This is a genomic window from Mesorhizobium monacense (assembly GCF_056781675.1).
This window is the reverse complement of sequence record NZ_JBXAYW010000001.1, coordinates 57672-284387: the sequence shown is the minus strand read 5'-3', so window position 1 is coordinate 284387 and position 226716 is coordinate 57672. Positions and strand designations below refer to the sequence as shown.

Below are 226716 nucleotides of genomic sequence, written 5' to 3'. Positions count from 1 at the left end.
TCCGACGCTGCCTCGCCCTCGCTCTATATCCGCAAGCGTGGCGAAGGCGAACTGGCGGTCCGGGCCGCGTTTGCAGACGCCACACTCATCCGCCCCGCAGTGATGTTCGGACCGGACGACGCGTTCCTCACCACCATCCTCAAGCTGCTCGGCCGGCTTCCAATCTATCCGATGTTCGGCCGCGGCCTGACGAGATTGCAGCCGGCCTATGTGGAAGATGTGGCGGAGGCGATCGCAAGGGCGCTGCAGGGTACGGAAACGCATCCGATCACATTCGAGTGCGGCGGCCCTCGCGTCTACTCTTACGAGGAATTTCTCAGAGTTGTTGCGCACGAAGCCGGTCTTAAGCCCAAACTGATTCCAATCCCATTTGCCGCTTGGCACGCGCTGGCTTGGTTCGCCGAAATGCTCCCGAGCCCGCCCGTCACTCGGAATCAAGTGGAACTGATGCAGGTCGACACCGTGTCATCGCCGCAGATGCCCGGATTTGGAGACCTTGGAATTTCGCCGTACTCGGTCGAGGAAATGCTCCAGGAGATATTGTGGGATCACTGATCAAAGAGCTTCTTCGGCTAATGCGCTCCCACCAAGGGTTACGACAAGGGCAAGGTCGAGGGCATGGTGAAGTATGCCCGCTCGAACTTCATGACGCCGATACCGGCGGCGGCGAGCGTCGATGATCTCAATGCCAGGCTGGACCAGCGATGCCGGGCACGGCAGGCGGAAAGAGCCGGTCGTCATGCCGGGACGATCGGCGAGTGGCTTGTCGCCGATCTTGAAGCGTTGAGGAAACTGCCTGCCGTAGCGCTGGAGCCATGCCAGAAGCGTGCTGCCCGCGTCTCGTCGACGGCGCTGGTTATCGCGGCAACGACTACTCGGTTCCGAAGCCATGGGGGTGATGGTGAAGGGGTTCGTGGATCAGGTGGTCATCCTGTGCGGCGGCGAGGCGATTGCCCGGCATCAGCGCTCCCGTGGTCCGGGCGCGTTCGTCTTCGATCCGCTGCATTATCTGCCGCTGATCGAGACGAAGCCGAACGCGCTCGATCGGGCAGCACCCTTGAAGGACTGGGATGTGCCCGGGGGCGGCGCTTCCCGACCTCTTACTTTGTGACAAACGATTGTGGCTTGGACAATTTGTTGTCTGGCTGCCTCCGGAGTCTTGCCGGCAGAATTGCGCGCTTCTTTTAACGTTGTAACGTGCGTTGAAGTTCGATGATAGAAGTGGGTAGATGGGGTATTCGGCTTGCGCCCCTTCTTCAACGGTGATGCGAGAAGGTGCTGCGCTTCGAGCTGATGATAGAACGTGGTCTGTTCAAACAGCCACAAGCATCAGGAAAGGAAGCGCAGCATGAAGCACTTTATCGGCCTCGATGTCGCGGTGAAAGAGACCGCGGTTTGCATTGTCGATGAATCCGGCAGGATCTGCCGCGAGGTGAAGGTCGTCAGCCACTCCGACGATCTCCTCGCCGTCCTGAAGGATCCTGCCTTGAACATTGAACGGGTCGGTCTCGAGGCCGGGCCCTTGTCGCAATGGCTTTTTGAGGGGCTGGCGTGCGCCGGGTTGCCGGTCATCTGCATCGAGACGCGTCATGTGAAAGCGTTCCTGAAGGCGCAGCCGAACAAGACGGATCGCAATGACGCGCGCGGCATCGCGCAGATGATGCGGGTCAACCTGTACCGCCCGGTGCATGTGAAGACACTCACGAGCCAGAAGCGGCGGGCACTCTTGACGGCCCGCAAGCTGCTGCAGGGAAAGGCGATCGCCATCGAGAACGACATCCGCGGTCTTCTGCGCAACTTCGGCCTCAAGGTCGGTGTTGTGGGAACGGTGAAGTTCGAGGAGCGGATTTGCGAGCTCGTCGAAGGCATGCCCGATCTCGAAGAGATCATGGAGCCGCTGCTGGCCGCCCGGCGGAAGCTGCGTGCCGAATTTGCTCGCCTGCACAAAAAAGTGCTCACGATCGCCAGGAATGATGCGACATGCCGGCGCTTGATGACGGTTCCCGGTGTCGGCCCCATGGTGGCGCTCGCCTATGCCGCGACAATCGACATTCCGCAGCGGTTCAGAAGCTCCAAGGCGGTGGGGCCTATCCTGGGACTGACGCCGAAGCTCAACGAGTCCGGGGAAAGCAAGCGCGTTGGATGCATATCCCTGTGTGGGGACGGCATGATGCGGACGTTGCTCTATGAGGCTGCCCAAACGCTGATGACTCGCGTGACGAAATGGTCGTGGCTCAAGGCCTGGGCGATGAACGTCGCCAAGCGGCGCGGGATGCGCAAAGCAATTGTCGCGCTCGCACGTCGCCTGGGAGTTGTCATGCATCGCATGTGGCTGGACGGCACCGAGTTCCGCTGGACGCGGGAAACCATGGCGTCAGCCATCTGATCCAGAAGGCTGGGAAGGAGAGAGACAGAGAGTTCCGCTCGCTGGCGGACGGACGTCCTTCGCAGGACGATGGATGAGGCGAGTTCGCTGAGACACTCGTACCGATTGCAACATGCGATCAAGACGCTTGGTAGATTGTGCCGCCTCATTCTCCTGACCCCATACTGGGAGGGCGAAACGCCGATCCCGGAGAGAAGCAAGGCCCTGCGAAAGACGTCAAAACGCCGGAGACACGGAAAAGCTCGATAGCGCTTGACCTCAACACGCCGAATAGAGAAGTGTCTCAGTTTGAAATATGCGGAAACGCCTATCGCGTTTGATCCCCTAGGCGAAAGCGCCTATGCTTAGCGGAAAGCATAGGAGGCGTCATGACCAAGCTGACAAGCGCCACTGATATGGCCCGGTCAGTCGGTGTTGATCCGAAAGCGTTTCGACAGGCATTGCAAAACGCGCAGTTCCCCTGGCAGCACCAGCTCAACGATGATTGGAACGTGGAACTCGATAGCGCAGAGCATTCATCAATGCGGACTGTGCTAGTAACCCTCCTAAAGCGAAAGAAGCCCGATGCCGACCGGACCCAAAGGCCAGAAGCGACCCGCCGACGTGATCGGTAACGCCGTCCGCGTCATGCGCATCGCCACTGGCGATGAAACCGACGACGTGCAGGACGACGGCAAAGACCCTGCCGCCAAAGAGCTTGGCTCGAAGGGCGGCAAGAAGCGCGCCGCCAACATGACGCCAGAACGGCGCGCCGAGATCGCCAAGAAGGCGGCAGCGAAGCGGTGGGCTAAGACTTAGCTGGCAGTTTCTTCTGCTGCTGCTTGAGCCTCTTTTCGACATTCCTTATAGGCTCTGCGATAGGCAAATTTTCCGGCAAGGTTGCCCCGCTCGCTCGCATTGTGCTGCGCACATCTTGGGCAATTTTTTTGTTTTTGGCGATGACATTGTATTCGCCCTTGATGCCCTCCTTTTGAAGCACTTCCGCAGCCATGTTCATCTGAAATTCGTTGGCCGACAATTCGAGCGGGCCAGCGAAATCAAAGGGATTGTCATCTCGGTTCAAACCCTTCCGCGCCATCACGTCGCGGCGCGGCATCCCGTATAGACCTTGATATCGCGCGTCATGAAAGAGCGGCTGTTTCTTGCTGCTGACGCCAGCACCTTGCGCGACACCGCTAACCACACGAAACGCATCCTTTACCCGCTGCCGTAGGCGTACCCGCTTTTCGTCAGCGCTAAGCGCGTCTTCCTGCTCCATGCGATGGGTCTGGACGACAAAATAGGCTTGAGCGCCTGCTATTTCCGGTTTGCTAGGATCGCCGTTCATCGCAATGAGGCGACAGGCACCGCGTGAGAGGAAATAGTCGTCGCCTCGCTTTTGCGCACCGCCACCGACTTCCATCAACTTGTGCGTCAACACAATTTGATGTGAGGGATTTATCCCGTTAGCGGACATGGCACTGCGAGCCCGGTCGATGACTGCTTCAAACTCGCGCCATGTCGGGTAACCAAGCAAGATATTGATGTCCCTTGCCATCCAGAAGTCTATTCCTTGTGCCGATTGGCGCTTAATAGCCTCCAATCGCTCGATTGTGTGTGTGTAGGACGGGTTAAGCTCAATCTCTTGCGGCATCAGAATCTCCTTGCGCACAACGCGTCCCATCACATACCATGCATCACATACAGGAGTCGATACCATGAGTGAGCGCAAGAAAATCGAAGATCGCCTTCGCAAGAAGGAGCAGGAAATTGGGGTGCTGGAGGAAAAGCTAAAAAACACAAAGGTCTACATCCAGGCACTCCGCGACATTTTAAAGATGCTTGGTTCTGAAGGGGACGACGCGGAAGATGCAGAAGCCACCCTGCGGTCTGGCAGTGCCGTTGATCAGGCGCGGCGCGTTATTCTCGATAGAGGAACCCCTGCGCATATAGATGATATTCTTGCAGCGCTGGGCAAGGACGTCACGCGGGAGACAAAGGCATCTCTGACAAGTTCGCTGGCAGCATACGTGCGCCGCAACGAGATTTTCACTCGTCCAGCGCCCAACACGTTCGGCTTGGTTGAGCTAGGTCATTCCGCCGACAGCACGGAAGTCCAAGAGCCGCCGGCGGAATTTGGTCAGGCATCAAAATCAGAGTTTCAAGGCGGCGGTTTTGATGATGACGAGGAAAGACCTTTCTAGATGACATTATATGCTTGACACTAAGCATAAAAGTTCACATATTAGGGGCATGAACAAGCTGCCACTCAAGACCCGCGTCCAAATCCTCACCATGCTTTGCGAGGGTTCGAGCATGCGCTCGATCTCTCGCGTTGCCGACGTGTCGATCAACACGGTTTCGAAGCTGCTTGTCGATGCCGGCAAGTTCTGCGCCGATCTGCACGACCGCGAAGTTCGCAACGTGAAGTCGCAGCGTGTTCAATGCGATGAAATCTGGTCTTTCGTCGGCGCGAAGGCGAAGAACGTTTCGGCCATGAAGCAGCCGGTTGACGGCGCTGGCGACGTATGGACTTGGACCGCTCTCGACAGCGACAGCAAGCTTATCATTTCCTGGCTGGTCGGCGGTCGCGACGGCGAGTATGCGCTGGCCTTCATGGACGACGTAAAGGACCGCCTTGCCAATCGCGTCCAGCTTACGACCGACGGCCATCGCGCCTATCTTAATGCGGTCGAGGAAGCCTTTGGAGCGGACATCGATTACGCGATGCTCATCAAGCAGTACGGCGAGCCGGAAGGCAAGAAGACCTCGCCAGAGCGCCGCTATAGCCCCGCCGTCTGCACTGGCGCGACCAAGACGCGGATTGAAGGCAACCCCGACCCGATGCATGTCAGCACGTCGCATATCGAGCGCGCCAACCTCACCATGCGCATGGCCAATCGCCGCTTCACGCGCCTCACCAATGCGTTCTCAAAGAAGTTCGAAAACCATGTCCACATGGTTGCCCTGTACACCGTCTGGTACAACTTCATTCGTATTCACAAAACGCTGAAAATGACCCCGGCAATGGCCGCTGGCGTGTCGCAGACGCTCTGGTCAATGGACGACCTTTGCGAGAAGATGGACGTCATTGCACCTAGGCCGGGCAAGCGCGGACCTTACAAAAAGAAGGCCTAAAAAAGGAAAACCCCAGACACCGGGGCGCTGGGGTGGTCGCGCTGAGAACAGCGCAACGATGTGCGCGTAAGGTAATCGAGGCTTGGGTAAAAATCAAGAACCGCCTGAAGGAAAACGTGCCGCGCTGTATGTGGACGGCTTTAACCTCTACCATCCAATTCATGAACGAAACGAGCCGTTCTTGAAATGGGCCAGCCTTTGGAAGCTTGGTGAAATCTTCTGCCGGCCCAAAGGATTGGAGCTAGTAAAGGTCTGTTTCTGCACGGCAGTTCCGCAGGATGACATAGGCAAGCGCGACCGCCACAACACGTTCAACGCGGCTCAATTGGCATGCGGTGTGACCATCCACAAGGGCCATCACGTCATCGACGACACCGGGAAGCGCTCGGAAAAGCAATCCGACATCAACCTGGCCCTATCCCTAATGATGGACGCCGAAGACAACGTTTTTGATTGGGCATTTTTGCTAAGCGCCGATTCGGATCAAGGCGCTACCGCGCGCTTTTTCTCAGAACGCCACCCTGCTAAGGCTTTGATTGGAGTAGCGCCTTTTACGAAAGCGGTGCCGGATAAGGTAATCCCTTACTGCATTTCGCATTTCGTGATGACGCTGGACCACATTGAGGAGGCAGTGATGCCGGCTTTTGTCGAAGGCCTTACGGGCAAGCTAATTCGCCGTCCAGCCGAATATGAGCGGCCCAAAGCATGGGTCCACCCCGACGACCGCCCTAAGAAAAAAGCGAAGGCCTAAATTTCAAACTGAGACACTACCGTTCATCGCAACCGGCAGCTTTGCGCTCAAAAGCCGAAATTGGTCCTACGCTCCAAGTGGCTTCAAGACACTGCTTCGACTATCAAGGTGGACGGGTGGTCGTAAGCTCGTGCTATCCTGCTCCGACGTGAGGGCGATGAACGAGAAGAGAAAAATCGCCGCGATTCTGGTCGCGGACGTCGTCGGCTACAGCCGGCTGGCGGGCGCGGATGAAGATCGCACCCTGGCCCGGCTTCGGGCGCTTCGAAGCGACTTAATCGATCCGGCCATCGCGGTGCACCATGGTCGCACCGTCAAGCGCACCGGTGATGGAACCCTCGTGGAATTTCGAAGCGTTGTCGATGCCGTCCGTTGCGCCATCGAAGTGCAGAGCGGCATGGTCGAGCGCAACGCCGGCCTTTCGCCTGGGCGGCGCATCGAGTTCCGGGTCGGCATTCATCTGGGCGACATCGTTGAGGAGAGCGACGGCGATCTAATGGGCGACGGTGTAAACATCGCTGCTCGGCTTGAAGGCATTTGCGATGTCGGCGGGGTTTGCGTGTCGGAAGATGCCTATCGACAAGTGCGCGACAAGATCACGGAACAGTTCATCGATCTTGGCGAGCAAACTCTCAAGAACATTGCCAGGCCGATGCGCGCCTACGCGGTGAGGTTAGGTGGCAATTCGACAAAAGCGGATGCCGTGCCTGAAGCGCTATCGAGTTGATTGATTCTACCTGACAAGCCCTCGATCGCCGTCCTGCCATTTCAGAACATGAGCGGAGACCCGGAGCAGGAATACTTCGCCGACGGCGTGGTCGAGGACATCATCACTGGACTGTCGCGGATCAGATGGCTGTTCGTGATCGCTCGCAATTCGAGCTTCGTCTACAAGGGCAAGGCAGTCGACGTGCGACAGGTCGGTCGAGAGCTTGGGGTGCGCTATGTTCTGGAAGGAGGAGTGCGCAAAGCTGGACACCGAGTGCGAATCACGGCGCAGCTTGTTGAGGCTGAAACGCGTGCGCATCTATGGGCTGACAAATACGACGGCGCACTCGAGAACATTTTCGATCTACAAGATCAGATCACAGAACAGGTCGTCGGGATCGTCGAACCGAGCTTACAGCGCACAGAGATTGAACGCTCCCGACGCAAGCGCCCCGAAAGTCTTGATGCCTACGATTTGTATCTCAGGGCGCTGCCGCATGTCGCGGCCCAGATGCCCCAGGAGGCTAAAATTGCCCTGTCATTCCTAAAGAAGGCGGTTCTATTAGACGCTGATTATGCCGCCGTCCATGCGCTGATCGCGTGGTGCCACGAGTTGTGCTTCACGCGCGCGGGTTTCGGCGAAGATGATAAAACAGCCGCATTGTTCCACTCGCATGCCACGATCGCCAGCAGCACTGATGACGCTACGGCATTAGCAATCGCGGGATTTGTGATGTCAATGCTCGCCAAGAACGGGAGCGGAGATCACGAAGCCGCGCTCGGCGCGATTGAGCGTGCTCTCTCCCTCAATCCGTCATCCGCCACGGCGCTTTATTTGGGCGCACAAGCGCACGCATTGGCCGGCCATGCCGAAACGGCAACTGCCTTCGCCCACCGCGCGCTTCGATTGAGCCCATTTGATCCGCTAGCATTCGAAGCTCATATGGCACTTGGCGAGGCGGCACTCTTGGAAGAGCGCCACGAGAATGCGGCTTCATGCTTCGCGATGGCAGCGCGAACCAACACCAATTTCAGCACGGCCTATCTATTTCAGGCAATTGCGCTGGCATTGGCAGGACGCAAGGAGGAAGCGCAGCCATGTGTGCGCCGCGGTTTGGAACTTGAACCGGGCTTCCGCATCCGATTGTTCTTCGAACATGGCTTGGCCCCCGCGCTTGCAGCCAGATTGGTTGAAGGTTCACGCTTGCTAGGCTTGGTCGAATAGCGTCGCTAAGCCCACGAGAGCGTTTGCGCAGAAGCCGACGCGCAAAGATGACCGCTTTGCGCCGCATGTCGGTCGTTGAGGTCTCCTTCATCGTATCCAGAAAGCAGACATTCGGCTCAGGCTGCATGATGTCCGGGTTTGACCCAAGCCGGACATCCATTCGGGCGAAGCAAATGACCGCTAAGGGTGTGGGTTCCGGTCATTCTTAAAGTCAAAGCCAAGGCCGGTGTGGGATCAGCTCAGTATTCGCGGCGGCATCGCGATGGTGCGGACCGCGGGCTGGTGGCGGGCGGGGTCGCCATCAGACCACGAAGCCGCAGGCGGGCGGGGGGGTGCGGGTGTCCATGTTGCGGCCGCGGTTCAGGTGGTCGTCGATCTCGGCGGCCGCGCCGATCATGCGACCGTATAGGAAGACGGTGAAGGCCGCGGTCTCCAGGTCGCGCTCGGTCAGGGTGCCGGACTTGAAGTCCTTCCACAGCAGCGCAAGCAGCAGCGCCGCTATTACCGCGTCAACGTTGACGCAGAAAACGTAAGGCGAGGCCCCCTGATCGTGGAGTGCCTGGACGAGCTCGCGGTAGAAGGCGTGGAAGACGTTGTACTTTCCTTGCCGCGCCATGAATTCTGCGATGAAGCGCTCGCGCGGATCGTGGTTGACGGGCTTGCCTTTGAAGACCGGGTGGTGGACGCCGGGGAGCGCGCGGACCTCAGTGCCGAGTTCCTTGGCCTGGGCCTTCTCGCGGCGGTACGTGCGCGCGAACGCCGTCGCCATCGCCTTCAGGTCGAGGCCGTGGGCTGGGTCGGAGGGGTCGGTCAGCCCGGCGTCCTTGAATTGCTCGAGCAGGAAGGCCATGCCCTCGAAGCCGTTGCCGCCGTGGCTGTAGCCGGTATGGGTAAGGAAGCCGACCATCGCCTTGTTGATCTGCACGCGCGCGGGCGTCTGTGGCCCGTCCGCCGAGACCGCGCCCTTGGCACCCTGAGCCGAGATCGACCCAGGGCCGTTCGAAATCAGGAGCCCGACGAGCATCTGCAGCGGCAGCGCCTCCTCGAGGGTGGGCTTCTTTCCAGTCATGGCGAGGAAGCAGAGGTCGGCCATCGTCCATTGCCCAAAGCGCTCGTCGCGGGGGATGCCCCATAGCGAGCCCGACCGGTGGTGCTCGCCGGGGATCGTCGCGCCAACCATGACGCCATAGAGCCGCAGGTACCAGGGCAGTGTCTCGGCGGTAAGGCGCGAGATGCGCTTGCGCACCAGCGGCCCCCAGGCGATTGTCGTGGCGATGGCCGCGAGAATTGCGTCCCGCGACAACCGGCCGCCGAGGCCTCCAAGGAACTTCAGGAACGCCGACCTGCCGCCGCGAGCCGCGATCGCTGCGAGCATCGCCTCTGGACGCGGGTCGGCGGCCTCGGCCTCGGTGGCCAGGAACAGCGCCCGGGTGGCGTCGTCACAGACAATCCCCGAGGCGTCGAATTCCTCGTCGCGCCCGTCCCTAAGGCCCGAATGGGCGAAGAGCCCGATGAGCGCCCGGGTGCAGCCGAGCGCCCGCTCCACGCGCTTCGGCCCGACGATGGCGGCGGCGGCTGCCATCACCGCATTCGGAGCATTGCCGGCCTCCCGCGCCGCGTCGGCGGCGACGAGGATCGGGTCGCCGACGAGGTTGACCTCGGCTGCGACCGCGACGTCGAGCATCGCTCGGTCGTTCTCGGTGGCGATTTCGTGCACGAGCGGCAGGGCGAAGGTCGCCTCCAGCGGCTCAAGCGCGAGATCGAGCACTGAATGGCCGTGCACGCTCGTCACCTGGGTTTTCGGGTCCATGACCGACGCGCCGGACTTGTCCTTCATGTTCTGCCGCGCGACCACCGCCCCGACCTGGGCGCCGAGCGCGACGATCTGGCCGGCGTAGGGCTCGGGCGCGGTGACGGCCGGCATGGCGAGTTCGGGCGGCAGCCGCAGGCCCTGGTCGTTGGCGACCCAGGGCTTTAGCGCGAGGTCCCCACGCGGCGCGAAGTCGGGCGCGGCGCCGTTGAGCGCCATCACCGCGGTGAGGGCGGCGGGGATGTCGGCGATGTTGGTGACGACGGCGCCCTTCGCGGACACGACCGGGTTCTCGGGCGTGAAGAGGCCAGGCACGCCGAAGGCCTCCATGAACCAGCGCTCCTTGTCCTCGGCGCTGTCGCCCGAGCCGGCCATAGCGCCGGCATGCCCGACGGCACGGGTCAGCTTCGACTTCCAGCGGCCGACGACGCAGGCGACGACGGGCTTCGTCCAGTCGATGCCCTGCTCGTAGTAGCCGCCGGGTTCGGCATAGAGCACCGCCGCCTTGGAACGGTCGTCGTTGCCGAAGGCGTGGGCGAAGTCGGGCGCGGCGTAGTGGATGTAGACGTCCTTGCCGGAGGAGACGAGCGTCGTCGTGCCCCAGCCCGCAGTGCCGAGATACTGGGCGATCGTCGTGGTGAAGCCGCCGGAGTTCGAGAAGATCGCAACCGAGCCTTTGAGCAGCGACTCCTCTGGCTTGTCGCCGCCGAGCGCGCCGCCGATGCGCACGCGGTTCCACGAATTGGCGACGCCGAGGCAGTTGCCGCCGATGATGTCGATGCCGTTCGCCTGAGCCATCGCCCGAATCTCGCGGGCGTCGTGCACGGAGATCTTCTCGGTGATGATGACGATCTTGCGCAAGCCCGGGTTCACCCGCACGAGCTCGGCCACGCCGTCGCGCACGCCCGACGGCGGCAGGTAGACGACGCCGGTGTCGAAGGCGTGGCCGGCGTCGAGCCCCTCGCGCACGTTGTTGTAGACCGGGATGTCGCCCGCGGGCGTCTTCAGCACGTGCCCGCCGCGGCCGGGCGAGGTGCCGAAGACCACGTTGCCGCCGGAGAAGGCGTGGCTGGTCGGCGTGACCGTGCGCGACTCGCCGCCGAGGATGTTGAGTACGCAGACCCGGTCGTCGCGGGTCGCGATATCGGCCAGTGACCGGAGGCCGAGGAAATAGGGAAAGCCTTCGATGCCCTTGTGATACATGTCCGTCCTCCTTCAGGCCGCCGCGGCCTTGAGCCCCAGGGTAGCGGCGATCTCGTCGCGGCCGCCGGAGCGCATCCACGTGTCGACGCGCTTGGCGTAGTTCACGACCTCGGAGATCGCGCTGTCGAAGCCGAAGAAGCGGTAGGGCAGGCCGAGGGACTCCAGCGTCTCGGCGAGGTTGCCCATACCGCGCACCAGGTTCGGACCGCCGCGTCCTACGACGACGTAGAGCGGCGTCGGCCCGTGCGCGGCGAAATATTCGCGCAGCGCGTCGCCCATGCCGCGGAAGGTCTCGAGGATGTCGGTGTTGTTCGACTTGCCGCCGATGATGAAGAGCACGTTGGTCTGGGCGAGGAAGTGCCGGTAGCAGATCGAGGCCACCGCCTTCATCTTCTCGTAGGGCGGGTTGCCGCCGAAGTCCGACGAGATAATCGCCGCCTCGCCCAGCACCTCGGTGACGAGGCTGTTGGCGCCGCCGCCGAAGGTCGGGGCAAGGATGGTGCCGCTCTCGTTCATCACGAAGACGTCCGACTGGCCCTGGTGGGTGCGGAGTTGGTTCACCTCCTGCTCGAAGGCAGAGATGTCTGCCGCGAACAGCTGGACCGGCAGCCCGAGCCGACCCACGCGCGGATCGTCGCGGTCGAAGCCGCACTTGAAGTCGCAGGCCACCGGCGTCAACCGCCCGTCGCGCCCGGGACGCATGCGGATCGGGTTCAACTCCAACGTCGTCATACCGTAGTGGTGCATCAGCTCCCAGAGCTTCGGCAGGTGCTGCACCAGCGGCGAGATGATCTCCCGCGGCGCGCCAATGTCCGTCAGCGCGTTCGCCACCACGAAGGCCTTGAGCCCCGTGAGCGCCTCGAAGGGCATGGTGGCGATGTCGGACTTATCGAGATCCTCGATTTCCACGCCGCCGCGGTGGGTCAGCGTCATGGTCGGCGCGCGGAAATGCGTGTCGTCGGTGATGGCGAAATAGACCTCGTGCTCGGCGGGAATACCGGCCTCGAAGGTCACGCCGTTCGCCTTGGCGAAGGCGTTGCCATGGCGGTGCTCGGCGAAGTAGAGCCGCTCCTTTTCGGCGAGCGCGGTCTTGAGGTCCCGCGCCTTGCCGATTAATCCCGCCTTGCCCTTCTTGCCGACGCCGCCCCGGAAGACCGGCTTGACGAAGATCAGGCCGTGGCGGGCGATCAGGTCCTGGATCGCGTCTTCGCCAGCGTCGGGCCCGTGCACCTCGGACGCGGGGAAGTCGACGTGGCCGAGCAGCCTCGACCCATAAAGCATGCCGTTGAGGTGCATAGTCGTTCTCCCCAATTACCGAGGCGTGGTTCGGTCGTTTGACCTGATGGGCACTCAATTTACGAATTTGCCGAGGTCGATGGAGCGATCACGTTAGGCTCAGACGCTCGCGGCAACAAGCGCCCGGCTAGCCTCAGTTCCGTCGTCACCTTGGTCGCCGGCCGGCATCATTGCCGACCGGCCGTCGGCACCCGTCAGGTGGCCCGGCCCTCGGTCGAATGCGGGCTCCACTTGATCAGACGGGCCTCGGCGATGTCGAGGATGCGGTCGATGATCAGCACGAACATCGCGAGGATCATTATGCCGGCGAAGACGCCGACCGCATCGAAGTTGCCTTCTGCCTGGGCAATCAGATAGCCAAGGCCGGCGGAGGCGCCAAGGTATTCGCCGATGATCGCGCCGACTACCGCGAAGCCGACCGAGGTGCGCAGCGACGATAGGATCCAGCTGGCCGCGGCCGGGAAGTAGACGTGGGTCAGCAGGCTTGAGCGCTTGGCGCCGAGGATCCGCGCGTTCGCCAGCACCACCGGGTTGACTTCCCGCACGCCCTGCATGGCGTTGAAGAAGGTGATGAAGAACACCAGCGTCACCGATAGCGCCACCTTCGACCACAGCCCGAGGCCGAGCCAGAGCACAAAGATTGGAGCGAGCACCACGCGGGGGATGGCGTTCAGCGCCTTTATGAACGGGTCGAGGATGCGATAGGCGCCACGGCTAAGCCCTAGCCAGACGCCGGCCGCCACGCCGAGGGCGGTACCAATCACGTATCCGAGCACCGTCTCGGTGAGCGTGATCGAGACGTGCCTGTAGAAGCCTGGGTCGATGATCCAGGCCACGATCTGCTTCATGATGTCGAAGGGGGCAGGGAAGAAGAAGACATCGATCACTCCAGCTTCCACGCCGAGCTGCCACCCGCCGACAATGACGACCAGCAGTCCCAGCTGGATCATGCGTTCAGTCATGGCGTTCATAGCTTTTCTCCACTTCGCCGCGCAGGGACGACCAGATATTGCGGTAAAGATCCATGAAGCGCGGATCGAGCTTGATTTCCGCGACGTCGCGCGGTCGGGCGAGATCGACGGGGAAGCTGTCGATCACGTGACTGCGCGGCCCCGCAGCGAGGACGACCACGCGGTCGCCGAGCGCGATCGCCTCTTCGAGATCGTGGGTGATCATCACCACCGCGCGGCGCTCCTCCTGCCAGAGCGCGAGCAGCTCGTTCTGCATCAGGTGGCGGGTGTGGATGTCGAGCGCCGAGAAGGGCTCGTCCATCAGGATCACCTTCGGGCCGGTAATCAACGCCTGCGCCATCTGAACACGCTTGCGCTGGCCGCCCGAAAGCTGGTGCGGGTAGCGATGCTCGAAGCCTTTCAAGCCCACCTTGGCGAGCCATTTCATGGACTGTTCGCGCCTTTCGCCTGCGCTTGTACCCTTGAACATCGGTCCGAGCTCGACATTTTCGAGTGCCGTCTTCCACGGAAGGAGCGCATCCTGCTGGAAAAGATAGCCGATGTTGTTCTGGACGCCATGCACCGGCGCTCCGTCGATCGAGACAGTGCCGCTCGCCGGCTTCAGAAGTCCGGCGATGGCGTTGAGGATGGTACTCTTGCCGCACCCCGTCGGACCGACGATGGCCAGAAACTCGCCATCCGCAACAGTCAGGTTGACATTCTGGACGGCGATGAAGGAGCCAAAGGACATGGTGACCGAATTGATCGACACCATCGGCCTTGGTTTGTCCGGGCTCATCATCGTTGTTGCCAACTTCACTACGGCCAGTGCCATGACTTCCTCCTTGTCAGTTGGCGACGTCGCGCGGCGCCTTGCTAACGAAGTCGTTCGTGTAGGTCTTGGAAAGGTCGATTTCAGCCGCCGCGACCTTTTCGTTGAAGCTTTTCAGAACCGCGAGTGGGGTTTTGACGTTCTCCTCGCTGATGAGGCCATCCGTCGAGAAGATCGCCTTGGCGTTTTCGACGGCCCTGATGTAGGTCTCGCGGTCGCCGGAGATGAATTCCTTTGGCAGTTTTTCGACGATTTCTTCGGCCGAATGGCTGTCCATCCATTCGAGCGCCTTTACCGTTGCGTTGGTGACCTTCTGGACCGTTTCCGGATTGGCGTCGATGTAGTCCTGGGTGGCGTAGAGAACCGACGTCGGATAGATGCCGCCGTAGATTTCCTTGGCACCTTCGTCGCTGCGTGCGTCAATCAGGATCTTGCCCACGCCCTTTGCTTCGATGAAAGTGGCCGCCGGGTCGTAGTTGACGAGCAGGTCGACCTTGCCCTGTTCGAGGGCTGCGACAGCAGCAGAGCCGGAGCCGACGCCGATCAGCGACACGTCGTCGGCCGACAGGCCGTTCCGCTGCAGATAGTAGCGGACAAAGAAGTCGGACGAGGAACCAGGCGATGTGATGCCGATTTTCGCGCCTTTGATCGTTTCCGGCTTAGACGGGTCGAAGGTGCTATCCTTGCCGCCGGCCAGAACGAGGCCCGAATTGCGGGCGAGCTGGATGAATGCGACGACCGCCTTGTTCTGCGACTGCATCTGGATCGTGTGATCGTAAAAGCCAACGGCGATATCCGTCGAGCCAGCCACAAGCGCCTGAAGGGTCTTCGAGCCACCCGACGCGAAGTTCTCGACGGTGATCTCCAGACCCTCCTTCTCATAAAGGCCGAGGCCGGCTGCGACCGGGAAAGGCAGGTTGTTGAGGTTGTAGGAACCGACGCTGATGCGCACGGGTTCCGCCAGGGCGGAGCCTGCAAAGGCAACGGTTGCCGCAAGGGCAAGCATGAGCTTACGCATGATTTTCCTCCAGGTTATGTGGCGCCCTCCCGGCGGCCACGGTCATTATGCCGCGCAGACGAACTGCGCGACAGGTTTTGCGAACACATGTCCTTCGAATAGGCGGCGGGCGGTGCGCAGGATGCTCGCGACGATCTTGCCGTTCCTGTCCTGAAGCTTGACATCGAGATGGCCGCTCGGGTGCTCGATCGACAGGACCACCGGTGGTTTGCGAGTGCCGATCAAGCGGGATCCCACCGTATTTTCGGTGATGCAGGCCATCGCAATCCCAACAGCACCTGTCGTGGCAAGCGAGGGATGGCACTCGTGCGGCATGAAATAGCGCACATTGATGTCGCCGTCTGCCCTTGGCCGGGAAATCAGCACCGGCTTCGGTGTCACCTGGTTGCTGACATCACCCATACCCATTCGCTCACCGGCGGCGATGCGCAGGCTCTCGAGCCGTTCCAACAGCGCCTTGTTTCCGTTGAGTTCGGCGGCGGTCTCGAATCCGCTGACGCCGATGGCCTCAGCCTCGAGGAGTATCATTGGCATGGCGCAGTCGATGCAAGTGACGCTGACGCCGTCGATGACCTCGTTCGGTTTGCCTGTGGGAAATAGCTGGCCCGTGCGGGCGCCTGCGGCATCCATGAACGTAAGCGCAATCGGCGCCGCGCTGCCTGGAACGCCGTCGATCGCCGCGTCGCCGAGATAGGAGACGCTACCGTTGGGCGTCGGGACTTCTGCCTCGATCAGCTTTCCGGTGTTGACGTTGTGAATCCGGATGAGCGTCGTAGGACCCTGCACCGGCACAAGCCCCGCTTCGATGGCGAAGGGGCCGACGGCCGCAAGCATGTTGCCGCAGTTGGGGGAGATGTCGACGATCTGCTGGTCGACGCGCACCTGTGCGAAAAGATAATCGACGTCCGCGCCCTTGATGCTTGCGGGCCCCACGATGGCCACCTTGCTTGTGACCGGATTGCCGCCGCCAATGCCGTCGATCTGCAGCGGATGCCCTGACCCCATGACCGAGAGCAGAATCTGGTCACGAAAGGCTGGATCGGACGGTAGATCGGAGGCGAGGAAGAAGGGCCCCTTGGACGTGCCGCCGCGCATCAGAGCGCACGGAATGCGGATCAGATCGTTCATCGTGCGACATCCTCCCTTTCATGCGCTCCGTGGTTCAATCATCTTGTTTGTTACGCGAATCCGATTAATATGAGAAATGCTAAAATCGGAGCTTTTGATGCGTTATGAACATCAACTGTGAAATCCTGGACCTCCGCGCCTTTCTACTCGTCGTGGAGCTCGCGAGCTTCCACCGCGCAGCGGAGTCGCTCAATCTCTCGCAGCCGGCGCTGAGTCGTCGCATTCAGAAACTCGAAGGCTCCATCGGCGCCCCCCTCTTGGAGCGGACGACGCGCCATGTGGCGCCCACCGCCGTCGGCGGGGAACTGGTCCCGCTGGTGCGCCGGATGCTGGAGGAGTTTGACGGTTCGCTCTTCGCCTTCCGCGAGCTGGGGGAGCGGCGAGGCGGTCTTGTCACCATCGCCTGCTTGCCGACGGCGGCTTATTACTTCCTGCCCTCAGTGATCCGGCAGTTCGATGCGCAGTACCCCAACATCCGCTTCCGGATTCTCGACCTTCCGGCGACCGACGGGCTTCAGGCGGTCGCGCGCGGGGAGGTCGAATTCGGGGTCAACATCATGGGTTCGTCCGATCCCGACCTGACCTTCGATCGTCTGATCGAGGACCCCTTCGTTCTCGCCGCACGAAAGGAGCATCCGCTGGCATCAAGGGATGTCCTGACCTGGCAGGATCTCGTCCCCTACCAGCTCATCACCGTCCATCGGTCGAGCGCGAACCGGATCCTCTTGGATGCCGCGCTGACGAAGTCGAACCTCGCGCTGCGCTGGTCCTATGAAGTGACGCATCTCTCGACGTCACTCGGTCTGGTCGAAGCCGGTCTCGGGATATCGGTCCTGCCGCGCATGGCGACCCCGCAGGGCGACCATCCGTTCCTGGTCACAAGGCCCATCCGCGATCCCGAAATCTCGCGCACGATCGGGGTCGTGCGTCGACGCGGCGCATCGCTCTCGCCGCCCGCCGAGAGGTTCATGCGGATGCTGATTGAAACCTGGGGTGAAGCTTCAACGCCTCGAATGGCAACCTGAATACAGCATTTGGCGGATGCAGCCTGCGGATCGACAATTCGCCTGCGGAAACCGGCTGACGAGTGAGGCGACCCCTGGCACTGGGTCGTCGCTTAGAGAGTACCTGAGGGATGTGCCCCTGGCCGCGCGTCGGAAGAATTTCGCGAGGCAGCCATGACAGTGGGCCGCAAGCTGGGATATGCCATGTACTACAAGGAAGTAGGCAGGAGTCTGACACCGGAGCACACCGGAGCACTATATCTGGACCGCCCCGGTTCACCTGACCAATTCAATGGCAAGGCCGCTCGGGGATTACCTAGCCCGCATGCTCCTCAACCAGACGATAGGGATGCGCCGTAACATCAAAGATTATGGACGGCGGTTCGCCTACAAGTCTGGATACAAAGAAGCAGACGCGCTCCAAACCCGCAACGTCAGCTATCGCTATGATTTTTGGCTTTCCGGCCTAGAATGCACACCTCGGCTTCTGGCGCTCCCTGCTCGTTCGCCGAACGAAATCAGATCACCGTTTGTTCTCCATTAGCGTTGTTTGGCGTACTTTCAACGCGATGCCCTCTAGTCACTCCAGTTTCCAGTTTGGGTCAAAGCGGTGAATTCCGCTGGGAGAAAATTTGGGCCTGGAACGTCCGACTACGGGTCAATTCCGACTCTTGGTCCACTGCAACATAGCTCCGCTTCCTCGCGCGCCGAGCGCCCGAAATGCCACCGATCCTGCCGACATCATAGCACGCCTCGAGTAGAGCCTTCGTCTCGAGCACCTCGGCCCGGTTCTGTTCGCGTTATAGCAGCAGCGGTTGGCGATTGAGCAGCATGGAATCGCCGAATTCATGCGTGTGGTATCGGTACGCGGTGAAGGCTGCGGAGGCCTTGGCGAGCAGAGCATCGTCGGCAAAGGCGCGCAGGAGCTCGAAATGGCTTTCGCCGGGCTGGTGGACGCCTGTGAGAACCGCGTCGACCACGCGAAGCAGCGTGCCTCGCGCGATGCGCCCTGTCGCAATGCCATTTCCGGCACGCACACTGCTATCGGGATTGGCGGCGGCCTCGAGCGCGCGCACTACGCTCGTGCCGATCGCGACGATGCGGCTGCCGCGGACCTTCGCCCGCGCGACCTGCGCCCCGGTGCGCTCAGGGATGCGGTACGGCTCGTCGAAGGGAAGGCGCAAGTCGAGCGCGCGATCGCCGGTGGAAGAGACGCCCGCGGCATGCGTGAGTGTTGCGAAGCCGACGTCGCGCCGACGCCAGGCTTGAAGCGTGATCCAGTCAAGCGCAAAGCCTGCCGATGGCGCCTCGAACGCGACCGGCCCGGCGGCAATCTTCGTCCAAACATCCCACAGTGCCAACGGCTCGGGAACATGCGCGTATTGGATCGGCCGGCCGTGCTGCGCCAGTCCTGCAAGCACCGCTGCGGGGTTGCCTGGGAAGTGCAACTCGAGAAGGCGAGGATGGTCGAGAAGGCGCTCGACGACGGCTTCAAGCGGGCCGAGCCGGAGGCGATCGCCTGGTGACAGCGGAGGCGGAGGCAGCCGGTCTTCCGTGCGCGTGCGGTGATCGCCCGCGCCGAAGGCAATCGCCACGAAGTGGGTTGGATCGGGAAGTGACAGCCAGCCTGCCAGGCGGATCTCGATCGCCTCGTCGCTGGGGACATGCGTGCCGTGCAAGCTGGCAGGCAGGGTCGCGGCGTCATTGGCGACGACCAGGTCGCCGGGATCGAATAGCGTCGCAAGTCCAGCGCGCGGCAGGTCACTCATCGTGCCGTTCGCCTCTATGACCAACAGCCTGGCGGAGCGCCGATCGGGACGGTCGGCGGCAATCATCCATGCGCCCCGGCGAGAAGCGTTGCGCGGACGGGCAACGCGTCGAGCATCTTTTCGATGATCTCGGCAGCAGCCAGTTCGGGGCGCTTCAAGGTCGCCGGATCGGCATCAGGGACCGCGAGCGCATGCAGCGGGGTGTCCATATCGCCAGGGTCGAGCGCGAGGAGCCGTATGCCGTCAGCCTTCGCCTCCTCGTCCCAAATCGCCGTCAGATGGGCAAGAGCGGCCTTGCTCGCGCCATACGCGCCCCAGCCGGGATAGGCGCTCACCGCCGCGTCGCTGGAGATGTTGATCACCAGCGCGCCACGGCCCCCGCGTGCGGACGCGGCAAGCGCACCGAACAGGGCTTTCGTTAGCCGGAACGCGCCGACGACGTTGACCGCGAGAGCCACTTCCAGCTCCTCGCACTCGGTGTCGGCAAGGAGCGCCAGAGGGACAGGGCCGAGGCTCGAAGCATTGTTGATCAGGACATTGACTCCGCCGAGGCTGGCAGTGACCTGCAACGCGATCGGGTAGATGTCGTCCTTCTTGCCTACGTCACCGACAATGCCGTGCGCGCCCGTCTCGTCAGCGATGCGTTCGACATTCGCGGCGGTGCGGGCGACGAAGGCGACACACGCATTCATCGCGGTAAGCTGCCGCACAAGCGCCAGTCCCAGGCCGGACGTGCCGCCCGTGACCGCTACGCGAAGTCCCTGAAAATCGATATTCGTCTGCATTGCCGGTGCTCCTTCAATCCCTACGGCCCGTTGCTACAAGTTCAAGTCAACTTGAAGTCAAGTGGGAATTGTGCTTTCGTTCATGCATGGATTCCATGCTGACCATCACCGACGTGTCGCGGCGCAGCGGCGTCGCCTCATCGGCCCTGCGTTTCTACGAGGAGCGCGGGCTGATCGCGTCCGAGCGGGCGGGCTCGGGACACAGACGCTATCCGCGATCCGTGCTGCGCCGGATCGCCTTCATCGTCTTCGCGCAGCGCATTGGGCTGACGCTCGAGGAGATCGGCGCCGAGCTTGCCAAGTTGCCGGCCGATCGCGTGCCGTCGCGTCGGGATTGGTCGCGGTTATCGGGCCAGTGGACCAAGCGCATTGACCAGCGCATCGCCGAGTTGCAGCGCCTGAGGTCCGGGCTTACCGAGTGCATCGGTTGCGGCTGCCTGTCGATCAACCGGTGTAGCCTTGCGAACCCTGCCGATATGGCAGGACGCAAGGGGCCGGGGCCGAGGTATTGGCTGGGGTGAGTTGGCAGCTGCCTGTCACTACTGTAGAGCTCGACACCGCAAGACTTCGCCAAGTGCGAGACGCTGCGGCCCCGGAAACGTTCAGCGGCGGTATTGTTCGTCGCTGACTTTCTCCATCCACTCGACGGCCTTGCCATCAAGGGATTCCCGAATAGCGATATGCGACATTGCCGTAGTGGGGGTCACGCCATGCCAATGCTTCACGCCAGGCGGAACCCGGCCGCATGTCCACCTTCGCTGGCCACCAGCCGAGGCCGGTCGTGACGATCAGAGTCTGACCGAGCGGGTTGGTGTGCCAGGCGGTGCGGGCGCCCGGCTCGAACGTGAAACTGGCGTTCGCGGACGCGTGCGGGCTCAGGGGCCTGGAAGAGCGGGTCGATCCGCACGGCGCCGGTAAAATATTCGGCCGGCGGGGCAAGGGGACAAATCGGAGGGGAATCACCCGCCAGAGGCAAAGCCGAAAGGGGCGACGCGGATCCGCGTCGATCCTGCACGATGAGCGGCCGCGGCCGCGCGAGGAAGGACGGGGAGACCGATTTTCCCCTTGCAGGGGAGAGGGGGCCGATCCGCCCTTTCCCCCTTCTTTCACGAATGGCCCGGCTGCGGGCCGCGCGCCATTACCGGACGCCACCGGCAGCGTAGCGTTTTACTAAGCCGCACCCGACCGGGCTTCGCAACCCTGGCCAGCTATCGCCCGGTCGGGTGCTCGCGTCGGAGCCCGCAGAGCCTGACTGTCGCATTTCTAATTTGCTGGTGGGCTCGCATCTCACGCTTTGACACACACGCGTCGCTTCAAGCGCTGACTTCTGCCGCTACAGTTCATAGACCCATTCGGCCGGCACGAAGCGATAGGCTTGGCCGTCGCGCGCGACATGTCCGAAACCGGGGAATGGCAAATGCATCCCGGCGATCAGCATCCGGTCGGCAGCGACCCGGTCGAGCGTCCGCTTGCGCGTTTCGGCGGCCAGTTTGGAATCGACATCGAACGCAATGCTCCAGTCCGGGCGGGCGAACTGATAGGTCGCCATATGCACGACATCGCCCCAGATGAACAGCGCCTCGCCGTCCGATTCGACGATGAAGCCGGCATGGCCGGGCGTGTGGCCGGGCAACGGCACGGTGCGGATCGAGCCGACCGCCTCGCGCTCACCGTCCACTTGCCGCATGCGGTCCGCATAAGCGGCGGCAGCCTTGCGTGCCCCGATGAAGAACGGCTTCGCCTCGTCCGGCGCCTGGTTCATGTTCGCGTCGTCGTGCCAGAAGGCGTAGTCGGCGGCGGTGACGACGAGCTCGGCATTGGGAAATAGCGCCTCTCCGGCGGAGGTCAGCACGCCGTTGATATGGTCGGGATGCATGTGGGTGATCAGCAAGGTGTCAACCTGGTCGGGAGCAACGCCGGCAGCCTGCAAAGCCGCGGGAAGACGGCCGAGCGCCGGCCCCTTGCTTTCCGACATACCGGCGTCGATGAGTACCAGCCGGTCGCCGAGATTGACGAGATAGGCATTGACCGGGGTGCGGCGACGCCGGCCCCTTGCTTTCCGACATACCGGCGTCGATGAGTACCAGCCGGTCGCCGAGATTGACGAGATAGGCATTGACCGGGGTGCGGCGCGGTCCGGGCTTGTTAAAGCTGGCCTCCGCCAGGCGCTCCGCTTCGGCGTCGACGAGCCCGATGAAAAGCTCCGATTTGATGTCGATATAGCCGTCCAGCAGCGCCGTGACCTCGATCGAACCCACCTTCCGGCGCAGCGCGCCGACGGTGGGAGCATTAGCCAGCGGCGCGCGGGCCAGTGCCGGAACGGAGGCGCCGGCTAGAAGGGCGCCGCCGGCCAGGCCGGCACTGGCGAGAAAATTGCGGCGGGAAAGCGTCATGGCAACATCTCCGGTTGGGGATCGTAGAGGCTCCGGGACAGAGCAAGACGGGTCTACTTCGTAGGTTCAGCTTTTTGAACTTGCCGGCTTCTTATATCGGCTATTACTTTTGCTTATCAATCACGACAGGGAGTTGCATCATGGACCGCCTAACCGAGCTGACCAGCTTCATACGCGCCTCCGAGACCGGCAGCTTCTCGGCAGCGGCACGCGAACTGGGCTTGAGCCAGCCGGCCGTCAGCCAGCAGATCCGCGCACTGGAAAAGCGCCTCGGCGTCCGGCTCTTTGACCGTACGACCCGGTATGTTTCTCCGACGGAAGCCGGCCGCCGCTATCTGGAGCGTGCCCGCGATATCATCGAGCGCATCGATGAGGCGGACCGCAGCGTCGGCTGCCTCGAATCAAAGATGTGCGGACGTCTTGCGGTCGGCGCGCCGGCCAGCTTCGGCGCCGGTGTGCTCGGCAACTACCTGATCGAGTTCAAGCGCACCTATCCGGAACTGATACTCGACGTGGCGCTGACAGACAGTTTCGTCGACGTGATCGCGGAGAGGCTCGACGTTGTGATCCGCATGGGGACCATCGATGACGATCGGCTGATCGTGCGCAAGTTGGGTGTGATGGAGCGACGTCTCGCGGCAACGCCGGACTATCTCGACCGGATGGGCCGGCCGCGGCGCCCAGAGGATCTTGCCGAGCATGACTACCTGCTTTACGCCCACATCACGACGCGGGAGATTGTGCCGCTCACCGGCCCAGGCGGCGAAAAGGCCGACGTGCGGATCCGGCCGGCCATGTGCTCCAACAATTCGCTCCTTAACCAGCAGGCACTGCTGTCTGGGCTCGGCATCGGCCTCGGGCACAAGGTGATACTCGACCCGCTCGTCGCCCAAGAGCAGCTCGAGTATGTGCTACCAGATTGGCACTACGCACCGCACCACGTACATGCGGTCTATCCGTCGAACCGCTTCATTCCATTGAAGGTCAGGCGGTTCGTTGATGGCTTCACCGAGCACCTCGCCGCGATGGGTGCGCTCATCAGTGACGCGGGCCCTGGCTTAGTGGCGACGCAAGCGAGAGGCTTTAGCCTCACCGATCTACCCCGAAGTGCCGCTTGACCTTAACGCGCAGCATCGCGTCACTACCAACGACGGCACCCCGCGGTACTGATTACTCGAGCACTTTCGCGAACGCCCGGGCAGCACCAAATGGGGCGCTGGGATTCCCACATGGCAAGCAGACTGTTTGGTTTGTGGGGAGCAAGGGAACGCGGAGAACTGAGGCTGGGTCCTACGCCCAACCTACGTGATCCGATTTTGCAAGCTTTAGAAACAAGTCGAACCAAAACCGATGCTCGGGTCCACCTCGATCGCCAAGCGTCTCGAACGCACAATACGCAACCGACGTCGTCCGGTCTTTGCCGTATTGGTCGATCGCAGCATCAATCGCCTCATCCTCGCCAAGACCTCCCATGTACAATTTTCAGAGCCTCCAGCGATGCCCTCGCCACGGCAGGGGCGGGTAGCTGGGGGAATGCCCGACTTCTTGTCCCCAGCCGCGCGCTGGATCCGCGTCACCGAACCTCGGCTAGTATCAGTTGCCGTCAGCCGCTGATGATTGTTGGGCCTCGAACTGCCCGCGCGGATCGTTGCGGGCATGGGGCAACAGTTCGTAGCTTGCCAGATTTGCCATATCCAGAAAGTACCGCGACTTGCGTCTTGGTGCTCCCCGTAGCCACTCGGCCAGTTCGGATTGCGTCACCTGCAACCATTCTGGAAATTCGGCGGAACCGCTGAACTCTCCTTCAATCAGTCCGGTCAGGGCGTTGATGTCGGGTCAGCACTATCGTTGGGGGGATTCTTGGCTCCCGAGCGCGTTGGAGAAACCGCAACAGTCACGGCTTTCCATTCCGCCATTGCTTTCAGGCGATGAAGATGGATGTGGCATGCAGAGAGCGTTGTGAGCGGGGTGGAACGAAGAGATTTCGGATGGCGGAGAAGACAGAGACGAAACGTTGAAGGCCTCCCGGGGGTGTTATCAACTCTAAAGGCCACCGCACGAGCGGAAAACTCGTGAAGTGAGGGACGGCGAGCACTAAATCGAATCTGGCACTTCCTCATCTAGGCCGGCCGTCTCAAGAAGTCGGTTAACGAAGTCGGCGAGGGCGTTCCAGTCAGTGAACTCGCGATCGCGCTCGGGGCTCGGAGCGCCGCTGCGCTTCATGACGATGAATTTGACGACCTGCTCTTGGAAGTAGTCGTATTCGGTGAAGCGCAAAGCACCCCCGAGAAGGAGGGTCATGCGTGGTTGCCACCCCACCACAGAGACAAAGCGATCCACGTACTTTTGCGCTTCTGTTTTTTCGTCTTCCAGCACGGCCGACAGACTGACGGATATGAGGGCTGAAGGCTTAGTGTTCAGCAGCTCGTGATGCGCGAACACGAAGTTTGTGATGGTGTCTTGGTGGTGCTCATGGTGGACCGACGCGGCAATAATGAACGCGTGGAAGGCTCCAAGTTTCAAATCGGATTCGAGCGCTGCGCTATCATGCAGCTCGACCTGGTGCCCGCGCTCGCGAATATGCGTTGCCGTCCATGCGGCAATTTTCCGCGTCTGCCCTTCGGTCGTTCCATAGACAATCAGGACGTTCACGATATCCCTCCGACAACAGAAGAGACACTCATAGGGACAATCGATACGGGCATCCCGGGATGCCGGTATTCGATGCTTCGCAACAGCAAATCGATGACATTACAAAATATATCGCTTCGCTCATCGAGTTGGCTCTGCGAACCGCTGGCGAGCGCGGCGTGTGCGCAAGCCTTTCGACCGTCAGGAAACCGATTTCACCTCGATCCGCTTTGCCGCTGCCTCCGGAGCTCTCGGGATGGCGAGGTGAAGCACACCGTATTTCAAGTTCGCCTCAATTCCATCGATGTCGAAATCCCCTGAGAGAGTGAACTGCCGCTCGAAATCGCCGACCGCGTACTCGCGATAGGCCTGGCTGTAGCTCTCGGGGGCGTCCTCTTCGACGCGGCCATAGATCGACAGCACCCGCTTCTCCAACGTGACCTCCAAACCCTCCGGGCTCACGCCGGGCAGATCCGCCACGACGACAAGACCTGTTTCGGTCTCGTAGATATCAACCCGTGGTACGAAGGCCGGCCCCTCATGGGTCCGCTCGCCCGCATCCTGCTCCGCGGACAGCTTGCCCTCCAGCTCCGGTTGGCTAGTCAGCGCGGCCTGAGACTGCTGCTTGCTCTCGCCCTTCGTTCCTTTCGTGGTCTCTCGCTTAGCCATGACCCGCCCCCTCGCTCGCCTTCACATTAATGCGTCTGGGCTTGTCCTCGTCAGCCCGAGGAAGATCCAGATTCAGCACGCCATTGACAAGATCCGCTTCAACCTTGTTCGGGTCGACCACAAACGGCAATGACACGGTCCGCACAAACCGGCCCCGACGACGCTCACGCCGGTGATATCCTTGAGCTTCCTCAGTTTCAGTGTCCCGCTCTCCGCTGAGCGTAACGGAATCCCTGTGAATCAAGATGTTCAGGTCTTCTGATGCTACCCCAGGCAGTTCGGCGGTGATGATGACGCCGTCCTGGTTTATGAAGACGTTCACCGCCGGGAATTCCAGCCGGCTCACTTCGTCTTGGAGGCGGCGTATGTTGCGGAAAGGATCTCCACCGAATAGCATTCGTGCGACCATTGTCTCCTCCTCGGAAGGCCGCCTCGCAAGGCCCTCGGGTTCCCTCGATATACGGCTGGGTCATCGCCGCTCTTCACCGCCGATGGCCGGACTTGTTGAAGATTGCTCCCAAAGGACGGGTTTCGCAAGATCGAACCCTCTTGGCATATTTCGCCATTGGCCGCCTCTCTCGACGCCACATAAGGTCGCTGCGATCGCGATCGAAACCGGGTGATCATGGACGGGCGCGCCTGCGGCGCAACGGAGCACCATCGACACGATGATAGTCACGACTCGCTGGGGCAAAGTATCGCCGCATGCCGTCCGTAGGGCGTGAATGATTTTGGCGATTGCGGTTATGCTTGCGGCACCGCCCCAGGCGCGGAATGATCGATATGACTGAGGCGCGGTTGCGATGGGATCAGGTGCATGAAGGACCCGTACGAGATGCTCGGCGTAACTCGCTCTGCGACTGACAGGGAGATCAAGGACGCGTTCAAGAAGCTGGCGCGCAAGTTCCATCCCGATCTGCATCCGAGCGACAAGGAGGCCGAAGCTAAGTTCAAGGACATCTCGGCCGCCAATGACCTGCTCAAGGACAAGGAGAAGCGGCGGAGGTTCGATGCGGGCGAGATCGATGCCAGCGGAGCGGAGCGACCGCAAGAGCGGTTCTATCGCGACTTCGCCGACGGGCCTGCCTACGCCTCGCATGCAGCGCAAGACGGGTTTGCCAGTAACGAGGACCTGGAAGAATTTCTGGCGCGCGCGTTCGCGGCGAGGGGGCAACGGCCACAGGGCACTTTTCGGGCGCGCGGCCAGGATGTGAGCTACGTGCTGCCGGTTCAGTTTCTGGAAGTGGCCAACGGCGCCGCTCGCACGCTCATGCTGCCGGAGGGCAAGACGCTGCAGGTGACGATCCCAGAGGGTGCCGAAGACCGGCAGATGCTGAGGCTGAAAGGTCAAGGAATGCCGGGCTTCGGCGGCGGGCCGGCGGGGGACGCCTACGTCGAGCTTCATGTCGAGCCGCATCCGTTCTTCCACCGCAAGGATGACAACATTCATGTAGATGTTCCCGTCACTCTGAAGGAGGCGGCGCTGGGCGCGAGAATCGAAGTTCCGACCATAAGCGGCCCGGTGACGATGACTATCCCGAAGGGCTCGAACACTGGCAAGATGATGCGACTGCGCGACAGGGGCGTTCGCAACCGTGAGACCGGGCAACGTGGACATCAACTGATCACCCTGAAAGTCGTTCTGCCCGCCGCCGACGAGCCCGAGCTGACAGAGTTCCTGGAGACCTGGCAGCCGAAAGTCGCACAGGACCCGCGCGAGGAGATGTTCACATGATGCGCGGCGATGACCTTGTCGCGGCGATAGCTGCGCTGCAACGTAGCGATCTCGAAGCCTGGATCCGCGACGAACTTGTCGTGCCGCGGCAGGAAGCCGGAACGTTGCTCTTCACGGACATGGAATGCGCGCGTGTCCGCCTGATCTGCTCGCTGCGCTATGAACTCGAGATCGACACGGACACGCTGCCGATCGTATTGTCGCTGATCGACCAGCTCTACGACACCAGGCAGCGCCTGCTGTCACTGACCGCCGCCGTGGCGGCGCAGGACAAGACCATTCAGGCCGCGATCATCGCTGCGCTGGAGGATGAAGGGAGTCCTTCGGCAGGTGAATCGTAGAATCGGCTTGCAAGAAAACGACCGCGTGGCACTTGCGTAGTGCTTGGGAGCATAACCTTTTTGTGGGACAGCCCGGCATGACCTATCACGGCAAGGCCAACCTCCTCCAACCGAGCCCAAGATTGCAGGTCTAGCTGAGGATGAACATGGCGACCGCCGTGCCCGCCATGATCGCGGTCGCGACCCATCCGAAGATGCGCTGCCCCAGGGTCGCGATGAACGGCCCCATTTCGTGGCGGCGAGAGGCCACCACCATCATCGCCGCCATGATCGGCACGGAGATCACCCCGTTAAGCACTGCGGCCCAGAACAGCGCCTTGATCGGATCGAGCGGCGAATAGTCGACGACGAGGCCCAAGATCGTGGCCAGGCCGATCACCGAATAGAAGCCGACCGCCTCGCGGGGCGGGTGCTCGAGCCCGATCTTCCAGCCGCGCGACTCGCTGATCGCATAGGCCGCCGAACCGGCCAGGACCGGCACGGCGAGCAAGCCGGTGCCGATGATGCCCAGGCTGAACAGCAGGAAGGCCAGGTCGCCGGCGATCGGCCTCAGCGCCTCGGCCGCCTGCGCCGAGGTCTGGATGTCGGCCTTGCCGGCTGCGTGCAGGCTGACGGCCGTGGTCAGGATAATGAAGAAGGCGATCAGATGGGAGAACCCCATGCCGAAATAGGTGTCCCAGCGGATGCGACTCAGCTGGGCTGGCGCCTGGTCGGGGTTCTCCAGCAGCGGCCCGGTGGTCGGGTCGGCCTCGTCGTCCTCCACCTCCTCGGAGGCCTGCCAGAAGAACAGATAGGGGCTGATGGTGGTGCCGAAGACCGCCACTACCAGGGTGACCGTGGGTCCGGTCAAGGCCAACTGAGGCATGATCGTGCGAACTGCGACCTGGCTCCAGTCGATGTGCACGGTGAAGATCACGCCGACATAGGCGAAGAGCGCCAGGGTCAACCATTTCAGATAGCGGACATAGCGGTGATAGGGGACCAGGATCTGCAGGGTCAGAGAGACCGCGGCGAACAGAAACGTGAAGGCGTGCTGGCCCCAGCCCAGGACGAGTTTCGCCGCCGCGCCCATGGCGGCGAGGTCCGCGCCGATATTGATGGTGTTGGCGGCGAACAGCAGCCCCACCAGGACCGTGACCACGCTGCGCGGAAACACCCGACCCATGTTCGCCGCTAGACCGCGCCCGGTGACGCGTCCGATCCGGGCGCTGATCATCTGGATCGCACACAGCAGCGGATAGGTGAAAGGCATGGTCCAGAGCATGTTGACGCCCAGCTGGGCGCCCGCCTGGGAATAGGTAGCGATGCCGCTCGGATCATCGTCCGCGGCCCCGGTGATCAGTCCCGGCCCCAGTTTCTCGAATAGCGCGGCGCGGCGCAGCCGATGGACGACCGGCTTCACTAAAATCCGAGCGTCGGCGGGGGGATCACGATCCACGGTCGGTGCGCCAAGGTTTGCGGGCCATTCGGGTGTCTCTGTGCTGACTTGGACTTCGCACCTCGTCGGTCTTGTAGAAACCGCTCAACGGCCGCGCCTTAGTAACCGCTTCAAGCTCAAACCGGCCAACAAAATGTAAGGCGGCATGGCGAGCGAATAATGACCACAGTTTAATTCCAAAATATTTGGCATAGCCCCGGCGTCCTTCAGCCTCTGCATGAACCTCTCCGATAGCTCTGGCAACACCACTTTGTCTCTCTTAGCCAACACAACCTGAAGATCGAGATCAGGCCGTGCCAAACTATGCGCGTAATTCTCCAAGTTAAGTGGACCCCAGGCTCTTCTGAGATCGGTCAGCTCAATCTCAGGCTCAAGGCTATCGCGTATCGATCGTGTCGCGCGGCCCGTCCAAACCATATCCGCTAGACTCCCCGCCGTCAGAAACAACGAGGCTTTTGACACAGCCAAGTCGTGTGCCGCGACTATGGCCGCAACCCAGGAACCTAAGCTCATTCCGAGAACCGAAATCTCTCGATAGCCTTCGCTTTTCAACCAACGTATGAGTTTTCGCCCATCCAACACTGCCTGCCTTACAGATTGGATCGTTCGACCGAGATTAGGGCTAAGCATATAGTCGGCGTGCAAGGAGCCGGGACGGCTGCGTTCGAAGTGATAAGGCATAGCAATCTCGACAACCGTGATGCCACGCTGCGAGAAAAAGTTGGCAATCTGACGATTCCAGGCGCTTGCATTCCAATGGTGAAAAATCACCATCGCCTGATCGAACGACCCGCTTTCTGTGATTTTCGCCGAGACGACATTGTTCTGTTCGATATCAGTAGAAATGTCCGATGGAAATTTGAGCCACCCATCTAGCCTTTCAAAACCCTGATCACCCACACTCGGCTCATCGAAAAAGGCTGGATCAGCCACGGCTTGGTCCGCAAGGGCACAGAACTCCTCGATACTTGTTATCTTCTTCGCACCTGGAAAGGCGCGTTCCGCGTCAAGGACGAAATCCGTTGGTTTCTTCCCTTCCTCACCGCGTCGCGCCCGCCGCTCATCCCAACGATCAAGCCAACTATGATACACTCTGATTGTTTCCTAACTTACTCGCTCGCCATCGCCCCAACGCTGGATCAAACAGGCCGTATATTGCGAGCAGCACTCCAACGCCCAGAAGGATCGAAAAGCCAGCAAATGCATCGATCAGCAAGTAGCCAGCCACGAGTAACGCTACGATCGCTGACATCCTCCACAAAGGCATACAAAACCGACGTTCGACACCTAAACGGATGGAGCCGTACAGAAATACAACACAGGTCGAAATAGCGATAAGAAGGCTACTGTAATGGGTCGGCCTACGATAGCTGATCCCGGCGCTCACATCATTGCGACCATAGAAGGCGGAAGACATATCGCCGACCAACCAAGCCACAATATTCTCTCCACGCGATGTGAGGTAAGCACTCTGGACCTTCATGACTATCGCGATCAGAACCCCCAAAACAGTACACCGAAAAATCCCACGCATAACCCTGAGGCTGGCTTCATTGAGCTCGTGTTGATAATCCATCTTCGGCCGATTACTCGCTGCTTCTCCAATTCTCCAAAGATCATGGATCACCGTATAGAGCAAAATGAGACCTACGAAGAACAGATAAAAGCACAGGCACATGTATAGGTAAGCGAGCCCGGTGAATACGACCGCTTCTGGCACCGATATGACCTCAGGGCGCACAATCGCTAACGAGCCCCAATCCGTCGCATAGTTGCCACCACCTTTCATCAACGGGATCAATGACACGCCGATCCACTGAAAAAGACCGGCGAACAGCACACAAATCAAAAAAACCGCCCAATATGAATACGAAGAAGCTTCTACGCTGCGCGCCCAGGCATCGTCGCTTTCCATCTTGTCGCCGTGCGCTACAAGCTTTGGGCGGCCTTCATCTTCCCAAAAGGTCACTAGCTCGGTCACGAAGCCAAAAAACAGTGGCAAAAACACCATGAAGACGAATGTCCAATTCGCTGTCCAAAGAAACCCAACCTGCTTGACGACGCCATCCGCCCGGCCATATGTCACGCTGTGAATCCCCGTAATATACGACAAAAACCCAAGAGCGGTGACACCCGCAAACACCGACGCCGGTAAATTCAGGGGAGATCCGTGACTAAAAAAAGCCTCCGATTTCCTCGCCAAACTAAAGCGCCGCCTCGGCCCCTTGGCGTCAGTATTCCGTTTTAGCTCTGCCGGAGACGCTGTGTCTTCATCGAACGTCGCAGCCAGTGCTGTATCTGGAAACTCCTGTGCAACGCTGCTTCCGGCTCTCTTCCATTCTCGTCTCTTGGCCGATAACCGCGATTGCGCCGCACTAAGCTCCATCTGCCATTCGCTAGTTGCCACCGGATCATCGCACCCAAAAACCCTCGCCAGCCAACGAATATTGGCAGTGCTAATTCCCTTCTCGTTCTCTTGAAACCAAAGCTGCACCGTTCGCAGATCGACCCCAATCCGGTTGGAATCGATCTGTGAAATCGCCTCTGCGAGAAGCTCGGGCGTCCATGGGCCTGCAGGAAACCCGTCCTTGCCCAATGGCCGACCAGCACCCGCCGCGGCCAACCGCTTGAATAATTCTTTGAAATCACTTTCGTCTCCCGGCGGAGGGAGAAATATTTTTTCGTTCTTAATCAATGGCTTACAGGCGCTGCTTTCGTTTCGTTTCGCTAGCCTTCGTATCCTATCGTGCTCTCGTCCTTGATCAACGTTTTTATCAACTCGATTTTGGCCGGCACGGGAGAGGATCGAATGAAGGGACAGGCGGGTTTGTGGGATGTCGATGAACGCTATGCGCGGCTGGCCGACATAACCGAACGACATGTCGCAGCTCAAAGAGCGGCCAAAGCGTTCCGAGAGGCTGAGAAGGGGCCCGGGGCTGGCGACGTGATCGCCTTGGACGAGGCCGCGGCGCGGCGCGACGTGATTGGGTATCAGCCCACCGATCACCGGGAATCCATCGGGAAGCTGGTATACATCGCGGCATATTTGATCGCGAGGCGGGAGCGTCTCGAGGAAAGGGAAATGGCGACGGTTATGGAGATGGCGGCGCCGTTTGGGTGAGGTGATCAGCCATCATGGGGGTGAAAAAGCCCGCTGAAAAGCGGGCTTTTGCATGCCACAGGTGCTTAAAGCTCTGGTAGGCCGAAGCAGTCTTTAGAGGGACGTATCTTCGACGACAACAACGGGTCGACTCCGGTCATTCGGGACAGTTCAGTGGCCAAAAAATTCATGTGCTGATTAATGTGGCACAACATCAAGGGAAAAGGCCCACCGCCCAGGCGGGCTCTTTTGTAGCGCAGACGTTTCCTTGATGGCCTGTCACAGCAAGTCAGGCCTTCCATGCACCAGGCGGATGAGTCCGGCCTGTACCGCGCCGGTGACGATTCCAAAAAGCAACGCAGCCAGCAAGTTCCAGCCGAAGCAGAGTGAGATGACGAAGCAAACCACCGCTGTTGCAAGGACCGTCACGTAGTCGAGAAATTGATCTTCCATAACGAACACCTTTCCCGTATCGGCCTAGAAGATTGTGGCAACCCATCCGCCGTTGGCTGCCTTTGCGAAGCCCACAACACGGTTGAGAGGCTGTGCCTTGGGCGACATCTTGACCGTGGTCATGCACGAAACGCCGGGGCCGTTGTTGTTTTTGTCGCACTGGCCAAGGGCAAGCGAGATCTTCGGCAGGTCGTTGCGATCCCAGACCAACGGTGAGCTGGATCGCGCGTTCTGATAGGCAGCCAGGGCCTCACCCTCTGACGGTTTCTCCACGACTGGCAGAGGACACAGTGAGGGATCAGCGGCTATCGCCGCCGTGAGCTCGGCCTTGGCAATGATCCTTGCCTCGACAGTCGGGTGTGGAATTGCCAGCCAGGTTCCGCCGGCGCCGGCCGCAAGGCCGACGCCGGCTGTTATGGCGAGTAGGACGGCATTGTTCATCGCTCTGACCCACTAGAGATTCAGATTGAACCAGTGGCGTTGCTTGACGCCCTGATCATTCGGAATGTCGAAGTACCAGGGGTCAGCGCGCCTCGGCCGCTGCGAGGAAATCTGCTTGATGCAAGAGTTTTCTCCGTCACGGGCACGGCGGTTCAAGATCACGCCGGCTTGATGGGCGGGACCGTTTAGACCGGGGTGCGTTTGACAGGTGTTGAGGGTCTTGACGCAACGATCCGGTGCGCTGCGATTTCCGTCCCGGCCATATTGGCTATAGCCGATCTTGGTCCCTTCGGGGCAATCGGCATAGTCCTCACGACCCGGTGCACCGGCCTTTGCTTCGTTGCAGATGGGCCACGAGAAGCCAGGCTTCGACATGGCAGCAATAAGTTTGATCATCGGCGGGACGCAGTATTCCACGCCATGCCAGGAAGGGTTTTGCGAGGCTGCGCAAAGCAGGACTTGGCAGCCCCAGGATGCGTCTTGTGCCTTGGCCGCTGTGGCTGGAAGGAGCGCGGCGCCGGCGATGCCGGCGGCATAAATCAGGTGTCTCATGTCAGGCGGTCCTCTGATTATTGCGGGCGTCGCCCAGGCGACAGACGGTGTGTCGTTGGGTGGAGCGGTTCGCTTCGAAGCGTCTGCCATGTAGACGAAGTCCGGCAGCTATCGGTCTGTCCTCAACGGTCGCTTGCGGGCATCGGCAAAAGGCGGGGATATTTCACTCTCGCGTTCGGCCAGCAGATTGAAATCAGCGATCGGCCGGCGATCTGGCGTCTTGTCGACCGCCTTGCGGCGCCATTCATTCATGTCGAGCACGTAGGTTGCCCACATGCCGTAGCGCGCGGCCATGGCGTAGCGCTGATAGGCGGCATATTGGCCATTGACGAGATAGGGCGAGGCAAGTCGCGCCCAACCGACACGAAGCATTTCCAGGGCAAGATCTCGAGCGCCGGTGGTGCAACGCGCGATCGCCGTACCGTCGGCTCTGTAGGAGACGACGTTGCAGGTCACCGACTTGTTGCCGACCGTTCGTTTAAGCCATGCCTTGGCAAACGGTCCGCACGGAACGGGTGGAGGGGCCTTCACGCGCTCGCGGTCTTCCCACTTGGGATCGAGTGCCCATTGCGGCAGCTCGCACGCGTCGATGTCGGCCAGTTGGACTCTCTTTGCGTACTGAGGGTACCAGAGCGTCCGCCCATCCATGACAGCGACCCGTCCCCCTAGAACAGGATGCACCCCGGTCACCGGGGCGGCGGATGGTTCTAGGGCTGGCCGGTAGACCTTGCGGACAGGCTCATTCCTGCTGACATCAGCCGCTTCGACGACCTCAGCGGTGAGGGCAAGCATTGCTGCCGACAGGAGGAGTTGGGCTTTCATTGCTTCGCCTCCCTCTTGGCGCGCTCGTTGGCTGTCTTGGCCAACAGGACCGCCGGGTGCACAACATCGGGAAACTGCCAGAGACCGGCCCTGCGTTCGCGGGCGTCCAGCTCGGCCACGGAGTACGGCGGATGAAGTGGCATGCCCTGATCATCGAGCGAAGCGAAGGCGTAGCCGCTCGAAATCATCATGGTGGCGAGGTCGAGGCGATCCTTGCCGACGGTGGCATAGCAGATGACGTAGGTTAGGTCCGCGGTCTTGGCGACCGGCGCGCAGACCGGCTTGGTGTCCTTGATAAAGGCAGCAAACATTGCCAGGGACGCATCGCCACAATCGCGCTTTTGCCCCTTCAAGTCGGTGTAGTTGGTGCCGCGAAGGCAGGATTGAACCCCAAACAGGCGATAGCGTTGCCCCTCTGCAACCCAGGTGTCGCCGGTTTCCAGTGTCATGCCCGGCTCCAGGTCAAAATAGCCGTCAGGCGCACTAAGCGCCGTTGCAACACTGGCCACGGTGAGCGTAAGGGCGAGTGAACACCTCATTGGGCCTTCACTCGCGGATCGGCCCACATGCCGTAGGACCCTTCTTTGCCGACATCTTCGGCCTGCGCGAGGTCCGGCCGGTCATAGGAGCCATCGGGCTTTTTTGTCAGGCGCAAGGCGCCAAGGGACAAAAGCTGCTCCTCGAACATATCAACGGAATCGAGGCTGCCGGGATAATTGTAGTAGCCATAGCAGGTGGCATTCTGCGTCGGTGACGACTGCTCGCTGACGAAGGCCCGGCAGAAGATGACCTTCGGGCTTTTCAGCATGATTTGCAGCTGCTGTTGCGCGAAGTCGGCGCAAGTGCCGGCAAAGCCTTCCTTCCGGTTGACCACTTCACCTTGGCACGGCTGGAGGCCGTAAAGGTGAAGATTGGTCTTGCCATCGACCCGGAAATCCGTGGGCGATACCGCCACATATCCGGATGCTGACGCGTAGCCCTTGCGGTCCACGGCTTTGCCGCTGCCGTCGTAGTATTCGACGACCAGCACCGTCTTGCCCGGTGCCGCCAGCGACTTGATGTAGTCCTTGTTGACGTTGTCCACCGACCAGGCCGGCGTTGCGATAACGCAACCTGCGAATGCAGCAAGGATGGTCCGTTTCATTTCCAGCCCTTTACCATATTGGTTCATGCCGAATCCCACTTTTGGGGTTTAAGTGTGGCGCAAAAACTTGTATCGCTACACCAACTCGGTTCATTCAACGGCGAACTTAATCGGTTTTCATCACAATCTCAACACCGCAAATGGGGCGGGTCGCGATGACAAAAAGGGCTGGAACGAGCAGCATTGCAGGCAGCGGGGCTCTGATTTGCTCGACCCTGCTGAATGTGCTCGCCACTGGCGCCGCAACGGCCCAGGAAGCGCAGAAATCCGCCAATTTTGTGAATATTTTCGCGCAAACTGAAAGCGTCAATGACGCTGCGATCAGTAGAATTTTCGATTCTAGATGGAGCCTGAGCGGCGGTCATTACGTCGTCAGCGAGGACGGCGTTATCGCACCAGAGAAGTCAGCCAAAAAGGACCAACAGGCATCTACCCATATTGGTACACTGAAGCGGGCTTACACGACGGAGGACGACACTGCCGAAAATACCATTGTGGGTAAGCTGCCGACAGGACAGATTACCCAAAATGGTGTGGAGAATGCGACTCAAGACAGCACGGCAAGCGTGCAGGCATGCGGTCCGTCACCGCTAAGCCCTTCGGAAATCAAGAAATCAGTCGTCGATGCGGCGCGGCGTCACAAGGTCGACGAGGTTTTCGCCACGGCGATTGCCTGGGTGGAAAGCGGCTTCGACCAAACTCGCAATTCGGACAAGGGCGCACGCGGCCCCATGCAGCTCATGCCTGCCATCGCCGAACGGTTCCAGGTCGAGGACATCTGCGATCCGCAGCAGAACATAGAAGGCGGCATGAAGTACCTGCGGGTCCTGCTCGACGAGTTCCAAAATCCTCTGCTTGTCGCCGCTGCCTACAACAGCGGCGAGCAACGCATCTACGCGTACGGCGGCATCCCGCCGTTCCGGGAAACCGTCGGCTACGTCGCCAAAGTGGTCAATTACCAGCTCGGTTTGCCCATGCCGGCGGCGGGGGCAAAGCCCAATGCATCCGGGACCACAACAATCGCAGACGGTGGTGAGAACGGCGACGTCGGTGTCATCGCCGTGAAGAAGACCGGCAAGTTTGTCGGTGGAGTGATGCACTTTTGAAGGAGAGAACGCATGAAGTGCAATGCAATTGAGGGACCGAGGGTCGGCGCATTGAGGCTGGCAGCCGTTCTTGGATTGGCTGCGGCCGTGCACATGGCCGGCGTCGATCTAGCCTTGGCGCAAAGTGGTGGTGGCGGCGGCGCCTTCGCGCCTCTGCAGACGGCCGTTCAAATGATCGTGGATTTCATCACCGGTCCTTTCGGCCGGCTGTTAGCGATCATCGCAGTGATCGGCCTCGGTTTCCTCGCCTTCGCCGGTCGGCTGTCGTGGTTCACGGCAGGAGCGGTCATTGTCGGCATCGGCCTGGTCTTCGGCGCACCGACCATCGTCGATGAAATGATTGCGGCTGTCGGCAAATAGCGATGGCTGAGTTCGAGGACGAAAAGCCTGCGCTGACGCCGCTGGTGATCGGCTTGACCCGCTCACCGACGCTTTGGGGCGTGCCGTACATGGCCGTCGTTATCGTAGTCGGTTGTACGATCATAGGCTGGTTGGGCTCCAACTCCCTGTGGGCACTGCTGACCGCACCAGTCGCCTACCTCGTCCTTTTCACGCTGTGCACCTGGGACAGCAAGATCCTCGACGTAATGCAGGTTGCGTCGCGCAAGACGCCCCGCACCCGCAACAAGAGCTTTTGGGGCACCAATTCATACGGACCATAGCCGATGCTGAAAGTCGTCACAGAAGAGCTTGGGTTTGGGAAGGCCGCTCAAAACGAGCGGCCTATGTCGACTCATATCCCGTATTTGCGCCATGTCTCCGATACGGTGATCGGCTTGGAAAATGGCGCCTTGATCAGCGTCATCAAGCTCGATGGCCTGTTCTTCCAGACTGAGGATCAGGCCACGCTAAACATGCGCTCCGTCGTGCAGAACACGATGATCCGTGCGCTCGGTTCCAGCCGGTTTTCGCTGTGGTCGACGGTCATTCGCCGCGCGGTTGAGACCGAGATCGGAGGCGCTTTTGATGATCCGTTCTGCGACCTGCTCAACAAGCGTTACATGGAACAGTTGCACCACAAGCGCATGTTCACGAACGAGATCTACCTGACCATCGTTAGGTCAGGCATGAGGGGTGCGCTCGGCATCGGTGACACCCTTAAGCGGATACTCAACAACGCCAGCCGCGACGGCCGCTCTCAGCAGTCACGCGAGGACGTGACGGAACTGGAGGAGCTGGTAACCAACATCACGCGCGAGCTCGAGAAATACGGCGCGCGGGCGCTCGGCATCGTTCGCCGCGACGGCGAGCCATATTCCGAACCCTGCGAGTTCTTCAACACGATCCTGACCTGCGGCGTGCCACGTAAAATGCGGCTCCCGCGCATGAGCATCAGCAACTATGTCGGCACCTCTCGCCTCCATTTCAGCAAGCGGACCATGCAGGCACAAGCCGCTGTCGACGAGGACAACCGTTTCGGTGCGCTTCTGTCGGTAAAGGAATATCCCCCCTTCACAGGGCCGGGAATGCTCGACGGCCTTTTGCAAGTCAATCACGAGTTCATTCTGACGCAATCGTTCACGATCGCGGACAAGCCCATTGCTCAAGAGCGAATTACCCGCCTGCAGCGTCAAATCCAGGCCTCGGATGAAGCGGGTAGCTCGGTCGAACACGACATCGATTTCGCAGTCAACAGCCTGATGAACCAGGAAGCCGTTTTCGGCTTCCACCATCTGACACTGTTGTGCCTGTCGCGCGATCTGGAGGGCGTGAGCAAGGCGGTCTCAGAGCTTGGGGCATGCCTCACCGACATGAACATCAACTGGCTGCGCGAGGATATGAACCTCGAAGCAGCCTTTTGGGCGCAATTGCCGGGAAATCACAGTTACATCGCCCGCAAGGCGTTGCTGTCGAGCGGCAATTTCGCCGGTTTGTCGTCGATGCACAATTTCGCGACGGGGCAATCCGACGGCGCGCATTGGGGCCTGCCGATCACGATCCTCGAAACGACGTCGCAAACGCCGTACTGGTTCAACTTTCACCAACGTGACATTGGCCACTTCCTCGTCACTGGTCCGACCGGCTCGGGCAAAACCGTCGGCCTGACGTTCTTGCTTGCCCAGGCGATGCGTATCAATCCCGCGCCCAAGGCAGTTTTCTTTGACAAAGATCGCGGTGCGGAGATCTTCATTCGGGCGGTTGGCGGCACCTACGAGGTACTGTCCCCGGAAACACCCACCGGCTTCAACCCTCTGCAGCTCGAGAACACCGGACCGAACCGGGAATTTCTCCTGCGGCTGCTAAAGGCAATGCTTCGCGCCAACGATCGTCGCGCCTTTAGCCAGGAAGACGAAGATACGCTCGAAAAGGCCTTGGCTCGGCTCATGCAAGAGCCCGCGGCTGAGCGTAACTTGGTGAACCTGTCGACCCTGCTCGTCGGTCGCTCTCGCGCAGACGCCAACGACCTTCATGCACGGCTGCGGCCATGGATCGACGGCGAGAAGGCATGGCTGTTCAACGCTCAGCACGACGTTTTGTCGTTCTCAGGACATCGTGTCTTTGGCTTCGACATGACCAACATCCTCGCAAATGAGGAGCTGCGCACACCGGCGTTGATGTACCTCTACCATCGGCTGGATGAGCTGCTTAACGGCGATCCTGTGATGTTCTTCATGGATGAAGGCTGGCAGCTGCTCCAGGATGAGACCTTTTCGGCGTTCATCGTCGACAAGATGAAGACCATCCGCAAGCTCAACGGCATTGTCGGTTTCGGAACGCAGTCGGCGGCCGACATCACCAAGGCCCGCGCATCACACACGCTGATCGAGCAGTCGGCAACGAACATCCATTTCCCCAATCCGCGCGCGGACGAGGAAAGCTACATCACCCGCTTTGGCCTGACAGTCAAAGAATTCAACTTCATCAAAAACACCCCGCCTGAGAAGCGCACTTTTCTCGTCAAGCACGGCAATGACTCGGTCATCGCCCGGCTCGATCTGTCGTCGATGCCCGACATGGTCAAGGTCCTGTCGGGCCGCAAGAAGACGATCGAGGAGTGTGCCGCACTTCGGGAAAAATACGGCGACGAGCCGGAAAAGTGGCTGGCTGAATTTTGCGGATGGGAGAAGGCTCAATGAGAAATCGTCTGGCCCTTGGCTTGCTGGTGACAACACTCGCCACCCCCGTTCCGGCGATGGCGTCCGGTGTTCCCGTCATCGACGGAGCGAACCTCGGTACAAAAACGGATCGGAAGGACAAGACCGGCGAAATCGAAGAGACCGACAAGGACCGGTTTTCGATCAACAAAGGCGTGACCTGCTCCGTCTTCAGGGAAGGCCGCAAGGACGATCCGATCGCGGCCGCGCAAGCCAACCCCGAAATCGTCGGCCTGGTCAAAAGGGTCGCGAGGGAAGAAGGCGTTGACGAGAACCTGTTTATGGCTCTCGTCTACCAGGAAAGCCGTTTCAATCCATGCGCCCAATCCGGCGCCGGCGCATATGGCCTCACACAGCTGATGCCGGGGACCGCAAGCGATCTCGGCGTCAATCGCTACAATATCGAGTCCAATTTGCGTGGCGGCGCCCGCTATCTGAAACAGCAGCTCAAGCGGTTCGGCGGCAATGTGAATCTGGCACTTGCCGCCTACAATTCTGGTCACGGCAACGTCCAGAAATACGGTGGCATCCCGCCGTTCAAGGAAACACAGGGTTACGTCAAAAAGATCACCCAACAGTGGCTGCCAGCACTCGGTGGGGCGAATGGGGCGAACATCCCGATCAATTATGGCGGCGGCAGCACATCGTACACTGGCATGCGGGATTCGACGATCAACGCCATGGCGACGTCGCAAGCCGCGCAGGAGAGCGGCGCCAACGTCGCGTCATGGCTGCAGCAACTCGGCGGCCTGACCACTGGAACCATTCAGGACAGTTGGGACCACAATTCCGGTGCGCGAAACGCCAATCTCGAAATGATGAACCAGGTCATCCTGCTCGGGTCGACAATGGCAGGCCTGTTCAATTCAAGAAACGCGATGCAGCTGACTGAAACGTCAGGCTCATCGCAGTCGTCTGGATACAAAAACAAAGGCGAAATGCCGCGCGAAACCACTGGTCTGTGCGACCCGCGCGAAGGGTTCGAATGGAGCCCCGCGGACAAGGCCTGTGTCCAGAAGCGCGAGCGTGAATCCACCCTCAACCTGCAACTCAAGCTTCAATAAGGAGCCCCTCTATGAAGCGCTCTATTCTCACTGCGTGTTCGGTTCTCTTTGCTTCCGCAGCATGGGCATCAGGCGTGCCGGTCATCGACGGCGCCAATCTCAAGGTGGCCAAGGAAACGGCCGTGACCACCGACAAGATCCTGAACACGAACAAGGACATCCTGTCGACTGTCGAAGACACGTTGAAGGCCGTCACCGGCGATCGCGGCGGTGATGCCAACCAGATGCAGAATCTGGCTGTTGGCAACGGTTTCAGCGTGTCCTCCATGCCGTCCTTCGACAGCATCATGTCAGGCGGTGTGCCAAATTTCGGCGGCATGGGTGGCGACATCAGCAAGATCGCGACCACCTTCATCGATGGCCTGCAGCTTGTGAAAAGCCTTTCTGGCAAGTCAAACAGCGGCTTTTCCAGCGACAAGTCCTATGAAGAGCTGATGAACACGGTCCTTGGCGTCTCGGCCCTTGTGACCGGATCGCAGCAGGCCGTGACGACGCGCCGGAGCGCCTTGGAGCAAGCGGGACAGAGCATCGGCCAGGCTCAGGACATCAAGGGATCGATCGATCAGAACACCCAATTGCAGGTCCAGGCCGGCCTCACCATCAACGAGCTGATCGGCGTGATGAACGGTGCTGTCGGTTCTCTGCAGGCCGACAACCAGCGCCGCCTCACCGACATTTCCAACTCAAAGAAGGCGTTGACCTACGGTGGCAACTAAGCCTGCTCACATAGTCAGGGCCTTGTTCGTGGTCGTGATCGCGGCCGGCGTTGCCGGCTGCGGTACGGTCAAAGAGAAAACGGCCCCCTGCAAGCGACCCGCAAATCTGACGTCCTACGCTGCCGATCCTCGCCAGGAATGCGGCCCGATGTCGTATGTCAACGGCGACCCGGCCACGGCCATGGCGGCAATAAAGGCGATGGCAGCTCAATAAGAACGATCGGCGGCAATGGAAGATTTCTTAGGCAACATCCTCGACCGAATTGAGGACACAGGCAGAACCTTCTCGGAAAGGGCATATGGAATTGTCGGCAGCGAAATCACGCCGCTACTCAATGTCCTGTTCCTGGCCTACGTCGCCTATTACGGCCTGCAACTCTTCACGGGAACGTCCAGGGTCAGCCTTGCCGAAGTCATCGGCCGTGTCGCCCGGATGGTGGTCATTTTACTAATAGTCAGAGAATGGAGCAATTTCGATACGCTGTTTTACAGTTGGCTGAACGACACGCCAGAGGATGTCGGGCGCGCGATCCTGACTGCCACGGGAACCGGCATCACCGAACCGACAAATGGCCTGTCGATGATCTGGAAGACCGCCAATGAAGCAGCGGCGGCGTTTGCCGAACAGTCGGGCTACTTCGCCATCCTGCCATCGATGATCGGCTTTCTCATCATGCTTTGCGTGGCAGTGTTTATCGCCGTCGCGCTGGCGATCCTGTTGCTGGCGAAGGTGATGATGTGGGTGCTGGTTGGAACGGCCCCGATCTTCATAGCCTGCATGCTGTTCGAGCAGACGCGAAGCCTTGGCGTGTCGTGGTTCCGACAGGTTCTTCTCTACGCGCTGATCCCGCTGTTCATCTATGTGGTAGCCGCCTTCCTCATCGCCGCCATGGACCCCGAACTAACCAAGGTGACGAATGCAGCGAACCAACGCCGGCTGCAGCTCAGCGACGTGTCGGCTTTCCTGCTGCTGTGTTGCGCAGGGGCGTTCGTTCTTTTCCATATCCAGGTGTTGGCGCAAAGCATCGTCGGCGGCGTCTCAGCGGGCATCGGCAACGTCGCGAGAGCTGTTGCGCAATATTCCGGCATGACGGCTCCAACCAAGGCACTCGACGTTGCGCGCGGCGCGGCAGGCGTGGTCGGCAATGCCGGTATGCGTGCACGCGATCGTATCCAATCCGGCATGGTTGACAACATTCGCACGGCCAATGAGCGCACTGCCATGCAGAAAAGAATCTCCAACAACAGCATGCCTCGCTGAGGCTGCTCGCTGGCAGGCAAAGTAAGGGCTGGATCAATATGGCAGACAACGAAGGTGCGCTGAGGAGCTATTTTCAGGACGGCGATCGATGGGAAACCGAGATCGTCAAGAAGGCGAAGCGCTCCCGGTCGCTTGCGTGGTTCGTGGCGCTGCTTTTCGGCGCGATCACGTTGCTGGCGCTCGTCGCGCTCGTTCTCTTGGTCCCGCTGAAAAGCTTCGAGCCGTATATCGTCGAGGTCGACAAGAACACCGGCTATATCGAGGTCAAGACAGGCCTGACCAAGCCGTTGACCCTGACAGAGACGCAAGCCATCACGCAAGCCAATGTGGTGCGCTATATCCGCCACCGCGAGGGCTATGACCCGTTCGCCATCGAAGAAACCTTCGGCGTTGCCGCTCTTCTGTCAACCGGGGATGCGGCACGCGAGTTAGCAGAGCAGTACAGCGCAGCCAATCCGAACAATCCGACCAAAGTCTACGGCAAAAACAAGCGCGTGCTGGTCGACGTCAAGTCCGTGACGTTCTCGAATGCCAGCACAGCACTGGTCCGGTTCTCGACAACGGAAAAGTCCGACACGGATTCGATCGTCCGGCATTACATTTCGGTTGTGCGCTACAGGTATACGGAGACGCCGGAAACGAATGAATGGCGGTTTGAAAACCCGCTCGGATTCCAGGTCTACAACTACCGCCGCGACCAGGAAACGGTCACGCCGGGGGACGAGGGATGATGAAACGCCTGCTGCTTTCGGCGGCGTTTTCCGTCGCCATCCTGACTCACGCCCATGGTGCGCAAACGCCTCGTCCGGGCAACCTCGACGGGCGCGTTACCAGTGTCGTCTATCAGCCGAACAACGTGGTCACGGTCAATGCCACCTATGGCATTTCGACCATGATCATTTTCGACGAAGACGAGAAATTCGAAACGATCTCGCTCGGCGACACGGAAAGCTGGCAGGTTGCGCCTTCCGAGAAGGGCAACATCCTGTTCGTCAAACCAGTCGCCAAGAACGTCACCACCAATATGAACGTGGTGACGACGAAACGAATCTATTTCATCGAACTGCACGACTATGCGCCAGAGGCAGGCCACAAGGTCTTCGGCGTGCGCTTCGTCTATCCGGAGAAGGATCTGAACGCCGCCTTGCGCAAGGAGGCGGAATATAGGGCGGCAAACCCCAACGTTTCGAACATCGACAAGGCCAACGTCAACATTGACTACTCGTTCTCGGGCGACGCGGCCCTGAAACCGTCGATGGTCTTCGATGACGGCAAGAAGACCTTCTTCAAATTCAACGGCCGCGTGCCGGCGATTTTTGCCGTTCAATCGGATTTTTCCGAGACGCTGCGCAATTTCCGCAAGGAGGGCGAATATTTCGTCGTCGATGGCGTCGCCACTCAATACACGCTGCGCGACGGCGATCAGTGGACGTGCATTTTCAACCTTCGAAAGCCCGACTTCGCAACTCCAGACCCCGACATCCTCGGCCCGGCTCCCGATCGCCAGGCTAAGAAGCGCTGGAGGAGCGGCAACTGATGAAGCAATCTCCAGAACTAGAGGCCATGCTTGCCGGCGACGATACGGCCATCGCCAACAAGAATGCCAAACGCAATCAGCTGCTCGGCGGTGCTGCGCTGTTAGTCGGTGGCGTTGTCGCCGCCTATTTCGTCCTCTCGCCCGCCAAGGAAACCTCTCATGACATCACCCAGGGCGACGAGGAGTTTCGGACCACGACGTTCCGTCCCCCGTCATTCGTGCGCGAGCAGGATAGGCCCGAGCCGCAACCTGACCCGGCGATCATCAATATTCCGCCACCGCCCGAACCGGTTGAACCGAAGGTCGACACGACGGGATTCAACGTTCCACCGCCGCCTCCCCCGGTTGCTGAGCCGGCCGTCGCGCCACCCCCCGCGAACGAACCGCCACCGGAAGAATTCCCGCAACGCTACAAATCAGGGCTGATCTTGCTCGACCAGGCCAAGGCTGAGGACGGCGCCGGCGGGCTCGGCGGCACCAATGGCAACGGCCCTACGGTCGCTGGCGAAGATCGCAATAGCAAGTTCCTCGCTGCTGCATCGAGCCTGGCCGACCGTGGTGCGAAAGCCACCCAACTCAAGCGCATTGATGCCTTGATCCCGGAAGGCACTCTCATTCCCGGCATCCTCGAAACGGCGATCAACAGCGACTTACCGGGGCAGATTCGGGCGATCACGTCTCAGGATGTTTATTCGTTCGATGGCCGCCGTATCCTCATCCCGACGGGAACGCGACTGATCGGTGAGTATCAGTCCGATGTGACCAGGGGACAAAAGCGCATCTTCGTCATCTGGACGCGGCTTATCCGTGATGATGGCGTAAGTGTCCGGCTGAACTCGATCGGAAGTGACAGTCTCGGCCGTTCCGGTCTCACCGGCCATGTTGACAACAAATGGCGCGAACGTTTCGGGTCGGCCATCGTCCTTTCCATCGTAGGCGCCGGCGCCAGCTACCTAACCGGCTTCGGAAGCGACCAGGCGTACGGCAAGAACAATGACGATGCCAAACGCGGCGAGGAACTGGCGCGCGATACGATTGCTGAAACCTTTAGCGACATGGCCAACCAGGCTTTGAGCGAAAATCTCCGCATCCCCCCGACCATCAGCGTTGGCCAAGGCGAGCGCATCTTTGTTTATGTCCGACAGGATCTCGATTTCAGCGCCATGTACGACGATCCCGTCACCGAAGCGATGAAGGAAATTCAACGTGAACGTCGCCGTAGGTAGAGCCCCGAACCCTTATCACTTTCTTGATCGCGCGCTGGCTCCGCTGAAACCATTCCTGGAAGACCCGCGCGTCGTCGAAATTTCGATCAACAAGCCCGGCCATGTCTATGTCGAACGTCTCGGCTCCGACCATATGGAGCACCACGAGATTCATGAGCTGACGGCCGCCGAGATCCAGAACATCGGTGAGCGCGTCGCCGGCGCGACAAGTCAGTTTATCAGCCACTCCAAGCCCATTCTCAGCGCCGCGCTGCCGACAGGCGAACGCATTCAGGTCGTCCTGCCGCCGGCCGCTCCCGAAGGCGGCTCAATCTCGATCCGCAAGCAGGTGGTCAACAACTTCACGCTCGACGAGTATCGCGACAGCGGCTCGCTAGACAGAGTATCGGTCGCCGTCGGCGGCCTAAGTGACATCGATCGCGACTTGATTGCCCATCTGCGCGCAGGCCGTATCTATGACTTCATCCATACGGCCATCACGAAACGGGTATCGATCCTGATCAGCGGCGGCACTTCCTCCGGCAAAACGACGTTTCTCAACGCGTGCTTGAAAAGCATCGATGTCAATGAGCGCATTCTGACGCTTGAAGACACACGCGAACTGTTACCGCCCCAGGCCAACAAGGTGCACCTCCTCGCCTCAAAGGGCGATCAGGGCACTGCTGACGTGACGATTCAAAGCCTGCTCGAAGCATCGCTTCGCATGCGCCCCGACCGCCTGTTTGTCGGCGAAATCCGCGGCGCCGAAGCTTTCTCGTTCCTCCGCGCGATCAACACCGGCCACCCCGGCAGCATGTCCACTGTCCATGCCGACACGCCGATGGGTGCCTACGAGCAACTTGCCATGATGATGCAACAGGCTGGCATGTCGTCAGGTTATTCCAAGGCCGATCTGATGTCCTACATTCAGATGGTCATCCCGATCGTCATCCAGCTCCGCCGCGACGGCGGCAAGCGCGGCGTGTCGGAAATCTACTTTGCCCGGGATGAATCATGAGCCAGGGCTATAAGGCCTTTTACCTGCTCTTCTGCACCGGAATCGTGTTTGCAGTCTGGATTCTCGGCTATGGCCTCGGCCTCCAGATTTTTTTCCGTGACGGCCGCATTCTCGAAGCGACGATCACCACCAATCCATTCGCCCCATTGCAACAATTCTGGCTCTACAAGAGCAACACCACATTGCAGATGGTCGCGATCTGGGCGCTCGTCCCTGCCCTCCTTGCCGGCGGCCTCGTCGCTTTCATCGGCCTTCGGCCGCAAGGCAGCCCACTCGGTGACGCGGCCTTTCAGGACATCGCCTCTCTGCGCCGCGGCAAGTGGTTTCGCAAAGCCGGCCATGTCTTCGGTCGCGTCGGCCGCAAGATCCTGCGCACCAAGGATGATCGTCACCATCTGATCATTGGCCCGACAAGATCGGGCAAAGGCGCCGGCTATGTCATCCCCAACGCTCTGATGCATGAAGGGTCGATGATTGCTACCGATCTCAAGGGAGAGATTTTCAAGGCGACCGCCGGCTATCGCCGGCGCAACGGCAGCCAGGTCTTCCTGTTCGCGCCAGGCGCGGAGAGGACCAACCGCTACAACCCTCTCGACTTCATTCGCCAGGAACGAGGAAATCGCACGACCGACATCCAGAACACAGCGAGCATTCTCGTTCCCGAAAACACCGAATCCGAAAACTCGGTGTGGCAGGCGACCGCTCAACAGGTCATGGCAGGTGCTATCAGCTATGTGCTGGAAAGTCCGTTTTACAACGGCCGGCGCAATCTCGGTGAGGTCAACTCGTTCTTCAACAGCGGTGTCGACCTGCAGGCGTTGATGAAATTCATCAAGGCAAAAGAGCCGTACCTGTCCAAATTCACGTTGGAAAGCTTCAACGCCTACCTAGCCCTTTCCGAGCGCGCCGCCGCTTCAGCCTTGCTCGATATTCAGAAGGCGATGCGGCCATTCAAGAACGAGCGTGTCGTCGCCGCGACGAACGTCACCGACATGGATCTCCGTGCAATGAAGCGTCGGCCGATCTCCGTCTACCTCGCACCCAACATCACGGATATCACGCTGCTCAAGCCGCTCCTGACGCTGTTCGTGCAACAGACAATGGACATTCTTACCCTCGAGCACGATCCGAACTCACTGCCGGTCTACTTCCTGCTCGACGAATTTCGGCAGTTGAAGAAGATGGACGAGATCATGACCAAGCTGCCCTATGTGGCAGGCTATAATATCAAGCTCGCCATCATCATCCAGGACTTGAAGAATCTCGACGAGATTTACGGCGAAACCTCCCGGCATTCGCTGCTCGGCAATTGTGGTTATCAGCTCATTCTAGGCGCGAATGATCAGGCGACCGCCGACTATGCATCGCGAGCGCTCGGCAAGCGGACCATCCGCTACCAGTCGGAATCTCGCACGATCGAGCTCTTCGGCCTGCCAAGGCGCACGAAGGTCGAACAGATTCGCGAGCGTGACCTGATGATGCCGCAGGAAATCCGGCAGATGCCGGAGAGAAAGATGGTACTGCTTATTGAAGGCCAGCGTCCGATTTTCGGCGACAAGCTGCGCTTTTTCGAGACACAGCCATTCAAGTCCGCGGAAGCCTTTTCACAGACGCACATTCCGGATGTATCGCCGATCGAATATCTCCCGGTACAGCCGGTTCCGGCTTTAACCGACGATTACACCCGGACCGGCCAGCCCGCTGAAGATGCCGATGCCCCAACTATTGGTATGGCTCTCTCCGAAAAGAGAATGTCATCACCAGTTAATGGCGCTGCGGCGATGCCGACTGTCGCTGCGACCACGAAAGTGGCGCCGGCAACAAAGGAGCCAGCAACCCGCACCGTGAATCGCAACGCCAGCCTGCCCAAACCGAAACACGCTAAAGCGGCGTCGAGTGGCGGATCGGAGGCAATACCGGACGTAGCGGCTATCGACGCCCGGATTAGAGTTGCCGAAGATAGCCTGACGCCCAGCGCTGAACGCCTAAAGCAGACGGTCTCTCAGAAAGTCGAAAAGCTCGGCCAAGCATCGCCCTCGAAACGGCGAAACTATCTTGATATCTTCGCGGCGACGGTCCCCGATCCCATTGAACTCGGCCTGGAGGGCGCCGAAGGCCAAGCATAAAGAGCCGCCGGGTGTGGCTTTTTATGCGCTGCTGTCAAATTCACAAGTGAAGTGTAGCGCTCAGAACAGAAGAAAAATGCGGTGCCGGCGGCGGAGGGAATGTCGCAGAAGGGTGCACTTGCCGTTCGTCGCAGCGGTGTCGGCTTCGCGCCTCATCTCGGTCATAGAGTCAGGCAGCGACGCTTCCTGAAAGCTGACATACCGCTACGAGTTAGTCCTAGTTGCGTCACACCGTCACTCGCTCCACTGCCTATAAAGGAAGGTCCCGAACCAAGCTCCGTTTGGCCATCGCCTTGTGGTCCTAGGCGTCACATGAAATGATCGAAGCCAGCCAGAAGCTGGGCACAGCTCTGGGTGGGAGAAATGTCGTCATGGTGACGACCCGGGCTGAGCGGCGGCTGGCGGCCATAATGGCTGCAGACGTAGTCGGCTATTCGCGTCTGATGGAAACCGATGAGGCGGCGACGCTCGACGCGCTCAAAACGCTCCGCGCGGCAGTGATCGATCCTCTGCTCAGCGAGCATAAGGGACGAATCGTCAAACTCATGGGCGATGGCGCTCTGGTGGAGTTCCAGTCCGTCGTCGATGCCGTCACCTGTGCCGTGGCGATTCAGAGCAAGGTCGCCGCGCATGAAGTGGACGCTCATGCCGAGCGCCGCTTGGTCTTTCGGATCGGGATCAATCTCGGCGACGTGGTGGTCGAAAGTGATGATCTCTTCGGTGACGGGGTGAACGTGGCGGCGCGCCTTGAGCAGCTTTGTCCACCGGGCGGCGTGCTCATCTCGGGCACCGCCTACGACCACATGAAGGGCAAGCTCAGCCTGCCAATCGACTTTGCTGGTGAGCAGAAGGTCAAAAATATCGCTGAGCCGGTCCGCACCTACAGCGTCCGAATGGCAGGGGTAAAGCGGGGATGGATCCTACGCACACGCCGGATCCGACACTTGCTAACGATGGCAACTGCCGCATTTGTTCTACTTGCGCTTGCGGTGGCCGGAGCCTGGTGGCTGAGGCCGGTAGATAGCGCCGTCGCCAAGGCTTCTATTGCCGTATTGCCGTTCACCAATATCGGCGGCGAGGAGAGTACAGGTCGGCTTGCCGACGGCATCACCGAGGACATCATCACGGATCTCGCGCGTTTTCCCGAGTTTGAGGTTGTTGCCCGCCACTCGGTCGAAACCTACAAGGGCAAGGCCCTGGATATCCGAGAGGCAGGCAGGGCGCTCAATGTCGGTTACGTGTTAGAAGGTTCGATCCAGCGTCAAGAAGGTCGCGTCAGGATCACTGCGCAGTTGCTCGACGCGGCATCAGGAACCCACCTCTGGTCCGAGCAATGGGACCGGCAGGCTGAAGACGTCTTCGCAGTGCAGACCGAGATTGCCGAACTCGTCACCAACCGACTCGGCGGTGGTACGGGACTGGTCGTAGGAGCCGAACGCAGCTTGGCGCGTCGAAAGCGGCCCGAAAACCTGACTGCTTACGAACTTTACCTTCTCGGCGGGGAGAAGATCGAGCAGTTGACCTCCGAAAGCGTCGGGGAATCGGTCCGATTGCTCACCCGCGCCGTCGAACTGGACCCCGGGCTCGCCCGCGCCTGGGTTGAACTCTACCATGCGCATAGTCTCTCAAGTAGTTTTGGGATCGAAGACGTCGAGACCGCAAAGAAGGCAGGGATGGACGCGGCCAGCCGCGCAGTTGCGCTGGATCCGGGCGACGCTGAGGCGCATTCCGTTCTAGGATCAGCGCTGGCTGAACGGGGGGAGTTCGCGCTCGCCAAAGCCTCGTTCGACACCTCCTTGCGGCTTGCACCAAACGCGTTCGAGATCCTGATGTTCTATGCCGGTTGGGCCGCTAGTTTGGGCGAGCCCGAGCGCGGTGCCGAGATGGGCGATAGGGCAATTCGACTCAACCCAAACTATCCGGTGTGGGCGGCTGGGATCCTTAGCTGGACTTATTTCGCAGCAGGTCGCAACGCTGATGCCTTGCAAATGCTCGATCGCCTGAGACCAGAGAACTACGGGGAGTCTAGCTGGGTGGTACGTGCGGGCGCTCTCGCGTCGCTTGGACGCACGGCAGAAGCCAAGATGGCGATGCGCCAAGCTCTTGAGCGGTTTCCCGGTCTGACGATAGAAGGTTTCGTTTATAGGGACAACGGCAGCGGCGATCTCCGTCTACATCTTATCGAAACTATGCGCCTCGCCGGCTTCCCATCCTGCGCCCAATCTCCGGCCGACTTGTCCGACGGGTCCGGACGCCTACCCGAGTGCATGGTTGATCGTAAGGAACAAAATTGACCGCCGGCTTCCCGCGCGGCGGCTTGAGGGAATTCCGACTGAGACAATAGCGTAGCAGTTTTCAAGCGGCATCGGTTCATCAGGGACGAACGACCGGATATCATCGAAGGTCCGCTAGACCACTAGAGGGTCAGTTGGAGACGCCGACCTTATTCCACTCAATGTCTGCTATCGCGTTCTGGACGCCAGAAGCGGACGGTCGGTTTCCGGCCCAGTTTCCGCCGCTCAGTCATCGGCGTTCGTTGCCCCGCGTGCCGTGCCGCCGCCTTGCGGCCAGCGGCCATATGCGCGAATGTTGTCTCTGGATTAGCCGACTTTTTTTGAGACGTTGACCGGGGTGGTCCATGCCGCTTGACATCGAAACCCGGTTTCTCTGCCTGGCGGATCTTGAACCCGCGGCGCGAGAGCTATTGCCGCACGCTGTTTACGAGTTCATTGCCGCCGGTGCTGGCGAAGAAATCACCAAGCGCGATAATGAAGCCGCATTCGATCGCATCAAGTTGAGGCCGCGCGTGCTGCGCGATGTGACAAGACTTGATACCGGGATCACGCTCTTCGGGCAAAGTCTGCCGCATCCGATCATCCTGGCCCCAATAGCTTATCAGCGGCTGGCGCATCCGGAAGGCGAGGTGGCCGCGGCCCGCGGCGCCGGAGTGGCGGAAGCGGTGTTCACTCTGGGTACCACGGCGACGGCGGCTATCGAAGATTGCGTGGCGGTGAGCCAGTCTCCAGTCTGGTTCCTGCTCTATTGGCAAAGCGACCGCAGTTTCAATGGTGAACTCGTAACGCGCATGGCGGCACTGGGCGCAAAGGCGATCAGTGTGACGGTCGACATGCCAACGCCAGGCGATCGCCGCAGGCAGTTCCGGGCAGGATTCAAAATTCCCGACAGCCTCGCAACGCCATACTTCAACGACCGGAACACCGGCGTGCTCAAAGTTGGCACTGCGCAGCAGCGGGCCATGCCGACCTGGGCGGATATTGCCTGGCTGCGTTCCCTAACAACCCTGCCGCTTATCCTGAAAGGTATCCTCGATCCTGATGATGCCGAACAGGCGATTGGAACCGGTGCTGATGCTATCGTCGTTTCAAACCACGGATCGCGTAACCTCGACACCCTGCCGGCGACCATCGACGCCCTGCCCGCCATCGCCGAGCGGGTAGCCGGGCGGATTCCCATCATCCTAGACGGCGGCGTGAGGCGTGGCACAGACGTTTTGAAGGCGATTGCCCTAGGGGCAAGCGCAGTCATGATTGGCCGCCCCTATGTCTACGCCCTGGCAACGGACGGTGCTGAGGGCGTAGCCCATTGTGTCAACCTGCTTCGCCGAGACTTGGAGGTGGCAATGGCGCTTACCGGCCGGGCGCGCATCGGCGAGATCGACCGGTCGGTAATCTGGTGAAGTCCAGACCTATTCCTCGGCAAGTTCAGCATTGCACTTCTGCGCTTCACCTCCGTCCCGGCTTGTCCAGCCGAGCGCCGACTACATGGATGGCCGCTTCTGAGGTTTTGCACCGTGAAGCTGACGGTCTGCTGTCGGCCCCAAACGCGACGTCCGAGTAGCGGCTTGGCGATGTCCGTAGTGGCGCAAGCCGGACCTAGAGAGCGATGCCTTAGTTGTGGTCTTTCTTGACAGGCGAGCGAACCGCAAAACTGCCCCAGCGAGGCCGGCGTTAAGGCATTGATATTGCTGTTGTCAAAACCTGGGGATTTTGGGAGCTACTCCCCAGCTTCGGAGAGTATGGGCATTCAGAGAGCGGTTGGGGGAAGAACGTCGTTTCCTCACTCCCCGGGCTTTTGGCCGTACATCCGGCAAACGCTGGGCTTCAGGGAAGCCATGAGGGGACCGGAGACTTGTTTGGACTTTGAAGGTGGTAGCGGGAGAGGCTACCATATCACTTTGAATATGTTGCATAATTTTGAAAATATACCAACAAAAATACCAACAAAATGGATAGTCCACAACTTAATTGCGGGATCTCACGACCTGTATGCGGACGCTGCTAGCACGGCCGCCCGAACGCTCCGGCGACAATCAGCCATAGACTGGAATGCCGAACATCGGCCCAACGGAGAGCCTTTTCCCGCAACCGGACCAGGCGCTGGGTGCGCCCGTCAGCGTTCATTCAACCGGGAAATGGATTAGATCGGCCGAACTGAACATCCGACTGATGCATTTGCGTCGGCTCCTTCAGCAGCCAAGCTATCAGCTGTTTAAGCTGTCGATCGGGGACGCGGAGCGTATCGCGGCCCAGGTCCGAGCACAGTGGCAACTCCCACAGGGACCGATTGTGGATCTCACCAAGGCGGTGGGATCCGCCGGCGTCGTTAACGTCTTGCAGGGCCTGGGATGTGCCGTCTATTTCGCGAGTGAAATGAGAATGAACGGTCTCAGGCGGCGAATGTTACGGCGAACTGCTCGAAGACCGTATCGAGCCACTCACCCGGCAGACCATGCCGGGCAAAGTTAGCGCCCATCAGGATCTGCCTTGCGCCCCTTGCCGGGTCGTGAGCGATCCTTGCGAGCTTATCGACGCTTACCAGGCCGGTTTCGGGCTGGCTGCCCGGTCGTGACGCGTCCAGTCCGGCGATATCGACACCGTGATCCATTTCCACGCTTTCTCGTCGTGGCCGAGCATCGCCCGGCGCGCTATATCGCCGAAGCAGATAAGAAAACCCGCTGCCGGAGGAGAGGTAGGGCAGCGGGTTTCTCTTAAAGCTAACTCCACAGGGAGGATGCGTGGCTAGCTTGGCGCCGACCATGCCGTGGGAGGAGTAGGTGGCCGACACCTACAAACCTACTAACGGCAATGCCCTTCCACAATTGCACAAGGGTATTGCCGTCATACGCGAAGGTGCTACTGGCCTACGCAAAGGTTTGTCACCGGCGCCACGATGTTGCATCCGTGTTGCATGAACTGAGGCGCCAGAGCCTTCGACTCTGAGGAGAACGACGAAGACCTGATATCCTCATGCTTAAGGGCAATCGCTCTCGCTTTTGACTGACGCCAGGCGGCGAGAATTTTATTCGGCCTCCACCCACACCCCTCGGATGGCCTTTCCCCGACCGAGACGAGAGATTGCCCAGACAGCTCTGCGGATCGATGATTTATGGTTTCGTTTCGGCGAGGAAGGATTTGCGTTGGGGAGGATCTGGATTTTGATACTTTTATGCGCCGTCGGCGGATGCCAATCCGAGAGAAGGCCAAGACAACTGCGCAAGGGAATGGACAAGAGTTCCGCCACCTTGTTGGGCAACAAACCAGCGCTTCGCCAGCACATCACGAACAAGTCAATGGCTTTGCAGGACGACGCCTAATGCCGGTCTCTTGGTGCGCGCGTAGGAATGTCCAATGCCGAACCAGCGTTTTAGGCAATCGGCCGGTAAACGATCCGCCGCCGCGTCCACAGTCAGTTTCATGCACGTCGCATTGTCGTGCTTGGCTGTGGCCAGAGGTCCCTAACAACTCGGAACGGCCGTTTCACACGGCGATGAATTCCCTAGGTCGAGGTCGACTAGCGCGTAAGTACTGCGGCCCGTTCGCCATGATGGTCCAAATGGTGTCGCTAGAGGCCATGGCCATGGTACGGCAGCCGTGCCGCAGCGTGTGTTCCGCGCCCATGCCAGCGAGCTAGCTCGATAGCGCAATGATTCGGCTCTACGATCCGAGACATAAGCCGACAGAACAAGCACTCGGGCCATCGCTCGCCTATGCGAGCGCACAACGTTTGGCCTCGCGGGCCGCCTGAAATACGGTTCAAGCCGCGCGAAAGGTTGCCAAAGATTGTCATTAGCTCATCCACGGAATTGCTGACGACGCGTGATCGTGGTTTGAGATGAAGGCGATCAAGTCGGCGTTCACCCGATACTGGTGCGCGGCTCGCGATGCCGTCCCGGGTCCCGGAGACGGGAAAGTTTTGCTTTCGGCTCGTGCCTGAAGCGTCGAGAGGCCGTCCGGCTGCAAGTGCGGCGCCTAAGCCGGCCAACAAGACGTCGCGGGCTCGGCCGACGGAAAAAAATCCATCCTTGTTCATCGTATCCATCCAAAGTGCTTGGCTTTGAACATCGGGCTCACCATCACGACCATCGGGCCGACCTGCACGGTCGCATTCGGGGAGGGGCGAGCGAAGAAGTGCGCGACACTCGATGACCGTGATGGCTTGCGACGAAGAAACTGCGCCGATCCGGGCCGCAAATCTATTCTACACAACGTCTGTAATGCGATACACATCGTCGGTGATGCGATACCAACGTGTAGGAACGCAGAGAGATGTGCCCGATCGAGACAGGCAAAGTTCTAATAGACGCAAGTCCGCTTGGATCGGCGGGACCGACGCGGCGCGGCAGGCGCCAAACAAGCGCGCGATTGGCAGGACGCCCCAAATGCAGCCACGTGAAAAACCGCAGAGCAAAACGCCGCACTCACGTGGCATGCATTCTTCCCAACGCTCCAACTGCAAAGGAAACGAGTTGCTGAGCTGAGAGCTCGCAGTCCCTCGAAGGCAGTGTCCAGGTAAGTCTGGGGTCCCATAAGACGAGGATTGAGGCGCAAAAGCAGGAAGCGGCCGCCCCAACATCCGTCGGTGGGAACTCCTTCGTTCCGATGCCGGCGCGAATAAGCCTTCCCACCTGCCCGTGAAGCCGATTTCGATGGTGCCTGAATGATTGCCAATTGCCATTTGCAGCAAGGACGATCAGTTTAAACATTTGGTGGTCACTGTGAAATGCCTGCAGCTTCAGCCGATGTTGTGCAAGCACAGTTTCTTTCAGACTCTCGCGCGCGGTCACCGGTTCGCTGTCGGCCAACCGGGTAATGCAGAGATCGGTTTCGAAGAAGTTCGCAGCAATGGCATCCCACATCGCTGCCTTGGAAGGGAATATTCTGTACAAGCTCGCTGGGGATTTCCCGAGCAGTCGGGCAATGTCTGCGACGTTTGTTTTCGAAGGCCCGTAGAGGCGGCATGCTACCATGCCAGCTTCGATGATCGGCCACTTTTCATCCGCCGAAGGCTCGTTCCTCGTTGTCGACGTAAGGTCCATCATTCCATCTCAACACTCTCGAGATCTGTTTCGGTCCCCCTTGTCTTTTCGAGGCTCGGGAAAGCGTCCGGCGCAATCCACGGGCGCCGGAGAGTTCGACTTCATCACATAACCTTTGGTGTGAAAGCGCCTCGCAATCAGTAGGAAATCTGCCCGTCCACTATCTGCCCCCCGTCCGGGGAAAGCTCCCGCTTCAAGATTTCGCGAGCCTTCGGGCTGATGACCGAGGCTGGAGCAGCAACGGCCAGACGCGCTGCTGTCCCGGCGAAATTGGCGGCGCTCACCCCAAACCGGTCCGCAATGCTGACCTCTCCCCCGGCTAGGCTCTGCCCTGCCAGCCGCCTTCCAAGGAGGCGCACTATATCCGGGGTGTCGGCAAAAGCGTTGTGGCCGAGCGGATCGCTAGACGTGATGGCGCTCGTGTCGATGACCGAAACGCCAAGTTCTTTGAGCACGGGAGCATACGGCGTGGGATCGGTTCCGCCGACGCGACCGACTCCTCCCGAGAGCAAGCTTGAGACTTGCAGGGCCTTGTCATTGGTTGATGTTAAGATTGTGAAATGCGGCCGCCTCGGCCCCATCTCGATGAATTGGCGCCGGAATACGTCGATGTCGATATCCGGCGACGCGAGAACCACATTCCTGACTTTGGCCGGGATCGTCTTGTTGCGCATGGCGATGTCGCGGAGTGCCTCCGCAGTAAGCCACGCGCCCATTGAGTGGGCCAGGATCGTTACGTCGGCCACGTCTGGACTCTTCGTTGCCTGAAGGATCAGGTCCTCCAAAGCATGACGCGAATAATTGGTGCTTTCCTTGTCGTAGAGATAGTCGAACACATCGCCACGCGAGGGCCAGCTGAACAGAATCGGCTCTGCATCCGTCCCAGCGTCGTGAACGATTTGAGCAAAGCGTAGGACGGCATCGGCGTATGTATTGTTGAAACCATGGACGAAAATGAGCACTTGCCGCTTGCCGTTGCGATTCTTGCGAACCCATTCGAGAAGCTGCTGCTCCGATGCGACTTTCCCGACGTCGAGTACGGCAAACTCCTTCTCGGGATCAGCTCTGTCGAGCAAAGGCAACTGGACCTTTCCAATCGTGCGGTTCCGATCCGGCGGAATGGAGACGACTATCGTGTTGAGGGAGATCGCCGTTCCGCGATCGCCAGTATAGAGTTGGCCGGGATTGCGGGACGGCTTGCGCGTCGTCGCGACCAGCATATCCACCTGGCTTGCATCGCTGGCGGCAAGGGCCAAGGGCTGAAAGACGTGTTCGGCTCGAGTGGCGCAGCCGGTCAGCGGACAAAGGATCGCAGGGACGAGGAGAAACCGCCTGGACGGGACGCAAAGACCCGCCATCGCCTTTTGCAGCAGTCCTATCCATCGGAGGGGCCCCAAATTCATCAGTACGCCTCGGATCATCTAGATTGCTTTCAGCGCGGGTTACAGAGCGCCGGCATTAGAAAAATCATGCGCCCGGTTCGATGCCGTGCTCCACGAACGCCATGTTCGCAGGACCTACCGTGGCCCCCGTGTGGCGAACAGTGATTCAGGCTGCGACGATGAAGGGCAGCCACGGCCGCGAGCGACGTCGCTGTACCTGCGGCCTCCCCTGTTTCCCCGTTGTCAGGCGGATCGGCGGCGGTCATCGTGGCCGCCTTGGGCGCGGCGACGCCCTGATTGCTTCGAGAAACCCGATAACCATCGGCATCGTACTGGCCGTGAGCTCAAACTTTGCGGGCGCGCGTAGCCAGTCGAGAACCGACCCATTAACCAACAGAAGGAGCGCGCGCGCGGCCAATTCCGGTGACAAGGCGGGCGCGAGCAGCCCACGCGCAGTGGCCCGTTCGATTACAGACTCAAACACCTTCTGCAGCGCTATGTCCGCATCTCGCTGGCGCGCAACGACCGGCTGCATGTCGTCGGAGTATTCGCACCGGAGCCACAGGATCGTTAGGATCCGGGAACGTTCGGGGTCGGTTTCGAACGCCTCCAGGCCTTGGGCGATAGCGCTAGCCAGTTCACCCAATGGATCAAGCTTCGGGTCAGCTATGAGGCGAGTCTTCAAACGGTCGCCGAATTCCTCGTTCGGCGCGTTGGCCCGCCTCTCCAGGGCCGTGAATATCTCTTGCTTGTCGTGGAAATGCCAGTAGATGGCCCCGCGGGTCACGCCAGCGGCGCTAGCGATCTGTTCAAGGGTAGCACGGGTTACGCCGCGCTCCAGGAACACATCGATTGCTGCGGCTAAGACCGCCTCGCGTGTCTGTTCGGCTTCGGCCTTAGTTCGTCTCATAATCATTCCTTCCGCGGCGCACTTTTACATTCATTCCTGACGTTCCATATATATACATACACGAATGTATATTAACAAATGCAGGCCGTCAAGCTGACACAAGCCAACATGCCAAAGTGGGCCGCCTGTGAGGTTGGACGTCGGGGGTGAGCCAACCAAGAAATGGTTATGGATGTGCACTCCACGATGTCCTCAAATACAAGAGATATTGAAGAACATGTGACCAAACTTCGTTGATAAATTGATCAGTCGACGCTGATAATACACCATAGTATAATCGTCAATGGTGTATGATCGTTTTGATACCACCGTGTTGTAATTCACTATATACTTTGGTATCCCGCAGAAAACTCAGTGGATTGCTCAACCAGATGGATCGCACTCGGTCGGATCCGGTGTAGGGCGCCAGTAGCCGAGCTATTGGTCGTTTGCCGACGTAGCACGTAGGCCGATGATGATGCCCTGATGCGCTTGACTGCGGAGTTTGTCGCAAAAAGCAGGCTACGCTCGACCTTCGAGCGGATCGCTGCTCGCTCGTGAAATATGCCTAAAAGGTAAGATTTCTATACCGCGGAATAATAGCGGGCGGAGTTGCCCAGCAGTTAACAATGCTCGCCATTGAGTATTCCCGAATGGCTTGAGGTCTCTCTCTGGCTGGTCAGGCAACTTGTACGCGCCTCGGTTGATCTGTGGTTGCCCGGCAATTTTGGGCTGTTCGCGATCATGCAACGACGGGAAGGAATTAGGCGATGAGAGCCTGCTCTCTGCTTACAAAATACCTGTCGGCGGTCCGGGAATTCGCGGCACCGCGTTACTGGCGGAACTCCACTAAATGCGCGGCCTTGGGCCTGGCTTTAACTAGGCGCGCTATCTTGGTCGAACTGCCTGGGCCAAACCGCCTCATGGCCCGTTCGGCTTCGGTCTTAGGGCCTCATTATTCCATTCCTTCTGCCGTTTTTACATACATTCACGGCGACGCCTCTTTACATACATACAAGAATGTATATAACGCAGCTCCAGTTGTCCATGCTTCAGCCGTTCATCAGGCCTGACAGCAAACCAAGAGGTCGGTCATGAAATCCGTTATCGTTTGTGCTTCGTTGGGTTTGGTTCTGTTCGTGAGCGTCGGCGCATCCGCACCGCCGCCCCCCGACATTCGGCCGGTCCGAACCGTTGTTGCCGCCGCCAGCGCTGAAGGGGAGCCTATATCGCTCACCGGCCATGTCCGCGCGCGGACCGAGGAAAATCTAGCCTTCCGTATCGATGGCAGAGTGATCAGCCGTAAAGCCGCTGTTGGGCAGGTCGTTCAACCTGGCGACATCGTCGCCGAAATCGATCCCCAACCACAGCAGGACGGTTTGCACGCGGCGCAGGCCCAGAATGAAGCGGCGCAAGCGGCCTTGCACGAGGCCGCTAACACTCTTGGGCGTCAGAAGACTCTGCTACAGCAGGGCTGGAGTACCCGGGCACAGTTCGATGCCGCCGAGAGAGCGTATCTCAGCGCCAAAGCCGAGGTCGACGCGACTGCCGCAGCGTTGCACACGGCCCAAGATCAGTTCGGCTACACCAAATTGCTGGCGGATTCCTCGGGCGCGGTGATCGGCACCGGCGCCGAGGCCGGAGAGGTTGTAAGAGCCGGCCAGACAATCGTTACGGTGGCGCATGACGACGGCGCCGACGCGGTATTCGACGTACCCGCAAGTCTTATGCGCCAGGTCTCTCCCGACGCATTGATCGAAATCGCGCTGACCGATGATCCTTCCGTCCACGCGGTTGGCCAGGTGCGGGAGGTGGCGCCGCAGGCCGATCCGGTCACCCGCAGCTACCAGGTCAAAGTCGGGCTGACCGAGTGGCCGAAGGCCATGCGCCTCGGTGCCACGGTGACCGGCCTAGCCCGTATGCAGGTAGCCGGCGGTATCGAACTGCCGGCAACCGCGCTGACGACCGCGGAAGACCGGCCGGCCGTGTGGGTTGTCGATGCCAAAACGCAGCAAGTCTCCCTTCGAGCCGTTGAATTGCTGCGCCAGGACTCCTCCAGCATCGTGGTAACTCGTGGAGTCGAGAAAGGCGAAATCGTGGTGACCGCCGGCGTGCATGCGCTTCGGCCTGGCCAGAACGTCCGGCTATTGGGGGCAGCTCAATGAACCGCTTTAATCTGTCCGCCTGGGCTATCGCGCATCGTTCGGTCGTCTACTACCTGATGCTCGCTATTCTTGTCCTTGGCGTAGGCGCCTATATGCAACTCGGTCGCAACGAGGATCCCGCTTTCACCATCAAGACCATGGTGGTGCAGGCTAAATGGCCGGGTGCTACGCTCGACGATACGCTACACCAGGTTACCGAGCGCTTGGAGCGCAAGCTCCAGGAGACGCCGCATCTCGACTACCTGAAGAGCTACACCAAGGCCGGCGAATCGACCGTGTTCGTGTACCTGAAGGGTTCCACGGCTCCAAAGACTGTGACCGATACCTGGTATCAGGTGCGCAAGAAGGTGCATGACATCGAGCTGACTTTGCCACAGGGCGTGATCGGCCCGGTCGCTGATGATGAGTTCGGCGATACCTACGGCATCATCTATGGTTTCACCGCCGACGGGTTCTCCAATCGCGAATTGCGCGACTACGTGGAAGACATTCGTTCGAGACTCTTGCAGGTGCCCGATGTCGCCAAGGTCAATTTGATCGGCGCCCAGCCTGAACGCATCTACATCGAGTTCTCGCCTCAAAAGCTCGCCGGCTACGGCCTGACGGCCGACACCCTGACGACGGCATTGCAGGCTCAGAACGTTGTGGTTCCCTCCGGCGAAATTGTTACCGATCAGGAAGGGGTCAAACTGCAGGTAAGCGGTGCGCTGAAGTCCGAGAAGGATATCCTCGCCGTCAATTTCGCCGTCGGTGATCGCATAATCCGCCTCGCCGACATCGCTCAGGTGCGACGCGAGGACGCCAACCCGCCGGACCCGATTTTCCGCATCAACGGGAAGCCCGGCTTGGGCCTCGGGATCTCCATGCGCGAGGGCGGCGACGTGCTGGCGCTCGGCCACAACATCGAGGAGACGATACAGGAACTGAAGAAGGATTTGCCGGTGGGCATCGAACCCACCATGGTCGCCGACCAGCCTGAGACGGTCCACCATGCAATTGGCGAGTTCATGGAAGCACTCGTGGAGGCGATCGCTATCGTGCTCATTGTGAGCGTTTTGAGCCTCGGCTTCCGCGCCGGCTCCGTCGTCGCTATCTCGATCCCGCTGGTCCTCGCAGCCGTTTTCGCGGCGATGATGGTCTTGGGCATCGACCTGCAACGCATCTCGCTCGGCGCCCTCATCATCGCTCTCGGCCTGTTGGTGGACGATGCCATGATCACCGTCGAGACGATGGTGAGCCGTCTGGAGCGCGGCGACGACAAGCCGACGGCGGCCGTCTTCGCCTACGCGTCGACCGCAATGCCGCGGCTTACAGGGACGCTGGTCACCGTTGCGGGCTTCGTGCCCGTTGGCTTCGCGCGCAGCAGCGCAGGCGAATACACGTTCTCGCTGTTTGCCGTGGTGGCACTATCTCTGCTCGCGTCGTGGGTGGTGTCGGGCCTCTTTGCGCCGGTGATCGGCGTTGCCCTCTTGGGTCAGCCCAAGCATTCCCACAGTGAAACGCTGAGCGCGCCGATGCGCATGTTCAAGGGCGCTCTGCTGGCGGCGATGCGAGCCAAGTGGATCACCATCCTTGTCACGGCCGGCCTATTCGCGGCAGCCCTGGCCGGGACCCGCCTCATCCCGGAGCAGTTCTTTCCCTCGTCCGATCGGCCCGAGCTCTTGGTGGATTTGAAGCTGCAGGACAATGCCTCAATCCTGGCGACACGCGACGTGGTGCAACAGTTCGACGAGATTGTCGCCGCCGATCCGGATGTCGAGCATTTCTCGACTTATGTCGGTCAAGGTGCCATCCGCTTCTATCTGCCGCTCGACGTGGCCCTGGCCAATCCCTTCTTCGCGCAGTCCGTCATCGTGACGAAGGGCCTTAAGGAACGCGAGCAGGTGCGCGCGCGCCTTGAGAAGGCCTTGGCAACGCGTTTCCCGCAGGTCGTTGCGCGAGTCAATCCGCTGGAGCTCGGGCCACCCGTCGGCTGGCCGGTGAAATACCGAGTGGCCGGGCCGGACCCCGAGCAGGTTCGCAAGATTGCCATGCAGCTTGCCGATGTCGTGGGCAAGACTGCGGGCGTGCGCAACGTCAACTTCGACTGGGTCGAGCCCTCTCGGGTCATGCGTATCCACGTCGACCAGGATCAGGCAAGGCAGCTGGGGCTCAGTTCCGCGGTGGTGGCGACCGCGCTCAACGCCGTCGTGTCCGGCACGACAGTGACACAGGTTCGCGACGACATTTACCTGGTTGACGTCGTCGCACGCGCCGAACAGACACAGCGAACGTCTCTTGAGTCGCTTCGCTCACTGCAGATACCTCTGCCGGGAGGGCGGGTGGTTCCTCTCAGGCAGATTGCAAGCTTCGATTATTCCCAGGAATACCCAATCGTCTGGCGGCGCGATCGTGTGCCGACCCTGACCGTGCAGGCCGACGTGGTGCCGGGGGTGCTGCCGTCAACAGCGGTCAAGGCCATTCAGCCACAACTCGACACATTCGCGGCGACACTTCCAAGCGGCTATCATATCGCGACCGGAGGTTCAGTGGAGGAGAGCGGCACGTCCCAAGCTTCGGTTATGGCCGTCCTGCCGGCCATGGGGCTTTTGGTGCTGACCATCCTGATGTTCCAGCTCCAGAGCTTCCAGCGCATGTTCCTGGTGTTGAGCGTTGCGCCACTCGGCATGATCGGCGTGGTGGCGGCCCTGCTCCTGGCGCAGGCCCCGCTCGGCTTCGTCGCGATCCTCGGCGTGCTGGCGCTGACCGGCATGATCGCGCGCAACTCGGTCATCCTGATCGATCAGATCGAGACCGAAAGGAGGACCGGCATACACCCATGGGAGGCCGTGGTGACAGCTACGATCCACCGGACGCGTCCCATCCTGCTCACGGCAGCTGCCGCCACGCTCGGCATGGTGCCAATCGCGCCGACGGTCTTCTGGGGGCCGATGGCCTTCGCGATCATCGGCGGCCTGCTCGTCGCGACGGTGCTGACGTTGATCTTCCTGCCGGCTCTGTATGTCGCTTGGTTCCGGATCAGCGAACCCTCTCAGGCCTCGGTCCCCGCTGAGACTGTAGCGACAGGAAACCTTGTGCTGCAGGCATAGTAGAACGGCGAGCCACGGACTCTGTGGCTCGCCATAACTCTCAGGACGGCGAGGTCCGGACGACATCCCTTACGTTTGTCTGGCGGAGCGGAAGTCAGCAAGCTTGGCGCGCGGATCGCCCGCCCACTTGCGGAGAGCGCCAAGGCGCGGTTCGAAAGCGCGTTGCACGGGACAGACACTGATTTCTCTTGAGGCGTTCGGCAGAGGCTGTGGGCTTCTCGAGGCCGTACGGCGATCCGGTTAGCGGGTGAGGCTAAAAGGCTAGCTCTTTATACCTCGGCATAATAGCGGGTGGACTTCGCCAAAGGTTAGCTGTGCATGCCGCTGAGGATTAGTCCTGAACGGTTCCAGGAAGAGGAAACATCCGCAAGATACTTCCTGGCAATCCGGATCTTTCTGATGACTAGCAATCATGGCTCTCGTTCTGGGCAATGGCGGGAAGAACGAGGTCAAAGAATTCACTGGGATGTGATGCGAGGACCTGCCGGCTACAGCCGAGCACGCGATGTCTGTGCATATCAACTCCCGAAAACGGCGCTGTCAGGCGCGCCGCTCCTTAAATGGCGATCGGATCAGCAATGAGCTTCACGCTTCAAATCAACGGTGCCAAGAAGGCGGTCGATGTAGACGGCGACACGCCCCTCCTATGGGTCATTCGCGACGTGCTCGGCATGACCGGCACGAAATTCGGTTGCGGGGCGGCACTTTGCGGCGCCTGCACGGTGCATTTGGACGGTGTCCCCATCCGCTCCTGCATCACGCCGGTCGACAGTGTGGGGACGGCCAAAGTCACCACCATAGAGGTTATAGGCAGCACCCAAATTGGACGCGACCTGCAGAAAGCCTGGCTCGACCTGGAAGTCGTGCAATGCGGCTACTGCCAGTCCGGCCAGATCATGTCGGCGGTGGGGCTGCTTGCCGATATCCCGCAGCCCACCGACGCCGACATCGACGGCGCGATGTCCGGCAACATCTGTCGTTGCGGCACATACGGCCGCATTCGCGCGGCCATCAAGCAAGCCGCCGCCGCGCGCTCCCTTAAGGGGAGCACGACATGACCCAAGCTCAGGATCCCCGGCTGGCACAGGCCGACCAGTTGGATCGGCGGGGATTCCTCAGGGCCGGCGCCGGCGTCGGCGGGGGGCTGCTGGTCGCCTTCGGCATTCCGACGCTCGCCAAGCACTTCAAGCTCTCGGATGAAACCCGTGCTGTCGAAGGCGCCGCATCCGTTCTGCCCTTCTCGCCCAATGCTTTTGTCCGCGTCGACCAAAGTGGTGCCGTGACGCTGACTGTGCCCCAGGTCGAGATGGGACAGGGCACCTACACGTCGATGGCCATGCTGATCGCCGAAGAATTGGAAGTGAGCCTCGGTCAAGTCCGCGTCGAGCCGGCGCCGCCTAACGACAAGCTCTACGTGAATCCGGCTTTCGGCTTCCAAGCGACCGGCGGCTCCACCTCGATCCGCACATCATTCGATGCCATGCGCCAGGCCGGCGCCGCAGCCAGATCGCTGCTCGTCTCGGCAGCCGCCTTGGCGTGGGGTGTCGACGAGACATCCTGTTACGCGGAGACCGGGGTTGTTGTTCACGTCCCGACGAAGCGCCGTGCACCATACGGCGCGTTGGTCGAAGCAGCAGCGGCGCTTCCCCTGCCGTCGCCAATCGCGCTCAAGGACCCGAAGCTTTTCAAGCTGATCGGAACCCCCGCCAAGCGCGTCGACACGCCCGACAAGGTCGACGGCAAAGCCGTTTTCGGCATCGACGTAAAGCTGCCGGGAATGCGGGTTGCGACTGTCGCGGCCTGTCCGGTTTTCGGCGGCAAGCTGGCGCATGTCGATGAAACAGAAGCTATGGCGGTCAAGGGCGTCAGCCAGATCGTTTGCTTGGATGATGCCGTCGCCGTCGTGGCGGAGCACATGGGCGCCGCGCTCAAGGGGCTCAACGCACTTCACATTGCCTGGAACGAAGGCCCGAACGCGGGTCTTTCCTCGGCTGACCTCGCGACCGCAGCAGCGGCCGCGGCGAGTTCATCGGGCGTGGTGGCGCATGCGATCGGCGACGTCGAGGCCGCAACCCGGAAAGCTGCCGGCGCACTCGAGGCCATCTACACGATGCCCCTGCTGGCGCATGCCGCAATGGAGCCGGCGAACTGCACTGTCCACGTGCGGAAGGACGGATGCGACCTGTGGCTGGGCACGCAGGTGATCAGCCGCGCGCAAGCGACCGCTGCGGAGGTGACCGGCCTGCCAATCGAGAGTGTGACGGTCCACAACCATCTGCTCGGTGGCGGCTTCGGCCGGCGCCTTGAGATCGACTATGTGACCCAGGCGGTGAAGATCGCGTCACAGGTGAATGGTCCGGTGAAGGTGGTCTGGAGGCGGGAGGAAGACATCCAGCACGACATCTTCAGGCCCTATTACCTCGGCCAACTCCGCGCCGACCTTGATGCCGAAGGGATGCCGGTCAGCTTCGCACACCGTATCGTGGGAGCCTCCGTTATGGCGCGGTGGCTGCCGCGCGCTTTTCAGAATGGCATCGATGCAGATGCGGTCGACGGCGCAGCAGGCCCGTACTCGTTCCCGAATTCGCTCGTCGACTATGTCCAACAGGAGCTCCCATCGGGCCTGACGGCTGGATTTTGGCGCGGGGTTGGCATGACCCGAAATGCTTTCATGGTCGAAGGATTCGTGGACGAGCTCGCTGGGTCCGCCGGCAGGGATCCCGTGGAATATCGCCGCGCTTTGCTCGCGGATTCACCTCGCGCGCGCGCAGTTCTCGATCTGGCGGCCGGCAAATCGAACTGGGGAGCACCTATGCCGGCCCGCAGCGGTCGCGGTGTGTCCTTGCTGTTCGGCTTTGGCAGCTACGTTGCACAGGTGGCGGAAGTGACCGTGGCTGACAACGGCAAAGTGCGGGTAAATCGCGTCGTCTGCGCCGTCGATTGCGGACAGGTCGTCAATCCCGACACGGTCAAGGCGCAAATCGAAGGCGGCACGATCTTCGGTCTGAGCGCAGCGCTCTATGGCGAGATCACCATCGAGAAGGGTCGCGTGGAGCAGGCCAACTTCGACACATATCCGGTTCTGCGCATCGATGAGGCGCCCGTAATCGAAGTACATCTCGTTGCTAGCGGTGAGGCGCCCGGCGGCATTGGCGAGCTGGGGACGTCCGCAGTTGCCCCCGCCGTTGTCAACGCCATTTTCGCGGCGGTCGGGGTCCGCTTGCAGCACCTGCCCATCCGGCCAGCCGCATTGCTCGAGGCGCCTTCGTTACAGGGGAGGGCACTGACACCCGCAGACAACCCAGTCGTACCGGCACCGTCAACACCCCGTAAGGTCGTCTCTCGATGAAACAATTAATTGCCAAAAATCATCCTCGGTGCGAAAATCACCCTCGGCGTATTTTCACCGACGGAATCGAAGTCGTCAGATCGCAAGCTCAATCCGCTGCTGCCTGACACCTCCCGTCGACTCGGCATAGCTCAAGGAGCGGCCATGAAAAGAACCAAACTCGCAGTCCTTTCGGCTACCGCATGTTTGCTTGGGCTTTCAGCGGCGGTGCCTATGAGCATGCAGCAAGCGAAGGCGCAACAGGGCTCGAGCGAGCCCATCTACCTCAACCAGGGTTGGTCGCAAGAGGACCGCGAGTGGTACTATCACTTTTCGCAAGGCTCGGCGGTTCTTTCCTACGACATTTACTTGAACTTGGAGGTCGCCGGCAGCCAGGACCTGATCCGCACTAGCGGTGACTACGGCGTGATCCCTGAACCGCCCAACTCCTATAATCCGGACGGGTTGCCGATTGGCATTAGCAAAACCACTGTTGCAACCCCGATCAAAGGCTGGCCGGCCGGAGACTATGCCGGTGTGACCTGCGCGGCGTGCCACGAGGGAGAGCTAGCGTACAAGGGCAAGCGCATCCGTATCCAAGGCGGAAACTCGCCTACGGTTGATCTTCCGGGTCTGTCTCGGGGCCTCGACGCCGCTTTGCAAGCGACCCTGACCGATGCGGCGAAGTTCGACCGTTTGGCAACGCGGCTCGGAGCATCGAGCACGGATACAAGGGCCAAGCTGCGCAAACGAATTGAAAGCGAAGCCGTTCGGGTGCACGAGTATGCGACCCGAACTGCGGTCTCCCCGCACCCGTGGGGACCCGGGCGGATGGACGCCCTCACATTAATTGTGGATCGCACGACGGCTGAGTTGACGGGAATTCCACAAAACTGGGACCCCAGCATCGCGCCCGTGAAACCGCCGTTCCTATGGAATGCTCCGCAGGGAAATTGGACGCAGTGGGGCGGCTATGCCTACGAGCCTCTTAGCCGCAACTTGGGAGAGACCATGGGCGTTTACCTGCCCATTGATCTGACCTCGAAGACTCCGGCTGAAGGGTTGTTCCAGTCGAACGCCGCCCTTCTCGAACTTCAGCGGGTGGAAAACCAACTGGCGCGGCTGGCTCCGCCAAGCTGGCCAGAAGACGTGTTTGGTAAGATTGATCATGATAAAGCCAAGGCTGGCAAGGCGCTATTCACCGTATATTGCGCAAGCTGCCACAATGCATGGCCTTATCAGTGGACCGAAGCGAACAAATACGGCAAGCGCTTCGTCTTGGTGGGACTTACCCCGCAAACATACATCGGTACAGACAGTGCGCAGTTCGACGCCCTAAGACCCCTGGCCCTTACAGGCGAACTCAGCAAATTCCTGCCCGGAGAGTTCCGGGGCAAGCCGATGGTGTCAAAGTTTGTGCTCAATCTCTTGATCGGGGAAGCGGTTCTGGATACGGCGCTGCAGAAACTCAAGCCGACCGAAGCTCAACTGATAGATCTGTTCGGTTATCGCGAGATGCCTCCCCCGCTCCCTTCCCCAGAAGGAGTCTACAAGGCAGCACCGCGTGAAGGCGTCTGGGCGACAGGCCCTTTCATGCACAACGGATCGGTGCCCAACCTCTATGAGATGCTGAAACCGGCGGCGGAGCGCACGAAGCAGTTTTATCTCGGAGGCGACTTCGATCCGGTCACGGTCGGGCTCGACGCAACGGCAACCTCCGGGACATTTCTGATGGACACCACTCTGCCGGGGAATTCGAACGCCGGTCATTCCTTCCAGAATGGTCCCCGCGGTGAGGGCGTTATTGGCCCATTGCTGAAGGATGATGAGCGCTGGGCGCTCGTCGAGTATCTGAAATCCATTCCCGAGGAACCCGGTCGCGTCACGCCGTTCGGCGGTTTCCCTGAGGGCCGCGTTCCTCAGCCCTGATATTCGACGTAGTGAGGGCGTGATCGTTCCAGTCGCGCCCTTGCAATTTCGCTAAATCCAAAACGAATGACAAAGCGGAGTGTGCCATGTCAGATCACATCGACGGGCCGAGGCAAGTCGGCGACCCTTCGGCCGATCTCACCGATCTTTTTGCCTTCACCAGCCCGGAGAATCCCGCCCGGATGGTGTTGGCCGCCGATGTCTTTCCAACTTGCGGCGTCGACGCGATCTTCTCCAATGCGATTGATCACTCGATCGTCGTTCGGCCTGTCCGGGTGGCAGGCCTCGGCGACGGGACAAAATTCGAGACGAGCGCCCCCGAGCTTCGTTTCAGCTTTCGATTCGACACTCTGGAACGAGTTGCGAACCAGAAGCCCATCCAGCGAGGCGTCTGCATCTTGCCTGACGGTCAAACGCTTCGCTTTGTGGCCAATGACGAAAACGGCTCATCTACGCCGGATGGTACCTTTCGCGTATTTGCCGGTTTGCGGTCCGATCCCTTCATCCTTGCGTGGCTGTTCCGCGGCAACACGATGACCCGGGTCCCAAACCTGCTTGAGCATGACAACGTGCTTTGCATGGTCGTCGAGTTCGATACGCGTGTGCTCACTACGGGCCGAGGCTCGCTGTTCGCGGCGATTGCTGAAACCACCCCACTGCCGCGGCAGGGTCTTATTGGAAATCCTCCCCCGCGTTTCGATTGGATCGGCCGGCCTGAGCAGACGAATATGCGTCTCGACAATCCGGCACTGGCCGGCGGTGACGATCTTCGCGACCTTTGGAACCAACAGACGCCGTTTGCGATTGGGAACGAGTTTCGCTCCCTTTTTCTCCAGCGCCTGAAGGACAGCCTTGCCAGCTGGGATATGCGTGACGGCAAGGTGGACTGGACACCGCCCGCACTGGCCGCCAATGCCAATATGTTTCTCGACGACTTCTTACTGTTTGATGTGACGAAGCCCATCACCGACACAAGCCATCTGGAGATCGAGAAGAGTACGCTCAACGGGAAGGCTTATGGGACCGGCGGTGGTAGGACGGTGAACGCTGACGTCATCGATGGCTTGCTGAGCTGGTTGGTCAATCGCGATCGTGAACCCTTGCGCAGCGGAACGACCAAGGCGACCAAGCCTGGCACGAAGAACTTTCCATATTTCGCAACGCCCAACACCGAACTTCAAAGCGTCGCCGACCGCATCGACCTCAACGCCACTCCGGACCAGGTCTGGGCACTCATCGGAGACTTCGACGCGAGCTGGCACCCGTTGATCGCCAATACCAATCTGATTGGAGGTGGTGTCGGCCAATTGCGCGTCATCGAAACGATCGACGGCAAGCAGATTGTAGAGCGGCTCGATGCGATCGACAATTCCGCAAGGTTTTATAGCTACACAAGCATCTCCGGCATTCCAGCGTCGGACTATACTGGGAGGCTCGAGGTCAAGCCGAACGGTACGGGAAGTTCTGTCGAATGGGGTGCGCAATATCTCCCGAAGGGTCAAGGCGATGTTGTGGTCAGAACGATCGTTTCGACCCTGTTCAAGACGGGGCTTGCAAGCCTGAAGTCGCGCTTCTAGGTGGCAAATGTTTGAAGCCCTGGATCTGCAGACGACCGACGGCGAAATTGCGGTCATCAATTTGGAGAGCGCGCGCCGGCGATCGTGGAATCGGTTCTTTGCAGATCCGCTGCGGGAAGGGGTCGCGGAGACCGTGGTCGAACACGAGCAGTTGACTGCGCAGTTCCTTGGCGACGTGCAAGCGCTGGATCGGCTTGAGGCCTTGGTGGGGCAACTCGCCCAAGTCGAGGCGACTTCGGCACGCACTGCATTGATCCAGGCCCAGGTGGCTTCGATGATGCATCGCTTTGCGGAGGCGAGGCACTTCCTCGCTCGAGCCGACATCGGCGGAGCGCCATCAACTGATGTCAATCGCGTGCTTTTGAATGTCGATCAGGCGTGCGGCGCGAACCTGGACAAGGTGTTGGATGAGCGACGCGAGACCGCGCGACAATCCAGTCGAACAGAAGATCTGGTGGCGCTGGGTGCGCTGCTGGCGGATCTGCGCGAATTCACCGACGCCGATCGCATCTATGGGCAAGCGTTGGAGGTCTATCGGGACGTCTCGCCATTTCCGGTGGCCTGGGTTTGCTTTCAGCTCGGCATGCTTTGGGGAGAACTCATTCCTGAGCCCGAAATCGACCGCGCGGCTCATTGGTATCGGACAGCCATCGGTTACTTGCCGAGCTACACCAAGGCACGCGTGCACTTGGCGGAAATACATTCGTCCGGCGGTCGAGCCAGCGACGCGGAGGCCGTACTCATCCCGGCCATCTCAAGCGGCGATCCCGAAGTGCGTTGGCGTCTCGCTGACGCGCTGGCTCTTCAAAAAAGATATGCCGAAGCAGAAGCGCAGATGCAGGCCGCCCAGTCAGAGTTCGAGGCTCTTCTTGAACGGCATTTGCTCGCATTTGCCGATCACGGTGCCGAGTTCTATGCCGGAAGCGGTAATAATTGGCGCCGAGCGCTCGACCTGGCGCGCGTCAACATGACGAACCGCCCGACGCTGCGCGCCTTCGAGCAGGCTCACGATATCGCAGTGAACGCCGGCGATACGGAAGCCGCATCTCAAATCCTCGCAGAGGCCATGATGCAATGGGGAGGCGCCACTCCTTTTCGGTCGTCGCGTCTCGCGACGTCACATTCCGAGGGATGGGAAGGAGCAGCCGCATGATAATCGATCGCCGAGAGTTCCTTGCCAGCGCAACCTTGGTTTTTATTGCCCCGGCCATCCGTCAGTTGCCGTCGAAACAAGCTTTCTCCGCTGCAAGTCAAAGCGGAGTCGATTTCATGATCCATGGATGGAGCGTTCAAGACGACTGCGCGGGAGCCAACCAAGTGTGGATCACCATCAGTAATTCGTGGCGGGCCGCGTGGCGATGAAATTGCAATATCTGTGATGCCCAATCGGCCGGTCAAGGCTGGAACGGCGTGCTCAGAGCCGGATCCGCCTTGTCATCCAAGCAAGAAAAATTGTTAAGCCATCATGCGGCGTTTCGGGCGAAGAACGGTCATTGTTGACAGACCGCGTCAACGCTATTCCTGACTCCCGAGCCCGGCTCCCATACCGCCAGTTCAGACCTAGGTATATATTACCCATACGCATATTGTGTGCGGCTCAACCTCTGTACAATAGATCAGTTTCAGCTCTGGGAATATTGTTGCCTACAAAAAGAACCCGGACTGGGCACAACAAGGAGAAACGCCATGACCGCGCCAATCCACATTACGTCCATGCACGCTTTATTGAATGCAATCGTTCAGCAGCTGACTGACGACTATTTGCCGGCGGTGCGAAAGCCGTTGCCGAGCGACCTCAAAGATCTGGTTGCTCAACTCGTTGCGCTCGAAGCTAGTTCGCGAGGATCAACCAGGCCCGGCCGCACCGGTCGGGCTGAGATGAGCAGGTTTTCAGATCAGCCGACTGCCGAACGTACAATTCGTCCGCCTGCAGCTCGAAAAGATAGCCGAGGCGATCCCCGAGATTGAGGTGAGCAACAGCTTCACCCTGGCAGCGGCAGGCCAACTGACCACCATGGAGGGCGCCATCTGGCCCGAGACGCGGGTCGCCGTATGGCAGTTCATCGAGAAGGTCTGGCAGGCCCGTCCCGGAAGATGATTTGCGCTTGGTCGCCTTCAACGGGCTGGTCATGATCAGCGGCCCGCCGGCCCGCGCGTGGCTCCCACGGCGTATCGCAGCCTGAGGCGGCATCCATCCAATTCTACTGCCAATCATCGCGGCCATTTAGCACTGTGGCATCCTCAGTCTCCTTAGCCTGGCAATCACCCCCAACAGCCGTCAAGCACCGCTGACACTCGAAGCGGCTGTGAGCAGGGCTACGCCCAATCACTCTGAAGGATCTGGTTCGGACCGCCGAGGTAAGCGTGATAATCCCTCAAAGCTATATCGGCTGCCTTGGGCGCAAGATCGGGTCTGGCGCTCATTCAACCGCCGAGACAAGAATCGTCACCCCGCCGGTGGCAAAATTCGCCAGATCGGCAACGACCGCTTTTCCTTCGTGCGAACCCAATGCAGTGCCCAATGCCGTCTCGCTTTCGAACCAGGCCTCGAACATCCGGTGGTAGGGTGGCTTGTCGCCAGTGGGCGTGCCCACAACTTTCGCTTTCTCATGGCGAAGGACACCAGACATCTTCGCCACGAGCGGCATGTGCGTCGCCGCATAGTAACTCTCGAATGCGGCCGGGTCAGTGGGATTGCCATATAGCACAGTGAGCTTGATCATCGTTCGCTCCCCAAAATTCGTCACACCAAGGGCTCTCAGCACCGCCTCGACAGCTTGGCGCGTCAGTTCCGGTCGGGTGCCTCGCTCGAGAATGCCGCGGGTCACCTGCAGCCAGATGCCCATCACGATGTCGACGGCGAGCTCCACGTCCTGCATGCTGATGCGGCCCTGGACGAGTGCTTCGGCGATATCCGCTTTGAGATTGGCGCGAACACCCCGGCCGAATTCAGTGGGGGACTGCGCGCTCTGAACGACAAGGCGCGCCCATCCGGTATCGGAACTCGCCTTTTCAAGGAATTGCGCAAACCCGAAAGACAGACGGTCTATCGGATCCTTGAGCTCGATTCGACTAGGCGTCAGCAGCTCATCAAAGCTCTCGCCCAGGCGGGCGCCCACCGCGGCGGCCAGTTCATCGATGCTCTGAAAGTGATAGTAGAAAGTACCCTTGGCGACTCCAGCTGCCTCGACTAGCGCATCTATCGTAAGGCCTTCAGGAGGCTTCTCGGCTAGCAGTGACGCTCCGGCTTCCAGAATCTGCGCCCTAGTCCGGGCCCGCCGCTCGCGGCCAATCTCCGCCCTGCGCGCCAAATCGATCTTTGCCATCTGTTATGCCTTCGTTGCATTGCTAGCTTGCGCCATTTTCGTATTGACCATATAGTCGTGTTGACCTTATTGCGCAATATGAAAAATAGCCCGCCGGCCTTGATCGACGCTCTTACGTCGATTCTGGTCAGTCGAGGGGTCCAAAAGGGTAGCCATTTATACGTCGGCATAATAGCGGGGCAGCTTGCTCTGTAGTCTGCTGCCCTGGGAGTAATGGCGAAAGGTCAGGAGGGAAGCATGTTAGAATACAATGCCTCGCAAGCCAGTCGTCTCGATTCCCGTGGATCGGACGCTCCTTACATGCAAATTGACCCGCGCCTGTTGCTCTCATCGATCGTTCACGATTTCAACAATCTGCTCACACCGGTTGTGAATGTCCTGGAAGAGTTGCAGCACCGCCGCGATAGCACGCGCAGAGAGCTCGGAAAAATCGATGCAGCCATCTACTGCGCGTTTCGGGCGAAGATTCTCGCTCGGCAACTGCTCGACTTTGCAAACCCGAGGCTGGCAATGCCCGAACCGACAGATATGCGCCAGCTACTCGCGCAGCTCGAGCTCGTGTTTGCGAGCGCTCTCTCGCCAGATATCAGAATGACCCTGGAAGTCGCCGACCGGCTTCCGCCGGCCATCATCGACCAAGAGCTCGTCGAGCGAGCTCTTCTCAATCTCGTTTTAAACGCATGCGACGCCATGCCCGCCGGCGGTGACCTCACGATTGCTGCCGACCTGGCGTTTCCACCTTCAAGCAAAACGGGTCTGCCACAACGGATGATCCGGCTTTCCGTCAGGGACAACGGCGTTGGCATGGAAGACTGGACGCTCAAAATGGCCGGCCAGCCGAATTTCTCGACAAAGGTAAACCGAAGCGGTCTCGGCCTGGCGACCGTCAGGCAGATCGTGGAAGGTCTGGGTGGCGGGCTCTCGATAACCAGCAAGCCCCGACATGGCACCACGATCGATTTGTGGCTGCCCGCAATGTGGGAGAGTTCGAGTAAATGAGCTGGCGCTAGCCGGGAAGGGAATACCATCATGGAAGTCTCTGCTCTGGTCGCAAGATGCCTGACGGCGCTTCAGGAGTGGGTGGCCCCGAGCTACAGGCCGGAACTCCATTATATGCGCGGCCCAGGCCCCGCATCTGCACAGCGCAAAATTGGGGTTGAACCGGAACCGGCGCGGCCCCTTCTGCGCAACTTTCGACGACAGGCGAGTCAATGCCACCTGTGATGAAGTCACCCGATTCAATCTTCCTCATAGCACGGCAACGAGCCCCAAAGCCGGCATGAAATCGGCAGCGCCGGCATGGCGCAACCTCAGTAACTCCGGCTGAAGAGCTATTGTTTGCCCCAAAAGAACACGCCGCTCGTCATGCTCGGTCCGTCGGATGTTCGCTGAATATGTGAAGGTACTGCTACAATGATGTGTATAAAATGCTGTCGCGTTTTTTACGGGCGACCCGTCCGATATTACTTCTGCTCAAAGATGTGTTGGGAGGCCGCTAAGACAAACACCCCATGGCGGATTCTCGCGACGGGTTGGGATGGGTCCGTCTGGCCGCCTGTTAAACTTACGACAGGATAGAATTACCCATGGGCATGTCGCAGCAATTGGATCTTCCGCGGGTTCAGTGGTAAACGATCCTCGAAACCCAGAGGTAAGTCGAGCAGTCCACCGGTGATGCGGTCAACTACCTTCCGGTCTATGCTGGCTGGCAGGGGGCTATCCGCAGGCTAGGGTTCTCGCCCGAAAAGTTGCTGTTCGACTACCCACTACATATGCCGGAAGTGCTATGAGGGGACCACTGTTCCACAAGATCGATTGCGTGATGCTCAAGGTGGCGGACCTGGATGCCGCTCTGGGGTTCTACTCCGAAGCCCTTGGGCATCCGCTTCTCTGGCGATCGCCAGAGGCAGCTGGGCTGGGAATGCCAGGAACGGATACGGAGCTTGTCCTACATACTGATCTGGGTCCCGAGGTGGATCTGCTTGTGGAAAGCGTGGACGCCGCGCTGGAGCGCTTCGTCGAAGCTGGCGGCGCGATAATCAAGAAGCCGTTCGACATCCCGATCGGCCGTTGCGCCGTTGTTCGCGATCCGTTTGGCAATGCCCTGGTCATGCTTGACCAAACCAAGGGCACCTTCGTCACCGATGTGACCGGGCAAGTGGTCGCGTCGAATAAGTCCTGGCGACAGGTCGGCGGATGTTACTGGGCTTCGTCGGCCATTCCCTAAGGCGGGTAGCGCGCTACCCTGGTTGACTAGTATGCAAGGTCACCGTCGCGAGGAACGGCCTTGTTAGCCGTTTGATCAGAGAGTCCGGCATGGTAGAAAGGCAGGCAGTGAACTCGCGACCCTGCTGGGATACGATTGGGCATCATTTTCCTGGAACCACACTTTTTAGCCAAGAAATTCTAGGCGTGCGCGGATGGGAGCGTGGCTCTCCCGAATAATTCACTACAGAAAGACCGGAATCGCGTTTCGGACTCCGCGAGGTAGCTGGTTTAGAAAGTTTGCCCAAACGGCTAGGCCGGTATACCTCGGCATAATACCGCCGGCAGCCGCAGCAGTGTTAATCTCACTGCGACCTCTGGGATCCCCCCGCCAGGGGCCAACCTGCCGCGCCGGTTTGCACTTTGACCGCAACAACATGCCCGCTTAACCGGCGCGGTTACCCTTCTAAGGGCGTCGCTCGAATTTTGTCACGACCCTATTTGACGAGCCTCCTCTTCGAGCGAGAGGATGACCCCGATCGCCGGATTGGATCAGCTTTGTAGGATTCCCGCGAGCGGAGCGCGTTGACACGAAGCAGAAGTGATGGAACCCTGACTAGAACTGCTGATGCCGGTCTCGGAGTTGGAGGCGCGGGCAGATGCGAAGAAAGCGGTGTGGTTATGGACGACACCGTCCAAGGCGTCCGGAAAAGGCGCGCCAGGAAAGTCATAAACACCAAGCAAGGCGCTGCCGATTCTGGACGGCAGACGATACAGACTGGTCTTTTTGAAGGGCACCCGGTCGTCTGGCACGAGGGCGATCGCATCTTCACGCGCCAAGTGCTCCAGGATCAGAAAGCGGGGCCGCAGCCCGTTCTGGTCGTGCGGCTCGCGGCCGAGCTCCCAACCCGCGCTAGCCTTGACAGGCTCGCACATGAGTACGCGCTTCGCGATGAGCTCGACAGCGCATGGGCAGCGAAGCCGCTGGCTTTCAACAAAGAAGCCGGCCATAGCACACTTGTCCTGGAAGACTGCGGCGGCGTGCCGCTCAGCCAGTTGCTAGCACCGCGAAAGGAGGGAAGGGCGATCGAGCTTTCGACCTTCCTGCGGCTTGCTATCGGCATCACCGCAGCGGTCGGCAAGGTCCATGAGCGCGGTCTCATTCATCGGGATATCAAGCCGGCGAACATCCTGGTGAGCGAAGCAGACTTTCAGGTTCGACTCACCGGCTTCGGCCTGGCGTCGCACCTTACGCGCGAGCGCCAAGCGCCCGAGCCTCCCGAGGTGATTGCCGGCACCCTGGCATACATGGCGCCCGAGCAAACGGGCCGCATGAACCGCTCCGTCGACTCGCGCAGCGACCTCTACTCGCTCGGTGTTACGTTCTACGAGATGGTGACCGGTGGGCTGCCGTTTTCCGCTGCGGACCCCATGGAATGGGTGCACTGTCACATTGCCAGGCGACCCGTCCCGCCGTCAGAAGGTGCGACGAAAGTGCCGCGCGCTGTCTCGGCAATCGTCATGAAATTGCTCGCCAAGAACGCCGAGGAGCGTTACCAGACCGCCGACGGGCTGGAAGCCGACCTGCGGCACGCCCTGACCGAAACGGAGGGTCGCGGGTGGGTCGAGGAATTTCCACTCGCTGCCCAGGATCTGCCCGACAAGTTGCTTATTCCTGAGCAGCCATATGGTCGCGAGGGTGAGATCGCCATCTTGCTTGCCGCCTTCGACCGGGTTGTTGCTGCGGGCGGGCCTGAGTTGGTGTTGGTTTCCGGCCCGGCCGGCGCCGGCAAGTCGACGGTTATAAACGAACTCCATCGCGCGCTCGTGCCATCGCGCGGGTTGTTCGCATCCGGCAAGTTCGACCAGAACCAGCGGGATGTTCCCTACGCTAGCCTGGCACAGGCGCTGCAGGGGCTTTTCCGGCCACTGCTGGGCAAGAGCGATGCCGAGCTCGATCCTTGGCGCTCAGCACTCTCTGCAGCTTTGGGCTTCAACGGCGGGCTGATGGCGACGCTCGTTCCGGACCTAGAGTTGCTGATCGGGCAACAGCCGCCCGTCGCGGAGTTGGCACCACAGGATGCAAAGCGTCGTTTCCATTTGATCGTCAGACGCCTGTTGGCGGTGTTTGCCCGACCGGAGCATCCGCTGGCGCTGTTTCTCGACGACCTTCAATGGCTTGACGCTGCGACGCTCGACCTGCTCGAGGATCTGACCACGCAACCGGAGGTGCGTCACCTGCTCTTGATCGGTGCATATCGCGACGACGAGGTCCCGCCTACCCACCCCTTGATCCGGCGGCTGACCGCGATCAGGCAAGCTGGTGGACGAGTGCATCAAGTTGGACTGACTCCGCTAGGGCTGAACGATGTGAGTCGGATGCTGGCTGATGCTCTTCATTGCGAGGGCAATCGTGTCCTGCCACTCGCGCGACTGGTGCACAAGAAAAGCGCCGGCAATCCCTTCTTTGCCCTTCAGTTCATCCTGGCCTTGCCGGAGGAAGGGCTGCTTGGCTTCGATCGTGCCCACAGGCGCTGGGATTGGGACCTCGAAGGCATTCGGGGGAAGGGTTATGCTGACAATGTTGCGGATCTGATGCTCGGTAAGCTCAGGCGCCTGCCAGCCCCAACGCAACGTGCCCTGCACACGCTGGCCTGCCTTGGCAATCACGCGACGATCGATACGCTGACCATGATCCGGGGCGAAAGCGACGAAGCTGTGCACGCGGTATTTTGGGCTGCGGCACGGGCCGGGCTCGTGTTGCGCGAGCAGGTGTCCTACCGGTTCCTCCACGATCGGGTACAGGAGGCCGCCTACGCGCTGGTTCCAGAAGACGAACAGGTCGTGGCGCATCTGTCGATCGGTCGCCTGCTCCTCGCTCGCACTCCTCCGGAGGCGCTTGCGGAGCACATTTTCGAGATTGTCGGCCACCTCAATCGAGGAACGGCGCTCATCATGTCGGGCAAGGAGCGCGAGCGCCTCGCCGACCTGAACCTAGCTGCCGCCCGCCGCGCAAGGTCGTCGGCGGCATACACTTCAGCTCTGACCTATGCAGGCTTGGGAGCCGCCTTGCTGCCAGACGATGCATGGGATCGGCGGTATGAGCTTGCCTTCGCGCTCGATCTGCTGAGAGCCGAGTGCCTGTTCCTTACTGGTTCTACGGCGGAGGCGGAGGCGCGTGTCGCGCCCTTGTCGCGCCGTGCCACCAGCCTGACTGACCTTGCCCGCGTCACCCGGCTGCGAGTGGACCTTTCCATGAGCCTTGGTCGAAGCGACCTGGCCATTTTGGTCGGGCTCGACTACCTGCATCGCGTAGGGATTCGGTGGACAGCTCATCCCACCAGAAATCGGGTGCGGCGCGAATACACGCGGCTGTTCCAACATCTCGGAGACCGCCCGATTGAAGCATTGCTCGACCTGCCCTCAATGGCAGATCCGGTCGCACTGGCCACCATGGATGTCCTTACCTCGCTCGTAACCCCAGCTTTGTTCACTGACGAAAACCTGCGCTGCCTCGTGATCGGACGTATGGGCAACGTCAGCTTGAAGTACGGCAACAGCGACACGACGCCCTATGCCTACACCGCGGTAGGCACCGTTCTGGGACCTTACTTCGGCAAGTACGAGGCGGGTTTCCGGTTCGGCCTTCTCGGGTTGGACCTGGTCGAACAACCTGGAATGGACCGCCTGAAAGCGCGTGTCTATCTCGCTTTCGGCAACCTTGCGAAGTCCTCGCCACGGCATGTGCGGACGGGCCGCGCACTCGCTGAACGCGTCTTTGACGCTGCGCAGCAAGTGGGCGATCTCACATATGCAGTGCTGAGCCGCAACAATCTTCTGACCTATCTTCTTGCCGGCGGTGAGCCGCTTTCTGAGGTTCAACGTGACGCGCAAGCCGGCCTGGACTTCGCGCGCCAAGCCGGCTTCGGTGTGGTCGTCGGTTTCATTACAGGACAATTGCAGCTCATTCGAACGCTTCGTGGACTGACGCCGGTGTTCGGTTGCTTCAACGACACAGGTTTCGACGAGCTTCAATTCGAGCGCGATATGGACGGCAGGCCGGGTAGCTGCTTGTATTGGATCCGCAAGCTGCAGGCGCGCTGGCTTGCCGGCGACTACGTCGCCGCGCTCGCAGCGTCCGCGAAAGCGCGAGGCCTCCTCTGGATGACCCCTGCCATTTTCGAGCGGGCGGAATACCATTTCTACGCCGGCCTTTCGCTGGCCGCGCTTTGCGACGAAGTCTCGGCTACCGATAGCTCTCAACACCGGAAGGATCTGCGTGGCCACCGCCGGCAGCTTGAGGAGTGGTCAAAGCACTGCCCTGAGAATTTTGGGAGCCGCGCAGCGCTGCTCGGAGCGGAGAGCGCGCGATTGGACAAGCGGACGCTGGAGGCTGAACGCCTCTACGAACAAGCCGCTCAGCTTGCCAGAACGAACTTGCTGCCTAACGACGAAGCGATCGCTTATGATCGCGCTTCAGCCTTTTACCGCAGGCGCGGGTTCGATCAGATTGCCGCGCTTTACCTGCAGAATGCTCGCCGCTCCTATCAGCGCTGGGGAGCCGACGGTAAGGTTCGGCAACTCGACGAGCGCTTTCCACAGTTTCGGAACGAAGAAACCGCAGCCGCTGCGACAGGGACGATCGAAGCACCGGTGGAACATCTCGACCTCGCCACAGTGATCGAGGTTTCGCAGGCTGTGTCGGGCGAGATCGTCCTTGAGAGACTTGTTGAGACAGTCCTGCGGATCGCACTCGAGCAGGCGGGGGGTGAGCGAGGCCTACTGATCGGGTCGCAAGGAAGCGAGCTGCGTTTGATGGCGGAGGCCAGCACGAATGGCAACGCGATCGAAGTCGATTTGTGCGACGAACCCGTCGAGTCTGCCAGGCTGCCAGGATCGGTGGTCCGCTACGTCGTGCGCACGAAGGAAAGCGTGATCCTCGATGCCACCACTGGCAACGAAGCCTTCGCTGAGGATCCATACCTTATTCAGCACCCTGGGCTGTCAATTCTATGCATGCCGCTGCTCAATCAAAGCGCCTTGTCAGGTGTGCTCTACGTCGAAAATAAACTCGCCTCTCGCGTGTTCGCGCCGGCACGGATGGCAGTGCTGAAAATACTCGCTTCGCAAGCGGCAACTGCGCTCGAGAATACCGGCTTGTACCGTCATCTCGAAGAACGCGAAGGTCGGATCCGCCGACTGGTCGAGGCCAACATCATCGGGATTTTCATCCGGGATATTGATGGCCGAATTGTCGAAGCGAATGAGGCTTTCCTCAGCATGGTCGGCTATGGTCGCGAAGACCTTCTCGGCGGACGCCTATCCAGCCCGGAACTGACGACGGAGGAATGGCGGGACCGTGACGCCGCGGCTGAAGCCGAGCTGAAGTCCGCCGGCAGCGTTCAACCATTCGAAAAGGAGTACCGGCGCAAGGACGGCTCTCGCGTGCCGGTGTTGATTGGCGAGGCAAGCTTCGAAGGAAGCGCGAACCAGGCTGTTGCTTTCGTACTCGATTTGTCTGAGCGCAAGCGGGGAGAGGAAAGACTTCGAGCGAGCGAGTCCCGCTTCAGAACATTTGTCGATCACGCGACCGACGCATTTTTCCTGCATACCGACGACCTGACCGTCATAGATGTCAACCGGCAAGCCTGCGAAGGCCTCGGCTACAGCCGCGAGGAGCTCATCGGAATGCATCCGCGCGAGTTTGATGGAGGTCTCGACCAAGAAGCACTGACGAAGGTGGTTGATCATGTGGATTCCGGACAGACGACGACTTTCGAAACTCTCCACAGGCGTAAGGATGGGACCATTTTTCCGGTCGAAATTCGCGCCGGCAGATTCCAACTGGGACAAGAGTGGTTTCGTCTTTCATTGGTGCGTGACATCACTGATCGTAAGCAGGCGGAGAATGCCCTACAACTCGCGCAAGCCGAGCTGGCTCATGTCAGCAGGTTGACCATGATGGGTGAGCTTGCGGCTTCCATCGCCCACGAGGTCAGACAGCCTCTCACCGGTCTCGTCGGCAGCGGCAACGCGGCTCTTCGTTACCTGGATGCGGATCCACGCGACATCATCTCCGCTCGTCGCGCTGTGGAGCGGATGGTCAGTGATGCATTCCGAGCGTCGGAGGTCATCGACCGGATACGGGCAATGGCCAAGAAGTCGCCGGAACGTCGCGAGTGGTTGAGCATCAATGAGGTCGTTTTGGAAACGATCGCTTTGATAACCACGGACCTGCAACGCGCCACCGTCTCGTTAACCACCAAACTATCGAACAATCTGCCCGTGGTTCTGGGGGACCAAGTCCAGTTACAGCAAGTCATTCTCAACCTGCTCATGAACGCCAAGGATGCGATGGCGGCTGATCCGATAGGATCACGCGAGCTCACGATAAGCACTGAGCAGCAGGTCGACGACACTATCATGGTGACTGTGCGTGACAGCGGGCCGCCGATCGACTCTGCGAAAATCGAGGAAATGTTCGAGGCGTTCCACAGCACCAAGCCAAAGGGCATGGGGCTCGGCCTGACCATCAGCCGGTCGATCATCGAGGCCCATAGCGGTCGGCTCTGGGCCGAGCCAAACCGCCCTCGCGGGGCCGTTTTCCAGTTCACGTTGCCAGTTGAGGCGAAAGCGCATTAAACTTCGGCGTCCGGCCTGCCGGCGTGATGGTTCGAAGTTGGGGCGCCTGAATGAAGGATGTTGTCTACATCATTGATGATGACGCGTCGGTCCGGGAGGGCGTAGGGGATCTCTTGCGCTCCGTTGGGCTTGAGGTGCAGACCTTCGCTTCGGGTCAAGAGTTTCTGGACACAAAGCGCGCTGACACTCTTGGGTGCATCATCCTCGATGTCAGGCTGCCGGGGCGGAGTGGGCTTGAAATGCAGAAAATTCTCCAGAATCTGAGCATTCAGCTTCCCGTGATTTTCATAAGCGCCCACGGCGACGTTCCGATCTCTGTGCGGGCAATGAAATCCGGCGCCATTGAGTTTCTGACGAAGCCGCTGCGTGAACAGGAGTTGCTCGACGCAGTCCATGCCGGGATCGAGCGGGACCGCGCTCGGCGGGAGGAGGCCAAGCTGATCGCCGACCTCCGCACGCGCTACGATTCCTTGACGGCCCGCGAGCGAGAGATCATGCACTTGGTGGTCACCGGCAGCGTCAACAAGCAGATTGCCGGCCAAGCGAATCTGAGTGAGGTGACCGTAAAGGTCCACCGCGGTCACGTTATGCAGAAGATGCGGGCGAAGTCTCTCGTTGACCTGGTCCGCATGGCGGACAGCTTGGGCGTTACGGCACGGCCGGCGCGGGCCAAGTAGCGCCGGTCGGCGACACGAGATAGATCGCGACCTTCAGTTGCCGTGCCGGCTCGGTCGGCTCCTCTCGGCGCCGCATTCCTAGCACCCGCGGGCGATGGGGATGGTGCTTGATGGGCGCAAGCCCGAGTGTCATAATTTGTGCGGAGGATATAGGGGTTGAGCATCGAGATGGCCCACCCACAGTCGACCGTTGTCGTCATCGACGATGATCCGGCAGTCCGCGAGACGCTCGGCAGCCTTGTGCGATCGGTAGGCCTGCAAGCGGAGCTGTTCGGCCACGTGCGCGAATTCCTCGCCGGCGCCCGCCCAGAGGGGCCCGCCTGCCTCGTGCTCGACGTCCGGCTTCCCGGACGCAGCGGCCTTGAATTCCAACGGGACCTCGCGGCCGATAACATCCATATCCCGATAATCTTCATCACCGGGCATGGTGACATCCCCATGACCGTTCGAGCGATGAGGGATGGCGCGATCGAGTTTCTCACCAAGCCATTCCGCGACCAGGACCTACTCGACGCAATACAGGTGGGCCTTGAGCGGGACCGGGTGCGGCTGGATGACGAAAAGTCCTTGACCGAGCTGCGCGCCCGCTTCGAGAGCCTCGGTCAGCGCGAGCGCGAGGTCATGGCCCTGGTGGTGGCGGGACGGGCGAACAAGCAGACTGCCTACGAATTGGGCGTCAGCGAGATTACGGTCAAAGTTCATCGTGGGCAGGTGATGAGAAAAATGAAAGCTGCCTCCCTGCCTGATTTGGCGCGAATGGCCGACAGGCTGAACATGGGGTTTGAGCGATCGCACGAAGGTGTCAACTCCCGCAGCCCGTAGCCATTCACACGCTCAGCGGGCTCAACGGCTGCAGATACCGTTGCTGAGAGCCGCACGGAGACAGCCGAGCAGATCGCCTTCCGCAAAGGGCTTAGGCAAGTAGCAGCGCACTCCGGCGTTCAGCGCGCGCATCCGGATCCTTTCATTGGGGTAGGCGGTGATCAGAATGGTCGGAATAGTCCTGCCGGCCCCCGCAAGACGTTCATGCAGATCGAGCCCGCTCATGCCGGGCATGTTGACGTCCGCAATCAGGCAGTCAGTACGGCCAAGATGGTCGGAGGCCAGAAAATCCTCCGCAGAGCCAAACGCCTCGGCGGAAAATCCCACCGATCTAATCAGACCCTTGGTGGTTTCCCGAACCAACTCGTCGTCATCGACGACCGCAATGACTGCCTCTCGCTTCAACCTCGGAACTCTCAATCTCGCGCCAATCGCCACGCGCACTGCCGTGCATGTTTCTAATCTACTGAGATCGTTAGCTGATCAAAAGGCGCTACGAATTATACGAAGGTATAGTCGGCGCGGCTGCCTGGCTCGCTTCGGCGGCGTGCCTGGTCTGCGCCTGCTCTCGGGGAAGCGCGATTTCGAAGCGGGCGCCGCGTGGTTCATTCGGGCGAGCCGAGAGCTGCCCCCCATGCGCTTCCACGATGGACCGGCAAATCGACAGCCCCATGCCCATCCCGTCCGCCTTGGTCGTGAAGAAGGACTGGAAGATGCGGCTGACAGTCTCCGGATCGAGCCCCGGGCCTGAATCGTGCACCGACACGACGACGTTCTGCGCCTCGTCGTTTCCGGAAGTGATCACCAGCTCTCGCGGCTCATGATCGTGCATCGCCTCAATCGCGTTGACAACAAGGTTGAGGAGCGCCTGTTGCAGCTGGACCCGGTCTCCCTGGATGGGTGGCAAATCGTCGGCGAGCCGGGTATGGAGCACGACGCGATTTCGCTCGATATCGCTGCGTGCCAGCGCGATTACATCGAGCACGATGTCGTTAAAGGAGAGCCGATCCATCTTGACCGGAGACTTACGGACCAAAGCGCGGATTCGACCGATCACTTCGGCCGCGCGGTTGCCGTCCTTCAGAATGCGGGCAAGCATCTGCCGGGCCTCATCGAGATCCGGCGGCTGCCTGTCCAACCAGCGCAGCCCGGCACCGGCGCCATTCACGATGGCGGCGAGCGGCTGGTTGATCTCGTGGGCGATCGAAGCGGCAAGCTCGCCCAACGTGCTCATGCGCGCAACATGCGCGAGTTCGGCTTGTGCGAGTTGTAGGGAATTCTCCGCCTGCTTGCGCTCGGTGACGTCGTTGTTGGTCTCCAATACGCTGGACGGGTGGCCTTGCCGGTCGCGCTGCAAGGCCCATCTGCTCGCCACTACCACCTCCGAGCCGTCGCGCTTGGTATGAACGATTTCGCCGTCCCAGCGACCGAGGGCGTGCAGTCCCGCATTTATCGCGGTGAGCGGTGCGGGAAAGCGCGTCTTCAACAGGTCGTGCGTAACCCGCCCGACGGCTTCTTCCGCGCTCCACCCATACAATTCCGCCGCGCCGCGGTTCCAATAGGTAATGACGTCGTCCATGTTGCGGACGAAAATCGTGTCCTGCGTCAGGTCGAGAAGAGCAGCCTTCTCGCGCTCGCCTGCTTGCGCCGATTGGCTCTGCAGGACGAGATATGCCGTCACTGCGATCACAGTGCCCCTGATAGACATACGCAGCAGGGCATCTTCAGTCGGCCCGATCGGAGGCGAGATCAGATAACTCAAAACAAGAAGTGCGAGGCACCCGGCGGCGACGAACACAAGATTCCGGCCATAGCAAAAGCGCGCGGCCAAGAGCACGACCACGACGTAAAGTAGCGGGTAGGAGATATCATTTGGATTGATCGTGTCGGCGACAAAGGTCCCGGCCGCCATCGCTGCGGTCGTGAGGCGAAGGAGCACGGCGGAACGGTTCCGTCGTGACGCCGCGGGCGCGGATTGCACGGTTGCGAGCTTCAAGACTCCGCTCCAGCGCTGTTCAGGTCATTTTACACTGCAGCGGCGTACCAAGTCTATGTGAGTGCGAGTGTGCGCAGGAGGGAAGCTCGATGCGTTCCGTGCAGCGCCAGCCAGGTTTTTTTGAGACCCAGCGTAGGCTGCGGGCTGCGCTGCCGGTAGTCGGGCGTTTCCAAGCATGCCCAGATGAAGTCCATCACAGGTGCAGCGGGCCGCCACTGCCGCTCATCCCTTGATACGCAGTTCGATAGCGGCCAGTCCGGGCTGACGGCTATGCCGCTCGCACGAGGTAGCCGGTCAGTCTCGGTATACATAAGTATAACTTCGGCAGCGCACCCGGCTGACCGCGTGATGCGCTCTTTCGTTTTCCACTGGAGCAGTTGACCAACGTGACAATGGCATGGAGCCTCGGCGATCCATAGTATTTCAAGCCGAAGGACGGAGCCAGTTACATGCCGGAGCGGCTATATCTACAAACAATCTGCATGGACTGCACCCGAAACGTTTTGGGCGGCGCCTGCCCGAATAGCGGCGGAGAGTTGTCCCCGCGCCGCAGACGGCCCGCAAGCAGGCTGCGGAAGAACCAGCCTTCGACCATGTGGGCACGGCGTGACGTTTGCTCTGCCCTGCGCCGGAGCCTGTCCGACATTCCATTACCTTGAACGAGAGGAGTCCCCCTTCATGCGGCCTTCCACGAAACGCGCAATACTCTCGACGATCGCTCTCGCCGGGGCAGTCTTGCCTGCCCAAGCCCATGTCGGCGCCGGGCTGACATCGTCCTTCTCGGCCGGTTTCGGCCATCCACTCTCCGGCCTCGATCACGTGATCGTCATGATCGCAGTTGGACTGTGGGCGGCCCAGAAGGGCGGTCGCGCGATCTGGGCGTGGCCGGCTGCCTTCGTCGCTGTGATGCTCGCTGGCGCCGGCTTCGGCATGGCGCATGTTCCGGTGCCGTTCGTCGAGCCGGCGATCCTCGCCTCGATCGTTGCGCTCGGCCTGATGGTTGCGCTCGCCGTGGACCTTCCGGTGCCGGCCGGCGTCGCCATTATCGCGGCCTTCGGCTTTTTCCACGGCCACGCGCACGGAACGGAAGTCATGGCCGGAACCGGCGGGCTCGAATACATGGCCGGCTTCGCAGTGTCCACTGCGCTGCTGCATCTTCTCGGTTTAGCCGCCGCATTTGCTCCGGGTTCGCGCTTGCAAGGCCTGGTGCGCGGGGCGGGCGCAGCTTGCGTCGCGCTTGGTGCCGGCCTTGCGCTTGGCATGATTTAGAGTCGGAGCCAGGACGCCCGGCGAACTTTGGACGTCAACGATTGGGCTCAAACGCCATGCGTTTTGAGCTCGCGGGAAGGATGGGAAGATGAACTACGCAAAAGATCCGCGGCGCGAACAGCTCGTCAATCTGCGCCAATGGAAGGCCGAACAAGAGCGCAACGCAGCACGACGGCCAGCGTTCATCCCCCGCTCGCCGAAGGGCCTTTGGTTGCTCTGCGTTCAGCTGGCTGCCAGGCCGAACCCATTATTCGTCATGCTTTTCGCATCGGGCAGTTGCATCATTTTCATGTTGACTGAATGGTCGAAATGACTTATTAGCTCAATTTGAGAAGCGGCCTGATTGATGGCTCGAAATGATGGAGATCACGATGGCGGCCTCGGCTCTCGGCGACATGAAGATAACCAAGATTATCTCTGAAGTGCGAGTGTCCGCCGGGATTGGGTTGCTCTGGCCCCCGCAGTGTGAACCGCCATGTTGAAATCGTCCCCCAACTCTCCTGACCGCCTTCTTGAATCGGAAGCCACGATGCTTTCTGGACCCGGGGAGGTCACGCGTGAGTACGTCGACAACATGCTTCTCGCCGCTCTGCAGGAGGCACATTCAGTAGCGCGCTCCTATGATACGAAGGCGCAGATCGTCGGCGTCGGCTACATCCTCGCCGTCAATCTGGCGCTGCATTTTGGCGATCTCCTGCCGGCACATCCGGCGATCGGGCCGCTGTTCTATGCGGGTGTCTGGGGGATAGTCATCATGCCGATCGTGCAGTTCGGCCAGGTCCTCTATCCGAGCAGACGCCGCGCGGAGAGGGAACTCAAAAGCAAGATATCCGGTGCTTCGGCCGCTCCGCCGATCTACTATGTGGATCCCCAGTCCTTTGCCGATGTCCGTGACCTTGTCCACCAGGCGTTGAAGTCCGATTGGACGTCGGTGCTTGCCGCTGAATTACTTATGACCTCGCGCGCCAGGGTGATCAAGCAGACGCGGTTCCATCGCGGCCTCATGATGGCTGTGGTCTCTTTCATTGCGCTTGGTGGAAATCAATTGCTACTAAGTATAGGTATAATATAGATCGCGCCAGCGTGCTATACGCAACGTAACACAGAAGCGTGAATTGCAAACGTCCGATGTGCTATTACAGAGTATACTCCAATCTTTGGTTGGTTGACCAGGTAGTGAACGCAATATCCCAACAGGCCATGCAAATGCACCGCGCACGATTTGTACTGACTATCGTTTTGGCGATTGCACCACTTAGTGCTAGCGCGCAAGGTATTCTCGATCCGCAAGGGCCGGTTGCCTCCGGCGAACGGCAAATTCTTTTCAACTCGCTCGGCATCATGCTGGCGATCGTTATTCCGACGATTGTCGCCATTCTAGCCGTCGGCTTTTGGTATCGCGCGTCGAACTCGCGCGCCCGTTACCTGCCGGATTTCAACCATTCAGACCGTCTCGAGGTGCTTGTTTGGTCGATCCCGCTCATGACTGTGCTTCTGGTTGGCGGCGTTGCCTGGCTTGGCGCGCATGAGCTCGATCCGGGCAAGGCGCTTCCCTCTAGCGTGAAGCCCGTCACCGTTCAGGTTGTCTCGCTCGATTGGAAATGGCTGTTCATCTATCCCGACGAAGGCATCGCAAGCGTCAATCACTTGACGATTCCCGTCGGCAGGCCGGTCAGTTTTGAGCTGACGTCGGCGGGCGTAATGAACAGTTTCTTCGTGCCGCAGCTCGGCGGCCAGATCTACACGATGTCGGGAATGCTGACCCGTCTTCAATTGCAGGCGGACCATGCAGGGACTTACCGCGGGATGTCGGCGCAATTCAGCGGTGACGGCTTTGCGGACATGCATTTCGACGTTGATGCCGTCGAAGCGGGAAACTTCGCCCGATGGGTCGAGGCAGCACGCAGCAAAGGTTCTGCGCTCGATGCAAGCACCTACGCGCATCTGACAAAGCCGAGCGCAGGGATTGCGCCGGTCACATACCGAGCAGTTACGCCCGGTCTATTCGACGGCATCTTAGCCGCCGAAATGCAGCATGAAGATTTATGCACCCGGACGTCGATGAGGGCGGAAAGATGAGCTTACTTGGCAAGCTGAGCTGGGACGCGATTCCGTTGGATCAACCGATCGTCATGGGCGTCTCTTTCGCAATGGTTTTGGTCATCGCGTCCATCCTTGGCTGGATCACCCTGAAGGGGCACTGGCCGTATCTGTGGCGGGAGTGGCTCACCTCGGTCGACCACAAGCGCATCGGCGTAATGTACGTCATCCTGGCACTTATCATGCTGCTACGGGGGTTCGCGGATGCGTTGATGATGCGCGCACAGCAGGCCATCGCGGCTGCAGACGCGCAAGGATATCTGCCGCCCGAGCACTTCGACCAGGTATTCTCCGCGCACGGCACCATCATGATCTTTTTCGTGGCTATGCCTTTCGTGATCGGGCTGATGAATTTCGTCGTGCCCCTGCAGCTCGGCGTCCGAGACATGGCTTTTCCGACGCTGAACTCGATTGGTTTGGGGTTGACGGCATCGGGTATACTCCTGACCAACATCTCTCTGGTCGTGGGCGAGTTTGCAAAGACCGGTTGGGTCGCCTATCCGCCGCTCAGTGAGCTGCAATTCTCTCCCGGTGTCGGCGTCGACTATTATCTTTGGGCATTGCAGATCTCGGGTGTGGGAACGTTGATGACGGGCGTCAATTTCGTCACGACGATCCTGAAGACGCGGGCTCCGGGAATGAGCTACATGCGGATGCCGGTGTTTTGCTGGACAGCGCTTGCATCGAACTTGCTCATAGTCGCTGCGTTCCCCGTCTTGACCGCCACTTTCGCGATGCTGCTTCTCGATCGTTATCTCGGATTCCATTTCTTTACGATCGATGGGCAGGGCAACGCAATGATGTACGTCAACCTGTTCTGGGTGTGGGGCCACCCCGAAGTGTACATCCTGATCCTGCCTGCGTTCGGTGTATTTTCGGAGGTCGTTTCAACCTTTTCCGGCAAGGCGCTGTTCGGCTATCGCTCCATGGTTGCAGCAACGCTGGTGATATGCGTGTTGTCGTTCATCGTTTGGCTGCACCACTTCTTCACGATGGGTGCCAGCGCCAACGTCAACGGCTTCTTCGGTGTCATGACGATGATCATCGCCGTGCCGACAGGCGTGAAGGTCTTCAACTGGCTATTCACCATGTATGGCGGGCGCGTCCGCTTTGAGGTGCCGATCCTTTGGTCGGTGGGATTTATGGTGACCTTCGTCATCGGCGGCATGACGGGTGTGTTGATGGCTGTACCTCCAGCCGACTTCCAGCTGCACAACAGCCTCTTCCTGGTCGCCCACTTTCACAACGTCATTATCGGCGGCGTCGTGTTCGGCGTGATGGCGGGGTACAATTACTGGTTCCCCAAGGCGTTCGGTTTCAAACTCGACGAGCGTTGGGGCGTGGCCTCGTTCTGGTGCTGGCTCATCGGATTCTATCTCGCCTTCATGCCGCTCTATGCACTGGGCCTGATGGGCATGACTCGACGCATGCAGCATTATGACGTCGTTAGCTGGCAACCCTGGCTGGTGGCAGCTGCGGCCGGGGCCGTGATCATTCTGGCAGGGATCGTCTGCCAGATCGTTCAACTCGTCGTCTCGATCCGAGCCCGCGAGACGCTCAAAGTGGCGGCGGATCCATGGAATGGTCGCACGCTGGAATGGGCGACCGCCTCGCCGCCGCCGGCGTGGAATTTCGCTACGCTGCCGGAGGTTACCGACATTGACGCCTTCTGGCAGCAAAAAAAGAAAGCGCACATTGAACAGGAGCAGATGGCGCACTGGAGCGGCTACGAGCCGATCGAGATGCCGAAGAACAGCGCCATCGGCTTCGTCATCGCATTCTTTGCTGTGGTGGTTGGGTTTGCGATGATCTGGCACATCTGGTGGATGGCAGCGCTGGGTGCTTTGGGGATTTTCCTGACTACGGTTGCCTTCGCCTTCCGCGAGAAAGAAGAGATCAAAGTTTCCATCACGCAGATCGCCAGGTTCGAAGAAATGCGACTTGCGGAGGTGGCGGCATGAACCTCACTGTTGCGTTCGATGGCCATGCCCAAGACCATACCGCAGCCGCTGCCGGGGCCGGTCACGCGTCCAAGCGGATCGTCGTGACCTACGGCTTCTGGATATTTCTCCTCAGCGATATCGTTATGTTCTCGGCCCTCTTTGCGGCCTACTCGACACTCTCACGCGCGACTGCTGGCGGTCCCAGTGGCGCCCAGCTCTTCGATCAGGTGGGCGTTGCGATAGAGACCGCCTGCCTGCTCGCCTCAAGTTTCACTTGCGGGCTGATGTCCTTGGCCATCGGTTCGCGACGGTTCGGCACGACCTACCTGTATGCTCTGCTCACGTTCGCGCTTGGCGGTGCGTTCCTCGCCCTCGAACTTCGTGAGTTCGCTCACATGATTGCAATCGGCGCGGCGCCACACCGCAGCGCATTTCTCTCAGCCTTCTTCGCCCTTGTCGGCTGCCACGGGCTGCACGTCGCTGTCGGACTGATCTGGCTCCTGGTGATGATGGTGCAGGTCAAAGTCAGGCGGTTCAGCGCGGCCGTGGAGCGTCGGCTCCTCTGTTTCGCCCTGTTCTGGCACGCGCTCGACATCGTCTGGGTTTGGCTATTTACGGTCGTCTATCTGATTGGGGTGAACCAATGACCATCACGCGACATGATCATGCGCCCGGAGACGCGGAAGAGGCTTCGGGGGCGCATTCAACACGTTCTACCCTGATCATTTATTTGACCGGGTTATTCCTAGCCGTCGTACTAACGGCGACGTCATTCTGGGTCGCCAATACGTCGATACTCTGGTCGACAGGCGTGCCGCTGGGATTATCGGTATTGGCCATCGCCCAGATGGGAATTCATCTCGTATTCTTCCTGCATATTACGACAGGGCCTGACGACACAAACAACGTGCTCGCACTCGCGTTTGGCATTCTGATTGTAATCTTGGTCGTCGCCGGCTCGCTTTGGATCATGACCGACCTGAACCAGAATATGGTTCTGCCGGCTGAGCTAATGGATTTGCACATGCAGCACTGAATAGGACGTCACCTGTGGGGAGGGACCAGGTGGAACAGGAAGTAGTGCTGCTTTCCTAATCACCATGTGAGCCGCACGCATAGAACACCAGCCTGAAGGCAAGAGCGAACCATGAAGTGGCGTTTCGAGGACATTCTGACGTTCATAAACGTGGTCGAGGCCGGGAGCGTGACTTCCGCGGCGACCCGTCTGAACACGTCAAAATCAGTAGTAAGCAAGCGCGTCAGTGATCTCGAAGCGGCGCTGGGCGTGGAGCTGTTTCGTCGATCCGCAGGCTGTGTCAAGCCCAACGAGCTTGCGCGCACTTTGTATGAGCAGATTGTTCCGCTGGTCCAAGCGATGACCGAAGCGACTGAAGGCGTATCCGACCGGACCGAAGGCTTGAACGGCCGACTTAGGATGGTCGTTCCGGTGTCGTTCGGGACCAAGTTTCTCGGACCGATCATTGCTGAGTTTGCGAGGCGACATCCGAATCTGGAAATAGCGGTGGACTACGAGGACCGGCCGGTCAGCCTGACCCAGGGCGGCTATGATCTCGGCATACGCATTGGAGCTTTGAGCGAACTCGAGCCTCAAGGCTCGCAAGCTCTGCGATTGCGCACGAATGGTGTGCTGCAGCCCTGAATATTCGAGAAATTTCGGCCTGCCCAAAAGCATCGCTGAACTGGCGCAGCACACCTGCATCGACTATGCGCATGTTCGCGCCAGCGACCTCTGGCAGTTCGAGAGTGAAAGCGACCGCGGACGACCGATACCCGTCCTGATGCGCAGCCGAATTGTGGCTAACAATTTCGAGGCAATCAAAGACATGGCGGTCGCGGGATTGGGGCTGGTTCTGTTGCCTGAATTTCTGACTGCCGGACCTCTTCGGGAAGGAAGTCTGATTTCTGCCATGCCCCACATTGCTGCTCGGCCCGACACGATTTCCGCCGTTTATCCGTACACCCGCCATGTCTCGCCCAAGGTGCGAGCATTCGTCGACCACCTCGTTGCCGCCTTCGTCGCACCGCTACCCTGGCACCGGCATGTGAACGAAGCAGGCGATCCCAGAAGCAACCGAGTCACGGATTGGACGTCATTCGCGGCTTAGGCGAAAGGCAGGCCGCAGATCGAACCGCTGCTTGGAGTCTGGTGAGGGTCTTCAGCCGAGCCTTAGCGCTGCGGATGCTGGCTGGTTAATTCATACCCGTAGACGCGCAGCCGAGACGCCGTCAGCTCATTCGGATACGGGGCTGCACCAGGGCGTTGATTCGCTCGGCCACCCACAGCAAGGCCGCGCGGAAGGGCCCGTGAAGCGAGAGCTGGTGGCGCCGGTAGAGCACAGCGTGACTGAGCTGTGCGAACCGACCTTTGATGAAGCCGCCCTTGAAAAACCCGAAGCGGCCCAATGTGCCGAACGCATTGTATTGGCTGAGCGCTACCAATGCGCCGAAATCCTGGAACCTGAATGGCGGCACCGGCGTGCCTTTTCTGAGGAAGGCCGGCAAATGGCGGATCAGATGTAGGGCTTGCTGGCTGGCCACTTGTGCACTTGCAGGCAGCGGTCGCTCTCCACCCTCCGGTAAAAATGTCGCGCAATCTCCCAACGCGAAAATGCATGGGTCGCCCTTGGCCATCAAGTCAGGGCCCACGACGATCTGGCCGGCGTGGTTCAGTTCCAACCCGCACAGGTCGAAGTTGCTGGAGGCGCGGATGCCCGCTGCCCAGACCTTCAGCGCCGCAGGGAGACTTTCGCCGCCCTCGAGCAGATAACCTCCCGGACTGGCGCTCACGACCTTGACGCCGGTGCGCACGTCCACGCCCAGCTTTCGCAATTCCGATATCACTGAGGTGGAAACCTTCTCCGGAAATGCGCCGAGGATGCGCGGTCCGGATTCCAGCAGAGTAACGCGAAGCCGGTGGCGGATGTCGGCGCCCCCGTAGCTGGAAGCTAGCTCGACCATCCTGCTGAGTTCCGCGGCCAGCTCCACGCCAGTGGCGCCGCCGCCGACGATGCCAATGTCGATATAGTCGCGCTCAGCCAAGCTGCGCACTACCTGCGCCCGAAGCCGGGTATTGAAGCTCTCAGCCTGGTCCTGACTGTCGATGAACTGGCAGTGTTCGGCCACGCCGGGCGTGTCAAAGTCGTTCGCGCGGCTTCCGAAGGCGAGAACGAGCACATCATAGTTCAGATCGCGGCCCTGAGCGAGTATCTCCGTACCCGCGGACAATGGCGCCAGGCGAATATGCCGAGCCGTGCGGTCGATCGCGTCCACCTGCCCAGGCGCATATTCGAAGTGATGTGCACGCGCATGCGCGAGGTAGTGCACCTGCTGCTGGTAGATGTTCCAGGTGCCAGCGGCAAAGGTGTGGAGCATTGGCTTCCAGACATGGAACCAGCTACGGTCGATCAGGGTGACTCGCGCTCTGCCGCGGCGGCCCAGCGTATCACCCAGTCGGGTGGCCAGCGCCAGCCCGGCAACACCACCGCCCACGATGACAATGTTGGGCGCTTTTTCAGGCGAGCCTGGCTTCAGCGAACGTTGCGGGATTTGAGCAGCGTGGTGGTTGGCTTTTGCTTGCAGCGGCATCTTTATGTCCTTGCAGTTCTTCGAGATAAGCGTCACCGCATCATCGGATGCCGAGGTGTTTGCGCCCGACATCTAAACACATCATCCATGCTTTGAATGTTCGACTATGACGAACACCATGTTCGTAATAGAGACGTTCTTAGTTTCGGCCTCAAAAGCAGGGCTTCTAAGTAGAATTGAGAAATCTTTGAAAATTCCTCTTCGTCTGGTCTCATCACGAATTCGTGTAGTCGCGGCACAATGGGTAGCAAGCCCCGCAGACATATCAATTCAATCCAATTCCCGACTTCGTACTGGTGTTCGATTCACAAGAACCTAGAGTTCGTCAAAGCGTACTTCCCATCCAGATATGCCTAGCCTACTTGGTCAACATGGATCGGTGACCAAGCAACGGCACCATTCGCCGGAGCGCACATCAGGAGAAAGTGCTTCGGCGGGCCAAGCACCTATCAGCCTGCTCCCGGCGCGGCATCGATCCCCAATTCACCTGAACGAGGTTTTCCCAATGACTAACAAGCAAAACAATTCAACAGTGCAGTCCGGACCAAGCACTAGCCCCGCCTCTTGGGACCTGCGTCACCCCGGCCTCCTCATGAAGGACGGCGAGCGTGAAGTGCACGAATTCTTGGGCATGTGGCCGCTCAAGCCAGATGCCGACCTTGTGAAGGCGACGAACACGCTCGCATTCCACGAGTTCTGGAATCCGCCGGAGTTGAATTTCGCCGAAGCCACCACACTGCTCGGGCTAATTCGCGCTGCACGCTGGTTCGTCGGCACGAGCGCAGATTTCGGCCCTACACTCTACTTCGTCTCGCAATTTGATAGCAGCCTGGATAAGTATTTCGACGATTTCGTGCTCAACGGGCGCGAGAACCTGGAAGCGATCTGGGGCCAGTGCATCGGCTGTCCCACAGGTCCCGACGTGACGGCTCGCGACATCGTCCAGTATATTGCGCGCGGTCAGATCAAGACCCTGGCTTGCTACGATGCGTTCCCGAGCCTGAGCAACAGCCAGATCGAAAAGCAGGCGGACTGGTACACGAAGACCCAGAACTTCCAGCGTGCAGTCGCCAAAGGCACCGGCAACATCCAGGACTTGGTCGACACCTTCCTCAGCGAACTCGTCAAGCCCTTCCCGCACGTGCGTAGCGCGGCGGCCATAGACACCGACGTCGCCGACCAGCCGCAATACACTGACGTCGCCGAGCGTCTGGGCGTGAAGAAGGCCGCGTAGGGCGGCATCATTCGCCGGCGTTGGTCGACCCCCAAGGTCGAGCCACGCCGGCAGCGTCGCTCGATCACCTCAGAGGATAGCAAATCAAATGAGCATTGCAGCTGCTTCCCGGGCTCTGAGCGCAGCGGAGCTTAGAGCCAATATCGGCGACATCCAGGACAATGTCATTGCCCCCATCCTGATGCGATATGGGCGCCACATCTTCCTCAAATTCGAGGATGGCGCGAAGGCGCGTGAATGGCTGCGTGTCATGATGTCGCGCGTGAACGCCCTGTCGGGCGAACACGGAACTCGCTTCACAGTCAACGTCGGCTTCACTTTCGAGGGGCTGAAGGCGCTGGGCCTGTCCCAGCGGTCGCTTGACAGCTTCCCGAACGCTTTCCGCACCGGCGCCGCTGGCCGGGCCGGTCTCGTAGGCGACGTCGGGCCCCACGCGCCGGAGCATTGGGAGGGCGGCCTCGGCGGACCGGACATTCACGCGATGGCGTGGCTTCGGACCGATTCAGACGAGAGTCGTGAAGTCGCGATGCAGGTCCTTGCCGCCGAGATGCAAGCGATGGGCGGGATAGAGATCCGCTTTGTACAGGATACGATGGCACTCGCTCATGCCAACGGGATCGGGTCAGAGGGTGAGCATTTCGGTTTTGCCGACCCAATTTCCCAGCCTCCCATCGAGGGTGCTGATACGCCGTGTTACCCCGGCGACGGTGTACCGGAAGCTGATGGAAAGTGGCGCTCGTTGAAGCCGGGCGAGTTCCTGCTGGGCTACGAGGATGAGGCCGGGCCCGGCGGCACCGGGGCGCCGGAGCCGTTCGAGTTGCGTGTCAATGGGACCTACATGGTCTTCCGCAAGCTCCATCAGGATGTGGCTGCTTTTCGCAACTATCTGCATACCGCAGCCAAGTCGCTCTACGGTTCCGACGATCCAGGCCATCAAGAACTGGTTGCCGCAAAGATGATGGGTCGTTGGCGCAGCGGCTGCCCGATAGACCTTTCGCCCGATAAGGACGATTCCGCGATCGCGTCCGACCCGATGCGGCGCAATAACTTCACCTACGAGGGGGACGACGACGGTCTGCGATGTCCGCTCGGCGCGCATTTGAGGCGCACAAATCCGCGCGCGACGCCATTGAAGCGCGCGACTGCCGTCCGGCGGCACCGGCTGATCCGGCGCGGAGTCGAATACGGTCCGCATCTGGCAGACGGAGCGGTGGAAGATGACGGCGTCGATCGGGGCCTGGTGAATCTATTCATCCAGGCTGACATCGAGAGGCAGTTCGAGTTCATCCAACAGGAATGGATGAATGGGGGCGAGTTCATCGGCCTCGATCCAAACGAGCAGGACCCGATCAACGGCGTCGGTGGCGAAGGCTCGCAGATGATGGTGCCAGGCGCCAAGCAGCCGTTCCTGTTCGATCTTCCGACGTTCGTGACAGTGAAGGGAGGTGAATATCTGTTCGTTCCCGGACTGAAAGCGCTCGAAGGGCTCATCGAGCAGAAGTTCTGATCTGCGCCGGGTGAAGGAAGCGAACGATGGCTATCGGGAACTGCAAGGGGTATTCCACGCTGAGGCTCTGCGGCGCGATGACCGCCATGACGCTGGCAGTAGCGGTTACCGGCGTCTGCCTGCTGACCGCGGCGCCAGCTGCTTTCGCGCAAGACGTTGCCGCGCAATCGCCCGTGCATAGCCAACCACCTTTCTGGACGCTTGGCGAAGCGTTTACCTTCTTGTTCGTCACGCTTGGGCCGCTCAACGTCATAGGCCCCTTTGCTGGAATGACGGATGGCTATGGCGTCGCCTCCAGGCGTCGCATCGCGCTCAAAGCCTTTCTGGTTGCGACCATCGCTGTCGCTCTTGCCGCCACGGCGGGTGCGGCCACGCTTCGCGCTTGGGGCATTTCGGTGGGCGCATTGCTTCTCGCGGCTGGGGTTATTCTGTTCCTGATCGCATTGCGACCGGTTCTTGCAGGTTATAATCCGCGGCAGCCCCAAGCGCAGGCGTCAGCGCCAGGGACGGCCCCGACTGCGCTGGAGTCCCAACTGGCCTTCGCCCCAATCGCTTTCCCAACCATCGTCACGCCGTATGGTCTTGCACTGTTGGTCCTGCTGTTCACGCTCCACCCTCTCGGCTCCGGGGGGTTCTGGATCCTGGCGACCGCGGCCTTCGTGCTCGTGCTGGACCTGGCGGCCATGCTGGCCGTCGGTGCAATCGCAAAAATCCCGTTCAGCAAGCCTGCCCTCGATATTCTCGGATGCGTCATGAACGTCCTCCTCGTTGCGCTTGGAGCGCAGGCCGTGGCGGACGGTGTCCGTCTGCTCGCTGAACGAAATTTCTGAAGCCATTCAACGGAGTTAAACACGATGTCAGATCATTTCAGCGGCCCGGCTGTGACGGGCGATCCTTCGGTGGACATCACTGATTTCTACGCATTTCCGAGTCCCGAACGACCAGGAAACCTGGTCCTGATCATGAATGTGTTCCCACTGGCGACATCGCAGTCTTTTTTTAGCGACGTCGTCACCCATCGGTTTCGGCTGCGTCCGGTGACACGGTCCGGCGGCGCCATCACGCCAGAAGCGACTGAACATACGATCGACGTCCGTTTCAAGGGTGTGGCGGACGGAACCGCAGTTCAGCAAGGGCAGATCGCCACCTCCGATGGTCGCGAGGCGAGCTTTGTCGTCGGGGAACCGTTCCAACTGGATGGGATGCGCTTCTTCGCGGGACTGGTCAGCGACCCATTCTTCATGGATGTCGAGGCTGCGCTGCGAACGGATGTTTCGGGCAAACTATCGCTCAACACGGCGGTAAACACCGTCGAGCTTCGCGATGTCTTGTCGATCGTCGTAGATATCCCGTTCGCTCCAATCGTCGAAGAATTCGGTGGCGTCACACTGATCGCGGCCATCTCGGAAACTGTGGTAACGCGCCGCGGCAATCCGATCCGCCTCGAACGCCTCGGCCGGCCGGAGATCAAGAACGTCATCATTGCGAACTCGGCTCGCGATCCGCGCACGAAGGGCGTCGAGCTTCGCGATCTCTACAATCGCGAAGACGCGTTCGCGCTCTCCGACGTGTATCGGCCGCTCTATGAATCGCGTCTCGACACGAACTTGGCCTTCTGGGATGGTCTTGATGGCCAAACGGCGTGGTCGGCAGGACCAGACATGCCACACCCGTTGCGCGATCTGCTCATGGACGATTTCCTGGTGCTGGATCTCTCGCGGCCCTTTGCGCCAGGCGGTTTCCTCGAGATAGAGCGCGCTCTGCTCGCCAACCGCTCCCACATGACGTCCGGCGGTCGATGGCTCGACGACGACATTCTCGACGAGCTGCTGACGCTGATGGTGAATGGCGGGCAGGGAGAGCGCTTGGGCGACGGCGTCGATGCTCCCACCAAGCCTGCCAGCCTTTCGTTCCCTTACGTGCGCGAGCCTAACAAGCGGGCTGACATCCCCCTGCCAGCATTTTTGAGGGGCTAAGAATGCTCAGCGCACCTCCGTCGCCACAGAATATGCCGACGGCGCGCGCGATAGATTCACTGGGCAGCCTCCGCTGCCGCACGGCCGAGCAAGTTCGGTTCCGACAAACTGCCGTGCTCAATAAGGAAAACCGAATGACCGTCATTGTCGATCGCAAGAGCATTGGCCGCGGCGAGCCGCTTGGCGCCGCGGTCCTGGCCCAGCTCTTCACCGAAGCTCGGACCCACAACCATTTCCGCGATCTTCCTGTTCCTGACGGGCTGCTCCAGCAGGCGCTCGATCTTGCCAAGATGGGGCCGACCTCGGCGAACCAGCAGCCGTTGCGCGCGCTCTTCCTGCGCTCCGATCAAGCCAAGGAGCGGCTGCGTTTGGCGCTCATGCCCGGCAATGTCGAAAAGACCATGGCTGCTCCGGTCGTGGCGATCATGGGCTATGACGTCGAATTCTATAAGCTCCTTCCGTTCCTGTTCCCACACGCCGATGCGGGGAGTTGGTTTGCCGGTAATCCGGACTTCGCCGCGCGTAGCGCCGCTCAGAACGGCACACTGCAGGTCGCGTACTTCATTCTCGCCCTGCGCGCCGTCGGTCTGGACGCCGGACCGATGAGCGGCTTTGACTCGCCCAAGGTCGAGCACGAGTTCTTCCCTGACGGCAAGATCAAAGCCAACGTCATTATCAACATCGGCTACGGCGAAGACGCCAAGCTGTTCCCGCGCAGCCCGCGCCTCTCGTTTGAGGAGATGGCGACGATACTTTGACGGTTGCGACTGAGGAGCTTGGCGTAGCTGATCGCGAAGCGCAGCCCCCTTTCAAGCCAGAAGGCCAACTACGCCGGCGGAGAATACTCCACCGGCCCACAGGAGAAATGAACATGGATTTGTTGCAAGGCAAGGGCGCCGTCGTGACCGGCGCAGCATCAGGCATCGGCAAGGCGATCGCGAAAGCGTTTATCGAAACCGGCGCGAGCGTGCTGCTCTGCGATCTCAATGCGACAGCAGTCGATGAAGCAGCTCGCGAGCTCGGCGATCGAGCGATCGGACGCGTCACCGACGTGTCGGACGAGAGCCAGGTTGAAGGCGCCATGCGTGCCGCTCGCGAGGCATTTGGGTCGCTGGACATCGTGGTCAACTGCGCGGGAATTGGTGCCATTGCGCCGCTGACCGAGCTCACCGGTGACAAGTGGAGATCCGTCCAGGCTGTGACTCTCGGCGGCGTCTTCTACGGCGTGAAGCACGCCGCCCGCCAAATGCTCGAGCAGGGACATCCTGGCGTCATCATCAATATCTCGTCGGTCAACGCACGGCAGCCGGGCGAGGGGCAAGTGGCCTACTGTGCCGCGAAGGCCGGCGTCGACATGATCACCCGCGTAAGTGCGCTGGAGCTTGGCGCTCGCGGCATCCGTGTCGTAGGTATCGCGCCGGGCTTGGTGGAAACCGCGTTGACGCGGTCGGCTGTAGAAAATCCCGCCATGCGTGAACTCTTCATGAGCATTATCCCGATGAATCGCGCAGTTGACGCGAAGGAAGTTGCTGCGGTCGCGGTGTTTTTCGCGTCGGACCAAGCGCCTTCCATCAACGGGGACACGATCGCGATCGACGGTGGATCCTTGACCCGCGGTTATCCGGCACTGCTGACCGGTTTGAGAAAAGCGTCATGATCGAGCCTGGTCGTTACACCAGCGGCACCATCGCCCTCGCCAACCTTTCGGCATCGATCGAAAGCCTAGAGCGTCGTTGTGACGAGGGGGGAGGCTTCGACAGCTTGGTGGCGCTGTCGAAATTGCTGTTCGTGCGCGGCGACGTGCTTGGCTGTGTCGCCGACCATGACCGAGCGGAGCTCGTCGCAACCGTGGCGATTGCCCGGTCGTCCGACGCCGCCCGCGCGCTCTACATTCGTGCACAGCTCGCGAGCCGTTTCCATCGGTTCGAGGAAGCAAGCGTGCGTCTCTATCAAGCGCTCGCGGCTGGACATCCGCGAAACGAGATTGATGGCGAAAAGGCCGCGCTGCTGCAGGCGACCGGACGATACGAAGACGCGCTGGTCATGCGTGAAAGACTGGAAGATCACGAACCTGGGATTCACACGCTAGGCGCCCTTGCGTCGCTGCTGGCGGAGATGAATCGATGGCCGGACGCAGAGGATACGTATGCAGCCGCGATCGATGCCGACGAGGGCGTGTCGCCGCTCCCCTGCGGCCAACTGCTGTTCGAATGGGGCGTAGGCGCGATGCGCCAGGGTGACTTGGACCGAGCGGATTCGATCTTCGCCGAACTCGACGCGATCTTGCCCGCGCACGTTCCGGGACGAGGACATCGCGCTGAAGTGGCGCTCGCGCGCGGACAGTTGCACGTCGCGATGGAGCTCATCCTGCCGTTGGTAGAAACCTCCGACCCCGAATATCGCGCGATTTATGCGGAGACCCTGGCCGCGTTTGGGGACAGCAAAGCTGCGACCGAAGCGGAACGTGCCGCTACAGCGTACGAGCTGCTGCTGGCGCGACGGCCAGACGCCTATGCCGATCACGCGGCAGCCTTCTTTGTGGGGATCGGCAACCGACCGCAGCGCGCGGTCGAGCTGGCATTGGCCAATCGGAAAATCCGCGACACACCGCGGTCGCGCAGCCTTTTGGCCAAGGCACTGCGCAATGCGCAACAGGTTTCGGGGGTTCAGGAGGGGCCGCATAAGCATCTCCGATACCATGCCGAAAAGCCATCCGCCTCGGCGCAAGATTGGCATTCTCACGGAGCGACAAGGTGACAGACGTGGTCGTGGTCGGCGCCGGACCGGCTGGAGCGATTGCCGCGTTGCGCGCCGCGGATCTGGGCGCGCGGACTGCGCTGGTCACCAGCTCTGCATTTGGTGGGATGGCCGCCAATGATGGGCCAGTTCCAGTACGGACCCTGGCCTATGCGGCGCGGTTGTCCCGCGAGGCCCGACAGTTGGATCAATACGGCATCGCTGTGGGAGAGCCGCTGCTGGATTACTCCCGGCTGCTGGCGCGTGTGCGCGAAGTCCTTGGCGACGTAGTTGCGCATTCCTCCTTGCGCGAGCAGATCGATTCCGCCGGGGTCACGGTTTACGAGGAGGCCGGCAATGCGAGCTTCGCCGACCCTCATACCATCATCACGGAACGTGGGCTGAGGCTCCATGCTGAAAAGATCATCATATGTACAGGAGGTGTCGGTCGGAGAGATCCAACACCAGGGTTCGAGCTGACGAGCACCCACAGCAGCGCCTTGGCTTTGGCCGAAGTTCCGCCATCGATGCTCGTCGTCGGCGGCGGGGCTACCGCTGTGCAGGTCGCCTCGATTTTCAAAGCATTCGGTTCGCAGGTCCACCTCTTCGAGCGAGGACCTCGCATCCTCTCAACGGAAGATGCGGACGTAGCATCAGCGGTCACAGCCGCCTTCCGCGAGGCAGGTATGATCGTGCGTGAGAGTTTTGGCGACATCGAATCCTTCGAGAAAACATCGACTGGAGTACGGATGAATTTCCGCAAGGACGGCAAACGCGATTGCGCCGAGGCTGCGCTGATTGTGATGGCGACCGGTTGGGTAGCGGATACCGCTAAGCTGAACCTCTCTGCAGCGGGCGTCCAGAGCGATCACCGAGGGTTCGTGAAGGTAGATCCCTACCTGAGAACCTCGGCCTCCAGTATCTTCGCCGCCGGCGATGTGACTGGTCAACTAATGCTGGTTCCGCAGGCCATACAGCAGGGCTTCCTAGCTGCTTCGAACGCGATACTGGGCCCAACTACGCGGCTCGAGGAAGGCGTAAATACGAGCGCCGGATTTACGGATCCGGAGTATGCGAGCGCGGGCCTGACGGAAGCAAAGGCCCGTGAGACGCATGATATTGTGATCTCGGTAATACATTTTGACTCCACCATCCGCACGATTATCGATGGGCGTAAAGTTGGATTCTGCAAGCTTATTGTGGATCGCCCAACCGCGAAGATATTGGGCTGCCACGTTGTTGGCGAACGGGCAGTGGAGATTGCCCAAGTTGCGGCAATAGCGATCGCTGCCGGGATGCGGGTGGATGATTTAGCTCGAGTTCCGCTCGCGTTTCCAACCTATACGGGAAATCTTGCCTACGCGGCTGCAGCTGCAGGCCGTCAACTCGACCTGCAGGTGGGCTGGGCAGGCGACGCGGCTTCCCGATATTGAAATGAGGTGTCCGATGATCTCCATGCCGATACTGGGCCTGGGCTTTCTTATGGGAATGCGGCACGCGCTTGAGGCAGACCACATAGCAGCGGTGTCCAGTATTGCTGCTGGCCGAACCAGAATGGCCGATATTGTCCAGCACGGCCTGACCTGGGGACTGGGGCATACGTTGACACTTTTTTCATTCGCTGGCGCCGCGATCATACTGGGTCGGACCATCCCGGCTGCACTTGAGGGGCACCTCGAAGCAGCGGTTGGGATCATGCTTGTTGGCCTTGGATCCCACGTGTTGTGGCGGCTATGGCGCGACCGCATACGCCTCCCGCACAGTCATGATGTTCGCCATTTTCACGTCGGCGACTGGGTTCCAAATAGCAGCGCCGAGCGTACGCCTGAGCATGAATTTCGTTGGCGTTCGCTGGCCGTGGGACTGATGCACGGTATGGCCGGGTCGGCAGCATTGCTGGTGCTCGCGGTGTCCCAGGTCGCGGACCCGCTTCAGGGCGTGGTCTATATTATGCTGTTCGGCATGGGCTCGATGATCGGGATGGGTGCATTGTCGAGCGTCATTGCGGTGCCGCTCATGGCGTCGGCGCGTCTGCTCACCGGAATGAACCATGGTCTGCAAGCAGCCGTCGGCCTCCTCACGATCGGAATCGGCACGACGACGATCTACACAGTTCTCGTTCACGCAAATGTTTGACCGGGCTGAACTCAAAAGTTCTCGCTGTGCGCGTCGGCCGACGTCGTGTTCAGGCTGCCGTGAGAGAAAGCTTCGGTTTGGCCAGGATCATCTCCACCAAGCAATTGTCCGTCCGGAAACTTCAAGAACAATCCCATGACGATGGACCCAGCAACCATCTCGGCCGTATCCGCGCTCTCGGGCTCCGCCATCGGTGCTATGGCATCATTCGCCACCACTTGGCTCACGCAAAATCATCAAGATCGCATCCAACGTCTCGATAAGGAAGGGTCGCGCCGCGAGCGGCTATTCGCCGAGTTCATTGATCAGGCATCGAAGGCCTATGCTGACGGCGTGGTCCAGGAACGCCTGGACGACCCGGCCAAGCTGGTTCCGATGTACGCCACCATCAACAAGTTACGCCTCTTTGCCAAGCCAGTCACGATCGAGGCTGCTGAGGCTGTCCTGTCAAGCATCGTCAAAACCTACGAGGCCCCTTCGTCTGCTCTGGAAGCGCTCAAGTCGGAGGTCGCCGGCCATGACATCCTTCGCAGCTTCGCGGAGTCTTGCCGGCAGGAGCTCAGCCACTTGCGGTAGGATGAATGATTATGGCTACGAGATTCTACAAGCACTGCATCGTCCTGCCTGGCATCTGCAGCTCGATGCGAACCTTGCTATGGAACGCCCTCCTTAAGACCGTGGTCCTTGCTGTGGGCGCCAGTCAACTTACAGCCTGCATTGCCGCTTACCCTCGCGACGGCGTGCCTGCAAAGTATATCTCGAACGCTGAGGTGAGTGGCTACCCAGGCGACATTCGCGTGTGGGGAGATTCTTACGCAAGTTTCCCGGCCAATCGGCTCGTCCTCTTTCGAGATCAGCGGATAATGGCGGCTAAGACGGACGCATCCATAAAACTGCGAGAGCTCAATGCGCTTACCCTTTCCGGCGGGGGTAGCAGTGGCGCTTTCGGAGCCGGCATTCTCGCCGGATGGGCCAAGGCCGGAACCAGGCCCCAATTCGACATTGTCACCGGTATCAGTACCGGAGCTTTGATCGCGCCGTTCGCGTTCCTCGGGCCGGCCTACGATGATGAATTGAAGCAGGGTTTTACCAAAATCAGTGATAGCGACATTTATACCAAGCACAGCCTCCTGGGTCTCGTGTCGAGTTCATCTTTCACAAGCAACGCGCCCCTCGCGAGGATGCTCGACGAGCATATCACGTATGCTATGCTCGATCAGATCGCCCGGGAGTCAGGTAAGGGGCGGCGGCTCTTCATCGGAACAACCAACCTTGATGCCGATCGAGCGGTAATCTGGGACATGGGTGCCATCGCAGCGAGCAGCCGGCCGGATCGATTGAAGCTCTTTAAGCAAGTTATCCTCGCCTCCACCTCCGTCCCCGGCATTTTTCCCCCGGTCCAATTGGAAGTAACGGCGGCGGGCAGGACGTATCACGAAATGCATGTCGACGGTGGCACCAGCAATGAGGTGTTCCTGATGCCCGCAGGGCTGAGACTGCGCGAACTCGATCAAATCTTCCATACTCGGATGAAAGCGCGACTTTATATCATCCGCAACGGCAGGACTATGCCGGAACCAAGCATCGTTAAGGCCACACTGCCTGATATCGCGGAAAAAGCCGTTTCTTCGCTCATTAAAACGCAAGCAATCGGTGATCTCTACCGGCTGTACGCGACCGCGAAGCGTGACGGCATCGACTACAATTTCATAGATATCCCCACGGACTTCACCGTCGAAGCAAAAAGCCCATTCGACAACAAGTACATGCGTGCGCTGTACGAAAAAGCCTACGAAATGGGCCATGCCGGCGTTCCGTGGAAAAAGACGCCACCCGGATTTTCGAATTGAGTCAGACCTTTGCCGCAAAAGGCGTGCGGGAACGCTTGTACGACTTCCCTCCGGGGCTCGACCTTGCGGCAAGACATCGCTTTGACGGTCACAAAGGCGGCGGCTGTTCAGTTATGGAAGTATAGCCGCACATAGTGGAGCTCTAAAACCATTGGACCGTAAGTCATGCCTAGTCAGGCACGGGTCGGAGCACGCGTGCACGTGTTTCGATCGCAACAAGATCCATCGCTGACCGCTTCTGTGCGTTCGGCTCTCCAGAACTCCGGGTTCGATCTTCGCAGCCTGTGATCCCGTGTCGCGCTATCCTACTTTCATGAAGGATCGGTGATCACGAAAGTTGATTCCGGCTTGGCCCTAGTAATCAATGCGCCAATCCGGTTGTGGCCCGCACCGTGCTCGCGCAATGTTCGTGGGTTGACTGGCCTGCGCTGAGCATCAAGGGAAATTCCATGACGAAGTTCTTTTGTATACAGCCAGATCGGCTGGGATTTTTAGGGTCGCGTGGGCGGGCAGGTAACAACGCTCGGCCACGCTTGCTGCGAGCGTTGTTCCTGCCACTGGTGATTTCGGCAAACACCCCATTCCTTGCACACGCGCAGGAGCAAAGCGCCTCTCCCCGCAGCGTTCAGCGCGAGCCGCTGAACGAAACGCAGATGGACGTGATGGTGGCGCGCATCGCGCTCTATCTCGGTGAGAATCTTCGCCAATGGGATGATCGGCGCACGATTGTGGAGGTTGCTGTATGAGGAGCCGCCTTCTTGCGCTCGCGTTCATTTTCTCCGCGTCGGCAGCTTCGGCTCAGGACCCTGCTCACAGCAGCAGTGCCGGCGACACGACTTCGACCGACCCCACAAGGCGCGTCTTCCAACTCGGGTTGCCAGCCGACCACATGTTGGGCGACTGGGGCGGGCTGCGGCAAACACTCGAAAACGCCGGAATCACAGCCAATCTAGGCTTGGTTACCGACTTAGCGGGCAATCCCAGTGGCGGCCGTTCCAAGGGCGTAACCGCCCCGACAAGCGTCGAGCTTAGCCTCTTGGCTGACCTCGATCAGATCGCGGGGATAAGCGGCGGCTCACTCTTCATGTCGACCTCCGAGCGATGGGGTCGAAGCCTGTCCGCGGATTATGTAGGAAACGTCTTCAGCGCACAGCAGATCTACGGATTCCAAACCTGGCGATTGATCGATCTTTCCTATCAGCAGCAGCTGTTCGACGACCGCCTCGAGCTTCGTCTTGGACGCTTCGCCGCGACGGATGACTTCATGTTTTCAGCCTACAGCTGCGGTTTGGTTTCCAACGCCTTTTGCGGCAACCCATTCGGCATCCTGATCGATGCACCAGGAATTAGCGCCTACACAGGGGCTTGGGGGGCGTTGGCGAAGGTCAAGCCGACGCCGCGCAGCTATATCATGGGCGCCGTGTACAATGGCGATCCAGATGTCCGCGCCGACGAGCACCACGGTCTCGACTTTTCTATGCACGGACCGGCTTTTGCGATGGCCGAGGTTGGTTATCAGATCAATGGACAGCCGGGCGACAGTCAATTCCTTGGAAATTACAAGCTCGGAGCCTGGTATGATGGTAATCGGCTCACGGAGTTCCAGTCGGGAGATCCGGTTCACGGAAGTTGGGGCTTTTACGGCATTTTCGACCAGGTGATTGTGCCGTTCGGCGCTCCGGGCAGCAATCGTGGCCTCGGTGTGTTCGGTTCGTTAACGTTGGCGCCGAGTCCCAACAAGCAGCCGTTATCAGCTTTTTTCACGGCGGGTATTTCGGCGCGCGGTTTCTTTGACAGCCGACCGCGAGACGCAATTAGCCTAGGCTTTGCATACGGTCGCTTCAGTGACGACCTGCGCCAGGCTCAACGCGAGGGGCAATTGCCTGGTCCGATCGGCGGTCAAGGCCGTGAGGGCGTTCTGGAGGCCACTTACCGGATCGACGTCAGGAACGGCGCGATGTTTGTCCAGCCAGACATTCAATATATCATGCATCCGGGAGGGACAGACGCTGTCAAGAACGCGGTGGTAGTGGGCGCGCAGCTCGGTATCAATTTCTGAGTAACGTCAATTCATTCGTTCCGCCAGGTAAACGCGCCTGAAATCTGGCAGCGTAACCCAACGCTCTGACTTCCCATGCCCGCGGCAAAGCGGTTACTTTCCACAGGTGCGGCCCCCTATTGGCGGGACGGCGGTTCCAGCCTCTGACGGCGTACAATTCATCGATGCAGATCGGGACGGATGCGCCGCAGTCATCGCGTCTCATCACAATGCGCGTTTCGGCTGTCACGAATGGCCTTACATCGGAGCATGTGCAAAACGGGCAGGGATAGCGGTCGCCGCGCCGAACGCTTTTTGCCCGTTGCTCTTTGCCGGCCTTCGGCCGAGCCCGCTCGACTTCGCCAAGATAGATCGTTGGGCCCATAGTTCGGCGCAACCATGGGGTAGTCAACCTTCAGGCCCCATTTGGCCCGATACTCGTCAGGTGTTATGCACATAGTGCAAGTTGACTTGGCGCTTCAGGGATTTGGAGGTTGGCTAATTAGCAGATGCTTGGCAACAGGCCAAAAAGATGAGGGCCAGTGCCTACCGGCACCAGCCCTCTGGCCCGCGCCTTCCAAGGAGGACACCTAAGCGACAGCGGCCGGCCAAGGGCATACCGCGGGGGACCAGCCATTGACCAGAATGACCGGTCCCCAAATCGCAGCCGGCCGGGGTGTGGGGACTTTAGGCCGGCAGTGCGGGCTATATGGACCATAGTACCATTAGCAGGTGCTTGGATAGGAAATCGATGCTGCGGCGCATCACGCGTGGTGTCGAAGGCGACGAACGCGCCAAACGAGTCACCTCGCGCATGGTGAGTTCGCATGCACGTGTTTCGATCGCAACAAGATCCATCGCTGACCGCCCAGCCGCGTTCGGTTCTCCAGAACACCGGGTTCGATTTTCGCGGCCTGTGATCCCGTGTCGCGCGATCCTACTTCCATGACGGATCGGTGATCACGAAAGTTGTTTCCGGCTTGGCCCTAGTAATCAACGCGCCAATCCGGTTGAGGGCACCACCTGTGTGCTCGCGCAGTGTTTCGTGGATTGATTGGCCTGCAGTGACGTTCAAGAGAAGTTTCATGACCAAGATATTTCGCTTACAGTCTGATTGGCTGCAATTCTTAAGGTCGCGTGGCCGGGCAGGTACCAACGCCCGGCCACGTTTGCTGCGGGCATTGTTCCTGCCGCTGGTGATTTCGGCAAGTACTCCATTCCTTGCACACGCGCAGGAGCAAAGCGCCTCTGCCCGCAGTGTTCAGCGCGAGCCGCTGAACGAGATGCAGATGGAGGTGCTGGTGGCGCGCATCGCGCTCTATCCCGATGAGCTTGTCGCTGCGATTGCAGCTGCGTCCCTGTATCCCCTGCAGATTGTTGAAGCCCAAAGGTATCTGGACCTGGTCAACACCCGGCCGGAGGCGAAGCCCGACAAAAAATGGGACGGGAGTATCATATCGCTTATGAATTATCCCGAGATCATCAGGATGATGAGCGATGATCTCAAGTGGACTCAACAGGTGGGAGACGCGGTGGCCTATCAGCAAAAGGACTTGCTTGAGGCCATCCAGCAATTGCGTGGAAGGGCTGTCGCCAAGGGGATCATCAAGAGCGACGACAAAACCGTGATCGTCCGCAAGCGAGACAGGGTCACCATCACGCCGGCCCGGGCTGACAAGATCTATATCCCCGTGTACCGGTCCGAGGAGCTCTACGATTCCAGCCGCGGGTCGGAAGGGGTAAGCTACTACTCCCGTTCCTACTCGTCTTACTATGATCCGACGGCAACTTACTACGCCGCTTATGTCACTGGGGCTGCTTGGGCTGCAGCAGTCGATTGGTACGAGGGTGAGACCTGGAGCGGTTACGGCTCCTGGGGGAGGGATGTCGATATCAAATGCAACGACTGCTTCAACGGCCGAAATTTCAGCGGCAACATAAGTTTAAACCAGGTCGATTGGACGAAGGTCGACAGCTCCAGAATATCTTTTGACCGATCGAAGTTGAGTAGGCTCGATCAAAACACGCTGGTGCGGGAGCTGAAAGCGGACGGCAGCAATAGCCTGATCGAAAGGGCGGCGGGCCTCAATCCGCATCGAGGAGAGACCGCGCCGCTGGATCATTCACATCCGAACGTTGGGAGGAGCATGCTCGAAGACCTCAAAGCTGGCAATCCGGGCGCCCCGAGGATGTCTGGCGCTGGCCCAAGACCGCCGGGCGGGAGCCGCGTAAATCCGCTGCCAGGAAAGCCACAACTCGCACCGCGTATCGGCGCGCACGGCAGAAGTCTGCCCGCGGGAGGTGACGTGCGTCGGCGCACCCCTCGTGCCTTGGCAGGCCACAAGCCTCGGGCCTTGGCCAAGCATGGCCCGCACCGCCCAGGTGCCGTGATCAGACCGCCCCGATCACAAATCCGGCCGCCTGGTCCGCAGCATAATGGCTTGGTCGGTGCACCCCCTCGGTTCGGCGCCCCTGCCGGCGTTGGCCGCCCACCAATGCCCCCGCCCGGTGGCCCTCCTCCGTTCTAACGCTTTAGCCGGCAGCTGATGCGTTCGGCCATGGCGATCCTCGCTTGGTTCCGGGTGCCGGTCGGGCCTCTCCGACCGGCATGCCGAGGTTACGGGTCAGCGCAGCGCCTGCTTGGCGAGCTCGGCGACGATCTCGTAGTTCTGCGGCGTGACAAAGCCGGCGCCGGTGTCGACATTCATTGGCGCCAGGCCGAGCACCACCTGCTGGCAAAGGCTGAGGATTGGCAGATAGCCTTGCAGGAACGGCTGCTGGTCGGCCGTCAGTTGCACCCAGCCGCCCTTGAAGCCCTCGACGATCTGCGGGCTGGTGTCGAAGCCGAAATTGAAGATATCGCCGGCCTTGCGTCCCGCCGCCTGCATGTAGGTGGGAACATTACCGAGCATCTGGCCGCCCGGATAGCCGACCGCCTTGACGTTGGGATTGTTGAGCAGTGCGGCGGTGATCACTGGGATGGCCAGATTGGGGTCGGACGCCCACTCGGTTTGAGAGTTAATTTGAACGACCTCGACGCCCGCCTCTTTCAGTGCAGCGACCGTCCCGCGCTCGCGCGCGCCCCGGCTTTCGTTCTCGAATGGGCCGATCATGATCGCCTTGTCGCCGGCCTTGAGCTTGCCGAGCTTGAAGGCTTCAGCGCCGAGCGCGCGGCCCTGCTGTTCCTGCTGCGCGCCGACATAGCCGCCGCCGAACGCTGCCACCACCTTCGGCACCGGCACGTTCTGGTACATCATCTTGATGCCGTCCTTATGCGCCTGCTCAGCCAGCGGCATGATCGAGGCATCGCCCGGATGGCCCATCATGGCGATGCCGCCGGGCTTGACCGCGACCGCCTCGCGCAATTGCAGCACCATCTTTTCGACGTCCCAGCCCGAGAAGATGTAGTCGACCTTCGGACCGAGATCGGCTGCCGCCTGCTTGGCGCCATTGTAGACGATGGTGCCGAAGGCGTCGCCCTCGGCACCGCCGACGAAGAAGCGGATGTGGACGTCCTTGCACCATTGGGCGTCGAGCGCCTGCGCGGGCAAGGTCGAGATTGCAGCGGCGAGCGCCGTGGCGGCCGCCACGACGGTCGAGCGCAGAAGTGTCCTTCTCATCGTCATGCTCATGCACTTATCCTCCCTTTTCGTCCTCGCAAGCCGAGGGTTTTGACATTTGCTTCGGCGCTTGGCCGCAGGTGCACGGGCCTGGCTCCTCCCAACGGCCCGCATCGGCGCGGTGGGCGACGCAGAATAAGGTCTCAACGATATCGATGCGAAGCAGGCATTGGTATGGCCAATTCAAGTCCACGGCGGTGGCGGAACCATACGAGACAATAGGGGAACGTTCCAATTCCCAAAGACCAATGATCTTGGTTGCTGTAGGCGCTTTGGACCCGAACCCGACGTCCCGTCTTCCACGGGGCGAACGGCAGCTTTGCGCCGCATGTCGGCCGCTGAAGTCAGCTTTGCCACCGCCTGAAAGCCGACATTGCCAGCGGCCACGGTGAAGGTCGTGGTTGCGCCAAAAGCGGTCATCCGCCGCCAGTTCTCGAATGACCGCAGTGGGCCGGAAGCCGTCGGTCCGCTATCAGAGCGCGTTTAGCGGATAGCTGCCGTTCGGCTTTCGACCTCTAAGGCGACACTGATTGCATTTCAGACTAGACTAGTTGCCACCCGTTGATTTCGCCGCAATTTCCTCGAAGTTTCGCCGCGTCCTCACGCGTCGCGGCCTCGCGCCAACTACCCTCATCCTTGCTGCCGCTAGAGGCAGTTCGAGGATGGAGACAAAGATCGTGACCACGACAGTTCGTTTCATCGGTCTCGCAGCCGATCGCCCATCGCGTGCTTTCCCCTTCCGGCCTGTACGGCTGCTGGCCGCCGTGACATCGGCGCTGCTGTGGCTGCCTCGCTTCTGGAAGGCACGCAGAGACCTCGCTTCCCTTGCCGCTATGAGCGAATGCGAGCGCCGCGATATCGGGCTCACCGCCTTCGACATCGAAAACGCGCTCGCGCTCCCCGTTGGCCGCGATGCGACCGCGACGCTGGCGAGGGTCGTTGACGATCGGCGCCGTCACCGCGAATGCTGAGGTGCCGCGCCAGCGGCCGGTCGCCAGCGACAAGATCACTCAGGCAAGCCGGCCTCTCGTAGGCTGGCTGCGACGCGCTCGCGCGTGCCCGCCTCGAAAGGTAGTTGGTCCCAGATCTTGGTGATCGTCAGACCCGGATGGCTTTCCAGCAGCCTGCCGCAAGCGCGCCGTGCTTCGTCCTTGCGGCCTGCATGGACCAGCGCCGTCACCAGCTGGCGTAGCGCCCAGGTGGCGCCAGGCTGCCGGCTGACCCCACGCTGCGTCATGACCAATGCTTCCTCGTAGCGCGCCGCAATGAGATGGGCGGCGCCGATGCCGAGCTCCGCCATGTAGCCCATCGGGTCGCGCGGGCTCAGTCTTTCGAAATGCCCGAACTTCTCGATCGCCGCCTCGGGCCGCTCGCGATAGACATCAAGCCAGGCGCTGCGCAGCCAGGCCCAGGCCGAATTCGGATCGAGCGCGCGCGCCCGCGTCAGATGCATGTCGGCAACATCGTAGTCACGGGCGAAGGAATGCGCGGCGCCGAGCACCGCGAGGACCATCGGGTCATCGCCGGAGAGCGCCGCCCCCTTCTGCGCCAGGCGCATGCCCTCCTCCCGAGACGCGGCCGGCGTTTCGGTCCAGTGGTAGGCGACGCGCTGCAGATGGCACCAGGCAAGCAGCGAAAGCGCGAGCGGATAATCCGGCTCGATCGCGATCGCGCGATCAAGCAGCGTCCCGGCCTCCTCGTTCTGCGCCCGCTCGAGCGACCACGCAAGCGGAAAAGCGCGCAGCACATAGTCGTAGGCGGCGAGGCTTTCCGGCCGCTTGCGTCGCGCACGCTCGATCTCGGCCGACAGGATGGAGGGCTGGATGGCGCCAACGACATTCTCCGCGAGCCGATCCTGCAGGTCGAACACGTCGGCCATGGTTCCGTCATAGCGGTTGGCCCAGATCGTCTTGCCGGACGATTGGTCGACGAGCTGTCCGGTGAGGCGGATGTGGTCGCCGGCCTTGCGAACGCTGCCGGTCAGCAAATATCTCACGCCGAGTTCGGCTCCGGCCCGTTTCAAGCCGTCGGCCTGTCCCTTGTAGGCGAAGCTGGAATTGCGGGCGATCACGAACAGCCAACGCATGTGCGACAGCGCCGTGATGATCTCGTCGACCATGCCGTCGGCGAAATAGTCCTGCGCCGGGTCCCCGCTGAGATTCTCGAAGGGCAGCACCGCGATCGACGGTGCGTCGCCGGCGCCCGGCCCCGTGCCCGTGGCCGACACCTCGCGATCCCCGATTCGACGCACACGATCCTCATCGATCACATAGCCCCGCCGCAGCACGGTGCGGATCAGGCCTTCCGCATCCGCACCGAGCGCCTTGCGGACGTCCTTCATGCATTGGGTGAGGGAATCGTCCGAGACAGCGATGTTGGGCCAAACGGCATTGACCAGCTCGTCCTTGCCGATGACGCGGCCGGCGTTCTCCAGCAGATAGGTGAGCAGCGAAAGCGATTTGGCTCGGAGGTCAACGTCGTGCCCGCCCCTCTGCAGCCTACCTTTGCGCAGATCGAGCTTGTGGCCGGAGAATTCGAACGTCGTCATGTCGCCCCTTCGAAGGAGACGTCAAACAAATTCGGCCTGCACGCGACAGTTAGACAGTTTCACGCGATTCCGGACGGAAAGCAGCTACACACTTTGCTCCAGTCGTCGATCAAATTCCTAGCATGTTCGAAGACATCACGGCTGTCCTCCGACATCAAGGCTTGCGCCCGCTGAAGATTGCGTGGCCGGCGAAGAGCCAAATGCAGTCGACCGCGCTGAACCCGGCTTCGGTCAGCCAGCCAAGCTGCTCGGCCAGCGAGGACGGCTTGTCGATCGGCTCGCCGTCGGGATTGCGGAAGTAGTTCCAGCCCAACCGGTTGAACTCGGCGAAGGCAGCCAAGTCGCCGTCAATCGCGAGCGAGCGCGAACGCACCGCCTCGTCCCACTGCCGCGCGGCGATGGCGAGGCCGCCAGCGCTCGGCGGCCGCACGATGTCGGCCACCACCAAGACACCGCCGGGACGGAGCGCCGTTGCGAGGTCGGCAAACAGGATCTGCTTCTGCCGGTCGTCGAGATGGTGGATCGCGAGCGATGAGACGATCGCATGCGGCGGCTCGGAAAAGCTTCGCCAGTCGCGATCCGCCAGCTCGAATGTAGCTGTGATCAGTCGGTCGGCATGATCGCGGCAGGTCGCTTGTGTCCGTTCGAGCATCGGACCCGATCCGTCGAGCGCCAGCACCCGGCTGTCCGGAAATCGCTCCAGCAAGGCTTGGCTAAGCAGCCCCTCGCCGGGGCAGAGTTCGACCAACAAGCTGCCCGAGGCCACCGGGATCAGGTCGGCGATCATGTCGACCTGGCGCTCGCGTTCTGGAACGAAGTAGCGCCCGTAGTCCAGAAAGCTGCGGGAATTGTTCTCGGTCCAGTGCTGTGCGCCTTCCATATCCGTCATGATGCGTTTCCACGTTTTCGATCATGATGCCCGAGGCCGTCGGATCGTCATGATGCCGAGCTGAAATTAGACTGAAATTGGAGCGAGGAACGCAATCAACGCAGTGCGCTGCGGCTCCGAATGCCGGCTTTTGGAGGGCGCGGTAACGCATCTCGACGGCCGATATGAGGCGCAAAGCTGCCGTTCGCGCCGTCGAAGAGGTACGTCGGCTTCGGGTCAGCTCCAGACATTGCACTTGTCGAACTGTGCGTCCGCTCTTGCTTTCCTGGCGCCGAAAGCAGCCGGTCCGCTGCCGGCCCAAACCGACATCGCGCTCGCGCTCATGTTGTCAGGATCGAGAGTTGATCGGTGTCGTACCGGTCCCGCAGGTCGGCAAACGCTTTCAGATCCGGAGAGCCGTGTGCCGCGAGCTTGGCAAGCGCTTCGAAAGCGCTCATGCCCAGGTGGTGAGACGGTCAACGGCGGCTGCAGGAGAATGTTCCCATATTTCCGTACAGATCAATTGTGTGTGTTCCGATTATATTAGCGGGAGCGTATATATTAACCAGCCGGTGCCGCCACTGAGCCTCGCCGGTCAGGCCCGGCACTTGCTGGCACTACCCCCGCCGCAGGTGTCGGGCCGCGCTTAGAGGGAGAACGACAAATGGTACGATCAGTGCATTTGATGGAGCCGCCTGACGCAGCAGCACGGCGTAGAGCGCCTGCAAATACGGTCTATTCGGTGGAATATTTGCCGGTGATCGACAACGCATTTTACGAAGCAGCGCGCTCCGGAATGACGAAAATCTCCGAAATCTTGGTCCCGCCCCGCGACGCCAAGTCGTTCAGAGTTGCCGCAGGACATTTCTTTCGCATAGTCAGTGTCGAAGGCCCCCAGGTCGGCGATCTCAATCTTTGGAACGAGCACGATCTGTCCGAACGATTCTTCAGCGGCAAGACGCGAGCGCTTCATGCCACGCACGTCAGCACCGGCGATCGTCTATGGAGCAGTCTGCCAAGCCTACGCCCGATGGCGACCATCACTCACGATACGCTCGGCTGGTATGGTTGGGACGAGGACGGAGCGGGAGTGCATGATGTGATCGGCACTCGCTGTGATCCCTACACCAATGTCCTGCTGAAGGGGACCGAGTATCATTATTGCTGCCACTCGAATTTGACTCGAGCGCTTGCCGAAGCGCGGAACATGCCGCTTGCGCAAGCCGAGCCGCACATCCACGACGTCTTGAACGTCTTCCTGTGCACGGGCTTCACACGCAACACGCACCAGTATTTCATGAAGCCCACACCAGTGCGTCCTGGGGATTTCCTCGAACTTTTTGCCGAGATCGATCTGCTCGGCGCGCTCTCGGCCTGCCCGGGCGGAGATTGCAGCGTGGGCCATTCCGATGACGCTGCCCGATGCTACCCCCTGAGGATCGATATCTATCGCCCGAGCGATGGCGCCTTGGCCGGATGGCAATCGCCGTCCCCTAACCGATACTCGCGGACGCACGGGATCACGGGAGGCGTCTAGCGCCGCTGCTCTGGCGTCCTTGAATGGTTGGTGAACGTCAGGTTGCGGTCCGGTCGCCCAGCATCGCGGCATGGCTGGCAGAAAAGCCGCTTGATCCCATCCCAGTGCAATCACCCATAGTCTTCGCCCAGCGGTCGACGAGCGCCTTGACGTCGAGTTTCACACCGGTGACACGTCATGCAGTCGACCGAAAGCCCCGATCCGATCTGCAGTTTCTTGCCGAGCGTATCTTCTATGAAGGGGAATTTCATGGTCATGGACAAGGCGATCTCCGTTGAGGGCATTTGGGCTACTGGCTTCGTTCGCAGGTGCACAGGTCTGAGGTCCAGTTCGGACTTTTTGAAGAGTGCCGACTACCGAGGACCTCCCAGAGCGTAGATGCGCTGGGCGGTCTCGCCCATGATCGCCTGCTGCTCCGGTTCGGCTAGCCCGGCAACCAAAGTCTCAATTCCACGCCAAGCATCGGTCACGCTCGCGCAGAGCAGAATCACCGGCCAATTGCTCCCGGCCATAACGCGGTTCGGCGTGAACCGATTGATGACGTGCTCGGCATACTTTCTCAAGGCGTCCGTAGACCAGGACCACCGCACAGCCAGTGCGAGGCCGATGGAGAGCTTCACCGAAATGTTGGGAAGGTTTGATGCTTGCGCTATCTGGGCAGCCCACGGGTCCCAACCTTCATCTGCAACGGGCGGGTTTCCCATGTGATTGAGCACTACCTTCAGACTAGGAACGCGCCGAGCGGCTTCCAGCACCGACCTCAACTGCGCTTCGGTGAGTGGTATTGCCTCAAACACCAGGTCTGCTGCGGCGAGCAGACCTAGCGATTCCAGAACCGGCGGCCGCAGAATCCATTCGGGATCAGGCTCATACGAAATTAGGTGGCGGATGCCGACCAACTTGCCACGACCAGCAAGTCGATCCAACGCCTTTGCGCATTGTTCGGCATCGGCTAGCGGCACCCAGCCGACGACGCCCGCGATGAAGTCGACATTGTTGGCGACGTCGAGATAGTCTTCGGTCTCGTCGATGTCGTTGTGCAACTGAACGAGGATGGTCTTGTCTATGCCGCACTCAATGAGTGACGGGCGGAGGTCTTCGGGCGTGAAGTCGCGGTCGAGCCTGTCGCCAACGGCCGATGGGAACGTTAGCGGATAGTGGACGCGGTCCTGAAAGTGCAAATGAGAATCGATGACGAGCATGAAACTCCTCCTCCACGCGCGCTGACTTGTCGGGTCCTGGGGCGTGCCCGGTAGTCATAGCGTAAAACTGATAATCGCCTTGCCGCGGCACAGTATCGTCGCTGGCCAAGAATACGACAGAGTGCGAGATCGTCGGCACGTTGAAAGTCTGGAGCCATAAGGTGATCCCGTTTGCAATCACCTCTACTCGTGCCTTCACCCGCACCACGGTGCCTTCGGGCAACGAGTTATGCGATCGTCGTCGCGCCGATAGTAAGTGCGGTGTCTCTCAGGTCTAAGCATTGATCGACACTTCACGCGACCGGGACGACGTAGTTGAGAGCTCGCCGGCCCCCATCGATGAAGACGGTTTCGCCGGTCACATAAGCTGCATCATCGCTCGCCAGGAAGGCGACCACCGATGCAACATCCTCTGGTTCGCCAAACCGACCAAGGGGCGAACGAGACAGAATTGTGCGCCTTGCTTCGTTATCGGACAACACGTTGCTGCGGCTCATTTCGGTGAGGATTGTGCCGGGACCAACAGCATTGACCCGGATTCCGAGAGGGGCAAGCTCAAGAGCCATCACCCTAGTGAGTTGCTCGATGCCACCCTTGGACACGTTGTAAACGGCGTAGCCTGGCATCGCCATCACGCCGTTCACGGAAGACATGTGCACAATTGCCCCCGGCGTCCCCTGAGTCTTGATCTGTCGGGCCACCGCCTGACCGCAAAGAATCATGGAAACAAGATTGATCTGAAAGCCGGTCGCGAGGTCCCCGTCCGTGAGTTCCAGAAATGGCTTTTTCTTCGCCACCCCAACGTTGGATATTAGGACATCAACGCCTCCAAATGAGGCCACCGCCTCGGCGACCATCGCCTCGACTTCCTGCCGAGAAGTGACGTCAGTCCGCCGATATCTGAACCGCTCGCTTTCGCCCAGGACGCTCGACGCAGCACTCCCCTCCCATTTCTGAATGTCCGCCGCGAGAACCTGTGCGCCTTCGTTCAGCAGTCGCTGAGCACATGCAAGACCAATGCCTTGGGCGCCTCCTGTGATGATCGCTCTCTTGTTCTTGTAGCGGATCACAATCAATCTCCTCTCTAAGCGTCATCACCGGCCGCAAGTATCTTTTCGGTAGTGATCACACACGCTCGTGTTGTTGGCGACCTTGCACCAGCCGATCGCAATTCCACGCAGACCAATGCGGATAGCCTTGGCAATGGGCGTGGCCTATGCCGTAGTGCTCTACGGCTATCTAGGGGCTGTGAAACTACCTTCCAGTCAGCCTGGTGATTCTGATCTACTTCATTGATCCAGTGCTTGTCGGTCTCATCGTGATGTACTTGGGTCAGGAGCGGCTCACGATCATATCGGCCAGGGCGCTCGGTGCTGCTCTAGGTGTGGAGCCTCAACAGGTTGTCCTCGGTTAGGGCGAGGCGACTGATAGGCGTTTTTGACTTTAGGCTGCCATGTGGTCGATGCCAATTGTATCTGTGCAGCCAGACGGGAAGTTCCACGGCGCGGTGATTTGATGTCGGATAGGCAATGGCCTAGGCCCATTCGCGCAACGCCGTCTGGATGAAGCGCTCGGCCTTGCCATTGGTCTTGGGCGTATAGGCCTTGTCGTGACGTGCTTGAGGCCGAGATCGCGGCAGGCCTTGGCGAAAGCCTTCGATCTGTAGCAGGAGCCGTTGTCGCTCATGACGCGGGCTATCGTGACGCCGAGGCTGGCGTAGTAGGCAACCGCCGCCTTGAGGAAGGCGATGGCGCGCTCCTTTTTCTCGTCGGGCAGGATCTGCGAGAAGGCGATGCGGGAAGCGTCGTCGATGCAGACATGGACGAACTCCCAGCCCACGCCTCGACTGTTGGACTGGCCTGTGCGATCATCGGTGATGCGGTGGCCAACCCGTTCAAATCGCCCAAGCTTCTTGATGTCGATGTGGATCATGTCGCCGGGATGCTCGCGGATCGGTTCGGCTGACGCGAGGTCCCTCAGGCGCGACAACCCTGCACGCCTGAGAACCCGGCTGACGGTGGCGGGCGAGGCGCCTACCTCCATGGCGATGTGCTTGCCGGTCAGTCGTTGGCGGCGCAGGACGACGATGCGCTCGGCCACGGCCTGGCCGGTCAGACCTGGCATGACGTTGGGCCGTGACGAACGGTCGGCCATGCCCGCGTGGCCCTCGGCCTTGTAGCGCTCGACCCAGCGAGCCACGATCTTGGCCGACACGCCATACGTCCGCGCCGCATGGGCTTTCGAAAAACCGCCTTCTATCACCGCCAGCGCCATCTCCTCTCGACGCAGCGGCGCGAGACGGGCATTCTTGTGGATGTTCATTCGGACCCTCCGGTGAGTGCTGAAGCCTGGTAACTCCAGTCTCCTCGGTCCGGTCCGAATGGACAACCTCCTGAAAGCTCACAGCTAGAGCAGTTCCGGGAAAAGTGGGATCGGTTGCTCAGCTACGGACTTGGTCACGGGTCGGCCTGCACCCGCTCACCGGCGCCCGTCTCGGGCCAATATGATCTGCTGTCGCGGGATCCGGAACGTATTCCGGGATCGAAAAGCAGAGCGTGGCGCCTGGGCCATCGTTTCCCTGAGCCCAGAGGCGCCCGTTAAAGTTCTCGATGATGGAGCAGCTGACATAGAGTCCGATTCCCATGCCGTCGCTCTTGGTGGTGTAAAACGCATCGAAGATCCGGTCAGGACCCGCAGGGCCAAAGCCGACGCCGGCGTCCTGCACCGAGAGGCGTACATGGCCTTCCTGGTCCGGCTCAGTCTTGAGCAATATTGACCGCGCGCGATCGTCCACGTCGGTCATCGCATCCACAGCATTGCGCAACAGATTCATGATCACCTGTTGGAGCTGGACGCGGTTGCCGCCGACCCTCGGCAGCCCGTCGGCAAGTTTGGTGCGCAGAATCGCGCGATTTCGCTGCAGGTCGCCTGACAACAGGGCAACTACCTCGACAGTGGCCTCGTTAAGATCGATGGGTTCGATCGCGGCTGCCCGCTTGCTAAAAAGAGCACGCAGCCGCGTGATCACATCGGCCGCGCGATTGCCGTCGCGGATGGTGCGGCGCGCGGTCTCGCGGGCGCCCTCAACATTGGGCGGGTCGGCGGCCAGCATCCTGAGACAGGTGCTGGCGTTGGTGATGATACCGGCCAGCGGCTGGTTGACCTCGTGAGCGATAGAGGCAGTCAACGCAGCGAGGCTCGTCAACCGTGTGACATCGGCAAGTTCCGCGCGCGTCATCATCGAATCCTTTGTTAATGTCGATCTGTTCGATTGACATCAACTTACGGACAACGTGGCGGGGGAATAAGCTCGTCGTGGTGCGGACAGTTTTCGCTGCCGGCGAAAAATACCGGTGGAACTGCGTAAGCGGCGCTTACGGCGTCACCAGCGCTCGGTCAATCGCTAGAGGGATGTAGACGTCGGCAGCGGTCGGCTCAGGCGCAGTCCCGGGCGACTCGAAGTGTCCGTTCAACCGGTTGCCAGAAGCATCCTCGAGGTTGCCAAAGACGGCCAGCGTGTACCTCAATTCAGTCCAGGGAGCGTCGGGCGCAAAGATCCATCTCTTTTCGCCAACTTCGAGCCGAGCGCGCCCCTGGATTCGGCGATTACTCGAGTTCGCAACCGCGAGGTAGTCGACATCCCGACCGTCGATAGGCGCGTCCAGCTCCACTACCAGCGGCTCGCGTGTGCCTGCGCGGACGCTTCCGACGTTCCAGCCGGATGGGCGCGGGCCATCGTGGTCGTCCGAACCCACCTTCCAGCGCTTGATTTCCTGACCGCCCAACGTCAGCACCACCAGCCCGTCGGCGTGGAGCACAGGTCCGACGGTGTCATGGGCGATGAGCCCGCTCTTCACGCGCCCAGGATGCAGAAGCACCGTCAAGATCTTGCCGCTGGGAGACCAGAGTTCCTGCTCCAAAAACGGCTTGTCGATGACATTGCCGTTGGCCTGGCGCAGCTCTAGCCGTGGCAGGACCTGCTCGCCGACAGGCTGCGCGAACACCAGGGAGATGCGTAACAGGTTCGCTGGCACCTCAGGCCCTGACGGTTGGACGGCAACAGGCACCAACTGGGCAGCGACCGCCTGAGCGGCGGCCGCTGTCCATAGGGCCAGGGCGCACAGAGCGCGCAACGCCTTCGTCACACCGGCCTCACTCGTGCGAACCGATGAGCTCGGGGAACCCTTCCTGCTTCATCAGGATGTCATGGGCAGGCTTGAAGTTCTTGAGCTGGAATGTGTTGTTGTTGTAGCGGTACTGCGGAAAGTCGTACTCGGAGACGTAATCGGTTAGCCGGAAGAGCATGGCCTTGTCGAACGACACCAACTGCAGGGCATCCTTCTCCAGCTCTCGGCGCACAACGATGAAGAACTGGTCGTCGAGGTTGTCGATGCGGGTGGCCCCCACCAGCGGTGCCGGCGTCTCCTGCACGCCGACGATTTGGCCGGCAGGCACGGGCTTGTCGATGCCTGGCTTCTCGTTCGCAGCCTCGACCTCGGAGACCGGGATGATGTTGCCCGAGCGTTGGTAATTCAACAGCATCAGCATGTCTTGCGGCTTGCCGCTCGGGTCCTTGGCGCTGTACGAAATCATGTCCGCGGGGGTGTTGCCGTAGCCCAGTTCCGCGATGGCCTTGCCCTTGATGTGCGCACTGTCCTTCAAGTCCTCGAGCGGGATGGTCACGAGCGGCGTGCAGAGATACGCGGCGACGACGTACGGCTTTCCGCCAAGCGTTGCGAACGACATTGCGCGAATGGGAGCGCGCGTTTCAATCTGGTTGTGCGTGGTGTGGTAGATCTCCACTGACGTCATCGTCTGTTGGCTGGTGAACGGGTACGGGATGCGACGCAGAGTTGACGCGAAATCCTGATTTGACAGGCCCGCAACGAACAACTCGCCGTTGTTCCACTTCATGTCCGTGACAGTGAAGCTGCGTTCCGGTGTTTCCTTCCAGAACTCGTAGTTGGAGTTGTTCGGGTTCTTCAGCGCAACCGTCGTAGACTTGATGCTCGCAAGGTTGAGCTCGCGCACCTTTTTGTCGGAAGTCACGGCAACAACCGCCGGCGTCTTGTTCGCTCCGATGCTCACCGCCAGGTACACCTCGCCCGAGCCAGGGCGCGCCGCCATGTCTTCGACCTTGACCTTGCCAGCGCCTAGCGACTTGGAAAGCAACGCCTCCAGGTCCACGATATTGAAGGTGCCTTCGCCGTTGCTGGGCAAGGGCGCCGGCAACGCCAGCGCATGCACCTGGGCGCCTTTCCAGTCTGCAACAAAGAGAATGCTGTCGGGGCCGAATGCGAGCCTCGAAACGGACTTCACGTCGGCGGCATGGGCTATTTGTGCTTCGGTCAAAAGACTCGCGCTGCCGAGCAAGAGCAGGCCAATTACGCGAATTGTACGGGAGGGTTTCATGTTTTCTTCCTTTCGAGGTTGGAGGCTGAAAGTTTTCGGGAGATGCGGTCACGCATTCTGCTAGGTCGAGGTACCTGAGCGGCCTGCGGGACCTTCTGCCCCGCCCAAACGCTGAGCAGCACGATCGCCATACCAGTTAGTTGGAACGCTCCGAGGCTCTGGCCGAGCACCATCCAGCCGATTACCACCGCGACGACCGGGCTCAGCAGGCCGAGCGGCGCGACAGCCGCAGGTCCGAGCCGCGCAATGCCGCGAAACCAAAGGATGTAGGTCAAAGCCGCGCCGGGCACGGCAAGCCAGATGAAGCCGGCCAAGTTCTTCGCGCTCGGAATGGGCAGGGCTGGCTCCACCGCAAGAGCGAACGGCAAAAGCAGCAATCCGCCGGCGGTTAGTTGCCAGGCCGAGAAAGTGAGCGCCGAGACCGGCGCTTGCCAGCGTTTGCTCAGCACTAAGCCCGCCGCAAGAGATACGGCACTGCCGAGACCGGCTATAAGTCCCACCGGATCGAACCTCGCATTTGGCTGCAGTATTAGTATGGCGACGCCGAGAACTCCGGCAAGCGCAGCAAAGACGGAAACTGGGCGTATCGACGTTCCGATCATGAAGCGCGCTAGGAAAAGCACGAAAAGCGGCTGCATAGCCCCTACCGTGGCCGCGACGCCACCAGGCAGTCGATAGGCGGCAACGAACAGCAGATACCAGAAGATTGAAAAATTGAGGGCTCCCAGGAGAAAAACGCGACCCCACCATTTGCCGCTTGGCAGCGAACGCACGGCCGCGAGCAGCAGCAGCCCCGCCGGTAGCGCTCTCAGTATGGAGACGGTCAAGGGCCGATCCGGTGGCAGGAACTCAGTGGTGACGATATAGGTGGTTCCCCATATTGCGGGTGCGACTGCGGTCGCCAGGACATAGGCAATACGGCTGGTCATGACGGCCTCACACGAGTTCGAGGACTGTTTCGACCGGCCGCCGCGGTTTCTGCGGCCAGTTTTGCGGCAGGCCGTGCCCCAGAGCCACGAGCATCACGGGAAATTCGTCCAGCGCGAGCCCAAATTCGGCAACCATCGCATAGGCGTTGAAGTCGACCATCGGGGCCGGTCGAGAAGCCCATGGCGGATGCAGCCATCATCAGCATCGAAGCGCCGAGCGTAGCGCTGCGAACCGCTTCGTGCGCGATCGAGGCCGTCAACGCAGCGAGGCTCGTCAACCGTGTGACATTGGCAAGTTCCGATCGCGTCATCGTCCTGTCCTTTGTGATGTCGATCTGTTCGATGGACATCATTTTACGGACAGCGGGGCGGGGGAGTAAGCTTGTCGTGGTACGGACAGTTTTCGCTGCCGGTCAAGAATACCGGTAGGCAGCAGCAGGATCACAGGATTTGGGTGCCAGCCTGCCCGCAACATTCACATGTGGGGCAAAGAGATAGTTGCGGCCTTTGTGGGGCTAGCTGTAGTCGTTCATGACGGAAGGCAGGCGACGGCCCAGAAATTCCACGAAGGCCTTTACCTTGGGTTGAAGATGGCGGGTGGTTGGATAGACCGCATAGACATGGCGCGGCTCATCCATGAAGGCGGGAAGGACACGCCGAAGTTCGCCGCGCGCAATCGCCGGATCTGCGAGGAAGGAAGGCAGTGCGCCAATTCCCAAGCCCGCGATAAGCAGGTCGCGGAGCAGCAAGCTGTTGTTGATCTGGCTTCGCTCACTGCCGGATGCCGCGCACCCAGCAGCGAGGTAGCATCCCGTAAACTTCCATTGATAGACGCGAGTCATTGTAAGGCCTCGGCAATACACGAAGCGGCCCACGGCAATTCCGAAAGACCTTTATCCGGATGATTATCAGAGTACCGGCGAGGCGGCGCGATTACCGAAGTGAGCGCCGGCGGCATCGTGACCCTGCCACTCTCTCAGGCGGCTTCTTACCAACTTGATCGACAATGCGCTGAAATCTGGCGGCCGTGCGGAAATAGAGGCGCGGAAGCTTACTAACGAAACCGTGGCCATCAAAGTGCTCGACCGCGGCCCCGGCATTCCCGAAAGGCGGTTCTGAAGCCGTTCTTCCTCCCTGGGGGCCGATTTCGAAGGCCACGGACGTCCACGCCCAGACCGCCCCGACGGAAGTACGAGGCGGCCTCCGCCGCCCCGTTTCTAAACCGGTTCATGCGGGGCAGTCGCTCATGATGGCAGCGGCCCGCCGGCCTGTTCCCGGACGATGTAGACGGCGTACCAGTCCGGCCAATTCTCATCATGCTTGCCCCCGGTTCGCTTCTCGTGTTCGCCGTGGGCGGCCGCCGCGCGCCGGAGCGCTGCTGCGAGTTCGCTCGACGAGGTGAATGTCGTAATGTCCGTATCCACGCGCCCTGGCAATCGCTCGGTGACTTCCTGCAATAGCCAACCGTTGCCGTCCGGATCGCTGAACGAGGCGTAGGAGCGGTAGCTGCGGCCCTCCGGATCCCGACCGTTGATCGGCGGCTGCCCCGGACCGGCGCGGTGGATGACCTCGCTGACGTTGGCGCCGCGACCGATGAGTTCGGCACGCGCGGCCTCGATATCCGACACGACGAGGTAGAGCCCGCTTGCCGAGCCGGGCGCGGCCGACGTCAGCCCCGTGCCGAAATGGATCGAGCTCGGCGAGCCGGGCGGGGTGAACTGCACGACCCGGAATGTGTCGCCGACGGCGAAGTCGGCGTCGAGCCTCCAACCGAGGCCACCATAGAAACTCTTGGCACGATCGACGTCGGAAACAGGGATGACGACGACCTCGAGCTTCAGATCGACCGTTTGCACTGTCGGAGTTTGGGTTGCATTGGTCATGGCTTTCTCCTTGTAATTGGGAACACGGCGCGTTGAGCGCGCCGTGTTTTCTCAAAGCGACTAGCGCAGCGACCTGAACGAGGCTCGCAACTCTTCAGTGAAGACTTCCGGCTGTTCCCAGGCCGCAAAGTGCCCACCCTTAGGCAGGCGATTGTAGTGGATCAGCTTCGGAAAGGCTTTCTCGGTCCAGCTGCGGGGAGCGGTGTAGATTTCGTCAGGAAAAGCGCTCACCGCGACCGGGATCGTCACGCCCTTGGGCGCGAAGAAAGCGAGCTTGCTTTCCCAGAAGAGGCGGCCCGAAGACAGCCCCGTGTTAGTCAGCCAGTAGAGCGTGATGTTGTCGAGGATGTCATCGCGCGTCAGCCCTTCGGACGCCCCGTCAAAGACGCGGCCGATCAGCTTCTGGCTTTCCGGATCATGATCAATCATCCACGCGGCAAGGGCGATCGGCGAATCGTCCAGACCGTAGAGTGTCTGTGGCCGGGCTCCCATTTCCAACGCGTAGCCGACACGATGCTTGTAGAAGAAATCGAGCTGCTTCCACGCATACTCCTCGTCGCCCGTCAGGCCCGTCGGCTGCGGACCGCCGGCCAGCGCCGCTGAAATGTTATCGGGAAGCGTGCCGGGCATGTTGGTGTGGATGCCAAGCAGCCCCGCAGGCTTCTGTAGCGCCATCTGCTCGTTAACTGCGTCACCCCAGTCGCCGCCCTGTGCGACATATTTCTTGTAACCCAGGCGGTCCTCCATCAGAACGGCCCAGGCCCGCGCGACACGCTGCGGGTCCCAGCCGAGCTCGGTGGGTTTGCCGGAAAAGCCGTAACCGGGGATTGATGGAATTATGACGTCAAACGCATCTGCTGCGGTGCTGCCGTGCGCTGTGGGATTGGTCAACGGATCGATGATCTTCAGTTGCTCGATGATCGAGCCGGGCCAGCCGTGCGTGATGATCACGGGCAACGCGTTCTTGTGCTTCGACTTCACATGGATGAAGTGGATGTCCACGCCGTCTATGTTGGTGACGAACTGGGGATATTTGTTGAGGTTCGCTTCGGCCCTGTGCCAGTCGTACTGGTTCGCCCAGTAGTCGGCGAGTTTCTGCATCGTCTCAAGCCGAACGCCCTGCGTGTCGTCTTGAACGAGTTCTTGGTCCGGCCATCGCGTCACTTTGACCCGCTGCTTGAGGTCAGCCAGTGCTGCCTCGGACGCCTGGAAGCTGAACGGGCGGATCGACGTATCCAGCGCGGGTTGGACGGTCGCGGCCGGCGCCTTGGTGGCGGCCCCCTCCACGGATGCCGCCGTTGCGACCAAAAGTCCGATTGCCCCGGCCGAAGCTGCAGCGAGCATCCGCCGAAGCGATTGTCGTGAGCGCGGCTTGGCGACGCGATTGCCCTTGCTCGGCAAGGCATCCGCCGGGCCTGAGCCGATATTCTGCGATGCGCCATCAACGGCGACGAGTTTGCGTGTATCACTCATTTTGAACCTCGAGTTTTGGTTGGTCCGGCGCCTGATTGCGCCGCTTGCCATCATTTGTGTTCACCCACGATGCGCGTGAATAACCGCCACGTGGCGGGCACTTTTGCGCAAAATGCGTGACTTTCGACCCTAACGCGTAGAGGTCGATCTCTTCGAACTGCTGCAGGCAGCATCGCCGCCATTCGCATCGGGGCGTGCTCACGATCCGCTTTTCCTCCGTGACAGAAAGCGGAGAATCGCCCATCCTCACTGGCTCGGTGCTCATGCGGACGTAAGCCTCCGCTTCGATATTGCAAAGCCAGTTTTCAGCTACTGGAGTGGCAGAGCAACCGGACGCAGAGGCGCAGCATCGCCGCCACGGATTTTCAGCGGGCCGCCAATGAAGGCGAACTCATAGACCTTGTCCCGTGACAGCTCATCAAGTGCGAGCAACTCGATGATCGGAGCGCCCTGCTGCGCCAGCAGATAGGTGTGGAGCGGCACATAGTCGTCCGGCACTTCCGAAGGAAAGGCTTCGAAGCTCAGATTGTCCGCGCCGACCACCATCGCGCCACCTTCCTCGACGAGGTAGCGTGCCGCATCCAGTCCCATGCCGGGAGGGTTCGCCATATAGGCTTGCGGGTCGTTGAACAGTTTCATACGGCCGGTTCGGATCAGGACGATGTCGCCTTCCTGCAGGGTGGAGTTCTGGCGTGCCAGTGCGTCTTCGATATCCTGACGGGTGATTCGATAACCGTCCGACAGCATATCCACGCGCTTGGCCGCGGCAATATCGATCATGACGCCCCGGGCGATGAGTGGCGGAAACTTTTCAATGCCGGTGCGCTTCCAGCCGCGATCGCCGAGATGCTCGTCGGTCTTGAAACCGTTCCAGATCTTGCCATGAATACCGAAATGGTTGAGCGCGTCGATGTGGGTGCCGGTATGGCTGTACATGGAAAACGCCGATCCCGTGTAGCTACGGGTGGCATTCATTTCCTTGCCGACGCCCATCGGGTCATCCACCTCCGTGCCGCGCGGCGTATGGGTCATCCAGAACTGGTAATGTGGATCGCCCGCAGCCTGCCAGCTCGGCATGCCGATATAGTAGTCCGTCGCCAGATCGTATGCCTTGCCGCCCTTGATCCGCGACAGGACGGCGGCGCGCGATTCCGGCGTGATCAGGTTGAGGCGGCCGATTTCATCGTCCGGACCCCACGGGCTGATGCCAACTTCCTGACCACTGGTGGCAACGGGCACTTTTGCGTTACCGTCGGCATGGGCTATTTGTGCTTCGGTCGAAAGGCTGGCGCTGCCGAGCAATAGCAGGCGCGAAGTGTACGGGAGCGTCTCATGTTTTCTTTCCTTTCGGAGGTTGGGGCCGAGAGTTTCCGAGAAGCTGTCATGCATTCTGCATGACAGCTTGCAGCCGGGCCTTGAGCGCCGGTGCAGGCATGGTTTGCAATCGGTCGAGATCTGGACCGACGATCAGGGTGGGAATGGAGCGAATGCCCAGCTTGCGGGCCTCGTCGCGGTCGGCCTGCACCCGGTTACCGGCGGCTTCACTGTTCATGCGAGAGGCAAAGACGTCGCGCGCGAAACCCAGATCGACAGCGATGTCGAGCAACACGGAACGGTTGCCGATATTGCGATGCTGGCTGAGATGGGCATTTTGGACAGCATCGAAATAGTCCCAGTGGGCAGCATCGCCGCCTATTATATAGGCTGCCTGGCAGGCGAGCGCGCCAGCAAGACCACTAGGATATTCGAAGCTTTCGGCGCGCATGCCTTGAATATCGAAGCGCTGCTCGTCATCCTGTTTCGCGCAGGCTTCCCAATGGTCAAGGATCTCGGTCTTAGCCTTCTCCATCGTGCCGAAAGCCTGCACTATCCTTTCACGGGAATCCTGCAGGACGAAGCTGCGATGGCGGACCTCGATATCTAGCTCGGCTGCGACCTGCCGCAAACGTGGTGACATGACATAGCACCAGCCGCAAACGACATCGTGAAAGAAATCGACGATCAACGGGGCTGTGTGGCGGGTGGGGGTTTGTAGCGTCATCATCCTGTCCTTTGTGATGTCGATCTGTTCGATGACATCAACTTACGGACAGCGTGGCGGGGGAGTAAGCTCGTCGTGGTACGGACAGTTTTCGCTGCCGGTCAAGAATACCGGTAGGCAGCAGCAGGATTACAGGATTTGGTTGCCAGCCTGCGTGCTTTGGGACGCTAGCTGTAGTCGTTCATGACGGAAGGCAGGCGACGGCCCAGAAATTCCACGAAGGCCTTTACCTTGGGTTGAAGATGGCGGGTGGTTGGATAGACCGCATAGACATGGCGCGGCTCATCCATGAAGGCGGGAAGGACACGCCGAAGTTCGCCGCGCGCAATCGCCGGGTCTGCGAGGAAGGAAGGCAGTGCGCCAATTCCCAAGCCTGCGATGAGCAGGTCGCGCAGCAGCAGGCTGTTGTTGATCTGGCTTCGCTCACTGCCGGCTGCCGTGGGGACGATATCCTGCATTTGTGCCAGACTATAGATGAGGATCTTGTGACGTTGTAGATCGTCCGGTATTGCGGGCTCGCCATTTTGTTCAAGATATGAAGGGGCCGCACACAGAACCTGTTTGACGGTGGCAAGCCGTCTGGCGATCAACGTGGAATCGTCCAGACTGGAACGCAGCCGGATCGACAAGTCAAAGCCATGCGCGACGGCGTCTATCAGCCGGTCTTCCATCACCAGATCGAGCTGCAAGTCCGGATACTCCCGCAGAAATTCGGCAAGAAGCGGCGAGAGAATGCTGAGGGTGAATGAGAGCGGCGCATTAAGCCTCAGCCTTCCGGTGACGCGCTGGGATTGCCGCCTGATCGACTGTTCAAGCACGTCCAGTTCATCAAGGATGCGGCAGCAATCCGCATAATATGCGCGCCCGGATTCCGTCAGGCTCATACTGCGGGTCGTGCGTTGCAGCAGCACCGTGTCGAGGTGGGCTTCCAAGGCGCGCAGCTGCTTGCTGAGGCCTGCCGACGACAATCCCAGATCTTCGGCGGCCCTGGCCAGTCCGCCAAGCTCAACGATGCGCCGAAAGGCGCGCATGGTACTGAAAGTATCCATGACGGGTCCCTGTGGGAAGACTTGCGCGCCGCTTACCTTTCTTGCCGCATTACAGACATATGGGTTCCTGTACGAGTTAGGCTGCGAAGCGAGACGCCCTGGCGCAGAAATTCGCGCGAAATCCGGCCGCACCCTGGCGGCCCCGCCGGGCTATGGGCTACGAGCAGGGAGCATAGTTTATCTCCCGAGTTGACGTCTACACGGAATGTCTGGGAGCTAGGAGCAATTCCAGGAAAGTGTGAGCGGTTTTCCGTCCAGAATTGCGAAGAAACAAGAAGACAGAGCGGGTCGCCATTTCCGTGAAATGGTGAAGCGCTCTAGGTGTGGAGCCTCAACAGGTTGTCCTCGGTTAGGGCGAGGCGACTGATAGGCGTTTTTGACTTTAGGCTGCCATGTGGTCGATGCCAATTGTATCCGTGCAGCCAGACGGAAAGTTCTCATCCAGGTAGCGTCATCCGCGTTGAACCGCGTCGCACGGGATCCGAGCGTCTCGAGGGCTCCGGCCCTTGAGCCCGTGGTCGCCAGCGCCAGGACAGCACTGCAACGTGCCGGCGCTCTTGTGAGAGAGTTGATCGGTGGGGCCCGAGAAACGCTTCGAGAAACTGAATACGTCAACGTAAGTAGCTGCCTGGCCGAGGTCGAAACCCTCATCCGAAGCGCTGGGGAACCGCAGGTTCGGCTTGAGGTCCGTATCGGAAGCGATATGCCTCCCGCGAGATGCGATCGTCTGGGCCTGCAGAACGCGGTCTTGAATCTCGTGTTCAACGCGCGCGACGCGATGCCCGACGGCGGCTCGATCTCGATAGACGCCGCAATAGCGCGTCAAGGCCATGCGCCCCTCCTCGAGCTCCGCGTCGCAGACACCGGTATCGGCATGACACAGGAGACCATGGTCCGTGCCTTCGATCCTTTCTTCACCACGAAGAGCTGGAGGAGAGCTGCCATGGGCATTGCTACGACGATTGGTCTGGATATCGCGAAGTCGGTTTTTCAAGTGCACGGCGTGGATGCGGCTGGCGAGGTTGTCATCCGCAGGAAACTGACCCGTGGGCGGGTCCTGGGGTTCTTCGAGAATCTGCCCCGATGCCTCGTCGGGATCGAGGCATGCAGCTCCTCGCACTATTGGGCTAGAGAACTGATTGCACGAGGCCATGATGTGCGGCTGCTTCCTGCGCAGTATGTGAAACCCTACTTGAAGCGGCAGAAGAACGATGCGGCCGATGCTGAGGCCATCTGCGAGGCCGTGACCCGGCCGACCATGCGCTTCCCTGTTAAAGTGCATTCTTTTCCCTGTTGGGCCGAATAGGGAATTTTCTGCCAAGGCGTTGAAACTGCAACGAGATTTTAGGCCGAATTTGGCTCGGAGGCCCAAAATCGCCGAAAATTCGCTGTTTTTCAGCGCCTAACAGGGAAATCAGACAGAGACTGGTTCGCCAGTGACTGCCAGCACCTTCAAAGTCCAAACAATTCTCCGGTCTTGAAATACCGGCGATGGTGGCCGTGGACATCGACCGCACCGCGCCGGAAGTTCATCATTTCAGCCCCAAAATAATACTCAACCAACCGGTTGACAATCAGCAGCCGTCTATGCATATTCAACCACATGGTTGAATTACTAACAAGCGAGATGGACCAGATCTTTCATGCCCTTGGCGATGCGACCCGCCGGCAGATGCTACGCGAACTCGCCGGCGGCGGGCGCACGGTGAGCCAGCTGGCCGAACCGTTCCCGATGTCGCTGGCAGCGGCTTCCAAGCACATCAAGGTGCTGGAGAATGCCGGACTGATCCGCCGCGAAGTGCTGGGGCGCACGCATATCTGCCACCTCGAAGCCGGGCCGCTGGCCAGCGCACATGAGTGGCTTGGATCCTACTCGCGCTTCTGGACGGGGCGACTCGACATATTGGAACGATTGCTGCGGAAGGACGATGCCCGCAAATCGGTGGAAAAGAAGGGAGACGACAAATGAACGAACAACCCGCCGCGAATGGCTATGGCACGCTCACCGAACCTGCCACCTTGACCATCGAACGGCTGCTGCCCGGTCCGGCCGAGCGCATCTGGGCCTACATCACCGATTCGGAGCTGCGCCAACAATGGATGGCGGCAGGCCCGATGGGCACTTCGGCCGGTGCTGCCTTCGAGTTCACTTGGCGCAATGACGAACTGACCGAGCCGGCCGGCGAGCGCCCGCCGGGATTCCCAGCCGTGCATAGCATGCCGGGTGAGATTATCGAGATCGACCGCCCGCACCGCCTCGTCATCACCTGGGGCAGCACCGGCGGCGTCACCTTCGAGCTGACCCCGCGAGGCAATGACGTGCTGCTCACCATTATCCATCGCCGCCTGGGCGACCGTTCGATGATGCTCAACATAGCCCCCGGCTGGCACATCCACCTCGACATTCTCGCCGCCCGCTTGCGCGGCGAGCAGCCCGAACCGTTCTGGGACGGGTGGGCGAGACTGAGGCAGGACTACGACCGGCGCCTGCCGGCCTGAACCGAAGGACGCGATCAACAGGAAGGAGACGAACCGGAACGACCACAAGACTGACCGATAAGACTGCCTGACCGATGACTGAAAGCGAGCGCGTGCTCGCTTGATAACCGCTGCTTTTGTCGGCGGCTTCCCAATTCCATTCCTGAAGATTTCAACCGCCGGCTGTGCGGCCGGACAATCGCGCCTTGAGCGCCAAGGAGAATGCTATGCGTAAATTGATCGCCGCCATGAAGATTTCCGTCGATGGCAAGTCGGAGGGACCGACGGGCATCGCCGACTGGGTGCATGCCTGGTCGGAGGATTATGGGCTGATGGATCAGGTCGATGCCTGTGTGCTTGGCGGCCGCATGTATCCGGGCTACGAACAATACTGGACCGCGATCCAGGATGCGCCCGACCAGCCGCTGCCGATGACCGGCAAGCTCGCCGCGCGGGAGGAACTGCCCTGGGCGCGCTTCGCCGCCAAGACACCACATTATGTGCTGTCGAACACGCTGAAGTCCGCCAACTGGCCGATGACCAAGTTCCTGCACTCCAACGACGATGTCGCAGCGCTCAAGCGTCAGCCCGGCAAGGACATCTACCTGATGGGCGGCTCGACCATCGTCGACAGCCTGACCGAGGCCGGGCTGGTGGATGAGCTTCGCCTCGTCCTCTATCCGCTGATCGCCGGTGACGGAAAGGTGCTGTTTTCGACCACCGCGCAGCGCCGCGACCTGGAGCTCACCAAGGTCGAGCAGTTGCCGGGCGGCCGGCTCAGTTTGATCTACAAAATCGGCTGAGCGAACCAAACCAGCGTTTCTCCGGCCTACACGACACGTTGCAGCCCGATGTCTTCGGAGGCAAGGATCCTTGCCTCCGAAGGCGTCGAGACCTCCACCTACACGACCGACGATCTTGCCGTTGCCGAGCGCCAGCTTGATGCCAGAAGTCCCCTTTGGCTTGAAATTCGACGTGGCAGTCGCCGAGCTCCAATGCGAACACGCGGGGGCGCGCATGATGTGCCCGCGGTCGCCAGCGCGGCTATGGCAAGCTAGTTTTGCGTTACCGTCAGAACGGCGTTCCCCCGAACTTTACGTCCGCTCAAGGCGTTGAGTGCGCCCGCCGTCTCCGTCCAGTGGTGAACCAAGCCAATCTCCGGATGGAGGTTGCCAGCGATGACAAGACGTACAAGCGTTGCGAGATCAGTCCCAATTGCCACATCGTCATCCGTATAGTCGAAATGGCGGATGGTGCTGGACAGTGGACCCTCCCAGAATTTGAAGAAATTGATGGTGGGTGCGGTTTTGCTTGCTTGCCCAAACCAGATTAGCGTTCCCTTCGGTTTCAGCTTCAAGAGGGCATCCGTCATATGGTATCAGCCTCTTGATGCTGTTCCAGTCGATCGGCCAGATGCGCGAAGCCTAAGGTGGGCGCGACGCCGCCTCGAAATGGTTCGAGTCCGCCTCTGGGCACCATTTTCTCCCAAGAAATGCTTTGTTTCCAAGAAGATACAAGGACTGAGCGGATTTCCATCCACCCCGCTACCCACCTGGAAATAGCCGGTTGCTTGCCGTTTCTTTATGAAGATTGGGTTTGATCGCCGTGAGGCACTTTGAGGTAGTCAAGCAGCTTTACTTGCCACTCACTCATCAGGGTCAAGGTGCATTCTACCGTCTCTCCATCAGGCTTGACGAGGGCGAGAGTACCCGCTGGCACCGTTGTGTCCCATTGAAAGGCATCTGACATCACCTTGAGCAATTCGCGCTTGTGGGGCGGTGTAAAGGTTGTCCAATTGGTTGCCCTTGGTCGCAAACGCTACCATCCCAAGATAGATTCGTTTTCGGTAAAGTCCGAAATGAAATCGAAACATGACATTTGGCGTACCAAGCTCTGTTCAAGGACCTTATGCCATATGACCACAGCTAGAAGGCGGCAGCGGTCGGCGGGTGAAACAGTGATGGTAATTTCGGCGCGCATACGCCCGACCCCGCGCACTAAACGCCCAACAAGAATTCCGCACAAGAGATTTCAAATGTCGGGTTTTCTTTACTAGCGAATCGTTATTGCCGCACCAAAGACGCATTTCCAAGAACAGGTTTTGTATTCTTGGCGACAGTCTCTACCCCTGCTGGTCTTGCACAGACTGTAGACTTGCGCACAATCCGAACCGCAGCTATGCTCGCCGACGTCCGCTAGAACGCTTTCATCGATGCTGGCCTTGGAGGTCACACTACATTGATGAGTATAACCTGGTAGGCCCGATGACGCGGTCACGTCGCCGCATTGATCGGCGGCAATCGCCGATACATTTGCAAGGGCAACAAGACCGAGAGAAGCTAAGCTTACAATTGATATGTAGCGCATGGTTGCTCCTTTCAATTAATGAATTAACTGAAGAAAGTGGAATAAGTACATTATTCCATCTTTCATTGTCTTTAAACAATCAATGTCGCTTGAAGATACTTCTTCACCCATGTATCGACAGGATTAATTATCTCGATTACGGTGCTGCTGTCTTGTGCTATGTTTTGTTCAGCCTGCTGCAAAAATTGCAGCGGTGATGCCGGAGGCTGCCAATGCGTTACCTGAACTCCGCTCACTATATCAATGTGGTGGCCAAGACCGGTTCGATCCGCGCCGCCGCGGAATTGCTCGCCATAACCTCGACGGCGCTCAACCGGCGTATATTGGCGATGGAGGCCGAACTCGGCGTCGCGATTTTCGAGCGACTGCCTCACGGCGTGCGATTGTCCAGCGCCGGCGAACTACTAGTGCAGCACATGCGCAACCAGTTATCCGATATGGAGCACGTGAAATCGCAGATTTCAGACCTTGCTGGCGCCCGGCGCGGCCATGTGGCGATCGCCTGCAGCCAGGCGCTATTGCCCTACCATCTGCCGATGCAGATCTCACTCTACCGCAAGGAACATCCGAATGTGACCTTCGGAGTGCACCTGCGCGACCGGGAGGAGGCCGAGCGTGCCTTGGTCGATCACACGGCCGACATCGCCATCGTCTACGAGCCAACCCGGCTGGCTGCTTTCATGACGCTGATGCGGGTGCACCAGCCGGTGCATGCGGTTATGCGGCCCGATCATCCGCTGGCTTCTCACGAGACGGTGCGCTTGCGCGCTTGCCTCGACTATCCAATCGCGCTTCCCACATCAAGTTACGGCGTGCGCTACCTGCTCGACATCGGGGCGCAATCGTCATCGCTGCAGCTGGAGCCGGTGATTTAATCGGACAGCTTCGAATTCCTGCGCAACCACGCTATCTCGGAGGATATCATCACCTTCCATTTCCCAATTGGCCTGTCCCACCAGACGATGACCGGTGACATGATCTCCCGGCCGCTCGACCCGCGCGACGTGCCCGCTGGCATGCTCTATGTCGGCCAACTCAAGGGCCGCACCCTACCGGTGGCCGCTGCCCGTTTCGCCGACCAGCTTTCCGCCTCGCTGGCGCAGCAGTATGACGTGTCGTGATGGCACCTGCCACTCAGCTTGATGCACCTGGATATAAGGCTGTCGGGGTAGCTGTCTAGCGTTGCCGGTATAGGCGCACCCGTCAGGCGCGCAGCGGCACTGTCCGGGCATTTGTCGACCCAAGACAAAGCTAACAGCCGGCTAAGCCCACCTGTGCGGGTATCTGTCCTTTCTAGAGCCGAGCGGCGGTCACAACGAAAAGAGCATTATTCAATGCCGGCTTCGGCGGGTGCGTGAGATGGGGCAATCTCCAACGATAAGGGTACTTCGCCTTTCAATGGATGTTTCTTTTCCTTGGAAGGGCTATTCCCATATGGCCCCTGTGCATTATTGGGACACAGATTCACGGTAGGCGTTTCGCCGCTGCCTGATCGGCAAGGTTCGACCCTGAGTGGACGCTAAGTGTTGTCGCGAAATGCTATTTCTGCGACGTTGCAAAAGTCGGACGCGAAACCATCAGTAAGCGCGAAACAATGCGTTGACGGGCAAAACAATTCTGACCATGTTTGCATTATGAGCTTCAACCTTCGCCCCGCAGATATCATCCGACGCCGATGCTGCATGATCGTGCAGCGTGGCGTGTCGATTCTGCGACGACGAGGATTCCAAGGAAGTTAGCTTCCCTTTCATCGTCATAGAATTTTCCGCAACCTGCCCACCTCTCGGTCGGCAGGTTTTTTATTTTCTGCAACTGTCAGCTGAAGGCCATAGCCACTGGCACATGGTATATTTCAGCGGCGGCCATCTATCCCGAGCGCTTCTCGCTGAAGCCGAGTCCATCGCTCGGGCAGCGCAGAAAGATCGTCTGACGCTTATGGTCGGCAGCTTTAATCCAAGGGCCTATAACCTGCTTCAGGGAGTGGGAAAGACGCCCCTTTTCCCCTTTCTCCGGATCGGACGAACCCGGAGAATGGATTTTGATGGTCAAGAATCTGATATAGTCGAGGCTTTCAAGCTGAGTTGGCGAACCAGCCGCGTTTCCGACCGGGGACCGTGCGGTCGACTTCTCAGGCCAATCCATGCCAAAGACGCAGTGTGCGGATCAAGGAGCCGAATGTGATGGCATTGGATGGTGTACGTGCCTTGCTATTCGACGTATTCGGCACTGTCGTCGATTGGCGCAGCGGCGTGGCGCGCGAAGCTGAACCGTTCCTGAAGCGGCATGGCGCCGGAACGGCCATTCCTACCGCTTTCGCGGATGCGTGGCGCCGCCGTTACTCCCCAGCGATGGAGGAGGTGCGGAGTGGCCGGCGGCCCTTTACACGGCTCGACGTGTTGCATCGGGAGAATCTGGAAGCTGTTTTGCCAGAATTCGGGATCGACCTGGCTTCGGTGCCAGCGTCCGAGTTGGACGAACTGAACCTGGCATGGCACCGATTGGAGCCATGGCCGGACGCGGTGGCCGGCCTCACACGGCTGAAGACCAGCTATATCATCGCACCGCTCTCGAACGGCAACATCGTCCTCATGCTCAACATGGCGAAGCGCAGTGGCATCCCCTGGGATGCGATCCTCGGCGCCGAAGTCGTGCAAGCCTACAAGCCGATGCCGGAAGCCTACCTTCGCACCGCTGACGTCCTGGCAATGAAGCCAGATGAGATCTGTCTTGTGGCCGCTCACAATGGCGACCTTGCAGCGGCTCGGGCATGCGGATTGCGAACAGCCTTTGTCCCGCGTCCGACCGAGCACGGGTTAGCGCAGATCACGGACTTGCACCCTGATCAGGCCTGGGACCTGGTGGCCAGCGACTTCATTGAATTGGCTGAACGGCTTCAGTTGTAGCGCGTCTCAACGATCAGCAAACCATCCCTTCAGGGTTCTTCGGGAAGCGAAAGATCGGTATTTGATGGCCTACCCTCCGATTGATCCGTTCGATGCTGGGCTTCTCAGTGTCGCCGACGGAAATGAAATCCGCTACCATTGCATATGGAAGGGTGCCAAGGGTTCATATCGGCAGCGACACCAAAGGTCTCTCCGCCGGCCTTGTCGTTCTGGCAGACGGCCTCCAATCAGTGATCGCATCGGCATCGACGGTAATCAGCCCGCCGGCCCTCACTGTCACCTTTTGGTCCACCTCGTCGGCGTGGGTGACCTGACCTCTAAGCTCTAGCTTGTCGCATGGCTGGGTCTTCTTCGGCTCTGGGATCGAATAGGGGAAGCCATAGGAGGGATGCTAACGCTGGCGCGTCCACCATCCAGCATCCTAAGCACGGTCACGGCTAGCGCCACTTCATCGCCGATGTTGATGTCCGCTATTTCCCACGTCATGCAGAGATTCTGGAGCGGGCCTGACCACCGTCAAGAGGTTGCTAATATTCTTCTGGTGGCCATTTCGCGCGTTTCCGCTGAGCCTGATCAACGGCTTCCGAAACGCCGCCAAATCAGAGCAGCGGCCCGGCGTCGCATCGAGGGGGGACTGGCGCCGAGCCAAACCGGCTTGCGGGGGGTAGTTCTGCCGGCTGAGGTGATAGGCTCTACCATACATCATTGATTGCTAATTTAATAAAATGGTCATGTTCTGTTCCCCTAGCCCCCAGATCGTGCGGGCCTAGACTCGATCCCGTGCCTAAACAAGTGAGTGATTCGGCAATAGATTGGCGCGTCATCGCATCAGTGCGCTTGCCTGAGGCAGGGTCTTCTCAGGCCTTCACCCGCTTGACTGGTGCCTTCTTGGCTGGCGCCTTCTTGGTGGGCATTTTTGCGCCTGCCTTGCGACCAAGTCCGATTGACTTCGCCAGCTCTGATCGTTGTGCGGCGTAGCTTGGTGCCACCATAGGGTAGTCCCGCGCCAACCCCCACTTGGCTCGATACTCGTCAGGCGTCATGCCAAGCAAGCCCAAGTGCCGTTTCATCGACTTGAACTTGCGCCCGTCCTCCAAGGAAATGATATGGTCGGGAAACACAGATTTTTTCGGATTGACCGCCGGAGTCTGTGTTGGCTGCTCAACCACAGCTGGCTTGACTAAGCTAACGAGCGCGGAGTTCACCGAAGAAATAAGATCGGGCAGACCTGCTACGGGCACTGCGTTATTTTGGACAAACGCCGCGACAATATCCGCGGTCAATTCCATCAATTCCGCTTTCTGGCGATTGTTCTCTTCGGTCATTCATCAACTCCTATTGCTATTCCGCTTTCGTATGGGGGAAAGTCGGATCGCGCAAGAACCAGGTCCACAGAACGGAATACTCGGGATCGCCCGGCCGCTGCGGTTTAAGGCAAAGTCTTGAAAACTTCCGCACCTGGACCTGTACGCGCCTACATTGCTAGACGGCACGCCTTCGGTCCGGCAAAGCTGCGAATCGCGGGGCCACTGGCAATCCGCAGGTCGGCGGGTTCAGGCAATGCTCATTCAAAGATGGACCGCCGACTTTCCTTTTGGCTGTAAAGCTCGGCGGGTTGTCGCTCTCCAATTGCCGTCTCAAATTGATTGGCGGGCGAGAGGACGCGGATGGCTGCCACACGCTGCCATTCGGACGGACCGGCGTCGTCGGCGCTTTTGTGTCGGAGCAGAACACTTGCTACCTCATCAGCCAGAGAATCCAAGATTTTCCGATTTCTTTTCTTGGCTTGAGCAGAAGTCGCCGGGCCACTTGAAATTCCGAAGCACTACTTCGGTGCGGGGACGACGTCGAGCGATGGTTCGTCGATGAATTCTGGCAAGGTTGGCGCTACTGACAGGCGATTTCCGGAGAAGCCGGTGCCGTGCTCCGGGCCACCTTCCCGGGAGCGACTGTCAGCCGCTCACCAAATCATCCCGAAACCTTCCGGGGGCCAGCGGATTTTTCCATGCGGTCTATATTAGTGGATCCCCGCGGCAGGTTGTAGATCGAGCGGTCCTTGACGTCTATATGCTGCCCAAGCCTCGGCGGGCACTGCCGAATCCGCCCGGGCCAGCCAGTTCGCGCTCAGCCTCGGGAAGCGAATTCCACCACTGCATACCGGCGATTTCGTCAGCAGTCGGATTCGGGTCCGGTTCGTCTGCCATTTTTCTTATCCTTGCATAAGACTTGAGTGCCGGAAGCCCGGCACTATCAGAACGGCCAAAAGCCCGCCAAAAAGGCCAGCATTTCGCTGCTCCACTGCATGAAGTTTGGGTACAAGCCAGACACCGTTTCATAAGCAACCTGCAGTGCACCCAGGAAGAAAACGAAACAGATGACGATAGCAAATAGCTTGCCAAAACCCTCGTCACCCTTCGGGTCGTTGCTCTGGTAAACGTAATCCTGTCGATTAAACATGGTCCATTAACGGTCCCGGTCGTCGCGGTCGCGTTCCCTTCTTTCCAGTTCCTCGCGCTCCAACTCCTCGAGGCGAGGAATATGCTGTTGCGCCGGATCAGTCCTTGTCGTTTCGCCGCCGCGTGCGGCCTCCTTGTCCCTGTTTAATTTGTCCTGCAGCCGATTTGTAGCATCTACTGTCGACGCCAGTTCGTGGGCCTCGCGCTCGGCGGGTTCGTCCGGCCGGCGCTCCGCCTCCTCGGGACGAGGATTTCGCTGCTGTTCGGTCACGGCATCGACATTGGCAGGGGTTTTGCCCTGCGCTTCTGCCGGCCGCTCTTCGGTCTGCTCTGCTGCCTCGATAGCGCGCTTGAGCTCCGGATCCTTCTCGGCTACCTCGCGCATATAGCTGTTGCCCTGGACGGCAAGCTCCGCCGCGCGAGCCAGTCCGCGCTCGATATCAGCTCGCAACACCCTTGGATCGTTGGAAAGCTCACCGGCCTCAATTCTATCCAAACCCTCGCGACTGGTTTCGATATCCACAAGAATGTCATTTGCCGCCTCGACAGCCGCCTTACCGTGTTTGGCGACTGCCGCATCCCACTGGTCATTCGCATCGTCGCGACGCTCGCCGCGCTCGTCTACCTCGGTCGTTCCCCGCTCCGCCTGTGCCTGGCCCTTCAGCTCGTAGAGCTCCATGAGCTCGCGCCGGCCGTTCACATGCTCGCGAGCAACAGACGCGACGTCATCAAAGTCGTCTCGCTCGTCCGGACCGACGCTCCGTTCAAGCCGGAACAAGGCCGTCTCGACCTTCTTTTCATAGGCTTCAAACTCTGCCCGCGTTGTCTCGCGCATGTCCTGACCCTCCAAAACGACTTTCTGCAATGTTACCAGATTGGCGCGGAATTTCGACCTGAAATCTGCATGCACCACATTTGGTGTGGCTTCCGCCTGACCCGCCGAAAGGCTTGCCGTTAAATGATCCCGCTGCTGTTCTGCATAAGCGACAACACGCCGATCACCGCTGGCGAGCGCAATTTTCTCCCAACTCTGCGATGCCTTTATGGCATACTCCCGGCTTCTTTCGGCCTTCGCCAGACTGCGCCGTCCGCCCCGCTTGGCGTCGTATCGTCCCTGCGCCGCCTCGCTGGTCCCGACGTGCTCGGTCCGCCCTTCCCTGCTCACCGGCCTCACCTGATTGCGGGTAAAGGCGGGCGGACTGGCGAACTCGCGACGATCGGTCATCTCCATCGCTATTCCCTGCGCCCGGGCCATCTGCGCCATTGTGGCCCGCCACTCCCGAAACACCTGCGGGGTCGTCTCGATCCGATCGCCCGATTCCGAGCGCATGGTGATGATCGCGTGCGCATGGACATGGGGCCGCTTGCCTCCCTCCCCTTCTTCCTTCGGGTCATTGGCCGGATCATGCATGGCAAACACGCAGCGATGGCCGGCGAACTGCTCGGCAAGGAAGTCGCGTGCAGCGTTTTCAAACGCCTCGACATTCGTGCCGGCCCGGGCCGACATGATCAGGTGCATCACGTCGCGACCTTTGCGGCTGTGCAGATCACCGCGCCATTCCTTTTGCACCAGATCGCCGGCATGTTTTTCGTCACCAACGATTCGGCCGCGGTCGTCGCGAACGTTGCCATCATGACGTTCGACCAGGCTCCGCAAGTTGCTGGCGCCATACTCCACACCGTTGCCGTAGCCCTGGAACGAGAACCGAGCAGCCACATCCTGCGCGGCCGCACTGGCGTCATAGCGCGCCTGAATGATGCTGGCGGCCTTGTCGTCGCCACTCAGCCGCTCGCCCTGCCCGCTTCTGAGCACGACCGCACCTTGAACCGTCAGCGCGCCGTCGCCCTGGCGCGTGACCGCGTAAGCATAGCGGCGATCGCCGAATGCGCTTGTCAAACTGTTCCTGACCAGCTCATGCATCGCCTCGTCTGACGAAACCGCCGCAGTCGCAATCTCTACGGTGAAGCTGCCGATATCGCGGCTCTCTGCGCGGTTCTGGAAAAGATGGTTCCAATCGCCCCGCAACCGCGCCAGATCCTCGCGGCTGCTGATGCGCTCGCCGTTCTCGTTCTCCACGGCGAGCTCGCCGCCGCGCGACACATAATTCAGCATTGCCCCAACCCTCGCGCCGCCGCCATAGGATGCCATTTTGACAACCGCAGGCTGGCTGCCCTGGGCAACTGCCGCTAGCCGCGCTTCTATTGGACGGGACGCCGCTACTGCCCGCGTCTCGGCCGCGAAGATCGGCCTGGCAGCCGCCCGTTGCATTTTCGGAAGGCTGCCATCGCCGCCGCCAGCACCACCGCCGCCGCCCAGCTCGGCCAGGGCCTTCAGCCGCCGCCGCATTTCTTCCTCGGCCGACCGCCGCTTTCCACCAAGCGACAATTCATGCAGCAACGCCGCGCGCCGCTGCTCCCATTCGCTGGTGAAGGCGCCGAAGAAGATTTCCAACTACGCCTCCCCTCGCCGCTTGTGACCGGCACGTTTCGATAGCGATCGCAACTCCGTCAAAACGGCCGCTTGGACGCGCTGCACGTTGCCAAGATTGATGTCGAGCTCGCTCGGGTGAACGCTTTTGCCGCTGTTTATTGATCGCGCCACCTGGTTCAGGTTCACGCCGATCGCGCGCATGTCCTCTAGCAGCAGCGCCATGACGAGCCGATCATCCTTAGTCAGGATCGGTCGTACGCCGGCACCTTCGAGGATCAGCGACCGGAAAAATCCCGAAACCGTCATGTCGGCCGCCTTGGCGGCCTTTTCGATCGCCGCATATTCGTCCGCACTGACGCGGGCATGCACCATCCGACCCTTCCGGTCCGGCGCGAGCCGGACCTCGAATTTCGCGTCGTCCATTGGCCTTGGGCCCCTCTCTCTGGCGCTTGCGGCAGGCATCGAGGGCTGGTTCCTCGATCGTCGGGAAAAATGTCGCACATTTTTCCGTATCCTGCCATCCATAGACATGAAATTCGTACTCAATAAAACCAAGCGCTAAAACGCTCTCCAGGGTTCACCTCCAGGACCGCTTTGTCGGCCTTTGTGTGCCCCTCGTACTCGTCCGCAAGGGACGCTCCGCTCTTCGCCCTGGCGGACTGCGTGCGAGCGTCACAGGCGGCCTTCGCGCGGCTCCGGGGTTCACCACAAAGGAGCGGGAAGGCCTGCGGCGGCGCTGACGGCCTCTTTGGCCAAACGAGGGAAGATTGCGTCGACTGGCGAGGGCACCAGGGTTTGCTCAACGCCAGCGCGCGGTCGATCCAATTTCACACGACTTGTTCACACGGTGTGTTCACATGCCACGACGTTACGATGTGGAAGCAAGATGTGATTGAAGTATCACACGCTAGGATAACGAGGCTTGATCCCATCGTGTAAAAACGCCATGCGAACCAAGCATTCACTTCGTTTGGAAATGCTGTTTGCCCAAGAGGATGCATGAACGAGGCGACGGCCTGCCGCGTTCGGCTTGGGGGCGTCAAAAGAGGGATCAGACATGCCTCGAAGGATTTGCGCGATCAGCGGAAAAGGCGGCGCCGGCAAGACGACGGTCATTATCCTCGTTGCCGGCGAGTACGCTATTCGTGGAAAGAAGGTTCTTCTGATCGACGCCGATCCGCGCCAGAACCTCGCCGAATGGTGGAAGCGATGTGAGGCCAAGGACAATCTTCCGGCCAACATCGAGCTGCACAGCGCGGCAACGCAGCGAAGCATTGAAACCGTGCTGGCCGAACAAGACGGCGTCTACAACGTGATCCTGATGGACACACCGGGCGTTGACAGCGTCATCCGCGATACGATCATCCGCAACTCCGACCTCGTGCTGACGCCAATTCAGCCGAACCAGGATGAAATCAAGGCGGCCGGCGAAGCCGCCACCATCACGGCGGATATTGGCGACAGGGAGGGGCGCACTATTCCCCACGTCAACGTGGTGACGCGCATCGCCCTTCCGGGGCGGGTTCTCGAGGCTTACAGGCTGATCCGTCCGTTCATCGCCAATCTTCGCGACAATGGCTATGAATCGACGCTGATGGAAACCGAACTCACCGAACGCAATTGCTACCGCGAAATCCGTAACGGCCTCGGCACCTTGCAGATGCTCGAGCTGACCGACCCGATCATGAAGGGTCGCGCGGAGGTCGCCGCACTTGTGACCGAGCTCGATCGCCATATCGCGGCAACCCGGGAAAAGGTGGGAAATGTCTAAACCAGGCAAACTGTCCGTCTCTGACTTTCCGATCGCACCGCGACGGCCGAAGCCAGCCACATCCAAAGCCGCAATGAAACCAGCCTCTGTGTCGGAAGAGGCAGAGACGCGAATGCCTGCGCGGGAACCAACAGCGCCGTCGGTTTCAGAAGCGGATGCGACAAGAGAACGGCCGCGGCGCAGTCTACCGAACCCGAGCGGTGACGAGCGCAAGAGCAAGGCGATCGAACGTGCCCTTGCTCAGGAGGAGGGACGCTATCACCTTCGCGACTTGAAGCGGGCGCGCGCGCGGGAAGCCAAGCACTACGTCAATTGCCCGCTGGACTACGACACGAAGATGCGACTGCAAAAGGCCGCCTTCGACAACGACATCAAGATGACGGTGATTATAAAGGCAGCCATCGACCAGTTTCTCCGAGACAACGGCTATTGATCCGTGAGCGGTCGAAGCCTCCTGCTCGGGATCACGATCGGTATCCTTATTGGCATCTATGCCGCACCGTTGGTCGGTCGCCAAGGCTTCGACTTTAGTGAAGGCTCAAAAGCCGCTTCCTCATTGAACGGGCTTCTGGAATCCGCTCTCGATGCGTCCATCCGGCCATCTGACGCAACCGCCAAAGGCGAGCTGTTTCGCTTATCCAATTGGGATATCTCAATGCACGGGACTGGATCGACGGTTACCGTGAAGCGATGTATTAGTATTGGCAAAGATTCTATCGCGTGCGAACTCCTGGCGCATCTGGGGTGGGTCGATGGGGAGAAACTTTTCGAAGCTGTGTTCGAGGGAAAGCCGGGTACTTGGCGAATGGTTGCAGCCAAGGCGCGCTGATTTTCGGGGCAGTGCCTATCCCCGCGCCAGCTCAAGGGCGTTATGAATGCAGGTTTCCGCTGAAAGGAACCATGCAAGGCGAGCGCAGCCCGGCCCTGATGGTTGCTTATTGCGAGTAGCAGAAAGCGCTGTCCTCACTTACCGCTTCTGGAAAATCGCTGTGCAAGAGAGTGCCGGGGCGTACTTGGGTCAATCCCGTTTTGAATGTTTGATTGAGGTCGTCGCCCTGTCCGCGACTAGATAAAAGCAAGGAGGGAGAGGACGTGCCTAAGGATATGGACGCCTATAAAAACAAAATGGAATTGGTTGAGACGATCGATCCCGAGATCGACAAGCCTGTTTTCCGCCGCCCGGGGTTCGAAGGCACCAAAACCCTCGGCGAGATCGACGAAAGAATTGCCGCCTTCATCCGCAAGGCGCGCGAGGACAAGGATCTGACGCGCGCCGAACTCGCGCCCTTGCTTGGTCTTTCGATGCAGGTTTATGGCCGCTATGAACGCGCATTCTCAAAAATGCACGTAACGAGGATGATCCACCTGTGCGAAATCCTCGGGTTCACGCCGATGGAAATGCTGTTCAGCGCTGCCCCGCATCTATGGGGCCGCACCCCGGAGGAAGCCCGCGACAGCATGGAACTCGCACAACAGGTCGTGTCTCTGCCGCACGGCACCAAGCGCGATCTGCTGGCCCTGGTCAAGAAAATGGTCGCGCTGGAACGGGCCGCTGACGGAGCGGCGGTGGAAATGCAAAGAAGCGAAGAAGGACGTCTTTAGGCGCCTCGCGCTGCGGTGAATGGAGCGGGGCGCGAGGCGCCGCGACGCATTAATAGGGCCACACCTTAAGCATCGACCTTCTTCAGCTCCGAGAGCCGCACAAGGCCGTTCTGGCTGCGGAATGTCAGTGTCGCATCCGTATTTTGCGCCTGGGCGATCCCCGAAATAACGTGATCGCCGGTGTCGTACATCGTATGCCGGCCGGCATCCTCGATGACCAGTCGCCGCGAGTCTGGATAGATCGCGTAGCGCAGATGGTTCTGCGATCCGGTCGATGAGGGCGTGCCGAGACCGATCGGCCAACTTTTAGCTACCTGCTGCTGCGATCTGTAGCTCACTTCGGCAGGTTCATTACGGGCGAGCTCAGGATTCTCCCGCAGATAAGCTGCGAGATCCGTGGCCACAGCGTTCAGCTTCGCCCTTAGCGCATCGTTGAACATGTCGCCGACCATTGTCATGCCTGATGACCACTGCGACATGCCGCCGAATTCGGCATGGCTGAACTGTGCCATGGAACCGCCGCCCGAGCGCAGGGCACGCAACACGGTTTCTACCGCGTCCCTTGACAACCCATGCCGCGCCGCCAGCCGCGCGACCAATGCCGTCTCTTTGAAATCAGCCACCGTACTGCCTCTCTCTTTTCGCCATTTAACACTGCGATGGGGACATCGTTCCACATGCCCTAACCTCCGAGCACGCCAAGGGGCAATTTCAGCCCTTGCCAACGGGCCAACGCGTGTAGGCCAACATCTTTCCGCCTTTGGTTGGCATGGCCACAACGAGGCACTCTGGGCGACTAAGATATGTGCAACGAGCACCTATCACAGTTTGCGGCCGCGCGCCTGCCCTGAGCGGAATGTTCAAGTTCCAGACCGCATATTATGCGGATTTGTGGCTGCTATGTTGGCCATGCTTGGTCCCCTAGTTCCCAAGTTCCAGGCTGCCTTTTATGCGACTTTCGAAGCACAAAAAGTGAACGTCGTTTCGGTTGAGGCGCGGGCCAAAGCGTTGTCCGAAATTTGTAGCATTCTTCGGACTTCTCCTTGCCTCGGTCCGAAATTTGTCGCATATTTCGGACATGACAGCTGACCTCGATACCGACATCCGCTCGCGCGTGCTGGCGCGGATCGAAGCGAAACCCGACGAGGTCTGGACGCCGGCCGACTTCGCTAACCTGGGCGGTCGGGCGGCGGTGGATAAGAGCCTGCAGCGCCTGGCGGCAAGCGGCGAGCTGCGTCGCATTGACCGGGGGCTCTACGATCGACCGCGGACAAACAGTCTGACCGGCCGGGCCACCGTGCCGGACTATCGCGCCGTGATCCGTGCCGTGACGCGTCGCGACAACGCGCGCACCGTCATCGACGGCATGACGGCCGCCAACGATCTCGGCCTCACCACTGCGGTCCCAGCGCGGATTGAGGTGCTGGTCGATGCCCGGCTGAAGCCGATCAAGCTCGGTAGCCAGGAAATCCACTTCAAGTACGCGGCCCCGAGCCGCCTCTATTGGGCGGACCGGCCAGGAATGCGAGTCGTCCAGGCTCTGCATTGGCTACAGGACATGCTCACCAAGCCGGAAGAACGCAAGCGCATTGAGACAACGCTGCGTCGCCTGTTTGCCGACCCCAAACACGGTGAGGCGATCCGCGAGGATCTGCGCGCCGGTCTCCCCGCCGTGCCGATCTGGATGCAGGAGTTCCTGCGCCAACTGCTCAGCCCGAGCGCTGGGCTCGAGGGCAAGCCATGAGCACCTATGCCTACCGTCAGATTATTGCCGCGCCGCCACGTGACCGGCTCGATCTGTTCCTCGCCACGGCCAATCGCATTGGTGCCCCGGTCGGCAATATAGAAAAGGATTTCTGGGTCTGCTGGGCGCTCAATGCGCTCTATCACGAACGGCCTGCGGGAGAGCCGCGGCTGCTGTTCAAGGGCGGTACGTCGCTGTCGAAGGGCTATGACCTCATCAAGCGCTTCTCCGAGGACATCGACGTCACCGTGTTCCGAGACGATCTCGAAGAGCCTGCCGCTGTCGAAGAACTCGAGGCGCTGTCGAACAAGAAGCGCCGCGCCAAACTCGACGCCATCCGGGACGCATGTCGCGCCTACATCACGGGCCCGCTGCGAGACTTCCTCGCTGCTCAATTGGCGGACGTGATCAACGGGACCGGCCGCGTGGAGATCGACGAAGCCGATCCCGACGGGCAAACCCTGCTGCTTTGGTATCCTGAGGTGGAACCGCGCGACGGAGCCTATGTCCGACCGGCGATACGTCTCGAATCCGGGGCAAAATCGGCGCTCGATCCCCACGGTCCCCTCACGATTACCCCCTACGTCGCCGGGGAAGCAGCAGGCGTTGATCTCGCCGTACCGGAAGTCACCACGATCAAGGCGACGCGGACGTTCTGGGATAAGGTGGTGATCGCTCACGGACTGCGCCGCTGGTATGAGCGGCGCGGCGAACTGCGGCAGGCAGGGCAGCGGGTTTCACGGCACTACTATGACCTGCACTGTCTCATGCAGTCGGAAGCCGGCAAGGCTGCGCTCGCCGACCTCGATCTTGGCGCCGATTGCGTGCGCCACGCGCGCATGTTTTTCGATCGTCCGGACTATGATCTCGCCTCGGCCGTAACGGGCAGCTTCGCGATCACGCCGATACCCGAGATGGTGGACGCGTTGGCCCGGGACTACGAGAACACCACCGCCATGATCTTCGGCACTCCGCCGAGCTTTGACGACATCCTGGCCTCAGCCGGGCAGATCGAGAAGAGCCTGAACGGCGGCAATTAGGCTTCACAGCCGGCTGCGCCGTCTCTCCAGTCTGCGAGCCGACTTTCGCGCAACCCTGAGTTCGTCGAGACTCGGCTGCCACCAGACTGCGCCATCAATCTCCGGCTTGGCTCCCGAACGCGCTGGCCAGGTCTTTATGAGTTCGTCGAGGTCGGCGGGACGCCACCGCCCCCAGACATAGTCCACGTTGCCTGGAACGTCGGAATAGTGGGAACGAAGAATCTCTTGATCGACATGTAAGGGCCTGTGGACACTGGGGGTCCGGTGCCGAATACCTCTACAACACCGTTGTCCACCTGGAAAAGCGCGGTATTCGAGACCGTTATTTGTGGCGCCTACAAAGATTGGTCGCTGCTCAGATCGACGCCACTTTTTGAGGACCATAGACAGGCAGATTCAGTTCGCTCTAACAGGACGTCCGCTTCTGTGCGCTCACTGCCCGTTCCGGTAATCCGGCCCAGACGGCAAAGTTCCACCCGGCGGGACTTTCCCGAGCCTCATCAGGCAATCTGAAGTCTGAACGCACCGACCCGACCACGTGCGCCAATTGCCGACCTTCCTGGCGCTTCTCCAGAGCCGCCGTTCGCGCTTGAGTTGACCCAATCCGGCCATCCGCGATCGAGCAGGGTACGACGGAAGTTGACCGCTAACGCGACATTGATTCCACTGAACATCACCGGTCATGTAACCGCAACCTTGTCCGCGACAAAAAGGTACCGATTGAGGCTGAAGAAGAACTTTCCCTGCTTGCCAAGTTCAGAAAACTCAGCAAGCCAAGCGTTTGCTTCCTCCTGGGACACGCCTCTGCGCCCGACTACAAAGGACGCCATGATAGCCAGCATGCGTCTGGCGTAGGTATTGTCGTGGTACTCGGGATTGAACATCGGAATCACATCGCGTTGTCGAATCCTTTGCTTCCTCCTGGGACACGCCTCTGCGCCCGACTACAAAGGACGCCATGATAGCCAGCATGCGTCTGGCGTAGGTATTGTCGTGGTACTCGGGATTGAACATCGGAATCACATCGCGTTGTCGAATCGTGAACCCGGCGTTGCGGAGCTGCCCCGACAAGGTCCGGGGTAGCCCGCCGTGTACAAAATGTTCGTCCCAAGCCGAAAGCACCCGCTCCATGCGCGGCTGATCGCCCGTGTAAATTACCAACGAATCGTAGTCCGTATCCAGAGCAACCACGCGACCGCCCGGGCGCGTTACCCGGTAAAGCTCCGCGAGCGCTGCCGGAATATCGGCAACATATTCGTAGACCTGAGTTGATACGGCAGCATCGAAATCATCGTCCGGATAGGGCAGTTTGGTTGCCTCCGCCCGCAGGAATTCGGCCCAAGGCCGATTGGCGCAACGTTTTCTGGACATGGCCAACATGTCGTCGCTGATGTCGATACCGCACACACGGCCGTCGGGCCCGACGGAAGCTGCCATGTCATAAGCCAGGAGTCCGGGGCCAGAACCGATGTCGAGAATCCGTTCGCCCTCCCTCAGCTGCAGTGCCTTCAGCACTTGGCACCGCTGTTCGACCACGTCGGGAGTCAAATAGAGCGCTTCGACCTTTCGGCTGGTCTCTTCGTCAAATTCCAGCCCGCCGCTCATTTTTGATGTGCCCTCTCTCCACTGGGCGCTAGCCGCCGCGAAAAGCATGTGGCTTCAGATTATCACGTCCGCTTTCCGACGATGAGTCTCTTTGAGAGCATTGCAGTCCCATGGCAGCGGGAGCAACTCGCCGTAAAAAGCGGCTCGAGCATTGCCAGCTATCCGGGAACAATCCGGTAATTGGAGATTGATGGCTGCTTTTCCGCTTGCCACCCGATTGAGACGTAGAACGCTCCATCGCGGCATAATCCGAGCCCATGTGCCGGCCGTCTCGGCCGCGCCAGTTCCGGACCTTCCTGGCGCTTCTCCAGAGCCGCCGTTCGCCCTACGGCTTGAGTTGATGGAGGGTCGACTCCACGCGGCCATGTCAGCCATCCACGACCTGGAGATTATCGAAGGAAGGCGACAAACCTTCAGCGCGCGAAATCCCGTCGGGTTCATGTCTACTCCTGCTTCGGAGGCCGGCGGCCCGGAACATAGCGCTTCGGCGACATGTCCTGACAAATGCAATGCGGATTCGCACGTGGCCGTCGCGCGGAAGCATTCTGGCCTATGGATATGATCGCGAGAGCACCAACTACACGCGCAACGCCCTCGAGGACCTCTTTCAGTTCCTGGCACGCGACAAGGACGTCAAGGAAGTGTCGGTCCTTGCCCATTCGATGGGTAACTGGCTCGCGCTGGAATCCTTGCGGCAGATGGCGATCCGCAACGGCGGGCTGCCCGCAAAATTCAAGAACGTTATACTGGCGGCGCCTTGCGGGGTGCCAAAAGTCCAAACGTCGCGAACAGCACAGCCAGCCAGAACACCAATATCGTCAGGAACGCCCAAGGCAGGCCTTCACTCCCCGTTTCCTTCACCCGATTTCGGGCGTGCAAAGCTCGAAATCGAGACCATATCGCCAGGACGGACATTCGGCCGGATCTAAAAGCGGAAGCCGCGCTTGGCGCCGTCGACCCCGAGCGCCTGCCCGCTCTGCCGCTTGGCATTGACCGTCACCCGCGACGTGCCGATCAGCTTGGCAAAGGCCTCAGCACTCAGCATGTCGTCGCCGGCGACAATTTCGGCAACACGCTTGCGACCGCGTTCGCGCGCCTTGGCGAGCGCCGCTTCAAGCTCAGCGTCGGGCTTGCCCGTATCCTCGACGGGAAACACATCCGAAGCGATCGGCTGTTCCTCGACAGGCGTGATCGTCTGCGCGCCGGCGGCCAGATCGACCTCTACCCGGAACGATACGCGATGGCCGATCTTGCGGCTGCGTGCGATTGCTTCCTGATAACGTTCAAGCAGCACCTTCTTGAAGTCCGACTGCGAAGGCAGCTTCGTGGTAAAACTCAGGGCGGCGACTCCCGCATGCGACCCGGTCCCGCCATGATGGCTTCGTTTTGGAGCGGCCATGGTGACAACCCTCCTACTGTCACCAATATGGTTACAGATCGTAAGTTCGTCAAGTTCGATAATTTCGTAAAGGTGATGGAATCGTTATCGTGACCGACTGAGGCTCACACAATCCCCCACGCCCGAAACCTCCCCCTGCCCGTCATTTCGCGCAGGCCGAGTTCGCCGACCAGGTTGAGCGCCCCCTGTTTTGTTACTTTTAGCCTGTCCTGGATCATGCCCGTCGAGACCAGCGGCCGTGAGAGCACCAATTCGACCAAGTCGGGCAACTTCGAGCTGGCGCGGCGCTCGCGCAGCCGCCGCTCCATCTGGTTTTTCGCCATCGTCAGCCGGTCGTGCTCCTTCAGGCCGGCCAGCGCTGTCTCATGGATGGCGTCGAGAGAGGCCAGCAGCCGGTCGCTCCGATTGCGCGCCCGCCTCCGCTCTCGCGGAATGTTTTTCGCGCCGAGATGAATGCAAGCGAGATGGTGCGCGGCAAGGCCGCCGCAGCAGCGCGGCAACCAGCAGCGGGCCAAGCCAGGCGGCATGCTGCAGCACCTCGATGTCGGACCATGCCTCGAGCAGGACCGCGCCACGCAGGACGACCGGCAGATCGCGTGTCTCAAAAATCACATCCTGCCATTCGGCCAGCCGTTCTTCTTCATTCCAGTCGAGATCGTAGATCAGGCCGGTTTGCGGCGCCGGCCGGTCACGCCGTGACGTTTCCTCCTTTCGACCAGGCACGTCAGCGCCGCTCAGAATCTTCGACGAGCGTGCCAGGACGGCATCGATCTCGGCAAATTCTTCAGCCAGAAGATCGTCCTCACCATCATCCCGACCATCGGTTTCAACGGGGCTAGCCCCCAACCCTTCCCGGCTTTTTTGTCCCGACGCCGGCGTCGCGCCACCCCGGCCTTCAGCATTCGCACGGAGAGCTCAATTCCGCAGTGTCGTAATGAATTTCTCTAGCACCTCGATGGCTTCATTTCGGCCGGCGTCCTTTAATGTGGCTAAGTCGATCTCAACCCGCAGCCCCTCCTGGATGTGGCGAACCACTCCCGCCGGGGTTGGTTGATCGATCCGGATTCCAAGCACTCGATACGATTGTACGGGTTGCGAAAAGCCTTTGATGGTTAGCGGCGGCAGTTCGTCGGCCTCTATCTCGTCCTTGACCAGCGCGTAGGTTTCGTGCGCCAGCAGAATGCCCCCCAGATCGGCGTGTGCCTGAAGGCGCGAGGCCAGATTCACTTCGCCGCCAATAATCGTATAGTCCATCCGAGCCTCACTGCCGAAATTGCCAACCGTGCAGTATCCGGTGTTTATGCCCATGCGCAGATGGAACGGCAGTTCGGCACCTGCGTCGGCCCATTCCGCTTGCAGCCCCTGCATCCGCCTCTGCATCGCGATCGCCATTCTGACGCATGCAAGCGCATCTTCCTTGGTACCCTTTGACTCGGGATCGCCGAAAAAGGCCAGGATCGCGTCCCCAATGTACTTGTCGACGGTTGCACCGTGCTCCAGCGCGATCTTCGTCATTTCCGTCAGGTAATGATTGAGCAACTCAGTCAATTCTTCTGATTCAAGCTTGTCGGTCGTTGCGGTAAAATCAGCGATGTCAGAAAAGAACACCGTGAGCTTCTTTCGCTTCGATGATATCTCGACATTCTGCCTGCCAGAGAAGATGGACGCATAAACCTGCGGAGATAGATATTTCGACAGCTTGCTCGACAAGGATTCGAGCATCCGGTTTTGCTCACCCACGCGTTTGCTCGCTTCCTCTGCCTGCTGCTTCGCAGTACCCGTTGCCGTGTGCAGCCGGGCGTTCTCCAATGCGATCGAAGCGAGTTGTCCGAAGCGCTTCAACAGCTCGACCTCTTCCTCACCGAATTCGAGAGCGGAGGCGTCGTCATACGCAATTCCAAGCACGCCGACGACCAACTCGCCAGACTTGAGCGGCACGCCCATGATTGCCCTGATAGTCACATCCAGCTGAGCCGCGGCGGCGGCGCGCCCGGACCAGTTTTGATAGTCATTGATCAGAAGCGCTTCGCCTCGATGCCAAACTGCACCGGCCACCCCCTCATCTTTACTCAGCTTCTGCCCGATGTGGGTCGTATACACGCCCACGCCAACCTTGCGTTCGAGAGCCTCACCGGACTCGTCAACGAGATAAACGTAGCCATGCTCGGTACCGAGCAATTGTGCGGCTCTGGCGGTAAGATCCGATAGAAGCTCAGCGAGATCCAGCCTGGCGATAAGGCCGAGCGACGTGTCGTGCAAGGCACCGAGATAGTCGTTTTGACGGCGAAATCGCCTAGCCAGATTCTCCTGCTCCTTGCGACGGTTCTCCAGATCTCCGAGATTCGCACCCAGCTGCACGGTCATGCTGTTGAACGTCGTTGCCAGTGTTCCGATCTCGTCCCCAGATTCGATCTGCGCGCGCGCTGCAAGATCGCCCCTGCGCACCCGATCAGCCACACTCGTTAGCCGCTGCACGGGACCGGCAATGCTCTCTCGAAATATCAAGCCAAGGAGCAACCCCAGCAGGACCGCCGCTGCCCCAACGGACAGTATTATTCGTTGTGCTCCTTCGAGCTGGTCCCTGCCGCTGCCAAGATCAGTCTGCAGGCGCCGCTGCTCCTGTGTGGCAACCTTGTCCAATAGCGCAAGCATTCGTTCGGCGATCGGGACAGCCTGCGTGCGGAAAAGATAAAGGTCCTCACGTGCATGCTCGCCCTCCACCGCATCGAACATGCGGGCGGGAAGCTCCAGGAAAGCGGCGCGGCTTTTCGCGATCTTTTGGATCAATACATGCTGGTTGGGCGCAAGCACCGTGTCCTTCTTGGTGATATCGGACCATGCCGTTTCGTTGATGGTCAGGTTGGCTTCATACTCATATTTGAAACTCTCCCTTCCGGTTGTCACGTAACCTCGCAATCCCGCTACCATTGCGTAAAAGGAGATTTGAAACGACGCCACATCGCCGAGAAGCGCCGTGTTGGCGGGTGTTGGCTCCTTGTTTTGCTGGGCCAGCATCACCGCCTTGGCCGACGCTACGATATTGGCAATGAGCGGGTTGGCATCGGTAACAAGAATCTTGAGCGCCGGCTCTCTGCGCAACTGGTCATCGCGCAGTTCGAAGAGCTTCTCGGGCAGTGGTTGCCATGCAGTGAATTGCTCACCGATTTCCTGCATGCCCAACTCAGCACTGTTGCGCCCGCTGGCGGCCACCGACTCGCCTTTTGCACGCAAGAGAACTTCAAGTTCATGCATGTCGGCCAGGAACGCGTCATTCGCCGAGCGGTAGCCGTCCCGATAGGATTCATCGCCCAGGGCCAGATAGCCTCTGACTTCGCCCAGCATGCGCAGCAGATTCGCCTGCGCCCGTGCCGATGCGACCGCGCTCGGTGCGCTCAGATTGGTGGTTCTGTTAATGTTGAGGACGGCTTCTATGCTGCCCAGGTAGTTCAATCCGACGACCAGCAACATCAGCGCAACCAGAATGCCGAACCCAACGGTCAGCTTGCCGCCGATATTGAGCCGTCGTAAAGCCGGCGCGACAGCGTCGGTCATCTTCTGCCACGGGACCAAATACAACTGGTGACTTCTTGCAGTAACCGGCCCCTCGGACGCCATGCCCTATCCCCTGCGGTGCCCCGGCTCACTTCTTGCGATGCCAGTTCGCGATATTCCATGTTTCGGCATCCCACGGGGTGGGATCGTAGCCGACAATATCGGTACTCAGGCCTGAGACATAGGCCCACTCGACCAGCGGAACGACCGCGGCGTCGCTGATCAGGAGATCGTTCATCGCCACGAAGAGTCCGCGGCGTTTCTCCGGGTCGACCTCGGTCGCCGACGCCTGGAACAGCGCATCGTAGTCGGCATTGCAGTAGCGGGCCCAATTCGATCCCGACCAGTTGTTCTGCTTCTGGGCGGCTTCGGCGCAGGTCCAGCCGACCATGTAGCTGCCGGGGTCGGGACTTTTATTTCCGTACGCAAATTCCTCGATATCAGAATAGAAATGCCGCCTGGTGTTCGTATTATCCGGGGACGATCCGAAGAAAATGCTGGAATCGATCAGCTTGTTTTCCACCCGGACTCCGATCGAGCCGAAGTCTGCCTTGATGAGGTCCAGGGTTTTCTCCCGAATCGAGTTTAGACTCGTCTGAAACACCAACGTCAGAGGGATACCATCTTTGTCACGAACGGTGTCGCCGTCGCTGTCGCGCCAGCCGGCCTCGTCGAGCAGCGCGCGAGCCTTGTCTAGATTGAATTCCCATTTTGTATCTTGCGAGACGAAGGCAGCCGGCGCCACCAGGAGGTTGGCCGTGGCGCGGCCGGTTCTCCCGTAAAGACCGGCAACTTTCTGGCGGTCGACCGCGGCGGCCAGCGCCTGCCGAACGCGCCTGTCAGTCAGGATCGGGTGGGGAAATAGCGTGCTCGAGCGCTCGCCGTCTCCCGTCTCCTTTCGGGGATCAGTGAAATTGAGCATGATGCGTTCGACATAGGACCCCCAGTACAAGTCGACCCTGCCGACGCCCTTGGTTTCAAGCCGTTGAAGTTCATCCTCGCCCACCTGAAGGTTCCAGGCATAATCGATGATGCCTTCGCTCACCGCTTTTGCTGCGGTTGTGGCGTCGCCACCGCCTTGGAGCGTGACCTCCTTAAACGTCACGCTGTCACGATCACGATATTCGGGATTTGGCTCGAATATAATCTTGACCGTGTTGACGACGTCTTCACCGATAAGAAGGACATCCTCCGTGCGGAATTCCTTGAGACGGTAAGGGCCTGTTCCTATCGGCGCCAGATTGACCGGAGCGTTGGCGGCATCCTTGTTGTTGTATGCGGCGAATACGTGTTCCGGGATGATCATCCCCTGCACGCCGACAAATGGGAGTGACCAGGCGGGATTGACGTTCTTGAAGGTGACCTTCACGGTCAGGTCGTCAAGCGCGTCGACCTTCTCGACCGATTTGTACGACCCGGCGCTCGACGAACCTACGTCCTCGTTGGTGATGTACGCGTAAGTGAACAGGACATCCTTCGCCGTGAAGGGCACGCCATCGGACCATTTGACATCCCGCTTCAGCTTCCACGTCACCGACCTGCCGTCAGAAGCGACTTGGCCATTCTCGAGGGACGGAATCTCGGCGGCCAGAAAGGGAACCAGCTTGCCCTTGCTGTCAAAGCTCGCCAGCGTCTCATAGACTATACGGCTGGCGGTCTGGTCCTTGACACCGGGTGCCATGTGGGGATTGAGGGTGCTCGGCGCTTGCCACAACAATAGCCTCAGCGTTTCGCTGCTCAACTCCGCCGGCAGCGCGCGTTGCGGGACACTGGCTAGCAGAGCAGCGACTATGGCCAAGAATAGCGCACGCATCGAACTTAACTCATACGGCAACGCCACCCGCCGCTGCGAAGCTTCTCGCATCTCTTTCTCCACCCTATTGTGCAGCTCGGCCGCAGTCCCCCCTCGGCTTATCTCAATCCCAAGTCGGCGCCGGGTCTATTGTAGGAACGTGCTCGTACGGCTTTCTTCGCTCCCGTCGAGAAATTGATCGCAATGTGAGCCCTTGGCAAGGTCAATCAATCTGAAGCCAAAACCTCGATCGCTGGTAGGCCCGAATGATGATGGCCGCTTGAGCTTCAAGCTATCCAGGCGGAGCGATCACCACGATCCCGGAAAGGCAACCGTGCCCTGCTGCTTCTATGGCAGCGGTTGGAATGCAAGCGGTAGTTCGCGGCACGACGAACAATGACAGCTCATGGCGCACTGCCTCGTTCTGGCGGTGGGCGGCAACGACCAATTTCCACCCTGAGCGGGCCTACGACTCCGGTACCAAGCGTTAGATCTCAACCACTAGTATATGAAGGATACGGTTGCTACCTCAGTCGCCGCTCACTAGAGAATGAATAACCGACATCACAAAGGACAAGCATATGACCGAAGACGCCGACAAGCGCGCTGCCGAACTCGCTGAGCTGACGGCCGATATCGTCTCCGCGTTTGTGAGCAAGAACTCTGTGCCAGTAGCCGGGCTACCGGATCTTATCGCATCGGTTCACTGTTCCCTATCAGGCCTTAGTCAGCCAGTAATTCCGCTCGCGGCGCCTCGAGTTCCGGCCGTTAATCCCAAGAGATCGGTGACGCCCGACTACATTATCTGCCTCGAAGACGGCAAGAAGGTCAAATCGCTAAAGCGCCATCTCAGCGTTGGTTTCGGACTGACGCCGAACGCCTATCGCGCCAAGTGGGATTTGTCGGCCGATTATCCAATCGTCGCCCCTAACTATGCTGCATCACGCTCGCAACTGGCGAAGGCTTTAGGCCTCGGACGAAAGCCTGTCCCGGCGACGTGAACACCAGGTTTGACAAGGACAAGGACGAGCGCGCGAAACGGGTGTCGCAAGTGATGATGGGTCTGGAGCGCACCGCACGTGAGGCAGAGACAGCCCTGTTGCGGGAGGCGCGTCTCGCCCAAGAGCCATCGGCGCCAAAGCCAGATCCAACACCTATCGAACCAAAACGGTGGTCGAGACTGGCGAGCCGCAGGGCCAGTTACCGAGTTACAAGTTCCGTTGGCCATAGAACCGCCAAGGCGGCAAGGTCTAACCACGAAGAGTGCCACGGCTTCAAGCCGAAGCTGCCGGACCCCGGCGCGCGCCGATTGCCAGGGTTGCCACAATTTCAAACATTCTATTTCGCTTGGTTGGCGTTCCAGATGTCGCGATAGAGATGCCAAGTCCCATTGCTGTTTTTCTTCCAGACGACAATGTACTTCCCCGCGGAGGTCGCCTTGGTGCCGTCGCTGCCTTTCATCGAGAAGGACACCTCGCCGATCTCGAAAGCATAGTCACCGCCCGGAACGACTTCGACGGCCTTCAGGGCAAGATCGGAAACGCCAGCGTCGATCGCACCTTTCCAAAATGCCTCGATGCCAACGCGGCCGTCAATGCGTGCCGAGTCCGGCGGCAGTACGGCGGCGTCTTCCGTGTAATGCATCGCAACGGCCGCGGCATCGCCTTTGTTGAATGCGGCGGCGAAACTGGCTAGCGCCGTTTCGATTTCATCGCGCGGAGGCTCGGCTCTCGTCAGTCCGCTCAATGACATGACAAACATGCTTGCCAAGAGAACTCTCATTGTTTTGGACATGTTCAACTCTCCGTATTTTCCGGATCGATGTTTTGATTCAGGCGGAACACATTGTCCGCATCATATTTGCGTTTGACTTCGAGCAGCCGTTCGAAATTCCCGCCGTAAGCTGCCCGGACCCGATCTGCGCCTTCGTCGCCACTCTGGCCGAGATAGTTGACATAGACGCCGCCCGAGACGTGGGGTTGCATAGCCTGCCACAGATCCCGCACCCAACCGACCTGAGCGGCATCGCTGTCCCTGTCCGGCCACATGCCGAGGATGAGGAGGTTGCAAGCCGCGCGGCGATGGCTGAAGGCAGTTGCCTCCTCGGCCACCCGGCTCAGCGAGCCGCCGAGTAGTTCGATCGCAATGGCCGAAAATGATGAGGGCACCTTGTGATAGCCCGCGACCAGGATCTCGATGGCTTCATCGCCAAGGCCGGTAAGAAAGCTGGACTTCCAGTAGTTTCTTAGGCCGGGCGGAAAGCCCGGTTCCAGCATCGCTTGCAACTGCACATAAGGCATGGCAGCGATGCTGTCGGCGACCGGCGTGCCGAAATTGCGAAGTGGTCGAACTAGTTTTTCGCCATCCGCCAAGGGGCCACTAAAGCAAACGCAGACCGCCAGAATCTTGGCGTTGTCCGGCGTCGTGACGAATGCTGGGATGATCGTTAGATTGTCGGGAGTGGACAGCCAATAATCGCGCAGGAATGTGAGGACAGCGCGCGCCTCGTCAAGCGGATAAGCGACCATACCGCCAAGTACGTGACCGACCGGGTGCAGACGAAATTCGAAAGAGGTGACGACGCCAAAATTGCCGCCGCCGCCGCGCAACGCCCAGAAAAGATCGGCATGCTCGTCCGCCCGCGCTTGGATCAGTCTTCCGTCCGCCGTCACCACGTCGGCCGAGAGCAGATTGTCGCAGCTCAGGCCATGCTTTCGCATCAGCCAGCCCAGCCCGCCGCCAAGCGTGAGGCCGGCGACCCCGGTGGACGGAATTACCCCGCCCGTCGTGGCGAGGCCAAAGGCCTGGGCCTCTTTGTCAAAATCTCTCCAGGTGCAACCGCCTTCGACTCGCGCAACCTTTTTCGCGGGCTCCACCCGGATACCCCTCATGGGCGAGAGGTCGATCATCAATCCACCGTCGGTTACCGCATTGCCGGAAACATTGTGTCCGCCACCGCGTACCGATAGGTCAAGTCCGTGGTCCCGGGCGAAATTGATGGCCTGCACAACGTCGGCAGCACCGGAGCAACAGAGAATGTGCCGGGGCTTCCTGTCGATCATGCCATTCCAGACGCGGCGGGCGGCATCGTAACCGTCATCTCCCGCTGAGAGGAGTCGCCCGCGGAGGCCCATCGAAAATTCCGCGGCAATATCTTTCCACGCCGCGGCCTGTGAATCTGCAATCGCCGTGGCAGAGTTCATTGTTCTGTCCTCACAAACGCCGACACGGCAATTTTTGTTGAATACTTGCCGCTAGGCAAACTCGAATAATTCAGCCATTGATGAGTTCATCTCAGCTGTGATGGGATTCATGCGCAAACTTCCGCCTTTGAGCGAATTGCGCGCCTTTGAGGCCGCGGCGCGGCGTTTGAGTTTCAAAGACGCAGCCAAGGAACTAGGGGTAACTCCCACCGCAATCAGCCATCAGATCCTTCAACTCGAGGCCTATTGCGGACTGTCGCTGTTCCGTCGTCAACCCCGGCCGTTGGTACTTACCGACGCTGGCGGGAAGCTCTATTCCACAGTCAGACAGGGGCTCGATTCATTCTCGGACGTGATCGCCGAGATCTGCGGCGATGCCAGACAGAGGGCGCTCAAACTCACTGCCACCAACGCCTTTGCCGCGCGCTGGCTTGTTCCCCGATTGCCCCAGTGGACGAGGGCCAACCCGCACTCCACCATCGAAATTATTGGGACGGATGATGTGATCGATCTTTGGAACGGCGACGCTGATGCCGCTATCCGTTATGCTCAAACGCCACCATCAGAACTAATCGTGCATGAACTGTTCTGTGACAAGTTTTATCCGGTCTGCAGTCCCGCTCTGCTCGCACGGGGGCGCCCGATATCACGACCGGCGGATATCATGCAGCATCCCTTGATCCATTGCATTTGGCCTGAGTGGAATAAAGAGGCCCCGACCTGGCAGCGCTGGTCACGTGCCGCCCGAACCCATGATAACGAAATGCCGGAGATCGGCGCCAGCGGTGCAATCAATTTCCGTGAGGAACTGCATGCAATTGAGGCGGTAATGGCAGGACAAGGAATTTCCATCCTGAGCGACGTTGTCGTTGGACGGGAGTTGGAATCGGGTCTGCTCGTCAAGGCGATTGACCTTTCAATTCCGGGGATGTGCTTTTTTCTTGTTCATATTCCGGGGCATCCGCGTCAGAGCACGATCACCTCACTGCTGTCGTGGATCGCCTCGGTTTGATTGGGACCGCCCGGCCTTACCGAAACCATCGATCGCACTCGGTGGCTTTTACTTCCGCGACTTGGATTTCAGAAGGCACGAGCCAAACGATGGTTTGGCTCGTGGCGACTGGAGCGAACGCCGAGGAAGCTGAATTTTCCGCCGGAAATGATCGCTGAAGTTACTCCCCCATTCACGTCTTCCTGATCATCCGCCGACGCTCGCGCAACGCCATTCTTGGCTAACCATGATTACCAGACATAAATTGCGCGTCCTCGACTTGGATGGCTTCGCCACCCGGCCGGACTCGCGGAATGCAACCGATTGTCCGGCCGGTATCCCATTTACCAAGCAGGTATCAAGACAGCGATGCGATCCACGCCGACCACCCCGCTGGTGTTCGTCGCGGCATCGGTCTTGCCCTTGGCGCGAGCCTACGAAGGCGCCATGACACGGTCGCCTGACGAACGCCTGTGACCCATTACGGGGGCAGACTTGGCAAATCTACGCGGCAAGAGAATCTATCCCGGGGCGAGACGTGGCCGAGGCCGCCATATCTCTCGTGACTCCGCCACGGCCGCGCTGGCAATCGTGGGATTCATTGAGTGTCATCTTCCGAGATGTTCCAAAACGCGGCCCCGAAGCTACTCGGGTGAAATTCCGGCCAATGTCAAGCGCGGCCATTTCCCGATTGGCGCCTTCCGTTTCGGATTACGTTTTGATCAAGGTCGGGCCATGTTTGGACTGCCGGTACTACTCCGGCAAGGCCCGGTTCCTGTCTCCCCGAAGGAAAATCACCCGGGCCGCCTTTCCTGGCCTGTGAGCCTCGTCACTGCGCATTTCCCACCGGCTAGGCCGCAGACGCCTCGAGGATGGAAATAGGTCCTCGGGTCTGAATCACTCGTTCAAGGCGTAGCCCAGCGGCGTCGAACAAGCTTGCATATTGGGCCTGCGTTCTCTCCAGGCCGCCAGTGACGGCGAGCATGACCACGTCGATACCCTTGATCTGGTTCGGTTCGTCACCCTGCGGCACGAGCGTCTCGGCCACAAGCACCTTCCCATTCGGCAGCATTGCCTTGCGGCAATTCCGCAGGATCGCCGCTGCACGCCTGTCGTCCCAGTCGTGAACGACCTTCTTGATGACGTAGACGTCACCAGTGGGAACGCTCTCAAAGAAATCACCGGCGACAAATTCGGTGCGCGGCAGGTCGCCTCCGGCACCCTGGCGTGCTGCCGCAACGCCCGAAGGCAGATCGAAAAGCACGCCGCTCAAATGTAGATCCGACCGAATGTCCGCCCTGGCGGTATGGTCTCGATTTCGAGCTTTGCGCGCCCGAAATCGGGTGGAGGCGGAACGCCGGGCATTCAGTCGAAATCGCCCCTGGCCATGCCTTCCGCCACTGCCAACACCGCGGCATTGTCACCCTGCTGGAGAGCTCGAAGGCCGGTTCGCCCATCGAGCGCGCCGTGACGCGACACCAGAAACCGGTAGACCGCCCAGGCACTACTGCCCAGCGTCGTATGGAGTGCCGGCAATGCCTCGAACGGCCGACCGTCCTTGTCGAGTTGCCAGACAGGAAAGCGGAAGCCGCGCTTGGCGCCATCGATCCCAAGTACCTGCCCGCTCTGCCGCTTGGCATTGACCGTCACCCGCGACGTGCCGAGCAGCTTGGCGAAGGAATCCGCACTCAGCATGTCTTGGCCGGCGACAATTTCGGCGACACGCTTTCGGCCACGCTCGCGCGCCGCGACAAGAGCCGCTTCAAGTTCGGCATCGGGCTTGCCCGTATCCTCGACGGGAAACACATCCGAAGCGATCGGCTGTTCCTCGACAGGCGTGATCGTCTGCGCGCCGGCGGCCAGATCGACCTCTACCCGGAACGATACGCGATGGCCGATCTTGCGGCTGCGTGCGATTGCTTCCTGATAACGTTCAAGCAGCACCTTCTTGAAGTCCGACTGCGAAGGCAGCTTCGTGGTAAAACTCAGGGCGGCGACTCCCGCATGCGACCCGGTCCCGCCATGATGGCTTCGTTTTGGAGCGGCCATGGTGACAACCCTCCTACTGTCACCAATATGGTTACAGATCGTAAGTTCGTCAAGTTCGATAATTTCGTAAAGGTGATGGAATCGTTATCGTGACCGACTGAGGCTCACACAATCCCCCACGCCCGAAACCTCCCCCTGCCCGTCATTTCGCGCAGGCCGAGTGCGCCGACCAGGTTGAGCGCCCCCTGTTTTGTTACTTTTAGCCTGTCCTGGATCATGCCCGTCGAGACCAGCGGCCGTGAGAGCACCAATTCGACCAAGTCGGGCAACTTCGAGCTGGCGCGGCGCTCGCGCAGCCGCCGCTCCATCTGGTTTTTCGCCATCGTCAGCCGGTCGTGCTCCTTCAGGCCGGCCAGCGCTGTCTCATGGATGGCGTCGAGAGAGGCCAGCAGCCGGTCGCTCCGATTGCGCGCCCGCCTCCGCTCTCGCGGAATGTTTTTCGCGCCGAGATGAATGCAAGCGAGATGGTGCGCGGCAAGGCCTTCCCGCCGCAGCAGCGCGGCAACCAGCAGCGGGCCAAGCCAGGCGGCATGCTGCAGCACCTCGATGTTTTGCCAAGCCTCGAGCAGGATCGCGGCGCGCATCACCAACGGCCAGTCCCGTGTGTCAGCGAGCCCGGCCTGCCATTCGGCCAGCCGTTCTTCTTCATTCCAGTCGAGATCGTAGATCAGGTCCGGCCGCTCATCCGAGCGCGGCGTCCTCGCCGGCACGTCGGCGCCGTTTAGGATCTTTGATGAGCGCGCCAGGACAGCATCGATCTCGGCAAACTCTTCGGCCAGAAGATCGTCCTCATCATCATCCCGAACATCGGCTTCAACGGAGCTGGTTTCGGTCCCCTCCCCGTCCCGGCTTTTTTGTCCCGATGCCGGCATGGCGCCGCCCCGGCCGGTCAGCGCCAAAAAACCGTCGCGGCCGAGCGCCCAGTCCGGCTTCTCCGCAAAAATGCGCCGGCGGGTTCGCAGCACCGCGTGCGCCCGGGTGAGTTCATGCGTCGGTGTCCGGACGTCCATGTGGGCGTCGTGCAGGACAAGATCCTCGAGGTGGACGAGCTCGCCCTCGAGCCAGAGGGCGGCGGCCGCGTCGGCGAAATGCTGGCGCTCGAGAAATCCGTCGCGGACCGGCGAACGGGCCAGCCGTTCGTCGAGGCGCGCCAAAGCCTCGGTGGCCTTCGCGACAGGCGCGATGAGGGTGTCGAGGGACAAAGAACCGATGTCGTAAGCCATTGTTTTCACGATAGATGATTCGCGATAGTCAAGCTATATCGCTGCTAGGTTGACTCGTGGGGGACTTTCTTGGGGAGCAAAATAACTATCGATAATTACCTCTTATCGATAGCGATGGCTTTGGCGGCCAAGAGGCGCTAGACTCGGCTTAAGCACGGCCGCGACGGCCGCAGAAACCCGCCTGGAAGACGCCTTGATGGAGACTGCCCCTGCCCTGATGCCGCCCGGCATGCCGCAGCGCCAGCCGGCGTCACGCCGTGCGCGACGTGCTCGTGTGCGCCTGGCCTGTCGCGATGGCGACAAACCGGCGCTTGACCGCGGCAAACAACGCCGGCGGCAGCGGCCCGTAATAGCCGCTCTCCGTCTCCAGCGGCCGGATGTCGGGCCCCGGCCAGGCGAACCGGTTGCTTTCTGTCAAAACGATCCACGACCGCTCGCCGTCAAGCCGCAAGCGCAGCTTGACCGCAGCCGGGATCTCGATGGCATCAGCGGGATCGGACGGCGGCGTATGGGTGATCGGCAGGACGCGGACGACCGGCGAGCCGTCCTCCTGCATGGCGACCAGCGCCAGCACCAGACACGGCCGGTCCTTGTCGCCTTTTTTCCGCGCCTCAGGTTGCTGCCGAAGTCAGGGGACAAAAAAGCGGAAGACGTGGCCGACCTTGATTTCAGCCGGCAGCATTTTTTGCCGTCAGGCCTTTTGCCCCGGATGGTTTTGACCCAGAGGGTTTTGACCCGGGGAGCTCGTCGTTGAGATGGTCGAGACCCGGCTCCATTTCGGAGGCATCGACCGCGGCGATCTCGTCCGCGCTGAGTTCCGCTGTCAGCTCGACCCGCCGGTCGCGCTTCGACAGCCGGACAAAATCCTCGTAGGCCAGCAGCACGGTGCGCGGGCGGCCGTTCTTGGTGATGATGACCGGGTCGCGGACCGCGGCATCCTGATAGGCGCCAAAATTTTTCGAGACGGCGGCGGCGGTGACGGTGGTGGTCATCGGCGGGACTCCTTTGTTCCGGAATATACGGGCTTTCCGGGTTTTCCGCAAGTATCGGGCGCTGACCAGAAGGAAACCAGCCAGTGACAGAGCAGCTTGCCAACACCAAAAATGCTGAACTCGTCGCGCAGCGGGCCGAAGCCCTCGACGCGCTCGATTCCGTGCTGCCCTTCGACCGCCGCGATTTTCTCGCCGAACTTTTGACCGACGACGACGTCGCAACCCTGCGCCACCTGGCGAGGGAAGGCATCGGCGCAAATTCTCTCCGGGCACTTGCCTCCGACCTCGGCTATCTCGAGGCCTGGTCGCTGGCCGCGACAGGTTTCTCTCTCCCATGGCCGGCGCCGGAGGCGCTCTTGATCAAATTCGTCGCGCACCACCTGTGGGATTTTGCGAAACGCGAGACCGATCCAGCGCACGGCATGCCGGCCGACGTTGCGACGGCGCTGAAATCGCAAGGGCTTTTGCGCAGCGACGGACCGCACGCGCCCGCCACCGTGCGCCGGCGGCTGTCGAGCTGGTCGACGCTGACCAAATGGCGCGGTTTGCGCGGAAATTTTTCAGCCCCGGGCCTGCAGAGCGCCATAAAACTGGCGGTGCGCGCCAGCGCCCGTCCGCGCGGCCGCAAGAGCAAGAAGGCCGTGACCGCCGACATTTTGACCGCCCTGCTCATCACCTGCGCCGGCGACCGTCTCGTCGACGTGCGCGACCGCGCCCTTCTCATCACCGCTTTCGCCTCCGGCGGTCGCCGCCGCAGCGAAATGGCTTCGCTCAGGATCGAGCAGGTCATCGAAGAAGACCCGGTGCCGGCCGATCCCAAAGCTCCCGACGGCGACAAACTCCCGTGCCGGTCGATCCGGCTCGGCCGGACCAAGACGACACAGGCCGACAGCGACGCCTTCGTGCTGCTCGTCGGCCGGCCGGTGACGGTGCTGCAATCGTGGCTCGAACGCGCCGGGATCACCGAGGGCGCCGTCTTCCGCGGCATCGACCGTTGGGGCAATCTCGAAAAACGCGCGCTGACGCCGCAGGCCGTCAATCTGATCCTGAAACGCCGCATCGCCGAGGCTGGGTTCGACCCGGCGGCGTTTTCCGCCCATGGCCTGCGCTCCGGCTACCTCACCGAAACCGCCCGCCGCGGCATTCCGCTGCCCGAAGCCATGCAGCAGTCGCAGCATCGCTCGGTGCAACAGGCGTCGAACTACTACAACGATGCCGAACGCACGCTCGGCCGGGCGGCGCGGATAATCGTCTAAGGTCGCAGATCGATCCGATACATCCCAGCTTGCGGCGGTCAGCTCCATGACAATTGGGTCAGAGGCAGCCGCGCTTGCCGCCGGCGCGGCGACCTGTCGCAAGGCGAACGGAGCCAAAAGTTCTCCGACCATTCCCTGCGCGCCGGCCTTGCCTCGTCGGCCGATCTCGACGAGCGCTGTGTGCAAAAGCAGCTCGGTCACGCCTCGGCCGAGATGACGCGCAAATACCAGCGCCGACGTGACCGGTTCCGCGTCAATCTCACCAAGGCCTCGGGTTGTAGGCGACAGAAAGCCCTCCACCGTTACGCGCCAAACAGCCGCCGGTCCCAGTAGACGGGCTGGTGCAGACTTGTCTGGATCCTTGAAAACTCCGGATGCGCCGGATTGATCAGCACATTGCTATCGAGACGCGCCACGACACTCGGCACCAGCAGGATGACGCTGCGCCGTTCTAAACACCAGGTTTCGCCAAATCCCTTGCTCACCGTCGCCGGCATCGTGTCCCAGCCGGGCAGTGAGGGCTGGGAAAAGACCTCGTAGCTCAGTCCGCTCGGGATTGTGATTTCGATGTAGTGTTGGTTGGGCGGCAGTCGGCCGCTGCCATGCACCAGCTTTTCCAACAGGGCCGTCGAATAGTGCTCGCTGGTGTAGATGATAGGACTTCCGGGCGAGTTCCATCGGCCTGGCGCGATTGTCGAGCCGGTCGCGTCGAAGATCGGGTAGGTGCCGGCCGGATCGCCGATGCGAAAGGACGATAGCGTGCGATCGAGAGTCTGCGCCCTCACGCAGCACTGCCGTACTTCAGACCGCCGAGAATATCGACCACCATTTCGGCGCCGAACTCGCTCAGGATAACGACGTCGATCGGTCGCTTGTCCTCAATCATCGGGTGCGGCCGAAACAAGAAATCGCGCGCTTCCGCTTCGTCCTGCCAGACATCGACAGCAAGACCCCAGACGCGCGCCACGCGGGCCAATCGTGTGCCCTCGTCCGACGAGAGACGATGTACCGTCTTGCGCCGCTCATAGGTCGCCTTGGGGATCAGCCGGTATTTGAACTGAGCATCGCCAGGCGCCAGAAGATGCGCAACGCGCTCGAGCGCCCCGATGGGAAGTCCATTCTCGATCCGGGAGATCAGCCCGAAAGGCGACCGTGACGCCACCTCTTTAACGGGCAGCCCCAACACGTCGGCGACATTTCCGAACGCTAGCATTTCACTCTCCATTCCATGTGAGGCAAGATATAGTCTCACATGATGCGCCATACAAGCCCCGGCATCAACGCGAACCGATCCGCCAACGGTTATCCTGTCATCTTTGCAGTCGCGCCGTTCGCTCGCAGTGCCGCCATCAGCATCGGCCCGACCGAAAACTCCCCTGCCCTAGCCTTATCGGTCAGCACGCGCAGATAGCCGCCCGCCGAATTGATATGCTGCGCCCTTTGCAGAATGCAGGCAATCACCACCGCCGCGATCTCCTGACCCATGACATGGCAGGCATCCTCATACGCTGACGGCGAGATACCCAGATATCCCCGCACCTGGGCGGCGGTTATCATGAGATCGCGCCAGTTGCCGATCCCGTCAACGGCATAGTCCGCAATTTCGGGGCAGGCCTTCAGTACTAGCCCCAGCGGATAGGTTTTCGGGGGCTCTGCGGTCCTCGTTAGTGGCTCGACCGCCGCCCCGCTTTTTTCCAAAGCAGGTTCAAATTCAAAAATAGAGTCGGTATTTGAATCAGATTGCTGCCGCTCGCTTTGGGACTCATTGCCGCCAGGATTCGCGGATTCCATATGAATTTCCAGCAGCTTATCCACGTCGTCATGCAACGCGGCCAGATCGGCCACGATAGGTCCAAGGTCGGCAATGCGGGCTCGCCGCGGAATAGACTCGACAACGGCGCGGAAACGCCTCCACAGGCCTCCCCAGTCGCCCGGCACGTCTTCCTCAACGGCCGCCTCGATCAGCTTGTGGATGTCACGGCGGTGCAAGGTGATCCGCTCGCGCATAAGCCTGAGCGCCCTGTTGTCGGCGCGAACACGCTCGGCCGCAGCCTCGAACTCTTGAGCACGGGCCAGCAGCGGCGCCAGCGAGAAGCCAAATGCTTCCTCGATCTCCCCACCCCTGCCCTTGCGTGCATAACGCTTGCCGTTCGGGCTGTCCCGACGGATGACTAGGCCGCAATCCACCAGTTCCGCCAGGTTCCTCCGCAAGGTGGAATTGGGCATGCCGTGCGCCCTGAGGGACAGCTGTGCGTTCGAGGGAAACACGATGAGGCCGTTTTCCTCACTCAACTCACTGTCAGGATAGAATGACAGCAACGCATTCAGGACGGCCAGGGCGCGATCGCCGATGCCGACGATGCTCTTGCCCTCGCAGAGGTTGCGGTAGACCTGCCATTTGTCGACGGCGGCCCCTTCAGGAATCTTTCGTGATGCCGTGTTCGCCTGCACCAAGGCAAGCGTCATCGGCCGCCGCCCGAAGGGCGTCGTCGCATAACCACTCTCCATTTCCCTCGCCTTTCAATCAGGCAAAAGAAAACTGCTCGTCGAAACGACGCCAACGACTCTTGACAGTGATTCGGGGAAATGCGATTCTCAGCTTGCTACAGACGTGAGAAGGGCTTCCGCGACGGTGACGTTCGGGGGCCTTTTTCTTTTGCGGTTTCAGTCTCCTGTTTTCTTTGCCGTTTCCGATGTCCTGAAAGCCTCGAAAAGCTCGTCGAGCTTGTCGGCGATGAATGCGCCGAAGGGCGATGCATCCTTTGACTTCAAGGCAAGCGTAAACACCTTTCCCGTGTCGGTAATCTTGGCTCGGACCGACTTGTCCTGCGGCACCCAGGCCTTTTCCTGAGGCTTCGATGCGGCTCGCGGCTGCTTCACCGGCGCACTCAAAAAGTCGAACAGACGAGTAAAACGAGCCTCACTTCCCGGTTCGGCGAAATCGGCACTTGTCACGTACTCTGCCGCCCGCGCCACGGTCCCGGGATGCTCCATGAGCTTGGCGAGCTGCCACCAGCGGTCCCGGCCTATGCTCTTGGCAGCGCCAACGGCCACAATGACCTGCTCGGGAATGTTGTTGGTCACGGAGCGCATTTTCGAGAAGGTCGTATCGTCGAGCGCAAGGGCCGACTTCACCGTGTCCGGCGAATGGCCCCGCTTGAGAATGCGATCAGCAAAAAGCGTCCTTTCGATGAAGGACAGGTTGGCCCTGGCGGCATTCTCCTGGCCCTGCGCGATGACATGGTCCTCATCGCCGATCTTCTTGACGACTGCACGAACGGGCCTGCCCAGTTGGCGTGCGACCTTGACGCGCCTGTGGCCGAAGACGGTCTGAAACCGGCCGGAACTATCCGGGTGGGGCCTGACCAGAATCGGAGAATCCTGTCCTCGCTCGCGAATCGCCGCCAGCAGCTCATGAAATGCTTCATCGTCATCGTCCATGCGGTCCGAGACGAATGAGGTGTCGACCAACGCCGGATCGAGATCGACGACCGAACTCTTGGAGAGCTCCTCGAATGACTGCATGATCGATCGGGATGCCCCGCGAACCGCATAGCCCGAGACATCCCCGCTGTCGGCGACTGACGTCGCGGGGCCCATCACGCTGCCGAATACATCCTTGCGCGCCATTCAATCACTCCGATTCGCAGCTAGTCGGCTGATTTCACGAGCAAAATTTCCACTCTTTACTGCCGTAAAATGCGCCGTCATGACCGCCCCCATGCGCGATGGATGAGCGTGACAATCTCGGAATTCACCGCGTCCAGCGATTCGAGTGCCCGTTCGTAGGTCGAACGCGTAAAAGACGACTTTTCCACCTCGAAGAGCGTCTGTTTCGTCAGTCCTGCATCCGAGATTGCCGTCGACTTGAGCATGGGATTCTCGAGGATCTGGCCGGCAAGCATCGATTGCATGAAGCCTACCATCTGCGCCTGCGGAATGTCCGTGGGTTCGTAGCGCGTGATCAGATAGCGGAACCAGTCCAGCTCGATCGCAGCACCGGCAGCCTTGATGGTCTTCAATATGCCGCCGAGCATCAGCAGGAACTGGCTCATCGACATCAGGTCGAGCATCTGGGGGTGGACGGTGATGAGCACCGACGTCGCCGCCGACATGGCCGTCAAGGTGAGATAGCCAAGTTGCGGCGGGCAATCGACCACTACGACATCATAGCGCTCATCGACCTCGGACAAGGCCTTTGCAATCCTGGTGAAGAACTGGCGGCCAACGCTGGACGATTTATCCTGCATGGCAAGCGGCGTGTCGTACTCATACTCCTGCAGCTCGAGGTTGGCCGGGATGATATCCAGCCCCGGAAAATTGGTAGGCACGATCACGTCGGATATCGGCTTGCGCTCGTCGTCGTACCGGATCGCCTCATACAAAGAGAGATTGCGATCGAGTTCCGGCTGGAAGCCATGCAGGGCCGAAAGTGACGCCTGCGGGTCGAGATCGATGGCAAGCACGCGGTGCCCGGTCAGCGCGAGGTGCTGGGCGAGGTGGGCTGCTGTCGTTGTCTTGCCGCTGCCGCCCTTGAAGTTGACGACAGCAACGACCTGGAGCTTGTCTCCAGGCTTGCGGTGCGGGACGTATTTTTTTACCTCGGTCCTGCCATGCCGATCCAGAAAATGGCGCAGTTCAAGCATCTGTTCGGCGGTATAGGAGCGGCGTCCGGAAGGTATCTGCTCGGGCAGGGGGCCCTTTCCCTCCAGATGGAGGCGCTTAAGATTGTTCTGCGACACCCCCAGATAGTGGGCGACTTCCGCCAGCGAAAAGGGACGAAGCGTCTTTGTTGCGTTTGGTGGAAACTTCTCCATGCGGAGCTGGTTAAGCCGCCGCGATATCTCTGCGCCTTGCTCGAGGATCTTGTCATCGAACTCGAAGCGTGGCAGCCGCATGGCAATATTCATTTCTGTCGAAACCTGAATTGGCGCTTTTTGTGAGCAATTCACTCAACAAGCGCCATTAAGCTCCGATTCGGCCGGCCCCGGCAAGAAGTTTTGGGTTAACAAAAGGTTAACGGCCCTGACCGGCTTTTCTTGCTGGCAGCTGCTCTTGCCATCACGAAGGCAGCTGCTCAGTTTTTTCAAGCGCGGTATTGTCCTGCTATCCAAGCTAACGGCATGTTTTCTTTGGTTTAGGCATCGCACTTTACGGCAGTAAATCAGGCGCTCGGAGGCTTGGATGCGAGAACGGGGGAGGGCAGGGCACCCGGATCCGAGGGCACGCGGCCGGTTGGCTTCGTGTCTGTTCGGGCAAGTTGCTGAGCGCCAAACTGACTCAACTCTTTTCGACTCAAAGAACGGACCGGCTGAGAGCGAGGCCGACATCGGAATAGCCGCAACAACCAAGAGGGCCGCCTCAAGGCCGAGGTGAAGCCACAACTGGAGGCTTGTTCCGCAACGACGCTCGCTGACCTTCTTTTGCGACCTTTGAGCGATGAGCTGACGAACGTGACCATGGCCCATACGGCAGCATGCGCATAGGGTACCTACGGTCAGGCGATGTTGACGAGGCGACCGGGTGATCGAGTTCCTGACATCCGAGCCGCGTCGCGGCTCGGATGTCATAATGAGCGAGATCCCGCAGGCCTTCGCGGAGTTGCCATTCGCAAGGCGACACCGCGAGCAGCGAGATAGATGGCATGCACGTCGCTTTCGATCGTGCGCCCCCAGTCTTTCAGCTCCATCGAACGAGTGTGGCGGTAACAAACTCACAATCGGCCTGTGCTCGCCGGACAGATGAGGAAGGAGGCCGCTAAGCGGCCTCGCGTTCCTTCGATGCTTGGAGCCCGTGGAGGTAATCGGCGGCTGACTGCGCCTTGGCCGTAGCCGTGACGATGGCGCGTTTGTCGTTCTTTAGGACGGCCAGCCAGTTCGCCAGATAGGCAGCTGTGTTGTCGCGCGGATCATGCGCCACGCCCAGGTCGGCACACAGAAACGATGCCGCGAGCTCCGCAACGAGTTCCTCGACGGCATAGCCTTCACTGCCGAACCTGCCCGCCAGATCGCGGTCCAGGCGATGCTTTGCGCCGGACCAATGCGAAACCTCGTGTAGCAAAGTTGAGTAAAGGTGCACCTCGCTATCGAAACGCGTGCGGTCAGGCATGAGGATGTCGTCGATGCTGGGTCGGTAGCAAGCTTTGGTGCCGCCGTAGCTGACGCTTGCGCCGGTGTTCTGGACGAAGCTTTCGACGGTCTCGATGTGCGGAACCGGATTGCCCGGCAGCTCCTCGACCGGGCTGAAGAACCGATCCGGCAAGTTCTCGATCTGCTCAATATTGAAGACGGTGTAGCCCTTCAGATATGGAATCGCGCGGTCTTCGTCGTCGTCGTGATCCTTCGGCGTGAACGTGCCGTACTTGACGACAAGGGTGCCCTTTTCGCCCTTGCGGACCTGACCGCCGAAGTCCTGGGCCTGCCGGTAGGTCATCCAGGTGTTTTCCTCATAGCCGAACGTCTGGCCGGCGACCCACAGCATGATGACGTTGATGCCGCGGTAGGCATCGCCGGTCGCGCGGCGCGGGATGATCGAGCTTCGGCGGGTATTGCCGCGCCAGGGGCGGATCCACGGCTTGGTGCCGGCTTCAAGCTGCTCGACAATGGTATCCGTGATGCGCTGGTAGGTGTCCTTGATGCTCTGCATGACCGTCTCCATCCGTTGGTTGACGGCAAAGACCGGAGATAGCCGAAACGAGCCCATGCACCCGTAGGGCCGCAACGGAGAGGAGGACCGCGCCAGCGGTTGCATGGGGGAGGGGCTATCGTAGCTTGTCCGTCAAATCACCCGACGGATGGAAGCGGCCGGCCGCATCGATCACGCCTGGCCGGTCAACCACGGTTGCTGAGCAGCTTGCCGCCTGCGGACGCTGTCACCGTTCATGGTCATCGCTATCGCGCTCACGCGCTCGCTGCGCCGCGATATCCGTCTCGATGGCCTTCAGCTCGGCAGGCGGCGTGTCTTGCCGGGTCGCTTCGGCGCTTTCGGCCTGCATGGGCGCCTCGATGGCCTGTGGCTCACGGCCAAGGCGGGAAAAGTCGGATCGGGCGGTGAAGGTGATTTCCGCTTCATCATCGGGCAGTCGCTCCGGGAGGTCTGCGCGATCGACGGCGATGATCCGTTCGTCCGAGACGATGCTGGCGACACGGCCGTCGTGCCCGAGCACCTGGTCGGTCACTTCTTCGCCTGGGCGGGCTGTGCGAACGTTGTGTTCAAACGGTACCTCGCCGCGCACCTCGAGGTCGGACAACGCGGCGCGAAGGGCTTCGCGGCGATTCGGGTCTACCGCGTCCTCGAGCACATGTTTCATGGCAGCGCTTGACGGGTCGTTCGTGGTTTCGATCGACGCCTCGATCATGCGCGGCTTGGTGATGACGGTGAAATCAACCTCATGGCCGTAGTGACGGCCAAGCTCGACGATGAACACCTCCTGGGTGCGTCCGTTGCCCTCGCGAAAGGGATGTACATAATTGAGCTCGGCCATGACCTGGCCCGCACGCTCGGCGAACTGCTCTGGCGTCGAGCCGCGCAAGACATCGGGATCACGGATAGGCTTCAACGCCTCGTCGAGCCCCATCTCGATGCGGGAGCCGTGCAGGAATGCGGTGCCGCCTTTGGAGAGGCCACCGATCGGCTCCACACGCTGCCCGTCGACGATCGGGCTTTCGTCGCGTGTGTGGCCGGCCCATTCGTAGACGTCCTGAAAGATATGGCCGTGAATAGCCTTAAGATGCGCCTTGTCGAATTGCCCTTGCGGGCCGTCGCCTTCGGCAATTTCCGCCATGCAGAAAGCCGTGGCGCGGTATTCTTCGATGCGGAGTTCGGAATGAGTCTCGATGCCGAACTTATTACGCAGCACATCGGTACGATCGGGATCGTCCGACGTGTTCGGATAGAAATAAGAACCTTGGGCAGGGCTGTCGGACATTCGGCGGGGTCAACAAAAAAACCGCCTGCGTAGGGCAGGCGGCCTTCGCCTCTAGAGGCTGGGAGTCTCGATTACGCCCGTTTCGCCGGACGCACGACGCGCAGGCGATACTCTTCGCGGGTGATGTCGCCGGCGACATAGGCCGCCGTCGCTTCCTCCAGCACCGGATCGTGGGTGTAGCCCTGCCGGATATTGGCCGCGCGAGCCTGATCCGTCGCCTTGCGACGCCGGGCAACGGCCTCCGGCGAGCGGTCGGGACGGGTCGAATGAATGTTCATCGACAGATCTCCAATGGCAAAAAACTCTAGCAGAAAAACCGCCGAAAATCGAGCGGTTTGCGGCATCTGTCGGCTTGTGAAGGGATGCGCCCGGCTCGAGGCCGGGCGCTTCGCGACAATCAATCGCGGGGTCCCCATTCGATTATCGCCTGCAAGGTGGGATCGTCCTGGCCGGGGAAGCGGCCGAGATTGGCGTTGAAACCGAGGCGCTTGATCGAAAGCGTGTAGTAGGGCTTATTCGCCTCGCTGGTCTTCTTCCAGATGCCGCCGACCTCGATGTCATAGCCGCGCGGGGACTTGGCATAGACGCGGTGAGACGGGGCTTTCTCGTTGCTCGAGTTGAACGGGACAACGTGGATGTCCAGGTCGCGATCGATGGTGGAGATAAGGCCGTTGCCCTTGGCGGCGTCCAGATCGTCGGTGTCGAACTGGATGAAGTTGGTGGTGGTCATGTCAGTCACTCCTCTTTGGTGGTTGCAATGATCGTTCACCGGCACGGCGGAAAGCGGTGCGCACCGGAGGCCGAAGCGGGAGCGGAGGAAGCCGGAGGCCGGAAAAATTTGCTGCGCGAGGAAGCCGCAGGCGGGGACATTTTTGCGGAGTCCGGATTTGCGCAAACCGCGTCGACGTGCGAACGAGCGTCAAAAGCAACCGCCATGGAGGGTGAGGGATGAACATCATTGGCTATCTGCCTTCGGATCGGTGACGGCCTGAAGCGGCAATAAGTGACCCTATTCTATTCACAATTTGCGCCGTTACAACGGGCTTAGGGCAACAATTGAGAAGCACATTGCTTCACCGCTTCTGCCAATTCATAGCGCCGATTTGGATATATGACAGGTCAATGCGCTGGAGGCTTTTTAGCGCGCCGGTAGAGATGCGGACTTTCGATCTCGGCCGACCAGAGCCCAAGCCTTCGGTCTCGGGCGCTGTTCTCGGCCTCGCCATACTCGACTAGGTTGATCGGATGGGACGACGGCAGATATCGAAGCATCGACTCGGCAAGCCGGGCGCGGACCATCGCCAGCCCGACATCGGTTTCCTTGTAGAAGCAGTGCCCCACCAGGCGGCGATACTGATCGCGGTCGATGATCCGGCAACTGACTGTCAAACGGCTCCCAAAACTGACCCCCGATCGGCGTCCAATTTTGACCCCCCTTCCTTTGGCTGGTGCCGCTCAAATCGATGACGCAACTTTTGCCGGAGGGTTCGGCCCGGGGATTTAAGCGGTGCCGAAACTGTTCCGAAAACTTCCGAAACGTCTAGTATGCCCACATGCAGGGAACTCGCATCGCTTTTGGTCCGTTCGTACTCGATCCCGACATCGGGACGCTCCTTAAAGAGCAGATCCCGATCGCTGTTGGGCATCGTGGGCTTACGCTGCTTGCTGCGCTTACGGCACGGCCCGGCGAGATCCTGACCAAGGCCGAGCTGATGGACGCTGCCTGGCCGGGCACCGCCGTTGAGGAAGGCAACCTTACCGTCCAAATCGCGACACTAAGAAAGGCACTCGATCCGGCTGACAACGGCGGCGAGTGGATCGCCACGGTGCCTCGCGTCGGCTACCGCTTCACCGGAACTGTCCAGCCAGTGGCGAGCGCATCCCGCAGACCGATACCACCGTCCGGCAAGCCGTCGATTGCGGTGCTGCCTTTTGCCAACCTGAGCGGCGATCAGGACCAGCAGTATCTCAGCGACGGCATAACCGAGGACATAATTACGGAGCTGGCCAGGTTCCGCTCCCTCCTCGTCATCGCGCGCAATTCATCTTTTCAGTTTCGCCATCCGGCATTGGACATTGCCGAAGTCCATCGCAAACTCGGAGTTCGCTACCTCGTCGAAGGCAGCATACGAAAGATCGGTGATCGCATTCGGATCACCACACAGTTGATTGACGCCGCCACCGGCACCCACCTGTGGGCCCAACGGTACGACCGGGCCCTCGACGACATCTTCGCATTGCAAGACGAGGTTCTCTTATCGCCTCGATGGTCGAAGGCCAAGCGGAGGCCGATTCGGCGAGCCGGACCAGACGCAAGCCTCCGGCCGATTGGGATGCATACGACTACTTCCTGCAGGGGCGCGCGCACTTCTACCGGTATGAACTGGACAAGTCCGAGCCCCTATTCGTCCGGTGTGTCGAACTCGATTCGACGTTCGCTCAAAGCCACGCCTTCCTGGCGCAGGCCCTCGTCGGCAGATTTTGGTACGACAACGATCCGCGGACGTTACAGAAGGCCTGGGACTCGGCAAGAACGGCGCTCTCTCTCGACAGGAGCGATGGCGTCTGTCACCAGAGCATGGGGCTGGTGCTTACGCACATGCGCCAGCACAGCGATGCGGGAGCGCATTTCGAGCGAGCGCGCTCGTTGAACCCGCTAGACGTGAACATAGCGGGGGACTACGCAAGCTGGCTCAACTACGGCGGACGGGCCGAGACGGCGCTGAACGTGCTCGAAACTGCGCTCCTGCGCGACCCGTTACCTCCGACATGGTTCTGGGAGGTGAAGGGCAGCTCCCTCTTCCTGCTTGGAAGGTACTCGGAAGCCGTCGGTTCGTATCAGAAGGCCGGCGACCAATTCTTCATTCATGCCTTCCTCGCAGCGGCGTACGCACATTTGGGCGAGACGCAGAAGGCGCGCGCTGAAGTCGAGGAAGCACTGACGAGGAAACACGACCTAACTGTTCGGCTGATTTCAGGTCTCCCGTTCGCCGACCAAGTCGCCCTCGAGCTTTTCACGTCAGGCTTCAGAAAGGCCGGTTTTCCCGCGTGAACGCACCTTCGGGAGGCTGCGTTCCAGATCGATCGGGCGTCCAAGTTTGCGAAATCGCTGGGTGGGCAAGAGCAACCTGGATCGAACGTAACCGAAGGCCCGGGTTGCAACACCGACGGGCATCCACCCTCACAAGCGCCTGGGCATCATTGCGGGCACAGCGGTCCGACTGATTTTGTCCTGAGGCAGGTCTCGCTTGCGCGCTTGAGCCCGGACGAAGTGTGGGCGGGACATGACCAGCACCCGACTCACCAAATCGGTCGCTGTGAAGAGTTATCCCGCTCGACCACTCGCTGGGTCGGGTCCTGCCTGCGGATTCCGACGTGAAGCCGGCCGCCATTCCGATCAAACACCGGCCACCATTCCGGTATGAAGCCGGCACCATTCCAACCAAAGACCGGCCGGTTTTCGGCACTGAAGATTACCTCCTGGGTCAGCAACTTTGGCATCAATTACCTCGCGATGAACGAGGACATTTTGATGCCGGCAAAGAGAAGGCTGCCCATGAGACAGTTGAGACAAATGCTTCGGCTTGCCGGATGCGGGACCAGCTCCCGCGAGATTGCGGTCGTGCTGGGAATAGCACGCAGTACGGTGCAGGATAATCTGCGGCGCGCAGCGGCAATCGGGTTGAGCTGGCCCCTGCCAGGCGAGCTGACCGATGACGCGCTTGAGAACAAACTCTTCGCTCGCAATGGCGTCAAACAGGGCACGCGGCGGCGCGCAGAGCCGAACTGGGCCGTGCTTGCCGTCGAGCTCAAGAAGCCGGGCGTCACGCTCCTCATCTTGTGGGAGGAGTATCGAGGAAGTCATCCCGACGGATATGGCTACAGCCGGTTCTGCGAGCTCTTTCGCAGCTTCGAACAGCGGCTTTCGCCGACGATGCGCCAGGAACACGCCGCCGGCGACAAGGTCTTCGTCGACTATTCCGGCAAGAAGATCCCGATCGTTGATCGAGACACCGGCGAGATCCGTGAGGCGGAGACGTAGCAGCATGACGGAACTTGCGGCTGCGACGCTCGCCGCCGACAAGGTGCTGGTGTTATAAAGAAGCGCCGAGGAGGCCTCCAAACATGGCACCAATCGACCGAAGTCTGGTCTTCCGTGTCCCGGAAGTCGGCCCTCCCAGTTTTGCTTTACAGGCGTGCTGTGCCGAACACTCGGTCCCAAAACGCGTCGCGCGCCCGCCATTTGGTGAGAGCGAGTGCAAGGCGCAGGCCATTGTAACAGTAAGCGAAGGGTCACGCGCCTGATAGGGGCCCCACAAAGCCACCCGGCCCCGGCCGCCGACAAACCCCGGCGGGGCGGTTGCCGGCGCCCGTCCGGCGGCGGCGATCTCGCACGCCGCCGTTCTAGGTGACCGTTGTCGCTTGATCGAAATGAGCGCACGGTAGCTCGATGAGTGTGTCGATATTGTCGATGGCAATCGGCACGGCAAAAATGTGTCAGGCGGTCATTGGGGTCGATCGCCGCGTGCGAGCATCTGAGGACCGGGCCATGCCTGAAACCGACAATGCCGACCAGATCGCCTATTGGAACGCCGAAGCCGGCGAGACCTGGGCAGCCTTGCAGGAGCAGATCGACGCCCAGTTGGAGCCTCATGGTCTGAGGGCGATGGAGGCTCTCGCTCCCGTGGCGGGTGAGCGCATAGTCGATGTGGGCTGCGGCTCCGGCCAGACGAGCTTGGCGTTGGGGCAAGCCGTGGGTCGCAGCGGCGCGGTCATGGGACTCGACATCTCGCGGCCGCTGCTTGATTTGGCCCGCCGGCGCGCTGCCGAGTTCGGCGCCGCCAACGTTTCGTTCGCCGAGGCCGACGTCCAGACCTACGCGTTCGCGCCGGCGACCTTCGAAGCAGTTTTCTCGCGCTTCGGCGTGATGTTCTTCGCCGACCCGCCGACGGCCTTCGCCAACGTCCGGTGGGCGCTGAAGTCGGGTGGCCGGTTGGCGTTCGTGTGTTGGCGCACGCCCGCCGAGAACGTCTTCATGACCCTGCCGTACACGGCCGCCGCGGTGCAGCTTCCGCCTGAGCCTCCGTCTACGCCCGGTGCGCCTGGCCCTTTCGCCTTCGCCGACCCGGCTCGCCTGCGCCACATCCTGTCCAGCGCCGGCTTCCGCGACATCGAGCTGGCTCAGTATGATCGAAAAATCGGTAGCGGGGACCTGGAACAGACTTTGGCCGTGAGCCTTAAGTTGGGCCTCCTCGGTCGTGCCTTGCGCGAACACCCCGAGAAGCGGACGCTTGTAATCGATGATGTACGCGAGGCGTTGCAGCCGCATGTCGACGTAGACGGTGTCGTGCGCCTGGATTCGGCGAGCTGGATCGTGACGGCACGTGCCTAGGGCATGATCCGACCCCAAGGTCAGCGTTCAGCAAAAGCTGCAGTGCTCCTTCAATGGCGCGGTAGCATCCAGTACGGCAGGGCTTCCGGTCGATTGGCTCATTGCAGCACTTCGTGTCCCTCTTCTCCGCCGTCCGCAACCTCTTCGTTCCCTCCCATACTAACCGCTCCGCTTCCCAGATCCGAAAGCATCGTCTCCAAGCCCTCGCCGAATGGAAAGCCGTGAGCCGTCCGCTTGCCTGAAAACCAGGCACTGCGCTCCCCGCGCGCCTACAGTCAAACAACGTGACAGCACCAATAGCGCGACAAGGCAAGCTGGACGGTTTGTGCCATCGTTCCGACCGCCTATCGGCCTAAGTCATTCGCTACCGCCGCAGCCGTCGGACAGGTTCCACACATCCACGATCTGCTCGCCGGTGAAGCCGTGCTCGCGGATCAGGTATTTCGCCAGTCCGCCATACACCTTCCAGCGCCAGCACTGACAGCAGCATGGACCCTTCCCGTTGGAGTTGGCCATCGCGTAGTCTTAGGCTTTCTGCGCGATGCTGGTGAGTTGCACATCGTAGTAAGGCAGCATCTTCTGAGCGACGCCCGCCGGGATGTCGTAGGGATCGCTCGGGATCATCTGGATGGCGCGGTATTTGGCCAGGCCATTCACTTGCTCGGCATAGCGTTTCATTTCCATCGGGCTGCAACATGAGCCCGTGACCCGCGACATCTGGGGCGTGGTCGCGATCGACTCCGTGAACTTGGCTGAGCAGGTGCTGTTGCCGTTCTGGCTGAGATACCTAAAACGCCTGGCCAGTCCGGGGTCTTCGGCGGCGAATGCCATATTCGGTCGCTTGAGGGAGCCTGCAACCGCGGCGGCGCCAAAGACGCCGAGAACGACTTTCCGTCGATTGGGTGTTCGAGTCATTTGCCACTCCTCGCCTGCTCGATCAGTTTCTTCATCGTTGCAAGATCGGTCGCGCCCGGAAAAATCTGGTCGCCAACGACGAAGCCTGGCGTTCCAGTGATCCTCAACGACTGGGCCAGTTCGGCGTTCCGCTCGATCGAGGACTGGATATCCGGTAGCTGCATGTCGGACTTCATGCGAGTGACATCGAGGCCGGCCCCCGCTGCGATCTTGAGTACGACCGCCTCTGTCACTCTTGTCCTCGCCCCATAGAGCGCCTTGTGGAATTCCAGATACTTGCCTTCAAGTTGCGCCGCCAGTGCCGCCTTGGCCGCAAACAGCGAATCCGGACCGAGGATGGGGAATTCCTTGTAGACGATCCTGAGTTGCGGGTCGTCGGCCTCGGCCTGCTCCATGATCGGCGCCATCTGGCGGCAGTAGGGGCAGTTGTAGTCGAAGAACTCGACCATGGTGACGTTGCCTTGCGTGTTGCCGCTGACGGGGCTCTGCTTGTCGCGGAAGATGTCGTCCGCGCGCGCCGTCAGAGCGGCCTTGGCGGCGGCGGCCTCGGCCTCGCGCTGACGTCGGTCCAGACTTTGCAGCGCCTGCACCAGAACCTCCGGATGCGCCAGGATATAGTCGTGTATCCTCTGGTCGAACTGGTCCTGGGACATTTCACCGGCCGCCATTGCCGATCTTTGCGCGCCCTGAAAGCCTGGATTGAGCAGGAGCCATCCCGTCAATCCGACAAGCAGGAGGGCGCCAAGGATGCTGCGATATCGGTTTACCTGTTTTGTTGTGCTCATATTCGTCTCCCCTTGCTATCCCTTGGGTCAGGCGGGGTGCCGGCCGTGAAAAATGGGTTTAAAAAAGGCCCTTCAATTTTGCCAGCCAGCCTTCGTCCTGCTCATGGTGCGGCCGTTCGACATTGTTGGTCAGCGCATTGACGAAGGTGACGAGATTGATGGGCGCGAAGTTCAGGCCGTAGAAATTCGCCCGCCAGCGGCCCTCCTTGTCGATGACATGGGTAACGATGCCGTGCATCTGGTAGCCGTCATCGGTCAGGTTGAATTTGTGGCCGAAGGCTTCCGCCAGCTTGCGGGTCGTATCTTCCGCCTGGTCGGGGGTCGTGGTCAGAAACAGCCAGTTGACCGGATCGAGCCCATGAGCCGGCCCGTAACTGCGCAGCACCTCGGGCTTATCCCTTGTCGGATCGGTGGTGATGGTCACGAAAGCGACCTGATCCTTCATCGGCGTGCCATTCACCATCTTCTGGATTTCGGCGATCTTCTCGGCATGCAGCGGGCAGACATCCGGGCACGATGTGTAGATGAAGTGAAGGACGACAACCTTGCCGGTGAGGTCGGCCGGCCGCACAATGCGACCGTCGGCGGTCCGCAGCGTGAAATCGGGCGTTGGCTTGTCGATAGATTGGAAATATTTCTCGTCGCTCTGCAGCATGGCGTCCATTTCATCGAGCGAATGCGCCCGCGCGCCTTGAGCAAAGCCCGCCACCAGCGCCGCGATAGCGATCAGGCTGCCAAGCAGGCGCGTCCACTCGCTCCAGGTCGATGAAACGCGCCGGACTGTCGGCCCGTTTTGCGCGAGGACAGACATCAGCCATTGCCTTTCATGTCGGCGGACAGTGTTTTCGAACAGTCGGCACCTTGCTGTTCGGTAACGTTCTCGGTCGAGCACGATCCGCCCATCATCCGGTTCATACACATGCCAAGCGCGCACATGGCGACACAGGGCAGCAGGCTGAGCAGCACCGGCGCAACGCCGGCGGCGACCAACCACGACCAGTTGAGGGCAAGGCCGGCGACGGCTACGGCCGCACCGGCGGCGATCAGGCCACGCCGCCCACCGAGATAGGATCGAGCGGCCGGCAGGAAGTCGCGGCGAGACGAAGTCTCGCTGGCTCGGGTCAGTTCAGTGGTGGTCATGTCGTTTCCTTTCTCATTTGACGGCGATGCGGCCACGGATGAAGTCGACCATATCGGGCGCATCCCATTCGGCCGGCCCGATCAGCCGGCCGATTTCCTTGCCTTGCCGGTCGATCAGCAGCGTCATCGGCAGGCCGGCGGCACCAAGCGTGAACATCGCCTTGGCCGAGGTGTCGATGTTCAGCGCAAGATGCGTGACGCCGGTCTCGGCGAAGAATTTCTTCACGGCATCGGGGCCTTTGCGGTCCATCGACAGCGCGACGACCTCGAAGTCCAGCCCGCCGAGCTTGGCCTGCAGCCTGTCGAGCGTCGGCATTTCCTTGCGGCAGGGCGCGCACCATGTCGCCCAGATGTTGAGCAGCACCACCTTGCCGGCATAGTCGGCAAGCGTCCTCGGCTGGCCGGCGGCGTCGGCGAAACTGATCTCCGGCACGGCGGCGGGCGTATCGAGAACGGCGAAGTTCTGCGGCGCCTCCACCGCCGCTGCGGGCAGCGGGACCGCAAGCAGCATCGCCGAAAGGGCCATGGCCAGTTTGCGTACGGTCATGGGTGCTCATTCCGTCGCATAGACGGTCGGCGCCTTGCCGTCCTTGGTGAAGGCGTAGATCGTCCAGGTCCCGTCCTTCTCGCCACCCATGCCGGGCGCGCCGGCCGGCATGCCGGCGAGCGTGATGCCGGCGATGGCCGGCCTTTCGGTGAGAAGCTTCTTGACGACGTCGACAGGTACCAGGCCGTCGACGACATAGCCGTCGACCATCATCGTGTGGCAGCCTTCGAGGTCGGCCGGCACGCCGGCGTCGCTGCTGATCTGGGAGAGGTTGTTGACCGGCTTGATGTCGACCGTGAAGCCGTTCTGCTCGAGATAGGCGGCATAGGCCTCGCAGCAGCTGCATTGCGGGTTCTTGTACATCACCGCATTGATCGTCGCGGCGAGCGCCGGCAGCGGCGTTGCGATTGCGAGGCCAAGGGCGGTCAGCGCGTAGGTCAGTTTCATGTTGCAGTTCTCCTTGGTTGATGGGTTGGATTGAAAATCAGGTCACCCGGAACACGGTCATCAGGCCGGCCATCTGGTGGTCGGCGACGTGGCAGTGCAGCATCCAGTCGCCGGGATTGTCGGCGACGAAGGCGCATTCGATCACGTCCTTCGGCGCCAAAAGCACCGTGTCCTGCCATTGCCGGTGCGGCGCCGGCGAGCCGTTGCGGGAAAGCACCGACAGGCTGAAGCCATGGACGTGCATGGGGTGCCACCAGGCGGTATCGTTGCGCATGGTGAGATGGCAGGTCGCGCCCCGTTTCAGCGTGAATTGCGGGGCCATGCCGGCATGGCCGTCGCCGGTCATCGACATGCCGTTGATTGCCCAAGCAGCGCCGCCATTCATACCGGGCATCCCCATGCCCATCATGCCGCCGACGCCCTTCAGCTTGCCGCCGCCCATCATGCCGCCCTGCAGCACGATCTCCCGGCGCACGGCGTTCGCGAGGTCGGGCGTCGGCAGCGGATTGCGCGGCAGGGCAAGGGGTGCTGCGAGCGGATGAGCCCTGAGCGGCGCCGCCTTGTCATAGGCAAGATTGGTCAGCGTATAGGCAAGGCCGTCATAGAAATCGTCGATCACGGCATGCCGGCTGCCGGGGTCGCCCTGCATGTCGAGCACGATATCGATGCGCATGGCCGGCGCCAGCGCCAGACGGCCGCCCGCCGGCACGTGCGGGTCGCAGGGCTGGCCGTCGACAGCGACGATGACCGGCCGGTGGCCTTCGAAGCGCAGCGCCATCATGCGGGCCAGCGAGGCATTGGCGAGTCGCAGCCTGATGCGCTCGCCAGCCTTCACGCTCTGGTCGGCCGCCATGCCGTTGATGGTGACGGCATTGCCGACACGACCGGACATCGCCGCATCCATCGCATTGCCGAAGCCGGCGGCGATCTGCCCGTCAGCAGTGAGCCGCCAGTCCTGCAGCAGCCAGAGAAGGTCGCGGTCGACGGCGACGGGCTCGGCCTCCTCGACGATGAGCGCGCCGGCAAGTCCGCGGCCGATCTGCACGAGGCTGTCGGCATGCGGATGGTACCAGAAGGTGCCGGCGTCGGGCGGCGTGAATTCGTAGGTGAAGGTCTCGCCCGGCCTGATCGGCTTCTGGGTGAGGCCCGGTACGCCGTCCATGGCGTTTTGCAAGCGGATGCCGTGCCAGTGAACCGTGGTGTCCTCTTCCAGCCCGTTCTCGACGGTGATCTCGACCGGCTGTCCCTGCCGCAGGCGCAGCGCCGGACCGGGGACGGTGCCGTTGTAGGTCCAGACGGCGGTAGACGGGCCGTCGGCGCCGTTGAACAGCGCCTGGCCCGGCGCAACCCTGATCTGGCGGTCGTCCACGGAGGAGGCGCGCGCGGGACGCAGCGAAGCGGACATGGCGGCGCCCACAGCCGCGACGAGAAATCCCCGGCGCGACATGGTGTTATGGAAATCGTGATTCACCCTTTAATCCCTTTGCGATCGCGATCGATGGCGAGCGGTTCGACATCGAACTGGACTGCCATGCGCCTGCAGCGCGACAGTGCGCGGCGCAGGCGATCAGTCGCCGACAATCAGTCGTGTTACGACTGAAACGGCGTCAGGCGTTGGGTCTGGGAGGGTATGGATCGGGCAAGGAACTTCGCCCGCGCAGGGACGGGGCGGGCAGCGCCGACGCTTGCTGTAGTTGCGGAAGCACTGTCACGACGAGGCCTTGCGGCAGCACGGCCAGCACGGGCGCGATGCAGTTTGGCGGACAGTGCATCGGGTTGCTTTTGTCGCCGGTGTCCTTGAGGCAAGCCTTGCAATCGCCGGTCATGGTACTGTCGGCCATCTTGGCCATGCCAGTATCGGAAGACATGGCCATGCCGTCATCGGCCTTCATTGTCATCTTTGCCGACATGACATTGGCCTGGGCGACTGACAGGCTGAACCCCGCGGTCAGGAGGACCGCGAGCAGCATGACAAGAAAATGGTTTGGCGACAGCCGGGCCATCATCTTCTCAGGCTGGCCGTAAATTGCAGTTTTTGCAAGTCCCAAGCCTGTGATCGCCGGGAGCTGCGACATCAGGGCCTCGGGCCTTATTATCAACCGTTTGCTGCGTTCAATGGCTGGGACGCTCGCACTGGCTAACGCGCGCTGTGCCTGACAATGCAGATGGATCGGCCATTGCCCCGCTCACGGTTAAGATTGCGGCAGCTGCCGCGAGAGCAGTTCGAAATCTCAATTCAGTACCTCCATGGAGTGGCGGGCCGCGAGCCCGAAAACGGAACGGGCTAGGTACAGCTCGCCGGCGGCCGCGCGATCTGTCATTGCGCGCAAATATCCACCGGGCGAGCTGACCTCTTGCTGATCATATTTCTGCAACGTAACCGCGATGGCGACAGCGGCTTGCTGCTCGCCCATCTGGCCGATGGCGCGGTGGCGCGCATCGTCGGAAATTCCAGCAATTCGGCACATTTGGGGCACGATTCGCGCCAGTTCGGCCCACGTACGGGGCAGGGCAAAGCCGTAGGTGCCTAGCGCCGGTATCGCCCGCACCAAGTCCTGCAAGGCCACAAGTTCCTGTGGTGGGTGCTTCGGTTGGTTGACTTGGCGCGAGCCGCCCCACAGGCTTGCTTCATAAGCCCATTGGCTGGCAGAGCCAGCCTCTAGCAAACTGAGTTGTTCGGCGTGAGCCGAACGCCGGTTTTCGTTACTGTTCACAATAGGATCAGGGCTTGTAATCTGTCTGTGCATGTCGTTTTCGGCATTTGCGCATGCCGAATTTTCTGTCACCAACGCGGATTCCGAACGACGGCAGAGCTGCAGGGCTCGTTCGATGAGCCACTCGAACAACGCCGTAGCGCGGCGCAAAACTGCGCTCGACGCCTTTGCGGCAATACCGACAACCGCAACGATCCGTTCAAGTCGCGCCTCGAACTGTGACCGAGCGCGCTCTGAAAGGCTGGTGGCGGTTGCTAAAGCGTACCGGAGATTGCGCAGCGCCCCGCGATAGCGGCGCAGTGCAGCGCTTGCGGAAGCTTTCTCGGCTTTCGCCTGCCGTACCAGCCCATCGAGCTCGCGGTAACGAACAATCAGAATGCGCATATCGATGCCGCAACCGTCGACAATCAGACCGTCGGCATTGCGGTGCGGATAGCGCTTGTAATTGCCGCTGTCCTGCATGGTGACGAGCCCGGCGTCGAAGAGGTTCGACAGCATGCGACTGACCCGTCCGACCGAGCGATTGATCTCGAAGGCGAGCTGCTGGTTGGACTTGAAGATGATCGGCCGCCCGTCTTTGTCAAAGGCCTCAGGCGACGCCGTGTTGACCAACGTGACCAGAAGATGGCTTTCGCTCGCGTTAATCAAGCCCGTGCAGGGCAGGTTGTGCGCGAGCACGGCAAGCTGCCCGCGTGTCACCGATCCCATCTCGGCTGACTTTGACAGTCGCCGGTATTCGGTGCGTTGTGGCGTCACTCTGCGACCGATCGGCCGCTTCAGTGGCACAGCTTCTCCCATTCTCGTCTCCTTTTTGGTGGAGACCAGGCAAAGCAATCCCGTTCACCGAAACGGCGTTTTTCAGGTTGACAGAGGAAGGGAGGTTTGCGACAAAGTCTTGGCTAAATTGATTTATTCGCAAACCGCTTCCGAGATTCGTTTCGGGGCGGTTTTTCTTTTTCTGGTCGGTCGGTCTCTCCTCGTAAGCGCTAGATTGCATCGCTCGGAAAACTGATTCCGGGTGATTTGTACAACCATAGCCTGAATAGCCATTTTGGCGCAACAATCGTGCTGCAGAGCAAGTGGCAAACCTAACTTTAAACCGCACCAATGGCTAAAATGCCGGTTTCTCGGTACTTTTGTGGGCTCGAAGCTGGCCAAAGCGCCACCGCGCGTGATACCATATCGGATATATGACCAACAGAGTAGCGTCGGCCTGGGCATCCAAGCCGATGTCTTGCGGTTCGGGAAGGGGAGGGGAGGGAGCGAGCCTCCCCTCTATGCGGATCGGGGCCGGTCGATCCGGCCCGATCGCATCAGCGGCCATCGGTCCGCGCCGGCCAGCAACGAAACGCACTGTTAACGCCGTTCGCGGGTGACAGGATGTCGGCCGCAGTTCGAAAGTGTAGTCTGCATCTCGCTGTCAGCCGGGAGGCGAAAATGAATTTGCTTCGGATTGCGCTCTTGTGCACAGCCATGATCGGCCTTGGAATGCCGGCCGGTCGCGCTGAGGATCAGCCCGTTCCGCCGAACAACGAAGCTGCAACAGAGCAGCCGCCAGTTCATTGCGAGGGGCAAAACTGTCTCCCGCCGGCGGATAACCCTGTGCAGGAATGCACCGGGCAAGATTGCATGCCAGCTCCGCCGACTGAACCAGGTCCAGAGATTGAGCAGGTCGACTGAGCAGCATCAGCGGACGATCTCTCTTTTGGCAGAAGGTCGGACATCGGAACGAAAGGCGGATTCGCGAATTCTACTGCTAGATAATTGGAATCGTCGCCCATGAGGCTCGCGACCCTCCACCTTGAAACTGCGAAATACGGCGACGTATATCGCGCCGCAAGGCTCGCGCTGCTGAGGCAGCAAATCATCCGACACATCAAGCGCACTGACGCCTCGGCTCAAAAAGTCGAGCAAGCGCTGGCTAGGTTGGCCGAAGCAAACGCACCATGGATCGGCTCGCGCGGCATCAGTAGGGCCACACTCATGCACGCCTCCGCATCGGCACGATGTGCGGGGGAATGTGCGGCTGCTGCATATACCGTTCACGCCACATTCTGGCGAGCTCGATAAGTTTTTCGTGAAGGCTGAAGGCTTCAAGCGCCACGGCAAGCCGTCCTGAATGTCGGCCCAATCGTCACGTGCAGGGTTCTCGACATAGGCATTAATGAGCTTGCGGCAGGGAGGCGCGGCAAACCGGTCGCGCCCGAGAAAGCGCGACCGGCAACGGCTGATGATTATTCAGCCGCTACGGCTTGCGGCGCTTCTTCATCGAAATCGGCCTCGTCGCGCGTCGTTTCGATGGCAGGAACGGAAATCCTCACAGGCTCAGGAAGCCAGCCGCTGTCGACGACCATCCGCTCTGCAATGCCGACGGCTTCCAACTTCTTGCCCGCTGCCTTGACGGCAAGCGCGGCCTGATCACCCTTCGCCTCACGAATGACGGCCTCGATGCTCTGGCGGTTGATATGCGAGAAATAGCTGTCGCCAGTCGGCTCGAACCATTTCGTCATGTTCACCTCAAGAGCCTGTCCAAGCCGGTCTGCGTGCTCGAAAGCGCCTTTCCGGTCATAGCAATGAAGCTTCCGCACAGCGTTGACGGAATGAGCCGCCGCAAGAGCCAGAAGCGACAGCAGTTCATCGCGGCCCTGGTGCAAGCACCATTCCCACAGATCGGCAGGGTTGCCGGGGATATGATCGCCCCATGTCTCGCGAAGCTTTTCAAGCTCCGCGACGGCTCGGCAATCATCGCTGCGCTTCATGCTGCTTTCGATACGCTCATGTGTCAGCTTGATTTGCAGGGCGCTGTCTACGTTTGGGCAGTAATCATAGATCACACTCAACAGCATCGCGTGAACCACGGCGGCTAAGGCTATTTCGTGATTGTTCGCGAGTTCGACGCGCAGCGCCGCCGTCTTTTGAGCGGTCAGGTCCTCGACGAGCGCCGCCGAATGCGTCACCTTCGGCTGTCCGGCCTCCTGTGGTTTTTCAACGCTGTTGCCACCTTCGTCGTCGCCATCGGCCTCGTCATCCCGGTCATCCTCGGGCCGCACAAGACCACGCTCGATCCGCACATCGCCGTAGTTGGTCAGCGTGACGATCGCACCGCCGATCTCGAAAGCTTCCGGCGTATAAATTTCCGTGCGGTCCTGCAACGCGGTGATCCGCTTGTCGATTTCCTCGATCTTCGCATCAGCCTGTTCGTCGGCGGCCTCGGCCTCGATCAACGCCGCCAGATCGTCATATTCTGCCGTGAGTTGGTCGAGCTCGGCTTGTTCGGCCTCGGACAACGGCACCTGTTCGGGATAGCGCCGCCCATAGGCTTGGAAGGTGTCATAGGATACATCGGGCATGATCTCGACCCATTTCCAGCCTTCCGCCTTCACCGCCTTGGCCGCGCTTTCAAGCTTGGCTGCGACAAGGGCGTCCAGCTTCACGACATCGACAGCGAAACCGCCTTCCTTGTCATCGAACAGATCGCGCCTGACGGTCCCGCCTGCCGCCTCGTAGGCGTCCAGCCCACCCAGGAACTTGACTCGCTTGTCGCTTGCCCGAACGCCCTCGCCAGCAAGCGCGGAACGAATGTTTGACGCGTAACGGTTCCACGCTGGCAGTTCATTCCATACCCGTTCCTGCGCCTCGTGATCGTCGCTGATCGTGAAGGCCGAAAGCTGCTCAAAGGTCATGTCCTCGTTGCGGTAAGCCTCCAAGAGGCGCGGCGACACGCGACCAAGGGCAAGGCGGCGGCGCACAATCGTTTCGGTCGTGCCGAACCGTGCGGCAATGTCGGGGACCGACTTGCCTTCGTCCGCCAGATCGCGGAACGCCTCGTACTGGTCGACCGGGTGCATATCCTCGCGCAAGACGTTTTCTGCAAGACTGGTCGCCTTCGCGTCCTCGCCCGCGCGCTCCTTGCATTCAACGGGAAAATCCTTCCCGATCTCTCCCTTTTCGGCCAGCAGATTGAGCGCCGCGCGGCGTCGCCCGCCAGCGGTCACGAAATAGCGGCCCTTCTTGTCGCCCTTCCTGACGACAAGGTTTTGCAACAGCCTGTAGCCATCGGCCCTGATGCTCCCTGCCAGTGCTGCGATACCCTCGGCGCTGTAGGTTTTGCGGACGTTCTTCGGGTCCAAATCCAGCTTGTTAAGGGGAATGATGATTGTCTCGGTCATGGGTTTCTCTCCTGTTTTCCCGTTTCCCGCGAAGCGGAAATCCTACCCGAAGGGGAAGGAGCCCCGCTCCTGCTCCCGAGCTCGTGCGGAACAGCGGGGGAGAGGGGGCAAGGGGACAAATCGGAGGGGGATCACCCGCCCGAAGGCGAAGACGAGGGTCGGCGCCGATCCGCGTATGCGGATCCGCGTCGATCCTGCACGGAGCGCGGCCCTGGCCGCGCGGAGGAAGGACGGGGAGACCGATTTTCGCCTTGCAGGGGAGAGGGGGCCGAGCCGCCCTTTCCCCCTTCTTTCACGAATGGCCCGGCTGCGGGCCGCGCGCCATTACCGGACGCCACCGGCAGCGTAGCGTTTTACTAAGCCGCACCCGACCGGGCTTCGCAACCCTGGCCAGCTATCGCCCGGTCGGGTGCTCGCGTCGGAGCCCGCAGAGCCTGACTGTCGCATTTCTAATTTGCTGGTGGGCTCGCATCTCACGCTTTGACACACACGCGTCGCTTCAAGCGCTGACTTCTGCCGCTACAGTTCATAGACCCATTCGGCCGGCACGAAGCGATAGGCTTGGCCGTCGCGCGCGACATGTCCGAAACCGGGGAATGGCAAATGCATCCCGGCGATCAGCATCCGGTCGGCAGCGACCCGGTCGAGCGTCCGCTTGCGCGTTTCGGCGGCCAGTTTGGAATCGACATCGAACGCAATGCTCCAGTCCGGGCGGGCGAACTGATAGGTCGCCATATGCACGACATCGCCCCAGATGAACAGCGCCTCGCCGTCCGATTCGACGATGAAGCCGGCATGGCCGGGCGTGTGGCCGGGCAACGGCACGGTGCGGATCGAGCCGACCGCCTCGCGCTCACCGTCCACTTGCCGCATGCGGTCCGCATAAGCGGCGGCAGCCTTGCGTGCCCCGATGAAGAACGGCTTCGCCTCGTCCGGCGCCTGGTTCATGTTCGCGTCGTCGTGCCAGAAGGCGTAGTCGGCGGCGGTGACGACGAGCTCGGCATTGGGAAATAGCGCCTCTCCGGCGGAGGTCAGCACGCCGTTGATATGGTCGGGATGCATGTGGGTGATCAGCAAGGTGTCAACCTGGTCGGGAGCAACGCCGGCAGCCTGCAAAGCCGCGGGAAGACGGCCGAGCGCCGGCCCCTTGCTTTCCGACATACCGGCGTCGATGAGTACCAGCCGGTCGCCGAGATTGACGAGATAGGCATTGACCGGGGTGCGGCGCGGTCCGGGCTTGTTAAAGCTGGCCTCCGCCAGGCGCTCCGCTTCGGCGTCGACGAGCCCGATGAAAAGCTCCGATTTGATGTCGATATAGCCGTCCAGCAGCGCCGTGACCTCGATCGAACCCACCTTCCGGCGCAGCGCGCCGACGGTGGGAGCATTAGCCAGCGGCGCGCGGGCCAGTGCCGGAACGGAGGCGCCGGCTAGAAGGGCGCCGCCGGCCAGGCCGGCACTGGCGAGAAAATTGCGGCGGGAAAGCGTCATGGCAACATCTCCGGTTGGGGATCGTAGAGGCTCCGGGACAGAGCAAGACGGGTCTACTTCGTAGGTTCAGCTTTTTGAACTTGCCGGCTTCTTATATCGGCTATTACTTTTGCTTATCAATCACGACAGGGAGTTGCATCATGGACCGCCTAACCGAGCTGACCAGCTTCATACGCGCCTCCGAGACCGGCAGCTTCTCGGCAGCGGCACGCGAACTGGGCTTGAGCCAGCCGGCCGTCAGCCAGCAGATCCGCGCACTGGAAAAGCGCCTCGGCGTCCGGCTCTTTGACCGTACGACCCGGTATGTTTCTCCGACAGAAGCCGGCCGCCGCTATCTGGAGCGTGCCCGCGATATCATCGAGCGCATCGATGAGGCGGACCGCAGCGTCGGCTGCCTCGAATCAAAGATGTGCGGACGTCTTGCGGTCGGCGCGCCGGCCAGCTTCGGCGCCGGTGTGCTCGGCAACTACCTGATCGAGTTCAAGCGCACCTATCCGGAACTGATACTCGACGTGGCGCTGACAGACAGTTTCGTCGACGTGATCGCGGAGAGGCTCGACGTTGTGATCCGCATGGGGACCATCGATGACGATCGGCTGATCGTGCGCAAGTTGGGTGTGATGGAGCGACGTCTCGCGGCAACGCCGGACTATCTCGACCGGATGGGCCGGCCGCGGCGCCCAGAGGATCTTGCCGAGCATGACTACCTGCTTTACGCCCACATCACGACGCGGGAGATTGTGCCGCTCACCGGCCCAGGCGGCGAAAAGGCCGACGTGCGGATCCGGCCGGCCATGTGCTCCAACAATTCGCTCCTTAACCAGCAGGCACTGCTGTCTGGGCTCGGCATCGGCCTCGGGCACAAGGTGATACTCGACCCGCTCGTCGCCCAAGAGCAGCTCGAGTATGTGCTACCAGATTGGCACTACGCACCGCACCACGTACATGCGGTCTATCCGTCGAACCGCTTCATTCCATTGAAGGTCAGGCGGTTCGTTGATGGCTTCACCGAGCACCTCGCCGCGATGGGTGCGCTCATCAGTGACGCGGGCCCTGGCTTAGTGGCGACGCAAGCGAGAGGCTTTAGCCTCACCGATCTACCCCGAAGTGCCGCTTGACCTTAACGCGCAGCATCGCGTCACTACCAACGACGGCACCCCGCGGTACTGATTACTCGAGCACTTTCGCGAACGCCCGGGCAGCACCAAATGGGGCGCTGGGATTCCCACATGGCAAGCAGACTGTTTGGTTTGTGGGGAGCAAGGGAACGCGGAGAACTGAGGCTGGGTCCTACGCCCAACCTACGTGATCCGATTTTGCAAGCTTTAGAAACAAGTCGAACCAAAACCGATGCTCGGGTCCACCTCGATCGCCAAGCGTCTCGAACGCACAATACGCAACCGACGTCGTCCGGTCTTTGCCGTATTGGTCGATCGCAGCATCAATCGCCTCATCCTCAGCCAAGAACTCCCATCCTCTAATTACGCTGCCGTGAATTCTCACGTTGACCTCCTCAAACCTACCCAGGAAAAGCTAATGCTTGGGCGGTCCTGCGTCACCCTGCATCTCGAGAAGTCACGTCAATCGTGATGGAGGCCGATGTACAAAGGTCGAGGCCGCGATCAAACTGATCAACGCCCAAGTGTCGCCAGCTGAAGCTGCAAAGCAATTGGGTCTTGGCCGCTCGGCAGTTTATTGAGAGATGAGGCGACTGGGCATCAGTCGATCGGCATAAAGAGCATTTCCGACGCTTATCAAAATCGCGCTCCGGGGAACTTCAAGGGCAAACCGTGACCCATCGGTCACCTTCATTGTCCGCGTTGCGAATGGCCGCTTAGCGCCGCATATCGGCCATAGAGGCGAACTTTGTCTCCGCCCGGAAGCAGACATTGCAGTTGACCACGCTGGAGGTCGTATCGCGCCAACAGCCGACCTACACTACCCAATTCACTCTTCTCCGCGGCTTCCAGTACAATCGCTTCCGCTCGGCCCTTCGCCATTCCCGCCCACTGCTCAAAGCCGCGAGGAGTAACTGATTTGTCGATCAGAACACTAGGCGGGTCTGCTCGTCCGGAGAGGTCAGGTCGCGATATCTCCGCGCGGCATCAGTGGCGACGCGAATTGTTGATCGTCGCGAAATTGGTCGGAATTGCGGATCATTTGCAGTAGACTGCTCGCGCAGGCCTTGCCTGCGAGGTCGACATGGCTGAACCGCCGATCACACGCCGGCTTGCCGCGATCCTTGCCGCGGACGTTGCCGGCTACACCAGCATGATGGGAGCCGACGAGGCCGGCACGATCGCAGCATTGCGACAGATCTGGGACGAGACTTTCACCCCCGCCGTCGCGGCTCGGCATGGACGCATCGTCAAAATGATGGGCGACGGGGCACTGGTCGAGTTCGGCAGCGTCGTCGACGCAGTCGAATGCGCGGTGGCGATCCAGCGGGCAATGGGCGAGTGCAATATGGCGGCCGCGCGCCCGGTCGAGTTTCGCATCGGCATCAATCTCGGCGAGATCGTCATCGAAGGGGACGACATATTCGGGGACGGCGTCAACATCGCGGCCCGGCTCGAGGCCCAGGCGCCGCATGGCGGCATCCTCGCGTCGGATGTTGTCCACGCTCAGGTTTGCGGCAAGGTCGGCGTCACGTTCGCTGACGCCGGCAGCGTCAAGCTCAAGAACATCGATCGGCCGATGCACGTCTGGCGGTGGGAGTGCGGCAAGGGCGAACTGCCTGCCAGACCCGCGTTCAGTTCAGGCAGGCTGCTCGGCACTGACAAACCGTCCATCGCCGTGCTGCCGTTCTCGATCATGAGCAACGACCCGGAGCAGGAGTTCTTCGCCGACGGGCTCGTGGAAGACATCCTCACCACGCTTTCGAAGCTCGCCGGCCTGTCGGTCATCGCGCGCCACTCGAGCTTCGTCTACAAGGGCCGCGCCATCGACGTGCGCCAGGTCGCCCGCGAGCTCGGTGTACGGTTCGTGCTCGAGGGCAGCGTCCGCAAGGCCGGCAGCCGTATCCGCATCACGGCGCAATTGATCGAGGCCTCGACCGGTGTTCATGTCTGGGCGGACCGCTTCGACCGCAGCGTCGACGACATCTTCGCGGTGCAGGACGAAATCACGCTGATGCTCGCGACCGAGATGCAGGTCAGGCTGACCGACGGCGAGCAGGCGCGCCTGCGTTACACGACAACAACGAATGTCCAAGCGTGGAGCCTCTGGATAGAGGGCCTGAACCATGGTCGCCGTCCGAATACCACCGATTCTCATCTCCAAGTCCGCCGCTGCTGGGAGAAAGCACTCGCCCTCGATCCCGAGTCGGCGGTGCTCAATGCGATGCTCAGCGCTGTGCATTTCGCTGACGCGCGCCACGGTTGGTCCGGCGAGAGCCGCGCGACAGCACTGAGCAAGGCGGATGCCTATCTCGAGCGAGCGTTGGCAATCGATCCCGAGAATCCCGACGCTTATCGGAGCATGAGTGGCATCCTGCTCATGAAATCGCGATTCGACGAGGCGGCGACCGCTGCGCGCAAGGCGGCCAAGCTTGGCCCCAACCTGCCCGATGCGCTTGCTTTTGGTGGCTTTGTGTTGGCATCGTGCGGTCACGCGGCCGAAGCGATCGGCCAGATCGAGCAGGCCATCGCGCTGAGCCCACACCATCACGCCTGGTATTTCGGCGTGCTGGGCAATGCCTACCGGCTCGCCGGTCGTTCCGATGAGGCGATAGCGGCGTTTCGGTCCTATCACGCACGCGAACCGGGCTTGGGGCTCGCCGACATCGTGATGATCCAGGAGCAGGCCGGGTTTATCGACGAAGCCTGCGAAACAGCAGCGCAGATCATTGCCTTGCGGCCGACCTTCACGGTCACATCTTTTGTGAAAACGCAGTTCCGCCGGGATGTCGAGCAACTGGCCGCCGACATCGCCTCGCTGCGCGCCGCCGGGGTGCCGGAGCAATAGGCGCGCGCCGGCAGGCGCACCGAATTTGTCGGTCAGGCCGGTTTGTCGGGGCCCTTCCCAGCTTCGACACGAATGTCCGCGTAGGGTCATTTCACGCCGATGCAGGTAGGACGCTTGAAGGTCCGCTCCTGACCTTCCGAGCCCCGAAGCCGCAATTCCGCTTTCGGCCCGTCGTCCCGGTCGTTCAATGACGCCTGTACGTATGGCCGCCCATGGTGGTTAGCGGACGCGGCCTGCCAGCGCCGTTGCATTGGCCCCGCCTCAGGTCGAAAATGCCCCCATGGAAGCAGTCCCGATTTCCCGAGTTCACGACACCAAGGCCCGTGCTGTGAACCGGCGTGCAAAATTGACCCCATAAGCCGGGGAATTGGCGTCCAATTTTGACCCCCCTGATGCTTTGATTTGCGACCATCCGCTCGTCGTGGCGAGCGGATGGTGTGGGGATGAAGTCGGTGGATACGATTGCCCGAGTTCGGCGCGCATTCCATGTGCAAGGTTGGTCGCTCAAGCGGATTTGCCGCGAACTGCATGTGTCGCGGAACACCGTGGCAACCGTGGCAAGGCGGCGCGCGAGCAACTGACACTGATCCGGATTTACGAAGAGCTTTGCAGTCTCGGCTACGAGGGTGGCTGTGACGCCGTCCGCCGCTACGCGAAGAGCTGGGCGAAGGCGCAGGGGTCGGCGACGGCGGACGCCTATGTGCCGCTGTTCTTCGCGCCGGGCGAGGCCTACCAGTTCGACTGGAGCCACGAGATCGTCCTGATCAACGGCGTGACGGTGACCGTGAAGGTCGCCCATGTCCGGCTCTGCCATAGCCGCATGATGTTCGTCAGGGCCTATCCGCGCGAGACGCAGGAGATGGTGTTCGACGCCCATGACAGGGCCTTTGCCTTCTTCGGCGGCGCCTGCACGCGCGGCATCTACGACAATATGAAGACGGCGGTGGAAACGATCTTTGTTGGCAAGGACCGCCAATACAATCGCCGCCTCCTGCAGATGTGTAGCCATTATCTGGTGCAGCCGGTCGCCTGCACGCCAGCGTCGGGCTGGGAGAAGGGTCAGGTCGAGAACCAGGTCGGGCTGGTGCGCGAGCGCTTCTTCACGCCCAGGCTGCGCTTCAAGACCTATGAGGAGCTGAACGCCTGGCTGCAGGACAAGTGCGTCGCCTACGCCAAGGCGCACCGTCACGTCGAGCAACCGGAACGAACGATCTGGAACGTGTTCGAGGAAGAGCGCGGCAAACTGGTCGAGTATCGAGGCCCCTTCGACGGATTCCACACGGTGCCGGCCTCGGTGTCGAAGACCTGCACGGTTCGCTTCGACACCAACAAATACTCGGTCCTGTCGACGGCCGTCGGCCGCCCGGTTGAGATCCATGCCTATGCCGACAGGATCGTCATCCGCCAGGACGGCGTGGTCGTCGCCGAACATGCCCGCTCCTTCGGGCGGAACGAGACGGTCTACGATCCCTGGCATTACGTCCCTGTACTTGCCCGCAAGCCCGGTGCACTGCGCAATGGCGCGCCATTCCGGGACTGGGCTCTGCCACCAGCGATGGAGCGTATCCGACGCAAATTGAAGGCGGCGCATGACGGCGATCGGCAGATGGTGTCAATCCTGGCCACGGTGTTGACCGACGGCATCGATGCCGTGGAGGCTGCCTGCCAGGACGCGCTCGATCAGAATGTCTGCTCATCCGCCGTCATCATCAACATCCTGGCGCGGCAGCGCGATCCGGCGCCGGCAGTCACCATTCTCACCCCGGACGCTCTTCGCCTGCAGCACGAACCGCAAGCCGACTGCGCCCGCTACGACAGCCTCAGGAGGGCAAGCTGATGGAACGCACGCAGGTTCTGGAACTGATGGGCACGCTGAAGCTCTACGGGATGCGGGGCGCCTATGACGAGGTCATGGCGACAGGCATCAAGCGCCAGCACGAGCCGCCGAGGATCGTCGGCGATCTGCTATCGGCCGAGATCGCCGAGAAGCAGGCCCGCTCCATCAAATACCAGCTCACCGTCGCCAAGCTGCCGATCGCCAAGGACATCGATGAGTTCGACTTCGACGGCACGCCGGTCAATGAGGTGCTGGTCCGGGACCTTGCCAACGGCACCTTCGTCGCCGACCAGCGCAACGCCGGGCTCATCGGCGGCACCGGAACCGGCAAGTCGCATCTGGCAATCGCCATTGCCCGCGCCCTGATCCGCAACGGCTCACGTGGCCGCTTCTTCAACGTCGTCGATCTCGTCAACCGGCTCGAGACCGAGCACCGCGGCGGCAAGCAGGGCCGTATCACCGACTACCTCACCCGGCTCGACTTCGTCGTGCTCGATGAACTCGGCTATCTGCCCTTTGCCCAGGCCGGCGGGCAATTGCTCTTCCACCTGATCAGCAGGCTCTATGAACGGACCTCGATCATCGTCACCACCAACCTGGCGTTCGGAGAATGGCCCGCCGTCTTCGGCGACGCCAAGATGACGACAGCGCTGCTCGACCGTCTCACCCATCATTGCGAGATCATCGAGACCGGAAACGAATCCTGGCGCTTCAAGAACCGCGCCTGATCACCCATCAAGCTGCCAAGCGCCATCCGCGTTCGCCCGGGCTGCGCAACCCTGACCAGCTCCGCCCGGGCGAACGCTGACCGCCGCGCATTACATAAGGGGGTCAAAATTGGATGCCGATCGAGGGTCAGTTTTGGAAGCCGTTTGACATGCCGACAGCGACGCTGCGCTGCGCCTCCTCGGCGAGGCGCTGCTGCTCGACCCGAACTACGCCGCCGCGCACGCCTATGCGGCCTGGTGCCACCAACAGCGCTTCTTTCGTAGTGGATTCTACCCCGAGGACAGAACCGCCGCCCTCAAACACGCCCACATCGCACTTAGAAACGGCACGGACGATCCGCAGGCTCTCAGCATCGGGGCGTTCGTCGACGCGATGATTACCCATGACTACGAGAGCGCGATCGCCGTGCTCGATCGGGCGCTGGAAATGAACGGCAATTCGGCCCTCGCCCTCAGGTTCAGTTCCATGATGCACGCCTTCAGCGAGCACCATGAGCCAGCAGTTGAACACGCTCTGAAGGCGCTGCGGCTCAGCCCGTTCGATCCGATGAACTATCATCCATACCGGGCGCTGGCGTCCGTCTATCTGTTCACCGAGCGTTTCGAGGAAGCGGTCACCTATTCGACCAAGGCAATCCAGTGCAATCCCGGCTTCAGCGTGATGCATGCTTATCCCGTGGCCAGCCACGTCAAGCTCGGCCACATCGACACGGTCCGCGCGGCGGCGGCGCGGCTGTTGGAAATTGCCCCAGCCTTCACGATTGGCGCTTTCGCGAGGATGAGCTTCGTGCGCCAGGACGCGTTCGTTCGGGCATTACGAAAGGCCGGACTGCCTGAATGACTCTCGTGCGCTGCTGGCGCGCCCAACAGTGGCGAGTGAGGTAACTACAGCGCGGAAAGTCCGCCTTGGGGTCAGAAGTCGACCTTCGCGAACGTCAGCTTCGCGCCAAGATTGGCGCGAGGCCATGTGAACGTCAGTCAGGTAAGCCCGCCATTAGGTAACCATCAACGAAATGCTGGCGGTCCGCCTCGAGGCGGAACGGCTGTGTGCTTGCCCATTGCCACGTCGAAAAATACGGATTGGCCGCGAGGAATTGCCGTGCTTCCTCCTGGGCCTCACCGATGCGGCCTAGCTGCGCAAGGGCGGCGGCCAAAATCCGCCTCGATCCTGTCCGGTAGGTTGCTTCATGCCGAAGAGTATCGACCGCATGCTCGTATCGACGGGCTGCATACTCTATGTATCCACGTACCCAGTAGCATCGGCCGGGCGGATAAGGGTCCAAACGGAAGGCATTTTGAATGCACTCGATTGCTTCGACCGCGTTACCCTGCTGCGCCTTCGACTCACCAAGAAAGATCCAAGCGTCGGCATGATTGGGGTCGATCCTTAGTGCTGTCGCAAATTCAGCTGCCGCCTCATCCGGCCGGAAGTCGTAGTTTAAGATATACCCCAGAATGGAATGCGCGCCGGCGTTGTTTGGATCAAGGGAGACAGCCCGCTCAGCCTCCGCACGACCCGATAGAAGGTGATCTTCAGTCTCGCCCCAGTTGATTGAGCCAAAGACGTGTGACATTGCAAGCCAAGCATGTGCCTCCGCAAAGCCCGGGTCGAGCTGAACCGCTCTTTCGAGCAACTGAAGTGCGGTTTTGTTTGCCTCCGGCGACTTGATCACCAAAGCGCGCCCGCGCGCGAAAAGCTCATAAGCTTCGAGATTCGACGCCCTTCGCCGAGACGCCGGGGGCACCAAAGGAAGCGCGACGGCAAGGGCGCTAACGATCTTGCCAACCACTTCGTCCTGCAGAGTGAAGACGTCGGACAGTTCGCTATCGAAGCGGTCTGCCCATAGATGCGTATTCGCGCTCGCATCGATAAGCTGCGCATTGATTCGGACACGCGCCGCCGCCCTCCGCACGCTCCCCTCGATGATGTAGCGGACGCCGAGATCTTTCGCGATTAATCGGACGTCGACCGACTTTCCCTTGTAGGCGAATGATGAGTTGCGGGAGATCACCAGAAGGCCAGGAACTTTGGACAGGTCGGTGATTAGATCTTCAGCCAAGCCCTCGGCGAAAAAATCCTGTTCCGGATCGCTGCTCATATTGGCGAACGGTAAGACGGCGAGCGCCGCTCGATCGGGCAATTCCGGCGGAGTTGATCGATTGTGCTTCGTAGATCTCGGGAGCTGCAAATTCACGCGATAGCAGGAGATTGGCTCGGCGATATTTTTCAACCTCTGCTCGCCCATGGGTTCGAACCGAAACGCCAGTTTTTTCTCGACCTCCTTGGACACCTTCTCCGAAACGCAAATGCCGCCCGGTTCTGCGAGTTGTTGGAGGCGCGACGCAACGTTCACGCCCTCGCCGTAGCGATCGTCTCCTTCAACGATTACTTCTCCGAGGTTGATTCCGACGCGGACTTCGAAACGCTGCTCCTTGGCGACGCTCGCGTTACGTTCAGCCATTCCGCGCTGAAGCGCGACGGCGCATTCGACCGCATCGACAACGCTGCCAAACTCCACAAGGATGCCATCTCCCATGAGCTTGAAGATCCGCCCGTGTCGCTTCTCGACCTCGGGCTCGAACAACTCATTCCGACCACGTTTCAGACGATCAAAGGTACCCGCTTCATCGGCTTCCATAAGGGCGGAGTAGCCGACAACGTCCAAGGCCAAAATGGCGGCCAACTTGCGTTCCACGGATCGCGCCTTTGACGCCCCTCAAACTGTCGTTAACGGGAGTTTCTTTGCTAGGAAATGTGGCACCGCGGCGATACCGCATTCCTGCGCGTTCCACTAACACATATTGCGCAATTCCGCTCGCTGCAGCGGCGGGCTGAGAAACGATCGCGGGTTCGGGATTGTCACGACAGGATGACCGTGGCAGGGAGATGGCTTCTTTGGGTCATTTCGGGCCATAATGCCACCCAAGCCGAACGTCTGCTTTCAGGAAGTCGCAAACTGACCCCTTACGGCGGACATGAGGCGCAAAGCAGTCATGCGCGCCTTCACCTGTGAAAATCTGCTTGAGGTCAGAAGCGGCCTTTTCAGTATCTCGTTGGCTGACTGAATGTCAGGAACGCGACCCATTGCGGACATTAGCGACGCGTGGAAGAATATCTGCATGGCTGATCTACACTCGCGCCGGGCGCCGTTTATCTCGGGGACCGTTCCGCCTGATTATCAGGGGCAGGTTTTCTACCGGGCTCGCGTCGTCGACTATCAATATTTCAAGAAGCCGCTTTTTCGTCGCCTGCAGCTGGCTAATCGTGATCTTGGCCGGCGGATGGCTCATGCTGATCTCGTTCGAGTGGCGCATCGCGTCGACCCATTCCTTTTTGGTCCCGATCGCCAACTACTCGACATCTTCCGTCAGCCAATCCAGGCTGTCCTGCCCTCATCCGCACCCAAGACCCTCCCTGAGTGGGGTACCGGCCATATCGACGTTGTAAGCGAGCGTGTTCGCGATGCGATTGAGAATCTTCAGCCCCGGAAACACCTGTTCATTCCGATGGACGTCGCCACCCCGGAAGGTTCTCGCCGCCTCTACGTCTTCTACGTGCTGCGTGATCATGTTCAGACCGTGCTAGCGCTTGAGGCGAACGGTATCGAGTACACAAGGAACGAAAAGGGGAACCCGGTCTTTGGCACGCCGCCTTGGCTGCAGTCAGACCGATTTGCCTATCTGGCCGCTCCGGTCGTCGAGGGTGTAGCAGTCGATCATGACGCCAAGGTGGGGATCATCATGTCGAAAGCTCTGATGGATGATCTCGGCGACGTTTTCCCCAAAGGAGTTGTCCTTGTACCAATGGGCGTCGTCGATGAGCAAAGGACGTTGGAACAATGGGTGCCCTCGCCAGAAGTCATGAATCGACTGTCGCAAGGCGCATGAGCGCCTCGCTTCCATCCCCTGCGGACATGCACGCGCTGGTCAGGTTCGTCGTATGAGTCTCATTTATTTCCTCAGTACAAGGTCGCTCCTGCCATATCTGCCCAACCAGGTGCCGCTCGATGGCGACATGAACAAGATCAGGGCGATCGACCAAATGCCGGACGGAGGCGTACACTTCCAAGGCGTGTTCGCGGGCCGCCAATGCCACACCGAACACTTCCCGACAAAGGTGGAATGGCGCGGTCGTTCGTCGGATCCGGCGACTGTCGGCAACTTCTGCATTGGCCAGAACGGCGTGCTGCACGTGTCGAAGCGCGCCGGCGATCTCATCGAGGCGCTTGAGCCCGGCATCCATCAGTTCGTTCCGTTCGAGATGCTCAAGGCAAAAAAGCCACTCGACAACCGCTTCTGGTGGGTGATCGGCAATCGCATCGACGGCGTCGATCGTGAGCGAAGCAATTACGTGCTTCTGGATTCGCCAATCGGGAATTTCTGGCGGTCGGCCCAGGACGTTGCGCGCATCGCTCCAAACCGTCTTCCTCCCGGCGCGGACATCAACGCGCCGCCGAAGCTAGTGTTCAGCGCCGCACGAGTTGGAGGCGCGTGCGTCTGGCGCGACAAGCACATCGACTCGGGCGGCCCCTTCGTCTCCCAGCAGTTCGCAGATGCGGCGAGGGCTGCGGAACTAACGGGTTATGAACTCGGGGAGGCTGGAGAGCTAAGTTAATCTATTGGGCGAAAATCTCAGTGTCCGCTTTCCACCGTTGGGACGGTCGATCAACGACTTGCGAGGCCGACCCTGACTGGATGTAAGCTTTGAGTTCCAGACTGCGTCTTATGCGACTTTGCTCTGCGCATTCGTCGCTCAGACTTCCATAAACGATATTACACGACTTAGACTGCAGCTTTGCGCCGCATGACAATCATTCCCACGGCCCCGTCCAAGCGGACATCGCTAACGGACAGACCACAGGCAAGTTGTGCGCCCGACATTTGTCTCGCGCGGACCATGCGACCAATGGCTCGGAGCTATCTTTCTTTGGCTCGGCAGTAGTGCCAGACTGGACGGCGGGAGCACGAAATGAGTGAGACCCGCAAAATAGCAGCGATCCTGGTCTCGGACGTGGTCGGCTACAGCCGGCTAGCCGGCGCGGATGAGGATCGCATTTTGGCACGGCTGCGGGCGCTGCGCAGCGATCTCATCGACCCCACGATCGCCGTTCATCGTGGTCGCGTCGTTAAGCGCACAGGCGACGGGAGCCTCGTCGAGTTCAGCAGCGTGGTAGAAGCAGTGCGATGCGCGATCGAAGTGCAGAACGCCATGCTTGAGCGCAATGCTGGGGTGCCGGATGATCGCCGCATCGAGTTCCGGATCGGCGTTCACCTGGGCGACGTCGTGCAAGAACGCGATGGCGACCTGATGGGCGATGGCGTCAACATCGCCGCACGCCTCGAAGGCATCTGCGAACCCGGCAATATCTGTCTTTCCGAGCAGGCCTATTGGCAGGTTAAGTCAAGGCTCGATATCGCGATCAACGATCGCGGTGAGGTTCAGCTCAAGAACATCGCCGAGCCGGTCCGGGTTTATTCGCTACAGGTCGACGTTCCCGCCAAGGCCAAGCCCGCGGCACCAGCTGAGCCCCTTGTGCTGGAGAAGCTTTCGCAGCCGCTCGCACCGCCCGATAAGCCTTCGATTGCTGTGCTGCCCTTCATCAACATGAGTGGCGATTCCGAACAGGAATTCTTCACCGACGGGCTGACGGAGGACATCATCACCGATCTGTCGAATGTGTCCGGCTTCTTCGTCATCGCCCGCAACTCCACCTTTGCCTATAAAGGCAAGCCCACCGACGTCCGTCAGATCGCTCGCGATCTGGGCGTCAAATATGTTCTCGAGGGCAGCGCCCGGCGATCCAACAAGCGGTTGCGCGTCAATGTGCAGCTTATCAATGCGGCAGAAGGCGGCAATCACGTGTGGGCCGAGCGCTTCGACCGCGAAATCGCCGACATCTTCGACGTTCAGGACGAGGTCACGCGACGCGTTGTTGAAGCGATTTCTGGCAAGCTTGGTGAAAAGAAACTTGTTGCCCGTTCCCGACCGTCAAATCTAGAAGCCTATGATCTTTGTGTTAGGTCGCGAGGCAAATGCGACATTTCCAGATCAGACAACAGTGAGGCGTGCGCTGATTTGGAACGTGCCATTCACATCGATCCAAACTACTGCGAAGCGCACAGCAATCTTGCCATCTCACTGTTATTTGGCTGGATGTTCTGGGGAGAGCCACAGGAACCCGGCCGCGCAAAGGCTCTGATGCACGCGCAACGAGCCGTGGAGATCGACCCCAGCGATTCCCACGCTCGCACGATCCTGGGCTGCGTGCAGCTTTATGAGCGCAATTGGGATGAAGCAAAATTCCAATTCGATACTGCCGTTCGGCTAAATCCCAACAATGCAGATGCGGTTGCATGGATGGGTGAGCTTCAAATCTACTTAGGCAATTCGCAAGCGGCACTGACAGCTTGTGCAGAGGCGCTCCGTTTAAATCCTCGTCCACCCGGTTGGTATTTCTGGATCCTGGGAATGGCGCAGATTTTCTCCGGTCAATACGTAGAATCTGTTGCGACCTTGAGCCGGGACGAAACCTACGGGACGGGTTCGAGGGAGGTCCTGGTGCCCGCGCTTGCGCTTGCCGGCCGCGTTTCCGAGGCGCAGGAGGAAGCCCGCCTATTTCTTGCTGGGAATCCAGACTGGGAAATCGCTGATTTCATGTCGAACTTGCCCTTTAGGAGTATGACTGCTGCGCAGCCATTTGTTGATGGCTGGCGTCTGGCGGGCTTGCCAGATTAGGCGCATTTCGGCGGCGGTAAAATACCCACGCAACTGCGCATTCGGCGCTCCGAACTCTTCCATAAATGATGTTCTGCGACTTAGACGGCAGCTTTGCGCCCATTCTCGGACATTCGAGAGGCGCCATGGCATTTGTCAAACCTGCCGTTCTCTAAAATCGTCGCAAAGGCCGGACACGTCACGACGGCGGCGTAGTCGAGGCACCCGGCATGTACCTGTTTGGGCAAGCAGTTCCAGACATGGCGCCGGTTACGATGAGCGATCTCAGCGATCATCTCGCGCTCGTTCTTCCACGGCGGGACCATGCCCGATTGACGGATCCGCGCCAGTCGCCGCATGGCGCGGTGGCCTGTCGAATTTGGGGAAACGAGGCCTTCGTAGACACACCAAGGCAGTGGGCGATACACTTGCGACCACGTTAGCCAGAGGCGGAAGGGAATGACGAAGCAACGCGTTCAGCGGCGTCTTGCTGCTATAATGTCGGCTGACGTCGTGGGCTACAGCCGCCTCATGGGAGCGGACGAGACAGGAACACTGAGTGCGCTCAAGGAACTGCGCCGCAACTTGATAAGCCCGATCCTCACCGAGTATCGAGGGCGTCTGGTGAAGCTCATGGGCGATGGAGCATTAATTGAGTTCGCCAGTGCGGTCGATGCGGTGGACTGTGCAGTCTGCATTCAGCGCCGCGTTGCCGAACGAAATCTCGCAATGCCCGATAGCGCGTCGATCTCCTTTCGGATTGGTGTGAACGTAGGCGATATCATCATCGACGGCGAAGACATCTATGGCGATGGCGTCAACGTCGCGGCGCGACTTGAAAAGCTGGCTGACCCAGGCGGCATCTGTATCTCCGGCATGGCCTTCGACCAGGTAAAAGGCAAACTCGACGCCGGGTTCCAGGACTTCGGAACTCACCAGGTAAGAAATATCGCAGATCCCGTACGGACGTATCGAGTGGTTGCGGCGAGCGTGTCGAGCCAACCGGCTGGCCCTATTCCCTTGCCGGCCAAACCGTCGATCGCCGTCCTGCCGTTCGACAACATGTCCGATGATCATGCCCAAGAGTATTTCTCGGATGGCATATCCGAAGATCTGACGACGGCACTTTCGCGTTTCGAATGGTTGTTTGTTATCGCGCGCAACTCCGCCTTTACCTATAAGGGCAAGGCCGTTGACGTGAAGAAGATTGGGCGGGAGCTCGGGGTCCGGTATATTCTCGAAGGCAGTGTGCGCCGGGCCGGTGACCGCGTGCGAATCAACGCTCAGTTGATCGATGCGGAGTCAGATCGCCATGTATGGGCACAGCGATACGACCGCAAGATGGATGATCTCTTCGAGTTGCAGGACGACATCGTGGCCAGCATCGCGTCGGTAGTCGGACCCGAAATCACGTTGGCTGAGATCGAGCGGGCGCGAGGAAAACGGCCGGACGATCTCGGTGCATGGGACCACTATTTGCGGGCGATCGCCACCTATCACAGGATGACGAAGCAGGATGTGGATGCGGCGATTGCCGATCTCAGAAGAGCGATCGAGATCGACCCCGATTTCGCCAATGCTCACGCCCTGCTTGGTCAATGCCACGTGCACATCGGGTTGCGCGGATGGATTCGTCCGGCGCGCCTGGCCTTCGAAGAGGCCCGGCGCTGGGCGGAGAAGGCGGTTCACCTGGCGCCAACAAACCCGCAGGCCAATCAGTCTCTGGCGTTCGTGCTGGCGGTGACCGGAGAGGCAGAGCAGGCCATCAGGGTGGCCCAACGGGCGATAGAGCTCAATTCGAACTATGCCGAGGCCTACGCGGTCTTGGGGTATGCCCTGGTGTTTCGTGGCGATTTGGAAGGTGGCTTGGCTGCTTGCCAAAGGGCGGAACGCGGCAACCCACGCGATTCTCGCGGAACCTGGCTATATGACGCGATGGGACACGCTTATTTCTTCCTCGGCGATTATGAAAAAGCGATCGACGTTTCGAAGAAGGGGCTTCAACAAGACCCCGCTCTGTTCGGCGCGCTAGTGACATTGGCGTGTTCCTATGCTCGTCAAGGTCGCCCCAAGGAAGCCAAGCATTACGTGGACGAGCTGCTCCGCCTGATTCCGCGCTACTCGCTGCGTGCCCTGCGGAAGAATCCAATGTTTGTTGACCCCAAGATGGCTGACGACCTCATCGAATGCATGCGCTTGGCAGGATTGCCCGACTAGCAACTGGCTTCAATTCTGATCCGACAATCGGGATAGGCGCGTAAGGTGCAATTGCGCGATCGAGAGCAATGCGGGAAGAGCCAGGGGCGCTGTCGGCTTCGGGTCGATCACGTCGATGCCCCCAAGAGGCTGAATGTCCGCTTCTGACGATTCGAGTCTTGAAGCTGCCAGTCCTCTCTCGGCCCCATTGCGGTCAAATCCGGGGCTCGCTACGGAGTGACCGCTCATGGCGGCGCTCAGCCGACCATCGAAGTCGCAGAAGATCATTTAGGGAACGGTACTCGTGGCTCAAGCTCAAAGCTCTGTATCGCGCGCGGCATGCTCCGGCAGCGATGTCATGCACATAGCCGCCAGCGTCAGGACAAAGAGGCCCTTCGACATTCAGCACACCGCAGGCTAGAGAACGAGGCAATCCGCTCGATCAAAAATGGACCCTATGTCACGCTAGTCAAGGGTGCGCGGTTTCCCACTTGCTTGCGTGTCAAATCGCCAGCTGCTCTAGCCCTAGATCAGCCCGCGCATCGTCAGTTCATCCTTCAGATAGGCATAATAGATCGGCGCGGCGACAAGACCCGGCACACCGAACCACGCCTCCATGAAAACCATCGCCAGAAGAAGCTCCCAGGCACGCGCATTGATACGCGAACCGATGATCTTGGCGTTTACGAAGTATTCGAGCTTGTGAATGACGATGAGAAAGGCAAGCGAGCCGAGCGCTGCTAGGAAGGAGATGCTGAGGCTGACAACCACGATCACCGTGTTGGAGATCAGATTGCCGATGACCGGCAGAAGGCCGGCGACGAAAGTCAGCGCTATCATCGTCCTGATGAATGGCAGATCGATGCCGAAGGACGGCAGAACAGCGACGAGATAGATCGACGTCAGAAACGTATTCAACGCCGAAATCCGGATTTGCGAGAACACGATGTTGCGAAAGGCCTTGCTCAATATGTTGACACGATCCGCCAGCGCGTCCGCCAGTGGGCCGGGCTCGCCTGATGGAGCCGCCGAACTCACCGCGATCAAGCCGCCGATCACCATGCCGACGATAATGTGGACCACCAGGACGCCGACATCCCGACCGACGAGTTGAAGCTGGCCGGCATGTTCGCGGAGCCATCGGGCAGCGAAGACTTCCAGTTCCTCGATGTTCGACGGAAAATAGTCCACCGCCCAGGTTGGGAGATGGACGCGCGCGGTATCGATGATCTCGGCCATCTTCTTGAGGAGCGTCACGACGTTCTCCGAACCGCCAGTCAATTGCGACACGCCGCTAAAGATAGCGGCGGCTATCAGGAGCGTGAAAATCAATGCCACCAAGGTCAGCGCAAGGCTTTTCGTCAGGCTGCTGGAGACCCCGATTCGATGGAGCATCGGTGCGGCGAAATGAACAAGGTTGAACACGAGAAGGCCCGAAAGCAGTGCCGGAAGCAGGCCGAGCTCGAGAACGGCGACGAGCGCAACAAGCGCGAGCAGGCACGACGCGAGATAGAACCCTGGGAAAGTCAGCACTTTTCACCTGCAGAGGCAGCCAAATCCTCTCCGGTTTCAATTAATTTGATACCCGGTGATGCGCAAGCGGACACGCGCTCAATACGTGTGTGAAGCTAACCGCCAACATTTCCTTCCGGATGGTTGTCGTCCATACTTTGATCCATGTGACACGGTCCATCAGGGTCGAATAGGCGCTTCATCAGGAAGTGGGTCGCGCCCATTCTTGCCTTGATGGTCCCGAAGGGATGTTCGGGCACAAAGACATTGCGGCGCATCTCTCGCACCTCGTGCTCGAAATCGACCTCGATCTGGGATGGCCCACTGGCGAAGCCCACCCGCTCAACGTAATGTTGCCGCGCGCCGCTGTGTGGGAGGGGGCCGCATGCTTCTTCGAAGCTGGATAACCTTCTCGGCGGTCATAGCCCTGCTGCAAGCCGTCGTGGGTCTCCTTTCGGTTCTCCAGCACAATGCCGTGCTTTCCGACCTTCTAAGGCAGCGAATTTCCGTCATTGCCCAGACGACCGCAACGTCGTTCAAACCGATCATCGACCTTGGCCTGCCGCTCTCCATGATCCGCAACGGCGACGCCATCGTCGCGCGGGCGCTGGAGATCGACGACCAGGTCAAGGCAGTCCACGCGCTCAACCCGTCGGGAATCATCCTCTACACCACCGATGCGTCACGGCCAAAGGAGGTTCCGCACGAGGTGCTGCAAGCGATGCAGTTGTCGAGGAGCGTCAAATGGAGCACAGAGACAGCCACGCAAATCTACAGCGGGTTCAACGTGGTGGGCCGTGATGGCGCCACCAGCGGCGCCGTGGTTGTCGCCTACCCGAAAGACCGGCTCGAAGCGGCTTCACAGGCAATAGTGAGAAAAGTTGTCCGCACCGCCCTGCTGATCTGGGCCGCGTTCTCGGCGATATCCTATCTTCTATTGAACCTGCTTCTTAGAACCCCGCAGCGTCGACTTGCCCGCCTGGAGAATGTCGTCCGTGGCGAGCCCGATGCGGAGATAGGCACCGACAGCAACTTGAGATCCAGTGGCCCCGGCGCGTTCTGGCGCGACCTTTTTGGCCCCCAGATCCGGCAACTCGGCGCAAACCTTTCAGACGCGAGACAGCAGTATGACGAGGCCAGCCGGGAACTCGGCGCCTTCGCATCACCGGTTGCAGAGGACAGGCGCCCTGAGCGCAACGACACGCTCGTTGCCACCGGGCCTACTGCCGAGACCGAGATTGCGGCCAACCCCTTGCGCTCGCTCGCCCGGCAGATCGCATCGCGCCTGGCCCCGCTGGCGGCGGTGCTGATGGTGAGTTCCGCCCTGATTTTGGGCGTCATCACCCTGGGCAATGTCAATCGCTCCATTGAACCTGAGATGTCGGCCCGCACAAACCTGATTGCCACGGTCGTTGGCGAAGACGTCCAGCGCGCACTGGCGACGGGCGTGCCGCTGGATGGTCTCGTCAACGCCGAGGGGTTTTTCGCCGATATGCTCAAGCAATTGCCCGAGATCGCATACGTTGCCGTGGCGACAGGTCGGGTGGTGCTGGAAGTCGGCGAACGGATAGACCCTTACCTCGCTCCGCCGCGCGAACGCAAAGGCGTGCGCAGTCATCCGATCATGCACAATGGCGAGGAGATCGCCTACGTGGTGATCGATGTCGACCCCGCCTTCATCTCCAAGAAGTTCCTCGACGTCTTTCTTGATATGGGCGTCGTCGTGGTGGTGGCCGTGCTGATCGCCTTCGAGATCATGGTGCTGATGAGCAGCCGCTCACTGACTGCCGCTCTCGACCGGCTGCAGCGGCTGGCGGCGATGCAGGCGGCCGGAGACTTCTCCAAGCGGGTGGTGGTGGGCGCCCGCACCGCTATCGACCGCGCCGCCCAGATCCTGGTCGAGCGCACCGAAGGCCTCAGTGCACAGTTCGCCACGGCATGGCAAGGCGTCGATGGTTCGGAAGCGAGGGGAGCCAGGCTCGCCACATTGCAGGCGCGCTACGGTCTTTCGCTGAATGGACCGGCGACCCTGCGCTTTTCCTATTTCACCGATCTGCGGCTGGCGCTGTTTCTGTTCGCGGCCGCTGACGAGCTGCCGCTTTCTTTCATGCCGCTTTACACGAGGGCGGCACACAATCCCTTTCCGTGGCTTTCCGAGAGCGTGCTGATCAGCCTGCCGCTTGCCGGATACTTGCTCGCAATCGTGCTGGTGTCGCCGTTTGCACGGCCGCTTGCCCGATGGCTCGGACCGCGAAGACTGCTGATCCTGGCGGCGGCGCCAACAATCGCCGCCCATCTTTGGCTCTATTGGGCCACCAGCGTGCCCGAGATCGTGGCATCCCGCACAATCCTTGGGGTGGGCTACGCCTTCGTGACGCTCGCCTGCCAGGATTACGTCATCGACAACACGCCGCGCGACGAGCGAGACCGGTCGCTCGGAATGTTCTCGACGGTATTGTTCGGGGGAATATTCTGCGGCACGGCGCTGGGCGGGGTGCTGGCAGACAGGCTGGGCAAGGCCAATGTGTTTCTGCTCAGCGCCACCTTTGTCCTGATCTCCGCGCTTCTGATCTTCTCGCTGGTCGCCGATACCGCGAGCCGGAATGATGGGCCGCGCGCCAAGGCAACTCGACCGCCGCTGCTTGCCTCGTTGCGCAACTGGCATTTCGCCGCGCTGGTGTTCGGCATCGCCATCCCCGGCAACATCTGCCTGCAGGCCTTCATTTCCTACCTCGTGGCTTTGACGCTCGATTCCCTTGGTGCCTCGCCGGCGGATATCGGACGCACGTTGATGGTCTACTTCCTCGCGATCGCCCTGGTCGGCCCGCTTGCGGGGCGCGCGGCGGAGCGGGGGATTCCGGTCACGGCCGTAGCCTTGTCCGGGGGAATTCTCTGCGGCATCTCGCTCCTGACGGCCGCCGTCTGGCCGAGCCAGATAGCCATCTTCCTTGCGGTGCTGGGCTCAGGAATTGGCAGCGGTATGGTTCGGGGAGCGCAAGTTTCGCTCTCAATGTCGATTGCTGAAACGGAGTTGAAGCATCTGGGGGCCGATGCGGTTCTGGGTGCATTGCGAACGGTCGAGCGGTTCGCCAGCATCGCCGGGCTCCTGATGGTCGCAGCTGTCGCGGGCCTCTATGGCTACGCCGTGGCGACGGCCACCGTGGCGACGCTCGCGCTTGGTGGCGCCATGCTGTTCGGGCTGTCGGTGTTGGGCAAGCGAGCGGCGCGGGGCCCGGTAGCCGGCGCATAGAATTAGTCGGAAGTAATTTAGCTGGCAGTGAATTGGTTTGCCGGTCAGGACCTGACGGCGTTAAACTGGCGGCTGGCGCCTCGGGGCGCATCATGGGGGAATCGTCGTGAGATCGATTGCTCGCGGACTGCTGACATTGGCCGTATGTGTTGTGCTGACCTCTCTGGCCCATACGGCAGACAGGAAGCAGATCTTGGGCATCTTCTACGAAGGGTGCGAAAACGTCTGCGAAGGGTTCAAGGCGGGGATCGCAAAGAGTGGCTTCGCCGCGGACGTCACGATCGTCGACCTGGCTCAGGACAAGTCGCGCATCCCCACTGCAATTGCCCAGGCCCGGGCGATGCCAGCCGATCTGGTGCTCACCTACGGCACGAACGGGACGCTTGGCGTCATCGGCACGCTGGACGATGGGGACAACCCTTCATTTCTCACCGAGATTCCCGTCGTCTTCGTGAAAGTCGCCGACCCCTTCGGCACGCACATCGCCAAGGGCTTCGAAGGCAGCGGACGCGCCAATGTCGCTGGAACCTTCAACCGGGTGCCGGAAGCGATCAACATCGAGATCGTCCGCCAGTACGATCCGACGTTCAACAAGCTCGGCCTGCTCTTCAACTCGAACGAACGCAATTCGGCGCTCACGGCGGAAGAACTCAAGAAAGTTGCGCCGACGCTCGGCATCGAGCTTGTCGCGCTCGAAATCGACCCCGGCAATGAAGGCGTGCCGGACGTCGCCCGCATTGCGGAGCGCATGGCCGAGTTGCGCGAGCAAGGCGTCCGCTGGCTTTACGTCGGATCGAGCTCGTTCCTGAACGCCAATGGCGAGTTGTTCACGAAGACGGCCGTCGACAACGGCATCGCCGTTGTGAGCCCATACGAGCCGCTGGTGCGCGAGCACCACGCGATGCTTTCCATTGCGGCCCGGCTGGAAGATGTCGGCCGTCTCGCCGCGGAGCAGGCGCTCAAGATCCTGCGCGACGGGGCGACCCCCGGCGACCTTCCGATCGTGCGGGCAACCGACTTCGCCTATGTCGTGAACATGGAGGTCGCCAAGAAGCTGGGGCGCTATCCGCCGTTTGCCTTTCTCCAAGTGGCCGAGGCGGTGAACAATTGACCCCCGGGGGCATACGAACAGCACCACGGGACACGGGATTGGGACGCCTACTTCTGGCGCTACTTGAGGTGCCAGGCTGGAGAGTTTCCATCATGAGCTATGCCGCGTGGCTAGCCCATGGGCATCGTCGCTGCCTGTTACTTTGGCGTTGCCGTAAGCTATGTTACAGGAAACCATCAACAGAACCGAGCGAGGCAGAAGTTAGAACAGAAGGGATAAGCCTTCGCGCTAGCGCTCGCGCACGTCCGGAAATGGCGCAACCTCGACCTCCAACCTCGCTGTCGAGCGACAGTCTGCTTCAGGCAGTGGCAAGGGCACCTGAAACGACCGGCATGAGGCGCATTGCAGGCAGCCTTTGGCCGACGAACGAACCCGCTGCGCGGGATGGCGCGCGCGGTGAGGTAGAGATCACGAACCGGTCGTCGCGCCCGCATTGAGCGTGGTTCGGCAGCGGCAGAGCATCACGGGCTTCTTCAACAAGTAGCCTGACCATGCCCCATTCTATTCTCGATGCTCCGATCAGTCCGCTGCGCGGCTGATCGACGACATGACCCCGCGCCGGTTCAGCCAGGAGACGCAGCGCAATTACCTCCGCGATGTCGGGCGGTTCGCGACCTTCCTTGGCCGACCACCGGACACGGCGACAGCGGACGATCTGCGCCGGTTCCAGGTCGGACAGCAGGACGACGGCGTTCCCGTGCCGACCATGAACAGCATCGTGTCGGCGCTGCGCTTCTTCTTCACCCAGACGGTCGACCGCCCTGATCTGCACGCAAGCTCGTCCGGTTGGCGCATCCGCGCAAGCTGCCCGTGGTCCTGAGCCGCGACGAGGTTGCCCGTCTCCTCAACGCCACCACCTGCCTTAAGCACCAGGCCGCGCTGTCCGTCGCCTATGGCGCGGGCTTGCGCGTCGCCGAGGTCTCGACACTGAAGGTCGCCGACGTCGACAGCGAGCGCATGTTGCTTCGCGTCGAGCGCGGCAAGGGCGGGAGATACCGCAATGCCATGCTGTCGACGGACCTGCTCGCGCTGTTGCGCCAGCGGTGGAAGGTCGGGCGCCAGCAGGGCGTGATGCATCGCGATGGCTGGCTGTTCCCGGGACAGCATCCGATGAAGCCGATCAGCACCCGCCAGCTCCATCGCATCGTCGTCGAGGCGGCGCAGCCGCGAACATCGCCAAGCGGGTCGGACCGCACACGCTGCGCCATAATTCCGAGGCCCAGATTATTCCGAGCTCTCCGTTGGAGATCGCTTGATACTCGTTGGAGTTCAAAGACCTGGGCCGAGCCCTACGGGTTTATGGCTCGGTATTATTCGGCTGTCGCCTCGTCATCGAGAGGTTCGAACGGTGGTGCCAGCCTCGTGGACCGCCTGCCTCAAGAGCGCCGAACCGGGAGAACGCCTCATGACCCGGCATGGCCAAGTTGCTCGTACGATCGCGCCACGCCGGCGCCGGTCAACGGGATGTTATGTGCACGTTGCCGTGGCGCCGGTCGTCACGCACACCAATCCCGTCGGAATCAACGCTACAGGCTCCCGAGGGCGATGGCTGGATTCACGAAGTCAAACTTGATGGCTACCGATCGCAGATCGTCAGGGATGCCGAGGGCGTGCGCATCTTTACCCGCCGCGGCCTCGACTGGACGTCGAAGTATCGCGATCTGGCCAAGGCGGCCAGCGAGCTCGAGGTGGAAAGCGCCATCATCGACGGCGAGATCATCGTGCTCAACGATGCCGGCTTGTCTGACTTCGGCGAGTTGCGAAAGGCCATCACCCAGCGCCAGCACGACCTCTATTTCGTCGTCTTCGACGTCCAGCACCTCAACGGGCATGATCTGCGCGACATGCCGCTGGAGGACCGCCGCGAGATCCTGGCCGATATGATCCCGGACGGCGGTCGCATCCAGTTCAGCCAGGCGCTGCCCGGCGATGCCAAGGCCGTTTTCCATCTGATCGACCAAGCCGGCCTCGAAGGCATGGTTTCGAAGCGCAAGGACAGCAAATACCGGAGCGGCAACTCGACGGCATGGCTAAAGACGAAAGCTTACAGCATCGATGAATACGAGCTGCTTGGCGTCGAGCGCGAGGCTGGCAAACCAGCATTCGCTCTGATGGCCGAGCGGGGTACAGGCCGCTATGTCGGCTCGGCCTTCATCACCTTAAACCGGGAGATGCGAGAACTCCTCTGGGAGCGCGTCCAGGAGCATGCAGGCACGGCGCCGAAGGGCATGAAGAGGCCGGCGACGCAATGGGTCAAGCCAGGGCTAATCGGCCGTGTGAAGCATCCACGGGGCGAGGAAGACCTCCGCCATGCCTCGCTGCAGGATTTTCGGGAAGAAGGAACTTAATGCCAGTCGCCACCTAATGGCGAGATGAGCACGCGTGCACCAACTTCCTGCACCATTGGATTTCGAACAACATTGGGGAAACTGCCGGTGCCGATATCATCTCAGTCGCCGAATTGGCCCAAAAGCTCAGTTTGAAATTTGAGGGCTAAAAGTTTCATTCCCCAGTCGGGCGGCGTCCACAAAAACCCCGGCCTCGCCCAGGGTTTTCGCTTCGAGGAAAGAGAGAGCCCCCCGCCATTCCGCTCGGCAGCCGGCTTCGATCGCCCGCGCACCTGCAGCACAGTGGCGGTCAGGCCATCTTTGCCATTATCTTGGCCATATCTGCCGTGTCGAACGCCCTCAATGTCTGAGTTCTGATGTTGCCTAGCGACGCGATTGATAGGGCAAGTGCGGTCGCAGCAATGTCGTCGTCGGCTTCGGCAATCGCCACGACATCATATTGACCAAGCGTCCACAACAGGGTGTGAATCTTGATACCGCTTTTGCTGGCCATCGCCTTGAAGGCCTCAGCACGCTTCTGAGTGTCCTTTATGCTCTTGATACCTTGATCTGTGAAATTCGACAGCAATACGTAATAAGCCATTGATTTCCTCCCAAAATAGGGAGCGGGCGGGCACTCACGGCGCGTCCGCCGTCTCCCGAAACTACGACAACACGAGAGTGATCGGCACGGTGGCAACCTTTTGCGGTGCAGGGCCGCACCACCACTGCGGTGGGGCTTGGTTCCTCCCGCGTCAATCAGACTATGCTTATATTAGCAATCACGCAATTAAGCCAATCATTGGGATCGGCGACAAAGTGCGGGTCGAGGAGATCACGTCGAAGCCGAGCCGCTAGCCTCTGCAAATACCATTTGATTGGCCATTTAATAAAACGCCAGTGAACTCGATGCCATGTCGGCTTTTTCCTGCATCGCAATTAACCTTGACCAAATGATGCAGTGATCTCTCGCTGGCCTTTACTTGCGTTATTGCTACAACAATGAAAGGCTCCCGCCCGTTGGAGAATGGGGCGATGGAAGAAAGCCCAGGTAGATTTAGTTGCCTTCTTGAGCCGACTGGCGCTTGGACGGTATGGGATGACGTTGCTCGTGAGCCCGCAACCTTGGGCGGAAAAATTCTTATGGGCTGCACACGGGAGCGGGCCGAGTTTGCTCGCGACGTGCTCGTTCGGATTTACAAAACGGGACTAGACGCTCGACCGGCTGGCCACTCTCGCGCTTGAGTCGACGGCCAGCTTACAAATCCGCAAGTCGCCGACCCAAACCAAAGCTACTTACGATCTGGGCGCCATTACGCCGACGCGCTTAGAGAAGCGCTCGACCTTTCTGCGGAGGAGGCGGCAATGCGCGCAAAGGCCGAAGCCGATTTGCCGCTCATCAGGCGCGTTGGGATGCGGCAGATAGGAAGATTGGCTACTCGGCGACATTACACGTCGAACGCGAGGCTGCCGACCGAGCAGAGGGTTTGCTTAAGCTGTTGTCAAGAACCCCCGCGGCTTCTCTTGCCGGTGCGGCAGCCAAGCTTGATGCTGTGTTGAGGGAAGGGCAGCCCTCGAAAGATGCTCCTGAGTTTCCCTGGCCGCAGATCCGCTCGGCGCGAGACGACCTGATCCGGATCGCCGAGGAGGTAGTGCCCGAGCAAGTGTTTCCCGAAGAATTCCGTCAGCAGCAACATTGCCTAAGGCCGGGAGAGGGCGGCTTAAGCAGCCGCAGCGGCGGCCCTCTGCCGACGAACTAAGGAGGCAGCCAGAGTTGCCACCAATGCCAATTCCTGGAGGCAAGATTTCCAAAGGTCAGCCTTCGTTGCCGTTGGAAGAGCCCCTTCTTTCACATCCTCAGCCCGGACATGGACGCCGCCGGAAGCGCAGTTGAGGTAAAGGCCGGCCAGAGTGGTTTTTGCGTCAGAAGTCAATCGACGCTAAACGGTGGTCATGCGCGCACTGCTTCTAGATCCAGATGTCGCCGACGAAGCGCCCACCTCTTCGGTCCTGACCGGATACGATGAAGAGCGTCTGCTCACCTACATCCGTCTGCTCGACGCCGCGGCCGAAGACGCCGACTGGCGTGAGGTCGCCAGGATCGTCCTGCATATCGATCCAGAGAAGGAGCCGGAACGGGCATTTCGGGCTTGGAAGACGCATCTTGCCCGCGCACGGTGGATGACAACGAACAGCTACAAGTATCTGCTCGCCGGCGGGGCGCCGCATTGACTCTCGGCGTCGCTTCGCGCTCGGCGCCATTTGGCGCTACCTTTTTGCCCGGCGCCAAGCGCCAGGACGCGCTCGAGGCGCTTCGCCGCCGTAGGACAGCGGCCAGAGGAAACGCGCGCTGGTGAGGCTCGCACAGGCAAAAATGAAAAAAGCCCGGCGCGTGGTGCAACCGGGCTTCCTTTAGACAGTGTTAGACGGTGTCGCTTCTACTCGGAACAGGCCAGCGGCTCTTATAAACTCAACAGGCTTACCTTAGCATTCCCGGTATTGGCTTCCCACTCAGCCTAAAGACGACCAGTTGAATTGCCGCCAACCATGTCCAGCGGCCCGGCGGCCGGGGGCGGGTGGCTGGGGCTCGACCGCCGGGCCTAACCGGAAAACGGGATAGGTTCGCCGGCGGGCGAACTATAGGCAGGTCTGCATCGCTGCAAACTTGGCAAAACGGCTGTGTTCGGTTGCTGCAGCTCTCAAATCGGATGAGGTCCGGAGACGAACCCGGGCATAAACACAGCCATTCGCTCGCCATATGATGGCCGTCACGCAATTACACCCAAAAGAAGTCAGGCCTTACTCCTTGAAAGCCAGAACTTACGGAGCCTGAAATCGACGTTTCCCATTGTTGGCAACGCGATGGAAAATGCCATGTCGAACGACAGGCACTACAAAGGCGAAAGACTTTCGGCCTTCGACCTCGACCTTCTGCGCGAGGCATTCAGGAATTCTGTTCGTGAGCAGAACATTCCGGCGGCCCGTTGGGCGGAACACGCCAAGCTGTTCCTCAAACAACTGCCCCACGGCGTGCCCAGCGAAGAAATTGTCAGCCGGGTCACTGGGGCAATAGGCGACACCCATCCATAGGGAAATGGCCGGTGCAGGGTTTGGGATTGGGTGCTCCGGCTCGGGCCAACAACAGTGCACCCTCGCAGACTGAACATACCCATTTCGCATCTTTCGCGACCTCCCGCAGGTAAGCGAGATAAAGTGATGCCGGGTCACTCATGATCCTTCCAAGCGCATCGGGATCGCCGCCGGGCACCCACAGGATGTCCAGTTCAGGCGTTGCCTCGAAGCTGGCTTGCGCATCGAAGCGCACCCCGCTCAAGCTGGTGACTGGCTTGCCATCGACCGACAGGAGAACTATCTCCAGCCCTTTCTTTTTGTCGACCCAGGAGAACATCTCAAGTGGACCGGCCACATCGAGCAGGTTGACGCCTTCATAGACCGGGATGCCGAGTTTCATTGAATTGCTCCTCCCTGCTCGAAATGCCCATGGCTTGCTCCTAAATCGCCGCCCGATCTTCGATATGGCTGCGACGCCGCTGCCAGAAAGGCGTGTCCCATCGCGCGGCGGCTGCATATTGGGCAGCCAGCGCCGGGATGTAGTCGGCAAAGCCGCGCGAGGCGATTGTTGCGTAGCGGGCGCAGGCGAAATCGCCACGCCCGTCAAGCATGTCCGAAGCAGCATAGGCGGCAAGGACACCTGAACGCAGCGCATGCACGATACCGCGCGACGACAGCGGGTCGGCGGCAAACAGGCAGTCGCCCGCCGCCACCCAGCGTTCGCCCGCGGCCGGATCGACCGTGGCCGTCCCCGCCGACGTCACCATCGCGGAGGTTTCACGCGCGCCGTCAGGCAGGAGCGGTGCGATGAACTGCGTTGCCGCCAGTGCGCGATACCAGGATTTCGCATCGCGCAACTCGTTGCCGAGGTCAGGATCGGTCAGGCATGCCACCACCCGGCTGCCGTCGGGCAGGTCGGCGCTGTACCACCAGCCTTCCGGCCGCGCCTCGATCACCATCCGGCAATCGCCCGGCGCCCGGTCGAAAAAACGCGTGTACGCCGCAAGGTGAGCATGCACCTGAAGCGTCGCGCCGAAGGATCGCGCCAGCCGCCAGCTGCGGCCTGTAGCCCAGATAACGGCGCCGGCGAGAATGTCCCCGTCGGCGAGTTTGAGCCGCCAACCCTGGCCTTCACGTGCGGCCGAACGCACCCTCGCGCAGCCAAGCCGCAGCTCTGTGCCTGCCGCCGCTGCTGCCTCAACCAGCAGCCGGTCGAACCGCGCTCGGTCGAGTTGCCAGCCGGCGCCTTGGGCAGAGAAAATGGTGGGCCGCTCCTGGGGCGCATCATCGGCCCAGGCTGAAACGACCGCGCGGCTCTCGACGAATGAGGCGGCAAGGAACGGCTCCCAGACGCCGAGCTGGCGCAGCAGCCCTTGCGCCACGGCCGGCAATACCTCGCCCGGTTTGGCCCGGTCGTGCCGCCCGGCCTCGATCAGCACCACGCGCTGTGCGGGCGCGTGACGGCGCAGCGTCAGTGCCGCAGCGGCACCAGCCGGTCCGCCGCCTATGATGGCAAAGTCAGCCGGCTCTGACGGCATAGAAGGATGCCACCACCCCGGCAGGATTGGTGCTTCCACCGTCGCCCGAATGCGGGATGGTGCGCACCACCGAGCCGACGATCGCCGGCACTTCCAGCCGGTCGGTGCTGTTCGGCCACACCGGCACCAGCCAGCCTATGTAGTCGTAGATCCACTCGAACAAGGTCCCAATCTGCTTTGCAGGCTATGATGCCTCCGACATCGCATGGGTTATCCCTGTTCCCGGCCTGACCGGTCTCGCCATCACATCGCGTCGCTCTTACAACCTCATAGCGCCGATTGATCGGCTCGATCTGATTTCTGCTTCAGTGTCTCATCTTCTGCGCAACTTACGCTGCAAGGTTCGGAGCATGACGCGCTTGATAGGTTTCGCCGCGCGCCATGATAGCCCACACCACGCGGGCCATCTTGTTTGCCATGGCTACGCTCGCCACGCGCGCTGGCTTCCTGGCGAGCAACGCGAGGAGGCGCGGATCCGCAGCCTCGGGCTTATGCCTTGCCCGTCGGATCAGAGAGGTCGCGCCGATCACAAGGAGCTTTCTCAGGTACCGGTCGCCCATCTTGGTGATGTACGCTGGTGCGAACAGGCGATGCGGCTCAGCCCGCTCGACGCCATGAGCTGCGTGCCGCAAGGCATTATCGGTTTCGGCAATTTTTTGTCCGGCCGCCACGAGCAGGCGATCGCGGCCGGCCGGCCGGCGGGCGGTGGAGCTAAACCCGGGCTTCAGCATCCTGCATGGCTGGCTGGCCGCTCCCCTTGCCAGGCTCGGCCGGCTCGACGAGGCGAAAGCGGCGGCCGCGCGGCTAATGTCGCTCGACCCGCACTTTACCATCGGCCACGGGTCCGTCGCCGTCGGACTTGCGCCGGATATCATCGATGACGTCACTGACGCCATGCGGATGGCAGGCCTGCTAGAATAGCAGCCCCGACGCAATTATGTCCGCTTTTGGCGGATGGACCGGATCGTCTGATTGACTGACATGCGGCGCATCGCCGCCAGGCAGCATTTGGGCCGCAAGCCGTCGCCAAGAACAGACATCCCGCTCACGATCCGACTGAGTCATGACGGCCCCCCGCTGAACGGTAGTCGACCGAAGTCAGCGGCACAATGAGCTTCGGCCATAGTGATCTGTGATCAGAGGACCGTTCGGGAATGTCTCCTAGCTGCGTGGTCACATCGAAAGGTTTCCGGGCACCGTCAGGACACAGAAGGAATCTGAAAACAACTGAGCGCAAACTGAACCGCGATTGAGACACAACTGAAACACATAGACGCGCCGGGCGACATGCACGCGAAACGTTTTGGGGGGATGGTCGAGCTTCACCAGAAACCCCGGAGCGGGGCCGATGACACCCGACCAGATTCGACTTGTCCAGGATAGTTTCCACGAGGTTCTCCCGATACGCGTGGCCGCCGCCGCCCTGTTCTATGAGCGCTTGTTCGGGATCGACTCGGACCTTCGCGCACTGTTTCTGGCGAGCGACATGCCCAAGCAAGGCGCAAAGCTGATCGCGAGCCTCGGCTTCGTCGTGCATGGACTGAACCGTGCTGACACCATCCTTCCAACCGTGCGCGAACTCGCCAAGCGTCACGTGACCTACGGCGTGAAGGAGCATCATTACCCGATTCTCGGGCAAGCGCTCATCGACACGTTGGCGGCCGGCCGCGGCGCAGCCTTCACGCCGGCGGTCCGCGAGGCCTGGGAGGCAGCCTATGCGTTGCTGGCAAGTGTGATGATCGCCGCTGCCCGAGAGGATCAGCTCGCAGCGTGAGGCATCCGATGCCGGGACAATCGGGACTTAGGTTATATTCGCGCTTTGAAACCTGACGCGCCGGTGCACAGCCCGGCGGCCGGGGTCGACGGTGGCTGTCAATTCCCCTGGTCGCGTACGCGGTTGACGGGTCCATTCCCTCGAATTCCACCGTAATTCGACGCAGGCTCAAACGCTCACTCCCCTGATCCTATCGCAATCTTCTCCCATCGACGGCGCGAATGGTCGCGTCGCGAGGATGGAGACAAAAAATGACCACTATCGATCACGCAAACTATTCCGCCTCGAGAGACAGGCTCGACGCGATCGGCTTCGCCAAATCGGCGATCCGCCTGGCCTTTCATGCATTAAAGGTGCGCAACCAGCGAGCCGCGCTCCATCAGATGCCCGACTACCTGCTCAAGGACATCGGCATCGGCCGCTCGGAGATCAATCACGTCACGTCCATGCGATTTACAATTGCCAATAGCGCGCTCAAAGCGGTCGCTTGAACGCGAAATGATGCCGATCCGCGTTGACCCGGGCCTGCTGAACAGGCTCGGCTCGACGGGCGCGAGAGGTTGCCCCGAAGTCGAGCCAGGCCTTCAACACAAGAATTATTCAACCGCGCAATCCCTGGCGATCCCATCGCCGGGGATCTTTTTTGTTTTTTGAACAAGGCCTGCATTTCTCGCACAAAGTCCGTTTCGCCGCGTGGGAACGGATGGATCAAAGCAAATTCCACGAACGCAACCACACTCGTTCAAACGCTGCATCATCAGAAGGGAGCGGTCCGGCAAACCCGCCGCACCATTCTTGGAGATGACAAATGCAACACACCACCAAAGTCTCAAGACCACCGTTGAACGGCGTCGACACGCCGAACCTTCTTGCCACGATCAACTTTGTCGCCGGACAGCCTGAACTGGCCAAGTTCCAGTTTCGTGCCCGCAACGACTGGGTCGAAGGCACCCACAGCCGCAGCACGATGCTCGGCTTCCACGGCGCCGGTCAGGAACAGAAGCATGTGAAGGCCTATGTCGCCGACAGCGATCACCCCAGCATCCTTTGCGGCGAGGACGCCGGCCCTACCCCGGTCGAATGGCTGCTGCATGCGCTCGCCAGTTGCCTGATGGCCGGCGTGGCGAACATAGCCGCCGCCAGAGGCATCAAGCTGACCAAGGTGCAGTGCTCCGTTGATGGCGACATCGATCTGCGCGGCATTCTCGGGATTTCTGACGAGGTCCGAAACGGCTTTCAGAACATCGCAGTGGCTTTCGAAATCGAGGGCGATGCGCCGTCGGAGAAGCTTCAGCAACTGGTCGAGCAGGCACGAGCACGGTCCGCGGTCTTCGACGTGCTGACGAACGGTGTTTCCGTTTCGGTCGGTGTCAAAACCATCCAGTGATCCACCCGGAAGGACGGTTCGGACGGGTGTCTGAACCGTCGTCCTCCAAAGCTGATGGAAACAATATGGAACAGGCTGACGTTGTCATCGTCGGCGCTGGCCAGGCGGGCATCGCCTTGAGCCATTGCCTTCGAAAACGCGGAGTCTCGCATGTCGTTCTGGAGCGCGGGCGCATTGGCGAACGGTGGCGGTCCTCGACATGGCGTTCGCTCCGCCTTTTGACGCCCAATTGGCTGAACGCGCTGCCAGACTCCCCTTATCGTGGCTCTGAACCCGACGGCTACATGACGCGCGACGCGTTTGTGGAAACCCTGGTCGGCTATGCCCATCAATCGCAGGCGCCGGTGCGCTCGTACGTCGATGTCTTGTCGTGCGAACAGGATGGGCAAGGCTTTAGGCTGAAGACGACCGCCGGCGACTGGTCGGCGAAAGTCGTCGTTGTGGCCACCGGTCATTGCGACGTGCCAAGCATGCCCTTCCCGCCGCATGCCGGCGCGGATCAACCGGTCAGCATCCACGCTTCGCAGTACCAAAGTCCCGACGAGCTTACGTCAGGCGGCGTGCTGGTGGTCGGCGCGTCGTCGTCGGGCGTCCAGATCGCCGACGAGCTGCGACGCAGTGGCAGACGCGTAATCCTGTCCGTCGGCAAACACACGCGTTTGCCGCGCATCTGGCGAGACAAGGATATCTTCTGGTGGCTCTACCATATGGGATTCATGTCCCAGCGGCTGGACGATTTGACAGATCCCGACAGCGCCAGGCGACAGCCTTCACTTCAACTTGCCGGTCGGGCGGATCGCTCCAATGTCGATCTGGCGACCCTTCAGGGCATCGGAGTCGAACTCACCGGGCGGTTGAACGGCATCTCGAACGGGACAATTGGCTTTGCCGATGATCTCAAAGATAGCGTCACAGCGTCGGACGCCAAGCAGGACCGGCTCCTTCGCCAGGTCGACCAGTTCGCAGGTCACAAATCCATGGCCTGCGCGCCCGCTCTGATCGAGGTGCCGACGAATTGCCTCAAGCGCCTGTCGTTCGCGAACGACGACATCGGCACCGTCATATGGGCGACCGGCTACAGCCGCTCGTTTTCATGGCTGAAACTGCCGGCCTTCACCGCCGATGGCGAACTGGCCCACAAGGACGGGATAACGACCGTCGCCGGCCTCTACGCGCTTGGCTTCCGCTTTCTGCGGAAGCGCGACTCCAATTTCATCGGAGGCGTTGGAGCGGACGCACAAGCGATCGCCGCCCACGTCTCAGACTATCTCGGTCAGAGCGGCCTTAAGGCTGCGTAAGGACATTCCAATGCGTTCCAACGTTCTCCCCCTACATTCTTACTACGACGCCATCATCGTCGGCGCGCGGTGCGCCGGAGCCGCAACCGCGATGCTGCTTGCGCAAGCGGGGCTGCGGGTGCTCGCCGTCGACCGCCAGTCCTATGGATCCGACACGCTATCTACTCACGCGCTGATGCGACCAGCCGTCATCCAGCTCTCGCGTTGGGGCCTGCTCCAACCGCTGATCCAAAGCGGTTCGCCGGTGATCAGGTCCACCACTTTCCACTATGGCGAGCAGGAGGTCACGGTGCCCATCCGGGCCGAGCCAGATATGCCGGGCCTGATCGCTCCACGCCGCACGGTGCTTGACCGCATGCTGGTCGAGGCGGCACGCGCGGCGGGCGCGACGGTTCTGCATGACACTGCGGTCCATGATCTCGTGTTCGACCCACATGGCCGCGTACGCGGCGTCACGTTCAGGGATGCCGCCGGCCAA

General features: G+C 60.4%; 202 protein-coding genes and 22 pseudogenes (2 of these 224 running past the window's edge). 115 read left to right on the top strand and 109 right to left on the bottom strand.

The window, feature by feature from the left end; genetic code table 11:
• On the top strand, positions 1-555 hold the 3' portion of the coding sequence (locus AC1RUK_RS34400; protein ID WP_481840432.1) for a complex I NDUFA9 subunit family protein. The gene continues 366 nt to the left of window position 1, outside the view; 555 of the gene's 921 nt are visible here — the last part of the coding sequence; its start codon lies beyond the left edge, outside the window; it ends in the stop codon at positions 553-555.
• 27 nt (positions 556-582) lie between these two features.
• Positions 583-1078: pseudogene (locus AC1RUK_RS34395) on the top strand (Mu transposase domain-containing protein); the annotation flags it as partial.
• Positions 1079-1312: 234 nt separating this feature from the next.
• Here AC1RUK_RS34395 and AC1RUK_RS34390 read toward each other — a convergent pair.
• Positions 1313-1450, bottom strand: coding sequence for a hypothetical protein (locus AC1RUK_RS34390; RefSeq protein WP_481840580.1), 138 nt, complete (start codon positions 1448-1450; stop codon positions 1313-1315).
• On the opposite strand from AC1RUK_RS34390, the gene AC1RUK_RS34385 reads away from it, so the two are divergent.
• Both AC1RUK_RS34385 and AC1RUK_RS34380 read left to right on the top strand, forming a co-directional pair.
• Positions 1400-2386: an IS110 family RNA-guided transposase gene (locus AC1RUK_RS34385; protein ID WP_481840577.1), complete on the top strand. Its 987-nt coding sequence runs from the start codon at positions 1400-1402 to the stop codon at positions 2384-2386. The genes AC1RUK_RS34390 and AC1RUK_RS34385 overlap by 51 nt on opposite strands.
• 564 nt (positions 2387-2950) lie before the next feature.
• Entirely contained in the window at positions 2951-3184 is a 234-nt protein-coding gene (locus AC1RUK_RS34380; RefSeq protein WP_481840431.1) for an RNA-binding protein, read from the top strand.
• Here the strand turns inward: AC1RUK_RS34380 and AC1RUK_RS34375 are convergent.
• Positions 3174-4019 (bottom strand): hypothetical protein, encoded by an 846-nt coding sequence (locus AC1RUK_RS34375; RefSeq protein WP_481840430.1) that lies wholly within the window; start codon positions 4017-4019, stop codon positions 3174-3176. The genes AC1RUK_RS34380 and AC1RUK_RS34375 overlap by 11 nt on opposite strands.
• A 64-nt stretch (positions 4020-4083) precedes the next feature.
• On the opposite strand from AC1RUK_RS34375, the gene AC1RUK_RS34370 reads away from it, so the two are divergent.
• The 4 genes and pseudogenes from AC1RUK_RS34370 to AC1RUK_RS34355 all read left to right on the top strand — a co-directional run.
• On the top strand, positions 4084-4569 hold the full coding sequence (locus AC1RUK_RS34370) for a hypothetical protein (RefSeq protein WP_481840429.1): 486 nt from the start codon (positions 4084-4086) through the stop codon (positions 4567-4569).
• Between the two features lie 49 nt (positions 4570-4618).
• Positions 4619-5503, top strand: a complete 885-nt coding sequence (locus AC1RUK_RS34365) for an IS1 family transposase (RefSeq protein WP_481840428.1) — start codon at positions 4619-4621, stop codon at positions 5501-5503.
• 82 nt (positions 5504-5585) lie between these two features.
• Entirely contained in the window at positions 5586-6254 is a 669-nt protein-coding gene (locus AC1RUK_RS34360; protein ID WP_481840427.1) for a PIN domain-containing protein, read from the top strand.
• Between the two features lie 157 nt (positions 6255-6411).
• Positions 6412-7578, top strand: a pseudogene (locus AC1RUK_RS34355) (adenylate/guanylate cyclase domain-containing protein); the annotation flags it as partial.
• A gap of 910 nt (positions 7579-8488) precedes the next feature.
• Here AC1RUK_RS34355 and AC1RUK_RS34350 read toward each other — a convergent pair.
• From AC1RUK_RS34350 to AC1RUK_RS34325, 6 genes are all read right to left on the bottom strand, one after another.
• Complete coding sequence (locus tag AC1RUK_RS34350; RefSeq protein WP_481840426.1) at positions 8489-11200, bottom strand: CoA-binding protein; 2712 nt, start codon at positions 11198-11200, stop codon at positions 8489-8491.
• Positions 11201-11212: 12 nt separating this feature from the next.
• Positions 11213-12496, bottom strand: coding sequence for an ATP citrate lyase citrate-binding domain-containing protein (locus AC1RUK_RS34345; RefSeq protein ID WP_481840425.1), 1284 nt, complete (start codon positions 12494-12496; stop codon positions 11213-11215).
• Between the two features lie 194 nt (positions 12497-12690).
• Positions 12691-13467, bottom strand: a complete 777-nt coding sequence (locus AC1RUK_RS34340; RefSeq protein ID WP_481840424.1) for an ABC transporter permease — start codon at positions 13465-13467, stop codon at positions 12691-12693.
• Positions 13451-14281 (bottom strand): ABC transporter ATP-binding protein, encoded by an 831-nt coding sequence (locus tag AC1RUK_RS34335; RefSeq protein WP_481840423.1) that lies wholly within the window; start codon positions 14279-14281, stop codon positions 13451-13453. The genes AC1RUK_RS34340 and AC1RUK_RS34335 overlap by 17 nt, the downstream gene beginning before the upstream one ends.
• A 13-nt stretch (positions 14282-14294) precedes the next feature.
• Positions 14295-15296 carry an ABC transporter substrate-binding protein gene (locus AC1RUK_RS34330; RefSeq protein WP_481840422.1) on the bottom strand — a complete coding sequence of 334 codons (1002 nt, stop codon included), beginning with the start codon at positions 15294-15296 and terminating at the stop codon, positions 14295-14297.
• Between the two features lie 45 nt (positions 15297-15341).
• Positions 15342-16424 (bottom strand): 4-oxalomesaconate tautomerase, encoded by a 1083-nt coding sequence (locus tag AC1RUK_RS34325; protein ID WP_481840421.1) that lies wholly within the window; start codon positions 16422-16424, stop codon positions 15342-15344.
• 104 nt (positions 16425-16528) lie between these two features.
• Between AC1RUK_RS34325 and AC1RUK_RS34320 the strand changes: the two genes are divergently transcribed.
• Positions 16529-17449: a LysR family transcriptional regulator gene (locus tag AC1RUK_RS34320; protein ID WP_481840420.1), complete on the top strand. Its 921-nt coding sequence runs from the start codon at positions 16529-16531 to the stop codon at positions 17447-17449.
• A 779-nt stretch (positions 17450-18228) separates the two neighbouring features.
• On the opposite strand, the gene AC1RUK_RS34315 is transcribed toward AC1RUK_RS34320, so the two are convergent.
• Both AC1RUK_RS34315 and AC1RUK_RS34310 read right to left on the bottom strand, forming a co-directional pair.
• Complete coding sequence (locus AC1RUK_RS34315) at positions 18229-19263, bottom strand: S-adenosylmethionine:tRNA ribosyltransferase-isomerase (protein ID WP_481840419.1); 1035 nt, start codon at positions 19261-19263, stop codon at positions 18229-18231.
• Positions 19260-19982, bottom strand: a complete 723-nt coding sequence (locus AC1RUK_RS34310; protein ID WP_481840418.1) for an SDR family NAD(P)-dependent oxidoreductase — start codon at positions 19980-19982, stop codon at positions 19260-19262. Before AC1RUK_RS34310 ends, AC1RUK_RS34315 begins: the two co-directional genes overlap by 4 nt.
• Before the next feature lie 86 nt (positions 19983-20068).
• Here AC1RUK_RS34310 and soxR point away from each other — a divergent pair, with 86 nt between their 5' ends.
• The gene (gene soxR, locus AC1RUK_RS34305) at positions 20069-20503 is read left to right on the top strand and encodes a redox-sensitive transcriptional activator SoxR (protein WP_481840417.1); all 435 of its coding nucleotides are present in this window, start codon (positions 20069-20071) and stop codon (positions 20501-20503) included.
• Between the two features lie 81 nt (positions 20504-20584).
• Here soxR and AC1RUK_RS34300 read toward each other — a convergent pair.
• The 3 genes and pseudogenes from AC1RUK_RS34300 to AC1RUK_RS34290 form a co-directional block, all read right to left on the bottom strand.
• Positions 20585-20952: pseudogene (locus AC1RUK_RS34300) on the bottom strand ((R)-mandelonitrile lyase).
• Between the two features lie 363 nt (positions 20953-21315).
• On the bottom strand, positions 21316-21969 hold the full coding sequence (locus AC1RUK_RS34295; RefSeq protein WP_481840576.1) for an MBL fold metallo-hydrolase: 654 nt from the start codon (positions 21967-21969) through the stop codon (positions 21316-21318).
• Entirely contained in the window at positions 21878-22375 is a 498-nt protein-coding gene (locus tag AC1RUK_RS34290; RefSeq protein WP_481840579.1) for a twin-arginine translocation signal domain-containing protein, read from the bottom strand. Before AC1RUK_RS34290 ends, AC1RUK_RS34295 begins: the two co-directional genes overlap by 92 nt.
• Positions 22376-22515: 140 nt before the next feature.
• On the opposite strand from AC1RUK_RS34290, the gene AC1RUK_RS34285 reads away from it, so the two are divergent.
• Positions 22516-23493, top strand: coding sequence for a LysR family transcriptional regulator (locus AC1RUK_RS34285; RefSeq protein WP_481840416.1), 978 nt, complete (start codon positions 22516-22518; stop codon positions 23491-23493).
• A gap of 172 nt (positions 23494-23665) precedes the next feature.
• Here the strand turns inward: AC1RUK_RS34285 and AC1RUK_RS34480 are convergent, their stop codons facing one another.
• The 5 genes and pseudogenes from AC1RUK_RS34480 to AC1RUK_RS34265 all read right to left on the bottom strand — a co-directional run bounded on the left by AC1RUK_RS34480 (position 23666) and on the right by AC1RUK_RS34265 (position 26084).
• Positions 23666-23848 (bottom strand): Y4oE-related protein, encoded by a 183-nt coding sequence (locus AC1RUK_RS34480; protein WP_488656674.1) that lies wholly within the window; start codon positions 23846-23848, stop codon positions 23666-23668.
• Positions 23849-24255: 407 nt separating this feature from the next.
• Positions 24256-24401: pseudogene (locus AC1RUK_RS34280) on the bottom strand (IS6 family transposase); the annotation flags it as partial.
• A 68-nt stretch (positions 24402-24469) separates the two neighbouring features.
• The gene (locus AC1RUK_RS34275; protein ID WP_481840415.1) at positions 24470-25027 is read right to left on the bottom strand and encodes a flavodoxin domain-containing protein; all 558 of its coding nucleotides are present in this window, start codon (positions 25025-25027) and stop codon (positions 24470-24472) included.
• A gap of 180 nt (positions 25028-25207) precedes the next feature.
• The gene (locus AC1RUK_RS34270; protein WP_481840414.1) at positions 25208-25675 is read right to left on the bottom strand and encodes an Hsp20/alpha crystallin family protein; all 468 of its coding nucleotides are present in this window, start codon (positions 25673-25675) and stop codon (positions 25208-25210) included.
• Positions 25668-26084, bottom strand: coding sequence for an Hsp20/alpha crystallin family protein (locus AC1RUK_RS34265; protein WP_481840413.1), 417 nt, complete (start codon positions 26082-26084; stop codon positions 25668-25670). The genes AC1RUK_RS34270 and AC1RUK_RS34265 overlap by 8 nt, the downstream gene beginning before the upstream one ends.
• A gap of 408 nt (positions 26085-26492) precedes the next feature.
• On the opposite strand from AC1RUK_RS34265, the gene AC1RUK_RS34260 reads away from it, so the two are divergent.
• Together AC1RUK_RS34260 and AC1RUK_RS34255 are read left to right on the top strand one after the other, a co-directional pair.
• Entirely contained in the window at positions 26493-27410 is a 918-nt protein-coding gene (locus AC1RUK_RS34260) for a DnaJ C-terminal domain-containing protein (RefSeq protein ID WP_481840412.1), read from the top strand.
• Positions 27407-27751 (top strand): chaperone modulator CbpM, encoded by a 345-nt coding sequence (locus tag AC1RUK_RS34255; protein WP_481840411.1) that lies wholly within the window; start codon positions 27407-27409, stop codon positions 27749-27751. Before AC1RUK_RS34260 ends, AC1RUK_RS34255 begins: the two co-directional genes overlap by 4 nt.
• Before the next feature lie 130 nt (positions 27752-27881).
• Here the strand turns inward: AC1RUK_RS34255 and AC1RUK_RS34250 are convergent, their stop codons facing one another.
• From AC1RUK_RS34250 to AC1RUK_RS34240, 3 genes are all read right to left on the bottom strand, one after another.
• Positions 27882-29189 carry an NRAMP family divalent metal transporter gene (locus AC1RUK_RS34250; protein ID WP_481840410.1) on the bottom strand — a complete coding sequence of 436 codons (1308 nt, stop codon included), beginning with the start codon at positions 29187-29189 and terminating at the stop codon, positions 27882-27884.
• A gap of 84 nt (positions 29190-29273) precedes the next feature.
• Positions 29274-30281, bottom strand: a complete 1008-nt coding sequence (locus AC1RUK_RS34245; protein WP_481840409.1) for an RcgR family putative quorum lactone hydrolase — start codon at positions 30279-30281, stop codon at positions 29274-29276.
• Positions 30271-31884: an RcgA family putative transporter gene (locus tag AC1RUK_RS34240; RefSeq protein WP_481840408.1), complete on the bottom strand. Its 1614-nt coding sequence runs from the start codon at positions 31882-31884 to the stop codon at positions 30271-30273. Before AC1RUK_RS34240 ends, AC1RUK_RS34245 begins: the two co-directional genes overlap by 11 nt.
• A gap of 114 nt (positions 31885-31998) precedes the next feature.
• Between AC1RUK_RS34240 and AC1RUK_RS34235 the strand changes: the two genes are divergently transcribed.
• The gene (locus AC1RUK_RS34235) at positions 31999-32310 is read left to right on the top strand and encodes a hypothetical protein (protein ID WP_292191161.1); all 312 of its coding nucleotides are present in this window, start codon (positions 31999-32001) and stop codon (positions 32308-32310) included.
• Between the two features lie 258 nt (positions 32311-32568).
• On the opposite strand, the gene AC1RUK_RS34230 is transcribed toward AC1RUK_RS34235, so the two are convergent.
• The 6 genes from AC1RUK_RS34230 to AC1RUK_RS34205 form a co-directional block, all read right to left on the bottom strand.
• Positions 32569-32742, bottom strand: a complete 174-nt coding sequence (locus AC1RUK_RS34230) for a hypothetical protein (protein ID WP_292191162.1) — start codon at positions 32740-32742, stop codon at positions 32569-32571.
• Positions 32743-32766: 24 nt separating this feature from the next.
• Positions 32767-33183 carry a hypothetical protein gene (locus tag AC1RUK_RS34225; protein WP_481840407.1) on the bottom strand — a complete coding sequence of 139 codons (417 nt, stop codon included), beginning with the start codon at positions 33181-33183 and terminating at the stop codon, positions 32767-32769.
• Between the two features lie 12 nt (positions 33184-33195).
• On the bottom strand, positions 33196-33735 hold the full coding sequence (locus tag AC1RUK_RS34220) for a hypothetical protein (protein ID WP_481840406.1): 540 nt from the start codon (positions 33733-33735) through the stop codon (positions 33196-33198).
• Positions 33736-33843: 108 nt separating this feature from the next.
• The gene (locus AC1RUK_RS34215) at positions 33844-34557 is read right to left on the bottom strand and encodes a thermonuclease family protein (protein ID WP_481840405.1); all 714 of its coding nucleotides are present in this window, start codon (positions 34555-34557) and stop codon (positions 33844-33846) included.
• Positions 34554-35096 (bottom strand): thermonuclease family protein, encoded by a 543-nt coding sequence (locus AC1RUK_RS34210; protein WP_481840404.1) that lies wholly within the window; start codon positions 35094-35096, stop codon positions 34554-34556. Before AC1RUK_RS34210 ends, AC1RUK_RS34215 begins: the two co-directional genes overlap by 4 nt.
• Positions 35093-35701, bottom strand: coding sequence for a hypothetical protein (locus AC1RUK_RS34205; protein ID WP_292191178.1), 609 nt, complete (start codon positions 35699-35701; stop codon positions 35093-35095). Before AC1RUK_RS34205 ends, AC1RUK_RS34210 begins: the two co-directional genes overlap by 4 nt.
• A gap of 155 nt (positions 35702-35856) precedes the next feature.
• On the opposite strand from AC1RUK_RS34205, the gene AC1RUK_RS34200 reads away from it, so the two are divergent.
• From AC1RUK_RS34200 to AC1RUK_RS34130, 15 genes are all read left to right on the top strand, one after another.
• On the top strand, positions 35857-36807 hold the full coding sequence (locus AC1RUK_RS34200) for a lytic transglycosylase domain-containing protein (RefSeq protein ID WP_481840403.1): 951 nt from the start codon (positions 35857-35859) through the stop codon (positions 36805-36807).
• A 12-nt stretch (positions 36808-36819) separates the two neighbouring features.
• Positions 36820-37167, top strand: coding sequence for a TrbC/VirB2 family protein (locus AC1RUK_RS34195; RefSeq protein ID WP_481840402.1), 348 nt, complete (start codon positions 36820-36822; stop codon positions 37165-37167).
• 2 nt (positions 37168-37169) lie between these two features.
• Positions 37170-37469 carry a VirB3 family type IV secretion system protein gene (locus AC1RUK_RS34190; RefSeq protein WP_292413018.1) on the top strand — a complete coding sequence of 100 codons (300 nt, stop codon included), beginning with the start codon at positions 37170-37172 and terminating at the stop codon, positions 37467-37469.
• A 3-nt stretch (positions 37470-37472) separates the two neighbouring features.
• Complete coding sequence (locus AC1RUK_RS34185) at positions 37473-39884, top strand: VirB4 family type IV secretion/conjugal transfer ATPase (RefSeq protein ID WP_481840401.1); 2412 nt, start codon at positions 37473-37475, stop codon at positions 39882-39884.
• Between the two features lie 56 nt (positions 39885-39940).
• Positions 39941-40966, top strand: a complete 1026-nt coding sequence (locus tag AC1RUK_RS34180; RefSeq protein ID WP_481840575.1) for a lytic transglycosylase domain-containing protein — start codon at positions 39941-39943, stop codon at positions 40964-40966.
• An 11-nt stretch (positions 40967-40977) separates the two neighbouring features.
• A complete protein-coding gene (locus tag AC1RUK_RS34175; RefSeq protein WP_481840400.1) occupies positions 40978-41682 on the top strand; it encodes a type IV secretion system protein in 705 nt (234 codons plus the stop codon).
• On the top strand, positions 41672-41896 hold the full coding sequence (locus AC1RUK_RS34170; protein ID WP_481840399.1) for a hypothetical protein: 225 nt from the start codon (positions 41672-41674) through the stop codon (positions 41894-41896). The genes AC1RUK_RS34175 and AC1RUK_RS34170 overlap by 11 nt, the downstream gene beginning before the upstream one ends.
• Positions 41897-41911: 15 nt before the next feature.
• Positions 41912-42943: a TrbL/VirB6 family protein gene (locus tag AC1RUK_RS34165; RefSeq protein WP_481840398.1), complete on the top strand. Its 1032-nt coding sequence runs from the start codon at positions 41912-41914 to the stop codon at positions 42941-42943.
• A gap of 38 nt (positions 42944-42981) precedes the next feature.
• Positions 42982-43674 carry a VirB8 family type IV secretion system protein gene (locus AC1RUK_RS34160; RefSeq protein WP_481840397.1) on the top strand — a complete coding sequence of 231 codons (693 nt, stop codon included), beginning with the start codon at positions 42982-42984 and terminating at the stop codon, positions 43672-43674.
• Positions 43671-44480, top strand: a complete 810-nt coding sequence (locus tag AC1RUK_RS34155) for a TrbG/VirB9 family P-type conjugative transfer protein (RefSeq protein WP_481840396.1) — start codon at positions 43671-43673, stop codon at positions 44478-44480. Before AC1RUK_RS34160 ends, AC1RUK_RS34155 begins: the two co-directional genes overlap by 4 nt.
• Positions 44480-45706 carry a type IV secretion system protein VirB10 gene (gene virB10 / locus AC1RUK_RS34150; protein WP_481840395.1) on the top strand — a complete coding sequence of 409 codons (1227 nt, stop codon included), beginning with the start codon at positions 44480-44482 and terminating at the stop codon, positions 45704-45706. The genes AC1RUK_RS34155 and virB10 overlap by 1 nt, the downstream gene beginning before the upstream one ends.
• Positions 45687-46703, top strand: coding sequence for a P-type DNA transfer ATPase VirB11 (gene virB11 / locus AC1RUK_RS34145; RefSeq protein ID WP_481840394.1), 1017 nt, complete (start codon positions 45687-45689; stop codon positions 46701-46703). The genes virB10 and virB11 overlap by 20 nt, the downstream gene beginning before the upstream one ends.
• Positions 46700-48829, top strand: a complete 2130-nt coding sequence (locus AC1RUK_RS34140) for a type IV secretory system conjugative DNA transfer family protein (protein ID WP_481840393.1) — start codon at positions 46700-46702, stop codon at positions 48827-48829. Before virB11 ends, AC1RUK_RS34140 begins: the two co-directional genes overlap by 4 nt.
• A 371-nt stretch (positions 48830-49200) precedes the next feature.
• Entirely contained in the window at positions 49201-51123 is a 1923-nt protein-coding gene (locus AC1RUK_RS34135; protein ID WP_481840574.1) for an adenylate/guanylate cyclase domain-containing protein, read from the top strand.
• Between the two features lie 344 nt (positions 51124-51467).
• A complete protein-coding gene (locus tag AC1RUK_RS34130; RefSeq protein ID WP_481840392.1) occupies positions 51468-52526 on the top strand; it encodes an alpha-hydroxy acid oxidase in 1059 nt (352 codons plus the stop codon).
• 989 nt (positions 52527-53515) lie between these two features.
• Here the strand turns inward: AC1RUK_RS34130 and AC1RUK_RS34125 are convergent.
• The 4 genes from AC1RUK_RS34125 to AC1RUK_RS34110 form a co-directional block, all read right to left on the bottom strand.
• Positions 53516-53734, bottom strand: a complete 219-nt coding sequence (locus AC1RUK_RS34125; RefSeq protein WP_481840391.1) for a hypothetical protein — start codon at positions 53732-53734, stop codon at positions 53516-53518.
• Positions 53735-55547: 1813 nt separating this feature from the next.
• Positions 55548-56168, bottom strand: a complete 621-nt coding sequence (locus tag AC1RUK_RS34120; RefSeq protein ID WP_481840390.1) for a TetR/AcrR family transcriptional regulator — start codon at positions 56166-56168, stop codon at positions 55548-55550.
• Between the two features lie 134 nt (positions 56169-56302).
• Positions 56303-57568 (bottom strand): alpha/beta hydrolase, encoded by a 1266-nt coding sequence (locus AC1RUK_RS34115; protein WP_481840389.1) that lies wholly within the window; start codon positions 57566-57568, stop codon positions 56303-56305.
• 241 nt (positions 57569-57809) lie between these two features.
• The gene (locus AC1RUK_RS34110) at positions 57810-58457 is read right to left on the bottom strand and encodes a TetR family transcriptional regulator (protein ID WP_481840388.1); all 648 of its coding nucleotides are present in this window, start codon (positions 58455-58457) and stop codon (positions 57810-57812) included.
• A gap of 1073 nt (positions 58458-59530) precedes the next feature.
• Here AC1RUK_RS34110 and AC1RUK_RS34105 point away from each other — a divergent pair.
• From AC1RUK_RS34105 to AC1RUK_RS34070, 8 genes are all read left to right on the top strand, one after another.
• A complete protein-coding gene (locus AC1RUK_RS34105) occupies positions 59531-60601 on the top strand; it encodes an efflux RND transporter periplasmic adaptor subunit (RefSeq protein ID WP_481840387.1) in 1071 nt (356 codons plus the stop codon).
• A complete protein-coding gene (locus AC1RUK_RS34100) occupies positions 60598-63690 on the top strand; it encodes an efflux RND transporter permease subunit (RefSeq protein ID WP_481840386.1) in 3093 nt (1030 codons plus the stop codon). Before AC1RUK_RS34105 ends, AC1RUK_RS34100 begins: the two co-directional genes overlap by 4 nt.
• A 578-nt stretch (positions 63691-64268) precedes the next feature.
• A complete protein-coding gene (locus AC1RUK_RS34095) occupies positions 64269-64748 on the top strand; it encodes a (2Fe-2S)-binding protein (protein ID WP_481840385.1) in 480 nt (159 codons plus the stop codon).
• Positions 64745-67039: a xanthine dehydrogenase family protein molybdopterin-binding subunit gene (locus AC1RUK_RS34090; protein WP_481840384.1), complete on the top strand. Its 2295-nt coding sequence runs from the start codon at positions 64745-64747 to the stop codon at positions 67037-67039. The genes AC1RUK_RS34095 and AC1RUK_RS34090 overlap by 4 nt, the downstream gene beginning before the upstream one ends.
• Before the next feature lie 9 nt (positions 67040-67048).
• Positions 67049-68947 carry a di-heme-cytochrome C peroxidase gene (locus AC1RUK_RS34085; RefSeq protein ID WP_481840383.1) on the top strand — a complete coding sequence of 633 codons (1899 nt, stop codon included), beginning with the start codon at positions 67049-67051 and terminating at the stop codon, positions 68945-68947.
• A gap of 86 nt (positions 68948-69033) precedes the next feature.
• Entirely contained in the window at positions 69034-70524 is a 1491-nt protein-coding gene (locus AC1RUK_RS34080; protein ID WP_481840382.1) for a DUF4331 family protein, read from the top strand.
• A 7-nt stretch (positions 70525-70531) separates the two neighbouring features.
• Positions 70532-71677 (top strand): tetratricopeptide repeat protein, encoded by a 1146-nt coding sequence (locus AC1RUK_RS34075; RefSeq protein WP_481840381.1) that lies wholly within the window; start codon positions 70532-70534, stop codon positions 71675-71677.
• Complete coding sequence (locus AC1RUK_RS34070) at positions 71674-71886, top strand: hypothetical protein (RefSeq protein WP_481840380.1); 213 nt, start codon at positions 71674-71676, stop codon at positions 71884-71886. Before AC1RUK_RS34075 ends, AC1RUK_RS34070 begins: the two co-directional genes overlap by 4 nt.
• A 469-nt stretch (positions 71887-72355) precedes the next feature.
• Here AC1RUK_RS34070 and AC1RUK_RS34065 read toward each other — a convergent pair whose 3' ends face one another.
• Positions 72356-72655, bottom strand: coding sequence for a hypothetical protein (locus AC1RUK_RS34065; protein WP_481840379.1), 300 nt, complete (start codon positions 72653-72655; stop codon positions 72356-72358).
• A gap of 289 nt (positions 72656-72944) precedes the next feature.
• A complete protein-coding gene (locus tag AC1RUK_RS34060) occupies positions 72945-73850 on the bottom strand; it encodes an EthD family reductase (RefSeq protein WP_481840378.1) in 906 nt (301 codons plus the stop codon).
• A 237-nt stretch (positions 73851-74087) separates the two neighbouring features.
• Between AC1RUK_RS34060 and AC1RUK_RS34055 the strand changes: the two genes are divergently transcribed.
• The 6 genes from AC1RUK_RS34055 to AC1RUK_RS34030 all read left to right on the top strand — a co-directional run bounded on the left by AC1RUK_RS34055 (position 74088) and on the right by AC1RUK_RS34030 (position 84196).
• Positions 74088-74849 (top strand): ATP-binding protein, encoded by a 762-nt coding sequence (locus AC1RUK_RS34055; RefSeq protein ID WP_481840377.1) that lies wholly within the window; start codon positions 74088-74090, stop codon positions 74847-74849.
• 30 nt (positions 74850-74879) lie between these two features.
• A complete protein-coding gene (locus AC1RUK_RS34050; protein WP_481840376.1) occupies positions 74880-75074 on the top strand; it encodes a hypothetical protein in 195 nt (64 codons plus the stop codon).
• A 598-nt stretch (positions 75075-75672) separates the two neighbouring features.
• Entirely contained in the window at positions 75673-76077 is a 405-nt protein-coding gene (locus AC1RUK_RS34045; protein WP_481840573.1) for a VOC family protein, read from the top strand.
• Positions 76078-76736: 659 nt separating this feature from the next.
• Positions 76737-82697, top strand: coding sequence for an AAA family ATPase (locus tag AC1RUK_RS34040; protein ID WP_481840375.1), 5961 nt, complete (start codon positions 76737-76739; stop codon positions 82695-82697).
• A gap of 50 nt (positions 82698-82747) precedes the next feature.
• The gene (locus AC1RUK_RS34035; RefSeq protein WP_481840374.1) at positions 82748-83374 is read left to right on the top strand and encodes a response regulator transcription factor; all 627 of its coding nucleotides are present in this window, start codon (positions 82748-82750) and stop codon (positions 83372-83374) included.
• Between the two features lie 168 nt (positions 83375-83542).
• Positions 83543-84196: a response regulator transcription factor gene (locus tag AC1RUK_RS34030; protein WP_481840572.1), complete on the top strand. Its 654-nt coding sequence runs from the start codon at positions 83543-83545 to the stop codon at positions 84194-84196.
• A gap of 21 nt (positions 84197-84217) precedes the next feature.
• On the opposite strand, the gene AC1RUK_RS34025 is transcribed toward AC1RUK_RS34030, so the two are convergent.
• Positions 84218-84601 (bottom strand): response regulator transcription factor, encoded by a 384-nt coding sequence (locus tag AC1RUK_RS34025; protein WP_481840373.1) that lies wholly within the window; start codon positions 84599-84601, stop codon positions 84218-84220.
• 88 nt (positions 84602-84689) lie between these two features.
• Positions 84690-86192 (bottom strand): PAS domain-containing sensor histidine kinase, encoded by a 1503-nt coding sequence (locus AC1RUK_RS34020; protein ID WP_481840372.1) that lies wholly within the window; start codon positions 86190-86192, stop codon positions 84690-84692.
• Between the two features lie 449 nt (positions 86193-86641).
• On the opposite strand from AC1RUK_RS34020, the gene AC1RUK_RS34015 reads away from it, so the two are divergent.
• From AC1RUK_RS34015 to AC1RUK_RS33975, 9 genes and pseudogenes are all read left to right on the top strand, one after another.
• A complete protein-coding gene (locus AC1RUK_RS34015; protein WP_481840371.1) occupies positions 86642-86851 on the top strand; it encodes a DUF1272 domain-containing protein in 210 nt (69 codons plus the stop codon).
• A 19-nt stretch (positions 86852-86870) separates the two neighbouring features.
• Positions 86871-87461, top strand: a complete 591-nt coding sequence (locus tag AC1RUK_RS34010) for a HupE/UreJ family protein (protein ID WP_481840370.1) — start codon at positions 86871-86873, stop codon at positions 87459-87461.
• A gap of 88 nt (positions 87462-87549) precedes the next feature.
• Complete coding sequence (locus tag AC1RUK_RS34005; protein ID WP_481840369.1) at positions 87550-87774, top strand: hypothetical protein; 225 nt, start codon at positions 87550-87552, stop codon at positions 87772-87774.
• Between the two features lie 162 nt (positions 87775-87936).
• Positions 87937-88533, top strand: a complete 597-nt coding sequence (locus AC1RUK_RS34000; RefSeq protein WP_481840368.1) for a hypothetical protein — start codon at positions 87937-87939, stop codon at positions 88531-88533.
• Between the two features lie 56 nt (positions 88534-88589).
• Positions 88590-89540 (top strand): ubiquinol oxidase subunit II, encoded by a 951-nt coding sequence (cyoA, locus tag AC1RUK_RS33995; RefSeq protein ID WP_481840367.1) that lies wholly within the window; start codon positions 88590-88592, stop codon positions 89538-89540.
• Entirely contained in the window at positions 89507-91522 is a 2016-nt protein-coding gene (gene cyoB, locus AC1RUK_RS33990; RefSeq protein WP_481840366.1) for a cytochrome o ubiquinol oxidase subunit I, read from the top strand. The genes cyoA and cyoB overlap by 34 nt, the downstream gene beginning before the upstream one ends.
• Positions 91519-92151, top strand: coding sequence for a cytochrome (ubi)quinol oxidase subunit III (locus AC1RUK_RS33985; RefSeq protein WP_481840365.1), 633 nt, complete (start codon positions 91519-91521; stop codon positions 92149-92151). The genes cyoB and AC1RUK_RS33985 overlap by 4 nt, the downstream gene beginning before the upstream one ends.
• The gene (cyoD, locus tag AC1RUK_RS33980; RefSeq protein ID WP_111548269.1) at positions 92148-92540 is read left to right on the top strand and encodes a cytochrome o ubiquinol oxidase subunit IV; all 393 of its coding nucleotides are present in this window, start codon (positions 92148-92150) and stop codon (positions 92538-92540) included. Before AC1RUK_RS33985 ends, cyoD begins: the two co-directional genes overlap by 4 nt.
• A gap of 111 nt (positions 92541-92651) precedes the next feature.
• Positions 92652-93630, top strand: a pseudogene (locus AC1RUK_RS33975) (LysR family transcriptional regulator).
• Positions 93631-93751: 121 nt separating this feature from the next.
• On the opposite strand, the gene AC1RUK_RS33970 reads toward AC1RUK_RS33975, so the two are convergent.
• Positions 93752-95182, bottom strand: coding sequence for an NAD(P)/FAD-dependent oxidoreductase (locus tag AC1RUK_RS33970; RefSeq protein WP_481840364.1), 1431 nt, complete (start codon positions 95180-95182; stop codon positions 93752-93754).
• Positions 95183-95702: 520 nt separating this feature from the next.
• Between AC1RUK_RS33970 and AC1RUK_RS33965 the strand changes: the two genes are divergently transcribed.
• From AC1RUK_RS33965 to AC1RUK_RS33905, 13 genes are all read left to right on the top strand, one after another.
• Positions 95703-96344, top strand: coding sequence for a hypothetical protein (locus AC1RUK_RS33965; RefSeq protein WP_481840363.1), 642 nt, complete (start codon positions 95703-95705; stop codon positions 96342-96344).
• An 88-nt stretch (positions 96345-96432) separates the two neighbouring features.
• Positions 96433-97851, top strand: a complete 1419-nt coding sequence (locus tag AC1RUK_RS33960) for a Dyp-type peroxidase (protein ID WP_481840362.1) — start codon at positions 96433-96435, stop codon at positions 97849-97851.
• A gap of 26 nt (positions 97852-97877) precedes the next feature.
• The gene (locus tag AC1RUK_RS33955; protein ID WP_481840361.1) at positions 97878-98681 is read left to right on the top strand and encodes a MarC family protein; all 804 of its coding nucleotides are present in this window, start codon (positions 97878-97880) and stop codon (positions 98679-98681) included.
• Positions 98682-98705: 24 nt separating this feature from the next.
• Entirely contained in the window at positions 98706-99827 is a 1122-nt protein-coding gene (locus tag AC1RUK_RS33950; RefSeq protein WP_481840360.1) for a DUF4331 family protein, read from the top strand.
• 134 nt (positions 99828-99961) lie between these two features.
• Positions 99962-100585: a malonic semialdehyde reductase gene (locus tag AC1RUK_RS33945; protein ID WP_481840359.1), complete on the top strand. Its 624-nt coding sequence runs from the start codon at positions 99962-99964 to the stop codon at positions 100583-100585.
• Positions 100586-100698: 113 nt separating this feature from the next.
• Positions 100699-101484, top strand: coding sequence for an SDR family NAD(P)-dependent oxidoreductase (locus AC1RUK_RS33940; RefSeq protein ID WP_481840358.1), 786 nt, complete (start codon positions 100699-100701; stop codon positions 101482-101484).
• Positions 101481-102584, top strand: a complete 1104-nt coding sequence (locus AC1RUK_RS33935) for a tetratricopeptide repeat protein (RefSeq protein WP_481840357.1) — start codon at positions 101481-101483, stop codon at positions 102582-102584. The genes AC1RUK_RS33940 and AC1RUK_RS33935 overlap by 4 nt, the downstream gene beginning before the upstream one ends.
• The gene (locus AC1RUK_RS33930) at positions 102581-103996 is read left to right on the top strand and encodes a dihydrolipoyl dehydrogenase family protein (RefSeq protein WP_481840356.1); all 1416 of its coding nucleotides are present in this window, start codon (positions 102581-102583) and stop codon (positions 103994-103996) included. Before AC1RUK_RS33935 ends, AC1RUK_RS33930 begins: the two co-directional genes overlap by 4 nt.
• Before the next feature lie 13 nt (positions 103997-104009).
• Positions 104010-104699 carry a sulfite exporter TauE/SafE family protein gene (locus AC1RUK_RS33925; protein WP_481840355.1) on the top strand — a complete coding sequence of 230 codons (690 nt, stop codon included), beginning with the start codon at positions 104010-104012 and terminating at the stop codon, positions 104697-104699.
• Positions 104700-104834: 135 nt separating this feature from the next.
• On the top strand, positions 104835-105275 hold the full coding sequence (locus AC1RUK_RS33920) for a hypothetical protein (RefSeq protein WP_481840354.1): 441 nt from the start codon (positions 104835-104837) through the stop codon (positions 105273-105275).
• Between the two features lie 11 nt (positions 105276-105286).
• Positions 105287-106549 carry a patatin-like phospholipase family protein gene (locus tag AC1RUK_RS33915; RefSeq protein WP_481840353.1) on the top strand — a complete coding sequence of 421 codons (1263 nt, stop codon included), beginning with the start codon at positions 105287-105289 and terminating at the stop codon, positions 106547-106549.
• Positions 106550-106998: 449 nt separating this feature from the next.
• Positions 106999-107295: a hypothetical protein gene (locus tag AC1RUK_RS33910; protein ID WP_481840352.1), complete on the top strand. Its 297-nt coding sequence runs from the start codon at positions 106999-107001 to the stop codon at positions 107293-107295.
• Positions 107292-108608: a carbohydrate porin gene (locus tag AC1RUK_RS33905; RefSeq protein ID WP_481840351.1), complete on the top strand. Its 1317-nt coding sequence runs from the start codon at positions 107292-107294 to the stop codon at positions 108606-108608. Before AC1RUK_RS33910 ends, AC1RUK_RS33905 begins: the two co-directional genes overlap by 4 nt.
• A 191-nt stretch (positions 108609-108799) precedes the next feature.
• Here AC1RUK_RS33905 and AC1RUK_RS33900 read toward each other — a convergent pair whose 3' ends face one another.
• Positions 108800-109045, bottom strand: coding sequence for a MucR family transcriptional regulator (locus tag AC1RUK_RS33900; protein WP_481840350.1), 246 nt, complete (start codon positions 109043-109045; stop codon positions 108800-108802).
• A 627-nt stretch (positions 109046-109672) separates the two neighbouring features.
• On the opposite strand from AC1RUK_RS33900, the gene AC1RUK_RS33895 reads away from it, so the two are divergent.
• Positions 109673-111115, top strand: coding sequence for a DUF3300 domain-containing protein (locus AC1RUK_RS33895; protein WP_481840349.1), 1443 nt, complete (start codon positions 109673-109675; stop codon positions 111113-111115).
• Positions 111116-111211: 96 nt separating this feature from the next.
• On the opposite strand, the gene AC1RUK_RS33890 is transcribed toward AC1RUK_RS33895, so the two are convergent.
• Positions 111212-112219, bottom strand: a complete 1008-nt coding sequence (locus AC1RUK_RS33890) for a substrate-binding domain-containing protein (RefSeq protein ID WP_481840348.1) — start codon at positions 112217-112219, stop codon at positions 111212-111214.
• Positions 112220-112884: 665 nt separating this feature from the next.
• Here AC1RUK_RS33890 and AC1RUK_RS33885 point away from each other — a divergent pair.
• Positions 112885-113178, top strand: a complete 294-nt coding sequence (locus AC1RUK_RS33885; protein WP_481840347.1) for a DUF1127 domain-containing protein — start codon at positions 112885-112887, stop codon at positions 113176-113178.
• Positions 113179-113213: 35 nt separating this feature from the next.
• On the opposite strand, the gene AC1RUK_RS33880 is transcribed toward AC1RUK_RS33885, so the two are convergent.
• From AC1RUK_RS33880 to AC1RUK_RS33870, 3 genes and pseudogenes are all read right to left on the bottom strand, one after another.
• Complete coding sequence (locus AC1RUK_RS33880) at positions 113214-114755, bottom strand: winged helix-turn-helix domain-containing protein (RefSeq protein WP_481840346.1); 1542 nt, start codon at positions 114753-114755, stop codon at positions 113214-113216.
• Positions 114756-114909: 154 nt separating this feature from the next.
• Entirely contained in the window at positions 114910-115644 is a 735-nt protein-coding gene (locus AC1RUK_RS33875; protein WP_481840345.1) for a class I SAM-dependent methyltransferase, read from the bottom strand.
• Between the two features lie 320 nt (positions 115645-115964).
• Positions 115965-116103: pseudogene (locus AC1RUK_RS33870) on the bottom strand (cupin domain-containing protein); the annotation flags it as partial.
• A 184-nt stretch (positions 116104-116287) separates the two neighbouring features.
• Here AC1RUK_RS33870 and AC1RUK_RS33865 point away from each other — a divergent pair.
• On the top strand, positions 116288-117160 hold the full coding sequence (locus AC1RUK_RS33865; protein WP_481840344.1) for an urea carboxylase-associated family protein: 873 nt from the start codon (positions 116288-116290) through the stop codon (positions 117158-117160).
• Positions 117161-117513: 353 nt separating this feature from the next.
• On the opposite strand, the gene AC1RUK_RS33860 is transcribed toward AC1RUK_RS33865, so the two are convergent.
• The 8 genes and pseudogenes from AC1RUK_RS33860 to AC1RUK_RS33825 all read right to left on the bottom strand — a co-directional run bounded on the left by AC1RUK_RS33860 (position 117514) and on the right by AC1RUK_RS33825 (position 124863).
• Positions 117514-118362: an amidohydrolase family protein gene (locus AC1RUK_RS33860; RefSeq protein WP_481840343.1), complete on the bottom strand. Its 849-nt coding sequence runs from the start codon at positions 118360-118362 to the stop codon at positions 117514-117516.
• 293 nt (positions 118363-118655) lie between these two features.
• Entirely contained in the window at positions 118656-119432 is a 777-nt protein-coding gene (locus AC1RUK_RS33855; protein WP_481840342.1) for an SDR family NAD(P)-dependent oxidoreductase, read from the bottom strand.
• Positions 119433-119740: 308 nt separating this feature from the next.
• Positions 119741-120684, bottom strand: a pseudogene (locus AC1RUK_RS33850) (IS481 family transposase).
• A gap of 118 nt (positions 120685-120802) precedes the next feature.
• Positions 120803-121603, bottom strand: a complete 801-nt coding sequence (locus AC1RUK_RS33845; RefSeq protein WP_481840341.1) for a sensor histidine kinase — start codon at positions 121601-121603, stop codon at positions 120803-120805.
• A gap of 133 nt (positions 121604-121736) precedes the next feature.
• Positions 121737-122507, bottom strand: coding sequence for a hypothetical protein (locus AC1RUK_RS33840; RefSeq protein ID WP_006337743.1), 771 nt, complete (start codon positions 122505-122507; stop codon positions 121737-121739).
• A gap of 7 nt (positions 122508-122514) precedes the next feature.
• On the bottom strand, positions 122515-123774 hold the full coding sequence (locus tag AC1RUK_RS33835; RefSeq protein ID WP_481840340.1) for a hypothetical protein: 1260 nt from the start codon (positions 123772-123774) through the stop codon (positions 122515-122517).
• The gene (locus tag AC1RUK_RS33830; RefSeq protein ID WP_481840339.1) at positions 123771-124703 is read right to left on the bottom strand and encodes an EamA family transporter; all 933 of its coding nucleotides are present in this window, start codon (positions 124701-124703) and stop codon (positions 123771-123773) included. Before AC1RUK_RS33830 ends, AC1RUK_RS33835 begins: the two co-directional genes overlap by 4 nt.
• Positions 124704-124710: 7 nt before the next feature.
• Positions 124711-124863 (bottom strand): nitroreductase family protein, encoded by a 153-nt coding sequence (locus tag AC1RUK_RS33825; protein WP_254022021.1) that lies wholly within the window; start codon positions 124861-124863, stop codon positions 124711-124713.
• 20 nt (positions 124864-124883) lie between these two features.
• On the opposite strand from AC1RUK_RS33825, the gene AC1RUK_RS33820 reads away from it, so the two are divergent.
• Entirely contained in the window at positions 124884-125132 is a 249-nt protein-coding gene (locus AC1RUK_RS33820; protein ID WP_481840338.1) for a hypothetical protein, read from the top strand.
• Positions 125133-125218: 86 nt separating this feature from the next.
• On the opposite strand, the pseudogene AC1RUK_RS33815 reads toward AC1RUK_RS33820, so the two are convergent.
• Positions 125219-125473, bottom strand: a pseudogene (locus AC1RUK_RS33815) (LysR substrate-binding domain-containing protein); the annotation flags it as partial.
• Between the two features lie 133 nt (positions 125474-125606).
• Here AC1RUK_RS33815 and AC1RUK_RS33810 point away from each other — a divergent pair.
• Positions 125607-125810 (top strand): annotated as a pseudogene (locus AC1RUK_RS33810) (ATP-binding protein); the annotation flags it as partial.
• 137 nt (positions 125811-125947) lie between these two features.
• Here the strand turns inward: AC1RUK_RS33810 and AC1RUK_RS33805 are convergent.
• The 6 genes and pseudogenes from AC1RUK_RS33805 to AC1RUK_RS33780 form a co-directional block, all read right to left on the bottom strand.
• Positions 125948-126586, bottom strand: a complete 639-nt coding sequence (locus AC1RUK_RS33805) for a VOC family protein (protein ID WP_481840337.1) — start codon at positions 126584-126586, stop codon at positions 125948-125950.
• A 60-nt stretch (positions 126587-126646) separates the two neighbouring features.
• Complete coding sequence (locus AC1RUK_RS33800) at positions 126647-128059, bottom strand: epoxide hydrolase family protein (protein ID WP_481840571.1); 1413 nt, start codon at positions 128057-128059, stop codon at positions 126647-126649.
• A gap of 309 nt (positions 128060-128368) precedes the next feature.
• Positions 128369-129448, bottom strand: a complete 1080-nt coding sequence (locus AC1RUK_RS33795; protein WP_481840336.1) for a cyclase family protein — start codon at positions 129446-129448, stop codon at positions 128369-128371.
• Positions 129441-130103: a DsbA family oxidoreductase gene (locus AC1RUK_RS33790; protein ID WP_481840335.1), complete on the bottom strand. Its 663-nt coding sequence runs from the start codon at positions 130101-130103 to the stop codon at positions 129441-129443. The genes AC1RUK_RS33795 and AC1RUK_RS33790 overlap by 8 nt, the downstream gene beginning before the upstream one ends.
• A 164-nt stretch (positions 130104-130267) precedes the next feature.
• Positions 130268-131149 (bottom strand): LysR family transcriptional regulator, encoded by an 882-nt coding sequence (locus AC1RUK_RS33785; protein WP_481840334.1) that lies wholly within the window; start codon positions 131147-131149, stop codon positions 130268-130270.
• Positions 131150-131466: 317 nt separating this feature from the next.
• Positions 131467-131586: pseudogene (locus AC1RUK_RS33780) on the bottom strand (IS481 family transposase); the annotation flags it as partial.
• A gap of 266 nt (positions 131587-131852) precedes the next feature.
• Here AC1RUK_RS33780 and AC1RUK_RS33775 point away from each other — a divergent pair.
• The 5 genes and pseudogenes from AC1RUK_RS33775 to AC1RUK_RS33755 all read left to right on the top strand — a co-directional run.
• Positions 131853-132425, top strand: a pseudogene (locus tag AC1RUK_RS33775) (ATP-binding protein); the annotation flags it as partial.
• Between the two features lie 327 nt (positions 132426-132752).
• Positions 132753-133118, top strand: coding sequence for an ArsR/SmtB family transcription factor (locus AC1RUK_RS33770; RefSeq protein ID WP_481836995.1), 366 nt, complete (start codon positions 132753-132755; stop codon positions 133116-133118).
• Positions 133115-133648, top strand: a complete 534-nt coding sequence (locus tag AC1RUK_RS33765; protein ID WP_481840333.1) for an SRPBCC family protein — start codon at positions 133115-133117, stop codon at positions 133646-133648. Before AC1RUK_RS33770 ends, AC1RUK_RS33765 begins: the two co-directional genes overlap by 4 nt.
• Before the next feature lie 206 nt (positions 133649-133854).
• Positions 133855-134430 (top strand): dihydrofolate reductase family protein, encoded by a 576-nt coding sequence (locus tag AC1RUK_RS33760; RefSeq protein ID WP_481836997.1) that lies wholly within the window; start codon positions 133855-133857, stop codon positions 134428-134430.
• Positions 134431-134453: 23 nt separating this feature from the next.
• A pseudogene (locus AC1RUK_RS33755) lies at positions 134454-134574 on the top strand (thiazole synthase); the annotation flags it as partial.
• A 107-nt stretch (positions 134575-134681) separates the two neighbouring features.
• Here the strand turns inward: AC1RUK_RS33755 and AC1RUK_RS33750 are convergent.
• Positions 134682-134999, bottom strand: a complete 318-nt coding sequence (locus AC1RUK_RS33750; protein ID WP_481840332.1) for an MDR/zinc-dependent alcohol dehydrogenase-like family protein — start codon at positions 134997-134999, stop codon at positions 134682-134684.
• 1207 nt (positions 135000-136206) lie between these two features.
• Between AC1RUK_RS33750 and AC1RUK_RS33745 the strand changes: the two genes are divergently transcribed.
• The 3 genes from AC1RUK_RS33745 to AC1RUK_RS33735 all read left to right on the top strand — a co-directional run bounded on the left by AC1RUK_RS33745 (position 136207) and on the right by AC1RUK_RS33735 (position 138897).
• Entirely contained in the window at positions 136207-136869 is a 663-nt protein-coding gene (locus tag AC1RUK_RS33745) for a LysR family transcriptional regulator (RefSeq protein WP_481840331.1), read from the top strand.
• A gap of 87 nt (positions 136870-136956) precedes the next feature.
• Entirely contained in the window at positions 136957-137115 is a 159-nt protein-coding gene (locus AC1RUK_RS33740; RefSeq protein WP_481840330.1) for a hypothetical protein, read from the top strand.
• A gap of 960 nt (positions 137116-138075) precedes the next feature.
• Positions 138076-138897, top strand: coding sequence for a haloacid dehalogenase type II (locus AC1RUK_RS33735; protein ID WP_481840563.1), 822 nt, complete (start codon positions 138076-138078; stop codon positions 138895-138897).
• 857 nt (positions 138898-139754) lie between these two features.
• Here AC1RUK_RS33735 and AC1RUK_RS33730 read toward each other — a convergent pair.
• The 5 genes from AC1RUK_RS33730 to AC1RUK_RS33710 all read right to left on the bottom strand — a co-directional run bounded on the left by AC1RUK_RS33730 (position 139755) and on the right by AC1RUK_RS33710 (position 144207).
• The gene (locus tag AC1RUK_RS33730) at positions 139755-140222 is read right to left on the bottom strand and encodes a Ros/MucR family transcriptional regulator (protein WP_481840562.1); all 468 of its coding nucleotides are present in this window, start codon (positions 140220-140222) and stop codon (positions 139755-139757) included.
• Positions 140223-140960: 738 nt separating this feature from the next.
• Positions 140961-141101 carry a hypothetical protein gene (locus AC1RUK_RS33725; protein WP_481840561.1) on the bottom strand — a complete coding sequence of 47 codons (141 nt, stop codon included), beginning with the start codon at positions 141099-141101 and terminating at the stop codon, positions 140961-140963.
• A gap of 46 nt (positions 141102-141147) precedes the next feature.
• Positions 141148-141354, bottom strand: a complete 207-nt coding sequence (locus tag AC1RUK_RS33720; RefSeq protein ID WP_481840560.1) for a hypothetical protein — start codon at positions 141352-141354, stop codon at positions 141148-141150.
• A 6-nt stretch (positions 141355-141360) separates the two neighbouring features.
• Positions 141361-143805, bottom strand: a complete 2445-nt coding sequence (locus tag AC1RUK_RS33715) for a relaxase/mobilization nuclease domain-containing protein (protein WP_481840559.1) — start codon at positions 143803-143805, stop codon at positions 141361-141363.
• Positions 143806-144207: a MobC family plasmid mobilization relaxosome protein gene (locus AC1RUK_RS33710; protein WP_128346870.1), complete on the bottom strand. Its 402-nt coding sequence runs from the start codon at positions 144205-144207 to the stop codon at positions 143806-143808.
• 634 nt (positions 144208-144841) lie between these two features.
• Here AC1RUK_RS33710 and AC1RUK_RS33705 point away from each other — a divergent pair.
• From AC1RUK_RS33705 to AC1RUK_RS33690, 4 genes are all read left to right on the top strand, one after another.
• Entirely contained in the window at positions 144842-145555 is a 714-nt protein-coding gene (locus tag AC1RUK_RS33705; protein ID WP_481840558.1) for a ParA family protein, read from the top strand.
• Positions 145556-145667: 112 nt separating this feature from the next.
• A complete protein-coding gene (locus AC1RUK_RS33700) occupies positions 145668-145988 on the top strand; it encodes a hypothetical protein (protein ID WP_481840557.1) in 321 nt (106 codons plus the stop codon).
• 3 nt (positions 145989-145991) lie between these two features.
• Positions 145992-146384, top strand: a complete 393-nt coding sequence (locus AC1RUK_RS33695) for a hypothetical protein (RefSeq protein WP_481840556.1) — start codon at positions 145992-145994, stop codon at positions 146382-146384.
• Between the two features lie 275 nt (positions 146385-146659).
• Entirely contained in the window at positions 146660-147157 is a 498-nt protein-coding gene (locus tag AC1RUK_RS33690) for a helix-turn-helix domain-containing protein (RefSeq protein ID WP_481840555.1), read from the top strand.
• A 65-nt stretch (positions 147158-147222) separates the two neighbouring features.
• Here AC1RUK_RS33690 and AC1RUK_RS33685 read toward each other — a convergent pair whose 3' ends face one another.
• Positions 147223-147780: a hypothetical protein gene (locus AC1RUK_RS33685; protein WP_481840554.1), complete on the bottom strand. Its 558-nt coding sequence runs from the start codon at positions 147778-147780 to the stop codon at positions 147223-147225.
• A gap of 455 nt (positions 147781-148235) precedes the next feature.
• Here AC1RUK_RS33685 and AC1RUK_RS33680 point away from each other — a divergent pair, with 455 nt between their 5' ends.
• From AC1RUK_RS33680 to AC1RUK_RS33670, 3 genes and pseudogenes are all read left to right on the top strand, one after another.
• Positions 148236-148901 carry a DUF6088 family protein gene (locus tag AC1RUK_RS33680; protein WP_436175503.1) on the top strand — a complete coding sequence of 222 codons (666 nt, stop codon included), beginning with the start codon at positions 148236-148238 and terminating at the stop codon, positions 148899-148901.
• On the top strand, positions 148898-149941 hold the full coding sequence (locus tag AC1RUK_RS33675; RefSeq protein ID WP_481840553.1) for a nucleotidyl transferase AbiEii/AbiGii toxin family protein: 1044 nt from the start codon (positions 148898-148900) through the stop codon (positions 149939-149941). Before AC1RUK_RS33680 ends, AC1RUK_RS33675 begins: the two co-directional genes overlap by 4 nt.
• Positions 149942-150180: 239 nt before the next feature.
• A pseudogene (locus AC1RUK_RS33670) lies at positions 150181-150318 on the top strand (gamma-glutamylcyclotransferase); the annotation flags it as partial.
• A gap of 388 nt (positions 150319-150706) precedes the next feature.
• On the opposite strand, the gene AC1RUK_RS33665 reads toward AC1RUK_RS33670, so the two are convergent.
• The gene (locus tag AC1RUK_RS33665) at positions 150707-151546 is read right to left on the bottom strand and encodes a methyltransferase domain-containing protein (protein ID WP_481840552.1); all 840 of its coding nucleotides are present in this window, start codon (positions 151544-151546) and stop codon (positions 150707-150709) included.
• A 521-nt stretch (positions 151547-152067) separates the two neighbouring features.
• Here AC1RUK_RS33665 and AC1RUK_RS33660 point away from each other — a divergent pair.
• Positions 152068-152304, top strand: a pseudogene (locus AC1RUK_RS33660) (alpha/beta hydrolase); the annotation flags it as partial.
• Between the two features lie 4 nt (positions 152305-152308).
• On the opposite strand, the pseudogene AC1RUK_RS33655 reads toward AC1RUK_RS33660, so the two are convergent.
• From AC1RUK_RS33655 to AC1RUK_RS33630, 6 genes and pseudogenes are all read right to left on the bottom strand, one after another.
• Positions 152309-152401 (bottom strand): annotated as a pseudogene (locus tag AC1RUK_RS33655) (bestrophin-like domain); the annotation flags it as partial.
• Between the two features lie 73 nt (positions 152402-152474).
• Positions 152475-152945, bottom strand: a pseudogene (locus AC1RUK_RS33650) (XRE family transcriptional regulator); the annotation flags it as partial.
• Positions 152946-153049: 104 nt separating this feature from the next.
• The gene (locus AC1RUK_RS33645) at positions 153050-153379 is read right to left on the bottom strand and encodes a helix-turn-helix domain-containing protein (RefSeq protein WP_481840570.1); all 330 of its coding nucleotides are present in this window, start codon (positions 153377-153379) and stop codon (positions 153050-153052) included.
• Positions 153309-153791 carry a DUF1612 domain-containing protein gene (locus AC1RUK_RS33640; protein WP_481840551.1) on the bottom strand — a complete coding sequence of 161 codons (483 nt, stop codon included), beginning with the start codon at positions 153789-153791 and terminating at the stop codon, positions 153309-153311. The genes AC1RUK_RS33645 and AC1RUK_RS33640 overlap by 71 nt, the downstream gene beginning before the upstream one ends.
• A gap of 69 nt (positions 153792-153860) precedes the next feature.
• Positions 153861-156497 (bottom strand): adenylate/guanylate cyclase domain-containing protein, encoded by a 2637-nt coding sequence (locus AC1RUK_RS33635; RefSeq protein ID WP_481840550.1) that lies wholly within the window; start codon positions 156495-156497, stop codon positions 153861-153863.
• A gap of 88 nt (positions 156498-156585) precedes the next feature.
• A complete protein-coding gene (locus AC1RUK_RS33630) occupies positions 156586-158361 on the bottom strand; it encodes a peptide ABC transporter substrate-binding protein (protein ID WP_481840549.1) in 1776 nt (591 codons plus the stop codon).
• Between the two features lie 509 nt (positions 158362-158870).
• On the opposite strand from AC1RUK_RS33630, the gene AC1RUK_RS33625 reads away from it, so the two are divergent.
• Positions 158871-159290, top strand: a complete 420-nt coding sequence (locus AC1RUK_RS33625) for a Ros/MucR family transcriptional regulator (protein WP_481840548.1) — start codon at positions 158871-158873, stop codon at positions 159288-159290.
• Positions 159291-159627: 337 nt separating this feature from the next.
• Here AC1RUK_RS33625 and AC1RUK_RS33620 read toward each other — a convergent pair whose 3' ends face one another.
• Both AC1RUK_RS33620 and AC1RUK_RS33615 read right to left on the bottom strand, forming a co-directional pair.
• On the bottom strand, positions 159628-160083 hold the full coding sequence (locus tag AC1RUK_RS33620; RefSeq protein ID WP_481840547.1) for a YybH family protein: 456 nt from the start codon (positions 160081-160083) through the stop codon (positions 159628-159630).
• A 2-nt stretch (positions 160084-160085) separates the two neighbouring features.
• Positions 160086-161492, bottom strand: a complete 1407-nt coding sequence (locus tag AC1RUK_RS33615) for an FAD-binding oxidoreductase (RefSeq protein ID WP_481840546.1) — start codon at positions 161490-161492, stop codon at positions 160086-160088.
• Positions 161493-161601: 109 nt separating this feature from the next.
• Between AC1RUK_RS33615 and AC1RUK_RS33610 the strand changes: the two genes are divergently transcribed.
• A complete protein-coding gene (locus tag AC1RUK_RS33610) occupies positions 161602-162504 on the top strand; it encodes a LysR substrate-binding domain-containing protein (protein WP_481840545.1) in 903 nt (300 codons plus the stop codon).
• Between the two features lie 829 nt (positions 162505-163333).
• On the opposite strand, the gene AC1RUK_RS33605 is transcribed toward AC1RUK_RS33610, so the two are convergent.
• The 5 genes from AC1RUK_RS33605 to AC1RUK_RS33585 form a co-directional block, all read right to left on the bottom strand.
• The gene (locus AC1RUK_RS33605; protein ID WP_481840569.1) at positions 163334-163747 is read right to left on the bottom strand and encodes a methyltransferase; all 414 of its coding nucleotides are present in this window, start codon (positions 163745-163747) and stop codon (positions 163334-163336) included.
• 101 nt (positions 163748-163848) lie between these two features.
• Positions 163849-164532: an XRE family transcriptional regulator gene (locus tag AC1RUK_RS33600; RefSeq protein ID WP_481840544.1), complete on the bottom strand. Its 684-nt coding sequence runs from the start codon at positions 164530-164532 to the stop codon at positions 163849-163851.
• 104 nt (positions 164533-164636) lie between these two features.
• The gene (locus AC1RUK_RS33595) at positions 164637-165755 is read right to left on the bottom strand and encodes an RHE_PE00001 family protein (RefSeq protein WP_481840543.1); all 1119 of its coding nucleotides are present in this window, start codon (positions 165753-165755) and stop codon (positions 164637-164639) included.
• Between the two features lie 250 nt (positions 165756-166005).
• Positions 166006-166332, bottom strand: coding sequence for a plasmid maintenance toxin (PemK-like) (locus AC1RUK_RS33590; RefSeq protein ID WP_481840568.1), 327 nt, complete (start codon positions 166330-166332; stop codon positions 166006-166008).
• Positions 166333-166423: 91 nt separating this feature from the next.
• Entirely contained in the window at positions 166424-166747 is a 324-nt protein-coding gene (locus AC1RUK_RS33585) for a type II toxin-antitoxin system Phd/YefM family antitoxin (RefSeq protein WP_481840542.1), read from the bottom strand.
• Positions 166748-166830: 83 nt separating this feature from the next.
• Here AC1RUK_RS33585 and AC1RUK_RS33580 point away from each other — a divergent pair, with 83 nt between their 5' ends.
• Both AC1RUK_RS33580 and AC1RUK_RS33575 read left to right on the top strand, forming a co-directional pair.
• Positions 166831-168003: a site-specific integrase gene (locus tag AC1RUK_RS33580; protein ID WP_481840541.1), complete on the top strand. Its 1173-nt coding sequence runs from the start codon at positions 166831-166833 to the stop codon at positions 168001-168003.
• A gap of 84 nt (positions 168004-168087) precedes the next feature.
• Positions 168088-168336, top strand: a pseudogene (locus AC1RUK_RS33575) (hypothetical protein); the annotation flags it as partial.
• Here AC1RUK_RS33575 and AC1RUK_RS33570 read toward each other — a convergent pair.
• From AC1RUK_RS33570 to AC1RUK_RS33525, 10 genes are all read right to left on the bottom strand, one after another.
• Positions 168306-168788 carry an RES family NAD+ phosphorylase gene (locus tag AC1RUK_RS33570; RefSeq protein ID WP_481840540.1) on the bottom strand — a complete coding sequence of 161 codons (483 nt, stop codon included), beginning with the start codon at positions 168786-168788 and terminating at the stop codon, positions 168306-168308. The pseudogene AC1RUK_RS33575 and the gene AC1RUK_RS33570 overlap by 31 nt on opposite strands.
• Positions 168785-169216 (bottom strand): antitoxin Xre-like helix-turn-helix domain-containing protein, encoded by a 432-nt coding sequence (locus AC1RUK_RS33565; RefSeq protein ID WP_481840539.1) that lies wholly within the window; start codon positions 169214-169216, stop codon positions 168785-168787. The genes AC1RUK_RS33570 and AC1RUK_RS33565 overlap by 4 nt, the downstream gene beginning before the upstream one ends.
• Before the next feature lie 89 nt (positions 169217-169305).
• Positions 169306-170511, bottom strand: coding sequence for a plasmid replication protein RepC (gene repC / locus AC1RUK_RS33560; protein ID WP_481840538.1), 1206 nt, complete (start codon positions 170509-170511; stop codon positions 169306-169308).
• 156 nt (positions 170512-170667) lie between these two features.
• A complete protein-coding gene (gene repB / locus AC1RUK_RS33555; RefSeq protein ID WP_481840537.1) occupies positions 170668-171633 on the bottom strand; it encodes a plasmid partitioning protein RepB in 966 nt (321 codons plus the stop codon).
• Positions 171634-171710: 77 nt separating this feature from the next.
• Positions 171711-172913, bottom strand: a complete 1203-nt coding sequence (gene repA / locus AC1RUK_RS33550; RefSeq protein WP_481840536.1) for a plasmid partitioning protein RepA — start codon at positions 172911-172913, stop codon at positions 171711-171713.
• An 847-nt stretch (positions 172914-173760) separates the two neighbouring features.
• Positions 173761-174648 (bottom strand): ArdC family protein, encoded by an 888-nt coding sequence (locus AC1RUK_RS33545; RefSeq protein WP_481840535.1) that lies wholly within the window; start codon positions 174646-174648, stop codon positions 173761-173763.
• Between the two features lie 226 nt (positions 174649-174874).
• The gene (locus AC1RUK_RS33540; protein WP_481840534.1) at positions 174875-175930 is read right to left on the bottom strand and encodes a Fic/DOC family protein; all 1056 of its coding nucleotides are present in this window, start codon (positions 175928-175930) and stop codon (positions 174875-174877) included.
• Positions 175931-176001: 71 nt separating this feature from the next.
• Positions 176002-176208: an antitoxin VbhA family protein gene (locus AC1RUK_RS33535; protein ID WP_107652809.1), complete on the bottom strand. Its 207-nt coding sequence runs from the start codon at positions 176206-176208 to the stop codon at positions 176002-176004.
• Positions 176209-176327: 119 nt separating this feature from the next.
• Entirely contained in the window at positions 176328-176660 is a 333-nt protein-coding gene (locus AC1RUK_RS33530; RefSeq protein WP_481840533.1) for a DUF736 family protein, read from the bottom strand.
• Positions 176661-177049: 389 nt separating this feature from the next.
• Complete coding sequence (locus AC1RUK_RS33525) at positions 177050-177319, bottom strand: thermonuclease family protein (protein WP_481840532.1); 270 nt, start codon at positions 177317-177319, stop codon at positions 177050-177052.
• Positions 177320-177483: 164 nt separating this feature from the next.
• Between AC1RUK_RS33525 and AC1RUK_RS33520 the strand changes: the two genes are divergently transcribed.
• The 4 genes and pseudogenes from AC1RUK_RS33520 to AC1RUK_RS33505 all read left to right on the top strand — a co-directional run bounded on the left by AC1RUK_RS33520 (position 177484) and on the right by AC1RUK_RS33505 (position 181322).
• Positions 177484-178581, top strand: coding sequence for a winged helix-turn-helix domain-containing protein (locus tag AC1RUK_RS33520; RefSeq protein ID WP_481840531.1), 1098 nt, complete (start codon positions 177484-177486; stop codon positions 178579-178581).
• Entirely contained in the window at positions 178578-178982 is a 405-nt protein-coding gene (locus tag AC1RUK_RS33515) for a hypothetical protein (protein WP_481840530.1), read from the top strand. Before AC1RUK_RS33520 ends, AC1RUK_RS33515 begins: the two co-directional genes overlap by 4 nt.
• 480 nt (positions 178983-179462) lie before the next feature.
• Positions 179463-179966: pseudogene (locus AC1RUK_RS33510) on the top strand (IS21 family transposase); the annotation flags it as partial.
• A gap of 513 nt (positions 179967-180479) precedes the next feature.
• The gene (locus tag AC1RUK_RS33505; protein WP_481840529.1) at positions 180480-181322 is read left to right on the top strand and encodes a class I SAM-dependent methyltransferase; all 843 of its coding nucleotides are present in this window, start codon (positions 180480-180482) and stop codon (positions 181320-181322) included.
• Between the two features lie 357 nt (positions 181323-181679).
• On the opposite strand, the gene AC1RUK_RS33500 is transcribed toward AC1RUK_RS33505, so the two are convergent.
• From AC1RUK_RS33500 to AC1RUK_RS33445, 12 genes are all read right to left on the bottom strand, one after another.
• On the bottom strand, positions 181680-181838 hold the full coding sequence (locus AC1RUK_RS33500; protein WP_481840528.1) for a hypothetical protein: 159 nt from the start codon (positions 181836-181838) through the stop codon (positions 181680-181682).
• Between the two features lie 9 nt (positions 181839-181847).
• Positions 181848-182153: a hypothetical protein gene (locus AC1RUK_RS33495; protein ID WP_481840527.1), complete on the bottom strand. Its 306-nt coding sequence runs from the start codon at positions 182151-182153 to the stop codon at positions 181848-181850.
• 80 nt (positions 182154-182233) lie between these two features.
• A complete protein-coding gene (locus AC1RUK_RS33490) occupies positions 182234-183022 on the bottom strand; it encodes a DsbA family protein (RefSeq protein ID WP_481840526.1) in 789 nt (262 codons plus the stop codon).
• A 58-nt stretch (positions 183023-183080) separates the two neighbouring features.
• Positions 183081-183833, bottom strand: coding sequence for an SCO family protein (locus AC1RUK_RS33485; protein ID WP_481840525.1), 753 nt, complete (start codon positions 183831-183833; stop codon positions 183081-183083).
• Complete coding sequence (locus AC1RUK_RS33480; protein WP_481840524.1) at positions 183833-184162, bottom strand: hypothetical protein; 330 nt, start codon at positions 184160-184162, stop codon at positions 183833-183835. Before AC1RUK_RS33480 ends, AC1RUK_RS33485 begins: the two co-directional genes overlap by 1 nt.
• A gap of 13 nt (positions 184163-184175) precedes the next feature.
• Positions 184176-184709, bottom strand: a complete 534-nt coding sequence (locus AC1RUK_RS33475) for a TlpA disulfide reductase family protein (RefSeq protein WP_481840523.1) — start codon at positions 184707-184709, stop codon at positions 184176-184178.
• Between the two features lie 6 nt (positions 184710-184715).
• Positions 184716-185156 carry a DUF411 domain-containing protein gene (locus AC1RUK_RS33470; RefSeq protein ID WP_481840522.1) on the bottom strand — a complete coding sequence of 147 codons (441 nt, stop codon included), beginning with the start codon at positions 185154-185156 and terminating at the stop codon, positions 184716-184718.
• 37 nt (positions 185157-185193) lie between these two features.
• Positions 185194-186627, bottom strand: a complete 1434-nt coding sequence (locus AC1RUK_RS33465; protein WP_481840521.1) for a multicopper oxidase family protein — start codon at positions 186625-186627, stop codon at positions 185194-185196.
• 136 nt (positions 186628-186763) lie between these two features.
• On the bottom strand, positions 186764-187231 hold the full coding sequence (locus AC1RUK_RS33460; RefSeq protein ID WP_481840520.1) for a hypothetical protein: 468 nt from the start codon (positions 187229-187231) through the stop codon (positions 186764-186766).
• Between the two features lie 156 nt (positions 187232-187387).
• Positions 187388-188668: a plasmid replication protein RepC gene (gene repC, locus AC1RUK_RS33455; protein ID WP_481840519.1), complete on the bottom strand. Its 1281-nt coding sequence runs from the start codon at positions 188666-188668 to the stop codon at positions 187388-187390.
• Between the two features lie 1436 nt (positions 188669-190104).
• Entirely contained in the window at positions 190105-192039 is a 1935-nt protein-coding gene (locus tag AC1RUK_RS33450; protein ID WP_481840518.1) for a ParB/RepB/Spo0J family partition protein, read from the bottom strand.
• A 519-nt stretch (positions 192040-192558) separates the two neighbouring features.
• Complete coding sequence (locus AC1RUK_RS33445; RefSeq protein ID WP_481840517.1) at positions 192559-193527, bottom strand: MBL fold metallo-hydrolase; 969 nt, start codon at positions 193525-193527, stop codon at positions 192559-192561.
• A 140-nt stretch (positions 193528-193667) separates the two neighbouring features.
• Here AC1RUK_RS33445 and AC1RUK_RS33440 point away from each other — a divergent pair, with 140 nt between their 5' ends.
• Complete coding sequence (locus AC1RUK_RS33440) at positions 193668-194645, top strand: LysR family transcriptional regulator (protein WP_481840416.1); 978 nt, start codon at positions 193668-193670, stop codon at positions 194643-194645.
• Positions 194646-194817: 172 nt separating this feature from the next.
• On the opposite strand, the gene AC1RUK_RS34475 is transcribed toward AC1RUK_RS33440, so the two are convergent.
• A complete protein-coding gene (locus tag AC1RUK_RS34475) occupies positions 194818-195030 on the bottom strand; it encodes a Y4oE-related protein (protein WP_488656675.1) in 213 nt (70 codons plus the stop codon).
• Between the two features lie 699 nt (positions 195031-195729).
• Here AC1RUK_RS34475 and AC1RUK_RS33435 point away from each other — a divergent pair.
• The 3 genes and pseudogenes from AC1RUK_RS33435 (at position 195730) to istB (ending at position 200058) form a co-directional block, all read left to right on the top strand.
• Positions 195730-197493 carry an adenylate/guanylate cyclase domain-containing protein gene (locus AC1RUK_RS33435; RefSeq protein ID WP_481840516.1) on the top strand — a complete coding sequence of 588 codons (1764 nt, stop codon included), beginning with the start codon at positions 195730-195732 and terminating at the stop codon, positions 197491-197493.
• Between the two features lie 443 nt (positions 197494-197936).
• Positions 197937-199397, top strand: a pseudogene (gene istA / locus AC1RUK_RS33430) (IS21 family transposase).
• Positions 199330-200058 carry an IS21-like element helper ATPase IstB gene (gene istB / locus AC1RUK_RS33425; RefSeq protein ID WP_481840515.1) on the top strand — a complete coding sequence of 243 codons (729 nt, stop codon included), beginning with the start codon at positions 199330-199332 and terminating at the stop codon, positions 200056-200058. The pseudogene istA and the gene istB overlap by 68 nt, the downstream one beginning before the upstream one ends.
• Before the next feature lie 127 nt (positions 200059-200185).
• On the opposite strand, the gene AC1RUK_RS33420 is transcribed toward istB, so the two are convergent.
• Complete coding sequence (locus AC1RUK_RS33420) at positions 200186-200443, bottom strand: hypothetical protein (protein WP_481840514.1); 258 nt, start codon at positions 200441-200443, stop codon at positions 200186-200188.
• Between AC1RUK_RS33420 and AC1RUK_RS33415 the strand changes: the two genes are divergently transcribed.
• Positions 200432-200899 (top strand): tetratricopeptide repeat protein, encoded by a 468-nt coding sequence (locus tag AC1RUK_RS33415; RefSeq protein WP_481840513.1) that lies wholly within the window; start codon positions 200432-200434, stop codon positions 200897-200899. The two genes, AC1RUK_RS33420 and AC1RUK_RS33415, sit on opposite strands and share 12 nt — an antisense overlap.
• 133 nt (positions 200900-201032) lie before the next feature.
• On the opposite strand, the gene AC1RUK_RS33410 is transcribed toward AC1RUK_RS33415, so the two are convergent.
• The gene (locus AC1RUK_RS33410; RefSeq protein WP_481840512.1) at positions 201033-202754 is read right to left on the bottom strand and encodes an adenylate/guanylate cyclase domain-containing protein; all 1722 of its coding nucleotides are present in this window, start codon (positions 202752-202754) and stop codon (positions 201033-201035) included.
• Positions 202755-203178: 424 nt separating this feature from the next.
• Here AC1RUK_RS33410 and AC1RUK_RS33405 point away from each other — a divergent pair, with 424 nt between their 5' ends.
• The 4 genes from AC1RUK_RS33405 (at position 203179) to AC1RUK_RS33390 (ending at position 208990) form a co-directional block, all read left to right on the top strand.
• Positions 203179-203946 carry an imm11 family protein gene (locus AC1RUK_RS33405; protein WP_481840511.1) on the top strand — a complete coding sequence of 256 codons (768 nt, stop codon included), beginning with the start codon at positions 203179-203181 and terminating at the stop codon, positions 203944-203946.
• A 52-nt stretch (positions 203947-203998) separates the two neighbouring features.
• Complete coding sequence (locus tag AC1RUK_RS33400) at positions 203999-204673, top strand: imm11 family protein (RefSeq protein WP_481840510.1); 675 nt, start codon at positions 203999-204001, stop codon at positions 204671-204673.
• Between the two features lie 354 nt (positions 204674-205027).
• Positions 205028-206794 carry an adenylate/guanylate cyclase domain-containing protein gene (locus tag AC1RUK_RS33395; protein ID WP_481840509.1) on the top strand — a complete coding sequence of 589 codons (1767 nt, stop codon included), beginning with the start codon at positions 205028-205030 and terminating at the stop codon, positions 206792-206794.
• Between the two features lie 438 nt (positions 206795-207232).
• Positions 207233-208990, top strand: coding sequence for an adenylate/guanylate cyclase domain-containing protein (locus AC1RUK_RS33390; RefSeq protein ID WP_481840508.1), 1758 nt, complete (start codon positions 207233-207235; stop codon positions 208988-208990).
• 504 nt (positions 208991-209494) lie between these two features.
• On the opposite strand, the gene AC1RUK_RS33385 is transcribed toward AC1RUK_RS33390, so the two are convergent.
• Entirely contained in the window at positions 209495-210502 is a 1008-nt protein-coding gene (locus AC1RUK_RS33385) for an AI-2E family transporter (RefSeq protein WP_481840507.1), read from the bottom strand.
• Between the two features lie 170 nt (positions 210503-210672).
• Positions 210673-210768 (bottom strand): annotated as a pseudogene (locus AC1RUK_RS33380) (hypothetical protein); the annotation flags it as partial.
• A gap of 98 nt (positions 210769-210866) precedes the next feature.
• Here AC1RUK_RS33380 and AC1RUK_RS33375 point away from each other — a divergent pair.
• From AC1RUK_RS33375 to AC1RUK_RS33360, 4 genes and pseudogenes are all read left to right on the top strand, one after another.
• Positions 210867-213731 carry an MFS transporter gene (locus AC1RUK_RS33375; RefSeq protein WP_481840506.1) on the top strand — a complete coding sequence of 955 codons (2865 nt, stop codon included), beginning with the start codon at positions 210867-210869 and terminating at the stop codon, positions 213729-213731.
• A 193-nt stretch (positions 213732-213924) separates the two neighbouring features.
• Positions 213925-214842, top strand: a complete 918-nt coding sequence (locus AC1RUK_RS33370; protein WP_481840505.1) for an ABC transporter substrate-binding protein — start codon at positions 213925-213927, stop codon at positions 214840-214842.
• A gap of 491 nt (positions 214843-215333) precedes the next feature.
• Positions 215334-216071 (top strand): annotated as a pseudogene (locus AC1RUK_RS33365) (tyrosine-type recombinase/integrase); the annotation flags it as partial.
• 240 nt (positions 216072-216311) lie between these two features.
• Complete coding sequence (locus AC1RUK_RS33360; RefSeq protein ID WP_481840567.1) at positions 216312-217190, top strand: ATP-dependent DNA ligase; 879 nt, start codon at positions 216312-216314, stop codon at positions 217188-217190.
• Between the two features lie 289 nt (positions 217191-217479).
• Here the strand turns inward: AC1RUK_RS33360 and AC1RUK_RS33355 are convergent, their stop codons facing one another.
• Positions 217480-217773, bottom strand: a complete 294-nt coding sequence (locus AC1RUK_RS33355) for a GYD domain-containing protein (RefSeq protein ID WP_481840504.1) — start codon at positions 217771-217773, stop codon at positions 217480-217482.
• Positions 217774-219122: 1349 nt separating this feature from the next.
• Here AC1RUK_RS33355 and AC1RUK_RS33350 point away from each other — a divergent pair.
• Positions 219123-219401 carry a DUF2285 domain-containing protein gene (locus tag AC1RUK_RS33350; RefSeq protein ID WP_481840503.1) on the top strand — a complete coding sequence of 93 codons (279 nt, stop codon included), beginning with the start codon at positions 219123-219125 and terminating at the stop codon, positions 219399-219401.
• Between the two features lie 642 nt (positions 219402-220043).
• Positions 220044-220259 carry a hypothetical protein gene (locus AC1RUK_RS33345; RefSeq protein WP_481840502.1) on the top strand — a complete coding sequence of 72 codons (216 nt, stop codon included), beginning with the start codon at positions 220044-220046 and terminating at the stop codon, positions 220257-220259.
• Here AC1RUK_RS33345 and AC1RUK_RS33340 read toward each other — a convergent pair.
• The 4 genes and pseudogenes from AC1RUK_RS33340 to AC1RUK_RS33325 all read right to left on the bottom strand — a co-directional run.
• Positions 220228-220641: a DJ-1/PfpI family protein gene (locus AC1RUK_RS33340; RefSeq protein WP_481840501.1), complete on the bottom strand. Its 414-nt coding sequence runs from the start codon at positions 220639-220641 to the stop codon at positions 220228-220230. The genes AC1RUK_RS33345 and AC1RUK_RS33340 overlap by 32 nt on opposite strands.
• A 40-nt stretch (positions 220642-220681) precedes the next feature.
• Positions 220682-221779 carry an NAD(P)/FAD-dependent oxidoreductase gene (locus tag AC1RUK_RS33335; RefSeq protein ID WP_481840500.1) on the bottom strand — a complete coding sequence of 366 codons (1098 nt, stop codon included), beginning with the start codon at positions 221777-221779 and terminating at the stop codon, positions 220682-220684.
• Complete coding sequence (locus AC1RUK_RS33330; protein ID WP_481840499.1) at positions 221760-221942, bottom strand: hypothetical protein; 183 nt, start codon at positions 221940-221942, stop codon at positions 221760-221762. Before AC1RUK_RS33330 ends, AC1RUK_RS33335 begins: the two co-directional genes overlap by 20 nt.
• A 166-nt stretch (positions 221943-222108) precedes the next feature.
• Positions 222109-222348: pseudogene (locus AC1RUK_RS33325) on the bottom strand (IS110 family transposase); the annotation flags it as partial.
• Between the two features lie 136 nt (positions 222349-222484).
• Here AC1RUK_RS33325 and AC1RUK_RS33320 point away from each other — a divergent pair.
• The 6 genes from AC1RUK_RS33320 to AC1RUK_RS33295 form a co-directional block, all read left to right on the top strand.
• On the top strand, positions 222485-222700 hold the full coding sequence (locus AC1RUK_RS33320; RefSeq protein WP_481840498.1) for a hypothetical protein: 216 nt from the start codon (positions 222485-222487) through the stop codon (positions 222698-222700).
• 427 nt (positions 222701-223127) lie between these two features.
• Positions 223128-223553, top strand: coding sequence for a globin family protein (locus tag AC1RUK_RS33315; RefSeq protein ID WP_481840497.1), 426 nt, complete (start codon positions 223128-223130; stop codon positions 223551-223553).
• 251 nt (positions 223554-223804) lie between these two features.
• Positions 223805-224044 carry a DUF1127 domain-containing protein gene (locus tag AC1RUK_RS33310; protein ID WP_481840496.1) on the top strand — a complete coding sequence of 80 codons (240 nt, stop codon included), beginning with the start codon at positions 223805-223807 and terminating at the stop codon, positions 224042-224044.
• Positions 224045-224361: 317 nt separating this feature from the next.
• Positions 224362-224940: an OsmC family protein gene (locus AC1RUK_RS33305; RefSeq protein WP_481840495.1), complete on the top strand. Its 579-nt coding sequence runs from the start codon at positions 224362-224364 to the stop codon at positions 224938-224940.
• Between the two features lie 65 nt (positions 224941-225005).
• Positions 225006-226238 carry a flavin-containing monooxygenase gene (locus AC1RUK_RS33300; protein ID WP_481840494.1) on the top strand — a complete coding sequence of 411 codons (1233 nt, stop codon included), beginning with the start codon at positions 225006-225008 and terminating at the stop codon, positions 226236-226238.
• Between the two features lie 10 nt (positions 226239-226248).
• Positions 226249-226716: the beginning of an NAD(P)/FAD-dependent oxidoreductase gene (locus AC1RUK_RS33295; RefSeq protein ID WP_481840493.1), read on the top strand. Its footprint extends 567 nt past the window's final position; only the first 468 of its 1035 coding nucleotides appear in the window; the start codon lies at positions 226249-226251; its stop codon lies beyond the right edge, outside the window.

Excerpts from the sequence above, each read along its gene's own strand:
- AC1RUK_RS34380 (WP_481840431.1), top strand. The coding sequence starts at position 2,951 with ATGCCGACCGGACCCAAAGGCCAGAAGCGACCCGCCGACGTGATCGGT.
- AC1RUK_RS34375 (WP_481840430.1), bottom strand. The coding sequence starts at position 4,019 with ATGCCGCAAGAGATTGAGCTTAACCCGTCCTACACACACACAATCGAG.
- AC1RUK_RS34370 (WP_481840429.1), top strand. The coding sequence starts at position 4,084 with ATGAGTGAGCGCAAGAAAATCGAAGATCGCCTTCGCAAGAAGGAGCAG.
- AC1RUK_RS34365 (WP_481840428.1), top strand. The coding sequence starts at position 4,619 with ATGAACAAGCTGCCACTCAAGACCCGCGTCCAAATCCTCACCATGCTT.
- AC1RUK_RS34350 (WP_481840426.1), bottom strand. The coding sequence starts at position 11,200 with ATGTATCACAAGGGCATCGAAGGCTTTCCCTATTTCCTCGGCCTCCGG.
- AC1RUK_RS34345 (WP_481840425.1), bottom strand. The coding sequence starts at position 12,496 with ATGCACCTCAACGGCATGCTTTATGGGTCGAGGCTGCTCGGCCACGTC.
- AC1RUK_RS34340 (WP_481840424.1), bottom strand. The coding sequence starts at position 13,467 with ATGAACGCCATGACTGAACGCATGATCCAGCTGGGACTGCTGGTCGTC.
- AC1RUK_RS34335 (WP_481840423.1), bottom strand. The coding sequence starts at position 14,281 with ATGGCACTGGCCGTAGTGAAGTTGGCAACAACGATGATGAGCCCGGAC.
- AC1RUK_RS34330 (WP_481840422.1), bottom strand. The coding sequence starts at position 15,296 with ATGCGTAAGCTCATGCTTGCCCTTGCGGCAACCGTTGCCTTTGCAGGC.
- AC1RUK_RS34325 (WP_481840421.1), bottom strand. The coding sequence starts at position 16,424 with ATGAACGATCTGATCCGCATTCCGTGCGCTCTGATGCGCGGCGGCACG.
- AC1RUK_RS34320 (WP_481840420.1), top strand. The coding sequence starts at position 16,529 with ATGAACATCAACTGTGAAATCCTGGACCTCCGCGCCTTTCTACTCGTC.
- AC1RUK_RS34315 (WP_481840419.1), bottom strand. The coding sequence starts at position 19,263 with ATGATTGCCGCCGACCGTCCCGATCGGCGCTCCGCCAGGCTGTTGGTC.
- AC1RUK_RS34310 (WP_481840418.1), bottom strand. The coding sequence starts at position 19,982 with ATGCAGACGAATATCGATTTTCAGGGACTTCGCGTAGCGGTCACGGGC.
- soxR (WP_481840417.1), top strand. The coding sequence starts at position 20,069 with ATGGATTCCATGCTGACCATCACCGACGTGTCGCGGCGCAGCGGCGTC.
- AC1RUK_RS34290 (WP_481840579.1), bottom strand. The coding sequence starts at position 22,375 with ATGACGCTTTCCCGCCGCAATTTTCTCGCCAGTGCCGGCCTGGCCGGC.
- AC1RUK_RS34285 (WP_481840416.1), top strand. The coding sequence starts at position 22,516 with ATGGACCGCCTAACCGAGCTGACCAGCTTCATACGCGCCTCCGAGACC.
- AC1RUK_RS34480 (WP_488656674.1), bottom strand. The coding sequence starts at position 23,848 with ATGGGAGGTCTTGGCGAGGATGAGGCGATTGATGCTGCGATCGACCAA.
- AC1RUK_RS34270 (WP_481840414.1), bottom strand. The coding sequence starts at position 25,675 with ATGGCTAAGCGAGAGACCACGAAAGGAACGAAGGGCGAGAGCAAGCAG.
- AC1RUK_RS34265 (WP_481840413.1), bottom strand. The coding sequence starts at position 26,084 with ATGGTCGCACGAATGCTATTCGGTGGAGATCCTTTCCGCAACATACGC.
- AC1RUK_RS34260 (WP_481840412.1), top strand. The coding sequence starts at position 26,493 with ATGAAGGACCCGTACGAGATGCTCGGCGTAACTCGCTCTGCGACTGAC.
- AC1RUK_RS34255 (WP_481840411.1), top strand. The coding sequence starts at position 27,407 with ATGATGCGCGGCGATGACCTTGTCGCGGCGATAGCTGCGCTGCAACGT.
- AC1RUK_RS34235 (WP_292191161.1), top strand. The coding sequence starts at position 31,999 with ATGAAGGGACAGGCGGGTTTGTGGGATGTCGATGAACGCTATGCGCGG.
- AC1RUK_RS34230 (WP_292191162.1), bottom strand. The coding sequence starts at position 32,742 with ATGGAAGATCAATTTCTCGACTACGTGACGGTCCTTGCAACAGCGGTG.
- AC1RUK_RS34225 (WP_481840407.1), bottom strand. The coding sequence starts at position 33,183 with ATGAACAATGCCGTCCTACTCGCCATAACAGCCGGCGTCGGCCTTGCG.
- AC1RUK_RS34220 (WP_481840406.1), bottom strand. The coding sequence starts at position 33,735 with ATGAGACACCTGATTTATGCCGCCGGCATCGCCGGCGCCGCGCTCCTT.
- AC1RUK_RS34215 (WP_481840405.1), bottom strand. The coding sequence starts at position 34,557 with ATGAAAGCCCAACTCCTCCTGTCGGCAGCAATGCTTGCCCTCACCGCT.
- AC1RUK_RS34210 (WP_481840404.1), bottom strand. The coding sequence starts at position 35,096 with ATGAGGTGTTCACTCGCCCTTACGCTCACCGTGGCCAGTGTTGCAACG.
- AC1RUK_RS34205 (WP_292191178.1), bottom strand. The coding sequence starts at position 35,701 with ATGAAACGGACCATCCTTGCTGCATTCGCAGGTTGCGTTATCGCAACG.
- AC1RUK_RS34200 (WP_481840403.1), top strand. The coding sequence starts at position 35,857 with ATGACAAAAAGGGCTGGAACGAGCAGCATTGCAGGCAGCGGGGCTCTG.
- AC1RUK_RS34195 (WP_481840402.1), top strand. The coding sequence starts at position 36,820 with ATGAAGTGCAATGCAATTGAGGGACCGAGGGTCGGCGCATTGAGGCTG.
- AC1RUK_RS34190 (WP_292413018.1), top strand. The coding sequence starts at position 37,170 with ATGGCTGAGTTCGAGGACGAAAAGCCTGCGCTGACGCCGCTGGTGATC.
- AC1RUK_RS34185 (WP_481840401.1), top strand. The coding sequence starts at position 37,473 with ATGCTGAAAGTCGTCACAGAAGAGCTTGGGTTTGGGAAGGCCGCTCAA.
- AC1RUK_RS34180 (WP_481840575.1), top strand. The coding sequence starts at position 39,941 with ATGGCGTCCGGTGTTCCCGTCATCGACGGAGCGAACCTCGGTACAAAA.
- AC1RUK_RS34175 (WP_481840400.1), top strand. The coding sequence starts at position 40,978 with ATGAAGCGCTCTATTCTCACTGCGTGTTCGGTTCTCTTTGCTTCCGCA.
- AC1RUK_RS34165 (WP_481840398.1), top strand. The coding sequence starts at position 41,912 with ATGGAAGATTTCTTAGGCAACATCCTCGACCGAATTGAGGACACAGGC.
- AC1RUK_RS34160 (WP_481840397.1), top strand. The coding sequence starts at position 42,982 with ATGGCAGACAACGAAGGTGCGCTGAGGAGCTATTTTCAGGACGGCGAT.
- AC1RUK_RS34155 (WP_481840396.1), top strand. The coding sequence starts at position 43,671 with ATGATGAAACGCCTGCTGCTTTCGGCGGCGTTTTCCGTCGCCATCCTG.
- virB10 (WP_481840395.1), top strand. The coding sequence starts at position 44,480 with ATGAAGCAATCTCCAGAACTAGAGGCCATGCTTGCCGGCGACGATACG.
- AC1RUK_RS34140 (WP_481840393.1), top strand. The coding sequence starts at position 46,700 with ATGAGCCAGGGCTATAAGGCCTTTTACCTGCTCTTCTGCACCGGAATC.
- AC1RUK_RS34135 (WP_481840574.1), top strand. The coding sequence starts at position 49,201 with ATGGTGACGACCCGGGCTGAGCGGCGGCTGGCGGCCATAATGGCTGCA.
- AC1RUK_RS34130 (WP_481840392.1), top strand. The coding sequence starts at position 51,468 with ATGCCGCTTGACATCGAAACCCGGTTTCTCTGCCTGGCGGATCTTGAA.
- AC1RUK_RS34125 (WP_481840391.1), bottom strand. The coding sequence starts at position 53,734 with ATGGATCACGGTGTCGATATCGCCGGACTGGACGCGTCACGACCGGGC.
- AC1RUK_RS34120 (WP_481840390.1), bottom strand. The coding sequence starts at position 56,168 with ATGATGGACCTTACGTCGACAACGAGGAACGAGCCTTCGGCGGATGAA.
- AC1RUK_RS34115 (WP_481840389.1), bottom strand. The coding sequence starts at position 57,568 with ATGAATTTGGGGCCCCTCCGATGGATAGGACTGCTGCAAAAGGCGATG.
- AC1RUK_RS34110 (WP_481840388.1), bottom strand. The coding sequence starts at position 58,457 with ATGAGACGAACTAAGGCCGAAGCCGAACAGACACGCGAGGCGGTCTTA.
- AC1RUK_RS34105 (WP_481840387.1), top strand. The coding sequence starts at position 59,531 with ATGAAATCCGTTATCGTTTGTGCTTCGTTGGGTTTGGTTCTGTTCGTG.
- AC1RUK_RS34100 (WP_481840386.1), top strand. The coding sequence starts at position 60,598 with ATGAACCGCTTTAATCTGTCCGCCTGGGCTATCGCGCATCGTTCGGTC.
- AC1RUK_RS34095 (WP_481840385.1), top strand. The coding sequence starts at position 64,269 with ATGAGCTTCACGCTTCAAATCAACGGTGCCAAGAAGGCGGTCGATGTA.
- AC1RUK_RS34090 (WP_481840384.1), top strand. The coding sequence starts at position 64,745 with ATGACCCAAGCTCAGGATCCCCGGCTGGCACAGGCCGACCAGTTGGAT.
- AC1RUK_RS34080 (WP_481840382.1), top strand. The coding sequence starts at position 69,034 with ATGTCAGATCACATCGACGGGCCGAGGCAAGTCGGCGACCCTTCGGCC.
- AC1RUK_RS34075 (WP_481840381.1), top strand. The coding sequence starts at position 70,532 with ATGTTTGAAGCCCTGGATCTGCAGACGACCGACGGCGAAATTGCGGTC.
- AC1RUK_RS34070 (WP_481840380.1), top strand. The coding sequence starts at position 71,674 with ATGATAATCGATCGCCGAGAGTTCCTTGCCAGCGCAACCTTGGTTTTT.
- AC1RUK_RS34065 (WP_481840379.1), bottom strand. The coding sequence starts at position 72,655 with ATGACCAGCCCGTTGAAGGCGACCAAGCGCAAATCATCTTCCGGGACG.
- AC1RUK_RS34060 (WP_481840378.1), bottom strand. The coding sequence starts at position 73,850 with ATGGCAAAGATCGATTTGGCGCGCAGGGCGGAGATTGGCCGCGAGCGG.
- AC1RUK_RS34055 (WP_481840377.1), top strand. The coding sequence starts at position 74,088 with ATGTTAGAATACAATGCCTCGCAAGCCAGTCGTCTCGATTCCCGTGGA.
- AC1RUK_RS34050 (WP_481840376.1), top strand. The coding sequence starts at position 74,880 with ATGGAAGTCTCTGCTCTGGTCGCAAGATGCCTGACGGCGCTTCAGGAG.
- AC1RUK_RS34045 (WP_481840573.1), top strand. The coding sequence starts at position 75,673 with ATGCTCAAGGTGGCGGACCTGGATGCCGCTCTGGGGTTCTACTCCGAA.
- AC1RUK_RS34040 (WP_481840375.1), top strand. The coding sequence starts at position 76,737 with ATGGACGACACCGTCCAAGGCGTCCGGAAAAGGCGCGCCAGGAAAGTC.
- AC1RUK_RS34035 (WP_481840374.1), top strand. The coding sequence starts at position 82,748 with ATGAAGGATGTTGTCTACATCATTGATGATGACGCGTCGGTCCGGGAG.
- AC1RUK_RS34030 (WP_481840572.1), top strand. The coding sequence starts at position 83,543 with ATGGCCCACCCACAGTCGACCGTTGTCGTCATCGACGATGATCCGGCA.
- AC1RUK_RS34015 (WP_481840371.1), top strand. The coding sequence starts at position 86,642 with ATGCCGGAGCGGCTATATCTACAAACAATCTGCATGGACTGCACCCGA.
- AC1RUK_RS34010 (WP_481840370.1), top strand. The coding sequence starts at position 86,871 with ATGCGGCCTTCCACGAAACGCGCAATACTCTCGACGATCGCTCTCGCC.
- AC1RUK_RS34005 (WP_481840369.1), top strand. The coding sequence starts at position 87,550 with ATGAACTACGCAAAAGATCCGCGGCGCGAACAGCTCGTCAATCTGCGC.
- AC1RUK_RS34000 (WP_481840368.1), top strand. The coding sequence starts at position 87,937 with ATGTTGAAATCGTCCCCCAACTCTCCTGACCGCCTTCTTGAATCGGAA.
- cyoA (WP_481840367.1), top strand. The coding sequence starts at position 88,590 with ATGTGCTATTACAGAGTATACTCCAATCTTTGGTTGGTTGACCAGGTA.
- cyoB (WP_481840366.1), top strand. The coding sequence starts at position 89,507 with ATGCACCCGGACGTCGATGAGGGCGGAAAGATGAGCTTACTTGGCAAG.
- AC1RUK_RS33985 (WP_481840365.1), top strand. The coding sequence starts at position 91,519 with ATGAACCTCACTGTTGCGTTCGATGGCCATGCCCAAGACCATACCGCA.
- cyoD (WP_111548269.1), top strand. The coding sequence starts at position 92,148 with ATGACCATCACGCGACATGATCATGCGCCCGGAGACGCGGAAGAGGCT.
- AC1RUK_RS33970 (WP_481840364.1), bottom strand. The coding sequence starts at position 95,182 with ATGTCGGGCGCAAACACCTCGGCATCCGATGATGCGGTGACGCTTATC.
- AC1RUK_RS33965 (WP_481840363.1), top strand. The coding sequence starts at position 95,703 with ATGAAGGACGGCGAGCGTGAAGTGCACGAATTCTTGGGCATGTGGCCG.
- AC1RUK_RS33960 (WP_481840362.1), top strand. The coding sequence starts at position 96,433 with ATGAGCATTGCAGCTGCTTCCCGGGCTCTGAGCGCAGCGGAGCTTAGA.
- AC1RUK_RS33955 (WP_481840361.1), top strand. The coding sequence starts at position 97,878 with ATGGCTATCGGGAACTGCAAGGGGTATTCCACGCTGAGGCTCTGCGGC.
- AC1RUK_RS33950 (WP_481840360.1), top strand. The coding sequence starts at position 98,706 with ATGTCAGATCATTTCAGCGGCCCGGCTGTGACGGGCGATCCTTCGGTG.
- AC1RUK_RS33945 (WP_481840359.1), top strand. The coding sequence starts at position 99,962 with ATGACCGTCATTGTCGATCGCAAGAGCATTGGCCGCGGCGAGCCGCTT.
- AC1RUK_RS33940 (WP_481840358.1), top strand. The coding sequence starts at position 100,699 with ATGGATTTGTTGCAAGGCAAGGGCGCCGTCGTGACCGGCGCAGCATCA.
- AC1RUK_RS33935 (WP_481840357.1), top strand. The coding sequence starts at position 101,481 with ATGATCGAGCCTGGTCGTTACACCAGCGGCACCATCGCCCTCGCCAAC.
- AC1RUK_RS33925 (WP_481840355.1), top strand. The coding sequence starts at position 104,010 with ATGATCTCCATGCCGATACTGGGCCTGGGCTTTCTTATGGGAATGCGG.
- AC1RUK_RS33920 (WP_481840354.1), top strand. The coding sequence starts at position 104,835 with ATGACGATGGACCCAGCAACCATCTCGGCCGTATCCGCGCTCTCGGGC.
- AC1RUK_RS33915 (WP_481840353.1), top strand. The coding sequence starts at position 105,287 with ATGGCTACGAGATTCTACAAGCACTGCATCGTCCTGCCTGGCATCTGC.
- AC1RUK_RS33910 (WP_481840352.1), top strand. The coding sequence starts at position 106,999 with ATGACGAAGTTCTTTTGTATACAGCCAGATCGGCTGGGATTTTTAGGG.
- AC1RUK_RS33905 (WP_481840351.1), top strand. The coding sequence starts at position 107,292 with ATGAGGAGCCGCCTTCTTGCGCTCGCGTTCATTTTCTCCGCGTCGGCA.
- AC1RUK_RS33900 (WP_481840350.1), bottom strand. The coding sequence starts at position 109,045 with ATGTGCATAACACCTGACGAGTATCGGGCCAAATGGGGCCTGAAGGTT.
- AC1RUK_RS33895 (WP_481840349.1), top strand. The coding sequence starts at position 109,673 with ATGACCAAGATATTTCGCTTACAGTCTGATTGGCTGCAATTCTTAAGG.
- AC1RUK_RS33890 (WP_481840348.1), bottom strand. The coding sequence starts at position 112,219 with ATGAGCATGACGATGAGAAGGACACTTCTGCGCTCGACCGTCGTGGCG.
- AC1RUK_RS33880 (WP_481840346.1), bottom strand. The coding sequence starts at position 114,755 with ATGACGACGTTCGAATTCTCCGGCCACAAGCTCGATCTGCGCAAAGGT.
- AC1RUK_RS33875 (WP_481840345.1), bottom strand. The coding sequence starts at position 115,644 with ATGACGGATATGGAAGGCGCACAGCACTGGACCGAGAACAATTCCCGC.
- AC1RUK_RS33865 (WP_481840344.1), top strand. The coding sequence starts at position 116,288 with ATGGTACGATCAGTGCATTTGATGGAGCCGCCTGACGCAGCAGCACGG.
- AC1RUK_RS33860 (WP_481840343.1), bottom strand. The coding sequence starts at position 118,362 with ATGCTCGTCATCGATTCTCATTTGCACTTTCAGGACCGCGTCCACTAT.
- AC1RUK_RS33845 (WP_481840341.1), bottom strand. The coding sequence starts at position 121,603 with ATGATGACGCGCGCGGAACTTGCCGATGTCACACGGTTGACGAGCCTC.
- AC1RUK_RS33835 (WP_481840340.1), bottom strand. The coding sequence starts at position 123,774 with ATGAAACCCTCCCGTACAATTCGCGTAATTGGCCTGCTCTTGCTCGGC.
- AC1RUK_RS33830 (WP_481840339.1), bottom strand. The coding sequence starts at position 124,703 with ATGACCAGCCGTATTGCCTATGTCCTGGCGACCGCAGTCGCACCCGCA.
- AC1RUK_RS33825 (WP_254022021.1), bottom strand. The coding sequence starts at position 124,863 with ATGGTCGACTTCAACGCCTATGCGATGGTTGCCGAATTTGGGCTCGCG.
- AC1RUK_RS33820 (WP_481840338.1), top strand. The coding sequence starts at position 124,884 with ATGGCGGATGCAGCCATCATCAGCATCGAAGCGCCGAGCGTAGCGCTG.
- AC1RUK_RS33805 (WP_481840337.1), bottom strand. The coding sequence starts at position 126,586 with ATGACCAATGCAACCCAAACTCCGACAGTGCAAACGGTCGATCTGAAG.
- AC1RUK_RS33800 (WP_481840571.1), bottom strand. The coding sequence starts at position 128,059 with ATGAGTGATACACGCAAACTCGTCGCCGTTGATGGCGCATCGCAGAAT.
- AC1RUK_RS33795 (WP_481840336.1), bottom strand. The coding sequence starts at position 129,448 with ATGCATGACAGCTTCTCGGAAACTCTCGGCCCCAACCTCCGAAAGGAA.
- AC1RUK_RS33790 (WP_481840335.1), bottom strand. The coding sequence starts at position 130,103 with ATGATGACGCTACAAACCCCCACCCGCCACACAGCCCCGTTGATCGTC.
- AC1RUK_RS33785 (WP_481840334.1), bottom strand. The coding sequence starts at position 131,149 with ATGGATACTTTCAGTACCATGCGCGCCTTTCGGCGCATCGTTGAGCTT.
- AC1RUK_RS33770 (WP_481836995.1), top strand. The coding sequence starts at position 132,753 with ATGGTTGAATTACTAACAAGCGAGATGGACCAGATCTTTCATGCCCTT.
- AC1RUK_RS33765 (WP_481840333.1), top strand. The coding sequence starts at position 133,115 with ATGAACGAACAACCCGCCGCGAATGGCTATGGCACGCTCACCGAACCT.
- AC1RUK_RS33760 (WP_481836997.1), top strand. The coding sequence starts at position 133,855 with ATGCGTAAATTGATCGCCGCCATGAAGATTTCCGTCGATGGCAAGTCG.
- AC1RUK_RS33750 (WP_481840332.1), bottom strand. The coding sequence starts at position 134,999 with ATGACGGATGCCCTCTTGAAGCTGAAACCGAAGGGAACGCTAATCTGG.
- AC1RUK_RS33745 (WP_481840331.1), top strand. The coding sequence starts at position 136,207 with ATGCGTTACCTGAACTCCGCTCACTATATCAATGTGGTGGCCAAGACC.
- AC1RUK_RS33740 (WP_481840330.1), top strand. The coding sequence starts at position 136,957 with ATGACCGGTGACATGATCTCCCGGCCGCTCGACCCGCGCGACGTGCCC.
- AC1RUK_RS33730 (WP_481840562.1), bottom strand. The coding sequence starts at position 140,222 with ATGACCGAAGAGAACAATCGCCAGAAAGCGGAATTGATGGAATTGACC.
- AC1RUK_RS33725 (WP_481840561.1), bottom strand. The coding sequence starts at position 141,101 with ATGGCAGACGAACCGGACCCGAATCCGACTGCTGACGAAATCGCCGGT.
- AC1RUK_RS33720 (WP_481840560.1), bottom strand. The coding sequence starts at position 141,354 with ATGTTTAATCGACAGGATTACGTTTACCAGAGCAACGACCCGAAGGGT.
- AC1RUK_RS33710 (WP_128346870.1), bottom strand. The coding sequence starts at position 144,207 with ATGGACGACGCGAAATTCGAGGTCCGGCTCGCGCCGGACCGGAAGGGT.
- AC1RUK_RS33705 (WP_481840558.1), top strand. The coding sequence starts at position 144,842 with ATGCCTCGAAGGATTTGCGCGATCAGCGGAAAAGGCGGCGCCGGCAAG.
- AC1RUK_RS33700 (WP_481840557.1), top strand. The coding sequence starts at position 145,668 with ATGCCTGCGCGGGAACCAACAGCGCCGTCGGTTTCAGAAGCGGATGCG.
- AC1RUK_RS33690 (WP_481840555.1), top strand. The coding sequence starts at position 146,660 with ATGGACGCCTATAAAAACAAAATGGAATTGGTTGAGACGATCGATCCC.
- AC1RUK_RS33680 (WP_436175503.1), top strand. The coding sequence starts at position 148,236 with ATGACAGCTGACCTCGATACCGACATCCGCTCGCGCGTGCTGGCGCGG.
- AC1RUK_RS33675 (WP_481840553.1), top strand. The coding sequence starts at position 148,898 with ATGAGCACCTATGCCTACCGTCAGATTATTGCCGCGCCGCCACGTGAC.
- AC1RUK_RS33665 (WP_481840552.1), bottom strand. The coding sequence starts at position 151,546 with ATGAGCGGCGGGCTGGAATTTGACGAAGAGACCAGCCGAAAGGTCGAA.
- AC1RUK_RS33635 (WP_481840550.1), bottom strand. The coding sequence starts at position 156,497 with ATGACCGACGCTGTCGCGCCGGCTTTACGACGGCTCAATATCGGCGGC.
- AC1RUK_RS33630 (WP_481840549.1), bottom strand. The coding sequence starts at position 158,361 with ATGCGAGAAGCTTCGCAGCGGCGGGTGGCGTTGCCGTATGAGTTAAGT.
- AC1RUK_RS33625 (WP_481840548.1), top strand. The coding sequence starts at position 158,871 with ATGACCGAAGACGCCGACAAGCGCGCTGCCGAACTCGCTGAGCTGACG.
- AC1RUK_RS33620 (WP_481840547.1), bottom strand. The coding sequence starts at position 160,083 with ATGTCCAAAACAATGAGAGTTCTCTTGGCAAGCATGTTTGTCATGTCA.
- AC1RUK_RS33615 (WP_481840546.1), bottom strand. The coding sequence starts at position 161,492 with ATGAACTCTGCCACGGCGATTGCAGATTCACAGGCCGCGGCGTGGAAA.
- AC1RUK_RS33610 (WP_481840545.1), top strand. The coding sequence starts at position 161,602 with ATGCGCAAACTTCCGCCTTTGAGCGAATTGCGCGCCTTTGAGGCCGCG.
- AC1RUK_RS33600 (WP_481840544.1), bottom strand. The coding sequence starts at position 164,532 with ATGGCCGCTCCAAAACGAAGCCATCATGGCGGGACCGGGTCGCATGCG.
- AC1RUK_RS33595 (WP_481840543.1), bottom strand. The coding sequence starts at position 165,755 with ATGGCTTACGACATCGGTTCTTTGTCCCTCGACACCCTCATCGCGCCT.
- AC1RUK_RS33585 (WP_481840542.1), bottom strand. The coding sequence starts at position 166,747 with ATGACCACCACCGTCACCGCCGCCGCCGTCTCGAAAAATTTTGGCGCC.
- AC1RUK_RS33565 (WP_481840539.1), bottom strand. The coding sequence starts at position 169,216 with ATGCTAGCGTTCGGAAATGTCGCCGACGTGTTGGGGCTGCCCGTTAAA.
- repC (WP_481840538.1), bottom strand. The coding sequence starts at position 170,511 with ATGGAGAGTGGTTATGCGACGACGCCCTTCGGGCGGCGGCCGATGACG.
- repB (WP_481840537.1), bottom strand. The coding sequence starts at position 171,633 with ATGGCGCGCAAGGATGTATTCGGCAGCGTGATGGGCCCCGCGACGTCA.
- repA (WP_481840536.1), bottom strand. The coding sequence starts at position 172,913 with ATGAATATTGCCATGCGGCTGCCACGCTTCGAGTTCGATGACAAGATC.
- AC1RUK_RS33545 (WP_481840535.1), bottom strand. The coding sequence starts at position 174,648 with ATGCAGAGCATCAAGGACACCTACCAGCGCATCACGGATACCATTGTC.
- AC1RUK_RS33540 (WP_481840534.1), bottom strand. The coding sequence starts at position 175,930 with ATGTCCGACAGCCCTGCCCAAGGTTCTTATTTCTATCCGAACACGTCG.
- AC1RUK_RS33535 (WP_107652809.1), bottom strand. The coding sequence starts at position 176,208 with ATGAACATTCATTCGACCCGTCCCGACCGCTCGCCGGAGGCCGTTGCC.
- AC1RUK_RS33530 (WP_481840533.1), bottom strand. The coding sequence starts at position 176,660 with ATGACCACCACCAACTTCATCCAGTTCGACACCGACGATCTGGACGCC.
- AC1RUK_RS33520 (WP_481840531.1), top strand. The coding sequence starts at position 177,484 with ATGCAGGGAACTCGCATCGCTTTTGGTCCGTTCGTACTCGATCCCGAC.
- AC1RUK_RS33505 (WP_481840529.1), top strand. The coding sequence starts at position 180,480 with ATGCCTGAAACCGACAATGCCGACCAGATCGCCTATTGGAACGCCGAA.
- AC1RUK_RS33500 (WP_481840528.1), bottom strand. The coding sequence starts at position 181,838 with ATGGCCAACTCCAACGGGAAGGGTCCATGCTGCTGTCAGTGCTGGCGC.
- AC1RUK_RS33495 (WP_481840527.1), bottom strand. The coding sequence starts at position 182,153 with ATGGCATTCGCCGCCGAAGACCCCGGACTGGCCAGGCGTTTTAGGTAT.
- AC1RUK_RS33490 (WP_481840526.1), bottom strand. The coding sequence starts at position 183,022 with ATGAGCACAACAAAACAGGTAAACCGATATCGCAGCATCCTTGGCGCC.
- AC1RUK_RS33485 (WP_481840525.1), bottom strand. The coding sequence starts at position 183,833 with ATGTCTGTCCTCGCGCAAAACGGGCCGACAGTCCGGCGCGTTTCATCG.
- AC1RUK_RS33480 (WP_481840524.1), bottom strand. The coding sequence starts at position 184,162 with ATGACCACCACTGAACTGACCCGAGCCAGCGAGACTTCGTCTCGCCGC.
- AC1RUK_RS33475 (WP_481840523.1), bottom strand. The coding sequence starts at position 184,709 with ATGACCGTACGCAAACTGGCCATGGCCCTTTCGGCGATGCTGCTTGCG.
- AC1RUK_RS33470 (WP_481840522.1), bottom strand. The coding sequence starts at position 185,156 with ATGAAACTGACCTACGCGCTGACCGCCCTTGGCCTCGCAATCGCAACG.
- AC1RUK_RS33460 (WP_481840520.1), bottom strand. The coding sequence starts at position 187,231 with ATGTCGCAGCTCCCGGCGATCACAGGCTTGGGACTTGCAAAAACTGCA.
- repC (WP_481840519.1), bottom strand. The coding sequence starts at position 188,668 with ATGGGAGAAGCTGTGCCACTGAAGCGGCCGATCGGTCGCAGAGTGACG.
- AC1RUK_RS33450 (WP_481840518.1), bottom strand. The coding sequence starts at position 192,039 with ATGACCGAGACAATCATCATTCCCCTTAACAAGCTGGATTTGGACCCG.
- AC1RUK_RS33445 (WP_481840517.1), bottom strand. The coding sequence starts at position 193,527 with ATGACGCTTTCCCGCCGCAATTTTCTCGCCAGTGCCGGCCTGGCCGGC.
- AC1RUK_RS33440 (WP_481840416.1), top strand. The coding sequence starts at position 193,668 with ATGGACCGCCTAACCGAGCTGACCAGCTTCATACGCGCCTCCGAGACC.
- AC1RUK_RS33435 (WP_481840516.1), top strand. The coding sequence starts at position 195,730 with ATGGCTGAACCGCCGATCACACGCCGGCTTGCCGCGATCCTTGCCGCG.
- istB (WP_481840515.1), top strand. The coding sequence starts at position 199,330 with ATGGAACGCACGCAGGTTCTGGAACTGATGGGCACGCTGAAGCTCTAC.
- AC1RUK_RS33415 (WP_481840513.1), top strand. The coding sequence starts at position 200,432 with ATGATTACCCATGACTACGAGAGCGCGATCGCCGTGCTCGATCGGGCG.
- AC1RUK_RS33420 (WP_481840514.1), bottom strand. The coding sequence starts at position 200,443 with ATGGGTAATCATCGCGTCGACGAACGCCCCGATGCTGAGAGCCTGCGG.
- AC1RUK_RS33405 (WP_481840511.1), top strand. The coding sequence starts at position 203,179 with ATGGCTGATCTACACTCGCGCCGGGCGCCGTTTATCTCGGGGACCGTT.
- AC1RUK_RS33400 (WP_481840510.1), top strand. The coding sequence starts at position 203,999 with ATGAGTCTCATTTATTTCCTCAGTACAAGGTCGCTCCTGCCATATCTG.
- AC1RUK_RS33395 (WP_481840509.1), top strand. The coding sequence starts at position 205,028 with ATGAGTGAGACCCGCAAAATAGCAGCGATCCTGGTCTCGGACGTGGTC.
- AC1RUK_RS33390 (WP_481840508.1), top strand. The coding sequence starts at position 207,233 with ATGACGAAGCAACGCGTTCAGCGGCGTCTTGCTGCTATAATGTCGGCT.
- AC1RUK_RS33375 (WP_481840506.1), top strand. The coding sequence starts at position 210,867 with ATGCTTCTTCGAAGCTGGATAACCTTCTCGGCGGTCATAGCCCTGCTG.
- AC1RUK_RS33360 (WP_481840567.1), top strand. The coding sequence starts at position 216,312 with ATGTGCACGTTGCCGTGGCGCCGGTCGTCACGCACACCAATCCCGTCG.
- AC1RUK_RS33355 (WP_481840504.1), bottom strand. The coding sequence starts at position 217,773 with ATGGCTTATTACGTATTGCTGTCGAATTTCACAGATCAAGGTATCAAG.
- AC1RUK_RS33350 (WP_481840503.1), top strand. The coding sequence starts at position 219,123 with ATGCGCGCACTGCTTCTAGATCCAGATGTCGCCGACGAAGCGCCCACC.
- AC1RUK_RS33345 (WP_481840502.1), top strand. The coding sequence starts at position 220,044 with ATGTCGAACGACAGGCACTACAAAGGCGAAAGACTTTCGGCCTTCGAC.
- AC1RUK_RS33340 (WP_481840501.1), bottom strand. The coding sequence starts at position 220,641 with ATGAAACTCGGCATCCCGGTCTATGAAGGCGTCAACCTGCTCGATGTG.
- AC1RUK_RS33335 (WP_481840500.1), bottom strand. The coding sequence starts at position 221,779 with ATGCCGTCAGAGCCGGCTGACTTTGCCATCATAGGCGGCGGACCGGCT.
- AC1RUK_RS33315 (WP_481840497.1), top strand. The coding sequence starts at position 223,128 with ATGACACCCGACCAGATTCGACTTGTCCAGGATAGTTTCCACGAGGTT.
- AC1RUK_RS33310 (WP_481840496.1), top strand. The coding sequence starts at position 223,805 with ATGACCACTATCGATCACGCAAACTATTCCGCCTCGAGAGACAGGCTC.
- AC1RUK_RS33305 (WP_481840495.1), top strand. The coding sequence starts at position 224,362 with ATGCAACACACCACCAAAGTCTCAAGACCACCGTTGAACGGCGTCGAC.
- AC1RUK_RS33300 (WP_481840494.1), top strand. The coding sequence starts at position 225,006 with ATGGAACAGGCTGACGTTGTCATCGTCGGCGCTGGCCAGGCGGGCATC.